At 57.2% G+C, this 229,395-nt stretch carries 207 protein-coding genes, 1 tRNA gene, 1 other RNA gene, 4 pseudogenes and 1 riboswitch (2 of these 214 cut by a window edge); of the genes and pseudogenes, 95 read left to right on the forward strand and 118 right to left on the reverse strand.

The genetic code is table 11. The features are described 5' to 3' along the window. The 3 genes from ascF to ACL2XQ_RS22245 all read left to right on the forward strand — a co-directional run. Positions 1-239, forward strand: the end of a protein-coding gene (gene ascF, locus ACL2XQ_RS22235; protein WP_413739722.1) for a PTS cellobiose/arbutin/salicin transporter subunit IIBC. Its footprint begins 1,216 nt before the window's first position; only the last 239 of its 1,455 coding nucleotides appear in the window; its start codon lies off the left edge, out of view; the stop codon is at positions 237-239. 195 nt (positions 240-434) lie between these two features. Then, the gene (gene ompC / locus ACL2XQ_RS22240) at positions 435-1,553 is read left to right on the forward strand and encodes a porin OmpC (protein WP_410013527.1); all 1,119 of its coding nucleotides are present in this window, start codon (positions 435-437) and stop codon (positions 1,551-1,553) included. A 323-nt stretch (positions 1,554-1,876) separates the two neighbouring features. Next, complete coding sequence (locus ACL2XQ_RS22245; RefSeq protein WP_413739723.1) at positions 1,877-2,554, forward strand: helix-turn-helix domain-containing protein; 678 nt, start codon at positions 1,877-1,879, stop codon at positions 2,552-2,554. A gap of 17 nt (positions 2,555-2,571) precedes the next feature. Here the strand turns inward: ACL2XQ_RS22245 and ACL2XQ_RS22250 are convergent, their stop codons facing one another. The 7 genes from ACL2XQ_RS22250 to ACL2XQ_RS22280 all read right to left on the reverse strand — a co-directional run bounded on the left by ACL2XQ_RS22250 (position 2,572) and on the right by ACL2XQ_RS22280 (position 10,761). Next, positions 2,572-3,183 carry a 2-dehydro-3-deoxyphosphogluconate aldolase gene (locus ACL2XQ_RS22250; protein ID WP_413729427.1) on the reverse strand — a complete coding sequence of 204 codons (612 nt, stop codon included), beginning with the start codon at positions 3,181-3,183 and terminating at the stop codon, positions 2,572-2,574. Then, complete coding sequence (locus ACL2XQ_RS22255; RefSeq protein ID WP_413739724.1) at positions 3,173-4,066, reverse strand: 2-dehydro-3-deoxygalactonokinase; 894 nt, start codon at positions 4,064-4,066, stop codon at positions 3,173-3,175. Before ACL2XQ_RS22255 ends, ACL2XQ_RS22250 begins: the two co-directional genes overlap by 11 nt. Further along, positions 4,063-4,962: a dihydrodipicolinate synthase family protein gene (locus tag ACL2XQ_RS22260; protein ID WP_410013523.1), complete on the reverse strand. Its 900-nt coding sequence runs from the start codon at positions 4,960-4,962 to the stop codon at positions 4,063-4,065. The genes ACL2XQ_RS22255 and ACL2XQ_RS22260 overlap by 4 nt, the downstream gene beginning before the upstream one ends. Further along, entirely contained in the window at positions 4,956-6,116 is a 1,161-nt protein-coding gene (locus ACL2XQ_RS22265) for a mandelate racemase/muconate lactonizing enzyme family protein (protein ID WP_413739725.1), read from the reverse strand. The genes ACL2XQ_RS22260 and ACL2XQ_RS22265 overlap by 7 nt, the downstream gene beginning before the upstream one ends. A gap of 20 nt (positions 6,117-6,136) precedes the next feature. Beyond that, a complete protein-coding gene (locus tag ACL2XQ_RS22270) occupies positions 6,137-7,459 on the reverse strand; it encodes an MFS transporter (protein ID WP_410013521.1) in 1,323 nt (440 codons plus the stop codon). Positions 7,460-7,700: 241 nt separating this feature from the next. Continuing rightward, positions 7,701-8,855, reverse strand: a complete 1,155-nt coding sequence (locus tag ACL2XQ_RS22275) for a porin (protein ID WP_413739726.1) — start codon at positions 8,853-8,855, stop codon at positions 7,701-7,703. Between the two features lie 235 nt (positions 8,856-9,090). Next, entirely contained in the window at positions 9,091-10,761 is a 1,671-nt protein-coding gene (locus ACL2XQ_RS22280; protein WP_413721451.1) for a methyl-accepting chemotaxis protein, read from the reverse strand. A 540-nt stretch (positions 10,762-11,301) separates the two neighbouring features. Here ACL2XQ_RS22280 and ACL2XQ_RS22285 point away from each other — a divergent pair. Next, entirely contained in the window at positions 11,302-12,102 is an 801-nt protein-coding gene (locus ACL2XQ_RS22285) for a (S)-acetoin forming diacetyl reductase (protein ID WP_410013518.1), read from the forward strand. 185 nt (positions 12,103-12,287) lie between these two features. On the opposite strand, the gene ACL2XQ_RS22290 is transcribed toward ACL2XQ_RS22285, so the two are convergent. After that, complete coding sequence (locus ACL2XQ_RS22290) at positions 12,288-13,943, reverse strand: methyl-accepting chemotaxis protein (RefSeq protein WP_413739727.1); 1,656 nt, start codon at positions 13,941-13,943, stop codon at positions 12,288-12,290. Between the two features lie 327 nt (positions 13,944-14,270). Between ACL2XQ_RS22290 and ACL2XQ_RS22295 the strand changes: the two genes are divergently transcribed. Genes ACL2XQ_RS22295 through ACL2XQ_RS22310 form a run of 4 tightly spaced genes read left to right on the forward strand, consistent with a single transcriptional unit; the run spans position 14,271 to position 18,708 of the window. Beyond that, positions 14,271-15,395, forward strand: a complete 1,125-nt coding sequence (locus tag ACL2XQ_RS22295; RefSeq protein ID WP_410013516.1) for an FIST N-terminal domain-containing protein — start codon at positions 14,271-14,273, stop codon at positions 15,393-15,395. After that, the gene (locus ACL2XQ_RS22300) at positions 15,373-16,488 is read left to right on the forward strand and encodes a sensor histidine kinase (RefSeq protein ID WP_410013515.1); all 1,116 of its coding nucleotides are present in this window, start codon (positions 15,373-15,375) and stop codon (positions 16,486-16,488) included. Before ACL2XQ_RS22295 ends, ACL2XQ_RS22300 begins: the two co-directional genes overlap by 23 nt. Beyond that, positions 16,479-17,576, forward strand: a complete 1,098-nt coding sequence (locus tag ACL2XQ_RS22305; protein ID WP_413739728.1) for an HDOD domain-containing protein — start codon at positions 16,479-16,481, stop codon at positions 17,574-17,576. The genes ACL2XQ_RS22300 and ACL2XQ_RS22305 overlap by 10 nt, the downstream gene beginning before the upstream one ends. Continuing rightward, positions 17,569-18,708 carry a response regulator gene (locus ACL2XQ_RS22310; RefSeq protein WP_410013513.1) on the forward strand — a complete coding sequence of 380 codons (1,140 nt, stop codon included), beginning with the start codon at positions 17,569-17,571 and terminating at the stop codon, positions 18,706-18,708. The genes ACL2XQ_RS22305 and ACL2XQ_RS22310 overlap by 8 nt, the downstream gene beginning before the upstream one ends. 58 nt (positions 18,709-18,766) lie before the next feature. Here the strand turns inward: ACL2XQ_RS22310 and ACL2XQ_RS22315 are convergent, their stop codons facing one another. Next, positions 18,767-19,414 carry a TetR/AcrR family transcriptional regulator gene (locus ACL2XQ_RS22315; protein WP_410013512.1) on the reverse strand — a complete coding sequence of 216 codons (648 nt, stop codon included), beginning with the start codon at positions 19,412-19,414 and terminating at the stop codon, positions 18,767-18,769. A 76-nt stretch (positions 19,415-19,490) separates the two neighbouring features. Here ACL2XQ_RS22315 and ACL2XQ_RS22320 point away from each other — a divergent pair, with 76 nt between their 5' ends. The 7 genes from ACL2XQ_RS22320 (at position 19,491) to ACL2XQ_RS22350 (ending at position 28,310) form a co-directional block, all read left to right on the forward strand. Further along, positions 19,491-20,225, forward strand: a complete 735-nt coding sequence (locus ACL2XQ_RS22320; RefSeq protein ID WP_413727673.1) for an SDR family NAD(P)-dependent oxidoreductase — start codon at positions 19,491-19,493, stop codon at positions 20,223-20,225. Positions 20,226-20,769: 544 nt separating this feature from the next. After that, positions 20,770-22,059 (forward strand): MFS transporter, encoded by a 1,290-nt coding sequence (locus ACL2XQ_RS22325; RefSeq protein ID WP_413727672.1) that lies wholly within the window; start codon positions 20,770-20,772, stop codon positions 22,057-22,059. A gap of 618 nt (positions 22,060-22,677) precedes the next feature. Next, positions 22,678-23,190, forward strand: a complete 513-nt coding sequence (locus ACL2XQ_RS22330; protein WP_410013509.1) for a fimbrial protein — start codon at positions 22,678-22,680, stop codon at positions 23,188-23,190. A gap of 114 nt (positions 23,191-23,304) precedes the next feature. Then, entirely contained in the window at positions 23,305-23,991 is a 687-nt protein-coding gene (locus ACL2XQ_RS22335) for a molecular chaperone (RefSeq protein ID WP_410013508.1), read from the forward strand. Positions 23,992-24,061: 70 nt separating this feature from the next. Further along, positions 24,062-26,611: a fimbria/pilus outer membrane usher protein gene (locus tag ACL2XQ_RS22340; protein WP_413739729.1), complete on the forward strand. Its 2,550-nt coding sequence runs from the start codon at positions 24,062-24,064 to the stop codon at positions 26,609-26,611. 10 nt (positions 26,612-26,621) lie between these two features. Next, positions 26,622-27,644 carry a fimbrial protein gene (locus ACL2XQ_RS22345; protein ID WP_413739730.1) on the forward strand — a complete coding sequence of 341 codons (1,023 nt, stop codon included), beginning with the start codon at positions 26,622-26,624 and terminating at the stop codon, positions 27,642-27,644. Positions 27,645-27,815: 171 nt separating this feature from the next. Then, entirely contained in the window at positions 27,816-28,310 is a 495-nt protein-coding gene (locus tag ACL2XQ_RS22350; RefSeq protein ID WP_410013505.1) for a DUF1198 family protein, read from the forward strand. Positions 28,311-28,397: 87 nt separating this feature from the next. Here ACL2XQ_RS22350 and ACL2XQ_RS22355 read toward each other — a convergent pair whose 3' ends face one another. Beyond that, positions 28,398-28,814 carry a winged helix-turn-helix transcriptional regulator gene (locus ACL2XQ_RS22355; protein ID WP_410013504.1) on the reverse strand — a complete coding sequence of 139 codons (417 nt, stop codon included), beginning with the start codon at positions 28,812-28,814 and terminating at the stop codon, positions 28,398-28,400. A gap of 98 nt (positions 28,815-28,912) precedes the next feature. Between ACL2XQ_RS22355 and ACL2XQ_RS22360 the strand changes: the two genes are divergently transcribed. From ACL2XQ_RS22360 to ACL2XQ_RS22380, 5 genes are all read left to right on the forward strand, one after another. Beyond that, complete coding sequence (locus tag ACL2XQ_RS22360; RefSeq protein WP_410013503.1) at positions 28,913-29,644, forward strand: SDR family NAD(P)-dependent oxidoreductase; 732 nt, start codon at positions 28,913-28,915, stop codon at positions 29,642-29,644. A gap of 316 nt (positions 29,645-29,960) precedes the next feature. Beyond that, on the forward strand, positions 29,961-30,764 hold the full coding sequence (locus tag ACL2XQ_RS22365; protein ID WP_410013502.1) for a MipA/OmpV family protein: 804 nt from the start codon (positions 29,961-29,963) through the stop codon (positions 30,762-30,764). Positions 30,765-30,778: 14 nt separating this feature from the next. Further along, the gene (locus ACL2XQ_RS22370; protein ID WP_410013501.1) at positions 30,779-31,489 is read left to right on the forward strand and encodes a response regulator transcription factor; all 711 of its coding nucleotides are present in this window, start codon (positions 30,779-30,781) and stop codon (positions 31,487-31,489) included. Beyond that, positions 31,482-32,864 (forward strand): sensor histidine kinase, encoded by a 1,383-nt coding sequence (locus tag ACL2XQ_RS22375; RefSeq protein ID WP_410013500.1) that lies wholly within the window; start codon positions 31,482-31,484, stop codon positions 32,862-32,864. Before ACL2XQ_RS22370 ends, ACL2XQ_RS22375 begins: the two co-directional genes overlap by 8 nt. Positions 32,865-33,281: 417 nt before the next feature. Next, positions 33,282-33,917, forward strand: a complete 636-nt coding sequence (locus ACL2XQ_RS22380) for a transglycosylase SLT domain-containing protein (protein WP_410013499.1) — start codon at positions 33,282-33,284, stop codon at positions 33,915-33,917. Here ACL2XQ_RS22380 and ACL2XQ_RS22385 read toward each other — a convergent pair. Then, complete coding sequence (locus ACL2XQ_RS22385; protein ID WP_410013498.1) at positions 33,914-34,873, reverse strand: LysR family transcriptional regulator; 960 nt, start codon at positions 34,871-34,873, stop codon at positions 33,914-33,916. The genes ACL2XQ_RS22380 and ACL2XQ_RS22385 overlap by 4 nt on opposite strands. 82 nt (positions 34,874-34,955) lie before the next feature. On the opposite strand from ACL2XQ_RS22385, the gene ACL2XQ_RS22390 reads away from it, so the two are divergent. Next, on the forward strand, positions 34,956-35,957 hold the full coding sequence (locus ACL2XQ_RS22390) for an MBL fold metallo-hydrolase (RefSeq protein WP_413739731.1): 1,002 nt from the start codon (positions 34,956-34,958) through the stop codon (positions 35,955-35,957). A 22-nt stretch (positions 35,958-35,979) separates the two neighbouring features. On the opposite strand, the gene ACL2XQ_RS22395 is transcribed toward ACL2XQ_RS22390, so the two are convergent. Further along, a complete protein-coding gene (locus tag ACL2XQ_RS22395) occupies positions 35,980-36,888 on the reverse strand; it encodes a LysR substrate-binding domain-containing protein (protein ID WP_410013496.1) in 909 nt (302 codons plus the stop codon). A 103-nt stretch (positions 36,889-36,991) separates the two neighbouring features. On the opposite strand from ACL2XQ_RS22395, the gene ACL2XQ_RS22400 reads away from it, so the two are divergent. Further along, a complete protein-coding gene (locus ACL2XQ_RS22400) occupies positions 36,992-38,059 on the forward strand; it encodes an SDR family oxidoreductase (protein WP_410013495.1) in 1,068 nt (355 codons plus the stop codon). A gap of 22 nt (positions 38,060-38,081) precedes the next feature. Here the strand turns inward: ACL2XQ_RS22400 and ACL2XQ_RS22405 are convergent, their stop codons facing one another. The 14 genes from ACL2XQ_RS22405 to ACL2XQ_RS22470 all read right to left on the reverse strand — a co-directional run bounded on the left by ACL2XQ_RS22405 (position 38,082) and on the right by ACL2XQ_RS22470 (position 55,311). Beyond that, a complete protein-coding gene (locus ACL2XQ_RS22405; protein ID WP_413739732.1) occupies positions 38,082-39,047 on the reverse strand; it encodes a D-2-hydroxyacid dehydrogenase family protein in 966 nt (321 codons plus the stop codon). Positions 39,048-39,106: 59 nt separating this feature from the next. After that, a complete protein-coding gene (locus ACL2XQ_RS22410) occupies positions 39,107-40,717 on the reverse strand; it encodes a methyl-accepting chemotaxis protein (protein ID WP_413739733.1) in 1,611 nt (536 codons plus the stop codon). 305 nt (positions 40,718-41,022) lie between these two features. Continuing rightward, the gene (locus tag ACL2XQ_RS22415; protein ID WP_413727660.1) at positions 41,023-42,690 is read right to left on the reverse strand and encodes a methyl-accepting chemotaxis protein; all 1,668 of its coding nucleotides are present in this window, start codon (positions 42,688-42,690) and stop codon (positions 41,023-41,025) included. 445 nt (positions 42,691-43,135) lie between these two features. Beyond that, a complete protein-coding gene (locus ACL2XQ_RS22420; RefSeq protein WP_410013491.1) occupies positions 43,136-44,182 on the reverse strand; it encodes a pyridoxal-phosphate dependent enzyme in 1,047 nt (348 codons plus the stop codon). Between the two features lie 162 nt (positions 44,183-44,344). Further along, entirely contained in the window at positions 44,345-45,388 is a 1,044-nt protein-coding gene (locus ACL2XQ_RS22425; RefSeq protein WP_413727659.1) for an iron-containing alcohol dehydrogenase, read from the reverse strand. Positions 45,389-45,553: 165 nt separating this feature from the next. Further along, on the reverse strand, positions 45,554-46,600 hold the full coding sequence (locus ACL2XQ_RS22430) for a DMT family transporter (protein WP_413729414.1): 1,047 nt from the start codon (positions 46,598-46,600) through the stop codon (positions 45,554-45,556). Between the two features lie 9 nt (positions 46,601-46,609). After that, positions 46,610-46,987 carry a 4-amino-4-deoxy-L-arabinose-phosphoundecaprenol flippase subunit ArnF gene (gene arnF, locus ACL2XQ_RS22435; protein WP_413739734.1) on the reverse strand — a complete coding sequence of 126 codons (378 nt, stop codon included), beginning with the start codon at positions 46,985-46,987 and terminating at the stop codon, positions 46,610-46,612. Then, positions 46,984-47,334, reverse strand: coding sequence for a 4-amino-4-deoxy-L-arabinose-phosphoundecaprenol flippase subunit ArnE (gene arnE, locus ACL2XQ_RS22440; protein WP_413731913.1), 351 nt, complete (start codon positions 47,332-47,334; stop codon positions 46,984-46,986). The genes arnF and arnE overlap by 4 nt, the downstream gene beginning before the upstream one ends. Then, on the reverse strand, positions 47,331-48,995 hold the full coding sequence (gene arnT / locus ACL2XQ_RS22445; protein WP_413729411.1) for a lipid IV(A) 4-amino-4-deoxy-L-arabinosyltransferase: 1,665 nt from the start codon (positions 48,993-48,995) through the stop codon (positions 47,331-47,333). Before arnT ends, arnE begins: the two co-directional genes overlap by 4 nt. Beyond that, positions 48,992-49,897, reverse strand: coding sequence for a 4-deoxy-4-formamido-L-arabinose-phosphoundecaprenol deformylase (arnD, locus tag ACL2XQ_RS22450; protein ID WP_410013485.1), 906 nt, complete (start codon positions 49,895-49,897; stop codon positions 48,992-48,994). Before arnD ends, arnT begins: the two co-directional genes overlap by 4 nt. Beyond that, positions 49,894-51,876: a bifunctional UDP-4-amino-4-deoxy-L-arabinose formyltransferase/UDP-glucuronic acid oxidase ArnA gene (arnA, locus tag ACL2XQ_RS22455; protein WP_410016731.1), complete on the reverse strand. Its 1,983-nt coding sequence runs from the start codon at positions 51,874-51,876 to the stop codon at positions 49,894-49,896. The genes arnD and arnA overlap by 4 nt, the downstream gene beginning before the upstream one ends. Continuing rightward, the gene (gene arnC, locus ACL2XQ_RS22460) at positions 51,876-52,856 is read right to left on the reverse strand and encodes an undecaprenyl-phosphate 4-deoxy-4-formamido-L-arabinose transferase (RefSeq protein WP_410013484.1); all 981 of its coding nucleotides are present in this window, start codon (positions 52,854-52,856) and stop codon (positions 51,876-51,878) included. Before arnC ends, arnA begins: the two co-directional genes overlap by 1 nt. Next, on the reverse strand, positions 52,843-53,997 hold the full coding sequence (gene arnB, locus ACL2XQ_RS22465) for a UDP-4-amino-4-deoxy-L-arabinose aminotransferase (RefSeq protein WP_413739735.1): 1,155 nt from the start codon (positions 53,995-53,997) through the stop codon (positions 52,843-52,845). Before arnB ends, arnC begins: the two co-directional genes overlap by 14 nt. Positions 53,998-54,474: 477 nt before the next feature. After that, positions 54,475-55,311, reverse strand: coding sequence for an SDR family NAD(P)-dependent oxidoreductase (locus ACL2XQ_RS22470; RefSeq protein ID WP_413739736.1), 837 nt, complete (start codon positions 55,309-55,311; stop codon positions 54,475-54,477). Between the two features lie 184 nt (positions 55,312-55,495). Between ACL2XQ_RS22470 and ACL2XQ_RS22475 the strand changes: the two genes are divergently transcribed. Further along, a complete protein-coding gene (locus ACL2XQ_RS22475; protein WP_410013481.1) occupies positions 55,496-56,110 on the forward strand; it encodes a TetR/AcrR family transcriptional regulator in 615 nt (204 codons plus the stop codon). 49 nt (positions 56,111-56,159) lie between these two features. Here ACL2XQ_RS22475 and ACL2XQ_RS22480 read toward each other — a convergent pair whose 3' ends face one another. Beyond that, a complete protein-coding gene (locus tag ACL2XQ_RS22480) occupies positions 56,160-56,657 on the reverse strand; it encodes a DUF1003 domain-containing protein (RefSeq protein ID WP_410013480.1) in 498 nt (165 codons plus the stop codon). A 986-nt stretch (positions 56,658-57,643) separates the two neighbouring features. Here ACL2XQ_RS22480 and ACL2XQ_RS22485 point away from each other — a divergent pair. After that, the gene (locus tag ACL2XQ_RS22485; protein ID WP_410013479.1) at positions 57,644-58,555 is read left to right on the forward strand and encodes a LysR family transcriptional regulator; all 912 of its coding nucleotides are present in this window, start codon (positions 57,644-57,646) and stop codon (positions 58,553-58,555) included. 73 nt (positions 58,556-58,628) lie between these two features. Here the strand turns inward: ACL2XQ_RS22485 and ACL2XQ_RS22490 are convergent, their stop codons facing one another. The 9 genes from ACL2XQ_RS22490 to ACL2XQ_RS22530 form a co-directional block, all read right to left on the reverse strand. Then, positions 58,629-59,345, reverse strand: a complete 717-nt coding sequence (locus ACL2XQ_RS22490) for an ABC transporter ATP-binding protein (protein ID WP_410013478.1) — start codon at positions 59,343-59,345, stop codon at positions 58,629-58,631. After that, positions 59,342-60,217, reverse strand: coding sequence for an ABC transporter ATP-binding protein (locus ACL2XQ_RS22495; protein WP_413739737.1), 876 nt, complete (start codon positions 60,215-60,217; stop codon positions 59,342-59,344). Before ACL2XQ_RS22495 ends, ACL2XQ_RS22490 begins: the two co-directional genes overlap by 4 nt. After that, the gene (gene livM, locus ACL2XQ_RS22500) at positions 60,214-61,584 is read right to left on the reverse strand and encodes a high-affinity branched-chain amino acid ABC transporter permease LivM (protein WP_413721478.1); all 1,371 of its coding nucleotides are present in this window, start codon (positions 61,582-61,584) and stop codon (positions 60,214-60,216) included. Before livM ends, ACL2XQ_RS22495 begins: the two co-directional genes overlap by 4 nt. Before the next feature lie 11 nt (positions 61,585-61,595). Next, positions 61,596-62,510 carry an ABC transporter permease subunit gene (locus tag ACL2XQ_RS22505; RefSeq protein WP_410013475.1) on the reverse strand — a complete coding sequence of 305 codons (915 nt, stop codon included), beginning with the start codon at positions 62,508-62,510 and terminating at the stop codon, positions 61,596-61,598. A 188-nt stretch (positions 62,511-62,698) separates the two neighbouring features. Continuing rightward, positions 62,699-63,820, reverse strand: a complete 1,122-nt coding sequence (locus tag ACL2XQ_RS22510; RefSeq protein ID WP_410016730.1) for a branched-chain amino acid ABC transporter substrate-binding protein — start codon at positions 63,818-63,820, stop codon at positions 62,699-62,701. Positions 63,821-64,452: 632 nt separating this feature from the next. Then, complete coding sequence (locus tag ACL2XQ_RS22515) at positions 64,453-65,313, reverse strand: D-amino-acid transaminase (protein ID WP_410013474.1); 861 nt, start codon at positions 65,311-65,313, stop codon at positions 64,453-64,455. Positions 65,314-65,330: 17 nt separating this feature from the next. Continuing rightward, positions 65,331-66,323 carry an N-acetyltransferase DgcN gene (gene dgcN / locus ACL2XQ_RS22520; protein WP_410013473.1) on the reverse strand — a complete coding sequence of 331 codons (993 nt, stop codon included), beginning with the start codon at positions 66,321-66,323 and terminating at the stop codon, positions 65,331-65,333. A gap of 668 nt (positions 66,324-66,991) precedes the next feature. Next, positions 66,992-68,380, reverse strand: coding sequence for a bifunctional threonine/serine APC transporter ThrP (gene thrP / locus ACL2XQ_RS22525; protein WP_413723496.1), 1,389 nt, complete (start codon positions 68,378-68,380; stop codon positions 66,992-66,994). A gap of 70 nt (positions 68,381-68,450) precedes the next feature. Continuing rightward, a complete protein-coding gene (locus ACL2XQ_RS22530) occupies positions 68,451-69,104 on the reverse strand; it encodes an NADPH-dependent F420 reductase (protein ID WP_410013472.1) in 654 nt (217 codons plus the stop codon). A 133-nt stretch (positions 69,105-69,237) separates the two neighbouring features. Between ACL2XQ_RS22530 and ACL2XQ_RS22535 the strand changes: the two genes are divergently transcribed. Continuing rightward, the gene (locus ACL2XQ_RS22535) at positions 69,238-70,131 is read left to right on the forward strand and encodes a LysR family transcriptional regulator (RefSeq protein ID WP_410013471.1); all 894 of its coding nucleotides are present in this window, start codon (positions 69,238-69,240) and stop codon (positions 70,129-70,131) included. A 2-nt stretch (positions 70,132-70,133) separates the two neighbouring features. On the opposite strand, the gene arsC is transcribed toward ACL2XQ_RS22535, so the two are convergent. Both arsC and ACL2XQ_RS22545 read right to left on the reverse strand, forming a co-directional pair. Next, positions 70,134-70,493, reverse strand: coding sequence for an arsenate reductase (glutaredoxin) (gene arsC, locus ACL2XQ_RS22540; protein ID WP_410013470.1), 360 nt, complete (start codon positions 70,491-70,493; stop codon positions 70,134-70,136). A 326-nt stretch (positions 70,494-70,819) separates the two neighbouring features. Beyond that, positions 70,820-71,005, reverse strand: a complete 186-nt coding sequence (locus tag ACL2XQ_RS22545) for a general stress protein (RefSeq protein WP_410013469.1) — start codon at positions 71,003-71,005, stop codon at positions 70,820-70,822. Positions 71,006-71,648: 643 nt separating this feature from the next. Here ACL2XQ_RS22545 and ACL2XQ_RS22550 point away from each other — a divergent pair. After that, positions 71,649-71,807 (forward strand): hypothetical protein, encoded by a 159-nt coding sequence (locus ACL2XQ_RS22550; protein ID WP_413739738.1) that lies wholly within the window; start codon positions 71,649-71,651, stop codon positions 71,805-71,807. Between the two features lie 39 nt (positions 71,808-71,846). Here the strand turns inward: ACL2XQ_RS22550 and ACL2XQ_RS22555 are convergent, their stop codons facing one another. After that, positions 71,847-72,911, reverse strand: coding sequence for a DUF808 domain-containing protein (locus tag ACL2XQ_RS22555; RefSeq protein WP_410013467.1), 1,065 nt, complete (start codon positions 72,909-72,911; stop codon positions 71,847-71,849). A gap of 102 nt (positions 72,912-73,013) precedes the next feature. Here ACL2XQ_RS22555 and ACL2XQ_RS22560 point away from each other — a divergent pair, with 102 nt between their 5' ends. Then, positions 73,014-73,310 carry a putative quinol monooxygenase gene (locus tag ACL2XQ_RS22560; RefSeq protein ID WP_410013466.1) on the forward strand — a complete coding sequence of 99 codons (297 nt, stop codon included), beginning with the start codon at positions 73,014-73,016 and terminating at the stop codon, positions 73,308-73,310. Positions 73,311-73,451: 141 nt separating this feature from the next. Here ACL2XQ_RS22560 and ACL2XQ_RS22565 read toward each other — a convergent pair whose 3' ends face one another. The 6 genes from ACL2XQ_RS22565 to ACL2XQ_RS22590 all read right to left on the reverse strand — a co-directional run bounded on the left by ACL2XQ_RS22565 (position 73,452) and on the right by ACL2XQ_RS22590 (position 81,324). Next, a complete protein-coding gene (locus ACL2XQ_RS22565; protein ID WP_413721481.1) occupies positions 73,452-74,327 on the reverse strand; it encodes an alpha/beta hydrolase in 876 nt (291 codons plus the stop codon). Between the two features lie 652 nt (positions 74,328-74,979). Continuing rightward, positions 74,980-75,939, reverse strand: coding sequence for an ABC transporter permease (locus ACL2XQ_RS22570; RefSeq protein ID WP_410013464.1), 960 nt, complete (start codon positions 75,937-75,939; stop codon positions 74,980-74,982). Then, positions 75,936-76,916: an ABC transporter permease gene (locus ACL2XQ_RS22575; protein WP_410013463.1), complete on the reverse strand. Its 981-nt coding sequence runs from the start codon at positions 76,914-76,916 to the stop codon at positions 75,936-75,938. The genes ACL2XQ_RS22570 and ACL2XQ_RS22575 overlap by 4 nt, the downstream gene beginning before the upstream one ends. Beyond that, the gene (locus ACL2XQ_RS22580; RefSeq protein WP_410013462.1) at positions 76,909-78,390 is read right to left on the reverse strand and encodes a sugar ABC transporter ATP-binding protein; all 1,482 of its coding nucleotides are present in this window, start codon (positions 78,388-78,390) and stop codon (positions 76,909-76,911) included. Before ACL2XQ_RS22580 ends, ACL2XQ_RS22575 begins: the two co-directional genes overlap by 8 nt. A gap of 91 nt (positions 78,391-78,481) precedes the next feature. Beyond that, complete coding sequence (locus tag ACL2XQ_RS22585; protein WP_413740543.1) at positions 78,482-79,414, reverse strand: autoinducer 2 ABC transporter substrate-binding protein; 933 nt, start codon at positions 79,412-79,414, stop codon at positions 78,482-78,484. 317 nt (positions 79,415-79,731) lie between these two features. Beyond that, a complete protein-coding gene (locus ACL2XQ_RS22590) occupies positions 79,732-81,324 on the reverse strand; it encodes an EAL domain-containing protein (RefSeq protein ID WP_410013461.1) in 1,593 nt (530 codons plus the stop codon). 436 nt (positions 81,325-81,760) lie between these two features. Here ACL2XQ_RS22590 and ACL2XQ_RS22595 point away from each other — a divergent pair, with 436 nt between their 5' ends. Then, on the forward strand, positions 81,761-82,492 hold the full coding sequence (locus ACL2XQ_RS22595) for a helix-turn-helix transcriptional regulator (RefSeq protein WP_410013460.1): 732 nt from the start codon (positions 81,761-81,763) through the stop codon (positions 82,490-82,492). A 202-nt stretch (positions 82,493-82,694) separates the two neighbouring features. Here ACL2XQ_RS22595 and ACL2XQ_RS22600 read toward each other — a convergent pair whose 3' ends face one another. Then, positions 82,695-83,324, reverse strand: a complete 630-nt coding sequence (locus tag ACL2XQ_RS22600; protein ID WP_410013459.1) for an acyl-homoserine-lactone synthase — start codon at positions 83,322-83,324, stop codon at positions 82,695-82,697. Positions 83,325-83,546: 222 nt separating this feature from the next. Between ACL2XQ_RS22600 and ACL2XQ_RS22605 the strand changes: the two genes are divergently transcribed. Then, entirely contained in the window at positions 83,547-84,215 is a 669-nt protein-coding gene (locus ACL2XQ_RS22605) for a carbapenam-3-carboxylate synthase domain-containing protein (protein WP_413721482.1), read from the forward strand. Between the two features lie 253 nt (positions 84,216-84,468). Further along, positions 84,469-85,368, forward strand: a complete 900-nt coding sequence (locus ACL2XQ_RS22610) for an SDR family oxidoreductase (RefSeq protein WP_410013457.1) — start codon at positions 84,469-84,471, stop codon at positions 85,366-85,368. Between the two features lie 60 nt (positions 85,369-85,428). Here ACL2XQ_RS22610 and exbD read toward each other — a convergent pair whose 3' ends face one another. Then, a complete protein-coding gene (exbD, locus tag ACL2XQ_RS22615) occupies positions 85,429-85,854 on the reverse strand; it encodes a TonB system transport protein ExbD (RefSeq protein WP_410013456.1) in 426 nt (141 codons plus the stop codon). Positions 85,855-85,857: 3 nt separating this feature from the next. Beyond that, positions 85,858-86,832 carry a tol-pal system-associated acyl-CoA thioesterase gene (gene exbB / locus ACL2XQ_RS22620; RefSeq protein ID WP_413731905.1) on the reverse strand — a complete coding sequence of 325 codons (975 nt, stop codon included), beginning with the start codon at positions 86,830-86,832 and terminating at the stop codon, positions 85,858-85,860. A 426-nt stretch (positions 86,833-87,258) separates the two neighbouring features. Between exbB and metC the strand changes: the two genes are divergently transcribed. Further along, complete coding sequence (gene metC, locus ACL2XQ_RS22625; RefSeq protein ID WP_410013454.1) at positions 87,259-88,485, forward strand: cystathionine beta-lyase; 1,227 nt, start codon at positions 87,259-87,261, stop codon at positions 88,483-88,485. Between the two features lie 90 nt (positions 88,486-88,575). After that, on the forward strand, positions 88,576-89,241 hold the full coding sequence (locus tag ACL2XQ_RS22630; RefSeq protein ID WP_410013453.1) for a DedA family protein: 666 nt from the start codon (positions 88,576-88,578) through the stop codon (positions 89,239-89,241). Positions 89,242-89,267: 26 nt separating this feature from the next. Here the strand turns inward: ACL2XQ_RS22630 and ACL2XQ_RS22635 are convergent, their stop codons facing one another. Continuing rightward, positions 89,268-90,137: an AraC family transcriptional regulator gene (locus ACL2XQ_RS22635; RefSeq protein ID WP_413740544.1), complete on the reverse strand. Its 870-nt coding sequence runs from the start codon at positions 90,135-90,137 to the stop codon at positions 89,268-89,270. 291 nt (positions 90,138-90,428) lie between these two features. Between ACL2XQ_RS22635 and dkgA the strand changes: the two genes are divergently transcribed. Further along, positions 90,429-91,259 (forward strand): 2,5-didehydrogluconate reductase DkgA, encoded by an 831-nt coding sequence (gene dkgA / locus ACL2XQ_RS22640; RefSeq protein WP_410016726.1) that lies wholly within the window; start codon positions 90,429-90,431, stop codon positions 91,257-91,259. A 113-nt stretch (positions 91,260-91,372) separates the two neighbouring features. Here dkgA and ftsP read toward each other — a convergent pair whose 3' ends face one another. From ftsP to parC, 3 genes are all read right to left on the reverse strand, one after another. Next, the gene (gene ftsP, locus ACL2XQ_RS22645) at positions 91,373-92,785 is read right to left on the reverse strand and encodes a cell division protein FtsP (RefSeq protein WP_413739739.1); all 1,413 of its coding nucleotides are present in this window, start codon (positions 92,783-92,785) and stop codon (positions 91,373-91,375) included. Between the two features lie 5 nt (positions 92,786-92,790). Then, the gene (locus tag ACL2XQ_RS22650; RefSeq protein WP_410013451.1) at positions 92,791-93,543 is read right to left on the reverse strand and encodes a 1-acylglycerol-3-phosphate O-acyltransferase; all 753 of its coding nucleotides are present in this window, start codon (positions 93,541-93,543) and stop codon (positions 92,791-92,793) included. Between the two features lie 162 nt (positions 93,544-93,705). Beyond that, the gene (gene parC / locus ACL2XQ_RS22655) at positions 93,706-95,994 is read right to left on the reverse strand and encodes a DNA topoisomerase IV subunit A (protein WP_413739740.1); all 2,289 of its coding nucleotides are present in this window, start codon (positions 95,992-95,994) and stop codon (positions 93,706-93,708) included. A 223-nt stretch (positions 95,995-96,217) separates the two neighbouring features. Between parC and ACL2XQ_RS22660 the strand changes: the two genes are divergently transcribed. The 7 genes from ACL2XQ_RS22660 (at position 96,218) to ACL2XQ_RS22690 (ending at position 104,128) form a co-directional block, all read left to right on the forward strand. Beyond that, a complete protein-coding gene (locus ACL2XQ_RS22660; RefSeq protein ID WP_410013449.1) occupies positions 96,218-96,799 on the forward strand; it encodes an NAD(P)H-dependent oxidoreductase in 582 nt (193 codons plus the stop codon). 42 nt (positions 96,800-96,841) lie between these two features. Continuing rightward, on the forward strand, positions 96,842-97,153 hold the full coding sequence (locus tag ACL2XQ_RS22665) for a putative quinol monooxygenase (RefSeq protein ID WP_162366350.1): 312 nt from the start codon (positions 96,842-96,844) through the stop codon (positions 97,151-97,153). A gap of 288 nt (positions 97,154-97,441) precedes the next feature. Continuing rightward, on the forward strand, positions 97,442-98,962 hold the full coding sequence (locus tag ACL2XQ_RS22670) for a sugar ABC transporter ATP-binding protein (protein WP_413739741.1): 1,521 nt from the start codon (positions 97,442-97,444) through the stop codon (positions 98,960-98,962). A gap of 8 nt (positions 98,963-98,970) precedes the next feature. Then, positions 98,971-99,957, forward strand: coding sequence for an ABC transporter permease (locus ACL2XQ_RS22675; protein WP_413728854.1), 987 nt, complete (start codon positions 98,971-98,973; stop codon positions 99,955-99,957). A 229-nt stretch (positions 99,958-100,186) separates the two neighbouring features. Next, the gene (glpT, locus tag ACL2XQ_RS22680) at positions 100,187-101,542 is read left to right on the forward strand and encodes a glycerol-3-phosphate transporter (RefSeq protein ID WP_413739742.1); all 1,356 of its coding nucleotides are present in this window, start codon (positions 100,187-100,189) and stop codon (positions 101,540-101,542) included. Between the two features lie 254 nt (positions 101,543-101,796). Further along, a complete protein-coding gene (locus ACL2XQ_RS22685) occupies positions 101,797-102,867 on the forward strand; it encodes a sugar ABC transporter substrate-binding protein (protein WP_413739743.1) in 1,071 nt (356 codons plus the stop codon). A 10-nt stretch (positions 102,868-102,877) separates the two neighbouring features. Beyond that, positions 102,878-104,128, forward strand: a complete 1,251-nt coding sequence (locus tag ACL2XQ_RS22690) for an LVIVD repeat-containing protein (protein ID WP_413721488.1) — start codon at positions 102,878-102,880, stop codon at positions 104,126-104,128. 293 nt (positions 104,129-104,421) lie between these two features. Here ACL2XQ_RS22690 and mtnK read toward each other — a convergent pair whose 3' ends face one another. After that, complete coding sequence (gene mtnK / locus ACL2XQ_RS22695; RefSeq protein ID WP_410013444.1) at positions 104,422-105,621, reverse strand: S-methyl-5-thioribose kinase; 1,200 nt, start codon at positions 105,619-105,621, stop codon at positions 104,422-104,424. Between the two features lie 127 nt (positions 105,622-105,748). Between mtnK and mtnA the strand changes: the two genes are divergently transcribed. Next, a complete protein-coding gene (gene mtnA, locus ACL2XQ_RS22700; protein WP_413739744.1) occupies positions 105,749-106,780 on the forward strand; it encodes an S-methyl-5-thioribose-1-phosphate isomerase in 1,032 nt (343 codons plus the stop codon). Between the two features lie 125 nt (positions 106,781-106,905). Here mtnA and ACL2XQ_RS22705 read toward each other — a convergent pair whose 3' ends face one another. The 5 genes from ACL2XQ_RS22705 to ACL2XQ_RS22725 all read right to left on the reverse strand — a co-directional run bounded on the left by ACL2XQ_RS22705 (position 106,906) and on the right by ACL2XQ_RS22725 (position 111,221). After that, positions 106,906-107,451, reverse strand: coding sequence for a 1,2-dihydroxy-3-keto-5-methylthiopentene dioxygenase (locus ACL2XQ_RS22705; protein WP_413739745.1), 546 nt, complete (start codon positions 107,449-107,451; stop codon positions 106,906-106,908). Beyond that, positions 107,448-108,137, reverse strand: coding sequence for an acireductone synthase (gene mtnC / locus ACL2XQ_RS22710; RefSeq protein ID WP_410013441.1), 690 nt, complete (start codon positions 108,135-108,137; stop codon positions 107,448-107,450). The genes ACL2XQ_RS22705 and mtnC overlap by 4 nt, the downstream gene beginning before the upstream one ends. Further along, complete coding sequence (locus tag ACL2XQ_RS22715) at positions 108,134-108,748, reverse strand: methylthioribulose 1-phosphate dehydratase (RefSeq protein ID WP_413729392.1); 615 nt, start codon at positions 108,746-108,748, stop codon at positions 108,134-108,136. Before ACL2XQ_RS22715 ends, mtnC begins: the two co-directional genes overlap by 4 nt. A gap of 152 nt (positions 108,749-108,900) precedes the next feature. Next, complete coding sequence (locus ACL2XQ_RS22720; protein ID WP_413739746.1) at positions 108,901-109,773, reverse strand: NAD(P)-dependent oxidoreductase; 873 nt, start codon at positions 109,771-109,773, stop codon at positions 108,901-108,903. A 218-nt stretch (positions 109,774-109,991) separates the two neighbouring features. Beyond that, entirely contained in the window at positions 109,992-111,221 is a 1,230-nt protein-coding gene (locus tag ACL2XQ_RS22725) for an MFS transporter (protein WP_413721493.1), read from the reverse strand. A gap of 112 nt (positions 111,222-111,333) precedes the next feature. On the opposite strand from ACL2XQ_RS22725, the gene ACL2XQ_RS22730 reads away from it, so the two are divergent. Then, the gene (locus tag ACL2XQ_RS22730; RefSeq protein WP_410016724.1) at positions 111,334-111,948 is read left to right on the forward strand and encodes a TetR/AcrR family transcriptional regulator; all 615 of its coding nucleotides are present in this window, start codon (positions 111,334-111,336) and stop codon (positions 111,946-111,948) included. An 81-nt stretch (positions 111,949-112,029) separates the two neighbouring features. Here the strand turns inward: ACL2XQ_RS22730 and parE are convergent, their stop codons facing one another. The 5 genes from parE to nudF all read right to left on the reverse strand — a co-directional run bounded on the left by parE (position 112,030) and on the right by nudF (position 116,514). Beyond that, entirely contained in the window at positions 112,030-113,925 is a 1,896-nt protein-coding gene (gene parE / locus ACL2XQ_RS22735; RefSeq protein WP_410013437.1) for a DNA topoisomerase IV subunit B, read from the reverse strand. Positions 113,926-114,020: 95 nt separating this feature from the next. After that, positions 114,021-114,602, reverse strand: coding sequence for an esterase YqiA (gene yqiA / locus ACL2XQ_RS22740; RefSeq protein ID WP_410013436.1), 582 nt, complete (start codon positions 114,600-114,602; stop codon positions 114,021-114,023). After that, entirely contained in the window at positions 114,602-115,429 is an 828-nt protein-coding gene (cpdA, locus tag ACL2XQ_RS22745) for a 3',5'-cyclic-AMP phosphodiesterase (protein WP_413721494.1), read from the reverse strand. Before cpdA ends, yqiA begins: the two co-directional genes overlap by 1 nt. Before the next feature lie 27 nt (positions 115,430-115,456). Beyond that, positions 115,457-115,882, reverse strand: a complete 426-nt coding sequence (locus ACL2XQ_RS22750; protein ID WP_410013434.1) for a DUF1249 family protein — start codon at positions 115,880-115,882, stop codon at positions 115,457-115,459. Continuing rightward, on the reverse strand, positions 115,882-116,514 hold the full coding sequence (gene nudF / locus ACL2XQ_RS22755) for an ADP-ribose diphosphatase (protein ID WP_410013433.1): 633 nt from the start codon (positions 116,512-116,514) through the stop codon (positions 115,882-115,884). Before nudF ends, ACL2XQ_RS22750 begins: the two co-directional genes overlap by 1 nt. A gap of 221 nt (positions 116,515-116,735) precedes the next feature. Between nudF and tolC the strand changes: the two genes are divergently transcribed. The 3 genes from tolC to ACL2XQ_RS22770 all read left to right on the forward strand — a co-directional run bounded on the left by tolC (position 116,736) and on the right by ACL2XQ_RS22770 (position 120,291). Continuing rightward, positions 116,736-118,265 (forward strand): outer membrane channel protein TolC, encoded by a 1,530-nt coding sequence (gene tolC / locus ACL2XQ_RS22760; RefSeq protein ID WP_413739747.1) that lies wholly within the window; start codon positions 116,736-116,738, stop codon positions 118,263-118,265. Positions 118,266-118,460: 195 nt separating this feature from the next. Further along, positions 118,461-119,123, forward strand: a complete 663-nt coding sequence (locus ACL2XQ_RS22765) for a DUF1190 family protein (protein WP_413739748.1) — start codon at positions 118,461-118,463, stop codon at positions 119,121-119,123. Positions 119,124-119,130: 7 nt separating this feature from the next. Then, positions 119,131-120,291, forward strand: a complete 1,161-nt coding sequence (locus ACL2XQ_RS22770; RefSeq protein WP_410013430.1) for a glutathionylspermidine synthase family protein — start codon at positions 119,131-119,133, stop codon at positions 120,289-120,291. Positions 120,292-120,336: 45 nt separating this feature from the next. Here the strand turns inward: ACL2XQ_RS22770 and ygiD are convergent, their stop codons facing one another. After that, entirely contained in the window at positions 120,337-121,122 is a 786-nt protein-coding gene (gene ygiD, locus ACL2XQ_RS22775; RefSeq protein WP_410013429.1) for a 4,5-DOPA dioxygenase extradiol, read from the reverse strand. Between the two features lie 194 nt (positions 121,123-121,316). Beyond that, positions 121,317-122,837 (reverse strand): nitric oxide reductase transcriptional regulator NorR, encoded by a 1,521-nt coding sequence (gene norR, locus ACL2XQ_RS22780; protein ID WP_413721498.1) that lies wholly within the window; start codon positions 122,835-122,837, stop codon positions 121,317-121,319. 255 nt (positions 122,838-123,092) lie between these two features. On the opposite strand from norR, the gene norV reads away from it, so the two are divergent. The 3 genes from norV (at position 123,093) to tehB (ending at position 126,625) form a co-directional block, all read left to right on the forward strand. Further along, positions 123,093-124,499, forward strand: a complete 1,407-nt coding sequence (gene norV, locus ACL2XQ_RS22785) for an anaerobic nitric oxide reductase flavorubredoxin (RefSeq protein ID WP_413721499.1) — start codon at positions 123,093-123,095, stop codon at positions 124,497-124,499. 9 nt (positions 124,500-124,508) lie between these two features. Next, the gene (gene norW, locus ACL2XQ_RS22790; protein ID WP_413727633.1) at positions 124,509-125,645 is read left to right on the forward strand and encodes an NADH:flavorubredoxin reductase NorW; all 1,137 of its coding nucleotides are present in this window, start codon (positions 124,509-124,511) and stop codon (positions 125,643-125,645) included. Positions 125,646-125,761: 116 nt separating this feature from the next. Next, on the forward strand, positions 125,762-126,625 hold the full coding sequence (tehB, locus tag ACL2XQ_RS22795; protein ID WP_410013425.1) for an SAM-dependent methyltransferase TehB: 864 nt from the start codon (positions 125,762-125,764) through the stop codon (positions 126,623-126,625). A 214-nt stretch (positions 126,626-126,839) separates the two neighbouring features. Here tehB and ribB read toward each other — a convergent pair whose 3' ends face one another. Beyond that, a complete protein-coding gene (gene ribB, locus ACL2XQ_RS22800; RefSeq protein ID WP_410013424.1) occupies positions 126,840-127,493 on the reverse strand; it encodes a 3,4-dihydroxy-2-butanone-4-phosphate synthase in 654 nt (217 codons plus the stop codon). Between the two features lie 109 nt (positions 127,494-127,602). Beyond that, positions 127,603-127,778, reverse strand: a riboswitch (FMN riboswitch). Between the two features lie 129 nt (positions 127,779-127,907). Here ribB and ubiK point away from each other — a divergent pair. Next, positions 127,908-128,309: a ubiquinone biosynthesis accessory factor UbiK gene (gene ubiK / locus ACL2XQ_RS22805; protein WP_413721502.1), complete on the forward strand. Its 402-nt coding sequence runs from the start codon at positions 127,908-127,910 to the stop codon at positions 128,307-128,309. Positions 128,310-128,394: 85 nt separating this feature from the next. Here ubiK and hldE read toward each other — a convergent pair whose 3' ends face one another. From hldE to ACL2XQ_RS22820, 3 genes are all read right to left on the reverse strand, one after another. After that, positions 128,395-129,828: a bifunctional D-glycero-beta-D-manno-heptose-7-phosphate kinase/D-glycero-beta-D-manno-heptose 1-phosphate adenylyltransferase HldE gene (gene hldE / locus ACL2XQ_RS22810; protein WP_410013422.1), complete on the reverse strand. Its 1,434-nt coding sequence runs from the start codon at positions 129,826-129,828 to the stop codon at positions 128,395-128,397. Positions 129,829-129,932: 104 nt separating this feature from the next. Then, positions 129,933-132,797: a bifunctional [glutamate--ammonia ligase]-adenylyl-L-tyrosine phosphorylase/[glutamate--ammonia-ligase] adenylyltransferase gene (gene glnE, locus ACL2XQ_RS22815; RefSeq protein WP_413739749.1), complete on the reverse strand. Its 2,865-nt coding sequence runs from the start codon at positions 132,795-132,797 to the stop codon at positions 129,933-129,935. Between the two features lie 45 nt (positions 132,798-132,842). Then, positions 132,843-134,150 carry an inorganic triphosphatase gene (locus ACL2XQ_RS22820; protein ID WP_413721504.1) on the reverse strand — a complete coding sequence of 436 codons (1,308 nt, stop codon included), beginning with the start codon at positions 134,148-134,150 and terminating at the stop codon, positions 132,843-132,845. A gap of 418 nt (positions 134,151-134,568) precedes the next feature. Between ACL2XQ_RS22820 and ACL2XQ_RS22825 the strand changes: the two genes are divergently transcribed. Together ACL2XQ_RS22825 and ACL2XQ_RS22830 are read left to right on the forward strand one after the other, a co-directional pair. Further along, positions 134,569-135,189, forward strand: a complete 621-nt coding sequence (locus ACL2XQ_RS22825) for a TIGR04211 family SH3 domain-containing protein (RefSeq protein WP_410013419.1) — start codon at positions 134,569-134,571, stop codon at positions 135,187-135,189. Positions 135,190-135,347: 158 nt separating this feature from the next. Then, positions 135,348-136,601: a multifunctional CCA addition/repair protein gene (locus ACL2XQ_RS22830; RefSeq protein WP_413721505.1), complete on the forward strand. Its 1,254-nt coding sequence runs from the start codon at positions 135,348-135,350 to the stop codon at positions 136,599-136,601. 105 nt (positions 136,602-136,706) lie between these two features. On the opposite strand, the gene bacA is transcribed toward ACL2XQ_RS22830, so the two are convergent. Together bacA and folB are read right to left on the reverse strand one after the other, a co-directional pair. Next, positions 136,707-137,525: an undecaprenyl-diphosphate phosphatase gene (gene bacA, locus ACL2XQ_RS22835; RefSeq protein ID WP_410013417.1), complete on the reverse strand. Its 819-nt coding sequence runs from the start codon at positions 137,523-137,525 to the stop codon at positions 136,707-136,709. A 144-nt stretch (positions 137,526-137,669) separates the two neighbouring features. Further along, positions 137,670-138,029 (reverse strand): bifunctional dihydroneopterin aldolase/7,8-dihydroneopterin epimerase, encoded by a 360-nt coding sequence (folB, locus tag ACL2XQ_RS22840; RefSeq protein WP_413721506.1) that lies wholly within the window; start codon positions 138,027-138,029, stop codon positions 137,670-137,672. 105 nt (positions 138,030-138,134) lie between these two features. Between folB and plsY the strand changes: the two genes are divergently transcribed. Beyond that, positions 138,135-138,830 (forward strand): glycerol-3-phosphate 1-O-acyltransferase PlsY, encoded by a 696-nt coding sequence (gene plsY / locus ACL2XQ_RS22845; protein ID WP_413721507.1) that lies wholly within the window; start codon positions 138,135-138,137, stop codon positions 138,828-138,830. A gap of 11 nt (positions 138,831-138,841) precedes the next feature. Here the strand turns inward: plsY and tsaD are convergent, their stop codons facing one another. Beyond that, positions 138,842-139,855: a tRNA (adenosine(37)-N6)-threonylcarbamoyltransferase complex transferase subunit TsaD gene (tsaD, locus tag ACL2XQ_RS22850; protein WP_413721508.1), complete on the reverse strand. Its 1,014-nt coding sequence runs from the start codon at positions 139,853-139,855 to the stop codon at positions 138,842-138,844. A 450-nt stretch (positions 139,856-140,305) separates the two neighbouring features. On the opposite strand from tsaD, the gene rpsU reads away from it, so the two are divergent. From rpsU to rpoD, 3 genes are all read left to right on the forward strand, one after another. After that, positions 140,306-140,521 (forward strand): 30S ribosomal protein S21, encoded by a 216-nt coding sequence (rpsU, locus tag ACL2XQ_RS22855; protein ID WP_001144069.1) that lies wholly within the window; start codon positions 140,306-140,308, stop codon positions 140,519-140,521. Positions 140,522-140,645: 124 nt separating this feature from the next. Next, entirely contained in the window at positions 140,646-142,394 is a 1,749-nt protein-coding gene (gene dnaG, locus ACL2XQ_RS22860; RefSeq protein ID WP_410013413.1) for a DNA primase, read from the forward strand. A gap of 154 nt (positions 142,395-142,548) precedes the next feature. Then, positions 142,549-144,390, forward strand: coding sequence for an RNA polymerase sigma factor RpoD (rpoD, locus tag ACL2XQ_RS22865; RefSeq protein WP_410013412.1), 1,842 nt, complete (start codon positions 142,549-142,551; stop codon positions 144,388-144,390). 196 nt (positions 144,391-144,586) lie between these two features. On the opposite strand, the gene mug is transcribed toward rpoD, so the two are convergent. After that, entirely contained in the window at positions 144,587-145,093 is a 507-nt protein-coding gene (gene mug / locus ACL2XQ_RS22870; RefSeq protein WP_413721509.1) for a G/U mismatch-specific DNA glycosylase, read from the reverse strand. Positions 145,094-145,225: 132 nt separating this feature from the next. On the opposite strand from mug, the gene ACL2XQ_RS22875 reads away from it, so the two are divergent. Continuing rightward, positions 145,226-145,302 (forward strand) — tRNA-Ile (locus ACL2XQ_RS22875). Positions 145,303-145,412: 110 nt separating this feature from the next. On the opposite strand, the gene ACL2XQ_RS22880 is transcribed toward ACL2XQ_RS22875, so the two are convergent. After that, a protein-coding gene (locus tag ACL2XQ_RS22880) for an IS3 family transposase (RefSeq protein ID WP_413729379.1) occupies positions 145,413-146,569 on the reverse strand; the annotation gives its coding sequence in 2 pieces (ribosomal slippage) (positions 145,413-146,317 and positions 146,317-146,569; 1,158 coding nt in all). 244 nt (positions 146,570-146,813) lie between these two features. Here ACL2XQ_RS22880 and ACL2XQ_RS22885 point away from each other — a divergent pair. Further along, positions 146,814-146,972 (forward strand): hypothetical protein, encoded by a 159-nt coding sequence (locus ACL2XQ_RS22885; RefSeq protein WP_410013409.1) that lies wholly within the window; start codon positions 146,814-146,816, stop codon positions 146,970-146,972. Here the strand turns inward: ACL2XQ_RS22885 and ACL2XQ_RS22890 are convergent. From ACL2XQ_RS22890 to ACL2XQ_RS22910, 5 genes and pseudogenes are all read right to left on the reverse strand, one after another. Further along, positions 146,969-147,583, reverse strand: a complete 615-nt coding sequence (locus tag ACL2XQ_RS22890; protein WP_410013408.1) for a Fic/DOC family protein — start codon at positions 147,581-147,583, stop codon at positions 146,969-146,971. The two genes, ACL2XQ_RS22885 and ACL2XQ_RS22890, sit on opposite strands and share 4 nt — an antisense overlap. A gap of 4 nt (positions 147,584-147,587) precedes the next feature. Next, positions 147,588-148,903, reverse strand: a pseudogene (locus tag ACL2XQ_RS22895) (tyrosine-type recombinase/integrase). 437 nt (positions 148,904-149,340) lie between these two features. Beyond that, positions 149,341-149,469 (reverse strand): annotated as a pseudogene (locus tag ACL2XQ_RS22900) (ogr/Delta-like zinc finger family protein); the annotation flags it as partial. 4 nt (positions 149,470-149,473) lie between these two features. Continuing rightward, positions 149,474-149,980, reverse strand: coding sequence for an N-acetyltransferase family protein (locus ACL2XQ_RS22905; RefSeq protein ID WP_413739750.1), 507 nt, complete (start codon positions 149,978-149,980; stop codon positions 149,474-149,476). Between the two features lie 97 nt (positions 149,981-150,077). Further along, the gene (locus ACL2XQ_RS22910; RefSeq protein ID WP_413739751.1) at positions 150,078-150,479 is read right to left on the reverse strand and encodes a YybH family protein; all 402 of its coding nucleotides are present in this window, start codon (positions 150,477-150,479) and stop codon (positions 150,078-150,080) included. Between the two features lie 395 nt (positions 150,480-150,874). On the opposite strand from ACL2XQ_RS22910, the gene ACL2XQ_RS22915 reads away from it, so the two are divergent. Then, positions 150,875-151,516, forward strand: a complete 642-nt coding sequence (locus ACL2XQ_RS22915) for a glutathione S-transferase family protein (RefSeq protein WP_413739752.1) — start codon at positions 150,875-150,877, stop codon at positions 151,514-151,516. A gap of 302 nt (positions 151,517-151,818) precedes the next feature. Continuing rightward, positions 151,819-152,112: an IS66 family insertion sequence element accessory protein TnpA gene (gene tnpA / locus ACL2XQ_RS22920; protein WP_413739753.1), complete on the forward strand. Its 294-nt coding sequence runs from the start codon at positions 151,819-151,821 to the stop codon at positions 152,110-152,112. A gap of 355 nt (positions 152,113-152,467) precedes the next feature. Here the strand turns inward: tnpA and ACL2XQ_RS22925 are convergent, their stop codons facing one another. Next, positions 152,468-152,929, reverse strand: coding sequence for a DUF5680 domain-containing protein (locus tag ACL2XQ_RS22925; RefSeq protein ID WP_413723561.1), 462 nt, complete (start codon positions 152,927-152,929; stop codon positions 152,468-152,470). A gap of 435 nt (positions 152,930-153,364) precedes the next feature. Next, positions 153,365-155,029 carry a methyl-accepting chemotaxis protein gene (locus ACL2XQ_RS22930; protein WP_413721512.1) on the reverse strand — a complete coding sequence of 555 codons (1,665 nt, stop codon included), beginning with the start codon at positions 155,027-155,029 and terminating at the stop codon, positions 153,365-153,367. Positions 155,030-155,659: 630 nt separating this feature from the next. On the opposite strand from ACL2XQ_RS22930, the gene ACL2XQ_RS22935 reads away from it, so the two are divergent. Continuing rightward, positions 155,660-156,985 carry a hypothetical protein gene (locus ACL2XQ_RS22935; RefSeq protein ID WP_413739754.1) on the forward strand — a complete coding sequence of 442 codons (1,326 nt, stop codon included), beginning with the start codon at positions 155,660-155,662 and terminating at the stop codon, positions 156,983-156,985. 2 nt (positions 156,986-156,987) lie between these two features. Here the strand turns inward: ACL2XQ_RS22935 and ACL2XQ_RS22940 are convergent, their stop codons facing one another. Both ACL2XQ_RS22940 and rlmG read right to left on the reverse strand, forming a co-directional pair. Continuing rightward, entirely contained in the window at positions 156,988-157,293 is a 306-nt protein-coding gene (locus ACL2XQ_RS22940; protein ID WP_410013400.1) for an MbeD/MobD family mobilization/exclusion protein, read from the reverse strand. 139 nt (positions 157,294-157,432) lie between these two features. Next, on the reverse strand, positions 157,433-158,560 hold the full coding sequence (gene rlmG, locus ACL2XQ_RS22945) for a 23S rRNA (guanine(1835)-N(2))-methyltransferase RlmG (RefSeq protein ID WP_413721514.1): 1,128 nt from the start codon (positions 158,558-158,560) through the stop codon (positions 157,433-157,435). 212 nt (positions 158,561-158,772) lie between these two features. On the opposite strand from rlmG, the pseudogene ACL2XQ_RS22950 reads away from it, so the two are divergent. The 3 genes and pseudogenes from ACL2XQ_RS22950 to ACL2XQ_RS22960 form a co-directional block, all read left to right on the forward strand. Beyond that, positions 158,773-159,747 (forward strand): annotated as a pseudogene (locus ACL2XQ_RS22950) (Gfo/Idh/MocA family protein); the annotation flags it as partial. Between the two features lie 77 nt (positions 159,748-159,824). Further along, the gene (locus tag ACL2XQ_RS22955) at positions 159,825-160,556 is read left to right on the forward strand and encodes a glutamine amidotransferase (protein ID WP_410013398.1); all 732 of its coding nucleotides are present in this window, start codon (positions 159,825-159,827) and stop codon (positions 160,554-160,556) included. A 282-nt stretch (positions 160,557-160,838) separates the two neighbouring features. Then, positions 160,839-161,780 carry a TerC family protein gene (locus ACL2XQ_RS22960; protein ID WP_413721515.1) on the forward strand — a complete coding sequence of 314 codons (942 nt, stop codon included), beginning with the start codon at positions 160,839-160,841 and terminating at the stop codon, positions 161,778-161,780. Here the strand turns inward: ACL2XQ_RS22960 and ACL2XQ_RS22965 are convergent. From ACL2XQ_RS22965 to uxaC, 4 genes are all read right to left on the reverse strand, one after another. Then, positions 161,777-162,319, reverse strand: a complete 543-nt coding sequence (locus tag ACL2XQ_RS22965; protein ID WP_410013396.1) for a YgjV family protein — start codon at positions 162,317-162,319, stop codon at positions 161,777-161,779. The two genes, ACL2XQ_RS22960 and ACL2XQ_RS22965, sit on opposite strands and share 4 nt — an antisense overlap. Positions 162,320-162,415: 96 nt before the next feature. Then, a complete protein-coding gene (locus ACL2XQ_RS22970) occupies positions 162,416-163,903 on the reverse strand; it encodes a UxaA family hydrolase (protein WP_410013395.1) in 1,488 nt (495 codons plus the stop codon). Positions 163,904-163,921: 18 nt separating this feature from the next. Further along, the gene (locus tag ACL2XQ_RS22975; protein ID WP_410013394.1) at positions 163,922-165,373 is read right to left on the reverse strand and encodes a tagaturonate reductase; all 1,452 of its coding nucleotides are present in this window, start codon (positions 165,371-165,373) and stop codon (positions 163,922-163,924) included. An 84-nt stretch (positions 165,374-165,457) separates the two neighbouring features. Further along, the gene (gene uxaC, locus ACL2XQ_RS22980) at positions 165,458-166,867 is read right to left on the reverse strand and encodes a glucuronate isomerase (RefSeq protein WP_410013393.1); all 1,410 of its coding nucleotides are present in this window, start codon (positions 166,865-166,867) and stop codon (positions 165,458-165,460) included. A gap of 555 nt (positions 166,868-167,422) precedes the next feature. On the opposite strand from uxaC, the gene ACL2XQ_RS22985 reads away from it, so the two are divergent. The 9 genes and pseudogenes from ACL2XQ_RS22985 (at position 167,423) to ACL2XQ_RS23025 (ending at position 174,261) form a co-directional block, all read left to right on the forward strand. Further along, positions 167,423-168,721 (forward strand): MFS transporter, encoded by a 1,299-nt coding sequence (locus tag ACL2XQ_RS22985; protein ID WP_331120011.1) that lies wholly within the window; start codon positions 167,423-167,425, stop codon positions 168,719-168,721. Positions 168,722-168,993: 272 nt separating this feature from the next. Continuing rightward, the gene (gene exuR / locus ACL2XQ_RS22990; protein ID WP_410013392.1) at positions 168,994-169,770 is read left to right on the forward strand and encodes a transcriptional regulator ExuR; all 777 of its coding nucleotides are present in this window, start codon (positions 168,994-168,996) and stop codon (positions 169,768-169,770) included. A gap of 411 nt (positions 169,771-170,181) precedes the next feature. Next, entirely contained in the window at positions 170,182-170,862 is a 681-nt protein-coding gene (locus ACL2XQ_RS22995) for a DedA family protein (RefSeq protein ID WP_413721516.1), read from the forward strand. A 2-nt stretch (positions 170,863-170,864) separates the two neighbouring features. Beyond that, the gene (mzrA, locus tag ACL2XQ_RS23000; RefSeq protein WP_413723499.1) at positions 170,865-171,248 is read left to right on the forward strand and encodes an EnvZ/OmpR regulon moderator MzrA; all 384 of its coding nucleotides are present in this window, start codon (positions 170,865-170,867) and stop codon (positions 171,246-171,248) included. Positions 171,249-171,401: 153 nt separating this feature from the next. Then, positions 171,402-171,707, forward strand: coding sequence for a DUF883 family protein (locus tag ACL2XQ_RS23005; RefSeq protein ID WP_162366294.1), 306 nt, complete (start codon positions 171,402-171,404; stop codon positions 171,705-171,707). A gap of 4 nt (positions 171,708-171,711) precedes the next feature. Beyond that, a pseudogene (locus ACL2XQ_RS23010) lies at positions 171,712-172,095 on the forward strand (phage holin family protein); the annotation flags it as partial. A 74-nt stretch (positions 172,096-172,169) separates the two neighbouring features. Next, complete coding sequence (locus ACL2XQ_RS23015; protein WP_410013388.1) at positions 172,170-172,454, forward strand: YqjK-like family protein; 285 nt, start codon at positions 172,170-172,172, stop codon at positions 172,452-172,454. Between the two features lie 228 nt (positions 172,455-172,682). Beyond that, the gene (locus ACL2XQ_RS23020) at positions 172,683-173,075 is read left to right on the forward strand and encodes a DoxX family protein (protein ID WP_410013387.1); all 393 of its coding nucleotides are present in this window, start codon (positions 172,683-172,685) and stop codon (positions 173,073-173,075) included. Between the two features lie 184 nt (positions 173,076-173,259). Then, positions 173,260-174,261, forward strand: coding sequence for a glutathione S-transferase family protein (locus tag ACL2XQ_RS23025; RefSeq protein WP_410013386.1), 1,002 nt, complete (start codon positions 173,260-173,262; stop codon positions 174,259-174,261). Between the two features lie 44 nt (positions 174,262-174,305). Here the strand turns inward: ACL2XQ_RS23025 and ACL2XQ_RS23030 are convergent, their stop codons facing one another. Next, entirely contained in the window at positions 174,306-175,196 is an 891-nt protein-coding gene (locus ACL2XQ_RS23030; RefSeq protein WP_410013385.1) for a LysR family transcriptional regulator, read from the reverse strand. Positions 175,197-175,392: 196 nt separating this feature from the next. Here ACL2XQ_RS23030 and ACL2XQ_RS23035 point away from each other — a divergent pair, with 196 nt between their 5' ends. Next, positions 175,393-176,121 carry a pirin family protein gene (locus tag ACL2XQ_RS23035; RefSeq protein WP_410013384.1) on the forward strand — a complete coding sequence of 243 codons (729 nt, stop codon included), beginning with the start codon at positions 175,393-175,395 and terminating at the stop codon, positions 176,119-176,121. A 65-nt stretch (positions 176,122-176,186) separates the two neighbouring features. Here ACL2XQ_RS23035 and rnpB read toward each other — a convergent pair. Both rnpB and rsmI read right to left on the reverse strand, forming a co-directional pair. Further along, an RNA gene (gene rnpB / locus ACL2XQ_RS23040) (RNase P RNA component class A) lies at positions 176,187-176,563 on the reverse strand. Positions 176,564-176,588: 25 nt separating this feature from the next. Continuing rightward, positions 176,589-177,458: a 16S rRNA (cytidine(1402)-2'-O)-methyltransferase gene (gene rsmI / locus ACL2XQ_RS23045; protein ID WP_413721517.1), complete on the reverse strand. Its 870-nt coding sequence runs from the start codon at positions 177,456-177,458 to the stop codon at positions 176,589-176,591. Between the two features lie 62 nt (positions 177,459-177,520). Here rsmI and ACL2XQ_RS23050 point away from each other — a divergent pair, with 62 nt between their 5' ends. The 4 genes from ACL2XQ_RS23050 to dolP are packed head-to-tail and all read left to right on the forward strand — an operon-like array spanning position 177,521 to position 181,108. Continuing rightward, entirely contained in the window at positions 177,521-179,542 is a 2,022-nt protein-coding gene (locus ACL2XQ_RS23050; RefSeq protein ID WP_413739755.1) for a penicillin-binding protein activator, read from the forward strand. Next, positions 179,500-179,895: a YraN family protein gene (locus ACL2XQ_RS23055; RefSeq protein WP_413721519.1), complete on the forward strand. Its 396-nt coding sequence runs from the start codon at positions 179,500-179,502 to the stop codon at positions 179,893-179,895. The genes ACL2XQ_RS23050 and ACL2XQ_RS23055 overlap by 43 nt, the downstream gene beginning before the upstream one ends. A gap of 37 nt (positions 179,896-179,932) precedes the next feature. After that, a complete protein-coding gene (gene diaA / locus ACL2XQ_RS23060; protein ID WP_162366285.1) occupies positions 179,933-180,523 on the forward strand; it encodes a DnaA initiator-associating protein DiaA in 591 nt (196 codons plus the stop codon). A gap of 9 nt (positions 180,524-180,532) precedes the next feature. Continuing rightward, positions 180,533-181,108, forward strand: coding sequence for a division/outer membrane stress-associated lipid-binding lipoprotein (gene dolP / locus ACL2XQ_RS23065; protein ID WP_413721520.1), 576 nt, complete (start codon positions 180,533-180,535; stop codon positions 181,106-181,108). A 41-nt stretch (positions 181,109-181,149) separates the two neighbouring features. Here dolP and mtgA read toward each other — a convergent pair whose 3' ends face one another. The 4 genes from mtgA to ACL2XQ_RS23085 form a co-directional block, all read right to left on the reverse strand. Next, a complete protein-coding gene (mtgA, locus tag ACL2XQ_RS23070; RefSeq protein ID WP_413721521.1) occupies positions 181,150-181,878 on the reverse strand; it encodes a monofunctional biosynthetic peptidoglycan transglycosylase in 729 nt (242 codons plus the stop codon). Beyond that, on the reverse strand, positions 181,875-182,528 hold the full coding sequence (elbB, locus tag ACL2XQ_RS23075; protein WP_410013377.1) for an isoprenoid biosynthesis glyoxalase ElbB: 654 nt from the start codon (positions 182,526-182,528) through the stop codon (positions 181,875-181,877). Before elbB ends, mtgA begins: the two co-directional genes overlap by 4 nt. Before the next feature lie 229 nt (positions 182,529-182,757). Continuing rightward, complete coding sequence (gene arcB, locus ACL2XQ_RS23080) at positions 182,758-185,091, reverse strand: aerobic respiration two-component sensor histidine kinase ArcB (protein ID WP_413721522.1); 2,334 nt, start codon at positions 185,089-185,091, stop codon at positions 182,758-182,760. 81 nt (positions 185,092-185,172) lie between these two features. Continuing rightward, the gene (locus ACL2XQ_RS23085; RefSeq protein WP_413723500.1) at positions 185,173-186,099 is read right to left on the reverse strand and encodes a TIGR01212 family radical SAM protein; all 927 of its coding nucleotides are present in this window, start codon (positions 186,097-186,099) and stop codon (positions 185,173-185,175) included. Positions 186,100-186,777: 678 nt separating this feature from the next. Between ACL2XQ_RS23085 and gltB the strand changes: the two genes are divergently transcribed. Together gltB and ACL2XQ_RS23095 are read left to right on the forward strand one after the other, a co-directional pair. Beyond that, complete coding sequence (gene gltB / locus ACL2XQ_RS23090; RefSeq protein WP_410013374.1) at positions 186,778-191,238, forward strand: glutamate synthase large subunit; 4,461 nt, start codon at positions 186,778-186,780, stop codon at positions 191,236-191,238. A gap of 10 nt (positions 191,239-191,248) precedes the next feature. Next, positions 191,249-192,667 carry a glutamate synthase small subunit gene (locus tag ACL2XQ_RS23095; protein ID WP_410016723.1) on the forward strand — a complete coding sequence of 473 codons (1,419 nt, stop codon included), beginning with the start codon at positions 191,249-191,251 and terminating at the stop codon, positions 192,665-192,667. Between the two features lie 103 nt (positions 192,668-192,770). On the opposite strand, the gene sspB is transcribed toward ACL2XQ_RS23095, so the two are convergent. From sspB to zapE, 5 genes are all read right to left on the reverse strand, one after another. Further along, on the reverse strand, positions 192,771-193,268 hold the full coding sequence (gene sspB, locus ACL2XQ_RS23100) for a ClpXP protease specificity-enhancing factor (protein ID WP_410013373.1): 498 nt from the start codon (positions 193,266-193,268) through the stop codon (positions 192,771-192,773). Positions 193,269-193,271: 3 nt separating this feature from the next. After that, on the reverse strand, positions 193,272-193,913 hold the full coding sequence (gene sspA / locus ACL2XQ_RS23105) for a stringent starvation protein SspA (RefSeq protein WP_410013372.1): 642 nt from the start codon (positions 193,911-193,913) through the stop codon (positions 193,272-193,274). A 336-nt stretch (positions 193,914-194,249) separates the two neighbouring features. Further along, positions 194,250-194,642, reverse strand: coding sequence for a 30S ribosomal protein S9 (gene rpsI, locus ACL2XQ_RS23110; protein ID WP_162366275.1), 393 nt, complete (start codon positions 194,640-194,642; stop codon positions 194,250-194,252). Between the two features lie 15 nt (positions 194,643-194,657). Next, complete coding sequence (gene rplM, locus ACL2XQ_RS23115; protein ID WP_410013371.1) at positions 194,658-195,086, reverse strand: 50S ribosomal protein L13; 429 nt, start codon at positions 195,084-195,086, stop codon at positions 194,658-194,660. Positions 195,087-195,329: 243 nt separating this feature from the next. Continuing rightward, the gene (zapE, locus tag ACL2XQ_RS23120) at positions 195,330-196,457 is read right to left on the reverse strand and encodes a cell division protein ZapE (RefSeq protein WP_413721523.1); all 1,128 of its coding nucleotides are present in this window, start codon (positions 196,455-196,457) and stop codon (positions 195,330-195,332) included. Between the two features lie 210 nt (positions 196,458-196,667). Between zapE and zapG the strand changes: the two genes are divergently transcribed. The 3 genes from zapG (at position 196,668) to degS (ending at position 200,027) form a co-directional block, all read left to right on the forward strand. Beyond that, positions 196,668-197,072, forward strand: coding sequence for a Z-ring associated protein ZapG (gene zapG / locus ACL2XQ_RS23125; protein ID WP_410013369.1), 405 nt, complete (start codon positions 196,668-196,670; stop codon positions 197,070-197,072). A 166-nt stretch (positions 197,073-197,238) separates the two neighbouring features. Beyond that, positions 197,239-198,618, forward strand: coding sequence for a serine endoprotease DegQ (gene degQ / locus ACL2XQ_RS23130; RefSeq protein ID WP_410013368.1), 1,380 nt, complete (start codon positions 197,239-197,241; stop codon positions 198,616-198,618). A 341-nt stretch (positions 198,619-198,959) separates the two neighbouring features. Continuing rightward, on the forward strand, positions 198,960-200,027 hold the full coding sequence (gene degS / locus ACL2XQ_RS23135; protein WP_410013367.1) for an outer membrane-stress sensor serine endopeptidase DegS: 1,068 nt from the start codon (positions 198,960-198,962) through the stop codon (positions 200,025-200,027). Between the two features lie 106 nt (positions 200,028-200,133). On the opposite strand, the gene murA is transcribed toward degS, so the two are convergent. The 7 genes from murA to mlaF form a co-directional block, all read right to left on the reverse strand. After that, on the reverse strand, positions 200,134-201,393 hold the full coding sequence (gene murA / locus ACL2XQ_RS23140; RefSeq protein ID WP_410013366.1) for a UDP-N-acetylglucosamine 1-carboxyvinyltransferase: 1,260 nt from the start codon (positions 201,391-201,393) through the stop codon (positions 200,134-200,136). Between the two features lie 65 nt (positions 201,394-201,458). Next, on the reverse strand, positions 201,459-201,719 hold the full coding sequence (gene ibaG, locus ACL2XQ_RS23145; RefSeq protein ID WP_413721524.1) for a BolA family iron metabolism protein IbaG: 261 nt from the start codon (positions 201,717-201,719) through the stop codon (positions 201,459-201,461). Between the two features lie 92 nt (positions 201,720-201,811). After that, complete coding sequence (gene mlaB, locus ACL2XQ_RS23150; RefSeq protein ID WP_410013364.1) at positions 201,812-202,120, reverse strand: lipid asymmetry maintenance protein MlaB; 309 nt, start codon at positions 202,118-202,120, stop codon at positions 201,812-201,814. Next, positions 202,113-202,748: a phospholipid-binding protein MlaC gene (gene mlaC / locus ACL2XQ_RS23155; RefSeq protein ID WP_410013363.1), complete on the reverse strand. Its 636-nt coding sequence runs from the start codon at positions 202,746-202,748 to the stop codon at positions 202,113-202,115. Before mlaC ends, mlaB begins: the two co-directional genes overlap by 8 nt. 14 nt (positions 202,749-202,762) lie before the next feature. Continuing rightward, a complete protein-coding gene (gene mlaD, locus ACL2XQ_RS23160) occupies positions 202,763-203,335 on the reverse strand; it encodes an outer membrane lipid asymmetry maintenance protein MlaD (RefSeq protein WP_410013362.1) in 573 nt (190 codons plus the stop codon). A gap of 4 nt (positions 203,336-203,339) precedes the next feature. Next, positions 203,340-204,125, reverse strand: coding sequence for a lipid asymmetry maintenance ABC transporter permease subunit MlaE (gene mlaE, locus ACL2XQ_RS23165; RefSeq protein ID WP_410013361.1), 786 nt, complete (start codon positions 204,123-204,125; stop codon positions 203,340-203,342). A gap of 7 nt (positions 204,126-204,132) precedes the next feature. After that, positions 204,133-204,942: a phospholipid ABC transporter ATP-binding protein MlaF gene (gene mlaF / locus ACL2XQ_RS23170; protein WP_410016722.1), complete on the reverse strand. Its 810-nt coding sequence runs from the start codon at positions 204,940-204,942 to the stop codon at positions 204,133-204,135. A gap of 251 nt (positions 204,943-205,193) precedes the next feature. Here mlaF and ACL2XQ_RS23175 point away from each other — a divergent pair, with 251 nt between their 5' ends. From ACL2XQ_RS23175 to npr, 11 genes are all read left to right on the forward strand, one after another. Beyond that, complete coding sequence (locus ACL2XQ_RS23175; RefSeq protein ID WP_410013360.1) at positions 205,194-206,159, forward strand: calcium/sodium antiporter; 966 nt, start codon at positions 205,194-205,196, stop codon at positions 206,157-206,159. Positions 206,160-206,193: 34 nt separating this feature from the next. Then, positions 206,194-207,180: an arabinose-5-phosphate isomerase KdsD gene (kdsD, locus tag ACL2XQ_RS23180; protein ID WP_410013359.1), complete on the forward strand. Its 987-nt coding sequence runs from the start codon at positions 206,194-206,196 to the stop codon at positions 207,178-207,180. 14 nt (positions 207,181-207,194) lie between these two features. After that, a complete protein-coding gene (kdsC, locus tag ACL2XQ_RS23185; RefSeq protein WP_413721526.1) occupies positions 207,195-207,758 on the forward strand; it encodes a 3-deoxy-manno-octulosonate-8-phosphatase KdsC in 564 nt (187 codons plus the stop codon). Beyond that, on the forward strand, positions 207,755-208,324 hold the full coding sequence (lptC, locus tag ACL2XQ_RS23190) for an LPS export ABC transporter periplasmic protein LptC (protein ID WP_413721527.1): 570 nt from the start codon (positions 207,755-207,757) through the stop codon (positions 208,322-208,324). The genes kdsC and lptC overlap by 4 nt, the downstream gene beginning before the upstream one ends. Then, the gene (gene lptA / locus ACL2XQ_RS23195; RefSeq protein ID WP_410013356.1) at positions 208,302-208,883 is read left to right on the forward strand and encodes a lipopolysaccharide ABC transporter substrate-binding protein LptA; all 582 of its coding nucleotides are present in this window, start codon (positions 208,302-208,304) and stop codon (positions 208,881-208,883) included. The genes lptC and lptA overlap by 23 nt, the downstream gene beginning before the upstream one ends. Positions 208,884-208,897: 14 nt before the next feature. Then, positions 208,898-209,623, forward strand: coding sequence for an LPS export ABC transporter ATP-binding protein (gene lptB / locus ACL2XQ_RS23200; RefSeq protein ID WP_410013355.1), 726 nt, complete (start codon positions 208,898-208,900; stop codon positions 209,621-209,623). Positions 209,624-209,670: 47 nt separating this feature from the next. Further along, positions 209,671-211,104 (forward strand): RNA polymerase factor sigma-54, encoded by a 1,434-nt coding sequence (rpoN, locus tag ACL2XQ_RS23205; RefSeq protein WP_410013354.1) that lies wholly within the window; start codon positions 209,671-209,673, stop codon positions 211,102-211,104. Positions 211,105-211,127: 23 nt separating this feature from the next. After that, the gene (gene hpf, locus ACL2XQ_RS23210) at positions 211,128-211,415 is read left to right on the forward strand and encodes a ribosome hibernation promoting factor (RefSeq protein ID WP_162366255.1); all 288 of its coding nucleotides are present in this window, start codon (positions 211,128-211,130) and stop codon (positions 211,413-211,415) included. A gap of 106 nt (positions 211,416-211,521) precedes the next feature. After that, positions 211,522-212,001 (forward strand): PTS IIA-like nitrogen regulatory protein PtsN, encoded by a 480-nt coding sequence (gene ptsN / locus ACL2XQ_RS23215; RefSeq protein ID WP_410013353.1) that lies wholly within the window; start codon positions 211,522-211,524, stop codon positions 211,999-212,001. A 111-nt stretch (positions 212,002-212,112) separates the two neighbouring features. Beyond that, on the forward strand, positions 212,113-212,967 hold the full coding sequence (gene rapZ, locus ACL2XQ_RS23220; protein ID WP_410013352.1) for an RNase adapter RapZ: 855 nt from the start codon (positions 212,113-212,115) through the stop codon (positions 212,965-212,967). Next, positions 212,964-213,236, forward strand: coding sequence for a PTS phosphocarrier protein NPr (gene npr, locus ACL2XQ_RS23225; RefSeq protein WP_410013351.1), 273 nt, complete (start codon positions 212,964-212,966; stop codon positions 213,234-213,236). The genes rapZ and npr overlap by 4 nt, the downstream gene beginning before the upstream one ends. Here the strand turns inward: npr and ACL2XQ_RS23230 are convergent, their stop codons facing one another. The 9 genes from ACL2XQ_RS23230 to ACL2XQ_RS23270 all read right to left on the reverse strand — a co-directional run bounded on the left by ACL2XQ_RS23230 (position 213,237) and on the right by ACL2XQ_RS23270 (position 220,726). After that, a complete protein-coding gene (locus tag ACL2XQ_RS23230; RefSeq protein ID WP_413733268.1) occupies positions 213,237-215,150 on the reverse strand; it encodes a BglG family transcription antiterminator in 1,914 nt (637 codons plus the stop codon). Between the two features lie 6 nt (positions 215,151-215,156). Next, entirely contained in the window at positions 215,157-215,897 is a 741-nt protein-coding gene (gene dagF, locus ACL2XQ_RS23235; protein ID WP_413727617.1) for a 2-dehydro-3-deoxy-phosphogluconate aldolase, read from the reverse strand. Beyond that, positions 215,894-217,012: a DgaE family pyridoxal phosphate-dependent ammonia lyase gene (locus ACL2XQ_RS23240; protein WP_413739756.1), complete on the reverse strand. Its 1,119-nt coding sequence runs from the start codon at positions 217,010-217,012 to the stop codon at positions 215,894-215,896. Before ACL2XQ_RS23240 ends, dagF begins: the two co-directional genes overlap by 4 nt. Further along, on the reverse strand, positions 216,996-218,138 hold the full coding sequence (locus ACL2XQ_RS23245; protein WP_413721529.1) for an amidohydrolase/deacetylase family metallohydrolase: 1,143 nt from the start codon (positions 218,136-218,138) through the stop codon (positions 216,996-216,998). Before ACL2XQ_RS23245 ends, ACL2XQ_RS23240 begins: the two co-directional genes overlap by 17 nt. Positions 218,139-218,224: 86 nt before the next feature. Continuing rightward, a complete protein-coding gene (locus tag ACL2XQ_RS23250) occupies positions 218,225-218,872 on the reverse strand; it encodes a DUF4310 family protein (protein WP_410013347.1) in 648 nt (215 codons plus the stop codon). A gap of 20 nt (positions 218,873-218,892) precedes the next feature. Beyond that, positions 218,893-219,669 carry a DUF4311 domain-containing protein gene (locus tag ACL2XQ_RS23255; RefSeq protein ID WP_410013346.1) on the reverse strand — a complete coding sequence of 259 codons (777 nt, stop codon included), beginning with the start codon at positions 219,667-219,669 and terminating at the stop codon, positions 218,893-218,895. 31 nt (positions 219,670-219,700) lie between these two features. Then, a complete protein-coding gene (locus tag ACL2XQ_RS23260) occupies positions 219,701-219,997 on the reverse strand; it encodes a DUF4312 family protein (RefSeq protein ID WP_410013345.1) in 297 nt (98 codons plus the stop codon). Then, positions 219,997-220,362, reverse strand: coding sequence for a glycine-rich SFCGS family protein (locus tag ACL2XQ_RS23265; RefSeq protein WP_410013344.1), 366 nt, complete (start codon positions 220,360-220,362; stop codon positions 219,997-219,999). The genes ACL2XQ_RS23260 and ACL2XQ_RS23265 overlap by 1 nt, the downstream gene beginning before the upstream one ends. 19 nt (positions 220,363-220,381) lie before the next feature. Beyond that, entirely contained in the window at positions 220,382-220,726 is a 345-nt protein-coding gene (locus ACL2XQ_RS23270) for a glycine dehydrogenase (RefSeq protein ID WP_410013343.1), read from the reverse strand. Between the two features lie 1,703 nt (positions 220,727-222,429). Here ACL2XQ_RS23270 and ACL2XQ_RS23275 point away from each other — a divergent pair. Continuing rightward, positions 222,430-225,495 carry a dermonecrotic toxin domain-containing protein gene (locus ACL2XQ_RS23275; protein ID WP_413739757.1) on the forward strand — a complete coding sequence of 1,022 codons (3,066 nt, stop codon included), beginning with the start codon at positions 222,430-222,432 and terminating at the stop codon, positions 225,493-225,495. 48 nt (positions 225,496-225,543) lie between these two features. On the opposite strand, the gene cybC is transcribed toward ACL2XQ_RS23275, so the two are convergent. The 3 genes from cybC to ACL2XQ_RS23290 all read right to left on the reverse strand — a co-directional run bounded on the left by cybC (position 225,544) and on the right by ACL2XQ_RS23290 (position 228,646). Continuing rightward, positions 225,544-225,912 carry a cytochrome b562 gene (cybC, locus tag ACL2XQ_RS23280; protein WP_410013341.1) on the reverse strand — a complete coding sequence of 123 codons (369 nt, stop codon included), beginning with the start codon at positions 225,910-225,912 and terminating at the stop codon, positions 225,544-225,546. A gap of 36 nt (positions 225,913-225,948) precedes the next feature. Next, positions 225,949-227,289: a metalloprotease PmbA gene (pmbA, locus tag ACL2XQ_RS23285; protein ID WP_410013340.1), complete on the reverse strand. Its 1,341-nt coding sequence runs from the start codon at positions 227,287-227,289 to the stop codon at positions 225,949-225,951. Positions 227,290-227,491: 202 nt separating this feature from the next. Then, a complete protein-coding gene (locus tag ACL2XQ_RS23290) occupies positions 227,492-228,646 on the reverse strand; it encodes a Gfo/Idh/MocA family protein (RefSeq protein ID WP_413721533.1) in 1,155 nt (384 codons plus the stop codon). Between the two features lie 273 nt (positions 228,647-228,919). Between ACL2XQ_RS23290 and ACL2XQ_RS23295 the strand changes: the two genes are divergently transcribed. Continuing rightward, positions 228,920-229,395: the 5' portion of a BadF/BadG/BcrA/BcrD ATPase family protein gene (locus tag ACL2XQ_RS23295; protein WP_410013338.1), read on the forward strand. 439 nt of this gene lie beyond the right edge of the window; only the first 476 of its 915 coding nucleotides appear in the window; the start codon lies at positions 228,920-228,922; its stop codon lies beyond the right edge, outside the window.

Raw genomic sequence — 229,395 nt, forward strand, 5'->3', positions numbered from 1 at the left:
CGGCAGGATTGGCGAGCCATTCCATGGCGGCGCCGGGGCTTTTCACCAGCGTTCAGTTCTTTGATCCCGCCCATCCGATGTCTATCGTCTGGGTTTTCGGGGTGATGGCGCTCGCCGTGGTGCTCTCTTTTATATTGACGCTGTTGCTGGGCTTTGAGGATGTACCGGTTTCCGGCAACGAAAGCCAAAAAACTCAGCCTGCACCCGCTGTATTGGCGCATGAGATGAAAACAGAATGATGTACTGAAACGCTGTACCATCACGGCCATACTATAGCAATGATAAGATAACGATCTTTACAGGAATATATCCTGGCCGTCGACACGTTCATTGCCATGCCATTTTTATATTAATGACATTATTACGCTGTTATTAAAAAGTAACGTTACCCTTACTATATTACACACACTTAACTTTGATAAAGGTCGTTTATAATGAAACCTTACCTACTGACACTTTTGATTCCTGCATTATTAGTTTCAACCACTTCCGGGGCGGCAGAAATTTATAATAAAGAAGGCAATAAATTAGATTTATATGGTTTTTTTAATGGCATGCATTATTTATCAGATGATAAAAGTGCTGACGGCGATAAAACATATATGCGTTTTGGTTTTAAGGGTTTGACCCAAATCTCTGATCAGCTGGCTGGATTCGGCCGCTGGGAATATCAAATTCAGGGTAACCAAACCGAGAGCCAAAACACCGCATTTACGCGTTATGCCTATGCTGGTTTAAAATTTGCCGGATCTAACTCTTTCGATTATGGTCGTAACACCGGTGTGTTATATGATGCCGCATCCTATACCGATATGCAGCCGGAATTCGATGCTTCCACCTATGGCTCTGACCAGTTTTTGTTCAAACGTGGCAACGGTATCGCCACTTACCGCAACACCGATTTCTTCGGTTTGGTTGAAGGCCTGAAAGTGGCGTTACAGTATCAAGGTAAAAACGATAGTGGGGCCAGCGAGCCGGGTACCCGTAACGTATTGTCGCAAAATGGCGATGGTTACGGCTCCTCTTTGAGTTACGATTTTAAGTCCGGTATCAGCGTCGCCGGTGCCTTTTTTAGCTCGAATCTTACCGATGAGCAAAATTCCGCGCCAGGCATCATGGGCGGGGGCGGAAAAGCTGAGGGCTATACCGGGGCGATTAAATATAATGCCGACAGCCTTTATCTGGCGGCCATGTATACGCAAGCCTACAATGCGGCGAAATTCGGATCGCCGAGTGGTACCGCCTACGGTTTAGCCAATAAATCACAGGCCGTGGAACTCTATGCGGGCTACACCCTGCTTTCAGGTCTGATTCCCTTCGTCGCTTATAACCAAACACGCGGCAGCAATTTAGGCACTGACCGTAAGGGCAACAACTACGATGCCCAGGACCTGGTCAAATTTGTTGACTTTGGTTTCACCTACAACTTCAACAAAAATATGGTGACCTATGTTGACTATAAAGTTAACTTGCTGGATGACAACACCTTCACCGAAAATGCCGGTATCGTCACGGATAATGTGTTAGCCGTAAGCATGAAGTACCAGTTCTGAGGGTATAGATAATCAGTCGGTTTTCCGTTTCGTTAAACCGACACGCCTCTGCCTCATTTTGTGTTATTGCCTGTTTTTGATGTCCTAATCCGCATAGCAAAAACAGGCATCCCTAACCGTAACGGTTACTCCCCCCAACCTGATTTACCGATGATAAAATCGCATCAGAGACATCGCTTACTCTTGATGGCGCCTGCGCGCCCAGGATTCCCGCGACGGGATTCCGACCGCGCCGGATCCAGGTTATAATAGTGACCACCAAGCTGGATGCCGCTGCCCACGGTATTCCCGAACCCCATGGGCATCCCCCGACAGGGAGTAAGATGCTACTACATTCGGTTTATGATGCGTTTCGCTGTATGAACCTGCTGGCCACCCTGAGCGAGCCCACGGGTATTCGTGAGATTGGCCGCCAGTTATCGCTGGATTCGGCAAAAGTGACCCGCATTATGCAAACGCTCCTGGCACTGGAGATGGTGCATCGCAATGAAAAGCGCAAGTACTCGCTCGGCCTTGGCGTACACCGTTTTTCCGCCCATGCCATTCATAATTCCGCCTTTTACAAAGCCGTGCTTGAGATACTCGAGGAAGTGGGCAATAAGCCGGTTTCCATTGTCATCGGCGTGCTAAGCGGCAGGGATGTCGTCTATTTGATTCATACCCGGCAGGGGAAAAGCGTGGCCCGGGCGATAGGGAATTATGATTCGGTCCCGGTGACCGAGTCGATTATCGGCATTAAACTGCTGGCCGCGCGCAGCGATGAGGAAATCGTCAGCCTGATTGGCATCCATGACTTTCATTTGATAAAAGAAGATATCGACGGCGCCCGGCGCCATCAGGTGCTGGTGAAGCACTATCCGCCGCAGGAGTACCGTATGGCCTGCACCATTCCGGGCATGCAGGCGGCGATAGCGCTGTCAAACCTGAGCGGCGAACGGCTGGAACTGGAAACCCTGAAAAAGTTCCTGGTGTCGGCGGCGCAGAAAATCAGCGGCGGATAAGCGCCGCCGGGCCGGCATTACAGGGCGGGGCCGGCCGGACTTCGCCCCATCAGCGCCACGGCGCGCCGGCGGGTAAGGGACGGCGGCTGTCCAGGCCGGTATAGCGCCGAACCGATCCCCACGCTATCGTAATACCGCAGATAGTCCGCCATATTGTCCGCATCAATGCCGCCCACCGCGCAAAAGGGAGTGGCATGGCAAAACGGCCCCTTAATAAGCTGGGGCCAATTTGCCGGCAGCGCCGCCGCCGGAAAGATTTTCAGCGCGCTGGCGCCAAGCGCGCTGGCGGCGAAAAGCTCGGTACTGGTGTACACGCCGATACAGGTTTCCAGCCCCTGGGCCTGACAGGCGCGGACGACGTTTTCGTCAAGGTTGGGCGTGAGGACATAATCAGCGCCGGCCTGCGCGCAGGTCGCCACCTGCGCGGTGGTGATGATGGTGCCCGCGCCGAGATTCACCTGTCGCCCGAAGTGGCGTTTGATAGCCTGGATACTTTGCGCCCAGTCCGGCGAATTGGCGGGAATTTCCACATCGCTGATACCGCTGTCCACCAGGCCGGTGACCTGCGCAATAACGTCGGCCGGGGTTATGCCCCGCAGGATGGCGATGACATTGCCATTAAACAGCATCGTCGAATACCTCGTTCAATCCGGTGATAATCGCCTCTTCCGCCGCGAGAGTGGTACAGGGAAGATGAAGTAAATGACATGCCCGCCGATAGCGTTCAAGCAGGATGGCGGAGCCGATGAAGCACACGCTTTCGTGCCGCGCATGGCCGGTCAAGACTTCATGGCCCACCAGCAGGCCGGATAGCCAGGCCGCGGCAAAGGCGGCCTCGAATTCGCCAAGGATATAACGCCCCCGGCAGCGGAACAGTTCGCTGAGCAGGGTGCTGTCGCCCCGGTCAATGGCCTCGGCGGTTTCCACCCCCTGCCGGAAAATGTCCTCGGAAAAATCCTGCTCGCCAAGCCCCTTGCCGACCACCGAATGATTCAGCACCAGGTGGTACAGTTCGCCGGTCATCAGCGTGCGCAGGCCGACGATTTTTTGCTGCCGGCGATCAACGGTTATCCATTTGCTGTGGGTGCCCACGGCGGCGAATATCCGCGCGTCGCTGATGCTTAAGGCTCCTGCCAGCTGTATCTCCTCGCCGCGGCAGATTTCGTGCTCCTCGCGGCTGCAGATGCCCGGACGCACGGTGACGGGATTGGGCAATACGTTTTCCAGCGGCAATCCGCGGGCGGTCAAATCATGAAAGCTGACCGGAAGCGCCAGGTAACCGGCATCCACTATGCCGATATTGCTGCCGATCATGCCGCACAGGATAACCGGCACGTGTTCGTCGTACTCATCGCCCAGCCGCAATAGCTCCTCGCGCAACACTGCGCCCAGCTGCCCGCGCCGGCAGCGGGCGACGCCTTTTTCAGACTGCACGGCGCGCACCACCCTGCCCTGTTTGACGCGCATGGCGCGAAAATTACTGGTCCCCCAGTCGACGGCAATGTAGTTCATTGCGCCCGTGCCAAAATCGCCAGCGGCAGATGGTCGGTTATCTCCTGCAGCTCCAGACGCGTCGTCTCGTCGAGCCCCTTTGCCGGATCGCGCACCGCGGCGGTGGCGAACAGTCCTGAGCGGTGCAATATCTCTTTATGCACCGCCACACCCAATCCTGGCTGCACGCCATAGCGCAGGAAGGGCAAATAACGGTAAAACAGCGCCCGCGCCGCCTCCTTGTCATGTTGTTCCCAGGCCTGCAAAATCGCATTTATCACCTCGGGAAATTCACAGGCGGGCATGGTGCCGACAATGCCCCGCGCGAGTTCCTCGTATAAGAAACCGGCGTTGAGCCCGCCGAAAAGCCCGACCCTGTCACCCAGCGCGGCCTTAAGCTGGCTGATTTTCAGCGTGGTGGGCGGCTGTTCTACCTTGATGTAGCGAATCTGCGGGAAATCCTCACACAGCCTTATCAGCGTGGGAACCGGAAAGCTGACGCCGGTCATTTGCGGCGCGTCCTGAATCATGATCTCGATATCGCTCTGTCGGCAGATGTCGCGGTAGAACCGGTAGATCTCGTCCGGGCCGGGTTTTACCACCGACGGCGGATTGATCATCGCCACCTCCGCGCCCCAGCGCTCAACGCGTTTAATCTCCTCTATCGCCACCGGCGCCGCCGCGCCGCCGGTGGCAACCACCAACGGCAGGTCTCCGGTCAGGGCCTTTACGCTCTTAAAAATCGCGTCTTTTTCCTGCCCCGTCAGCGCATAGCCTTCCGAGGCATTGCCAAACAGCGCCAAACCGTCGATACCCTGCTCAAGCAAAAAGCGCACAAGTTTAACAATGGCGGGGAGATCGACCTCCCCCTGGTTATCAAAAGCGGTTGCCAGTATCGGAACATTACCTTTTAACATGCGTCACTCCAGTGATTTTCACGTACTTTTTCTTCATTGATGTCAATACCCAGGCCAGGCCCCGCGGGCAGCGCATAGTGACCGTCCCGGCAAACCAGGGGCTGGCGCAGCAAGCTGTTGGCCAGGTCAAACACCGGCGGCTGGAACTCAAGCATAAAAAAGTTGGGCAGCGCGGCGGCCACGTGGATGGAGGCGGCGATACAAGGACCCAGGCCGACGCTCAGATGCGGCGCCACCAGCAGGTTCCAGGTTTCGGCAAGGGCGGCGATATGCATCAGTTCGGTAATGCCGGTACGCCCCACATCCGGTTGCAGAATGTCGACGGCGCGCTGCTCGATATAAGGACGGAACTGATAGCGGGTGCGCTCTGTTTCGCCAAGGGCCACCGGCACCGCGCTTTTCCGGCGTAATTCCCGATGACCCGCGACATCCTCGGGCAGCAGCGGCGCTTCAAGAAAACCGACGTCACAGGCTTTAAGGCCTTCCGCCAGCCTTACCGCCTCGTGAACGCTGTAGTTCCAGTGCGCGTCGATAAAGAGGGTTGCCTGCGGCCCGAGCGCTTGCCGGATGGCGCGGACATTTTCCAGGTCCTCGTCGACGCCATAGCCCAGCGCCAGCTTGACGGCATTGAAATTTTTCCCCTGCCATTGCCGGGCCAGCTCGCAACGGGCTTCGACGGTCGGGCGCGGCAGACCGGAAACATAGCAGGGAACCTGCGCGCGAAAGCTCCCCCCAAGCAGCTGGTGGAGCGGCAGCCCCAGAATATGCCCTTTGAGATCCCACAGCGCGATATCCACCGCCGCCAGCGCATCAATATGGTAGCCGGCGGTATGGCCGCGATCGCGCATTGAGTTGTACATCTGCGTGTTGAGGACATTGCTGCTAAACGGACTGGCTCCCAGCAGCAGCGGTTTAAACAGGTGCGTAATCAACTGCGCGACCACCTGCGGCACCACCGGGGCCAGCGCTTCGCCCCACCCCACATGGCCATCATCACAGGTTATTTTCACCAAGCAGGTTTCCATTTTGCGTGAATAGACGCAGCGGTATTCAGGGCGATAGTAGTAATCCCCGCCGCCATCCGGATCTCCGCCGAGATAAATCTGCTGCGGTTTGATTTTTAACGGGAAACACTGTACGTCGACGATCTTCATATCCACTCCGGTTTTGCGGGTTAATCCAGTTTTTTGCCTGCGGTCTCTTTGGCGAGGCACACGGCGACAAAAGAGATAAGCGCGGTCAGCATGACGTAAAAAGCGGGCGACAACGGGTTGCCGGTGGCGGAGATAAGCCCCGCCGAGACCAGCGGCGTTACGCCGCCAAAGACCGCCACCGTCATGTTGTAGGCGATGGCGATGCCGCCGTAACGCAGCGCGGTGGGGAAAAGCTCCGCCATTGCCGCGCCGCAGCCGCCGTTAAATAAGGCGACCAGCATGCCGAGCAGGCTCATGGCGACGATGGAGACGGCCACCGAACCTTGCTCCATTACCATCATCGCCGGGTAGGTCAGCAGAATAAAACCGCCGCAGCCGATAAGCATCAGCGGCCGGCGTCCCCACCGATCGGAGAGATACCCCGCCAGCGGCATGACGATGGCGACGCTGAACAGACCGAGCATGGTAATCAGATAGGAATCGGTATGGGAATAATGCAAATAGGTGGAGAGATAGCTGGGCATAAAAGATTGCAATACCCAACTGCTCACCGCCTTCACCACGACAAAACCGACGCAAAACAGCAAGGCGCGGGTGGAGGTGGTAAGCGTGGTACGCAGCGGGGAGTGTTCCAGTTTTCCCGATTTTTGCAGCATATGGAATTCGGCGGAGTCTTCCATATTGCGGCGCATATAGAGACCGCCAAGCCCCAGCGGCGCGGCCAGGAGGAAAGGAATGCGCCAGCCCCAGTCGTTCATCGCCGGCTCCCCCAACTGGTGGGTCAGGAACAGCACCAGCCCGGAACCGCAGACAAACGCCATAAAACTGAAATTTTCACTCCAGCAGGTCAGGCTGGCCCGGCGATGAGGCTGCGCGCTTTCCGCCAGATAGGTGATAACGCCGGAACTCTCGCCGCCCGCGGCGAATCCCTGCACCAGGCGGGTCAAGACCAGCAGCACCGGCGCGAGTATGCCGACGTGCGCATAGGTGGGAAGAATGCCCATCACAAAGGTGGAACAGGACGTGATGACAATCACCGTCACCAAGACTTTCCGCCGCCCCAGCCGGTCGCCCATCGAGCCGAAGAAAAAGCCGCCCAGCGGACGCATTAAAAAACCGGAACCGAACACCGCGAAGGATTTCAGCAGCGCCACCGTCGGGTCATTGCTGGCAAAGAAGTTGCTGCCGATGATGGCCGCGAGGGTGCCGTAAAGGCCAAAGTCGAACCACTCGATAAAGTGGCCGACGCCCGCCGACATCATGATTTTAAACGTCCGTTGTCTTTTTGTTTTTGATGTCTCGGCCGGATAGTCCTCTGTCCGGTGAGTGATGGAATTGCTCATTTTATCTCCTGAACGAAACGTCATATGCCTGGCGGTACATCGGGACACCGGCAGGCCTGGGCAGCTGTTTTATCCGCATAACCCGCAGTGTAGGCGGCGGCGGGCGACAAGCCACTACGCGTGGGCGTTGCGTGAGAGCAGTCATAAAACCCATGCGGAAATTGCTTCATATGGTGAAGCATTTGCCAAAACAGCCCTGGATTGCGTTAGTACTCATCTCGATTGAATAAGGGGGGTGTTATCAGAACCGATACCAGAGGCGGACCCAGTTTTCATCCGGCTGGTTATCCGTGGTATTGCTGAAGGTGCGTTCATAATCAATTTGGAAGCCATGGGGCAGTTCCGCGGCAATCCCCAGGTAGGTGTGGTTCGTCTGGTAATGCTCCCAGCGCATCCCATCGCCGGCGATATAAGGCTTGACGGCGGTAATGGCCCGGGCGGCCACCGGCCACCGATACGACGCCATATATTCCCACCCCCGCGCCTGCCCTTCAAAATAGGCCGTCGGCACCCTGGCGGTACGCCGCGGAATAAAATCATGGTAATACCCGGCCGTTGCCGCCAAAGTCCAGTTATCCGGTTTCCATTGCGCCGCGATACCGGTTATCTGTTGATTATAACCCGCTGTATCCGCGCCATCCCCCGTCGGGGCGCGGCTGATGATATAAGCCCGGGTATAACTGTAGGCGGCGCTGAGCGTCAAATCCTTGGCGATATGGTAATCCATGCCGCCGGCGCCGCCGGTTTGGCGCTGGTAACGGACATTGTCGCTTCTGATATAATAATCATTCACCGGCGCGTCCCAACTGGCGCTCAGGGTTACCGGTCCCGCGTCCTGGACATATTTGAGCAAATATTTACCGCGGTAGGAACCATCATAATTGCCGTTGACGCCATTGTTCGACCCTTGACCGTGCATATCATTATCCCATACGTCGGTTTTGGCGCCGATAACACTGTATAAGACGCTGTTTTGCTGTCCGAAGGTCAAGGTTCCATAGGTCTTGCTGGCGATACCAACATAATGTTTACGGGTGAAGGTGGTATCTTTATTATGATCAAAATGGCTGCCGGCCCCGAGCTCATTAAAGATATCGATACCGACTTCGTAATACCATAATAGATTAATATCATCATTGAGATAATAATTTAAAGAAGTATGAATAAAGCTGCCGCTGTCATATCCCCGCTGCATATAGGTGTGATCATCGGCCGAGCCCATTTTATTACGATATTGCGGCCGGATAAGGCCGCCGAATTGCCATTCCACCCCGTTAAGCATAGGCAGATTATTATTTCGGTTAAGCAGCATGATATCCGCCCTGGCCAAATCAGGCAGGGCAATCAGACTCAACAATACTGCGCTGAAGAACACAGTCGGTTTTTGTAGGGCCATTATTTTATTATTCCTCTGAAAATTGCGGCATTATTCCCGGCAAAAGCTCGGGTATCCGGCAGTGTATGCCGGCGCGGACGGGAAGCTATCGCCCATGCGCGTTGCGTGAGAGGAGTCATAAATTCATTGGCGATATTGCTTCATATAGTGAAGCAATTAACAGGCGTAGAGGAGAAAGGGATGCGCGCCGAAGATTCCCGCCCTTAGAGTGCGGGCGGGAATGTGCGGCGGGGGACTAAAACGTTTCCCAGTTATTGTTGGCCTTGCCGGGCCTGGCCGCCGCTTGTGCCGGGGTAAGGGTGGCCCGGCTAGCAACCCGGTTGATCTTATCGCCGCCATTGCGCGCGTCCGCAGCCTGCGGCAGATGAAATACCGCGACCGTTTCCGTCAGCATCCGGGCCTGTTCTTCCAGCGAGGCCGCCGCCGCGGCCGATTCCTGGACCAGCGCCGCGTTTTGCTGAGTTACGCCGTCCATTTCCGCCACCGCATTGCCCACCTGGCTGATGCCGCGGCTTTGTTCTTCCGACGCCGAAGAAATTTCGCCCATCAAGTCGGTTACCCGGGTCACCGCCTGCACAATGTTATGCATGGTTTCACCCGCGCGGGACGCTTGCCTGGAGCCGGTATCCACCCGCTCAACCGACTCCGCGATCAACCCTTCTATTTCCTTCGCTGCCTGGGCGCTGCGCTGGGCCAGGCTGCGCACCTCCCCCGCCACCACGGCAAAACCACGGCCCTGTTCGCCGGCCCTGGCCGCTTCCACCGCCGCATTCAACGCCAGGATATTGGTTTGGAAAGCAATGCCGTTAATCACCCCGGTGATATCGGCGATCTTTTTCGAGCTGGTGGTGATGCTTATCATGGTTGACACCACGTCATCGACTATTGCGCCGCCCTGTCTGGCGGTATCTGCGGCATCTTGCACCATCTTATTGGCCTGCATGACATTTTCGGTATTTTGCTTCACCGTGGCGCTTAACTGCTCCATGCTGGCCGCCGTTTCTTCCAGCGCCGACGCCTGCTGTTCGGTGCGCGATGAGAGATCGGTGTTGCCCAGGCTGATTTCACCCGCGCCCTGGTAAATGGAGGCCGACCCATCGCGGATAGCGGTGACGGTACGAATCAGGTTGCGCTGCATTTCCTGTAGATCAGGAATCAGCGAGCCAACGTCGTTACGGCCAACATCGACGATGGCATCATCCAAGTGTCCTTCTGATAGCGTATGCAACTGCGCCTTAATGCGGCCCAGGGGTTTAATCATATAATTGACGAGATAACGATCGGTGAGGAGCAGTATGACTACGCCGGCGATAATGGCCGCAATGAGTATGGTCTTACACCTGTCAACCATCACTACCATTTGCCGCGCGCTTTGGTCCGACATGGCCGCGGACTTGTATGTTTCCGCCGCCTGCCCAAAGGCGAGGCTGAGCGGGGGATACTGCATCCTGAAAACCTGACGAAATTGTTCAATATCCTTGTTCTGCACCGCGCGGTATAACGGCTCCAGTCCCTGGGAAACCATACGCGACCACGTCGCGATCATGTTTTCGGTCACCGCGGCGTCTATGGAGGGATGAGGGCGCAATTTGAATTCAGCCAGCGCATCCGCTGAGTTTTTCATCGCCACCGCGGCGGAGGCCAATACCTTATCGGCATCGGCCGTTTCTCCCGTCTGGCTATAATCCATAGTACGCGCCAACCGGGTAACGGTGCGGAAATATTGGTCGTTACCACGGGTAATGATATCAATATCTTTTTTCTGATCTTCACTGACAGTCAAAAGATGAGTGACCTGGCCCAATGACGATAGGGTAAATGCCGCAACACCGCCCCAGAGAAGCAAAAAAAATCCAAGCGTGATGATTAATATCACTCTGATACTGCTGTTTTTAAAAAAATTCATAAAACTGCTCCTATTCATCATTTCTATGCTGACATCCGGGCATAGACGTTATAAGCCAATCAGTTGTAAATAAAATATTACCCACGCCTTATCAATTGGCTGATCTGAGCTTTTATAGGTATCGGTTTATGTGGGCGAAACTTTATAGCAAGGGGGGGGGAAATCAGCTCAAAAACAGAGAGTTAGAATGTGAATGATTCGTATGAATGCCTACGCCGGTCATTAAAAGCCAAGCCGCTTAAGCGTACATTTAGCCCGCCTATTCTCATGATATTAATAAATAACAGCTTTAAGCCACTCAAGGCATCATCATCGCCCATTCCCCCTCAGTATTATCTCATAGGGAAAATATATCGACCGGCGGCCGCCGCGGTATTTACGCCTGTGTTTAATTGCAAAATTCCCAACTATTCTGTTTCTGTTAATGACTTATGCCAGGATAAAGTCTTTTTTTCTGCTATGCCTAGATACTCGATAAGAGTAATCAGAAGCCGTTTACGCAGCGGTTTTGCATGTAAACCAGAGACCCAGGAGGATACAGTGGTCGATTCAAGCAAGAAAGTCGCGGTTGTGACCGGGGCCGGACAGGGTATTGGCAGAGCCATTGCGCTGCGCCTGGCGAAAGATGGCTTTGCTATCGGCAGTCTGGACTTTAACGCCGAGACGGCGAAACAGACGGTGGCATTGATCGAGGCCGCCGGCGGCAAAGCCCTGGCCGTGGCGGTGGACGTGGCGAAGCGCGAGGATGTCATATCCGCTGTCGACCAGGTGGTGGCGACGTTCGGCCGGCTTGATGTCATGATTAATAATGCAGGTTTAGGCCCGACAACGCCTCTTGAGGATATTACGCCGGAAATCTACCATAAGGTTTTTGACGTGAATGTGGGTGGCGTCTATTGGGGTATCCAAGCCGCCCTTAAACATTTCAAAACCAGGACACCCGCCAAACCCGGCGACATCGTCGGCAAGATAATCAATGCTTCATCCCAGGCGGGACAGGTCGGCAACCCTGATCTGGCGGTCTATGGCGCCACCAAGTTCGCCGTGCGCGGCATTACTCAAACGGCGGCGCGCGACCTGGCTAAACTGGGCGTTACCGTCAATGCCTATTGCCCGGGTATTGTGCGTACGCCGATGATGGAAAACATCGCTAAAAAAGTCGCCGATGAAAATAAACAGTCCCTGGAGTGGGGTCTGCAACAGTGGGCGAAAACGGTTGCGCTGGGCCGGATATCCGAGCCGGAAGACGTGGCGGCCTGCGTATCCTATCTGGCGGGACCCGACTCAGACTATATGACCGGACAAGCGCTGATTATTGATGGCGGCATGGTATTCAACTGATAGTCTATGGATAGAAAAACCGAGGCGCGCCCGCACGTTAACAGGCGGGCGCGCCGAAGCCGGCGGTGCGCGGAGCGTACCCATCCGGACACATTTTTCCCGACTGATGGCTCCTTAAGCCCGGTCCCTTTTCCGTCCCGGCGAACAGGGGCGGGCCCCCGTGTAACGCTCGGGGGCTAACGTCTTCAGAATGTTTCCCAGCCGGCATTATCCTTGGGGTTATCAAGGGGCTTAGCGGCACGACGCGGCAATGCTTTGGCGCCGTTTTGCCTGTTCTCTTCCTGCCGCCCTTGCGGTTCATGCAATTTGAATACCTGAATAGTATCAAGAAGCAGGCGTACCTGCCCCATCAGCGAGGCGCTGGCCGCTGAGGACTCTTCCACCAGCGCGGCATTCTGCTGCGTGACGCCGTCCATCTGCGAAACCGCCAGGTTAACCTGGTCGATACCGGCGGATTGCTCTTGCGATGCCGCCGAGATTTCCGCCACGGTGTCAGTCACGCACTTCACTGACGACACGATTTCATGCATGGTTGCGCCGGCGCGCTCCACTTGCCCGGCGCCGATATTGACCTTGGCCGCGGAGTCCTCTATGAGCAATTTTATCTCCCTGGCGGCAGATGCGGAGCGTTGGGCCAGCGTGCGTACTTCGCTTGCCACCACCGCAAAGCCCTTGCCGTGCTCGCCCGCGCGCGCGGCCTCCACCGCCGCATTCAGCGCCAGTATATTGGTCTGAAACGCGATGCTGTCGATAACCGAAATAATCACGGAAATTTTGCTGGAACTGGAGGAAATCTCGTTCATGGTCTGGACGACTTCCGATACGGCCTTGCTGCCGGACTCGGCCATTTGAGACGCGTTGGCGGCAAGCTGGCTGGTCTGGCGCGCATTCTCGGCGTTTTTCTTGACGGTGGAGGCGAGCTGTTCCATCGAGGAAGCGGTTTCTTCCAGCGAAGATGCCTGCGCCTCGGTGCGAGACGACAGATCGGTATTGCCTGCCGCAATTTCTTTGGAACCGGTGTTGATCTCTTCGACGCCCAGGCGGACCTGCGTGACCAGACGCATCAGGCTTTGCTGCATGCCGCTGATGGCGGAAAGCAATTTACCGATTTCGTTTTTGCTTGATACCTGTATGTCGGCGGTTAAATCGCCTTTGGCGACCGCATCCAGTTGCACAATCGCATAGTTCAATGGTCGCAGTATGATGTTTCGCAACACGTACAACACGGTAAGGGTTATCATAAAGGCAATAAGCAATACGATGGTCATCGTCCACAACAACTGGCGGTATTCGCTGTTGCGCATCTGCGTCAGCGCGTTTACCGTTTCACGGGTGTTTTTCTGATATTTCTCCAGCGAGGTAGAAAACCGCCCTCCGGCTTTGTCGATATCCTGTATGTTGATAGCGTAATAGCCTTGCACATCCCCCACCTGCAGCAGATGCTCCGCCTGGTCGAGAAGCTGGCTGAGCGCATGCGCCGAGTCCACCAGTTCAGTCTTGATGGCCTCATCGCCGCTTAGCAATACGGGAAGGTCTTTGAATAACTGGATATTGGCCGTCATGCGCCCGTGGGTCTTCTCGATGTTTTTGAAAATCCAGTCATCGGCCTTGCCTTCTTTCAGCAAGCTGGCATAGACCAGGGCAAAGCCTGCGCGGGTACGCGCGGAATCTTTATAGACATCATTGATCAGGATCACCCGGCTGTCGGCCTGGTGAACGAACTCCGTCGTGTCGTTTGAGCGCGTGAGCGCAAACAGGCCCGCGCAGGAAATCGCCAGAATCATCAGAGCGAAAATGGAAATTGCGCCAGTCAACGCAAGTCGTACTGAAATATTCTTCATTAATGATTATTTTCCATAACTGAAACAGCAACACCGGGAGCGGGCGCAATGGATCGTTGTGCGTCGTCGACGTGAGGTTCTGTGGCCGGACACAATGATTGACAATGAGTACTTAACGACCAAAAACCAGGAAACTTTAACTTTTAACGTTACCCCGCCGCCCTTAAGTCAAACCGCGACGACGCAGGCTATTCCCTGGCCGCAACACGGTTGCTATCTCTGCCGCAAAGACCTAATCTCTTCCCATCGCTATAAACCAAAGAATTTTGAATCGAACGAACGCGGGATCGCAGGCGAAAGTTCTACTCAGAATTGGGAGAGCTTGTCATGAATGATCAATTCCATTACGCCAGCAGCGAGTCGCCGGACCCGCGCCAGGCCGTCGCCGAATTTGCCAGCCAGCTTGGCCATGAAGGCATCGATACCGTTCTTTTCTTCTGCTCCCCTGACTACGACCTGGACATCCTGGGCCAGGAATTGAAGAACGCCTTTTCCTGTCCCTGCATCGGCTGCACGTCCTCCGGACAGATTGGCAAGGAAGGCTTCCAGCACTCCGGGCTGTTGGGTCTCGGACTGGACGGCAACTTTCGCACCCGCGCCTTCCTGATTCAACCTTTGACCAACTACACCGCGCTGGTGGCCGACATCGCCGAAGCCATTCGCCTCGACTGCGAGGCCAGGCCGAACCTGCAGCGCTTCGGGCTGCTGCTGGTAGACGGCCTCTCTATGGCCGAAGAACGCCTGGCGGCGAACCTCTATCAGCAGATCGGCAACATTCCCATAGTCGGTGGTTCCGCTGGCGATAACCTGCGATTCGAGAAGACGCACGTTTATGATGGCAATGGCCATTTTATTTCCGACGCGGCGGTATTCGCCGTTATAGAGACCAACGCGCCCATCACCATCTTCAAGGTCCAGCACTTCGAGCCCAGTGAGGTGGAACTCGTCATCACCGGGGCCGATCCTGAGAAAAGGCTCATCCTGGAGATCAATGGCGAACCTGCCGCCCAGGCTTACGCGGATGCCCTGGGCCTGACGGTGCGCGACTTGACGCCGACGGTATTCTCCCGCAACCCGCTGGTGCTCTCCTTCGGCGATGAGCCCTACATCCGCTCCATCCTGCGGTGGAACGAAGACCTTTCTCTCACCTGCTACTGCGCCATCGAGGAGGGATTGATCGTGGCCGTCGGCAAAGCGAAGGATCCCGTCCAAACCTTCAAGCAGGCTTTCGCCAAGGTCCGCGAGACCATTCCCGAGCCTGCGGCCATCATTGGCTTCGATTGCATCCTGCGCCGTATCCAGTTCGAGCAGGAAGGGCTGGAACAGCAGATCGGCAGCATCATGGAGCAGAATCATGTCGTGGGATTTTCCACCTACGGCGAGCAGTACAACGGCGTGCACGTGACGCAGACATTCACGGGCGTCGCCATTGGAGGACAGAACATTGCCTGATGAAGCCTGTCCGCAAGCGTCCGCCGGCGAATACGAGCGCAAGCTCGCCGCCCGGGACAAGACCATCGAGGTCCTCAAGCGCCGCATCGCACAAGAAGCCAGGCGCGGCAACGCGACGCCTTTTGCCATCCTGGAGCAGAATGTGGGCCTGGAGAAGGTGGTCGCGCGCAAGACCCTGGAGCTGGAAAACGAACGGCGCGAGCTCGAAAAAGCCCTGTCCGAGTTGCGCTTGACCCAGGCTCAACTGCTGCAGGCGCAAAAGATGGAGTCCATTGGCCAACTCGCCGCCGGCATCGCCCATGAGATTAATACGCCGACCCAGTACGTCTCCGACAATGTGGGTTTCGTTAAAGGCGCCACCGTTTCACTGCTAAGCCTGTTGGACGCCGCCCTGGCGCTGGCCGAGGCCGCGCGCGGGAAAATGGCCGGGGAATCCGTCATGGCGGAATTCGACGCGATCCTCAAACGCACCAAAGTGGATTTCCTGCGCCGCCAGATCCCGGGCGCCCTGGACGAATCGCTGGAGGGCCTTGGCCATATCGCCAAGATCGTGTCCGCCATGAAGGAATTCTCCCATCCCGCCCAGGACGAGAAGGAATGGGTGGATGTGCGCGAGGTCATCAATACCACCACGACCGTCGCGCGCAACGAATGGAAATACGTGGCGGAACTTGAGACGCGTTTCGAGGATGACTTGCCGCAGCTGCCGTGTCTGCGCGACATGATTGGCCAGGCCATTCTCAATCTGGTGGTGAACGCCGCCCACGCCATCGCCGATACCATCCAGGAAGGCGTTAAGGAGAAAGGCCACATCATCGTATCGGCGGCGCGCAACGGCGAATATATTGAAATCCGGGTCACCGACGATGGCGGCGGGATCCCTGCGGGGATCCGCGATCGCATCTTCGATCCCTTCTTCACCACCAAAGCGGTAGGCAAAGGCACGGGCCAAGGTCTCGCTATCGTCTATTCAACCGTGGTGGACAAACATGCCGGCCGCGTCTTCTGCGAGTCCGAAGAAGGCGTGGGCTCGACGTTCATCCTGCAACTGCCCCTGCACTGCGATAAAGAGGAGTGCCCGGCATGCAAGTGATGTTCGTTGATGACGAAAGCCGGGTACTCTCCGGCATTGAGCGGGCGCTTATGCTGCAAGACACCGAATGGGAGTGCCGCTTCGCCACCAGCGGCCAGGAAGCGCTGGCGATGCTGGAGGAAGAGCCGGCCGACGTGGTGGTGTCCGACATGCGCATGCCGCTCATGGACGGCGCTGAATTGCTTACGCGGGTACGCGACCGCTGGCCGGGCACGATACGTATCATTCTGTCCGGCTACTCCGAGGCCAGCTCCACCTTGCGCATGGTGGACGTGGCCCACCGGTTTGTCGCCAAACCCTGTGACAGCACGGCGCTGCTGGCGATGGTGGGCGGCGCCCTGGCCCTGCGCGCCCTGTTTCAGGACCCGGCGGTGGTCGAGGCCGTGGGCCGCATCAGCAGACTGCCGGCCGCCCCGAAAGTCTTTACCGAAGTATGCCGCCTCCTTGCCAGCGCCGGCGGCGATACCCGACGCATCGCCGGGCTCCTGGGCAGTGACCCCGCCCTGAGCGTCAAGATTATGCAGTTGGCTAACTCGGCCTTCTTCAGCAGAGGCGGTCGCATTCATGATATCGGCAACGCCATCACCCGCCTGGGCCTGGATCAGGTGAAGCTGCTGGTCCTGGCTTCCCAGATCTTTGCGGATGCGAGTACGGACCCTTATGTGGACCGGTTACAGCGGTCCTCGCTGCTCGCGTCCACCCTGGCCGCCCGCATTTCCGGACACCAGGAACTGGAGCCGACCGCCGCCCTGCTCGCCAGCATCGCACGGCTTATCCCCGAACTGAGGGAGCCTGGCCGCGAGGTATCCGCCACCCAGGACAATACGTCCATGCATGCCGCGGTAGGCGCCTATCTGCTGGCCTTGTGGGGTTTGCCCATGGACATCGTGGAAGTCGTGGCCTATCACGTCGAGCCCTCCCGCTCCGCGGAGAAAGCCTTCGGCGTGACCGGCGCCGTGCATGTCGCGGTCGCTCTCGCCAACAACCGTATCCCCGATCTGGATTATCTCGAACAAACCGGCGTGCTGAATAAACTGCCCCTGTGGCAGGAGATGCTCGCCCACACGCAGGAGACGCTTGATGACTGAAACCGCCTTGCCCCGGGTGCTGTGCGTAGACGATGAACCCAATGTGCTCGCCGCGATGGAGCGCAGTCTCTTTAATGAATTCGACGTGGTGGTGGCTCTCAGCGGTGAAGCCGGCCTGCGCGCCGTGTCCTCGGGCGAGCGTTTTGCCGTGATCATGTCCGACATGCGCATGCCCGGCATGGACGGCGCCGCCTTCCTGTCCAAAGTGCGGGCAGTCGCCCCCGACAGCGTGCGGATCCTTCTCACCGGACAGGCCGATCTGGCATCCTCCATCGCGGCCATCAACCAGGGCGCCATCTTCCGCTACCTCTGCAAGCCTTGCCCCAGGGAGGAACTGGTATCGGCGCTCAATGACGCGGTCGGTCAATACCGTCTCGTTTGCGCGGAAAAAGAATTGCTGGCGACCACCCTCACCGCGTCGGTCAAAACGCTGACTGAAGTCCTCGCCATGGTCGCGCCATGGGCTTTCCAGCGGTCGGCCTTCGCCCAGTCCTGTGTCATCCACGCGCTGCCCAAGCTGGCGTGGCCTGATGGATGGCTATACACCATCGCCGCCTCATTGAGCCAAATCGGCTGTGTGGGCGTCCCCGCCGACATCGTCCAGGCCGATGTGGCCCAGAGAAAACTCTCGGAGGACGAAAAAAAACTCCTCCAGGAACACCCGGATGTCGCCGCCCGATTGGTTGAGCACATTCCCCGCCTCGAACTGGTGGCCGGGATTATCCGCCACCAGGCCCGTGAGGCCGCGCCAGACGCGCCCCTGGAGGTTATCCGCGGCGCCCACCTGCTGCGCGCCGCCCTTGAACTGGAACGCCACGCGGCGCGGGGGCAAAGCCTGGAACGCCCGTGGGAAATCCTGCGCGCGGCGCGCCCGGCGATCCCCGAGTACATCATCAAAGCCCTGGCTGATTTTCGCGCTAACGTGGCCGGCGCCCGCACCGTGCGCTTTAGCGAACTGATGCCCGGCTGGGTGGTAGACGAAGATATCCGCACCACCAACGGTTTGATGGTGCTGACCAAAGGTCATGAACTTACCGACACCGCCATATCCGCGCTTCAACGCCTCCTCGCCGCAAATGCCGTCAAAGAGCCGATCCGGGTGCGTGGACGGCCGGACGCCGCGGCGTCTTAAGATCCACGCCAGGCTCCCCGGGGGAAAATGGCTTAGCCTGTGTTTTCTCCCCGCGGCACTACGCGTCCGCCGGCGGCATTTTCGCCGCGTTCAGATAAGTACAGAACATTAACGTCAGCTGTGATGTCAGGCCGCCGCCAACGAACAGTTCCGACATATTCCTGACGAACACATTGCAGACGGTGCCGCACAGGACGTTCAACAGCGTCAGGTTCACCGTAGCGAGATCGGCAAATTTCGCGTCCGGGGCGCTGGCAAACATGGCCTCGCTTGCCGCTTCGACACGCCTGGTCATCGCCTCGACCAGTTCGGCCACATCCACCTCGGCCGCCGCACGATAGAGTGCGCTCGTCACATCGCGGCGCTCGATTTTGGCTGCAATGTAGGTGCTGACGAGCGCGTCGCTCATCTGCGCATAGGGTTTCCCGTGTTGCGCCAGACAGGCCGCCTCAACCCGTTCCGCCAGCATGATGAGATATCTTTCATTCAGCGCATAGAACAACGCCTGCTTATTGGGAAAATACTGATATAGCGAGCCAACGGATACCCCCGCCCTTTCAGCCACGCGCGTTGTCGTCAAACGGGTTGGCCCCGCGGCTAATAAAACCTGAATCGTCGCGTCGAAAATGGCCTCGACAGTGGTGGCCGATCGCGCCTGCTGCGGGACTTTACGGGCGCTGAGGCTGCGTTTGGGGACCGAAAACATAAGCGAATTCAAAACCTGAAGAATTATTCTTATTCTTAATGTGATCGGAATAACCGAAATTATCAAGGAACTTCACATGACAAATATCGCTAACCGCATTGCGCTCGTGACGGGCGCCAATAAAGGAATCGGCCACGAAATCGCCAGGCAGCTTGCGCAAAAGGGTGTCTTCGTCCTGGTGGGTGGACGCGACGCGGGCCGAGGTAAATCCGCGGCCGATAAGCTGGCCGCGCAGGGTTTGCCGGCGTCGTTCATTCAGATTGACCTTTGCGACGCGCGGAGCATAGCCGCGGCCGCGGTCAGGATCGACGCCGAGTATGGCCGCCTCGATATCCTGGTGAACAATGCCGGCGTTTCCGACGCCACGGACGGCGCGCCAGGCGCCGCCGCCCTGGACGCGGTGCGTCGGGTATTCGACACTAATTTCATCGGGACACTGGCGGTTACGCAGGCGATGCTGCCGCTGCTGCGTAAGTCCGAAGCCGGGCGTATCGTCAATCTATCCAGTAGCCTGGGTTCATTGACGCTCAATGAAGATCCCGACTGGCCGTACTACGATGTCCGGTTTATTGGCTACAACGCGTCAAAAGCCGCGCTGAATATGCTGACGATCCAGCTCAATGCCGAACTGCGCGCTACCGGGATTACCGCGGTATCTGCCTGCCCAGGCCTGGTGAACACCGAGCTAAGCGGAAATCGGGGTGATAGGATGCCCGCCGAGGCGGCGGTATTTATAGTGCGCCTGGCGCTGCTTACTGAGCACGACCCGAAAGGCGCCTACCAAAACGAGCAGGGTAGCCTCCCCTGGTAATGTTGACGCAGTCGGGTATGCAGTAGCGCGCTGATGCGCGCAATGAACGAGCCGGCTTGCTCCGCGCCAGCGGCAGCCGCGCTCTTTTTCGCGGGCCATCAAGCCCGCGGATAAAGTGTCCAAAGTGTGATCTGCATTGTAGTACAAGATAAAATTATGGTGCTACAATCACCAACAGATAATTATTGCGAAAGAAACTGCTTGGAAGCAACGACACATTCTTTCATCCATCGGGCAGAACGCCATATTGCCTTTAATACTGACTGATAAATATATTTTCAGCCGGTGGGCCATTAATTTTATTTAACTTAAAAAATTAATGAGTTCTTTTTATTGTATAACGTGCTGCGGTAGTTCATTAGGTTTTTAACACTGTATTGTTTATTTTGTCACAAAGCCAAAGCGCGCATCGCCTGCAAACACAATTTATTTTCGATGCTATAACAATGGATTTCATGCGCGTTTGCAGTTTCTATCAAAAATATTATCAACTCACTACCCACCTTACCTTACATGTTGTAGTTTACTGAACGGGATGAACAAGATGGATATCTCAGTAGCCACCGCGCCGTCCAAACGGCGCTATATCACATTGCTCATGATCTTTATTACCGTGGTGATTTGTTATGTCGACCGCGCCAACCTGGCGGTTGCGTCGGTGCATATCCAGCAAGAGTTCGGTATTAATAAGACACAGATGGGATATGTCTTCTCGGCATTTGCCTGGACCTATACCCTTTGCCAGATACCCGGCGGCTGGTTTCTCGATCGCGTCGGCTCAAAAATGACCTATTTCATTGCCATTTTCGGCTGGTCCGTGGCGACGCTCAGCCAGGGATTCGCCAATGGTTTGATTTCACTTATGGGCTTACGCGCCATCACGGGGATGTTTGAAGCGCCCGCGTTTCCAACCAATAACCGGATGGTGACGAGCTGGTTCCCCGAGCAGGAACGGGCATCGGCGGTTGGTTTTTTCACTTCGGGGCAATTTGTCGGTTTGGCTTTTCTGACGCCGCTATTGATTTGGGTGCAGGAAATGCTGAGTTGGCATTGGGTGTTTATTCTCACCGGCGGGGTGGGCATAATCTGGTCGGTTATTTGGCACGTTGTTTATCAACCGCCGAAAAAAAGCAAAGGGATTAATGCGGCCGAACTGCATTATATCGCAGCCGGCGGCGGCATTATTGACGGCGATGCGCCTACCGCCAAGGCGCAACGCATGTCCATGACCGCGGCCGACTGGAAGTTAATATTTCACCGCAAGCTGGTCGGCGTTTATCTGGGGCAATTTGCCGTAACCTCGACGTTATGGTTTTTTCTCACCTGGTTTCCCAATTATTTGACCCAGGAAAAACATATCGGCGCCCTGACCGCCGGATTTATGACTACCGTACCTTTCCTGGCCGCGTTTGCGGGCGTATTACTGTCGGGTCTCTTTGCCGACCGTATGGTGCGCAAGGGCAAAACCATTGGATTTGCACGCAAAACGCCCATCATCTGCGGCCTGTTGCTGTCAACCTGCATTATGGGCGCGAATTATACCAACGATCCTGTTTGGATTATGACGCTAATGGCTTTAGCCTTTTTCGGCAACGGTTTTGCTTCCATTACCTGGTCGCTGGTATCGTCGCTGGCGCCGGTGCGGCTGATCGGACTGACCGGCGGCGTGTTTAACTTTGTCGGCGGGTTGGGCGGCATCACCGTTCCGCTGGTGGTCGGCTATCTTGCCCAGGATTATGGTTTCGCGCCGGCATTGATCTATATCGCGGCGGTCGCCCTGCTGGGCGCATTGTCATACCTGTGCCTGGTGGGTGAAGTAAAACGCGTCGGCTGATATGGCAGACCGCTAAACCCGCCGGATGGGAAGCATCCCCAAGGAATCACCGGCATTATTGCCTGCCGCGCCGACATGGGCGGCATTATTTTTATATACGCCTTATTTTTTGGCGGCGCAGCCGCACCGTTCATTAACTATCCATCACCGATTAAGCACCGGCTCTAATGCAGGCTATCAATTTCACTCAACATTCTATAACAATAATTTATCTGGCTATATCTCATATAAAATTAAAATTCATTATGATTATTTATGCGTAACCTATCTTGTCTCACAAAGAGGTTTTTATCCTAATTGCTCCCCGCCCCTTAAAATAACCCACCATTAAAAATCAATATCAAGGTTTTTATATTTTTTTATTCATTATTCCCTTTAACCCTATTTACAGAAGGTGACGTACCGGCGTTATTATCAACTTGCATCGCACGCTGTATTTTCTGCAAATACACCCTAATGAGGTTTATTATTCACTTGATCCCCTACTGGCGTTTTTCCCCACGCTCGTTGACAGGCAATGAGATCACGCGATCACGTTCCGGCAAGATTGAGTGGCATGTTTCAAAAGGGCAGTGATTTATCCAGCGATAAATAATATTAGTGAACGAGGGGCCTTATATGAAAAGCACATTTACCCTTCCCGCGTTAGCCGTAGCCGGCATTCTGTCCTGCGGCCTGGCTAATGCCGCCGATGGTACCATCAACTTCACCGGAACCATTCTGGATACAGCCTGTGTCGTGGAACCTGCCGTCGTGGCGGTGAATATGGGCAGTTTAACCGTCGCGGCGTTTAGTGGTGTTGGCGCAACCGCGGGTTCCACGCCGTTCTCCATTACGCTGACCTCCTGCCCCGCGGGTTTAACCACCGCCCAGGTCTTTTTTTCCGGCGCTGCGGATCCCGCGGATAGCACGGTATTAGGTTTAACCGCCGGGGGAGCCACCGGCGCCGGCATCGCGCTGTTTGAATCCGACGGCAGCACCCGGGTGAATCTTGGCGCGGCGTCCGTGGCGCAGCCTGTCACCGCGGCCGGCGGTTCGCTGGACTTCGTGGCGAAGTACATGCAAACCGCGACGCCGATTGTAGCAGGTGCCGCCAATGCCACGGCGGAATTCGTCCTGCAATATCCCTAAACATAAATGCCGATGCCCTGGCCCCGTCTTTAGGTCGCCCCAGAGGCCATATTTAATCTCTATCGGTCATTACTCTTGGGCCATGGCGCGCGTAGTGGCGGATTTTTACTGGAGATGACCATGTTTCAGTGGCTGAAAGCGGTATGCATGGCAGCCGGGCTGGTTAGCGCCTTACTGGCTCAGGCCGGCGTGGTGGTGGGCGGAACCCGGGTCGTTTACGATGCCGGGAAGAAAGAAGCGTCGATTTCCGTCAGCAATCCGGACAAATCGCTGCCCTATCTTATTCAGTCCTGGATTGATAACGAACGCGATAGCGACACCCTCAGGGTGCCGTTTATCATCACCCCGCCGCTGTTCCGGCTGGATGCGGGGCAGGAAAATGTCCTGCGCATCGTGCGCGCCGGCGGCAACCTGCCCGGGGACCGCGAATCGGTGTTTTGGCTCAATATTAAATCCATCCCCGCCACCGATAAAAATGCGATCAACCAGTTGCTGATCAGCATCAATACCCGCATCAAACTGTTTTATCGTCCGCAAAACCTGGCCGGTCGTGCCGGGGATGCGTATAAAGCCCTGAATTTCTCCCGCCAGGGCGGGCAATTAACGGCGCGTAACCCTACCCCGTTCTACGTGTCGTTCGCCAGTTTGAGCGTAAGCGGCCAGGACATTACAAATCCCGGCATGATTGCCCCGCTGGGCACCCTGAGCTGGCCGTTGCCGGCCGGGGTACGCGGTAACGTGATGTGGCGGGCGATTAATGAATTCGGCGGCACTTCCGCGCCGGCCAGCGCGCCGTTGTGATGGCTTAACGACGGCACGCCCATTAGCCGGCGGATCATCCGTTTGCCAGCATGCGGTAGAGGGGGTGAATATGAAAAATGCGCTATCCCGGCTGCCTGTCAGACCGATGTTGATGAGCTGCTTCGCCTGGTCCATCCCGCCTGTTTTGCCGGTCTTATCGCTGGGTCTCGTCCCGCTGCCGTCGCCGGCGCAGGACTACTTTAATCCCAACGCCCTATCCCTCAAGGGGGCGGCAATGCACGCGGTTGATCTCTCCCAGTTCTCTGATATCGGGGGACAACTGCCCGGTATCTATCGCGTCGATATCTATCTCAACGGCAATAAGGTGGATACCCGCGAGGTCACGTTTGTGGCCTCCGCGGTGGGGCTGCAGCCCGAACTCACCGCCAGGCAACTGGCGGAGTATGGGGTGAATCGCGGCGCCTTCCCGGCCCTGCGGGCGCTGCCGGACGACCAGCCTATTACCGCGCTTGGCCAGTACATTCCCGAGGCCGGCAGCACGCTGAATTTCCAGCAATTGCGCCTGGATCTCAGCGTGCCGCAGGCGGCGCTGGACAGCCAGGCGCGCGGCTATGTCGATCCGTCGCAATGGGATCAGGGGCTGCCCGCCCTGATGCTGGGCTACGCCTATTCCGGCTCTACTACCTGGTATGACGACCAGTCGGGCAGCGACGAAAACCATTATCTCAACCTGCGCAGCGGGGCCAATCTGGGCGGTTGGCGATTAAGGAATTATTCTGTTTATAGCAACAGCAGCCGGGAGCGTTCCCATTGGGACAGCATCAACACGTACGTCCAGCATGACGTGCAGTCGCTTAAGGGCCAGTTTACCGCCGGCGACGCCTACACGCCCGGGACGATATTCGACAGCGTGCCGTTTCGCGGCGCGCAGTTGGCCTCCGATGATAATATGCTGCCCGATAGCCTGCGCGGGTTTGCCCCGGTTGTACGAGGCATCGCGCAAAGCAACGCGCAGGTGACCATTCGCCAGAATAATTCCATTATTTATCAGACGTACGTCGCCCCCGGCCCTTTTGTGATTACCGATCTGTTTCCCACCGCGGCCAGCGGTAACCTGGACGTGACGATACGGGAAGCCAGCGGCGCGGAACGCCGTTTTACCCAACCGTTTTCGGCGGTGCCTATCATGCAGCGCGAGGGCAGGTTGAAATATGCCGCCAGCGCCGGCCGATACCGCTCCGCGTTTAACGACGCGCGGGAGCCCAATTTTCTTATGGGCAGCCTGATTTACGGCCTGCCCGGGGACACGTCGGTCTACGGCGGGTCAATCGCCTCGGCGGACTACCAATCCCTGCTGCTGGGGATGGGCCGTGGTTTTGGCGACCTGGGCTCCGCGTCGTTCGATGTGACCCGGGCCAACACCACGTTGCCCGGCAGCGATGAGCGCCATACCGGCCAATCGTATCGCTTCCAGTACGCCAAAGTCTTTACCGACTACGGGACCTCTTTTACCCTCGCCGGGTATCGCTACTCCAGCAAAGGCTTTTATGACTTTGGCGATGCCAACGAGATGACCCATCAAGCCTCCGACGCCTGGCAACGGCTCTACAACAAGCGCAGCAGGATCCAACTGAATGTCAGCCAGTCTATGGGCGATGCCGGCAGTCTGTATCTGGCGGGCTATCAGCAGGACTACTGGCAGCAAAGCGGTTATCAGCGCAGCTTAAGCGCCGGGTACAGTCTTAGCCACGCCGGCATCACCTATTACCTGAATTACACTTTTAGCCAGACGCCGGGGCCGCAGGACAACGATCGGCAATTTGCGTTCAGCGTGCAAATCCCGCTCAGCAAATGGCTGCCGAACAGCTGGGCGACCTACAGCGTCAATGGCGATAACCACGGCGCGGTCAATCAGCAGGCGGGCATCAGCGGCACCCTGCTTGCGGATAATAATTTTAACTACAGCGTGCAGCAAAGCTACGGCAACCGGGGTACCGGCGCCAGCGGCAGCGCATCGGCGTCGTACCGGGGAGGGAGCGGCGAGCTCAACGCAGGCTATAACTACAGCCGACACAACCGGCAGGTAAACTACGGGGCGCAGGGCGGCGTCGTGGCACATCCTTATGGCGTCACGCTGTCGCAATCGCTGGGCGATACGCTGGCGCTGGTACGCGCGCCGGGCGCCGACGGGGTACGGGTGGAAAACAATACCGGCGTGGTGACCGACCGGCGTGGTTACGCCGTGGTGCCCTTTGCCACCACGTATCGCCGGAATCGCATTGCGCTCGACACCACGACGTTGGGTGAGGATGTGGATATCGATATCAATACCCAGACCGTCATACCCACGCAGGGAGCGCTGGCGCTGGCGGACTTCAAGACCCGGGTGGGCAGCCGGGTGCTGCTGACGATAACGTATCGGGGTCAGCCGGTGCCCTTCGGCACGCAGGTCACCCAGATACAGGCCGCCGGTGAAAGCGAAAACAGCGGTATTGCGGATGCCGCGGGCCAGGTGTACCTGAGCGGAATGCCGGAACAGGGCCGGATCAAGGCGGTCTGGGGCCAGGGCGCGGACCAGCGGTGCGAAGCCGGCTACAGTCTGCCCGCCGCGGCATCGCCAACCCCCTCGATTCGCATGGCCAGTGTGCCATGTCGTTAGGAGCCATCGTATGAAGCAACAACGCATTTTATGGTCGATAAGCGCCCTGCTGGCGACGGCGTGCGCGGCGCTGGCGTATACCCCACCGGCCATGGCCGCCTGTACCACCACGGGAGCATCGCAGACCGGCGCCCCCGTCACCTTAACGTTAGCGCGTGATAAACCCAACGGCCTGATAGGCAACCCCTATGTTTTTCCGAGCTCGGATAGATATTCGTGCGCCCCCGCCGGCATAACCCAGCAACAATTTGGGCTACAGGGAAATTCGGAAAATATCACAGGTGAGGTATCGGCTGGCCGTAACATCTATAAATTGGGTGATACCGGATTAGGTTACATCGTCTATGGCGATGTGCAGCCTACAGGAGACTGCGTAGGATCCGCCTATATAGGCACCGGCCCGCAGATGGGGGGGGATACCAATACCGTTCAGCTATGCTCCAATCCAAGCGGCTACATCCCGCAGTTAACCGGCGGCGCAACAATCACTTTTTATAAACTCGGTCCCGTCACCCCCGGAACCCTCCCCTCGACACATCTCGCCAGTTTTATCAATGTCGTAAACGGCAGTGATTTGACTTTGCCGGCGGTATCGCTTTTCTCGGGAATTATTACCGTTATCGTCAATGCATGCTCAGTGACCAACACCGCCATCACGGTGCCGATGGGTAATGTGGATCGCGCAGAGTTTACCGCCATCGGCAGCACGGCGGGCCTGCGCGGCTTTACTATACCGCTGGATTGTAATCCCGGCATTAATGTCAGAGTGCAGTTCGACGGCATCAGCGCCGGCAGCGCGACGAACGTACTGGCGCTGAGCCCATCCTCTTCCCCCCCCGCCGCCACCGGCGTGGGCGTGCAAATACTGTATAATAGCAATCCGGTCACCCTCGGCGCGCCGCTGGCCGTTGGCACCACCACCGCGGCAGGATTTTTTAATATCCCGTTAGAGGCGCGTTATTACCAGACTGAAAGCACGGTGACGCCCGGACTCGCCAACAGCACAGCCACCTTTACCTTAACCTACCAATAAATCACGGCGGGATGAAATGGGTTGGCCTTAAAGCGGACGCCAGTGCGCAGCTCCGGCAATAATGGTAAATTGCGGGTCGCTGAATCCCGGTGAACATCTTTCTTCCGCACGGCTGTTTTCTCGGCGGTGATTTACTCTTATGATGGACCCTGGTTTGCTTGAGGACGTCCCATGATCTGGCTCATACTGGCAACGCTGGTTGTCGTTTTCCTTGTCGGTTTTCGCATCCTAAACTCCGATTCCCGCCGGGCGTCGCAGGCGTTGACCAAACGCCTGAATATCGAGCCGGTCTATGTGGAATCCATGATAAGCCAAATGGGGAAAAAAGCCGGCGGCGAGTTTGTCAGCTATTTATTACATAACAGCGAATCACATCTCGGCAACGCCGCGGGCGTGCTGCTGATCTATCAAACCTTTATTGTCGATGACGCCGAAGAGAGTCTGGCATTCTGGCATTCGGTGTTGCATAAAGCGCGGCTGCCCACCGAACTGACGCATAAACATGTCCGTTTGGCGCTCTCGTTTTTACGGGACCTTGAGCCGGAAGCAAATGATCTCGCCGCTTACCGGCAACGCTATAACGCGCGCTTTACCGATATCTTTAACCAGGTCCCCGCCGCCAACAGCAATGTGTATTATCTCGACGGTGTCGCGCCGAAGAATTAAGGCGGCAGGACGCATTTGTCCAACAGGACGGTAAACCGTTCAGCCAGGCCATCACTCTGCGGATAGGACCGATGGTTCAATGCGGGTTCAATTAACCGCGCTGTTCATTTGATGAATATGCTGATCGAAATCCCGCTGCGCCCGTTCGATGTCGGGCTGATGATCGACAGCCCAGGCATAAATCGCGGCAAACGGTGATTGCAAGGTATGCCCCAACGGCGTGAGCGAATATTCAACCGCGACCGGCGAGGAGGCTATAACACATCGTTTTACCAGCCCGTTTCTCTCAAGACGACGCAGGCTCTCGGTCAACGCCTTCTGGGTTATCCCCCCCACACGCCGCTGCAACGCGTTAAAACGAACCGGCTGCTCACAAAGGACAATCAGGATCATCAGGGACCATTTATTGGCGATTTGGTCAAGAATCGGGCGCGCCGTGCATGCAGCGGCAAGGGTGTTCACCGCGCATGCGGCAGCAAGGGTGTTGATAGCGGGCCGGGACATAGTGGTTTCCTTGTGTATACCTACGCGACTCAAGGTGCGTAATTGACAGTAAGTATATAAGTTATACCATCATGGTTCAAATTCAATGGAGTACTTATATGTCGAACTTAAACGGGAAAATCGCGGTCGTCACCGGCGGCGGCAGTGGCATCGGCCTGGCCATCGCACAACGCTTCGTGCAAGCAGGCGCTTATGTCTTTATCACCGGCCGCCGCCAGGCGGAACTCGATAAGGCGGTGGCATTGATCGGCGGAAATATCGCGGCGGTGCAAGGGGATGTGACGGAAATGGCGGACCTTGACCGGTTATATGCCGCGGTCAAGGCTCAAAAAGGTCGGCTGGATGTTCTGGTGATCGCCTCAGGCGTTTCCGTGCCGTCCACATTAAACGAGATAACCGAAACCCATTTCGATCTGATGTTTGATGTTAACGCCCGCGCCGCGCTGTTCACGGCGCAAAAAGCGCTGCCGCTGATGGATAAGGGCGGCAGTATGGTATTGATTGGATCCATCGCCGGATTTATCGGCACCCCCGGCTATGGCGTCTATGGCGCGACCAAAGCCGCCATGCGCTCCTATGCCAGAACGTGGGCCAACGAGTTCGCCGATCGGGGAATTCGCGTGAATACGCTGAGTCCCGGACCGATCGACACGCCAATGTTTGATCAGGTTACGCAAGAGGTTCGGAAAACCTTGATCGGCCATATTCCGTTAGGCCGTCTGGGCAAACCGGAAGAAGTCGCGGCCGCCGCCCTTTTCCTCGCCTCGGATGAAAGCAGCTTTATTACCGGGGCAGAATTGTGCATTGATGGCGGAATGGCGCAAATTTAACCAGCGGCGCCCAGGCCGGCTACATGACTATCGTCGCCACCCAACCCGTGACCCTGGCCGGCGGATACATTCCGCCTCTTTGCCGGTCCCTGCCGGCGGCCGGGGCCGGCGCGCGTTGTTCACTTATGTCATGTTGCCGGCACCCTCCCAAATTTATTCACTGCGATGACCATGCCATGAAATGATGGCGGACTGCCGCTGAAGGGATCATTAATCGCCTCGCTGTAAGTCGACTGTAAGCCTGACGGCCTTAGAGTTGACCCCATCTTGGTCACGTCCTCCCGGCGACATCCAGACAACCACTGTGAGAGAATTCATGCAACATCGGCTCAGGATAGGGTATGCAGTAGCATCCGTAGCGTTTTTTTCCGGCGCCGCCTGCGCTGCCGGCACCGCCCCGGCGACGGCGGAGAATGACGCGACGGGCTTTTCATTTTGGAGCGATGCGCCCAACGTTACCCACTGGGGTCTTGGCATCGGCGTGGGCTATGAGCAATCGCCTTACAAAGGAGACGATGCCAGCGTCTCCCCGCTGCCCCTGATCTATTTCGATAACAAATGGATCCATCTCTTCGGCAACAAACTTGACGTCAAGATCGGCCGCTGGGATAACGTCAGCGTTACCCTGCGCGGGGAATATGCCCTGGGCGATGGCTATAAGGAATCGGATGCGCCGATACTCGACGGCATGCAAAAACGCAAAGGCGGATTCTGGGTCGGACCGGCCATGGCCTGGGACAGCGGCTACGGCACCTTCGGCGCAAACGTCCTGACGGCGGGGAATAAAGGGTTGAAAGCGGGCATTGATTACCACCGGGCGTTCGAATACGGGGACGTCACGCTCGTGCCCCACGCCGGCATTGACTGGTATAACAGTCGCTATGTGGATTATTATTACGGCGTGGAAAATGATGAAGCGCGCGCCGGACGCGATGCCTACGCGGGCAAAGCCACCTATAACTTCTCGGCGGGCGTGCGTTTCGATTACCAGCTTACGCCGCACCAAAGCCTGAGCCTGGACGCCGGCGTCTCTCATCTGGGCGGCGGAATCACCGACAGTCCATTGGTTGACAGGACAGTGATCCCCGAGGCCCGGTTCGGCTACCTTTATCGTTTCTAACGGGAAAACACGACATGGCGCGTATCGCACTTATCGAGGATAACGAGCGTCTGGCGGCCATGATCGGTCAGGCGCTGTCCGGCGCCGGGGTGGAAACCGATTTTTTTTATACCCTGTCGCAGGCGAAATACGGCGTAAAGCAGGCTGATTATGCCGTGCTTATCATCGATCGCGGCTTGCCCGACGGCGACGGATTGGATTTTTTAAGGGAGTTGCGGGCCACGGGATATATGACGCCCTGCCTGATCCTGACCGCCCGGGATGCCTTGCACGATAGGGTCGACGGACTGGAAAGCGGCGCGGACGATTACGTTACCAAACCGTTCGCCATGAGCGAACTGGTCGCGCGCATCCGAACGCTGATGCGGCGGCCGGCTGAAACCGCCGGCCTGGTATACGCCTTCGCCGATATTACCCTTGATCCCCGGGAACCGACGCTGTACGGCGCAACGCAGTCCGTTTTGCTCGCCCCCACCGAGCTGCAAATATTGCTGGCGTTGCTTAAGGCGGGCGGGCAGACGGTGCGTCATGCATCACTGGAACACGCGGCATGGGGATTGGGGGAAGCGGTCACGCCGAATGCGCTGGAAGTCACCGTTCACCGGCTACGTAAAAAAATGTCCAGCGCGGGCGTGGCCGCCCAAATCGTAAATGTCCGTGGCGTCGGCTTCGCCCTGGCCGTGAGGACGGCCTCCCGCGATGACGGCGGGCTTGGCTATGCTTAAGACATTTCTCCGTGCGCAATGGATCCGTTACTGGACATATAGCCTGTCGGCAAGATTATGGCTGACCAGCATTGCGGTCCTGGCGGTCAGCCTGTCGTTTATCGCGGCGCTTTACCTCTACGCGTTAAATCAGTTTCCCCGGGAAATGTGGCAAAAAGATAATAACCAAAAAAACGCGCTGCGGGTTTCCGCCGGCTTGCAATACAACGAACTGGGCATGCCCGTCTCCGCCAGGCTGGATGAACAAACGGCCTGGCTATTTGCTATCGCCCCCACCGAAGTGATGTATCGCGTGTTTGATAACCACGGCACATTGATGCTCAGCAGCGGGAAAGACAACAGCGGCCTGGCATGGGGCAAGGGCCGGCTGGCGGATCTGGCGGATTCCCATCAGCGCGTGACCATCAACGGCAGGCCATTTGATGTAATAACGCTTGCAACCGATCACGGGGGAAGGCGCTTTTACGTGCAGACCGCGACCAGCGACGTCTTCGGGGAAAATGTGGCGAATATGAAATTCGCGCCGTTGCCGGAGATCATCGCCTGGAGCATATTAATCGCGACCATCGCGTTCGGCCTGGCATTCCCCTTTACCATACGCCGTGTGCTCTATCCCCTGAAAGTGGCCTCCGAGGCCGCCATGTCGATCACGCCCGCTAATTTGCAGACACGCTTAAACGATCGTGATATTCCCAGTGAAATCAAGCCGCTGATTGTCGCTTTTAACGCCGCCCTGGCGCGACTGGAAACGGGTTTTATCGCCCAGCAGGATTTCCTCGGCGCCGCGGCGCACGAGCTGCAAACTCCGCTCACGTTACTGCGGGGACAAATTGAGCTGCAGCCCGAAATCGAAAATAAAAACCTGCTGTATCGGGAAATCGATCTGATGGCGCGTCAGGTCCGCCAGCTATTGCACCTGGCGGAGGTGAGCGAATCGCAGAACTATAGCTTTGGCGAGGTGGACCGGCTTGCCGTAATGCGCGACGTGGCATCCTATCTGGACCGCAAGGCCGCGGGCAACCGTATCACGTTGCGCCTGTGGCTGCCGGATACCCTGCCGCCGATACACGCGGATAAAAGCGCGCTGTTTATCTTGCTGAAAAACATCGTCGAGAATGCCATCCACTACTCCCCGCCCGGCGGTACCGTTGATATTCTGGCCGACGCCGCCTCCATCCAGGTCTCGGACAACGGGCCGGGCCTTAAAGCCGATGAAGCGCCGCGAGTGTTTGACCGGTTCTGGCGCGCGCCCGGCGCGGTACATGGCGGTACGGGACTGGGACTGGCCATCTGCAAAGAGATTGCCGTCGCCCATCACTGGCAGCTTGATGTCAAAGCCCTGCAGCAGGGCAGCCGATTTATTTTGCGGTTCTAACTCTTATGGCGCGGCAATATCCTGCCGGCGCCGGCAGGCGGCAAAATATCGCAGCGCATGTCGCGCTAAGATAAAAATAGAAATGAAAAATCGGTATAACCTGCGTTATTTACTTAATATCGACAGTTAAATTATACTGACATCGTTGTCGTATTTGGGGCCAGTCGCGTTATTTGGGCGGCAACGGCGATGCCGCGCGCTATTTGAGCGCGGCGTTACCCTTATATTTTTTGAATATTTAAATATAATTTTAGGATGCATCTTAGAGACAGGGGAATATTCCAGCCGGAATCCCGCGCAATCTAACGAAACGGCGAGAAAAAATGCAATTTGCCTCGCATCACTGAAAAAAAATATTCAGAACTGGCGCAAACCTGTATATGCTGAGGGTCGCTCCCGTCGCCTGAGGCATACTGCGTGAAATTAAACTCCCTTTTCCTGATAGCGGGTTTGCTGTTGGCCGGGTGTGCCAAACAACCCACAGAGCGGCCTGTCGCCATCGTTACTCCCCCCCAGCCGCAGCAAATGTTGCCGCAGTCAGCGCCCAAGGGAATCTATGGCGGCTATATCCACGACTCCGCCAGCATTTACGGCGTCGATGAAACGCTGGTGAAAGCCATTATTCAGGTAGAGTCGGGTTATAATCCCAGCGTAATCAGCAAATCCAACGCCGTCGGGCTTATGCAGCTTAAGGCGTCTACCGCCGGACGCGATGCCTATCGGTTAAAAGGCCGCTACGGCCAGCCGAGCGTCCGTGATTTAAAAGACCCCGCCACGAATATTGATCTGGGCACGGCCTATATCAGCATCCTGCAACGGCAGTTATCCGGCATCCACAACCCCGAGACGCTGCGTTACGCCATCGCGGTCGCCTACGTTAACGGCGCGGGCGCCCTGCTGCGCTCGTTCTCAAGCGATCGGGACTACGCCATAAACAGAATCAACCAACTGACGCCGGAACAGTTCTACCAGCACATCCAGGAAAAACATCCCCAGCCGCAGGCGCCGCGATACCTGTGGAAGGTAAAAAACGCCTATCTGGCGATGCGCTAAGACTCTAAGTGCTTTGTCTCCGCGGTGTGCTGCGCCGCATTATTTCCCGCTATAGCGCTTATCTGCCCCGCAAGCCAGCGGCGGCCTGCATCGGCGTCATTTCTGCCATGCCATAACAGCGACAGGTCAAATCCCGGCAGCGCCAACGGCGGCGGACTGGCGCAAAAAGCGACATTGCGCATCCACGCCTGCGCCAATGCTTGCGGTACCGTGGTCAGCACCGGCGTATTCTGTAATATCCCCGGCAATGAAGAGAAGTGCGGCGTGGTATAACTGATGCGCCGTTCCATGCCCTTTTCCGCCAGCATATCGTCCGCCACGCTGCGCGCCCTGGAGCGATAGGTCACCAGCAGATGTTCATATCGCAAGTAATTCTCAAGGGAAAGCGGGGCGGGCAGCGGCAGCTGACGCGGATGCCATAATACCAGGAATTCCTGGGATAACAGCTTCTCCCGCCGTAGCCAGGGGGCCTGGTCGCTGGTGACTGAAACCACCATATCCACCTCGTGCTGCTCAAGAAAAGCCGGGTCCTCAAAGGGCGTGGTGGCGATAACGTTGATTCGAATAGCCGGCGCGTGCGTCCTGAGCTGTTTCAACAGCGGCGGCATCAGCCAAATCTCTACCCAATCCGTCATTCCCAGAGTGAATGTCCGCTGGCTCGCGCCGGGGATAAACTCATCGGAATTAAATAAAATCGACTGGATCTGTTCAAAGTGCGGCGCAAACCGCCGGGCCAGGAAATCCGCCCTGGCGGTGGGTTGCATCCCCTGGGCGGTACGGATAAACAGCGCATCGTCAAATAACGCCCGCAGCCGGGCCAGGGCGCTGCTGACCGCCGGTTGCCCCAGGAAAAGCTTCTGCGCGGCCAGTGAAACGCTGCGCTCCCGGTACAGTACCAGGAAAGTAATCAGCAGATTCAAATCCACACCACGAAAATCATTTTCGTTGATATTCATAATTACTCCAATCAATTTGATCAATACTATCGCCGACCAGATACTTTAGCCATTGATTTATGTCGTTTAAAAATGGAAGGTAATGATGAAAAGAATCAACAAGGTCAAGGTCGCCGCCGTCTTTATGCTTGCTACGGCGCTCTCACCCGCCCTGGCGCTGGTGCCCGCCGCCGCGACCCCGGTGGCGCAGCAAAAACACCAGGCTCCGGGCTTTTATCGTATGATGCTGGGCAAGTTTGAAATCACCGCCGTTTCCGACGGCACCGTCACCATCCCCCTGGACAAGCTGTTGCTGGACATCACCCCCGCCATGCTCAAACAGCGCCTGGCCGATGAAGATATGTCCGCCAATGTGGAAACGTCCATTAACGCCTATGTCATCAACACCGGCAGCAACCTGATACTCGTCGATACCGGTTCCGGCCCGCTGTTTGGCAACAATGGCGGACGTCTGCTGGAAAACCTGCGCGCTGCCGGTTATCCGGCGGAAAAGATAGATACCGTCTTGTTAACCCATATTCACGCGGATCATTCGGGCGGATTGGTGCATAACGGCCAGTACGCTTTCCCCAATGCCACCGTTTGGGTTAATCAGCGGGATGTCGACTTTTGGCTGAATCCCAGGAATATCGGCCAGGTGCGGGAGAGTGAAAAGCATACCTTCGCGGAATCCGCGTCCTCCTTCCGCCCGGTAATCGCCGCGGGAAAATTAAAAACCTTCACCGGTCAAACCCAGCTGTTTCCCGGCATAAACGCCATCCCCGCCCCGGGCCATACGCCGGGCCACACGCTTTATATGATAGAAAGCGCCGGCCAGAAGCTGTTGATCTGGGGCGATACCATTCATTCATCCGCCGTGCAATTTCCCGATCCGGACACGACGATTACCTATGACTGGGACAAGACGCAGGCGGCCAAATCCAGGAAAGCCATTCTGGAGGAGGCGGTAAAAAATGACTATTTGATTGCCGCCGACCATATTGCTTTTCCCGGCCTGGGCCATGTGAAATACCGGGATAGAACGGGCGATCGGCGGGGTTACCGGTGGGTGCCGGTTAATTACAGCCTGGCGGGATTAGAATAACCGCGGCACGCGCGCGCATGCCTTAGCGAATGCGCAGCTGCCCGGCGAAAGTTCGCAACAATAAATCGATCTTGGGGGTCAGTTGCTTATTTTTCGGCCAGGTAATATGCAAAGGCAGGCCGTCGACCACGGCCTCGGGCAGGACAGGCACCAGTTTGCCCTCATCAAGGCTTTTGCTCACCAGCCAGGTGGCTATTTGCGCCAGGCCCGCCCCCGCCTCGAGGGCCGCCACCTGCGCTTCGCTGTCGCTGACCATCATATGATGCGCGATCTCAAGCCCCCTGGTCCGCCCCCCCTCCGCCGGCAATAACCAGCGCGCCCCCGCGCCATCGCTTTTACCATAGACCACGCAATCATGATCGCTTAACGCCTTCACGGTGAGCGGTACGCCCCGGGATTTCAGATAAGCGGGCGCGGCGCAGAAAATCAGGCGTTCGGTGCCCAGGTAGCGGGAGCCGATCGCCGGCGGCAAATCGCCAACGCCGCCGATACGCACCGCGACATCCACGCCCTCGTCAACCAAATCGACAAAACGATCGGTAAAGGTGATATGGGGCCGCAGATGGGTATGCCGCCGGAAAAACGCGATCAATATCGGCATCACGATAAGGCGGCCGAACGAGGCCGGCAGATCGATACGCAGCCGGCCCATGGGCGTATGGGCATGGGACGCCAATACCGCCTGGGCATCGGCCAGGTCGTTCAATACCCGGGTACAGGTGGCGAAAAACGCCTGTCCGGCATCGGTCAGGACCAACCGGCGCGTAGTGCGCTCAAACAGCCGTGTGTCCAGGCGTTGTTCAAGGCGCGCCACGCTTTTACCCACCGCGGAACTGGTGAGGTTCAGCTGTTCGGCGGCGGCGGCGAAGCTGCCGTACCTGGCGGTGTAAACAAACGCGCTCAGGCCTTTCAGACGTTCCGTGGGATGCATATTATCAGGGATAAAAATTCTCGAATGGAAGGAAACAATAGCCGGGATAAGAATTAAATTCCAGTCTAAGCTGAAGACCTGGAATGATAATGGGAGATAAGCTATGCAACATCGTGCCTTAATCGTCGGCGTTAGCGGCATTATCGGCAGCGCGCTGGCAGTGAAATTATTGCACAGTGGGTGGCGGGTCTACGGTTTATCCCGTGGCCGCACGCCGGTGCCGGAAGGCTGCGAAGCCATCGTTGCCGACCTCACCGACGGGCAGTCCGTGGCGGCGGCGTTGAAAGATCTTGCGGTCGATCGCGTGTTTTTCACCGCCTGGTCGCGTCAGGCTACGGAAAAAGAAAATATCCGCGTGAACGGCGCCATGGTCAGTCATGTCCTGGATGCGCTGGGCGCCTCTATGGCAGGCGGCCATGCCGCGCTGGTCACCGGGCTGAAACATTACCTCGGTCCCTTTGAGGCTTATGCCACCGGCGCGGTCCCCGTCACGCCCTTTCGCGAAGAACAGGGGCGGCTGCCGGTGGACAATTTTTATTACGCCCAGGAAGATCGCCTGTTCGCCGCGGCCAAACGCCATGGCTTCACCTGGAGCGTCCATCGCCCGCATACCATCGTTGGTTATGCCATCGGCAATGCCATGAATATGGGGGTAACGCTGGCGGTTTATGCCACGCTGTGCAAATACACCGGCCAGCCGTTTATTTTCCCGGGTTCCGCCATGCAATGGCACGGCCTGACCGATATGACCGATTCCCGGCTGCTGGCCAGTCACCTGGAATGGGCCGCCACCCATGACCAGGGGAAAAACCAGGATTTTAACGTCGTAAACGGCGATATCTTCCGCTGGCGGTGGATGTGGTCGCAGATAGCCGATTATTTTGGCGTGTCGCCGGCGCCGTTCCCCGGCCAGGCGTCACCGCTTGGCGAGCGCATGCAGGACGCGCCGGCGCAGTGGACGGACATTGCCGCGCGCTTTGGCCTGCGCGAGGCCAATATCGATAACCTGGTCTCCTGGTGGCATACCGACGCCGACCTCGGCCGGCCGATGGAAATCGTGACCGATATGAGCAAAAGCCGTAAGGCCGGTTTTACCGGCTACCAGGATACCCGCGACAGCTTTATCGACCTGTTTGACCGTCTGAAAGCCGAGCGTATTATCCCGGCGTAACCGCCAGATCCCGGCGGCCCGGTTATGCCAGCAGCCGGATAGGCCGGCCGGCGTGCCAGGCCAGGATATCCTCGATCATATCGCTGAAGAACACCTGGTAGCTTTCACGGGTTACGTAGCCGATATGCGGCGTCGCCAGGACATTATCCATGGCGCGAAACGGATGCGCCGCCGGCAGCGGTTCCTGGTCAAAGACATCCAGGGCCGCGCCGGCGATGCGCCGTTCGTGCAGCGCGGCAATCAGCGCCGCCTCATCAATTATCGGTCCGCGCGCGGTGTTGACCACATACGCCGTGGGTTTCATCAGCGCCAGCGATGGCGCGTCCACCATTGCGCGGGTGCGCCCGCTCAATACCAGATGGACGGATAAGACATCCGCCTGTGCAAACAGCGTTGCTTTATCAACATAGGTCACACCTGATTCGGCCGCCCGCTCAGCCGTCAGGTTTTCACTCCAGGCGATAGTCTCCATGCCGAAGGCCTGCGCATAGCGGACCACCTTCCGGCCTATCTTGCCCAACCCCAGGATACCGAGCGTGCGGCCGTGCAGGCTGGTGCCCAGCCCCTGCTGCCAGCCGCCCGACCTCAACGCAGTCGCCTCCGCCAGCAGGTTGCGGGTAAGCGCCATAATCAACGCCCAGGTCAGTTCGGGGGCGGCATAGGGATTGCCGTCGGTGCCGGCGACGCTGATGCCCAGCTCTCCGGCGGCGGCAATATCAATCGCGGCATTTTTCATGCCGCTGGTCACCAGCAGCTTTAACTGCGGCAACTGCATCATGAGCGCGCGGTCAAAACGGGTCCGTTCACGCATGGCGCAGATAACGTCATAGCATTGCAGCCGTGCGGCCAACGCCGCGGTATCGGCGGGGAACTCGTGCAAAAATGTCACGTCGCCGACCGGCGTCAGCGCAGACCAGTCCACGACCTGACCGGCGACGGATTGCCAGTCGTCGATAACCGCAATACGTACAGGGGATAATTGGCTCATTTTATTCCTCGCAGTGGCACAAAGGATGGCAGGAAAATATCATCGGCTTTTCCGGCCGGTCATGCCAGCGCGAACTTACTGACGCTTTGCCGCAAACGTTGGGAATGGCCGATAAGCGCATCGGACGCTGTGGCGCACGCCAGGGTCAGCAGATTGCTTTGCGCGATTTGATCGTTGAGCTGTTTAATTTCACCGGCGATGGTATTCACCCCTTCGCTTTGCGACGCGGCGTTGCGCTGCAGTTCATCCAATAACAATGCCACCCCCTGCACCGCCTGGACAATATCGTGGTATACCCGGTCCAACGCTTTTACCCGGCTGAAACCGCTGTCGATGTGCCGGTGGGTGGATTGGATCAGCATATCGATATCACGCGTCGACCCACCGCTTTTTTGCGACAACAGGCTCATTTCCCGCGCCACCACTGAAAATGTGCGGCCGTTTATCCCTGAGTGGGCCGCTTCGATGGCCGCGTTCAACGACAACAGTTTGGTTTGCATGGAGATGCCGTCGAGGAAGGTCACGATGCCGGCTATTTTTTCCGACTCCGCCACGATCTCATGCATTTTTTTATCAACCTCCGTCACCATCTCGCCACAGCGCCGGGTCAACGCCTCCGCATCACTCATATGACGTGTGGCATTACCGGCGAACTGCGCTCCGGTTTCCGCTTCCTGCGCCACATGGTTTAACCGCTCGCCGATAGTTTGAAAAGCCTGGGTCTGGTGCCGGTTATGCTGGCTGACGCGCTGGTTATGACTGGCGATGTCGCCGGCGCCCCGCATCACCAGGGAAGATATTTCATTGATTTCATTGACGATATGTTGCAAGCCCAGTTGCATCTGGCCGATACCTTGATTCAGATCCACGATCTCCCGCGACTGCCAGCGGGAGGCCGTCATAGGTTCGCTGAGGTTGCCGGTAGCAATCTGCGCCATATGGCGCAGGGCGTGGTCGAGAGGCATGATAACGGCATAGGACAGGGCCAGGCCGGCTAGCGCCAGCAAACCTGCCAGCAACGCCGAGATACCAAGCGACAGGCTGCGACCGGTGGTCAGCGAGGATAATATCGCTTGGTTAAAGCGCCCGGCTTCGGCGGTATCCTGGCTTAGCCGCTGATAAAACGCCGTGTTGAATTGTTCCTGAAACGCCTGGATGGGCACCATGAAAAACGAATCGATATTATCCGCGCGCAGTCCCTTTAACTGCTCATTCAGCCCGTCAAACACCAGGGCGAAATTCTGGCGCAGAGCGGCGTCGTTATCCTGCGCGCCATCCAGCTTTTGATAATCGGCAAAAAAGGACTGAGCCGCTTTTAGCGCTGTGTCGGCGCTGTCGGCCAAGGCCTGCCAACTGCCGACGGAGCCGCTTTGTTTATCCTGCATAAAATAAACGCCGGCGCGATTGATATTATCGCTGGCGGTCAATAATTCTATACGGGATTTATTCATTAACGCCTGACGTTCCGTCATGGCGTGGGCGGTGGTGATATTGCTTTTCATATGGGTGACCAACTGAGAAAGCAACGCGATAGAGAGGCATTGCAACAGACAAAACAGCAACAGGAACAGGACAAACCCGCCGCGCAGGCTGGTCATCCATTGCGGCGCGTCGATGCGCGGTAATCGCCATCTGCGGCCCTTGAAACCACCTTGACCAATAACCAACATGATTTTATCCATCATAAATAAAATGCAGTATTCGACGGCTTGATGTCAGTGATGTTACAGCGGGGCAATCGGGGCGGTAAAAAACCGTATCCCCGGCGCTAAGTCAAATAAGCGGCAGGATATGCGGCATGGATAACGCAATGGATAACGCAATAGGACGGTCTTGATCCGCGGCGTTCGCAACGCGCGCGCCGGGGGTTAAGGGGCGAAGAGAGGGAAGATCGTCTGGCGGCGGGACGGTGGGCGCCTAGCGGCGGCCGACACTTTTCCGGCAGCCACCAGGCGTTATTCAAAAAGGATTGACGTTAAAATGTTTCCCAATTTTCGTTAAGTTTTTCCCGGCCAGCCGGCGTTTTTAATCCGTCCTTTGGCGCCGCGGCGCAAGACGATATCGAGGTGTCTGTTTTCAGCAATCGCCCCGCCGCCGGCAATTGAAATACCGACACGGTTTCCGTCAGCAAACGGGCCTGCTCTTCCAACGATGCCGCCGCCGCCGCGGATTCCTGCACCAGCGCCGCGTTTTGCTGGGTTACCCCGTCCATTTCCGCCACCGCGGTGCTGACCTGGCTGATGCCCCGGCTCTGTTCTTCCGAGGCCGAGGAGATCTCGCTCATTAAATCCGTCACGCGGTTTACCGCCTGCACAATACTGTGCATGGTCTCGCCGGCGCGCGAGGCCTGCACGGACCCCGTGCTTACCCGTTCAACCGACTCCGCAATCAGCCCTTCAATTTCTTTCGCCGCCTGGGCGCTACGTTGGGCCAGACTGCGCACTTCTCCCGCCACCACGGCGAATCCACGACCCTGTTCCCCCGCCCTGGCCGCCTCCACCGCGGCGTTTAACGCCAGGATATTCGTCTGGAAGGCAATGCCGTTGATGACGCCGGTGATATCGGCAATTTTTTTCGAACTGGTGGTGATGCTGCTCATCGTGGCCACCACCTCATCGACGATTTCGCCGCCTTTTTTAGCGGTATTGGAAGCATCCTGTACCATTTTATTGGCCTGGAACACATTTTCCGTATTTTGCTTAACCGTCGCGCTTAGCTGCTCCATGCTCGCGGCACTCTCTTCCAGGGCCGCCGCCTGTTGCTCGGTGCGCGAGGAAAGATCGGTATTGCCCCGGCTGATTTCCCCCGCGCCCTGGTAAATGGAGGCGGAACCGTCGCGAATGGCGGAGACCGTGCGGATCAGGTTCTGTTGCATTTCCTGCAAATAGGGGAATAGCAGGCCCACATTGTTACGGCCGAACACGGCGATGGTATCGCCCAAATGTCCGCCGGAAAGCGTGTGCAGCTGTACTTTAAACCGTTCCAGCGGCTTAATCATGCAGTTGACAAGATAGCGGTCGGTCAGGACCAGGATGATAAGTCCGGCCACGATGGCCGCAATCAATATTTTTTTGCACCAATCGACCACCACCGCCACCTGCAGCGCGCCTGCCTGCGACATGGCCTCGCTTTTGAATTTTTCCGCCGCCGCGCCGAAAGCCTGGCTGAACGGCGGTGATTGCGTCCGGTATATGCGGCGGTATTCATCCATATTTTTCGCCTGGGCCGCCTGCAATAAAGGCTCCATTCCCTGATTAATAAGCTTGGTCCAGCTGCTGATGATGTTTTCAGTTACCGCGGGGTCAATAGAGGGATGTTGCCGCGCTTTGAACTCATCAAGCGCCGCTTTGGTGCTCTGCATGGCGGTAATAGCCGTCGCCAGTACCTTATCGGCATCCCCTATTTCGCCAGTCTGGACATAATCCATGGCCCGCGACAGGCGCGTAACGGTGCGAAAATACTGGTCGTTGCCGTGGGTGACAATATCAATGTCTTTCTTCTGATCTTCACTGACTGCTAATAGATGGTTTACCTGATTCAGCGAGGACAGGGTAAATGCGGAAACCCCACCCCACAGTACCATAAAAAAACCAAGTGTTATTAAGAGTATAACTCGAATACTGGTATTTTTTAGAACACGCATAGGTACTGCTCCTGTTAATTATTTCTATGCTGGCTTGTGCGCATATGTTTGGCATGCATGGAGGATGGGGGGAAGCGTAAGAACATTTATTGCACCATTCATGCCCAGCCCAAACTGGAAATGATTTTTGCGCGCCGATCTGTCCGTTTAATGAAATCAAATATTGTCCACACCCTGTGAAACGACTTATCTGAGATACAATGGTTATCGGCAAACGTTAACAAAGCTTGATAGAAGATGAAGAAAAAAAAGATCAAAAACAGACAGTTAGCTAGGCGTGTACTCGGCTGTTAATAAATAAGGGTTTTAGGGGTTTTTTCCCCTTTAATTTCACGAAAAAAATATACGTATTATCTTATATGAGCCGCTAATGGGCGGCGGCATTGGGCATATTCAGCGCAAATACCGCCAATGTAATCCCGGTATAATTTGCCGGTGATGATCCTTACAGCATAACGCCCGCCCGGTCCGAACGGTTTGCGCTAGTGAAAAAAACCTCGCCCTTTTCACGGTCGCTGTCGCTACCCGCATCGGCAAACAGCGTTACCACCTGTTGATCGGGACCCAGCGTTTGCGCCAGGCGGCAAGCGCTCTTCCAGTTAGCCGCCGATGAGGCGCCGATGCGTATGCCGGTCAGGTGATAAAATTCATACATTGCCGCCAGCGACTCTTGCCAGCCAATCAGGCTAAACGGCAGCACGTCGAGCTGCATGCGGCTGATAAACGGCTGGCGGAAACCAAAGCCCATGCCGCCGGCACCGGCAAATTTATCCCGGCCGTTAGGCGGAGCCAGGGTGCCGAAAGGCAATTCCCTGGGCGTGGTGCCCTGCACTTTTAGCGCCGGATTATCCTGCGCCAGCGCGGCGTATACCCCGGATAAGGTCCCGCCGGTGCCCACCGCCGCCACCCAGCCGCCGGCCTTGTCGCCGCGCAGCTGACGGCGGATTTCCTGGCCGGTGCCGTGTTGATGTACGGCGACATTCACCAGGTTCCGGTGTTGGGCAAGCAGGGTCCAGCCGGGGTCCGCCAGCGCAATTTCCTCGGCGCGGGCCATTAATCCCAGCAGGAAATACCGGGAGTCCACCAGGGTCAGCCCGGCGTTGGCTTCCCGCAAGGCCTTAACCAATACCTCCGGCGAGGAGTCCGGGATAACCAAATGCACGGCGATATCGCACATATTGCCCAGCATCGCCAGCGCGCGGCCCATATTACCGCCGGAAGCATCAAGCAGCTTCAGCGGTCCCTGGTGAAAATCGTGCTTGTTTACCGCCTCGCAGAACATGCCAAACGCGGTGCGGTCCTTGACCGATCCGAAGGGATTTTCAAACTCCAGCTTCGCCATTATGCTGGCGCCGCCCTCAGGACCGGGTACCGGCATCAACGTGGTATTGCCCAAGGCTGCATGAAAAGAGGACAGTTGGGGAAACATATCCAGTGCCTTAGAGGGATCCGGCGCACGATCAATATCGTTGAATAATTCCAGGTTCATCATCGTTCCTTGAAAGAATCTATTATGCGGGAGCATAATTATCCTATGATTAACATCATGATCAATAAAGAATTATTCAATAAGTTATTTTTCTCAGCTCCACTTTGCCGCCTGGTTATTTCATATAAAAGCGGCCAATATCGTCTCTGTCTGGCGCGACGCTGGCTATTTTATCTCAGTAAGAATGCTCTTTATAAATATGTCGGATATGGCATTATTGTATTTATCGCCAAAGGTATTCTCCCATAGGCAGGTCAAACTATCCCGGGTCGCATTCATTACCGATAATATTTTTTGTCGATCCGCGCTGGGGCCGGCGTTAATCTTATAATCCACCGCATATTGGCGACAAAATGCAAAAGCGACCTGGGCGTATTGGTCAAAAAAAAACCTCAGGTGGCCGAGCGCCACTAAATTGGCCTTCGAATGGCAAATGCCCATGGCATTTGATACGCCATACGATAATGCATGGACCGCGCCTAACGATCCGCCAAGTAATGAAAAAGCGCTGGTATAATTGGCATAATAAGCTAATTGGCACCATTTGCTATCCTGCGGATGGTAGCCGCTTTTGATGATTTCATTAAAGATCGAAATGACGTTACGGCAGGCGGTGCGCGACGCATGCGACCCTTTAATACCCTCCAGGCATTCCATGGCATGAATGTAGCCGTTCAGCAGCACGGGGATGCCGGTTTCCGCGCTTACCGAGGCAAAGAAGCGGGGATCCACCAGCGCGACTTCCGGCCTGAGGTAAGGTGAAGTCAGGTTCTGCTTGTAGCCGTCGCCGCTTAATACCGCGGATGCGCTAAACTCCGCCGCCGTGCCGGGTATCGTGGGGGCGACAATAATCGGCAATCCTGGACGGATAACCGTATCCTGGTCGCACAGCTTTTCCACATCTCCGCCGTTGGTTAATGTTATGGCGATGGCCTTGCCGAGATCCATGGTTGAGCCGCCGCCAACGGCAATGATATTTTCGGTTCGTGGATAATTATTTACCGCTGCATTCACATCTTCCATGGTCGGTTCCCTGGTCACCAACAGGATATTCTTTCGTTTTAGCAGGCTGATGGTTTCTTTAATAATTTCATGGTTAACAACATTTACGTCAATTAATATTAAAGCATTATTTATGATATTTTTAGAGAAGTAAGTCTGTAGCATACCGGCGGACATTAATACATTTGTGGTAATATTCAGATTCATTACACACCTCTTCACCTATGACAATGAGTGTACTTACCATTTTTAAATTATATTTATTCCTTATTCTACCGTTTGTTTTTAAAACCCATGGGCAATAAACTCTACTCTTATAAATATTTTTTTATTTTAATTAGTTCATTACGAGTTAATCGGCACGACATAAAATTAATGATCGTGGCGGTGATGGGCGTCGGGGAAATGCGGATGGGAATGGGCCATGGGGTCATGTCGATGCCAATGCCGGTGAACGGTTCCCGGTGCCGGCGTTTCCTCATGCGAATGTTGATGATGCTCATCATGGCGGTGTTCATGATCGTGCGCCATGGGCGCGTGGACATGAGGATGCTGATGACGCTCGGTAAGGTGCAATCCGATGCCCAACGCCATCAGCGCCCCGGCGGCAAGCATTTGCAGCGTCAGCGTATCGCCGAGGACGACGGCCAGCGCGGCGCCGAAAAACGGCGCCACGGAAAAATACGCGCCGGTGCGGGCGGTGCCGAGCTGGCGCAGGCCGACCACAAACAGCGCCAGGCTGACGCCGTAGGCCAGGAACCCGAGCGTCAGTGCCCCTGCCGCCTCGGGCCAGCTGGGGAAGGCCACGCCGGCGGCAAAGGCCAGCGACAGATTCACCAGACCTGCCGCCAACCCTTTTACGGCGGCGATCCAGGTCGCGTCGGTTAAAGAAACCTTGCGGGTAAGGTTATTATCGATACCCCAGGCGAAACACGCGCCCAAAATGGCAAGCGCAGGCCACAGACCGGCAAAACGGGCCTCGCCCGGCCAGCTCAGCACCACGGCGCCGGCCACGATCGCCGCCATGCCCAATGCAATGCGGCGATCGACATTCTCTTTAAAGGCAAACCATGCCAGCAATGAGGTGAAGACCCCCTCGGCATTGATCAGCAGGGACGCGCCCGAGGCAGGCATGGCGGCAAGCCCCAGCATCAGCAACACCGGGCCGATAACGCCGCCGGTGATAATGGCGCCGGCAAACCACGGCACTTCCGCCCGCGGCATACTGATCCTGGGGGCGCGCCTGATAAACCGGTACAGCGTCAGCCCCAGCCCGGAACCCAGGTAAAGCAATCCCGCCAGCAGCCAGGGGTTGACGCTGGTTAACAGCAATTTCGCCAGGGGCGTTCCCGCGCCGAATAATATCGCGGCACCCAGCGCCGCCAGTACGCCGGGATGGCGCAGCCCATTTTGCATCATGACCCCAACCTATGGGTGATGGCGATGGATAAGCCACACGCCGAATAAAATAAACGCCACGCCCAGGGTCTTGGCCGCGCTGGCCGCTTCGTTAAACATCGGCAGCGCGATCGCGGCGCAATAGACCAGGGCATAACTGATGCTGAGCAGGGAATAGGCCAGGCTGAGCGGCAGATAGAGCAAAGCGCAGAACCAGCATAACATCGACAGGATGTAACCCAGCACACCCACCGCCACCGCCAGCAGAGGTATACCGTAATGGATGGCGAAGGCCGGCGTCAATGCCTTTAGCGACAACAGCGGGATCTGCTGCATCCCCCACTTCATCAGCAGTTGCGCCAGGGTGACCAGCAGCACGCTGGTCGCCGCCCAGAGATAACCCTTCATGGATTCAGACCCATCAGCACGATGCCGACCATAATGGCCGCCACGCCCCACCAGTGGCGGGACGTGGCGCGCTCATGGAAGATGCCCTGCGCGGCCAGCGTGACCAGCACAAAGTTCAGGCTCAGCACAGGATACGCCACGCTCAGCGGCAGGCGTTGCAAAACGCCAAGCCAGAACAGCAGCGCCACGCCCAGCAAAACCAGCGCCCCCGCCAGCCAGCCCAAGGTTGCCATGCGCCGGTTTTGCCGCGGCGGGCATTGCTGCCAGCGCACCGCGGCCTGTTTCTGACATAACTGCCCCGCGCAGGTGAGAACGCTGACCAGAAGTATCAGCAGATATCCGCTCATGGCCGTTGCCGGTACAGCACCAATGCCAGATGGGAGCTGCGTTGCATGGCATCGGGCGCGGGCAGGTAAACCGGCAGCCGGTTGTCGTCGGGCAGGCGGAGGAGAAGCGCCACATCCCCTTGCCTGCGCGCCGTTGCCAGCCAGCCGGGGAAATCCTGCTCGCTGATAAAACGCCCGCGCGCGTCGGGATAAGATAACCCATAGGTCAACTCGCCGCGCTCACGAAACATTTTCACGTCATCGCGCCTGAGCTCCCAGGCTATGGCGGTCGCCAGGCCCACGCTGTTGCTCAGCACGTATTGGCTGTGGCGCAGCACGCCGGCATTGGCGCGTATAATGTGCTGCGGCAGCTTATTGTCGATCACCCGCTGGGGAATGGCATGGCCCACCACCAGGCTGAACAGGACGGGACAGGCCGCGGCCCAGGCCCAGCGCCGCCCACCCTGGCGCCAGGACACGGCGGCAAAGAGAGCCCAGCCGGCGAATCCCAGCAGGCTTAGCGCCACCTTGGGCCATTCATCGTGGCCTAATATAATCACCTGCGGCAGCAGCCCGGCGCCCAGCGCCGCGATAGCCGCCATGCCCAACAGACCGAAGGCGCCGTTGATCACCGCGTTAAGGCGGAAAACCCGCACGCGGCGGGATGCGATGCAATCTTGCGCATATGCGGCCATCAGCAGGCTCAGCGGCGCCATGCACGGCAAGATATAGGTAAGCAGCTTGCCTTTGGCGAGACTGAAAAACACCAGCGGCATCAGCATCCAGCACAGCAGGAAAAACAGCTCCGGCCGCGTCGCCCGCTCACGCCAGCCCTTGAGCAGAGATCCCGGCAGCAGCGCCAGCCAGGGCAATGATCCCGCGATGATAACCGGCAGGTAGTACCATACCGGCGCTTTATGCTGCGCGTCGTCATCGGCAAAACGCTGGATATGCTCAATCCAGAAAAAATAGTGCCAGTAATCCGGCTCACGCCGGGCAACGGCCAACGCCCAGGGCAGGCTCAGCGCCACCGCGGCCAGTACCGCCACCGGGCCGAAGATCAGCAGATCTTTCAGCCGGCGCCGCTGGATGGCGACGGGCAGCGCGGCAATCACCGGCACCGCCAGCGCCAGGAAACCCTTGGTCATAAAACCCAAACCGCAGGTAATCCCCAGCAGGATATAGGCGCCCAGCTTATCGCGCGCGCCGCTCGCGTTGATCGCCAGATAAAAACTGACCATCGACGCCGTCAGCCACAGCGACACCATGGGATCAAGCACGCTGTAGGTGCCGACGCCGAATACCAGCAACATCGAAAGGAATATCAGCGCGGCCAGGCACGCGGTGCGGCGCGCTTGCCACATCATCATGGCCAGCACATACACCAGCAGCGCGCTGGCGCCGGTGCTCAACACCACCCCGAAACGTACGGCGAAATTAGAATCGCCGAACAGCCATTGGCTGATATTGTTAATCCAGTAACCCAGTACCGGCTTTTCAAAATAACGCACGCCCAGCAGATTAGGCACAATCCAGTCGCCGCGCAGCAGCATTTCGCGGCTGGTCTCGGCATAGCGGATTTCATCGGGCTGCCATAACAAACGGCTGTTCAAAGGCAGCAGATAGACCAGCGCATAAAACAGCGCCAGTATCGCCGCCCAGTAATGTTTAATTAATTTCATGGCGGTGAATTTGCCGGGGCCTGGCAACACAGCCAGCCTTCCCGTCCGGGAAAAGGGGAACGGACGACACGCCCCACCGGCACCGTGGAGACGTCGGCCGGCAACAGGTCGGGCAACGGGCAAAAGGTGATGCCCTGCTGCTGCGCGCGTTGTAATAATTGCTCGAATAACGCCGACTGCGATCGCCCTTCCACTTCACTATGGATGGTGTAGACCGGCACACCGCTATCCCGGGCGATCCGCCCGAGGATATAATCGTTGAAATTTTCCAGACGCGCCTCTTTGCCGATGACTTCGTCAAAGGTAGGCAAGGTGACGGGAATCTGTACCGCGCCGATACGGTTATCGCTTAATAGCGGCCGGAAAGGATGGCGGCCGCGGCAGTCGCTATTGTAGTAAAAACCGAAATTCTCCTTCGCCGCCAATACGCGCGTATCGGCGCGCCAGCCCGCCGCGGCGGAGCACGTTACCGGCCGCCCGATGCTCGTCTCCAGCGCCTCCACGCCCAGCCGGATCTGCCGCTCCAGCTCGGCGTCAGGCCAACGCCCGGCCTTGGCCTGCCATCCCTGGTGATCCCAGGCATGAAGGCCGACGTCATGTCCCGCCATCAAGGTCTGTTTCATTAACGGTCCCTGGGACGGGGTAATGCATCTGCCCGGCCAGGCGGTGCCGGCCAGCAGGATATCCCAGCCATAAAGGGAAGCCGCCTGGGAACGCAGCATCTTCCATAAAAAACGCGGGCGCAGCAGGCGCCATAAATGGCGCCCCATGTTATCCGGGCCGACGCTGAAAAAAAAGCTGGCCTTGATATCATACTTTTCAAACAGTTCCAGCAAACGCGGCACCCCATCACGGGTGCCGGTGAAGGTATCCACATCAACCCGCAGGCCGACCTGCCTCACGCGTCCACGCCTTCTTTAACCGTGCTGCGCAGGAAGAAATCCAGCGTCTGGTCAACGGTGCGCCGCATCTCGACGGTCGGCTGCCAGTTCAGTAAGCGGCGGGCGTTTTCAATGCTCGGTTTGCGATGTTCGACGTCCTGATAGCCGTTGCCGTAATAACTTTTGCTTTCGATATCCTTAAAGCCGGCAAACGGCGGGAAATGATGGCGCAGCGGATGGTTTTCAAAACTGTCCAGCAGCATTTGCGCCAGTTCACGGATGCTGGCCTCGTTGCCGGGGTTGCCGATGTTGATGATCTGGCCGTCGCAGCGGGCGTCGCGATTTTCGATAATGCGAAACAGTGCCTCGATGCCGTCGCTGATATCGGTGAAACAGCGTTTTTGCTCGCCGCCGTCCACCAGCTGTATCGGCGATCCCTCCACCAGATTCAGGATCAATTGGGTAATGGCGCGCGAACTGCCGATTCGCGCGGCATCCAGGTTATCCAGGCGCGGCCCCATCCAGTTAAACGGCCGGAACAGGGTGAACTTCAGGGTCTCTTTGGCGCCGTAGGCCCAGATGACCCGATCCAGCAATTGCTTGGATACCGAGTAGATCCAGCGCTGTTTATTGATCGGGCCGACGATGAGCCGGGAGCGATCCTCGTCGAATTCCTTATCATCGCACATGCCGTAGACCTCGGAGGTGGAGGGGAAAATAATGCGCTTACGGTATTTCACGCAGTCGCGCACTATTTTCAGGTTTTCCTCGAAGTCCAGTTCAAATACGCGCAGCGGATTGCGGGTATATTCGATAGGCGTGGCGATGGCGACCAGGGGCAGCACCACGTCGCATTTCTTGATGTGGTACTCCACCCATTCCGAGTGGATGCTGATATCCCCTTCCACGAAGTGGAAACGCGGGTTCGTCATAAAACGGCCGACGGCGTCCGAACTGATATCCAGGCCATAGACTTCATAGCCGTCCTCACGCAACAGGCGTTCAGTCAGATGGTTGCCGATAAATCCGTTTACGCCGAGGATCAGGACGCGGGTCCGGCGCCGCTGCGCGGGGCTGGGTTTAGCCGCCAGCCGCACGCCGGCCATCATGCCCATCTCCCGCGCCAGCCGGCTGCCCTGCAAAAATAAACCGGCTTCGCTCTGCCCGGTGATAATCTCCAGCGCGCCGTCGCCGCAGGCAATGGTCAGCGGTTCGGTGGCCAGCACGGTACCCGGCTGTTTATCATGCCGGATATCCCGGGCGCGCGCGTTCCAGACGATAAGCTTGCGCTGGCCCAAATAGCTGAAGGCGCCTGGATAGGGTTCCGTTACGGCGCGCACCAGGTTGGCGATATCGTGCGCGCAATGATGCCAGTAAATCTCACCGTCGGCGGCGGTGCGGCGGCCAAAGTGGCTGGCTTCTTTTTCATTTTGCGGCGTCAGGCTAAGGGTGCCCGCCTTCAGCGGCGGCAATAAATCGCGCAACAGTCGTTCCGCCGCGTCGCTGAGTTTGGCATGCAGCGTTAACGCGGTATCGTCCGGGGCGATATCAACCGCGGCTTGCCCGGCAATATCCCCGGCGTCCGCACGCTTGACCATGCGATGCAGCGTAACGCCGGTCTGTTTTTCACCCTTGACCAGCGCCCAGTTCACCGGCGCGCGGCCGCGATAACGCGGCAACAGCGACCCATGCAGGTTAAAGCCGCCCCGGGGCGCCAGCGATAAAATATCCTCGCACAGCAGCTGACGATAATAAAACGAGAAGATAATCTCGGGTTTCAGGTTGCGGATAGTCTCAACCCAGAGCGGATGGTTGACATCGTCCGGCGCGTAAACCGGCAGCTCGAGACTCGCGCCCAGCCGCGCCACCGAGGGGAAAAACCTGTTTTCGTCCGGGGCGTCGGTATGGGTGAACACGGCCTGTATGTCATAGCCGGCTGCCACCAAGGCTTTTAAACCGATGCAACCAATATCATGGTAGGCAAATACAATAGCTTTCATCATTCTTCTTCCTGGGTAGTCGAGGACGGCCGGGCGCCGATCACCTGCTGCACGAAATAACGGGGTCTGGCGCGGACATCGTTGTAAATGCGGCCGATGTATTCGCCCAGCAGCCCCATGCCGACGAACTGCGCGCCAATAAAGGTAAAAAGCACCGCGAACAGGGTAAAAACCCCCTCGGCCGCCCACGTGGGCCCAAGGAGCAGGCGCAGGGCGATCAGGATGATCGAGAGGGTGAACCCGGAAATGGCGATAATGCTGCCGACCACGCTTAACAGGCGCAGCGGCGTGGTGGTCAGGCAGGTCACCAGGTCGTACATCAAATTGATTAACTTCATCAGGCTGTATTTGGAATCGCCGAACTCGCGCTCGGCGTGCGCCACCTCAATCTCGATGGTGCGCCGGGCAAAAGAATTGGCCAGGATGGGAATAAATGTGCTGCGCTCATGGCAGTGCAGCATCGCTTCCACCACCTGGCGGCGGTAGGCGCGCAGCATGCAGCCGTAATCGCCCATCGCCTTGCCGGTGGCGCGCTGGATAAGACGGTTAATCATGCGCGAGGCGCATTTGCGGAACCAGGAATCCTGGCGCCTGGCCCGCACTGTTCCCACCACGTCATAGCCTTGTTCCGCCACGCTCACAAGCCTTGGGATCTCCTCCGGCGGATTTTGCAAATCGGCATCAAGGGTGATGACCAAATCGCCGCTGGCCTGGATAAAACCAGCCATGATGGCGGAATGCTGGCCGTAATTGCGATTGAGCATTACGGCGACGATATGGTTTTCCGGCGTCTGCGCCGCCGCCGTCATCAGCTCGATCGAATCGTCGCTGCTGCCGTCGTCCACCAGGATAATTTCATAGGATTGGGTTAACCGCCCGCAGGCGGCGACGGTACGCGTAATTAACGCCGGCAGGCTTTCCTGCTCATTAAATACGGGAATAACCACCGAGACCTTAGTAATAGGTTCAACGCGCGACAATGTTCAGCTCCAACACAGAAAACAAGGCGGCAACCACCCGATCGACATCGCTGTCGGCCATATCCGGAAACAGCGGCAGGGTACACAGACGGGCTGAATTCCATTCGGTCTCCGGCAAGGACACCTGTGGATAACGGTCACGGTAATATTTTTGCGTATGCGCGGCGCGGAAATGCAGGCCGGTGCCGATGCCCTTCGCCTGTAAACGGTTCATCAGTTCATCGCGGTCCAGCCCGCAGCGCTCGGGATCGATACGCACCATAAACAGATGCCAGGCATGCTGATGATCGTAGGCCGGCAACCCGAGCGGCAGAAACGGGGAACCCGCCAGAGCGTGGAGATAGCGCCCGGCAAGAGACCTACGACGGGCGTTCAACGCCGGCAGGCGGGCCAGTTGCACCACGGCGATGGCCGCATGGATATCGGAGAGGTTATATTTGTACCCCGGCTCCACCACTTCGGCCTGCGGCTTGCGCCCCTGCTGACGGCGATCGAAGGCGTCGGCGCCCAGGCCGTGAAATTTCAGCCGCCGCACGCGCTCCGCCAGGGCATCGTCGTCGGTGCCGACCAGGCCGCCTTCGGCGCAGGTCATGTTTTTAATGGCGTGGAAAGAAAAAATCGCCGTACCCGTGGCGCCGATCCAGCGCCCTTTATAACGGGTGCCCACCGCATGGGCCGCATCTTCGATTAAAGGTATGGCGTGGCGGCGAGCCACGGCGCGCAGCGCATCCAAATCCAGCGGCGCGCCGGCGTAGTGCACCGGCACGATGGCCCTGGTGCGCGGGGTAATAGCCGCCTCCACCGCCGCCGCCGTGACCATCAGCGTGTCGCGATCGACATCGACCATCACCGGACGCGCGCCCAGCAGCTCGATCATGTTCAGCGTGGAAACCCAGGTCTGGGAAGGGGTAATGACTTCATCACCGGGGCCGATGCCCAGCGCCGCAAGGACCAGATGCATGCCGGCGGTGGCGGAGCATACCGCTATGGCGTGTTTACAGCCGAAAGCGGCGCAAAAGTCCGCCTCCAGCCGCTGGTTTTGTGGTCCGGTGGTGATCCAGCCGGAGCGGAGAACGTCGCCCACGGCCGCAATTTCGTCCTCACCAATGGAGGGACGGGAAAAAGGTAATAGTTGATCCATAAATAAAATCGAATCCAAAAATGCATTTTGAAAGTACTATACCGACCAATAATTAAACGAAGATTAAATTTAAAAAAGAAAGCCTGATTTAATATTGCCGCCGTAGCCATGGCAAAGAACAAGGCAACGTATTTAGGCAGGGAAAAGTGAGTTATATCATGCTTCAGGCATCCCGCGTTTTTCGCCGCAGAATTATTACACCGGTTAAGCAATTGTAAAATTAAATTCTTCTAACGCCTTTGCAATAAACAGCGCGGCTCAACCTGGGTTTGAATATTTCAACGGCGACGGAACTTTTATGAAAGAACGGAATATGAAAATATTATTAATGTAATGACGTTACCTGCCCGGCTCTATTCTTACAGAATTCAGAGGTCTCCGTTGATATTCCCCGCATCGGTCTCTGGCATACTATAAGGAGGAGGCGCGGATTATCATTATCCGCGTAGCCCCGCGCGACATCCTCCCCCCGAGAGGTTATTGCGCCGCGGTCATCGTCACATGATAGCGCGTGGCCGGGCGTCCCCGGTTAACCTTACTGAACAGTTTAAGGCGCGCCTGAGTGTAATCCGCCAGCAGCCCGGCCTCTTCCAGTGAAGGCAGGGTTATGGCCTCGCCCATATCCAGACCCGCCAGCGCGGCGTCCACGCACTGCCCGGCCTGCATTATTGTGTCGGGGTCCAGCGTGGAGAGGGGCACGCCGGAAATATCCCAAATTTCCGTGGCGGTGGTGGCCGGAGCCACTAACTGAATCCTGACATTGGTATCGGCGAATTCCAGTTGGAGCGCCTGGGTGAAGCCGAGCACAAAGGACTTGGTGCCGCTGTAGACGGCGCTGCCGACGATGGAACTGAATCCCAGCACCGAGCCGATATTGATAAGCGTACCGCGGTTTCGCGCTCTGAATCCCGGCAGGACCGCCAGGCTAAGCCGGGTCAGCGCGGTAACATTTAAATTCAGCAGCGCCGCCACCGCCGGCGCGGGTGTCTGCTCGGCCGCCACCATCAGCGAGGTGCCTGCGTTATTGACCAGCAGGGTGATGGACGCATCGGCGGCCAGGATAGCGGCCACCCGGTCCAGATCGGCCGCCACGCCCAGATCCGCCACCAGGGTACGCGTTTCATGGCCGTAACGGGAGCGCAATTCCTCCGCCAGCGCCGACAGGCGATCGCCGCGGCGCGCCACCAGCAATAGATCATAACCGCGCTCCGCCAGCCGGCGGGCATACACTTCGCCGATACCCGACGACGCGCCGGTGATAACCGCGGTGCCACTGGCATCGCTGACAGGGTGAGTATCTGTTGGTTTCATCATCTTCTCCTAATAAGGTCGGTTGCCCTGCGGCCAGGCCGCAGAAGGGTTTTGCCACCAAACATGACATCCATCATGTTTGATGGTAAGTAACATGATGCTCGTCATGCTTGATGGCGACAAGCATGACCGCTATCATGTATACTTGTCAAGCCATGGCGGCAAACCGACGACAATAGGATGGAAGATGAGATATCCCGCGGCCGAAACGGCAGAAAAACATCAACGTATTCTCCAGGAAGCGGCACGGCTGTTTCGTGAACGCGGTTTCTCGGGCGTGAGCGTCGCCGAGATTATGAAGGCCACCGGCCTGACGCACGGTCCCTTCTATAATCATTTTGCGTCCAAGGAAGCATTAATGCAGGAGAGCTTCGAGTATCGGGCGCAGACGACGCTTGCCGGTATAGATGAAGCCGCCGCCACGCCGGCAGGGCTGCTGGACTACGTTGATCATTACCTGAGCGTTCAGCATCGCGATAACCCGGCCCTCGGTTGCCTGGTGTCGGCGCTGGCAACCGAAATCGCCCGGGAAGAGACCGTCAGGCCGTCCCTGACCCGGCTGGTGGCCGCCACGGTTGAACGGCTGACCCGTTATTTCCCCTGGCGCAGTAATAAACACGCCCGGGGCGACGCCATTCGTCTGCATGCGTCGATGGTGGGGGGCATTATCCTGGCGCGCGCGGTCAACGACGAGGCGTTTTCCCGGGAAATCCTGCGCGAAGTCAATGCCGGGATACAACGGTTTGCGCGCGCGGGGGCCGCCGGCAATGATAATGTCCAGGGCGGACGGGTGGAAAACTAGCGGCAGGCGGCGGGCGCCGCCTCAATAGCGATGTTGCCGGCCGGTTGGGTCAGCCTTGTTTTTGCTTGATCTCTTCAAGCTGCCGGGTGATCTGCGCCAGCTGTTCTTTTATTGACGTGACGATGTCGCCTTCCAGATAATCAATTTTATCGTGCAGCGCATACATTTCCAGATCGGATTTCACATTCACGTTGGACGCGATTTCCGCGCGGTAGCGGTCCACTTCCCCTTCCCGCTTCTGGCTCATCATAATGGCCGGTGCGGTATAGGCGGCTTGAAATGATAAGAAAAGATTCAGTAAAATAAAGGGATAAGGATCGAATCCGCTTTTACCGACGGCCAGGTTATATCCGGTCCAGCCGATGATAATAATGGTTTGGGTAATGATAAAGGTCCAGGTGCCGATAATGGCCGTGATCCTGTCGGCTAAACGTTGGCCCAGGGTCCGGGGCGCAACGGAATCAGATGACGGCATCAGCAGCGTGGCATGCTCGCTTCTGCTGCTGGCGCGTAACTCTTCAAGTTGCTTTTTGGATCTGGCATCCATGGTGCGTTTCCTTAATAAAGACGTTGAATTAACTGACATTATTATATTAGGAAAAATTATAAGTTATCTTTTGTGTTTTACCACTCGCTCCCGGCAGGAAATGTATATTAAATTGTTTCTGGCAATGCCATCAGAGCAAGAGACCGGCAAGCCGGGAACAGAGGTTAACCTTTACGATCTACCGCCGGCTTATACCATCATCCCGCGGTTTACCTCAACTTTTAGAGTAATCCAATGACCAGAATGGCGATACGGACCGGTTTTGCCTTAATCATCATCCTATTTTAAATCATCGCCCGCCCCGTCGCCCCCGTACCTGGCGGCGCTGGAAATCGTAAGCAATTGAAATTGATCAATTTTAAAAACGGCTGAATGCGTTCACATCATTTTCTTAACGTGTCAGCAGGCATAATCTGATATTGATGGCTAATATATTCGCTGGGGAATATATGCTGATAATTAGCATTGCCTTTTGCATGCCATGGCCATTTTCGATACATAGAGTTAACAAGCGTGAGCTGGTTAACATTATTCGCCAATTGTTCTAAAGGATTTCAATGAAGGACTTGTCAAATACTATACTAACGTCGTAACGTCTATTCACACCACTGATAACAGCGAAGCAACTCCAGCGATTGATGTTGCGTTGCTGGTTAACTGTTTTTTGAATAAATCAGTTGAACAAATAAAACCATCCATAATGATGGTTTTAAGACATTACTGAACATCTCATTTTTTTTCGAGTTAAGAGCGGCATTTCTTAAAAAATATTCTAAATAAGCCTAGCGCTGTTTATTATAGTTCTCAGTAAATTCAGCAATGATTTTTCGGTTGCTGCTGACACCCTTAATATCAATAATATTAATAATAAAATAGCCTGGCAATGTTATTTGAAAAAAACAAAATAATTTTAATAATTATTTTATTTTTAAAAATATTTTCTTATAAATCTAGTCAAGATAAGCAAAAGCCACCGGGGGCCTAATATGATCTTAATATCTAAAACATTACGGTATTTCATCGTGACCGCACAACAGCAGTCTATTCGGTTGGCGTCGATGATTCTCTGCATCACGCCATCCCCGCTTTGCCGGACAATTAAAATGTTCGAGTTAAGCCTTGGCCATAAACTGTTTTCCCGCACCAGCAATGGCTTAAAACTCACCAGTTACGGTAGCGAACTGTACGCAACGCTGCTACCGCTCTATCAGGAAGTGTGTGAACTGGAAAGCAAAATTCTGAAAAAAAACACCAATAAAAATCATATCGCCACCCAGTATAAACTGGGAATCGATCATCATGACTATTCCTATTTATCTCCTTTGCTTTCTGACTCGCCCTTCAAAAACGAGATTACCCTAGAATACTATGCTCCAGATAGCACGAGTATGGAAGACGTGCTCAAGGAGGGATTGTGCAAGATTTTTTTCTCGGATAAACCGCTACGCTGCCCGCCAGGGGTCATACATCAGCTTTTAGCGGAAGATGCCCTCATGCTGGCAGTCGGCAGCGATGTGAATATCCGCAATGTGCCCATAAATCAACTCTTGTATGATAAAGTCCTGGTGCAATACGAGGCGCAACTTCCTGGAAAGATCAATGAGGAGATAGATGCTCATTTGCAATTTAATAACTTAATGTTGAAACGGCTTCATGTCCCCACGTTTCAGGGACAGCTGTCGACGATTGAAAAGAGCGATGCCATTGGTTTTTTCCCCGCATCGGTAAAAAATATCATTGAAGAACGGCAGTATAAAATAAAATTACTGCCCTTTAAGTTCAGGAATAAAGAACTATTAATCCAGCGTCATATTTATTATTTTAAAGATGACAGCAATTGGGTTGAACAATATATCGCGCCACGCATAGCACCTGTTCCCAATAAGATAGCCTGCTGATAGTCGCGCGCCGGCGGAATGGCTGTTTAGCGCGGTCATTCCGGCCATGGAACGATATTGCGGTATTGCCGGGCTATATACCGCCTAAATAGGCCTTGCGTACCTCTTGGTTGCCCAGGAGTTCGGCCCCGCTGCCGCTAAGCCGGATCTGGCCGTTGACCATGACATAACCCCGGTCCGATAACTTCAGCGCGTGGTGAGCATTTTGCTCCACCAGGAAGATGGTCATGCCGGTGCGGGCCAGCTCGCGGAGAATCTGGAAAATGTGCTTGACGATGATCGGCGCCAATCCAAGACTCGGCTCGTCAAGCAGCAGCAGCTTAGGCCGGCTCATCAGCGCGCGCGCAATGGCCAGCATCTGCTGCTCGCCGCCGGAAAGCGTCATGGCGCGCTGGTTGCGGCGCTCACGCAGGCGCGGAAAAAGGTCGAACATCCGGAGCAAATCTTCGGCCTGATGGCGATTGCCGATGGGAATAGTGCCCATCAGCAGGTTTTCCTCCACCGTCATATCCGGGAATACCCGCCGCCCTTCCGGCGACTGGGCAATGCCGTTGGCGGCGATGAAATGAGTCGACTTGCGACTGATATCCTCTCCGCGCAATAGGATCTGCCCCGCGCTGATGCGCGGCTGGCCGAAGATGGACATCAGCAGCGTGGATTTGCCCGCGCCGTTGGCGCCGATCAGCGCCACCGTTTCCCCTTCATGCACCTGGATGGAAACCTGCCGCAGGGCCTGGATCGGACCGTAAAATACGTCCACATCGCGAAATTCCAGTAGAATGTCGGTCATAAGGCCAATTCCTCCTCGTCGGTGCCGAGGTAGGCGGCAATCACGCTTTCGTTATTTTGGATGGCTTGCGGCGTACCGGTGGCGATGACATCGCCATGATCGAGCACGATAATATGATCCGAGATGTCCATCACCATGCCCATATCATGCTCGATCAGCAACACCGTGATGCCATGGCGGTCGCGCAGCAGGCGGATAATTTTACTTAAGGTACGGGTTTCCACCGGATTAAGTCCCGCCGCAGGCTCGTCCAGGCAAATCACTTCCGGGTCGGTGCACATGGCGCGGGCGATCTCCAGCCGCCGCTGCTGGCCGTAGGACATTTCACCCGCCAGTCGGTTGGCGCAATCAACCAGTTCCACCACTTCCAGCCAGTAAAACGCACGATCCAGGGCGCGGTTTTCGGCGCGTTTATAGGCCGGCGTATTGCATATCCCGGCAATCAGGTTGCGGTTGGCCTGCATATGCTGCGCCACCAGCAGGTTCTCCACCACCGACATCTCGCGGAACAGGCGGATATTCTGGAACGTGCGCGCCAGCCCGGCGCGATTGACCAGATGGGTGCCGCCGAACATTTTATAAAAAACGCGCCGGCCCAGCCGGGCCGGATGGATAAAATCGGCGGCGCGAAATTTTTGCCCGAGGATCTGGATAATATTGGTGGGCCGCCCGCGGGTGTTGAGCATAATATTGCCGCCTGTGGCCTGGTAAAAGCCGGTCAGGCAGTTAAATACCGTGGTTTTACCGGCGCCGTTGGGGCCGATAAGCGCCGTTATGGAACCTCTGCGAACCTCGAGATTGACGTCGTTCAGGGCCTTAATGCCGCCGAAATGCATCATCAGGTGCTCGACGCTCAGGATAGTGTCGCTCATGGCGCCACCCCCTTACGGGCGGCGAAACCGGCGCGGCTGATACGGATAAGGCCGCGCGGCCGCCAGATCATCATCACCACCATCAGGATGCCGAACAGCAGCACCCGGTATTCGGCAAAACTGCGCAGCAGTTCGGGGGCCACGGTTAGCACAAAAGCGGCAATCACCACGCCGATGGTCGAACCCATGCCGCCCAGCACCACAATGGCCAGGATCAGCGCCGATTCAAAAAAGGTAAACGACGTGGGATTGACGAAACCCTGGTAAGTGGCGAAAAACACCCCGGCAATGCCGGCGGTGGATGCGCCGAGCGTAAAGGCCGACAGTTTAACCAGTACGTGGTTCAGTCCCATGGCGCGGCAGGCGATTTCATCCTCGCGCAGCGCCTCCCAGGCGCGGCCGATAGGCATGCGCGTCAGGCGGTGCTTGATATACAACACCAGCAGCACCACCAGGATCAGCACGCCGTAGATGAAAATAAACTTCAGGTTGGGATTATAGGGAATATTGAGGAACTCATGAATGGGTACCCCGCCCTCCCTGGCGCGGCGACCGAATTCCAGGCCGAAAAAGGTCGGCGACGGCACCGAGACGCCATTGGGGCCGCCGGTAAAAGCCAGCCAATTGTTTAAAATCAGCCGGATGATCTCGCCAAAACCCAGGGTCACTATCGCCAGGTAATCGCCATGCATGCGCAACACCGGGAAACCCAATAACGCGCCGGCTACGGCCGCCATGATTGCCGCCAGCGGTAGCATGGACCAAAATCCCAGGCCGAGATATTCATACCCCAGCGCCAGTCCGTAGGCGCCGATAGCATAAAACGCCACGTACCCCAGATCGAGCAGTCCGGCCAGGCCGACCACGATATTCAGCCCCAGTCCCAGCAGCACATAAATCAGGCCGAGAATTGCCACGGTCAGCAGGTATTTGGTCGCGACGAAGGGAAACAGCGCCGCGAGTACCAGGATCAACGGGATAATCCAGCGCAGGCGGCTTTTGTAGTCGGCGGGACGGACGTAGACGCCGCCGCTGTCGCCGTTAAAACGCAGTTGGAAACGTTGTCCCGGCCCGGTTTGCAGAAACAGGCTAAGGGCAAAACGCCCCGCCATCACCGCCAGGATAATCCAGGCCAGGCGCGGAGCGTGGAAATTGAAGCTGTAGCCGTCCAGCACCACGCCCACCACCGGGCCAAAAACAATCAGGGCAATAAAACCGGCCAGGACGGCATCAAGCAGGCATTGCCGGATATCCAGCCCTGCGGGCGGAGGCGATCCCGGGGAACGCGGCGCGGAGGTTGGCTTGTCCGGTGATTGAGCCACTGGAGGAGGCGTCCCGGCGGATTGCGGCGCTGTGGGTTGCGACATTATCTCTCCCTTTATACCTTAGCCACCAGTGGCCGGCCCAGCAGACCCTGCGGGCGAAAAATAAGAATGACCACCAGTAAGGAAAATGAAAATACATCTTTGTAATCGGAATTGACCATGCCCGAAAACTGCGCCTCGGCGACGCCCAGGATCAGGCCGCCCAGCATGGCTCCAGGCAGCGAGCCGATACCGCCCAGCACCGCGGCGGTGAATGCCTTAATGCCGATGATAAAACCGGCATAAAAATCAAAGGTGCCGTAGTTCATGGTAATCAATACCCCCGCCAGCCCCGCCATGGCGGCACCGATAACAAATACCCAGGAAATAACCCGGTCGGTATTGATGCCGAGGATCGAGGCCATCTTGCGATCCTGCTGGGTGGCGCGGCACATGCGCCCCAGCCTGGTGTGGCCGATAATATAGGTTAGCGCCAGCATCCCCAGCAGCGACGCCACCAGGATAAAGATCTTGGTATAAGTGAGCTGGACAAAGCTGTCGCCGATGTGGAACCTGAGCACCCCGTCCAGCATGGTGGGAATACCCTGTTGACGTGGCCCCTGGCTGATTTGCGCATAGTTTTGCAAGATAAGCGACATGCCGATGGCGGAGATCAGGGGCGCCAGCCGGGTAGAGTTGCGCAGGGGCCGGTAGGCAATGCGCTCGATAACCCAGCCGTAGACGCCCGTAACCGCGATGGTAAACACCAGGGTGCCGAGGATGAGCAGCGGAAACGAATGCAGGCCGAAAAACGACAGCAGCGCCAGCGCGATGGCGCACAGGTAGGCGGAAATCATATAGACTTCGCCGTGGGCGAAGTTGATCATGCCGATAATACCGTACACCATGGTATAGCCGATGGCGATCAAACCGTAGACGGCGCCCAGTGTCAGGCCGTTAAACATTTGCTGCAGGAAGGAAGAATCCATAGTTACACCGTCTCGTCTTGCTTACAGATCGCCCGGCGGCCAGAAAAGCGACCACCGCACGGCGCGCGGGGTATTTTCCCCCGGTGAAACATGGCGTCGGGGCCGGCCCGTTAGCGGCGACGCCCACGGACAACCCCGGCGCCTGGCCCAGGGTCCGCCTGGCGCATTACCTTTAGCCCATGGTGGCTTTAGGGGATTTCGTGATATTTACCCTGGTCGTCCCATTGATAAACCACGTAATCGGATACCTTCAGATCGCCTTTGCTGTCCCAGGCCTTTTTGCCCATCACCGTATCCACGCTGTTGGCCTTCAGCCACGCGCTGGCCTTAGCGGAATCGCTGCCGCCGACGGCGTTAAACGCCGCGGCAATAGCCTGTACCGACGCATAGGAATAGAGAGTGTACCCTTCAGGCTCAAACTTGCCGGCGCGGAACTTCTCAATCACCGCCTTGCCGTCGGGAATAACGCGGGGATCTTTGCCGAAGGTCATTAAAACACCGTTGGTATACTGCGGGCCGCCGGCGGCGGTGACCAGTTCACTGGTGACCACGCAGTCGCCGGAAAAGAATTTAGCGGTGACGCCCTGCTCACGCATCTGGCGCACCAGGGGACCCGCCTCGGGATGGCAGCCGCCGAAATAGACCACGTCCGGATCCAGCGCGCGGATTTTCGTCACCAACGCGTTGAAATCTTTTTCACCGCGCGACAAGCCTTCATACATCACCTCCTTCACGCCGCGTTTGTTCAGCTCCGCCTTGGTGGCATCCGCCAGGCCCTGGCCGTAGGTGTCCTTATCGTGGATGATGGCCACTTTTTTCGCCTTCAGCTTATCGATAATGTAGTTGCTGGCAATCAGTCCCTGCTGGTCGTCCCGCCCGCACATACGGAACATGGCGGTCTGGCCACGCTCGGTAATCTGTGGATTGGTGGAGCCGGGAGTGATGGCGATAATACCCGCCTCGTCATAGACTTCCGACGCCGGCATGGTGGATGAGGAGCAGAAGTGGCCAATCACCGCCTTCACGTGTTCCTGATCCACCAGCCGGTTGGCCACCGCCACCGCCTGTTTGGGTTCACAGGCGTCATCTCCTTGCACCAGCTTAATTTTTTCCCCCTTGATGCCGCCCGCGGCGTTAATATCCTCGGCCGCCTGGGAAGCGCCGCGCCAGTATTGATCGCCATAGGTGGCATTGGGTCCGGAAAACGGCCCGGCAACGCCGATAACCACATCGGCATGGGCGGAGAAAGCCGCGCCCAGGCAACCGATAAGCAGGGCGGAAAGCGGGGTTCTTATCAATTTCATTGACATCATCTGGTTCCTTTATACAGTTTCAGCAAAACGCCCGAGGCGTGGACCATAAATCCTGAAGCTTAAACGTACAACCCATGAAGACGACGGGTATTTACCCCAACAAAATAAGCAATTATCCGGCCATAATGGCAAATTTCCGGCACATTAGAGGCACAGACCGTTTCGCTCCGGGGAGCTATCATCAGGGCGGGCGCCGCGCGCCCCCTTTCAGTGCGCTTGTGCCGCCGGAAAACGGCGCCGGCGCCGCGGTTGCACCATTTCGGTGATACCGTCTATTAAAGACTATCTTTTAACGTTAAAGTCTAATTTTAATAACAAATAGGACATGTATCACATTAATTATCGGCGCGCCGCGGCACATGCCGCCTGGCGATTTAGCGTTAAAAAATAGTTGGTAAACACCAACGTATTTCTGAACCTAGAGATAATAAAAAGCGGCGCCTCAACACTTTCGCTGACTAATATTTACTGATAAGAAAAAATTAACCGCCCGCGCCGGTTTTATTGCCATAAAAATCATCAGCAATAAAGAACGGGCCTGAAAATAAAGGACCGGAATACCAAAATAAGGGCGGATACACCGCCCCCGGCCGGCGAAACCGCGGCATTGCCGGCCCGGGGCGTTATTATCAGGCGGTGGCCCGCAGCGCCATATCCACATATATCGCCCGCAGCGCCCGGGTTACCGGACCGGGAACGCCGTCCCCCACCGTCCTGCCGTCGATGCCGATAACCGGCCAGATAAAGGTGGTGGCGGAGCTGATAAACGCCTCCCGCGCGGCATAAGCCTCCTCAACGCTGAATGCCCGTTCCTCAAACGGGATAGCGTGGGTTTCGGCCAGCATCAGTAGCGAACGGCGGGTTATGCCGTGCAAAATCTCGTTGCTGAGCGGCCGGGTCACCAGGGTGCCGGCAGACGTGACAATCCACGCGTTACAGGCGCTGCCTTCGGTTATCAGCCCGTTCTCCACCAGGAAGGCATCGTCCGCGCCCTGGGCATGGGCATACTCCTTGGCCAGGCAAGGCGCCAGCAGTCCCACCGTTTTGATGTCGCGGCGGTGCCAGCGGATATCCTCCAGCGTCACCACCCGGATGCCGTTGATAGCCTTGGCATTATTGATAACCGGCCGCGCCTGGGTAAACAGCGTAAGCGTAGGCGGAGTGCCGGCCGGCGGAAAATCAAATTCCCGATCGCCGGTAGTGCCGCGACTCAGTTGCAGATAGACCGCGCCTTCCCGCAGTTGATTGCGGGCGATCAGCTCCCGCTGTATGGCGTCCAGTTCAGCGGGCGTAACGGGCAGGGAGAGTTTAAGCTCCCGGCAGGAGCGCACCAGACGGGCGATATGGCCCTCGTTTTCCAACAGCTTACCGTTTAATACCGCGGTGACTTCATAGACCGCGTCGGAGAACAGGAAGCCCCGGTCGAAGATGGAGATCCTGGCGTCCTGCTCCGGCACATAGTCGCCGTTAAGATAGACAATTCTGCTCATGGATTCTTCCGCCGTGGTTAAAGTTGCTCAATAATGCGCGCGACGCCCTGGCGGAACGGATCCACCACCGGCAAACCGTAGCATGTTTCCAACTCCGCCATATAGGCCAACGCGTCCGCCTCCGGCAGCAGGGCGCTGTTAACGGAGATGCCGACAAATCGCGCCTGCGGGTTGGTCAGCCGCGCCGCCCGCAGGTTCAGCGCCATACAATCGGCCAGGTCGGGCAGCGGATAATCGACGCCGCGCATAGTGGTACGCGTCGGCTCATGACACAAGACCAGCGCATCAGGCTGCGCGCCGTGGATAAGCCCGAGGGTGACCCCGGCAAACGACGGATGGAACAGCGACCCCTGCCCTTCGATGATATCCCAATGATCCGGCTCGTTGTCCGGCGCCAGGGTTTCCACCGCGCCGGCGATAAAGTCCGCCACCACCGCGTCGATACTGATGCCCGCGCCGCTGACTAGGATGCCGGTCTGGCCGGTGGCGCGAAACGTGGCTTTTCTGCCCTGTTCCAGCATGGCCTTCTCAATGGCCAACGCGGTATACATTTTACCGCAGGAACAGTCGGTGCCCACCGGCAGCAACCGTTTACCCGCGCGCTTGCGCCCGTTGCCCACCGGCAAAGCGGCGCGGGTGTGGCGCACATCGAACAGCGAGCGGCCAAGCCTTTGCGCCGTGGCTTGCAGTACCGGAACGTCCGACAGGCGATTATGCAGCCCGGCGGCCAGGTCCATGCCGTTTTCCAGCGCGTCGCGCAGCACCTCGACCCAATGCCCGGCAATCACCCCGCCGCGATTGGCCACGCCTATCACCAGCGTTTTGGCGCCCATGGCCCGGGCGGCGGCAATGTCCAGATCGGGCAGGCCGCAATCCACCTGGCAACCGTCCATGCGCAATTGGCCGACGCAGTATTCCGGATGCCAGTGGCGAATGCCGGTGGCGACTTTCGCCGCCAGCCGATCGTGCGCGTCCGCCAGGAACAGCAGATAAGGTTTTTGAATTTCCATCAGCAACGCCTCATTAAACAGTTAGGGTTAAGGGTGCGCCCCACCGATGCTGCGGACCCGTTGCTCCACGGACAGAGGCGGCCAGGGGGTTGGCGCGATACCACTACCTAGCACAGGTTATGCCAAATAGACTCCAATCCTAAATAGCGTTATAGATCAATTAAATAAAATTATCTTCCGCCATCGCGACCGATAAAGCCGCGGTCGCCGTGCTTTTTTGCACCAAACTCAGGCGTTAACGCTGCTTTATTGCTTCACCATGGTGATATTTAATAAAATATTAACAATTAACCAGGTTAAAACCCGGCATATTAGTAAAATAACGGCATAAACCACGGTGCAAAAACGGCGTTGCCACGATAAAATCCGCTGCAAACCGAATCCGCCGCTGTTTGTGCGGTAAAACCATTATCCGGCGCTGAAAAACAACAGAGTATCTTGCCGGCGGGCAGACACGGCGGGGCGTTTTGCCGGCTGGGGGCGAAAAAAAACCTAAACCGCTTGTTTGCCACCGCTGATACAGCGAGAGAAACAAGGAGTTTAGGTTTTACCTGGACGGCGGCGGTGCCGCCGACAACAGTGATTGATAATGCCGCCGGCGCGTTATTTTAACAAGTGCCGCCCGGAGGCAGATGTTAATAATGTGACGCCGTTCATATTTTAATCAATCACCCGGCGTTCGGCGTCCCCGCCTGCGCCGCGCGATTAAATCCCAGCACGCGGTAAATTACGGCAACCAGGACTAAAAAGGCCGAACCTACCACCAGCGACAACCGGGTGTCCGGGCTAAAGGCCATGCCCGCCAGCACGCAGACTAAAAAGGCCATGGTCAGGTAGTTGGACCAGGGAAACCATACCGAGCGGAACGGATGCGACGCCATGGCATCCCGGTGGGCCCGGCGAAAGCGCAGCTGGCTTATCAGCACCACAAACCAGGGCACCATGCCAGGCAGAACGCTGGCGCTGTAGACATAAACGAATACCCGCTGCGGATTGGGAATAATATAATTCAGGCACGAGCCCAACAGCAGCACCACGATGGACAGCATCACCCCCACCGCCGGGATGCCGTTGCGCGAGACCCGCCCTACCGCCGCCGGCAGCTGGCGGTTTTGCGCCAGGGCGAAGAGCATGCGGCCGCAGCTGTACATGCCGCTATTGCAGCCGGACAGCGCCGCGGTGAGGATAACAAAATTGATAATGCCCGCCGCCGCGGTAATGCCGATTTTGGCGAAGGTCAGCACAAACGGGCTACCGCCGCCGTCGATTTGATTCCAAGGGTAAATCGTTACGATAACAAATATTGCCCCGACGTAAAAAATCAGAATGCGCCAGAGGATCTTGCTCACCGCGCGCCGCAGGGTCACCTGGGGATTACGGGCCTCGCCGGCGGTGATGCCGACCAGCTCCACGCCCTGATAAGACGCCACCACAATACAAAGCGCAAACAGCAGGCCCTTCCAGCCGCCGGCGAAAAAACCACCGTGGGCGGTAAGATTGCCAAGCCCCACCGCATGGCCGTGGTTGCCGATGCCGAAAAAGATAATACCCAGTCCCACCGCGATCATCACCACGATAGTGGTGATTTTGATCATGGCGAACCAAAACTCGATTTCGCCATACAGCCTGACCGCGGCCAGGTTAGCGAGCGCCACCAGGGCGACGGCGGCCAATGCCGGCAGCCATTGCGGCAGGTCGGGAAACCAGTACTGGACATACACGCCGATGGCGGTGATTTCCGACACCCCCACCGCCATCCACATAAACCAATAGCTCCAGGCGGTAAGGTAGCCGAAAAACGGACTCATATAGCGATGGGCATAGACCGCGAAGGAGCCGGCGATGGGTTCCAGATAAAGCATCTCCCCCATCGAGCGCATAATAAAAAAGACAAATAACCCGGCGATAATATAGGCCAGCAGCACCGACGGCCCGGCCCATTGCAGCGTGCTGGCCGCGCCCATAAATAAACCGACGCCGATGGTGCCGCCCAGGGCAATCAGTTCGATGTGCCGGGCTTTGAGGCCGCGCTGCAACTCCTGCTTTGGTTCCACTATCATCCCTCTGAATCCGTTGGCTCATTTCCGCGCGCGGATTTAACAATGAATATTATCGAGGGCAAGGAGATTACCGCATTTTGCGTGATATAACATGCTCCTCATCGTTTTCGCGCAGCGCTTTTTGCAGCCCGGCGGCATCGAAACGTTCGCAATACATCGGCCTGCCCCGCTGGAAACGCCACCCCTCGGCCAGAGACCCGGCATCCACGACATCAAAGCCGAATTGATCGATAAGCGCGGCGGCCTGCTGCTTTGCCTGCGCGTCGTCGCCGCTGATGGGCAGCGCGCGCCGTCCCGGCGCGCCCGCGGGCATACCGTCGCGTTCCAGATCGTTAACCCGGATGGAATTGAACGCCTTGACGATGTTCGCCCCGACAAGATGACGGGCCAGCAGCTCGCTGGTGGTGATGGATTGATTCTCCAGCTCAGGCATCTGCCCGTCGCGTTCGGGATAATAATTATTGGCGTCCAGCACCACTTTACCGACCAGGGGCGCAACCGGTACTTGCAGGTAATTTCTCAGGGGAATGGCGACTACCACCAGTTCGCCGAAGGCGGCGGCCTGTGCCGCGGTGCCGGTCAAACAGCCTATTGACGCCACCAGGCTCATCAGGGTTTGCGGGCCGCGTGAATTGCTGACCATCACCTCATGCCCTTGCTTCATCGCCAGTTGGGCGATGGCGCGGCCGATAAAACCCGCGCCGATAATGCCTATTTTCATAAGTCAGAACTCCAGTTGGAAGAAAAAAAATACCGAGGACCGACTTTACATTACCAACCGTTTTGCGATAAACAGGCATATCAGAACATATCCCGCAACCTACAGTTGTGAATTATCCGGCAGGAGCGCCGTAATGGACCGACTGACCAGCATGGCGGTATTTGTTAAGGTCGCCGACCGGGGGTCTTTTGCCGCCGCCGCCGAGGCGCTGAATATTTCAGCGCAAATGGTGGGCAAGCATGTGGTATTTCTGGAGGATCGGCTGGGGGCGCGCCTGCTTAACCGCACCACCCGCCGGCAGAGCCTGACCGAAATCGGCGTGGTGTTTTACCAGCGCTGCAAGATAGTGCTGTCCGAAGCGCAGGCGGCGGAGTCCGTAGCCCTTGAACTCAGCGCCGCGCCGCGCGGCCAGCTGCGCGTCAACGCGCCAGTGACGTTTGGCGCCTACGCCCTGACGCCGATGATTAACCGTTATCTGCTGGCCTTTCCGGCGGTGAAGGTGGATTTAACCTTGACCGACCGCTTTGTGGATGTGGTGGATGAGGGTTTTGAGGCGGTCATTCGCCTGGGCGCGCTGAAAGACTCAAGTCTTGCCGCCCGGGAACTCGCACCCTACAGGATGATTGCCTGCGCATCGCCGGGATATCTGGCCCGTTGCGGGTTACCGCGCCAATTAAGCGATCTTGAACGCCATGAATGCCTGGGCTATAGCTTCTGGTCGCGTCCGCCGCTCAGTGAATGGCGCTTTACCCGCGGCGGCGAGGAACAACGGGTTCGGGTGCAAAGCCGGCTACAGATTAACGACAGCTCGGCGCTGTTAACCTCCGCGCTTCACGACGGCGGGATTCTCCTCGGCCCGGAAGTGATACTGCGTCCCTATCTGGCATCCGGCCAATTGATGCGGGTATTGCCGGACTATGAAGCGCCGTCCCGGCCGCTGCATATCCTGTTCGCCGCCCAACGGCAGCTGACGCCGAAACTGCGCAGTTTTATCGACTGCGTGGTGGCGGAATTCGGGGCGCGCTAAGGTCAAACCGGCGGCAGGATCTCGAATACCGCCTCTTTAGGCCGGCATAACCGGGTGCCCAGGGGCGTGACGACGATAGGGCGATTGATCAACACCGGGTATTGCACCATAAAATCGATAAGCTGTTCATCGGTCCAGCGATCTTCCGCCAGGCCCAGTTGCTGGTAAGGATCGTTTTTGGTGCGAATCAACGCGCGGACCGGCAGGCCCATATCCCTGATCAACGTCTGCAACTGCTGATGATTGGGCGGCGTTTTCAGATATTCGATAACCTTGGGCTCAATGCCCCGTTCGCGCAGCAACGCCAGCGTATTGCGGGAGGTACCGCAGGTGGGGTTGTGATAAAGGGTGACGTCACTCATAGCGTGTCTCTTGTCCTTGGGTAATGACCCACTGGTCCGGCAATCCAAACAGTATCGTCAAAACCCGGTGACGGCGCACGCGGTATTTTTGTATTGTCTCCGACCCGACATCTGGCGCAGGAAGCGCCCAAACCACGATAAGCCCGACCAGAGCGTCGGGCTTATCGTTTATGTCATGGCATAGTATTTGAATTAACGCGGCCGGATCTTGGTTAAGTCCGACCGCCTTTACCTGTTTCTATTACATAATTACTCTGTTGTGAACAGGCATAGCCACCTAACTTACAGATTATAATTATGTAGCGACGAAACAAGCATAGAACCTATTATTTCGACGGTTTTCTGCCGCCGCCATGGCTGTTGCGCCCGCCTTTTTCACCGGCTTCGGATGCGCGCTGCGGGTCGTTTTTAAAGTTGCCGCCGCTCGCCTGGCCGCCTTTCTTGCCGGCGCTGGATGCCTTTGCGCGATCTTCCGCGAAATTGCCCGATCCGCCACGATGTTGTTCAGCCATTTTAAACCTCCGGTTGAAATAAAGTGAATTTCAATTATTCTGTATCTTTTCAAAGCGGCATAAAAATAAACTGCGATAATTTAATCCGGTTTACCGCATTTTTACTCCACTTAATTGCTTTCCACCCAATAACAGAAAGGCAACTCAAATCATGTCATAGGTATATTTAATACTAGCCGACATACTCATACTGGCAAGCGTCATTTACAGATTGATACAAACTCCGCCCAAGGAATCAGCGTAAGTAGGTGCATTAATTTCTTAACTATCTATTATTTAAGGTTTTTTATTAAAAACATTATTTAAAGCCACATTATTTAACCCGTTATTGCATATAATTTAAAAATCGTGGGATACCTGCTGGGAACAACCGAAGCCGCAATTCTCTTTTTGCACCTAAAAATAAGAGACTTATAAGGCCTATAAAGATTATTCTCCCTATTGTCTTGTATGCCAGCCGCTTATCATGATGGAATCAGCACCCTATCATTTTTATTTCTGTCTATACTTAATGCGGACACTCATTCTATATTCGCAATCCGTGGTGTCCGACCGGTCCAGCCGCCGGCGGCAAGGTAAATATTAACCGCAACATTTTGCATGTTTGCATGTCGCTGCAAAAAATATTCACGGGAGAAAAACAATGTTCAGCAACCAGACCCGATACCCTGGCAAGCCCGATGGACTGCTGATAGCGCAGGCGCCGCAACCCGTGGCGCCGGCCAAGCCGGCTGATCAAAAAAGTAAGGATGACCCGGCCAACGCGCCGGAATCCGGCGACAAACTGCCCGACCAGCAATAATCGACCCGCATTGCCAGCCAGCAGTCATACGCCGGGCGATTATGCATGGCTTTTTCCGGCAATTTTCATACCCGCCGTCACCAGCGCCACGATAATCCCGCCGGCCACCAGTCCCAGCAGCATATCGGTGGCGCTGGTCATCAGGGTGCCAACGAAACCGCCGTGCCCTTCTTGCATGCGGTCAATCAGGCCATGGGTCCAGGGCAAGCCGTGCGCCAGAATGCTGCCGCCCACCAGGAACATGGCGATGGTACCGATAACCGACAGGGATTTCATCAGCAGCGGCGCGGCATTGACCACCCCGCGCCCCATGGCGCGCAACAGCTTGCGCGAGCCGCCCTGGCCGGGCAATTCGCTCAGGTAAAGTCCCACATCATCCATTTTGACGATGGCCGCCACGATGCCGTAGACGCCCAGGGTCATGGCGATGGCGATCAGCACCATCACCGCCACCTGGTTCATCAAGGGCGCGCTGGCCACGGTGCCCAATGAAATCACGATAATCTCCGCCGAGAGGATAAAATCGGTACGCACCGCGCCTTTAACCTTTTTATTTTCCAGCGCCAGCACATCTTCCGGGGTGACGCCGGATCCTGACGCCGGCGCATCCGTCTGGCGGGTCTCGTCCGGGGCCACCGAAGCGCCCTGCGCCACATCCGCCGGCGCGGCCTGCGCGGCGGTGGCCGGGACGATCGGCGGCGCATCGGCATTGAGCACCGCCATCGGCGCGGACGGGACCGGTTCAGCATGGTTTTTTTTCTGCTGACGGCGATGCCAGCTTTCGATCAGTTTTTCAACGCCTTCGTAGCACAGATAGGAGCCGCCCAGCATCAGCAACGGCGTAATGGCCCAGGGAATAAATGCGCTGATAACCAGCGCCAGCGGCACCAGTATCGCCTTGTTGATCAGTGAACCCTTAGCGACTTTCCATACCACCGGCAGCTCACGGTCGGCCCTCACGCCGGATACCTGCTGTGCGTTCAGCGCCAGGTCGTCGCTGAGCACGCTGGCGGTTTTACGCGCCGCCACCTTACTCATCGCCGCCACGTCATCCAGTATCGAGGCTATATCATCAAGCAGCGCCAACAGGCTGGTTCCCGCCATATCGAATTCCTTTAATTGTGCTTTTTATCATTAGTATCGTTATGATTAAAGCAGGCTATTCCCATATTGTTAATAATTCATATCAGTTATTTGGAGAATGTTATGTCTGCAGAGGTTCATATCGTGGCGGTTGTCGAAGGTAAACCGGGCAAGGCGGAAGCTATCAAAGCGGTGATAAAACCCTGTATCGAAGCCACCCGCCGGGAAGAAGGCTGTCTGAAGTACCAGTTGCATCAGGATATTGTCCGGCCCGATCATTTTATTTTTGTCGAGCAGTGGGCAAGTGAGGAAATTGTGCAAAAACACAGCAAATCCGCGCATCTCAAAACCATGGTGGACGGGCTGACCGATCTTATCGTCACGCCGTTGGAAGTGTCGCTATTAAAAAGCATTTACTGAGCCGGCGTCTGCGCGCCGTGTTGCATGTCTGGCGGACGACGGCGACCACGGCCGCACCGATAGCATGGATACCGGCGCTTATGGCATAGCCCCGAACACAACCGGGCCGGGCAATGCCGCTGCGGCCCATGTCTGCGCCCTTCACATGTGTTTACGTAGCCAGTCCAGTTGCTGTCCTGCGACGCGATTAAGATGCTCGCCGGCAAAAACCTGGTAATGACGCGCCTTGGGCTGGATATGACAGCGTTTATCCGCGCTAATGGCCTGGTATAAAGCCAGGCCGTATTCCAGCGCGATGACTTTATCATTTTCAGCAAACACCATAAACGTCGGCTGAGTCACCCGCGCCGCAGCTTGCGCCGGATGATAAAGAATGGTTTCCCATACCGCCAGATAAGGGACTTTATTCCCCAGGACCGGGAATTCCTTTTTTTTCTTTTCAAAGAACACGCGCGACTCCTCATCGGTCATGACCTTGATAATGGGCACCAACAGTTCACTGCCGCTCTGCTGCTGCTTACTCGCCATCCTTTTCAGGGTATCCATAAAGCGGGCCTTTTCCTCTCCCCCCATATCGCCGGTCACCAATTGCTCGCCGTCGGCGAAAGCCAGTTGGCTGAGGACGCATTTTATTTCCGGGCGGCGGGCGGCCACCTCGATAACGTGACAGCCGCCAAGCGACGTGCCCCACAGGGCGATACGCCGGGCATCTATCCCGGGTTGGGCTTGGCACCAGTCCAATACCGCCATGATGTCTTCAATCTGCCGTTCCGGCACTATCCTGCCGGCGTCGCCTTCACTGTCGCCGAAGCCACGGTAATCAAAGGTAACAACGCAGTAGCCGGCCGCGGTAAAATGCTTAACAAAGCCCGATAATAAGATGTCCTGGATGCAAAAGAATCCGTGGCACATCAATACCGCCGGCAGCGGCGATGTGGTGCTACCGCCTGCACGATGTATCCGTATGGCCAGTTTGTCCCCCGCAAATTCTATAGCGTGTCGCTCAATTTCCATCATATTTTCTCCTTAGGTAACTAATAATTTCGTCGTTTTAATTACAAATTTCGAACGCGCAATGAAAGTTGCGATCATCGCTGTTCACCGACAAATATTTTCATTAAAATATCAAGATAGTTATTTTAATTGATAATAATACAAATGCTAATGATATTAGGAACTCATAAATTGATAATACCGGTAATTATTATCGTTGAGCAAGGTAAATAATTTATTATCAGGCTCGTTTTTTATTATTGAGTGATAAACAGCAGGAAAATATAAAATACTCCAATTGAGCCTTTTTTAAAGACATATTATGTTAACTGCCAGTCAATCTTAACGTTTCTACTAATAGCCAGCCATTGTATAATAACATCTCTATGTTACTCAATCAGTTAAAGAGACAGCAATCAATTGCTTGGCTAATTATTTATTAAATTTATATTTATATACTCATAAAAATGGTTATTTTGACCGATAAAATCCTGCGTTCCTGTGGGCAGTGATTAAAATCAATAAATAACTATTTTATTTGCATTTATATGAAAAGATTCTTTCACCGGCGGGGAGGATAACATGCATAACATTTTTCTGGGCAACGCGGACGGGAACGCAAGTTGCCGGGAACGCCGCACGGTTCGTCCGCCGCGCGGCGTTTTAATCGTCCCGGTTAACGGCTGGGAAAAGGTAGCCGTATGCCCTTCAGGAAGAGAAACGCCAATAACAGGCCGCCCCATAGCGCCATCGTGATATAACTGCTTATTCCCATGATATTCAGGCCGCTTTCCAGCATCTGCAGCAGGATCAGCGCCAGCACCATACCGACAATCTTGCCGAAACCGCCATCGGGATTAATCCCCCCCAGTACCGCCGCCAGGATACTCGTCAGCAGGTAGGACTCGCCGTAGGCGGCCTTGGCGGAATTCAGCTTGGACATCATCAGCAGCGCCGCGACCACGCACAACAGCGAGGAGATGACATAAACCGCCATCAGCGTGCGCGGCGTATTAATGCCGGCATAATGGGCCGCCCGCTGATTGGAGCCGATAAGATAAATACGGCGGCCCAGCGGCGACCGTTCCAGCACGATCCACATGATAAGCGCCACCAGGGCAAAGAGGTACAAGGGTACCGGGATGCCCAGCCAGTTATGGTTGTTCAGCCACAGCACATAGGCGGGAAAATTGGAGATAGCCGTCCCCTTGGATATCAGGATGGTCACCCCCTTCAGCAGGGTCATCATGCCCAGGGTGGCCAATATGGGAGAGACGCGGATGACGGCGATCAGGACCCCGTTCAGCAGGCCGATGAGACCGGCCATAGCGATACCGGCCAGCAGCATCAGCAGGGCGCTGCCTATCGACGGGGCAAAATGGGTGGCAACCCAGGCCATGACCAGGGCGCAGCAGTTGGTGGTGGCGATAATCGACAGGTTGATGCCGCCGGTCAGCATGGTCACCGCCATGGCGAACGCCAGCACGCCTAATACCGGCAATTGTGATCCGATGGACTGGAAATTCGACGCCGACCAAAATACGCCCGGAATCTGCACGCTGAAGGTCACCACCACCACCACCAGCAGCACCATCAGGTACAGCTCCACATGATCTTTTACTTTGGCGCCGCTCATGACAGGATCTCCGATTTACTGCGCTGACTCCAGGCGGTGGAGCTGATACTGACCACAATGACCAGGCCGGTAATCACCATCTGCCAATAGGAAGACACACCGATTAAATTCAAGCCGTTCTGCAGCATGGCCAGCAGTACCACGCCCAACACCGTTCCCAGCAGCGTGCCGCGCCCGCCGATGATACTGGTTCCACCCAGCACCACCGCCGCCAGCACGGTCAGTTCATATCCCAGCAGCGAGTCCGGCGCCACCGTCATCACGGTATAGGATTGCACCACCCCGGCCACGCCCGACAACAGCCCCATGAAACCATAGACAAACAGCTGTAGCTTGAAAATACCGAAGCCCAGCCGGGAAGCCGCCTCGCGATTACCGCCCATGGCATAGATTTTACGCCCGATACTGCTGCGTTTCATCAACAGGCCGGTGATGATCAATACCGCCAGCAGGGTCATAATGGGCAGGTTCAGGCCATAGTCATAGCCGTCGGCGGCGGTAAAAGTAAATAATGTCAGGCCGCCTTCGAACCAGTCGGGATATTTGTACAGCCACACGCCTTTGGAAAAATAGAGCAGTAAGCCATAAAATATATTCAGCGTAGAAATAGTGACAATAATGGAAGGCACTTTCAACCGGTTGACCAGTACAGCGTTGATCAGGCCCAGCACGGTACCGACGCCGCCGGCGATGAGGAACGCCACCAGGAAATTACCACCGTATCTCAGCAGCGCGGTGACCATGATATATTGCGCGATGATGGTCATCGCGGGAAAAGAAATATCGATGCCGCCCGAGATCAGGACGATAAACAGCCCGCAGGCCAGGATCAGCAGCATGGCGTAATTGTTGATAAGATCGTAAAGATTGCCGAAGGTGAGGAAATCGCTACTGTTCAGGCTGAACACGATCCCCATGATCAGGATGGTCGCGATCAGCAATACTTCATGCCGGTGCAATGCGGCTTTGTTAACCATTGACCACCTCCGCCAGCGCCGCTTCGGTGGTTTGGGACGTAAGGAATTCAGCCACCAGGGTGCCCGCTTTCATCACCAGAATCCGATGGCTGTTAAAATACGCCTCTTCAATTTCATCACAAATCATCAAAACCGCGATGCCCTGGGCGGCCAGCGCGTTAATAATCTGGTAAATCCCCGCCTTATTGGCAATATCGACGCCGACCGTGGGCGAATCCAGGATGAGCAGACGCGGACGGGTTGCCAGCCATTTTGCGATCGCCACCCGCTGGGCATTGCCGCCGGAAAGGGTATTGACCGGCAGCGAGGTATTATCCGACTTGATGGTCAGCCGGCCGATCATCTCATCGACCAGGGCCTGCGCTTTTTGCTTATCGATAAGGTGCCAGCGGTCTTTCACCTGCGCCAGTACCGTTGAGATGATATTGTCCTCAATGGACTGCTCCATGACCAGCCCGGTGCCCAGGCGGTCTTCTGACACATACCCTACGCCTGCGGCAATCGCATCGCGATTGCTGTTGAACGCGACCGGCCGCCCGTCGATTTTAATGCTGCCGCTGTCCGGGCGGTTCAGGCCGAACAGGCTCAGGCAAAGTTCCGTGCGCCCTGCGCCCAACAGCCCGGTGATGGCGACGATTTCACCTTGGCGCACCTGCAGCGAAATATCGTGGTATTGCCCGCGGCGGCTTAACCGCTCCACCTCCAGCACCACCGGCTTGCCGCCCGCATAAGGGGTCAGTACTCGATAATCGAACGCCAGCCCGGTCATCAGGAACGCCAGCTGTTTACTGCCCATTTCGGCGGCGGGGAAGGTGCCGATGTACTCACCGTCCTGCAACACGGTAATGCGGTCGGATACCTCCATAACCTCATCCAGCCTATGGCTCACAAACACCACGCAGATCCCCCGCGCCTTCAGCTGATGCACCAGCCGCAGCAGGCCTTTGACTTCCGTCATGGTAAGAGAGGCGGTAGGCTCGTCCATGATAATCAGCCGGGCATCCTGCGCCAGCGCCCGGCAAATCGCCACCAGTTGCCGCTGCGCTATCGACAGCGTTTCCAGGGGCGCGTCCAGGTTAAGCTGGATGCCGATATCGTCCAGGGTGCGCTGCGCCAGTTGGTAAAGATGGCGCTTATTCACCCAGAGATGGTGATGATAAAGATTGATGGCGATATTTTCCGCCACGCTCAGGTTGGGAAACAAGGACAGATCCTGGTAGATCACCTGGATGCCGCGTTTAACGGATTCCCCCGGCGTCAAATGGGAGAACTCGCGATCGTCGAGGGTGATTTTCGCCCCGGCATCCGGTTGATAAACGCCGGAAATAATCTTAATCAGCGTAGACTTGCCGCAGCCATTCTGCCCGGCCAGGCAATGCACCTCGCCCGGCAGTAACGTCAGTGCAATATCATTGAGCGCCTTCACCCCATAAAACGTTTTGCTGACATGTTCCATCGCAATTAACGGCTTCATTGCAACCTCATAGTAACGCGTCCGGGTGACCGGCCGGGGCAGTCGCCCTTCCCCGGCCAGAGCCTCGCAGGATGTAAACAGCGGCGAACAATTAATACAGGCTGTCGATGTTGTCCTTGGTAACCCGCAGCACCTTATGGAACTTAATCACTTTCTTGTCGGCATCCACTTCCGCTTTGCCCAGGCCTTTTACTTCATAGCCCGGGCCGATATTTTCGCCTTTCAGCAGGCTGGCCGCCACCGCCGTCAGGGCATACCCGGCGGTAGCCGGATCGTAGGTAATGCCTTCGGTGATATCGCCGCTTTTAATCAGCGACGCCGCCTGGGACGGAATCATCATGCCGTAGACATGGATTTTATTTTTGGCGCGTTTCTCCTTAACCGCGCGTCCCGCGCCGATGGGTCCCTGCGATCCAAACGCCACGATGGTATTCAGATCGGGGTGGGCCTTCATCAGATCAAGGGTGGTACGGCGGGAGTCATCGATGCTTTCCGACACCGGCATGCGGCTGGTCACTTCATGCATATCGGGATAATGCTCTTTCTGGTATTTCACAAACAAATCGGCCCAGAGATTATGCTGGGGCACCGTCAGGCTGCCCACATAGATGACATATCCCCCTTTACCGCCGTTGGCCTTGGCGACCTCCTCCACGTTGTCGGCGGCAAACTGCTGGTTGTCGATAATTTCGACATCCCAATTGGCGCTGGGCTGGCCCGGCGATTCATTGGTTAATACCACGATGCCCGCCGCGCGCGCTTTTTTAAATACCGGCTCCAGCACATCGGCATCATTGGGCACGATGGTTATGGCGCTGACTTTTTTGGCAATCAGGTCTTCAATGATTTTTACCTGTTGGGGAGCATCGGTACTGGACGGTCCGACTTGATAGGCATTGACGGAAAGGTCCTTACCGGCCTGGGTGACGCCTTCGCCCATACGGTTAAACCAGGGCATGCCGGCGATTTTGGAGATATTGACGATTTCGGACTGCGCGGCAAAGGCGCTGGACGCGCTCAGCATCAGGCCCAGGCAACCTGCGGTTAACCAGTTGTGCAGGGTATTTGTTTTCATTTTATTTATCCTCATGAAGCAATAAAGGTAGGAGTAGCTAGAGTTAAAATTTACAAAAAGGCCATGGAGAACAGCGTTAAAATTAAAACGCTTTTTCAAAGCGTTATATTAAAAAAATAGAGACTTATGCGAAGAAAACGATTGAAATATGGAAGGATACGGAAAAATTATCCATATACATATTGGCTGTATATATGGATAAATAAGGCACTATTTTTGTTTGGGATTAAGCTCACAAAACGATTATAAAAAACCAGCAAGCCGGATTATGGTGCTATAGCTGTGGCGGCATGGCGCGCGTGTTCCTCGCGCATATACAGGGAAAATTGCGTCAGCGCCATCGGCCTGGAGAAAAAGTAGCCTTGCTGAAAGAACACCTGTTTATCCAGCAAATACGCCTTTTGCCGCGCGTTTTCCACCCCTTCGGCAATCAGCTTCATATCCAGCTTTACCGCCAGATCGATAACCACGTCCACGATAATCCGGGAAGTGGTCTCCTCTTCAATCATCGCCACGAAGGATTGATCGATCTTCAGGAAATCGATATTCATCTTGCTCAGATAGGACAGGCCGGAATATCCCGTGCCGAAGTCGTCGATGGCAATCGCCACCCCGAGTTGTTGCAGCTCGGCCAGCACGGCCAGCGTCGTATCGTTGACGTCGATAAATTGCCGTTCCGTCAGCTCCAGTACCAGCCGGATATTTTTATCCTGCACCGTCTGCAAAAAAGTCCGGCAATCTTCCACAATCTGCCGGTCGGCAAGATGGTTAGCCGAGATATTGATGGCGACATGCAGCCTCTCCCGCCAATGCACCGCGCTATCGGCAATCACCGTAGCTACCTGCTGCATAAGCTGACGCGTTAAGGGAATGATGAGGCCCGACTCTTCGGCCAGCGGGATAAATACCTCGGGAGAAACAAATCCGTCCGTGGGATGCCGCCAGCGCGTGAGGATCTCCACGCCGGCGCAACGATCGTTGGCCACATTCATCACCGGCTGGAAATAGGGTTCAAACTCATTACGCTTCAGCGCCAGGGCCATATTGGTGCGAATGGACGTGGTAGCCGCCAGCCAGTTGCGGATAAGCAGCGACATGACCAGGCAAACCACCACTGAAAACAGGATTATGACGGCATACGTATCGACCATATAGTCAAAAAACTGACGTTGGGTAATGGCGATGCTCAACGCAAAAGGAAAAACCCGCGAAACCCGGTTGACGGCGATAAACCCGGTTTGCAGCTTGTCAGATGGGATCAGCCGCCCATCAGGCGACAGGGATTGATTCTTTATGCTCAGGAAAATCCGGTTATTGGATCCCACCGCATCCATCATATAATGCATATATTGCGTATCAATGACCACGCTGACGCCGTCATTGCCGCGATGCTTGCGCAACACGATGACGGCAATGCCGGGAAACAGGAGCGTGCCGGCGCGCAGCTCGATTTCCGGCGTCAGATCGCGCATTTCCGCTGCGTATTTGCGCGGCTTCATATTGGGCGGCGCCGGCACCGGGGAGCAATACACCAGGCCTTGATGATCCAGGATAACGGTGCGCACCAGCGAATGGCGCATGTTGATCATGCGTAATCGATCGACGATCTCCGCGCAAGGTCGGTTCAATAACATGATGGCTTCATCGGCCGTTGCGTCGGCGTCGTTTAATAGCGTGTCGACAAAGGCCAGCGTACTGCCTATCTCATGATCGGCGCGGGATTTCAACGTCTGGTAAGCAAAAAAACTAATGAGAGAAACGGAAAAAATAAAAAAGCACAAGGGAATGATTACCCAAAAGAGCATGCGATACTTGTTGGCGATTTTTGCTATGATCCTGCTTTTCAGGCTGATAGGCATTGTGCGTTCCCTACTCCTCGGCACATCCCCGGGGGAGATGCAATCCCGCGTATTCGCCTCTGCGAAACTGTGGTAACTGGTTTGAGTATACACCCAGTTAATTATTTCACTCCTAATGCTTCGGGCAGGGAGGCGATATCACAGGAGCAGCTTGTCAGGGATTATACGGACGGCCAGGCTGGCCGGCAAGCGGACAACGCCGGGCACAAGGCGCAGACAGAAAGTATCTTACACGATGAATAATATAAATTAAAATAATTAGCTTTATGCTTATATATATAATGATTTTTTTAGCGGGACGCATTTTCTCATTGACCGAATCTGTTAACTGATTTACTATCGATTAAAATAATATTATATAATAAAAACCTGCATTTCAATGTATTAAATATATCCCAGATCATTAACTAAACTCAGCTAAAATGATGAGATTCATATGCTTCTTACTGCAAATTCAATCAGGAAAAATGAACACAATCTTATCATTAAAAACATTAGCGATACTATTTTTCGTGAATTTCGCTTTCCGGCGCAAACCCGGTTTGCCTACGCCGTGATTAACAAAAGATACCCGAAGCCGCCGGTTATCTACTCCAACTATCCGGAAAAATGGATAGAGAAATATATCAATATGACATTATATAAATACGATCCCGTTGTCTTATTGGCGCGAAAAAGCATCATGCCCTTCGTGTGGGATGACAAAACGCCATTATTCAATAGTAGCGCCTATAGTAAAATTTTCTCGGCCGCGAAAGAATATAATATCCTCAGCGGTTATACTTTCCCACTGCACGATCATGAAAATAATCTGGCAACCTTAACCCTGTACGCGGAGGAGGAATGCGCGCTTCTCAAACAGCGCATCGAGGAGCATAAAAGAAATATCCAGCTGCTGCTGCTCTCCGTCCATGAGCAATTTATGCTCATACATCCCTATCATGCGCTGCCTGAGAGAGATGAAAGAACGTTAACCACCCGGGAAACCGAAGTCCTTCGCTGGGCAAGCCTCGGGAAAACCTATGGCGAGATTGCCATCATCATGGGCATAACGGAGAGTACCGTTAAATTCCATATCAGTAATGTCATTGTAAAACTTGGCGTAGTGAATGCCAAACACGCCATTAAAAAGGCATCTGACCTGCAACTGTTGAATACCCATGAATAATTGCGGCGGCGTCAAGGCAGCGGGCAATGACTGGCGCCGTCATCATCGGGAAATCGTTATGAATAATGGCGGTGGACATTGTCATGCCATGGTTACAGACCCATCCCAACCGTTACCTATTTTCATCTTATTTAATTGAAACGACATTGACGATAAAACACTTAAAATAAACCCTGGCATGACCCATGATGCACCTAAGCGCTCAAAGATAAATAGGCCATTTTTTCAGATAACTTCCCTCACAATAATAATGACGGCGTATATATTTGATCAACGCGTCCTGGCTGTCTTCACCGATGCCGAGACGCAGCAAATATACCGGCTCTTTTTTTTCCGATAATCCGGTACTCTCGATCGCTATATTCCAGCCGCTCCGCTTAAGAATGGTATACATTGATTTACTGCATACCGTCATTATTGCCTGCTTGCCAAGCATTCGGGCATAATTCACCATCCCCAGGAACAGCAAATGGCAAAACGGCAGCTTTGTCTCGGCAAGGTCCTTTACCCGCCCTTTATCAACAAAAAAGCGGCTGGACTCAATCAAGGCACCGTCTTCAGGCGCCTGATAATTAAAAAAATCCTTAAAAGGGCCCGTAATCATATTCGGCTGGTCCATGGTTATGAAACGCACGCTGCAGACGATTTCACCGCCATAGCATCCTAATAAATAATGGGTGTGTTCATTATCATAGCCGTCAAATTCCCGGTCTCCGACGCAGGTGACCTGCCAGTCCAGGCGATCCTTGAAGGTTTTTTTACGCAGCAGATATAATTCATCGAGTTTATCATTGATAATATCCTGGTACTTAACACTAATTAAATTAAACATAGTCCACCCTTTTATGATTATATATTAATGCTCTTTGATTTAACTTAATACAAAGTTAATTTATGGTATCAGTTAAGAAAAGCCCTAACAACCTGTACTAAAGTACAGGCAATAACTGTACTTAATACTAGCTTTTTACCCGTATCGATAACGTGTAATGTCTTTGCAACCGGTTATTTTTTATAACAGTAATTAGCATAATTAATAGTTACAAGAGGGTGTATGAGCAATCGTTTTTGTGTCATCCTTAACCAAGGAAATAATATCTTAACCATCACATCACGTCCGCACGGAAAAATACATCGGTTAAGGCAAGGCCAATTATTTATCGGTGACGGCACACCCTATAAGACGTATAATCAGGGAGATGAATCATGGCATATTATCGGCCATATCGACAACCTGCCGCTGCTAAATTACTTATTATTCAATTATTACCCCTCCGGCGCCGATCCGATCAGCGAAGAGATCATCAGCCTGGCGGTGAAGCGCCACGGCATGAGCATCATTGCGCTGCTGAAAGGTGATTTTTGCATTATCCATGAAGACGCGGAAGGTAACCTTACGCTGGTGTCAGAAGAGGAAGACGAGTGGTGCGCGCCGGCGGGCGCTGATACCATCGCGGGATCCGCCGCGATAAACGATGAAGGCCCCTGCACGCCGGCGGGCGCGTATTCGTTCTACAGCGCGAACGGCAACACAAACCATTGCGACGCCGTGCCGGCATGCCTGAGTCCCGCGGGCGAATATTTGGGGCAGCGCCGTATATGCGTCACACGCTGGCGCGAGCACAATTTACATTTTATCCGCAGCTTCCGCAGCCGCGTGGACCCGGGCAGCAGGAGTGTTAACAGCGACAATCCGCCTGATGCCAAGGGTTATTTTTTCTAGACCTTGATCATTATTACTCTCTTATTTTTTTGAATAAAAACCCGGGTAATTTTATTAATTTATAGCATGGTAATTTAGTCAATTGGAACATATCCATTAATTTTAAATAAATATTAATGCACCTGTTGGCATTTTATGGTTATTTATAATTGAGATTAAAATAATCGCTCTAAATTTTTATATTCGACAAATCCGTAAAATCAACTAGGCTTAAGTTTAAATAGGTATGCTTATTATTTAAAAGGAGAGAAAGATGGCTGATTTTGATCAATATACCATGCGTAATCCCGTGACCCAATATACCCGGGAGGACTTTCCTGAACAACGCCAGGACGCGCCCGGACTACAATCCGACATGACCCCGGTTCCTGATTGCGGTGAGCAAACCTATCGCGGCAGCGGCCGCCTGGCCGGACGCAAGGCCTTGGTTACCGGCGCTGATTCCGGCATCGGACGCGCCGTGGCCATCGCCTATGCCCGGGAAGGGGCGGATATCGCCCTGGCATATCATCCCGATGAACATAAAGACGCCGAACAGGTAGCGGAACTGATTAAGGAAGCGGGACGCAAAGTATTTATGCTGCCCGGTGATTTAAGCGACGAGTCGGTAAATGTCAAAGTGGTGGAAGATGCGTACAACCAACTGGGCGGCCTGGATATCCTGGCGCTGGTGGCCGGGAAACAAACGGCGGTGGAGGATATTGCCGATCTGACGACCGAACAGTTCCGCAAAACGTTTGAAACCAATGTCTTTTCACTGTTCTGGATGACCAAGGCGGCGTTGCCGTACCTGCCCGCCGGCGCGTCCATCATTACCACCTCGTCCATCCAGGCCTACCAGCCCAGTCCGTCGTTACTGGATTACGCGGCCACCAAAGCCGCCATCCTGAACTTTACCCGCGGACTGGCTAAACAGGTCGCCGCCAAAGGCATCAGGGTTAACTGCGTGGCGCCCGGCCCCATTTGGACCGTATTGCAGGTGTCCGGCGGACAGCCCACCGAAAAGCTGCCTTCATTCGGCACGCAGACCCCGCTTGGCCGTGCCGGTCAACCCGCCGAACTGGCGCCCATCTATGTCTATCTGGCTTCGCAGGAATCCAGCTACGTCACGGCCGAAGTCCACGGCGTCACCGGCGGCAATCACTTAAGCTAACCGTTCCATGGCGGGCCAGGCCCGCCAGCACCGGCTCAAAGCCGCCGAATTCACAGCAGCCTAGCGCTTGCCGCCGGATTCCGCCCCAACCAACCCCACCTTGAAGTACCCTCCCTGGCGCAGGTTATCCATTACCGACATCAAGGTCTCGTAATCAACGCTTTTATCAGCCTGGAAAAAAATCGTGGTGTCTTTATTGCCCTGGGTCAGCGTATCCAGCGACGTCGCCAGGTTAGCCGGTGTGACGGGTTGATCACCGAGGAACAACTGCTTATCCCCTTTTACCGACAGGTAAACCGGCTTTTCCGGACGCGGCTGCGGGGCCGCGGTGGAGTTGGGCAAATCCACCCGGATATCCACCGTTGCCAGCGGGGCGGCCACCATAAAAATAATCAACAACACCAACATCACATCGATAAACGGCGTCACGTTGATATCGTGCATCTCCCCGTCGCCGTCAATGTCTTCATTCAAGTGCATTGCCATCGCTTAACCTATCCGAAACTTTGCCACGGCATGCGCGCTTTGACGCCCGGCGCTGGCGGCCAGATCCAAATCACGGCCCAATAACAGGAGAACCTGCGCGGCGCAATCTCCCACCATGGCTTTATAGCCGGCGATAGTGCGCGCAAAAATATTATAGATAACCACGGCGGGGATAGCGGCGAACAGACCGATGGCCGTGGCCAGCAGCGCCTCGGCAATGCCCGGCGCCACTACCGCCAGGTTAGTGGTCTGGGTATGGGCGATGCCGATAAAACTGTTCATGATGCCCCAAACGGTCCCGAATAAACCGATAAACGGCGAAATGGCGCCGATGGTGGCCAGAAAACCATTGCCTTTACCCATCGCGCGGCTGGTGGCCGCGACGCTGCGTTCCAGCCGGAAGGCGACACGCTCTTTAATGCCGTTGCTGTCGTTAGACTCGGCGGAGAGATCCAGCTCATTTTGCGTCATGGCCAGCAGCCGGCCGGCGACGCTGGCTTCTTTAAATGCCGCCGCGGCCGAAAAAGCCTCGTCCAGGCTCTTCACCTCCGCAAGCGACGCCATCTCGCGGCGCAGCCGGCGTTTCGCCGACGACAGTTCGGCGCTTTTACCAAAAAACAACGCCCAGGTGATGATGGAGGCAATCAGCAGCCCAATCATCACGGTCTTGACCACCACATCGGCATGCTGATACATACCCCATACCGACAGATCCATCTGCGGCAGCAACCGCTGGCCGGAGGCGTCGACAGGTATCGCCTGCGGCAGCATTTGCGGCACGCCCTCGTCTTGCGGCGCGGCGACGGCGGCGGTTCCCATCGGCGCGGGGGCGGTATCCGGCGCGGCGGCGGCGGCCGGCCCTGTCAGGCCAAATACCATAAGCATCGCGACGGACATGCCACGCAACACTGCGGATAATGAATAAGCACGTCGCTGCGCCCTTTGGGACAGGACCTGGACCCGTTGTAAAACAGCCATTTTCACGCTGCGCCTCCACCTAAAACTTTGCTAAAAAATAATCCAGCCAGAATGATAGCAAACAGAACGGGAATTGATAGTGGTTCTCATTATTATTTGTATCAACCATTCTTGCGCCACCGACAACCCGCGATAAAATTTATCCTGCGCTCATCAACCTAATAACACCTCGCCATGGAAAATAACGTTATTAACACTTCGGTTAAAGAACCGTTCAGTTCCCGCACGCGCGGGTTACGGCGGCGGCGGCGCTTATGCCGGATCCCTCTTTTTAAATCAAAATTAATATTATTATAAATCGTTTCAGCCCGGCCAAAACGCCTGCCGCCGCGGCGTATTCATGTTAACGTAGCACAGCGAACACCGGCGTCATTGCGCCGGTGGACCCTTCAGTACAGACAATCAGTTAAAGGCGTAGCGTGGATAATGAAGGCTAAGAAAATCGAGACGGCGTTGATTACCGCCGGCAGGGATAAAAAATATACCCAAGGGTCGGTCAATGCGGTTATCCAGCGGGCCTCGTCGTTGGTCTTTGACTCGGTCCAGGCGAAAAAAAAAGCCACCGCCGGACGTGCCCAGGGCGAGCTGTTCTATGGCCGGCGCGGAACGCTGACCCATTTTTCCCTGCAGCAGGCCATGGTGGAACTGGAAGGCGGGGCGGGATGCGCCCTATACCCCTGCGGCGCGGCGGCAGTGACCAATGCCATTCTCTCGTTCGTCTCGGCGGGCGACCATATCCTGGTTACCGGCTCAGTCTATGAGCCGACCACGGATTTTTGCCGCCATATCCTGGGCAAGCTGAATGTCGCCACCACCTGGTTCGATCCGCTGATAGGCGCCGGGATCGCCGCCTTAATCCAGGAAAACACGCGGGTGGTATTCCTGGAATCGCCGGGGTCCATCACCATGGAAGTACAGGATATCCCGGCGATCGTGAAAGCCGTTCGCGCGATCAACCCCGATATCGTGATTATGCTGGATAATACCTGGGCGGCGGGCATTTTGTTGCCGGCCCTGGAACTGGGCGTGGATATTTCCATCCAGGCCGGCACCAAATATATTATCGGTCACTCCGACGCCATGCTCGGCACGGCGGTCGCCAACGACCGCTGCTGGGATCAGTTGCGCGAACAATCGTATTTGATGGGCCAGATGGTGGATGCCGATAGCGCGTATATGGCCGCGCGCGGCCTGCGCACCCTGGGCGTGCGTCTTAAGCAACACGCCGAGAACGGCATGCGGGTAGCCTCCTGGCTGGCCGGCCGGCCGGAAGTGGCGGTGGTCAACCATCCGGCGTTGCCCAGCTGTAAAGGCCATGCGTTTTTTGTCCGTGATTTTACCGGCGCGAGCGGACTGTTCTCTTTTGTGCTGAAAGCGCGTCTGAGCCAGGCGCAACTGGAGTATTATCTCGATCACTTCATCCATTTCAGCATGGCTTATTCATGGGGTGGTTTTGAATCGCTGATCCTGGCCAACCAGCCCGAGGACATCGCGGCTATCCGCCCCGCCGGCGGAGTCGACTTTACCGGCACCCTGGTCAGGCTACATATCGGCCTGGAAAATACCGATGACCTGATCGCCGATCTCGCCGCCGGTTTCGCCAGGATTGAGGAAGCGTCTCATCGCGCATACCCGGGATCAGGTCTAAAATAGTTAATAAATATTGTCTGATTGCGTACGCGATCGAGGACAGACAGGGATGTTAACGTTAAGCTGCCAATAAAATGAGATAAGCAGGTAGAGATGAGCGTATTACATGAGATTATCCGCGCGCTTTGGCAACAGGATTTCGCCGCCCTGGCAAATCCGCGGGTAATCGGGATAGTTTACTGTGTGATGTTCGCCACCCTATTCCTGGAAAACGGATTGCTGCCGGCCTCGTTTTTACCCGGCGATAGCCTGTTGCTGCTATCGGGCGCCATGGTGGCGAAGGGGGTGATGGCGTTTATACCCACCCTTATCATCCTTACCGTGGCGGCAAGCCTTGGCTGCTGGTTCAGTTATCTGCAGGGCCGCTGGCTCGGGGATACCCGTATTGTCCGCGGCTGGCTGCTGCACCTGCCCGCCCATTACCATCAGCGCGCCTACGCGATGTTCAATCGCCATGGCCTGATGGCGCTGCTGGTCGGCCGTTTCCTGGCGTTTATCCGCACGCTGTTGCCCACCATGGCGGGAATTTCCGGCTTAAGCAGCACCCGTTTCCAGCTGTTTAACTGGTTAAGCGCCCTGATATGGGTCGGCACGCTGCTGACGCTGGGATTCGCCATCAGCCATGTGCCGTTGGTAAAACACCATGAAGACCAGGTGATGATGATCCTGATGGTGCTGCCGCTGGTATTGCTGTGCAGCGGGCTGGTAGGCACGCTGGTGCTGCTGCTGCGCAAACGCAAGGTCAAGGATGCCGCCTAGCCCCCTTTTTCTCCCCCCGGCGGGGGTTATATCTGCAACGCCGGGTTATGTCCCGGCACGCGCACGCGCGCCACGTCTTCCCGGGGCGAGATACCGAAATAACGTTTAAACTCCCGGCTGAACTGCGAGGGGCTTTCATACCCCACCTGCATGGCCGCGGTACCGGCGTTCAGTCCGTCATGCAGCATCAGGATGCGCGCCTTATGCAGCCGGTAGGTTTTCAGGTATTGCAAAGGCGAAGTGCTGGTCACCGCTTTGAAATTATGATGGAACGCCGACAGGCTCATATTGACGTCCGCCGCCAGTTGCTCGATGGTCAGGTTATCGGCAAACTGCCGTTCAATTTTTTTCAGGATCTTGGCGATCTGGTTAAAATGCGATTGCCGGTTCGCCAGGGCGTACAGCGCGTCGCCGCATTCGCCCTGCAGCAGGTAATACAGAATTTCGCGCACCACGGCCTGCCCCAGCACCCGCGCGTCCAACGGCTTATCCATAATATCCAGCAGGCGTTCGGCGGCACAAAATAATTCTTCGGTCAGCGGCGCGGCGTTAATGCCGCTTGACCGGGGGGTAACCGGCCTGAACTGCGCATCGTCCCCCATATCGATAATCAAATCCTGCAGCATCAGGGTATCGACGCCAATAAACAATCCCACCAGCGGCTCTTCCCGCGAGGCGAACGTCTCGCATTCGAACGGCAGCGGCACGCTCAGCAGCAGATATTGGCTGGCGTCGTAAACAAAGGTTTTGCCGCCGAGATAACCGGTTTTACGGCCCTGGAACAGGATAATGATGCCCGGCTCGTACATTACCGGGGTGCGGGCATAATAGGCGTCGGCATGCAGCAGCTTCACATGGGGAATGGTCACGGCCTTGTCCTCCCGCAACAATTGCATGGCGCGCAGCGACAAACGGGTACAGAGGGATTGATTTTGCGTCATGGCAAGGTTCTCTTGTTTGTACGATCCTACAGGTATAGTGCCTTTTTTTACTCCTTTTCTATAGTCTTTTGGAGAAACAGGCAAATAGCGGACAGGAATAAGCATTGAGTCCCAGCCGTTGGATGATCACAATGGAGGGGTACTCACGCCACGCAACACCGCAATTTCTACTAGAATAACCGATCTCGCAACGAGAGATCCCTGCCGGCCTGAACGGGACCGGCGCATGGAAAGTAAGGAGAAATGATGTCGACGCAACCTACAGTAAAATTTCATGATGGACGTACCATGCCACAGCTCGGGCTGGGCGTTTGGCAGGCCAGCAACGAAGAAGTCCTGAAGGCGGTGCAGGAAGCGCTGAAAGTCGGTTACCGCTCTATCGACACCGCGGCCATTTACAAGAACGAGACCGGCGTCGGCGAAGCGCTGCAGGCGGCCGCATTGCCCCGTGAACAGCTGTTTATCACCACCAAGCTGTGGAACGCCGATCAGACGGTGGCGCCTAAGGCGCTGGAAGAAAGCCTGAAGAAGCTACAGCTTGATTATGTCGATCTGTATCTGATGCACTGGCCGGTACCCTCGCAGGATACTTATGTCCAGGCCTGGCGCGATATGGTCAAGCTGAAGGAGGAGGGACTGGCAAAAAGCATTGGCGTTTGTAATTTCCATGCTCCTCATTTGCAGCGCCTGCTGGATGAAACCGGGGTTACGCCGGTGATTAACCAAATCGAACTGCATCCGTTGCTGCAACAGCGCGAACTGCGCCAATGGAACGCCGCCCACGATATCCTGACCGAATCCTGGAGCCCGTTGGCCCAGGGCGGGGAAGGCGTTTTTGACCAGGCAATTATCCGCAAGCTTGCGGAAAAATACGGTAAAAGCCCGGCGCAGATCGTGATCCGCTGGCATCTCGACTCCGGCCTGGTGGTGATACCGAAATCGGTAACGCCGTCGCGTATCAAAGAGAACTTCGCGGTGCTGGACTTCAAGCTGCAGCAGGACGAGTTGGACGCCATTGCCCAACTGGACTGCGGTAAACGACTGGGGCCAAATCCGGATACGTTTGTGAAACCCTGATAAGCGCCGGTGGGCATGACTGGCCTGGTCATATTCTCTCCGGGTCCCGCCGGGATCCGGAGGGTGGCTTACATTGCCGTGAGCCGCCGCAGTCGTATGGCCGGGCCGGCAATTTAGCCGGGACTGACGGTAAACTGGCCGGCGCAGCCGCGATCGGCCATTTCCAGCGTCTGGCTATAATACAGGAACGGGAAATGGTCGCCGGCCACCTGCGGAAACCAGACCATCAGCTCCACATCGCCGTCGACCCATACCGTATCCTTCCAGCCGCGGTCTTCCGGCAAGGGCGAATTGCCATTGACCCGCTTGATCAAAAACGCCACGCCCTGGATATGGAATGACTGCGCCGTCTCGGCGTGGATGATCCAGCGCTCAAAGCTGCCTTGCAGCGCCCGGAAATCGGTGCGGTTCATATCCCACATGGCGCCGTTGATTTCAGGCTGGCTGCCCCCGAGATGAAACTCCCGCGTGCGGGTGATATTGCCGTCGATCACCTGGTCCGACAGCAGCCGCATCGGCAGGTTATCGGTGACCAGCGGCAGCAGGCCGGTGGGTTTGAGCGTCAGCACAATGGTGGAGATCAGGATCGACGAGGGTTCAAAAAAACCGCGCACCCGATCCATAATGCCCGCCGCCGCGCCGGCGGTGATCGCCACTTCTTCGCCTTTCGACATGTCAATCAGGATTTCGCGCCGCTCGCCGGGGGCAAGCGAGAGTTGGCTTACCGGCACCGGGGCCGGTAAAAACCCCTGATGGCCGGCCACCACCTGCATGGTGCGTCCGTCGCTCAGCTGCAACTGGTAGCGCCTGGCGTTCGAGGCGTTAAGCAGCCGCAGGCGCACCCAGCCCCGGGAAACCTCCACGAACGGACTCTGGGCGCCATTGGCCAGCAGGGTGTCGCCGAAAAAACCGCCGTTGGCCGGCGGGTTATAGACTGGGGCGCCAAAGTTATCCAGGCGCTTATCCTGGATGATGACCGGGAAATCGTCCACGCCGTAATGATTAGGCAGAGGTGAGGACTTACTGACTTCATCTTCCACCAGCCAAAGCCCCGCCAGGCCGTTATAGATATGCGGCGCCATGCGGTTGGGGGTGTTGGCGTGATACCAGCAGGTGCCGGCCGGCTGGCGGATGGGGATAACCGGCGACCAGTCGACGCTGGCCGACATCATGCGCGGGGCGCCGCCCATCAGCGAGCCGGGCACTTGCAGGCCGCTGACCGTCATGGAAACCGGTTCGTTAAGACGATTGTTATAGATGAGCTTAACGTCGTCGCCGTTGTATACCCGTACCGTCGGGCCAAGGTAGCCGCCGTTGATACCCCAGGTGGCGGCGCGCCTGCCGGGCATAAACTCCCAGTGCGCCCGTTGCAGCGTCAGGAACAGCGGCTGTCCCCGGCGCGATTCCAGCAACGGCGGAATGGGCAAGGCGGTCGGTTGCCCGGCGGCCCGCGCCCTCAGCGGCAGCGCGCCGGCGCATAACGCAATCCCCGATGCCTGGATAAACTGACGCCTGTTGAATGACATAGCCGTTACCCGGCCTTTTGCGGCGCCGGACGCCCTTCGCGCTGGGCCACTTCCGCATCCAGCTCCGCCAGTTTGGCCGCCATGATATCGCGGCAGTGCGCGGCCAGTTCGCGCACCTGATCGCGCCCATAAGGCGTGATATCCACCGGCGGCAGAATTTCCACGATCACCAGGCCGTTGTTCCAGCGGTTCAGCCTGATCTTACCGTTGGACGTATTGGAGACGCAAATCGGCACCACCGGCACCCCGGCGGCGATAGCCGCGTGGAACGCGCCCATTTTAAACGGCAGCAGCCCGCGGCCCCGGCTGCGGGTGCCCTCCGGGAACATCCAGATGGATATGTTTTTTTTCTTTATCTGCTTAACGATTTCAGCAATGGTGCCGTGGGCGCGCGAACGGTTTTCGCGATCGATAAGCAGATTGCCCGTCAGCCAGTAAAGCTGGCCGAAAAAGGGAATCCACAGCAGGCTTTTTTTACCCACCGTCACCGTGCGCGGCTGCACCATGCTCGCGGCGGTCACCATGTCATAATTATTTTGATGATTGGCGATATAGATGCAGTTTTGCCGGGTCACCAGCGTTTGGGGGTAACGCAGTTCGACCTTCAGGCCGAGGATGGGAGCCATTCGCCCGAACATCCGGCCGAAAGTGGCGACATGACGTGGGTTTCTCGGGCTGAACAGACAATAAATCAAGCCAAATACGCAAATACAAATAGAAAGCAGCACCACCACAATGGTACGAATAATCGCTAGCATATTAACCTCTTAACCATCAGCCGCCGCTAGTATACCGGCTTCATGACAAAATACACGGTTATTCCCCGTACGGCGCTGATAACATTTAAGTCAAACCGCGGCCGGCTGACCTCAACGCCGCCGGGGGCCCGGCGGAAAAGCGCGGGCCCAACGGCCGGACCGCTACTGGTCCGGCAGCGCGGCCTGACCAGGATCGGCCGCGGCCAGCGGGTCGTCTATCTCAATGCGGTCGATACGCTGCAGGCCGCGGGGCAGTAGCGTTCCTTTCCGTCCCCGTTCGGCGCGATATTTTTGCAAGTCCTCCGGTCGCAGGGTTAATTTGCGTTTGCCGACATATAGCGTAGCCGATCCCTTGGTGGACAACAGCAGCATCCAGACCAGGCGATCTTTGCCGGCGGCCGCGTCGGCCGCGGCAATCGAGACAATTTTATTGCCTTTGCCCTTGGTAAGCTGCGGGAGATCGCTTACCGGGAACAGCAGCAGCCGTCCCGCCTCGGTAATCACCATCAGCAATTGCTCGATCTCATCATTCACCCAGAGCGGCGGCATGACCCGGGCGTTTTCCGGCAGGGTCAGCATCACCTTGCCGGCGCGGTTGCGGGCCACCAGATCGTCGAAGGTGCAGACGAACCCGTATCCGGCATCGGAGGCCAGCAGCAGTTTCTGCTGGTCGATGCCGGTCAGCATCTGCTCGACGGTAGCGCCGGGCGGCAGCGTCAGCTTGCCGGTTAACGGCTCGCCCTGCCCTCTGGCCGACGGCAGCACGGACGGCTCAAGCGCGTAGCTGCGCCCCGTGGAATCGATAAACACCACCGGCTGGTTGCTTTTGCCGCGGGCGGCGGAAAGGAAGTTGTCGCCGGATTTATAGTTCAGCGCGCTGGGATCGATATCGTGCCCCTTGGCGCTGCGCACCCATCCCATGGTGGACAGGATGATGGTCACCGGTTCCGACGGCGTCAATTCGTTTTCGCTCAGCGCCCTGGCCTCGCCGCGCTCAACCAGCGGCGAACGGCGGGGATCGCCGTAGGCGGCGATGTCCGCCTCGATCTCTTTCTTCAGCAGATTGCTCAGCTTGCGCTCGGAGGCCAGGATGCCCTGCAGCTTTTCGCGCTCTTTTTCCAGCTCCGCCTGCTCGCCGCGGATTTTCATCTCTTCGAGTTTAGCCAAATGGCGCAACTTTAATTCCAGGATGGCGTCGGCCTGGGTCTCGCTGAGCGCAAAGCGCTGCATCAATTGCTGTTTCGGCTCATCCTCGGTGCGGATAATATGGATGACCTCATCCAGGTTAAGGTAGGCCACCAGCAGCCCCTGCAGGATATGCAGGCGGCGCAGCACTTTTTCCAGCCGGTAGTTCAGGCGGCGGCGCACCGTGTCGCGGCGATACACCAGCCATTCGGTGAGGATTTCCAGCAGGTTCTTGACCGCCGGACGGGCGTCAAGACCAATCATGTTCATATTGATGCGGTAGCTGCGCTCCAGATCGGTGGTGGCGAACAGATGATGCATCACCGCCTCCAGGTCGACCCGGTTGGAACGCGGCACCACCACCAGACGGGTGGGATTTTCATGATCCGACTCGTCGCGCAGATCCTCCACCATCGGCAGCTTCTTCGCCCGCATCTGGGCGGCGATTTGTTCCAGCACCTTGGCGCCGGACACCTGGTGCGGCAGCGCGGTAATCACCGCCTCGCCGTCCTCGATTTTCCACAGGGCGCGCATGCGCACCGAACCGCGTCCGCTTTGGTAGATTTTGCGGATATCCTCGCGCGGGGTAATGATTTCCGCCTCGGTGGGATAATCAGGCCCCTTGACATGGTCCAGCAACTGCTCAAGGGTGGTTTTCGGATTGTCCAGCAGCGCGATAATCGCGGCGCCGACCTCGCTGACATTATGCGGCGGGATATCCGTGGCCATGCCGACGGCGATGCCGGTGGTGCCGTTAAGCAGGATATTGGGCAGCCGCGCCGGCAGGGTTTTCGGCTCCTGCAGCGTGCCGTCGAAATTAGGGGCGTAATCCACGGTGCCCTGGCCGAGCTCGCCGAGCAGCAGCTCGGCGTATTTGGACAGCCGGGACTCGGTGTAACGCATGGCGGCGAAAGACTTGGGATCGTCCGGCGCCCCCCAGTTGCCCTGGCCGTCCACCAGCGGATAACGATAGGAAAACGGCTGCGCCATCAGCACCATGGCTTCATAGCAGGCGCTGTCGCCGTGGGGATGATATTTACCCAGCACATCGCCTACGGTACGGGCCGACTTTTTATATTTGGCGTTGGCGTTTAGCCCCAGCTCCGACATGGCATAGACAATACGGCGCTGTACCGGCTTGAGGCCGTCGCCGATAAACGGCAGCGCGCGATCCATGATGACGTACATGGAATAGTTAAGGTAGGCATTCTCGGTAAATGTATGCAGCGCCAGGCTTTCCGCGCCGTCATGAGCCAAATCACTCATTGATTGTTGTTTCCTCTCACCGCGGTATGGTCTGGGTAGCTAGCCATACCCTTTGGTTTGGTGGTAATAGTCCATGATACTACCCTATCCGGCCCCCGGCTGTCACAGGGCTTGATGGCGCGGCTTTATTGCGCCGCGGACAAAAATGTTGTGCGTCAGGCGCCCTGTTTCATTTTGTCCGCGCGGGCTACACTGCCGTTCAATCTATTTAAGGCAGGATAAAATGAAAAACGTCTTTATTATTAACGCAGGTAAAAAATTCGCCCACTCCGAGGGCGCCTTAAACAACACCATGGCCGACGTGGCCGCCACGTTCCTGACGGAGGCTGGCCTGAACACCCGCGTGACGGTGGTGGACCAGGGTTACGACAGTGAACGCGAGGTGGACAATTATCTTTGGGCGGACGCGGTCATTTACCAGATGCCCGGCTGGTGGATGGGACAGCCCTGGATCCTGAAAAAATATATCGACGAGGTTTTTACCGTCGGTTACGGGCGCCTGTATGCCAGTGACGGGCGCACGCGTTCGGACAGCACGAAAAAATACGGGTCCGGCGGCCTGATCCAAGGCAAAGGCTATATGCTGTCGCTGACCTGGAACGCCCCGCTTGAGGCCTTCACGGACCCGGATCAGTTTTTCGAGGGCGTGGGCGTGGACGGGGTTTACCTGCCGTTCCATAAAGCCAACCAGTTCCTCGGCATGTCGATGCTGCCGACCTTTATCTGTAACGATGTCATAAAACAACCGCAAATTGAGCGGGATATCATAAAATATCGCGAGCATCTCGGCCGCGTCTTTGGTTAACTAGTGTCGACCCGAACTACCCATCCAAAAACTGAGGAATCGATGATCACGGTAATTGCAGAAATCAAAGTGAAACCGGGACGAAGAGAAGCGGTTTTAGCCGCCATCCAGGCACTCCGGCCCAACGTTCTGGCGGAAGACGGTTGCAGCGAATATACCTTGCTCACCGACTATAAGGCGCAGGTGCCCTGGCGCAAAACCGCCCCCGACTCCATTTTCATGCTGGAGCAGTGGAAAAGCATCCGTCATCTCGAGCAGCACCAGCAGGCGCAGCATATGGACGATCACCGCGCTCATATCCGCAACGACGTCATGGACGTGACTTTCCATATTCTGGAAAGACGCACCGATTGATTTTTGCCGGGCAGCCCCGCGCGGCTGTCACCGATAATACCAGGCCGGCAGTGACCTGCGATGCGGGGCAACTGCCGGATTATCTCCTCGCCGGTCCATCAATGTTTGCCCTCTGCCCCGCCCATGGGGGATTCAAGGGCGTCAGCGCGTCGGCAGGGATAAAGATCAAGACCGTTTTTATGTAGCTTATGCTTTTTCCGTTATTGCCAAAACACCCCTGTTGATGAAATATTCCGTCATTATGGAATAACGGTCCTTTATGGCGTGTCGGAAAAAATCCCCGTGCTCATGTCTACACCCAGGCCCAAAGAGACGTCCCGCCTGGAAATGCGTCATATTTCCATTGCCTTCGCCGGTTTCAGGGCATTGGACCAGGTCGACTTCACTCTAGAAGGCGGCTCGGTGCACGCGTTGATCGGCGCTAACGGCGCCGGCAAATCCACACTGATGGCCATCCTGTCCGGCACCCACGCCCATTACCAGGGCGAGATCCTGATAGACGGCGAACCGGTGGATCTGCGCTCGCCGCGCCAGGCCAAGCTGCAGGGGATCCATCTGGTGCAGCAGGAAGTGGATGTGGCGCTGGTGCCGACGCTGACGGTGGGGGAAAATATCATGCTGGACAGGCTGGCGGAACGCGGCCAGCTGTGCCACTGGCCCCGGCTCTACCGGCAGGCGCAGGCGCTGCTCACGCAGCTGGAGGTCAATCTTGACGTGCGCCTGCCCGTCGGCCGTTGCACGCTGGCGGAAAAACAGCACATCCTGCTGGCGCGGGCGTTGTCCCACCGCTGCCGTTTCCTGATCCTCGACGAGCCCACCGCGCCGCTCGATCTTGCCGAAAGCGAGCGGCTGTTTGCGGTGACCCGGCGTTTGCAGGCGGAAGGCATCGGCGTGGTGTTTATTTCCCACCGCATCCACGAACTGGCGCAAATCTGCGATAGGTTAACGGTGCTGCGCGACGGCAGGCGGGTCGGCGACGGCCCCATGGCCGGTTTGACCAGCGCGCATATCATTGAAAAAATGCTCGGCCATCCCCTGGACGCTATTTTCCCGCCGCCGCGTCCGTCCGCCGCCAGCCCGATCCTGCTGCGGGTGGAGGGACTGCACGATGAAAGCCTGCTGCGCGATATTTCCCTTTCGCTTCGCCGGGGTGAAATCCTGGGGATAGCCGGCCTGGCCGGCGCCGGTAAAACCGAGCTGTGCAAGGCATTGTTCGGCGCCTCGTCCGCCGGCGTCGTCCACGGCGAGCTGAACGGTAAACCCTGGCGCCCGACGACGCCTTATGACGCGGTAAGGCGGGGGCTGGCCCTGGTGCCGGAGGAACGGCGCAAAGAAGGTATCTTTATCTACGAGAATATCCCCATGAATCTGAGCGTCTGCGCAGACGCTACGTTTACCCGCTGGGGCTGGTTCAGCGCCGGCCGGGCGCGGCGCTTCGCGCAGCAGGTGGTGGATCGCCTGGGCATTCGCGCCAGCGGACTGGATCAACAACTGCTGCGCCTGTCGGGCGGCAACCAGCAAAAAGTGGCCATCGGCAAATGGCTGCGCGGCCACGCCGAGGTGCTGATCTTCGACGAACCGACTAAAGGCGTGGATATCAAGGCCAGGCAGGATCTGTTTGTGCTGATTGACGGCCTGGCGCGCCGGGGCAAGGGCATTATCTATGCCTCGGGCGAGTTTTCCGAGCTGCTGGGCCTGTGCGATCGGATTTGCGTGATGTGGGACGGCCGTATCGTGGCGCAGTTGGACGCGCGCGCCACGGATGAGGAAACCCTGCTGTTATATTCAACCGGAGGTACGCTCCCGTGAGCAACGACCTGTTCGTAAAGGCTGGCGCGCTGCCCTGGCGCCACCGTTTGTTTGAATTTTTATACCGTTGGGGGATGCTGCTGACAGTAGTGGCGCTGGTGGCGCTGTTCGGCCTGGCCTCGGACAACTTTCTCGATCCCAACAATATCGTCAATATCCTGCGCTCCATCGCCATTGTCACCGTGATTGCCATCGGCGTCTCCCTGTCGCTGGCGGTGGGCGGTTTCGACCTGTCGGTGGGGTCGACCGCGTCGCTTGCCAACGCGCTGGTGATGTCGATGTTTGTCTGGCATGGCCTGGATACCACGCAGGCGATAGTGCTGACCCTGGCCGCCTGTACGCTGGTGGGACTGTTTAACGCCTTTCTGATCGTGGTGCTGAAAATCCCCGATATGCTGGCGACCCTGGGGTCGCTGTTTGTGGTGCAGGGCGTTGCGATGACCTACAGCTTCGGCGGTTCCATCACGCAAAATATGGTGCTGCCGGGCGGCGATATGGCGGAAGGCGAGATTCCGGCGGTGTTTTCCACCCTGGGCCAGGTGCCGGTCATTGTGATTATCATGCTGGCGGTCACGGTGGTGGTGCAGCTCGGTTTATCCCTGACCAAGCACGGGCGCCGGATGTACGCCATCGGCGGCAATCCGGAAGCGGCGCGGCTGGCCGGCATCCGTACCGCGCGTTACCGCATCCTCGCCTACGTTATCTCATCGTGGCTTGCCGCGCTGGGCGGCATTTTACTGGCCTCGCGCATCGGGTCTTCCCAGGTGAACGCCGGAGGCGGCTACCTGATGGACGCGGTGGCCGCGGCGTATATTGGCTTTTCCCTGGCGGGATCCGGCAAACCCAACGCCTTGGGGACGCTTGTGGGCGCGGTGATCCTGGGCGTATTGCAAAACGGCCTGGTCATGATGTCGGTACCCTACTATGCGATGGATATCATCAAGGGCCTGGTGCTGGCCGCGGCGCTGGCCATCACCTATATCCAGCGCCGCTGACGCAAGGTGGTGTTGCCGTCGCGCGCCGGGCGGACCGGCGGCATAACCCTATTAATGTAAGTGTTTCTATCAGATTCCCGCAGCATTCTATCAAAAACGGAATATCCCTCCCGACGCGGGTCGCGTAATACGTGGCCCATGCGCGACTTTGCCCCGCCGCTCCGGCCATACTTCGGTTGCCTGAATAAAAGTATAGGCAGGTCATTTTTTCAACATCACCGGAGACGAAATGCTACGTTTGTTCAAACCCGCCACCCATCAGCCCCGCGTACCCGATCATCGGGTTGATCCCCTTTACCGCCGCCTGCGCCGGCAGCTGTTTTTAGGTATTTTTTTCGGCTACGCCGCGTATTACCTGGTGCGTAAAAATTTTGCGCTGGCGATGCCTTACCTGGTTGAGCAAGGCTATAGCCATGGCGACCTGGGCGTTGCCTTCTCAGCCATTTCCATTGCCTACGGCATATCCAAATTCGTCATGGGTTCGGTGTCGGATCGCTCCAATCCCCGGGTATTCCTGCCGGCCGGGCTGTTACTGGCCGCCGCGGTGATGCTGTTTATGGGGCTCGTGCCCTGGGCGACCTCCAGCATCGCCATTATGTTCGCGCTGCTGTTTGCCTGCGGCTGGTTCCAGGGCATGGGCTGGCCCCCGTGCGGGCGCGTCATGGTGCATTGGTGGTCCCATAAGGAGCGCGGGACCATCGTCTCGGTATGGAATTGCGCCCACAACGTGGGCGGAGGCATTCCGCCGCTGCTGCTGCTGCTGGGCATGATTTGGTTTAACGACTGGCACAGCGCCCTGTATATGCCGGCCGTGGCCGCCATCGTCGTGGCGGTGGTCGCCTACGCGCTGATGCGCGACACGCCCCAGTCCTGCGGGCTGCCGCCGATAGAGGAATACAAAAACGACTACCCGCCGGAATATGATAAACACGCCGCCGAACAGGAGCTGACCACCCGGCAGATCCTGCAAAAATATGTCTTCCCCAATAAGCTGCTGTGGTATATCGCCCTGGCCAACGTGTTTATTTACCTGCTGCGCTACGGCATTCTCGACTGGTCGCCGACCTACCTTAAGGAGGTAAAGCACTTCACGCTGGATAAATCCTCCTGGACCTATTTCTGTTATGAATATGCCGGTATTCCCGGCACGCTGCTGTGCGGCTGGATGTCCGATAAAGTTTTCAGGGGCAATCGCGGCGCCACCGGGATGTTTTTCATGGTGCTGGTCACGCTCGCAACGGTAGTGTACTGGCTTAATCCGGTGGGCAATCCCGGCGTGGATATGCTGTGCATGCTGATGATTGGCTTCCTGATTTACGGTCCGGTGATGCTGATAGGGCTGCACGCCCTGGAGCTGGCGCCGAAAAAAGCCGCCGGCACCGCCGCCGGTTTTACCGGCCTGTTCGGCTATCTTGGCGGCTCGGTGGCGGCCAGCTCCGTGGTCGGCTATACGGTGGACTATTTCGGCTGGGACGGCGGATTTATGATAATGATCGGCGGCTGCGTCCTGGCCGTGCTGCTGCTGGCGCTGACCATGTCCGGTGAAAAACAGCACCGCCGGCAGCAGGCGGCGGCGAACGCCTGACCGGCATCACTTCTGCGCGGCGTAGTCCGATGATACGCCGCGTTTTTATCCCCTGGGTGGCCCGCCGCACGCCAATCATCCCCAAACACACGAAATGGCATAACATCTGCCAAAAAGTCATAACGGAAAACATTTCTTATTACGCGCGCGCTGGCTATGATGCAATGCCGGGCCGAATAGACATCCAGACATACAGGCTTCTATTTTATTCCCCGGCGCCCACGCTTATCCTATTTACCCTCATGGAGCCGTTGATGAAAAAATTATTCTCCCCGCTGCTGGCGCTGGGCCTGCTGGCAGGCCTGCCAGCCTTCGCCGCCGCGCCCGCGCCCGTGCCCGCCGCCATCGCCCAGCATAACGGTCCCATCCGCATCGCGGTCATCCGCAACCTGGGATCGGATGACAATACTACACAGTTTGTCTCGGGGGTCATCGAGGAGGGGAAAAAGCTGGGTTTTAAGGTCAGTACCTTTTTAAGCAACGGCGACGATGCCCGGTTCCAGGATTTTGTTAACCAGGCCATTACCCAGAAATACGACGGCATTATCCTGTCCCAGGGGCGGGATCCTTATTCCACCGAGCTGGTCAAACGCATCACCGCCAGCGGTATAGCGGTGTCGGTATTCGATACGGCGGTTAACGGCGTGGTGCCGGGCGTAACCGTCACCCAGCAGGATGACGCATCCCTGACCCGGGAATCCTTCGGGCAGTTGATCAAGGACTTCAACGGCAAGGCCAATATCATTAAATTATGGGTGGCCGGCTTCCCGCCCATGGAGCGGCGCCAGGCGGCCTATAAAGCCCTGCTGCAGGACAATCCCGGCATTCATGAGCTGGAATCCCTCGGCGCGGTGTCGTCGGATGTGCAGGGCGATACCGCCAATAAGGTCGGCGCGGTGCTGGCCAAATATCCCAAAGGTAAAATCGACGCTATCTGGGGCACCTGGGACGCCTTTAGCCAGGGAGCCTATAAGGCGCTCAAGGAAAACGGCCGAACCGAAATCAAGCTGTACAGCATCGACATTTCCAACCAGGATCTGCAATTGATGCGTGAATCGGACAGCCCCTGGAAGGTCAGCGTGGCGGTGGATCCAAAGCTTATCGGCAAAATCAACCTGCGCCTGGTGGCCAATAAAATAGCCGGCGCGCCGACGCCCGCGACCTATGAATTCCGCGCCGCCGTTATCCCCCAGGCGCTGCTGGCCAGCCAGCCGGGGGCGGTGAATATGGCGTCGCTGGCGACCATTATCCCGGGCTGGGGCCGGGCGGACGACTTTGTCGCGCCCTGGTTTGCCACCCTTGAAGCCGCTCACGCCAAGAAATAAGGGCATACCGATGGCAGATAAGCAACTCCCCGTCCCGGAATACAGCCGCAATATGCGGCTGCTCAGCCATAGCGACCAAGGGGGTAGACCCGACGGCGTGCAGGTCATGGTGCACCGGGGCTACGCCTACATTGGGCATATGGTGTCGCAAGGCGTATCCATTGTGGATGTGCGCGATGTCAAGCATCCGAAACCCGCCGGTTTTATCGCCGCGCCGCCCGGTACCTGGAACGTGCATTTGCAGGCCCATGACGACCTGCTGCTGGTGATTAATGCGCGCGATTTGTTTGCCGACGCGCGTTTTGCCGATGAAAAAGTCTATTACACCCGCCAGGTCAACGATACCGTGAGCCAAGGCCCGGCGGATCGCGGCTGGAGCGCCGGTTTACGCATTTTTGATATCAGCGTTCCCGACAGGCCGCGGGAAATCAGCTTTTTATCCCTGGACGGCATCGGCATTCACCGCATCTGGTATGCGGGCGGGCGCTGGGCGTATGTGTCGGCCCTGTTGGACGGCTACAGCGATTATATTTTCCTGACCATCGATTTGGCCGATCCCGCCCGTCCCGCGGTAGCGGGAAAATACTGGCTGCCGGGCATGCACACCGCCGGCGGCGAACAGCCGGATTGGCCACAGGGCAAACGCTATGCGCTGCACCATGCCATTGTCAGCGGCGATACCGCCTACGGCAGCTGGCGCGACGGCGGCCTGACACTGCTGGATGTCAGCGATCGCACGCGACCGGCATTGATAAGCCACCGCAACTGGAGTCCGCCGTTTGGCGGCGGCACCCATACCGCCCTGCCCCTGCCGGACCGGGATCTGCTGATCGTGCTGGACGAAGCGGTGCTGGATAACCAGGAAGACGGCGAGAAACTGATTTGGGTCTTTGATATCCGCGCGCCGGCGAACCCGGTGAGCATCGCCACCTTCCCGCAGCCAAACGAAGCGGATTACGTGCGTAAAGGCGCGCATTTCGGTCCGCATAACCTGCATGAAAACCGTCCGGGCAGTTTTATCAGCTCGACGCTGATTTTCGCCACTTACCAGAATGCCGGGATACGCGCCTATGATATCAGCGATCCCTATCATCCGCGGGAAACCGGCGCGCTGGTGCCCGCGCCGCCGGCGACGCTAATGGATAAACGCCCCGGCAGGCCGAAGGTCATACAGTCCTGCGATGTCTTTGTGGATGCCCAGGGCATTATCTACGCCACGGATTACAACGCCGGGCTGTCGATTATCGAATATTTGGGCTGAGGATAAAGTACCAGCGGGCGTTCGCGGGCTGGGTCCGCGAACGCCGCACAGCAATAGCGGGAAAAAACTCAGAAGATTAATTTGAACACGCCGGTGAGGGTTAACAGACCAACAATAAAGATAATCGCAATAATCCACAGAAAAATTTTCATTCCCTTTTCCTTCTCGTTTGGGTTGTCATCGTTTAGCGCTTAAGTCGATGAAATCGTTATATCAGTATAGAAGAAGAAAACAGGAATGCAGGCCACCCGCAAGAAAAAATACGCATCATTGCGGCGGCCCGGTCCGGCGGCTCAGCCGTTCTGCCTGATGCGGGCCAGCAGCGCGTCGACATCGGGAATATGCGCCGCCGCCAGAATCAGCGTCTTGCCCAGGCTCAGCGCCTGGCGCTGGCATTGATGGCGCATTGCTTCGTCGGTGATGGTATCCAAATCCGCGACATGGGCAAAACCGATAGTGCGCCGGATTAGCTCGGTGCCGCAATATCCCACCGCATCCGTCCAGACCTGCTGCAGGAACCGCCGCGCATAGCCGGGCTCGGCCAGCATGATATCCCGGCTTTTTTCAACAGCCAGGCCCAGGAACCCTTCGGCGAACGCCTGCCACAGCGCGCGCACGTCCCTAAGGCGCTGCTCGCGGGCGTCCGCCGCCTCGCGCAGGGCCAGCAGCCCCGGCAGGCCGCAGTAATTGAGCAGCAGGTTGCCCATGGCGGTGCCGAGATCAAACCCCATCGGGCCGTAATAGCCGAACTCGGCGTCTATTACTTTTAGCCGGCCCGCGGCGACAAAGATCGACCCGCTGTGGACATCGCCGTGCAGCAACGCCTGCGCCTGGCTGAGGAAGCGATGCTTTAAACCCGCCACCGCCGCCTTCAGCGCGCTGTCGCCCTGTATCGCCGCCACCTCGTCCGTAAGCGACGGCGGGAATGCATTGCGCTCATGGGTGATATAAGGATCGGTAAAAAACAGATCTTCGGTGATCTGGCACATCTCCGGATTAGTGAAACGGCTGACCTCCGCTTTTTTGTGCTGGGGACGCTGGTAAAAATCCGAGGTATGGAATAGCGCCTGCGCCAGATATTCGCCCAGCTGGCCGGCGGCCTGGGGATAAACAGCGCCGTTGATCAGTTCACGGCGCCAGATGCTATGGTCGGAGAGATCTTCCTGAATCATCACCGCCAGGTCCGCGTCGTGGTGCAGGATGCGCACCGTGTGCCGCGGGCAGAACGCCCCGTGGATGAGCAGGGTTTCCGCTTCGATCCTGGCGCGATCGAGCGTCAGCGGCCATGATTCGCCGACGCAGCGCACATAAGGCAGCGCCTGCTTGACGATGACCCGGCTGACGCCCTGGCTGTCCAGGATTTTAAATACCAGGTTCAGGTTGCCGTCCCCGACCTCTTCGGCGGCCACCAGGGCATCCGGTTGATCCACGCCGGCATAATGGCGGGCATAATCCACGGCGTCGGCGGCGGTGAGGGTATGGTAAACAGACAAGGCGCACCTCATACAAAGGGAATTAAGGCCGTAAAGGCGTAAAAGCATGTAGACGTCTATACATCTTCCCGTCATGTTGGCAGAATAGCCATTAAGTTGCAATAACCTAAAAGGGACTTAACGATCGATGCAAAATCTTAACACCGCCAGCATGCGCGTGCGCGACGGCCGTTTGTGGATTCTGGACCAGCAGACGCTGCCGCAGCGGCAAAACTGGTGCGCCACCGATACCGCGGCGGATCTTATCGATCATATCCGCACGCTCCGGGTACGCGGCGCGCCGCTGATCGGCCTGTCCGCCAGCCTGCTGCTGGCGCTGCTGGCGGAAAGCGGCATGGCGCGCCCGCAGCTGGCGCAATCCCTTGCCGCTTTAGGCGCGGCGCGGCCCACGGCGGTTAACCTGATGAATAATCTGGCGCGAATGCGTCTGGCGCTGGAGCAGGAGGCTTATGCCGCCGCCATGGCGGCGGAGGCGTTGCGCCTGGTGGAAGAGGACCGCTCGCTGTGCGCGGCCATTGCCGGCCACGGCGCGGCGCTGGTGCGCCCCGGCAGCCGCCTGCTGACCCATTGCAATACCGGCGGCCTGGCCACCGCCGGCATCGGCACCGCCCTTGGCGTGATAAGCGTGGCCGCCGCGCAGGGCAAGGTACAAAAGGTCTGGGTGGATGAAACCCGTCCGCTGCTGCAGGGCGCGCGCCTGACCGCCTGGGAGCTGGGAGAACAGGCCATACCCTATACGCTGATTTGCGACGCCATGGCCGCCGGCCTGATGGCGCGGCGGGAAGTGGACGCCGTTTGGGTCGGCGCGGACCGGATTGCCGCCAACGGCGACGTGGCCAATAAAATCGGCACTTATAGCCTGGCGGTGCTGGCGCGCTTCCACGACATCCCCTTTTATGTCGCCGCGCCTCACACTACCCACGATCCCGCGTGCCCCGACGGGGACACCATTCCCATTGAGCAGCGGGCGGCAAGCGAGGTCACCGGGGTAGCCGGCAGCTTCGGCAGTTGCCAATGGGCGCCGCAAAACGCCGATGTCTATAATCCGGCGTTTGATGTCACTCCCGCCGCGCTTATCAGCGCCTGGGTGCTGGATACCGGCGTGGTGACGCCCGGGCAGGCGCAGGCAGGCATCTTCCGCCGCCCGCTGGCGCGCTAGCACCCGGCGCGAAGCCGCCGTCTACCGGAACGCCATCGCTCACGCCGGCCGGTAATCAACCGGGCGGTCATAGCGGCATCCGGCGCGGTAAGCCCCGTCCGGAGGCCGGGCATTAATGCGGCCGCTTATCTCTCCAGGCGCGGATAACGGTCGGCGATGGCATCGCCGGTAAACCTGGCCACCCATCCTTCCGGGTTGTCAAAAACCCGGATGGCGGTGAAATGCGGGGCGCTTCCCATATCAAACCAATGGGGCGTGCCGGCGGGCACCGAGATAAGATCGTTCTTCTCACACAAGATCTGCCAGATTTTTCCGTGCAGATGCAGGCAAAACAAACCGGCGCCCTCGACAAAAAAGCGCACCTCGTCTTCGCCGTGGGTGTGTTCCGCCAGGAATTTTGCCCGCAGCTGCTCGCGCTCCGGATGATCGGCGCGCATGCTGATCACATCCCAGCTCTGATAGCCTTTCTCCGCCACCAGCCGGTCGATGGCCGGCTGATAGGCGGCGATCACCGCCGCCGGAACCGGATCCCGCTCCAGTTCACGGTCGGCCTGCCAGCGCTCAAAACGAACGCCGATGTCGTTAAGCTGCCGGCGGATGGCCTCGGCGTCGCGGCTTTGCCACACCGGCTGGTCGGCATGGGTATCGCTGAAAATCGTTAACGCGCTCATTGGGCGATCTCCTGTAAGTCAATCTGGTCAAACCGGTTAACCTGGGGGTAATGCTGCTGCGGATCCGCCTCGTCGCGCACCAGCTGGCACACCCGCCAGCCCGCCGCGCGCGCCGCCGCCAGCTCTTGCCCGATATCGGACAGGAACAGCAGCTCGCCGGGCGGCAGCCGCAGCTCGCGGGAAATGGCGCGATAGGACGCCGTCTCCCGTTTGGCGCCGATGCGGGTATCAAAATAGCCATCGAACAGCGGGCGCAGGTCCCCGGCCTCGCTGTGGCCGAACAGTAATTGCTGGGCCTCCACCGAACCGGAGGAGTACACATACAGCCCCAGCCCCTGCCGCCGCCATTCGGCCAGTCTGGGCGCCACATCGGGATAAAGGTGGCCGAGAAAATCGCCCTCCTGGTAGCCCTCGCGCCAGATCATGCCCTGTAGGGTTTTCAGGGCGGTGGACTTGCGGTCTTCATCCATAAAACCGAACAGCGTGGCGATAAGCGCCTCGGTATCGGCCTCGGGCCGGTTGATTTCCCGCCGTAATGCCGCCAATGCCCGCGCCACGTCTTTCCCGGCGGCATGCCGGCGCACATAGCCCGCCAGCCGTTCACGCGCGTAGGGAAACAGCACCTGATGGACAAAACGGATATCGCTGGTGGTGCCTTCGATATCGGTGACGATGGCCCTGATCATTTTGCCTCCAGCTGGCGGCGCAGCAGCTCGCACTGGAACAAGAACTCCAGCCCTTCCAGATGGCGCCGCGCCTCGAAGACATCGCGCCCCCAGCAGTAGAGGCCGTGGCCGCGCACCAGAAAGCCGTGGCGCAACGGGGTAGCCTCGTGATGGGCCGCCACCCGGGCCGCCAGCGCCGGGATATCCTGATCGTTATCGAAAATCGGCACGGCCACCTGTTCCAGGTGGCTGGCGACGCCGTCGAGGGATTTTTGCATCTCGTAGCCCGTCAGCAGCAGCGCCTGGCCGGCCTCAAGGCGCGACAGCACGGTGGCATTCACCGAATGGGTATGCAAAATGGCCCCGGCCGCCGGAAAACAACGGTACACCAGGGTGTGCAACCCGGTCTCGGCGGAGGGTATGCGCGCGTCCAGCACCTGGTTGGTGGTGATATCCACCGGCAGGAAATCCTGCGCGCGCAGCCGTCCCTTATCCTTGCCGGATTCGCTGATAAGGCACAGCCCCGCCTGCGCGCGCACCGACATATTGCCGCCGGTAGCCGGGCTCCATCCTTTGGCGCCGATCCAATGGCACGCGTCCACCAATGCGGCCAACTGCTGATTCTCTGCCATACCTGTCCGTTCTCCTGCCGCGGGCGATAAGGGTCAACGTGATTTTTAGCCGTTTAACCATCCGCATGTCTTGATAGCTAAATAGTAACATCGGGGTAATGCAACGGCAACATGGCGTGAGCAGACTCTTTCCCCAGGGTATACAACAAGGATTACCGGGGAAAGTCAGGTTCATCCCTTTGTCTGTTGATGGTGAAATCCGCCACCACCGACCAATCCCGCGCCCCATGGCCTGCGGCCACGGCATCGCCCATCTGCCGATGAATGGCGGTAAGCATGGGGAGTTGCCGCCCCAGCTGTTCGGCCGCCTCCCGGGCCAGGCGCAAATCTTTAAGGCCGAGTGAAGCCTTGAAGCCGGGCTCGTAACGTTCTTGCGCGATATTGGCCGCGTACAGCTGGTAGGAACGGCTGCCAAACAGGGTGCCGAGGATCAGCTCGAAAAAGCGATCGCGCGCCAGGCCGTTAGCCTCGGTGAGCACCACCGCCTCCGCCATCGCCTCAATCGCCATGGTGATCATCATATTGCAGGCAATCTTGGCGGCATGCGCGGTGGGCGGCTGTTCGCCCATGTCCCAGACGCGCTTGCCGATAATCGCCAACAGCGGGCGAACGGCGTCGATTGCCGCCGCGGCGCCGGCGACCAGGATATTGAGCTCGCCTTTGGCGGCGACGTCCGGGCGACCCAATACCGGCGCGGCCACATAGGCAATCCCCGCCTGCTGATGATACGTCACCAACTCCTGCGCAAACGCCACCGAAATAGTCGACGCCACCACGTGCACCAGCCCGGGTCTTGCATGCGCAAACGCATTTGTATCCACCAGCACGCTGCGAATGGCGGCATCGTCGGACAGCATCGTCAGCACCACCTCTGATTGCAATACCTCAACCGGCGTCGCCATGATGTCCACCCCTTCGAGATGGCTGCCTGAGCGATTCCAGGCTGTTACCCTATGGCCGGCCGCAACCAGTTTCAATGCCATCGCGCTCCCCATTGCGCCTAATCCGATTAATCCAATGTCCATTGTTGTTCCCCTGTATCAGTGGTTTGGCGCAGCGACGGCGGCATTGAGGAAATCGGCCGTCGGCGGACTGGCGGCGGCGAAGGCCGGGGCCTCTGCCGTCACATAAGAATGGGTAAATCCACCAGTGAGGGCAGCCGCAAGCGCCCTGGGCTCCCATGCCGTACTGCCGCGCGTCGCTGGCCGGCGGTTCAACCCGCAGCGTGCAACGGCAAATTTTTCTAATCGGTAACCAAGGCGCGGTCCTGCCGGCTGCCGGCGGGAAATCCATGCCGGGAGGCGCGGGAGGCGACGGCAAGGCCTGCCAGTAAAAGGGCCAGCAGAACCCAGGGGAATGACCGTACGCCCCCATGGTCAAGCAGCAGTCCGCCGAAAAGCCCGCCAAGGGCAATGGCGCTGTTCCAAACCACGACGTTCATTGACAGCGCAACGTCCGCGCCCGCCCCGGCCGCGTCGGCCAGCGCGGTCTGGAGCAATGTGGCGGCGCCGCCGAACGTCAGTCCCCAAACGGCGACACCGGCATAGATCATCAGGGGTGAGGCGGCATTAAGGCCAAAGAGGAGTGATATCAGCGCAAACACGGATAACGAGATCAGCACCGCCCGGCGCAGATGTTGTTCGACAACGCGTCCCGTAATGGAGATGCCCCCGAGCGCGGCCAGGCCGAAAGCCAGCAATACCCGATCGACGCTGCCGGCCAGACCGGCCGGACCGATAAACGGGGCAACGTACGTATACAGTATGTTATGAGCCAGCATCCAGAGTAATACCACCGCCAGTACGGGTCTTACGCCCGGCGTGAAAAGGACTTTTTTCAGCTGCATCCGTTGCGGATCCGACTGTCCCGGATAGTTCGGCACGGCGGCAAGAACCCAAACGATGAGGATGACGGACAGTCCGGACATCACGGCGAAAGTCAGGCGCCAGCCCAGCACACTCCCCAGCCAGGTACCCAGCGGCACGCCAAGGGAAAGCGCAATAGGGGTTCCCACCATCGCCAGGGCCATTGCCCGGCCCTGTAATGCCGGCTGTACCATCCGGCGGGCGTAGCCGGCCAGCAGGCTCCAGGCGAGACCGGCGCAAGCCCCCGCCAGAAAGCGCGCCGCCAGCGTAAGCATCATGCTGGACGACATCGCCGTCAGCGTATTGAACGCCAGAAAACCGGCGATCGTTACCAGCAACACGTGCCGCCGGGGCCATGTGCGTGTCGCGAGCGTCAATGGAATGGCCGCAATCAGTGAACCGGCGGCATATACGGTCACCATTTGGCCCGCCAGCGACATCGAGATCCCTAGGCCGGCGCTGATTTCGGGTAATAAGCCAGCGGGAACGGTTTCGGTCATAATGCATATAAACCCCGTCATGGCGAGGGCCAGCAGCGCGAGTACCGGCAGGCTTTCATTTTGCTGCCGGTAGTCTTGGCGCCGGGAGGGAGAATGCTGAGATTTCATTGCGTATACTCTTGGGCTTATTTATATATCAATTAGTACAAATATCGTGAAACGAATAGGTTGTCAAACAATTATGTATCAATTAGTATAAAATTATTGAAGCAGGAGAGAGATCATGCGAACCGGACGACCCAGACAGTTTGATCGCGACGAAGCCGTGCGCCAGGCAATGCATCTGTTCTGGGAATATGGTTATGAATCAACGTCATTGACGCAACTGAAAGCGGCTATCGGCCGCGGCATCACCGCACCCAGTTTTTATGCCGCCTTTGGTTCAAAAGAAGGGCTTTTTCGTGAAGCGGTGGCCTGTTACCTGGCCACGCACGGGCGCGTCACCGAGCCGCTTTGGGATCCGGCACTGCCGCCTCGCCAGGCCATTGAGCGGGCGTTGTCGGATTCCGCCCGCATGCAGTGCGAACCCGGGCATCCCAAAGGGTGCATGGTGGCGCTCGGCGTCATGTCTGCCGGCTCCCCCGAGTACAACCCGGTGCTCAAACCGCTTGCCGATTCCCGCAACCGCACACGCACCGGATTGAGAAACTGTGTTAACAGAGCTATCAGCTCAGGAGAACTGCGGGAAGAGGCCGGTACGCAGGCCCTGGTGGTTATTTTTGACAGCTTCCTGCTGGGGATATCCACGCTGGCGCGCGACGGCATACCCCTGAGCGATATCGAAGGGGCGATTGCCCAGATTATGACCTTGTGGGATGCGGCGTCCGCCAGTTAGCCCAAGAGGTTTCAGGCGGCTATCCGCGCAGCCAGCACGGCTGGCCGCCTTGCGCCGGCAGGCGCCCCTGCCGTAAGGGGACTATACCTCGATCTCGGCCTCGTCGCCTTTTTCCTGCAGCCAGTTGCGCCGGTCTTCCGAGCGTTTTTTCGCCAGCAGCATATCCATCATCGCCAGCGTCTGCTGCATATCCTCGTCGTTGATGGTGAGCTGCACCAGGCGGCGGGTGTTGGGATCGAGCGTGGTCTCGCGCAGCTGCAGCGGGTTCATTTCCCCCAGCCCTTTAAAGCGCTGCACGTTCGGGGTGCCTTTTTTGCGTTTCAGTTGCTCGAGCACGCCGGCTTTTTCGCCTTCGTCCAGGGCATAAAACACTTCCTTGCCCAGATCGATACGGTACAACGGCGGCATGGCGACATACACATGGCCTTCCTTCACCACCGCGCGGAAATGGCGCACAAACAGCGCGCACAGCAGGGTGGCGATATGCAGGCCGTCGGAGTCGGCGTCGGCCAGGATGCAAATCTTGCCGTAGCGCAGCTGGCTTAAATCATCGCTGTCCGGATCAATGCCGATCGCCACCGAAATATCATGCACTTCCTGCGACGCCAGCACTTCATCCGAGGAGACTTCCCAGGTGTTGAGGATCTTGCCCTTCAGCGGCATGATCGCCTGGTATTCCCGATCGCGCGCCTGCTTGGCCGACCCGCCGGCGGAGTCCCCTTCCACCAGGAACAGCTCGGTGCGCGCCAGATCCTGCGCGGTGCAATCCGCCAGTTTCCCCGGCAGCGCCGGGCCGCTGGTCAACTTCTTGCGCACCACTTTTTTCGAGGCGCGCAAACGCCGCTGGGCGCTGGCCACCGCCAGTTCCGCCAGCTGTTCGGCTACCTGGGTATTTTGATTCAGCCACAGGCTGAAGGCATCCTTCACCACGCCGGAGACAAACGCGGCGCACTGGCGGGAAGACAAACGCTCCTTGGTCTGGCCGGCAAACTGCGGATCCTGCATTTTCACCGACAGCACATAGGCGCAGCGCTCCCAGATATCTTCCGCCGACAGCTTAACGCCGCGCGGCAGGATATTGCGGTATTCGCAAAACTCGCGCATGGCGTCCAGGAGGCCCTGGCGCAGCCCGTTGACATGGGTGCCGCCCTGGGGGGTGGGGATCAGGTTAACATAGCTTTCGGTCAGCAGCTCGCCGCCCTCGGGCAGCCAGAGCAGGGCCCAGTCGACGGTTTCGGTATCGCTGGCAAAGGCGCCGGTAAACGGCGCCTCGGGCAGGGTAATCAGCCCGTTGATCGCCTGGTTAAGGTAGTCGGTCAGGCCGGAGGCGTAGCACCAGCGGTGCTCGGTGTTATTAACCTGATCGGTAAAGACTATTTCCACGCCGGGACAAAGCACCGCCTTCGCTTTGAGCAAATGGGCCAGCCGGGAGGCTGAAAAACGCGGGCTGTCGAAGAACTGCGGATCGGGCCAGAAATGCACGCTGGTGCCGGTGTTGCGTTTGCCGCAGGTGCCGATGACCGACAGATCCTCGACCTTATCGCCGTTTTCGAACGCGATGGCGTAGATGTTGCCGTCGCGGCGCACCGTCACATCCACCCGGGTAGACAGGGCATTGACCACTGAAATACCCACACCGTGCAGGCCGCCGGAGAACTGGTAGCTTTTGTTGGAGAATTTACCGCCCGCATGCAGGCGGCACATAATCAGCTCGACCGCCGGCACCCCCTCCTCGGTATGGATATCCACCGGCATGCCGCGGCCGTCGTCGGTCACTTCCAGGGATTGATCGGCATATAACACCACGTCGATACGCCGGGCATGGCCCGCCAGCGCTTCGTCGACGCTATTGTCGATGACCTCCTGGCCCAGATGGTTGGGCCGGGTGGTGTCCGTGTACATGCCGGGACGACGACGTACCGGCTCCAGTCCGCTTAATACTTCTATCGCATCGGCGTTATAGCTTGATTGAGTCATGGCTTAAAGTATATTTCGTGACAAATTGTTGGAGAGCCTACCGCAAAGGACACCCCCTCGGGAAGCGTTATTCGCGCGGCTCAAACGGCGGCGATTCAGACTTTATTCAGCCCCAGGAAATCAATTATGGGAGAGAAAAAATGCTCGAACCCGACAAAGGCGTGATTCCCGCCCGATTCCACGGTCTGGCGGCAGTGGGTGTAATACTCCTGCGCCTGCCGGTAATCAAGGATCTCGTCGCCTGTTTGCTGCAGCAACCAGATAAGGTCCGGCGATTCCAGCCTGTCGACATGCATCAGCTTCAGGTCGTAGACATGGCGAGACTCTAGCACATAATGTTGGCCGGTGTAGGGATTCTCATTCTTGCCCAGGAACTCCGCCAGCAGCTCGAACGGCCGCACCGCGGGGTTAACCACCACGGCGGGCAGCATAAAGGATTGGGACAGCCAGGTGGCATAATAACCGCCCAGGGACGACCCGACAATGCCCAGCGGTTCGCCGGCCCGGTCAAGGACCAGCGACTCGATCATGTCGGCCGCGTCGGCGGGATACACCGGCAACTGCGGGACGATCATCTCGATATCGGGATGATGCCGGGCGAGCCAGGCCTTGAAAGACGTGGCCTTGGCCGAGGCGGGGGAACTGTTGAAACCATGAAGATAAAGCAGGACCGCCATCAATAGCCTTCCGAATCCGTGTCGGGCAGATACTCGTCGCCGGATAACCGATGGACCTCGGTCGACAACGTGCCGTCAGGATGCAAATCGAGATAACGCCAGCCGGGCCCGACGGAATCGATAGTAAAATTGGTGCAGTGCGGTTTGAACTGCACGCAGGTGGACGGCGAGGCCAAAACGCGCCGGCCCTGCCAGTCGACATCCAGTTCCTGGTGTATATGGCCGCACAGCAGCGTGGTTACCCTGGGAAACCTGGCCAGCGTCGCCGCCAGCATATGCGCGTTGCGCAGGCTATGCTGGTCAAGCCAGATGCAGCCGGACGCGAACGGATGGTGATGCAGCAGCAGCAGCGTATAGCGCTCGGGCTGCGAGTCCAGGGCCTTTTCCAGCCATTCAAGCTGATAATCGCTCAGTTCGCCGTGCGGTACGCCGAACACCTGGCTGTCAAGCAGCACCAGTTGCCATTGATCGCCGAGCAGCACATGTTTCGACGGCGATATTCCGCCGTCCGCCAAGGCCTTGACCATTGCCGGCTGGTAATCATGATTGCCTGGTAACCAGACGCAGGGCGCGGGCAACCGCGTAATGCCCCTGGCGAAGTGCTGGTAGGCCTCAAGGGAATGGTCCTGGGCCAAATCACCTGTCGCGACCACCAAATCGTAATGATGACGTTCAGCTTCAACCGCGTCCAATACCGCGCAATAGCTACGGTAGGTATTCACCCCGAGCAGCGCCTCATCCTCACCGGCAAACAAATGAGTGTCTGTGATCTGTAAAATCCTGATAATGGCCCCATTCGCCACAGGAAGTGTCAACAGGCTTTCCAAAGGGTATCCTTGGTTATTGAAATCTGCCTAACAAACGGGAACCGCCATCGCCCCATACGCTAAACAATAGCGTAGCCAATCCGCAAGGAATTGGTTGATTTGATGTTTTTCGTCACGTTGGTGTAACTTTTTATTAGGGTAATCATACCTTGCCTTGAAACGATAGATCTGCTGACTGGAACACACTTCCGCAACCATGGCGTCCCGGTACAGCCGCACGCTCATGGACGGCAGGCTCCAGTAGCTGACCAGCGGTTCGGTCTGGAGTATCTGCACCAGGGTGGTGTAACGCGTCGCCTCCAGTATGGTCAGGCGATAGCTGGCGCCGTTGACCTGATAGGTTATGGCGTCCCCCACCTCGTTGGTGCGCGGCAACAGCCGGCGCAGCTGGGCGAAATTGGTCTCGCACAGGCGCATCATTTCAGGAAAATCAGGGGTGTAGCGCTTGATCATTAATCGGCCCACTCTTTTCGTAAGGATTCATGGTGTAGTGCCAGCCATTGCAGGGCAATGACGGAGGCCGCGTTATCGATAATCCCTTCCTCAACCCAACGGTAAGCCTGCTCCCGGCTGACCACGTGAAGACGGATATCTTCGTTTTCTTCCACCAATCCGTGGATACCTTCGGCCAGCTGCGCGTCCACCTCGCCGGCCATAATCGTCAAGCGTTCGCTGGTGCCGCCCGGACTTGCCAGATAGCTTAGCAGCAGTTTGCAACGGCCGATGTCCAGCCCCGCCTCCTCAATGGACTCCCGCCGCGCCACCTGTTCGTGCGATTCGCCAGGCTCGATCATACCGGCTACCAGCTCCAACAGCCAGGGGGTCGGACTGCTATCATAAGAGGCAATACGAATTTGTTCCAACAATACAACTTCATCTCGCACCGGATCATAGGGTAACAATACCACGGCATGTCCGCGCTCTAAAATTTCCCGCCGCACCTCGCCGCTCATCTCGCCGTTAAACAGGCGATGGCGGAACCGATACAACTCCAGGGAAAAAAATCCACGGTAAAGCGTTTCGCGTGCAATAATTTCTACATCATTTTTACCAAATGTTACCGGTGAGGGTGTGGACGAAACCATGGAAACGACTCCTTTTGGGATGATTTGTCAGTAGCGACGGCGTCAGGCAATCACTTTTCTCGCTAATTAGGTGGATTGTGATAAATTTTATCCCACAGATTCAAGATGGCACATTAAGCCACCACCTACTTCTGGCGGACTCTGGTAGAATCGTGCACTATTTCATGGCTCATTATCGCCAGCGCTACCATAGCAATTTTGCTGTATCAAAAGGAATGCAAATGAAGAAACTGCTCCCCCTTCTTATCGGACTCGGCCTCGGCGGCTTCAGTGCGTTAAGTCAGGCAGAAAATCTGCTACAGGTATATCAGCAGGCGCGGTTGTCCAACCCGGATCTGCGGCAATCCGCGGCCGATCGCGACGCGGCATTTGAAAAAATCAACGAAGCGCGCAGTCCGTTGTTGCCACAGCTCGGGCTGGGGGCGGATTATACGTATAGTCAAGGCGCCCGTGATAGCAAAGACATCAATTCCGGCGTTGCCAGCGGGTCGCTGCAGCTGACCCAGACCATCTTCGATATGTCGAAATGGCGCGCGCTGACCATTCAGGAAAAAACCGCCGGCGTCCAGGACGTCTCTTACCAGGCCGCCCAGCAGACCTTAATCCTGAATACCGCCACCGCCTATTTTAACGTATTAAGCGCCATTGACGCGCTGTCTTATACCGAGGCGCAGAAACAGTCGATTTACCGCGAACTGGATCAAACCACCCAGCGTTTTAACGTCGGCCTGGTGGCCATTACCGATGTGCAGAACGCCCGCGCCCAGTATGACCAGGTGCTGGCCGACGAGGTCACCGCCCGCAACACGCTGGACAACGCGCTGGAAAGCCTGCGCCAGATAAGCGGCAACTTTTATCCGCAGTTGGCCTCGCTTAACGTGCAGCGCTTCAAGGCTGAACGTCCCCAGCCCATCGCCGGCCTGCTGAAACAGGCGGAAACACGTAACCTGAACCTGTTAAGCGCCCGCCTGTCGCAGGATGTGGCGCGCGAGAATATCCGTTATTACGAAACCGGCCATTACCCGACCCTGAGCCTGAATGCCGAGTCGTCGGTGACCAATACCGATTATAACGGATCCAGGACAAATAATGATCCGACTTACGCAAACCGGCGTATCGGCCAGAACTCTATCGGCCTGAGCCTGAACGTGCCGATTTACTCCGGCGGTTCGGTGACCTCGCAGGTAAAACAGGCGCAGTACAGTTTCGTCAGCGCCAGCGAACAGTTGGAAAGCGCGCATCGCAGCGCGGTGCAGACCGTACGTTCTTCCTTTAATAATATTTCCGCCTCCGTCAGCTCCATCGACGCTTATGAACAGGCGGTCATTTCGGCGCAAAGCTCCCTGGACGCGTCCGAAGCCGGTTATGAAGTGGGCACCCGCACCATCGTCGACGTGCTGGACGCCACCACCACGCTCTATAACGCCAAGCGGCAGCTGTCGGATGCGCGTTATACCTATGTCATCAACCAGCTGAACCTGAAACAGGCCCTCGGCACCCTGAATGAAGGCGATATCCAGGCGCTTAACGCTTCCCTCGGCCAGCAGATTGCCACCAGTCCCGAACAGGTGGCGCCGGAAAATCCGTCCCAGGTCGCCAAGGCCGAAGGCGTCAGCCCGAGCCAGACTGCCAACGCGCCGCGCGCCAACCAAAGCCAGGAGCAGGCGACACGCCCCCAGGCCGCGACGGTCAGCGCCACCGCGCCGGTTAATTCCAGCTCCGCCACCGGCCGCAATCCCTTCAGGCATTAAGCGTTTTCCAGGCGGGCAGCCCGCCCGCCTGGCCCCTCCGGCGACATCCCGCCTTTCCGCCGCGATCCCACCTTTATGTATAACTATGTAAAGATGTTTCCGCAGTCGCCGCCGATGCTTCTTATTTAGGCATTTTTACCCTATTCTTAGAGCGTATCTCCGGGAATGTTAAATCGTTAATAAAGCAGGAAAATAATGAAACGGACAAAAGACATTAACCACGCCAGTTTCCGCAAGCAATGGCGTGCCTGCCGCATGGCGCCGGTCGCGCTGGCGGTCGGCGCGGTGTTTATGCTGGCCGGCTGCGAGAAAAGCGACGAGAACGTGTCGCTGTATCAAAACAGCGATGACTGTACCCGCGCCAATCCGTCCATGAGCGAGCAGTGCACCACCGCGTTTAACAACGCGCAGAAAGAGGCGGTGAAAACCGCGCCCAAATACGCCTCGCGCGAAGACTGCGTCGCCGAATTCGGCGAAGGGCAATGTACCCAGGCCCCCGCCCAGGCCGGCGTGGCCGCCGAATCGCAGCAAAGCGGCAGTTTCTGGATGCCCCTGATGGCCGGCTATATGATGGGCCGCATGATGGGCGGCGGCGGTTATGCGCAGCAGCCGCTGTTCACGTCGCGCGCGCCCAACAGCCCGGCGAACGGCAAGTTTGTCGACGCCACCGGCCGTAACTACGGCCCCGCCACTACCGGGCGCAGCATGAATGTGCCGAAAACCGCCATGGCGCCCAAGACGCCGACCACCAATACCGTCACGCGCGGCGGCTTCGGCGAAACGGTGGCGAAACAGAACGCCACCATGCAGCGCAGCAGCAGCACCGCGCCACGTCGCAGCATGAGCATTGGCGGCTAAGCGGGACATGAAACGAGTTACCCTGAACGAACGCCCGGACTGGCGCGAAAAAGCCGCCGAATATGGTTTTGAGTTCCATACCATGTACGGCGAGCCCTACTGGTGCGAGGATGCGTATTACCAATTTACGCTGGCGCAGATAGAAACGCTGGAGGATGTGACCGCCGAGCTGCATCAGATGTGCCTGAAAGTCGTGGCGAAAGTGGTGGACAGCGACGCGCTGCTGGCCAAATTCCGCATCCCCAAGCATACCTGGCAATTTGTGCGCAACGCCTGGCATACCCAACAGCCCTCGCTCTACTCCCGTCTGGATTTAGTCTATGACGGCCGGCAGCCGCCAAAACTGCTGGAAAATAACGCCGATACCCCCTCGTCCCTGTATGAAGCCGCTTTTTTCCAGTGGATTTGGCTTGAGGATCAGATCAAGTCCGGCCAGCTGCCGGCCGGGGCCGACCAATATAACAGCCTGCAGGAAAAGCTGATCGAACGCTTCCGGGAGCTCAAGGAGCAGCATGGTTTCAGCTTGCTGCATTTTGCCTGCTGCCAGGATACCACCGAGGATCGCGGCACGGTGCAGTACCTGCAGGACTGCGCGCTGGAGGCGGAATTACCCAATGATTTTCTGTTTATCGAGGAAATCGGCCTGGGCGAAAGAGGCCAGTTTACCGATACCGAAAACCGGGTGATCGGCAATATGTTTAAGTTCTATCCGTGGGAATTCATGCTGCGGGAGATTTTCTCCACCAAGCTTGAGGACGCGGGGGTGCGCTGGCTGGAACCGGCCTGGAAAAGCATTATCTCCAACAAGGCGCTGCTGCCGATGTTATGGGAAATGTTCCCGGGGCATCCCAACCTGCTGCCGGCCTATTTTGCCGAAGACAACCCGCCGCCGATGGATCACTATGTGGTGAAGCCGCTGTTTTCCCGCGAAGGCGCCAATATCCGCATCGTCGAAAACGGCAAGGAAACCGCCCGCGTGGACGGGCCTTATGGCGAAGAAGGCACCATCGTGCAGCAGTTTTGCCCGTTGCCGCGCTTCGGCGACAGCTATACCGTTATCGGCAGCTGGCTGGTGAACGACAGGCCTTGCGGCATCGGCATCCGGGAAGATAAAGAACTGATCACCCAGGATCTGTCGCGCTTTTACCCGCATATTATCCTCGACTGAGCGCCCCAAAGCATACGCAGCGGCAGCGCCGCTGCGTAACAGCGTTTAACCCACCTGCACCGACAGCATGCTTAACGACGCCATCTCAATGCCGTCCACCGGTATGGAAATCGCCTCTTCGCCATCCCAGGCGCCCAGTATATAAAGCAGCGGCAGGTAATGATCGGGCGATGGGTTGGACAGCGCCGCGCCGTCATGAGCCATAAAATCCACCAGCGGATGGACGCCCTGGCCGCGCCAGCCGATATTGTCGCGCACAAACTGGTTAAAGGATAACGCCCAGGGATAGGGCGGCGCCTCGCCGTGCCATTGGATCATGCGCAGGTTATGCACCACGTTGCCGCTGGCGACCATCATCACGCCCTGGTCGCGCAGCGCCGCCAGTTTTCGCCCCAGCTGGAAATGATATTCCGGCGGCTGGGTACCGTCGATACTGAGCTGTACCATGGGGATATCCGCGTCCGGATACATTTTTTTCACCACCCCCCAGGAACCGTGATCAAAACCCCATTCGGTCAGATCGGCGCTGACGGCCACCGGCAGCAGCAGTTCCTGGATGGTGGCGGCAAGGGCGGGCGAGCCCGGCGCCGGATAACGGATATCAAACAACGCCTGGGGAAAACCGCCGAAATCATGGAGGGTGCGCGGGTTTTCCATCGCGGTCACCGCGGTGCCGCGGGTAAACCAATGGGCGGATATCGCCAGGATGGCGCGGGGACGCGGCAAGGTCCGGCCGAGGCGTTGCCAGGTTTGGGTATATTGATTATCTTCCAGCACGTTCATCGGACTGCCGTGGCCGAGAAACAGCGCGGGCATACGGGGTTCGCTCATGGGTCATTCCTTCTGTATCATCTTGTCGCGCCTGGCGCCTTATGCTGATTAACTTACGCCTTGCGGCCGGAAAATAAACCCGGATAAGCATGATCATCTTATTCAATATATTTGAATAAACCTAAACGTCCGCGTGGCTCGTCCCCGCGCGCCAAGGACGATGATGCCGCGGCGCAAAGCCGGGCGGCGGCTTTTCACTTAATCCCCAGCCGCTTCGCCAGCCGGTGCAAATTGCCGGGATTGACCGCCAGCCTGCGCGCGCAGGCCGACCAGTTATCGCCGCAGCCGGCCAGCGTCATGCGGATTAAGCGGCGCTGGTAATCGTCGGTGCCGTCGCGCAGGGTAGCGGAAGCGATAGGGTCATGCGGCGGCGCGACGTGCGTTAATGGGGGCGAGGCCCCATCCAGGGCAAAATTCTCCGGCCGCAATACCACCTCGGCGTTGCCCTGCCCCGCACGCGCCAGCACCGTGGCGCGATAAATGGCATGCTCCAGCTCGCGCACATTGCCCGGCCAGCCGTTTTCCGCCAGCAGCGCCAGGGTGGCCGGCGCCAGCGCCACGCGCTGCAGTCCCAGCCGGATGCGGCTGCGTTCGCAAAAAAAACCGGCCAGCAGGGCAATATCCCGCCCGCGCTCGCGCAGCGGCGGCACATGGACGGGAAACACGCTTAAGCGGTGAAACAGATCGGCGCGAAACTGCCCGGCCAGCACCGCCTCCTTCAGCACGCGATTGGTGGCGGCCAGGACGCGCACATTGACCCGCAGGCTTTGATCGTCGCCGACGCGCTGTAAATCGCCGTACTGCAATACCCGCAGCAGTTTTGCCTGCAATGTCAGCGACAGCTCGCCGATTTCATCCAGGAACAACGTGCCGTTATCCGCCAGTTCAAATTTACCGATACGATGATGAATGGCGCCGGTAAAGGCGCCTTTGACATGGCCGAACAATTCGCTTTCCGCCACCGATTCCGGCAGGGCCGCGCAGTTAAGGTACACCAGCGGATTGGCCGCCCGTGGCGATTGCAGATGTATAGCGCGCGCCACCAGCTCCTTGCCGACGCCGGTTTCGCCGGTGATCAGCACGTTCAGATCCGAATTGGCCACGATGCCGATTTCCTTTTTCAGCTGCGCCATGACCCCGGACAAGCCGATCATTTCGTCGGCGCCCTCGGTTTGCGGCCGGCCGACGGCGCTTATCGGCGCAATGGCCTGTTTTTCCAATTGCTCCACCAGCAGCGCGTTGCTGAGCGCGACCGAGAACAGCGCCCCCACCAGACGCAGTTCCTCATCGCTGAAATGATCGAGCTGATGCGCATCCATATCGTCAATAGTCAGGGCGCCGACCAGGTTCTGGTGGGTAAACAGCGGCAGGCCGATACAGGCATGCACCTTCAATTGCTCATGGCCCGGGATCAGCCCGTCGTAAGGATCGGGCAACAGGCTGTCCGCCGGAAAACGCACCACATCGCCGGCGCGGGCGATGGCCTCCAGACGGGGATGCTCGGACAGCCGGAAACGGCGCCCCAGCACGTCGGGCGACAGACCGGCGATCGCCAGCGGCCGGAACAGCTGCTGTTCATAGCTGAGCAGCGCGCAGGCGTCGCACGCGAGCAACCGGCGCAGGCTGTTGATCAACTGCTGGAAACGGTCCCTGCCGGAGATGCCCGATTGCAGCTCAATGGCAATCCGGCTCAGGGTTTGCATGGATAACGCCATAAGGATAAGCACCTGAAAGGTAAAAAGCGGCGACAAGCCACAGCGTCATTACGCCGCGCAGGGCGGATGCGGCCCGGAGCGCCGACTATCTCATTGTGACAATAGCTGTGTCAAAAAAACATATTTCCAATTTCGTCATTTTGACAAATAAATAATTTAAATTCTTTAATTTCAATGAATTAATTATTGGCATGGGTTATGCAGCACTGATGCCATCCAGCGGTTTTCAGTGGCAATTTACCATGAGGTTTTATCATGACGGTACAGGTCAAAAACACTATTCATTGGGTGGGACAACGGGATTGGGAAGTACGCGATTTCCACGGCACCGAGTATAAAACCCTTAAAGGCAGCAGCTATAACAGCTATCTGATCCGTGAAGAAAAAACGGTATTGATTGATACCGTGGACTATAAGTTCAGCCGTGATTTCCTGCAAAACCTCGAGGCGGAAATCGATCTCGCCACCATAGATTATATTATCATCAACCACGCCGAGGAGGATCACGCGGGGGCCCTCACCGCGCTGATGGCGCGTATCCCGCATACGCCGATTTATTGCACCACCAACGCCATTGACTCCATTAACGGCCACCACCATCACCCGGAATGGAACTTTCGCACGGTTAAAACCGGCGACAGCCTGGATATCGGCAACGGCAAGCAGCTGATCTTTATCGAGACGCCGATGCTGCACTGGCCCGACAGCATGATGACCTATCTCAGCGGCGATGCGGTGCTGTTCAGCAACGACGCTTTCGGCCAGCATTATTGCGACGAGCATCTGTTTAACGACGAAGTGGACCAGAATGAACTGTTTGAGCAATGCCAGCGTTACTACGCCAATATCCTGACGCCGTTCAGCCGGCTGGTCACCGCCAAGATCAATGAAATCCTGGGCTTTAACCTGCCCCTGTCGATGATCGCCACGTCCCATGGCGTGGTGTGGCGCGACAATCCGACGCAGATCGTCGCTAAATATCTGCAGTGGGCCGACAGCTACCAGGAGGACCGTATTACCTTGTTTTACGACACCATGTCGAACAACACCCGCATGATGGCGGATGCCATTGCCCAGGGGATTACTGAAACCGATCCCGGCGTGGCGGTAAAAATCTTTAACGTCGCCCGCCATGATAAAAACGAAATCCTGACCCAGGTTTTCCGCTCCAAAGGGGTGTTGGCCGGCTCCTCCACGATGAATAACGTCATGATGCCCAAGGTAGCGGCGCTGCTCGAAGAACTGGCGGGACTGCGCTTTCGCGATAAAAAGGCCTCGGCCTTCGGCAGCTACGGCTGGAACGGCGGCGCGGTGGACCGGGTGCAGACGCGGCTGATGGACGCCGGGTTCGAAACCTCCCTGCCCCTGAAGACTAAATGGCGACCGGACGGCGCGGCGTTGGACCTCTGCCGCGAGCACGGCAGGGAAATTGCCCGCCAGTGGGCGCTGCATCCTTTGGATGAGCAGGTCGCGGTTGCCCCCGCCCCCGCCGCCGCGGACACCGTCAGGATGCAATGCAGCGTGTGCCAATGGATTTACGACCCCGCCCTGGGCGAACCGATGCAGGAAGTGGCGCCCGGTACCGGTTGGCCGCAGGTGCCGGAGACCTTTTTATGCCCGGAATGCGGTCTTGGCAAAGACGTCTTTGACGCGTTGAAATAAGGCGATGAGATGAACGAAGGCATTGTTATTATCGGCTCCGGCTTTGCCGCCCGGCAGTTGATCAAGAACCTGCGCAAGCTCGATGACGGCGTGCCGATCCGGCTTATCGCCGACGACAGCTGCGATGAATACCACAAGCCGGAGCTAAGCCATGTGTTCAGCCAGCGGCAACGCGCGGACGACCTGACCCGGATGACCGCCGGGGACTTTGCCGAACAGTTCCGGCTGACGCTGCACCGTCATTCACGGGCGCAGCGTATCGATGCCGCGGCGCGGCGGGTCTATTGCAGCGACGGCGAATATGGCTACCGTCAGTTGATCCTGGCCACCGGCGCGCAGGCCGTTATCCCGGCGATTGAAGGCCGGGAACTGATGCTGACGCTCAATAGCCAGCAACAGTACCGCCGGATAGAAGACCAGCTGCGGCAGGCGCGGCGGGTCCTGTTATTGGGCGCCGGCCTTATCGGCACTGAACTTGCCATGGACCTGACCCGGGCGGGCAAACAGGTGATCCTCCTCGATCAGGCGGCCAGCATCCTGGCGTCCCTGATGCCGGCTGAAGTCAGCGCGCGTCTCCAGCATCGCCTGGTCCGGCAGGGGGTGGAGCTGATCCTTAACACCCGGCTGCTGAGCCTTTGCCCGACCGCGACCGGCATCGCCGCCGCCCTGCCGCGCGGCCGTCTGCTGGAAGTGGATGCCGCCATTGCCGCCATCGGGCTAAAGCCCGACACCGCGCTGGCCTTATCGGCCGGTCTGGATACCGGCAGGGGTATCCGGGTTAACGACAGATTGCGCACCTCGGATCCCGCCATCTATGCGCTGGGCGATTGCGCGGAAATCAACGGCGCGCTGATGCCTTTTTTACAACCGATACAGCTCAGCGCCGCGGTGTTGGCTAAAAATCTGTTGGGCGGTAACGACAGCCTGTTACTGCCGCCGATGCTGGTAAAGGTGAAAACGCCCGATATGCCGCTGCACCTGGCGGGCCAAACGCAGCGCACGGATTTACACTGGCAGATCAACTTTGACACCCAGGGTATACTGGCGCAGGGTTGGGATGAACAACGGCGGCTGTGCGCCTTTGTCGCGGGAGAAGCGCGGATGAAGGAGGCGTTTTTACTGCTGCGCCAGTTGGCGCCATGCTGAACGCGTCCTCACGGCCGGCGGCCCGGCGGTAGCCGCCCGGTCGGTATTGACCCGCCATCCCCGGCATTATGTTGATAAATTGACGATGGCCGTTGCCCCCAACGGCGGAGAACGATATGCAAGATTTGATGTGTTATAAAACCCTGCCCGAATGGGATAGCCAGACGCTGCCGGAGGCCTTCCGCCAGCGGCACAATACCCAGGAGGGCGTATGGGCGAAACTCACTGTACTGCAGGGCACGCTGTCCTTTGCGTTTTTAAGCGAAAACGATGAGGTGCTGGAATCCCACGCGTTTACGCGCGACAACCCGCCGCCCCTGGTGGAGCCGCAGCGCTGGCACCGTATTGTCGCCAGCTCGGCGGATATGCGTTGCCAACTGGCCTTTTACTGCCGGCCGGAGGATTATTATCATCTTAAGCACGGCATGACGCGCACGCATTCCGAGGTGATTAACGCCGCCGCATACGCGGCGCCGGGCAAAGCGCTGGATCTGGGCTGCGGCGCGGGCCGTAATGCGCTGTATCTGAACCTGCTGGGGTTTGATGTCACGGCGTATGATAAAAGCCAGCAAAGCATCGATGCCCTGAATACCCTTATCGCGATCGAGCAACGCGATCATATCTCAGCCGGCGTTTATGATATCAACGAACAGCTGATAAACGGCCGGTACGACTTTATTCTCTCGACCGTGGTGCTGATGTTTTTACAGGCCGACCGGATCGAGCGCGTTATCCGCAATATGCAGCAAAGCACCAACGACGGCGGGCTGAATCTTATTGTCGCCGCCATGTCCACCGAGGATTGTCCCTGCCCGCTGCCGTTTCCGTTTACTTTCAGCGCCGGGGAACTGTCCGGGTATTATCGCGATTGGGAAATAATAAAATATAACGAGGATAGGGGAGAACTGCATAAAACCGACGCCGAAGGCAACCGCATTAAGCTGCGTTTTGCCACGCTGCTGGCGCGCAAGCGGCCCTGACAGAACCGGGAAAGCAACCGGGCGCCCCCGGCGGCCGGGGCTTCCCGGCACAGCGGCATCGCCAGTACATACGGACGTTTCAGGGCAGAATGCGCGCGGCGAACCTGCTACCCTCGGGGCCTGCGCCGCCTGGTCCCTTCTGCATGCCCGCACGGCGCCGGGCTATTATCCCGGCCCGGCGAAAGCTGCGGCCGCGGGCGACGGCAGCCGCGCGTCAGCTGGCCTGACGTGCCAACGAGCGGCGGTAGTCCACCAGATCTTCGATGGTGACCACCGGCATATCATACTTTTTGCCGAACGCGATGATTTCCGGAGCATGGGCCATGCTGCCGTCCTCATTGGTGACTTCGCACAGCACGCCCATCGGCTTGAGGCCGGCCAGGGTGGTCAGGTCGATGCTGGCCTCGGTATGGCCGCCGCGGGTGAGCACGCCGCCCGGCTGGGCGCGCAGCGGGAACACGTGGCCGGGACGATTGAGATCGCTGGGCTTGGCGTTGTCTTTGATGGCGGCGCGGATGGTGGTCAGGCGGTCGGCGGCGGAAACGCCGGTGGTGACGCCTTCCGCGGCTTCGATGGTGACGGTAAACGCCGTCTGGTAGTGGCTGGAGTTGTGTTCCACCATCATCGGCAGATCCAGCTGCCGGCGGCGCTCCTCGGTCAGGCACAGGCAAACAATGCCGCTGCCGTGGCGGATGGCCAGGGCCATCTGTTCAACCGTCATGCTTTCGGCGGCAAAAATCATGTCGCCTTCGTTTTCACGATCTTCATTGTCCAGCACCAGCACACCGCGACCATGGCGCAATGCGTTAAGTGCGTTTTCCACGCGTTCTGTCGGCGTACCGAACTCGGAAAGAAGCGTCTGATTCATGGTAAAAAAAACCTCATAAAGTATATGGATTACCAGAACCAGGGCAGACTTAGGAGTAGCCTTAACAGGCTAAAAGATAACGAGAATGAGCTGGCAGCTCATTGTTGGCCGTTACTCTCTCCCATCCGGACTATAACCGTCGGCCCCGGAATTACACCGGGTCTGCTGACCTCAAATCCTACGGCAATCTGAGCGCTCGCGGGCTTCCTGTGCAATAATCGTCAATAGCAATTAGCGCACGGGTTTACCGCCGGTGGGGAGTTTCGCCCCGCCCTGAGAATAAGCGGAATTACTATAACGCCATTGGATTATCGGAGCAATTAGCAAACGAATAATTTCTGGCGGCTCTTTTAGTTTCTTCTCGGCTGATCTGGCATTACACTTAACCAAAACTAACGCGTTAGGGAACTACAGATGATAGACACCAAAAAAATCGAACAGCTTGCCCGTCAAATCCATGAGTCCCTGCCAAAAGGCATCCGCGATCTGGGCGATGACGTGGATAAAAAAATCCGCCAGGTATTGCAAAGCCAGTTCAGCCGGATGGATTTAATCAGCCGCGAGGAATTTGACGTGCAGACCCAGGTATTGCTGCGCACCCGGGAAAAGCTGAACCAGCTGGAACTGCGCATCAATGCGCTGGAAACCATGCCGAACAGCGGCGGCGCCCCGACGGTGGCCGGCGCCACATCACCTGTAACCCCGGGCGCCGCCGTATCGGCCCCGGCCGCCGCGCCGGCAAGCGATGAACCGCCGGCCGAAACGCAGGCTGGAAGCATCGCCGCAGACATTAAGGACGCAGGCAAGAAGCCGTAGGCCGCCGCAAAATATCGGGCGGCCGCGGACACGTTATCCGCCGGGAAAAGCGGGGGGCAACGGCGCCGTCGCGGCGCCCTTGCCTTTAACCGCGTTTGCCGGTTTTGATGGCGTTGATGATATTGGTGGTGGAGCAGCCGTCTTCAAAGTTGAGCACCCTGACGTCGCCGCCGTTGGCCCACACTTCCTTACTGCCGGCAATCTGTTCGGGCCGGTAATCGCCCCCCTTCACCAGCACATCGGGCAATATCTTGGCGATCAGCCGCTGCGGGGTATCCTCGTCAAAGGCCACCACCCAATCCACGGCGCCCAGCGCGCCCAGGACTACCATGCGCTGCGCCAGCGGATTGACCGGCCGGGACTCGCCCTTCAGGCGCCGGGTCGAGTCATCGCTGTTTACCGCCACGATCAGCCGGTCGCCCAGCCGCCGGGCGTTGGCCAAATAGGTCACATGCCCGGCGTGCAGGATATCGAAGATGCCGTTGGTCATGACCACCTTTTCGCCGCGCTGGCGCGCCTGCGCCACCGCCTGCTCAAGCTCGGCCTCGGTCATGACGCCGAAACCGGCGTCGCCACGCCCGTGAATGGCGTTTTCCAGCTCGATGGGACTGACGGTGGACGTGCCCAGCTTGCCGACCACCACGCCGGCGGCGGCATTGGCCAGGAAACAGCACTCTTCCAGCGGATTTCCGGCCGCCAGGGCCGCCGCCAGCACGCCGATCACCGTATCGCCGGCGCCGGTGACGTCATAGACTTCCTGCGCCTGCGTCGGCAGGTTCAGCGGCGGCTTGCCGGGTTGCAGCAGCGTCATGCCCTGTTCGGAACGGGTAATCAGCAATGCCGACAGGCCGTAATCGGCAATCATCTTCATGCCGCGGGCGACCAGATCGGCTTCGTCGGCGCTGCGGCCGGCCACCGCCTCGAACTCGGATAAGTTCGGCGTCAGCATGGTGGCGCCGCGATAACGGGCGAAATCGGTGCCTTTGGGATCGACCAGTACCGGCACCCCGGCGGCGCGCGCCAGCTGGATCATATCCTGCACGCGTGCCAGCGCGCCTTTGGCGTAATCCGACAATACCATCGCGCCGGCGGCGGGCAACGCCGTCTTGATGCGCTCCAGCAGCGGTCCGGCGTCCACGCCGTCAAAGCCTTGCTCAAAGTCCAGGCGCAGCAGCTGTTGGTTACGCGACAGCACCCGCAGTTTGGTAATGGTGGGATGGGTGGACACCGCCACGAAATCACAGGTCACGCTGACGCCGTTGAGCCGCTCGCCCAGGGCGCGGGCGGCATCGTCGACGCCGGTAAGGCCGACCAGGCGCGAACCCGCGCCCAGCGCGGCGATATTCATCGCCACGTTGGCGGCGCCGCCGGGGCGCTCCTCGATGGTATCGACTTTGACTACCGGCACCGGGGCTTCCGGTGAGATACGGCTTGTTGGGCCGGACCAGTAACGGTCCAGCATGACATCACCCACCACCAGCACGCCCGCCCGGCGAAAATCAGGCAACGTAACTTTCATCCACTCGCTCCAGACTTAACGATTTTATTGCGCGGGATTCTAGCATAGGCTGCGGCAATTCTCTCCCACCCCCGATAGTGGAACGCATTTTCCCGCCCTTGCCCTCAGTCGAGCCATTTTTTCCAGTAGGCGGTAATCAGCGCGCGTTCGGTTTGAAACCGATGGCTATCCACGCGCCCCGGCAGGTCCTGCAGCGCCAGATGATGGATTTCGTCGCGCAGGGTGGTATAGGCGTCGCTTAATCGCGCGGCGTCGTCCGGGCTGATGATCCCGTGGCGCGCCATCAGCGCGAAAATGCGCACATTATCGGACCAGCGCGTCAGTTCCGGGATGGCGCAGGCATAACGCAGCACCAGGTACTGCGCCAGAAATTCAATATCGGTGATGCCGCCTTCGTCGGCCTTGATATCAAACTGTTCGCCGTTTTTACCGGCCAGGTGCCGGCGCATTTTGGCGCGCATCTCGCTGACGTCCACGCGCAAGACCGCCGGATCGCGCTCCCGGCACAGCACCTCGCGGCGGATGGCGGTAAAACGCGCCCGCAGCGCGTCGTCGCCATATACCTGGCGCGCCCTGACCAGCGCCTGGTGCTCCCAGGTCCAGGCCTCATGCAACTGGTAGTCCGCAAAAGCGTCCAGGGTGCTGACCAGCATACCGGCCGCGCCGGAGGGACGCAGGCGCGGGTCGACTTCATACAGCACGCCCGCGGGCGTGCGGGTGCTGAATAAATGCATGATCCGCTGCGCCAGGCGCAGGTAGAACTGGCGGCCGTCAATACTGCGCTCGCCGTCGGTCATCACCTCCGCCGGACAATCATGTAAAAACACCACATCCAGATCCGAGCCGTACCCCAGCTCCCAGCCGCCCAGCTTGCCATAGCCGATTACCGCGAATCCCTGGCCGCCCTGCTCGCCCAGATGGGCGGGACGGCCGTAACGCGCCACCATGGTCTTCCAGGCTTGCTGGAGCACGGCGGCAATCATGGCCTCGGCCAGATAGGTCAGGTGATCGCTGACCCGCATGACCGGCAGCACGCCGGTAATATCGCTGGCGGCAATGCGCAGTTGCTGCGCCTGCTTAAACTGGCGCATGGCGTCGAGCTGCTGCTCTTCGTCCTCCTCCGGCACCCGCAGTAAATACTGACGCAGTTCATCACCGTAAGCTTCAGGCGCCAGGGGATGGTAGAGCGTGGCCGGATCCAGCAGTTCATCCAGCAACAGCGGATGGCGGGCCAGTTGGGTGGCGATCATCGCCGAGGCGGCACACAGACGGATCAGGTGGGTCAACGCCCCCGGATACTCCACCAGCAGTTCCAGGTAAGTGGTGCGGGACACGATGCTCAGCAGCATCGGCGCCAGCCGTCCGAAGACATCGTCGGCGGCCGGCTGCGGACAGATTTGCGCCAGCAGCCGCGGCATCAGTTGATCGAGCACCTCGCGCCCGCGCGGGCCGATGGTACGTTTCGCTATGTCGCGCCGTAATTCCACCAAGCGGGCCAGAAGGCGCCCGCGCCCGGCCTCATCCAGCTGCGGCGCCAGAAGTCCGGCATCCTGCTCCGGCGCGTCGTCAAACCACAGCGCGCCATAGCGGTCGAAATCCACCGGGTCCGCCGGATCGGGCGCGTCGTCGCCGATAAGCATATCAAAGATTAACCGCACCCGCCGCATATGGCCGGACAGCGCGTCCTCAAGGGCCGGCCAGTCGGCCACCGCCATGCCGTAGGCCAGGCGGGCGCGGTTGAGCGCATCGGCCGGCAGGGTCTGGGTTTGTTCATCGTTGATGGCCTGCAGCAGGTTTTCCAGCCGGCGCAGGTAGAGATAGGCCTGGCTTAATTGTTCGGTCTGGCCGGTAGTCAGCAGGCCAAGCTCGCCGACCGCGCTCAGGGTAGGCAACAGCGAGCGCTGCTGCAGACGGGGTTCCCGGCCGCCGCGGATCAGCTGGAATACCTGGGTAATGAATTCTATTTCCCGAATGCCGCCGGCGCCCAGCTTGATATTGTCTTTTAGTCCCCGGCGCCGCACTTCGCGGGCAATCATGATTTTCATATTGCGCAGGGATTGGATCACGCTGAAATCGATATAGCGCCGGAACACAAAAGGACGCAGCAGGCTTCGCAGTTCCTGGCAGTAGGCGTCGTCACCGTCGCCCATCAGCCGGGCCTTGACCATGGCGTACCGCTCCCAGTCACGCCCCTGTTCCTGGTAATAATCCTCCAGGGCGGCAAAACTCAGCACCAGCGGCCCGCTGTCGCCAAACGGCCGCAGGCGCATATCCACCCGGTAGACAAATCCGTCGGCGGTCGGCTGATCGAGGACTTTGATAAGCCGCTGCCCCAGGCGGGTAAAAAACAGCGCGTTGTCCAGCTCGCGCCGCCCGCCCCGGGTCTGGCCGTTTTCCGGATAGGCGAAAATCAAATCGATATCGGAAGAGAAATTCAGCTCGCCGCCGCCGAGCTTGCCCATACCCAACACCAGCAGCGGCTGCGCGGCGCCGTGCGCATTAGACGGCGTGCCCCACTCACGGCAGCACACCTGGTATAGCCAGTCGCGCGCCGCAATAATCAGCGTTTCGGCAAGCTGGCTGAGCTGGATCAGGGTATCGGTGGTCGCGCAGGCATCCAGTGCCTGCGCCCAGGCAATACGCACCAGGGCGCGGCGGCGGAACAGGCGCAGCTCACGCATCAGCGCCGCCTCGTCCTGCACCTGCGCCAGCCGCGCCTGGAGCGACGAGGCATAACCGCGCCACTCGTCCGCGCGGGGCGGATCTCGGTGCAATTCCTCCAGCCAGTCCGGCCGGGCAATCAGCGCTTCGCTGATAAAATCACTTAACGCCAGCGCGACGGCGGTGTTTTCGTCCACCACAGCAGACCCGGCGGCCGCCTCCCCGTCCGCCGGGCGGGCGGGCATCAGCCGGGCGGCCATCGCCTGCGCCTGGCGATCCAGCAGGGGCGGAAGAGGCAATTTCATCATCGATCTCCTGGGGATGTCACGGGCAACGCTGCGGCCCCGCGGGGCTTAGCGGTTATTGACGCTGCGCCAAAAACCCGGCTGGGTCAGCGCCTGGCGCCGCATATGCTCCAGATTGTTGGTGCCGGGCAGGATAATCGCCTGCTGCAGCGCCTGCCAGTGTAAAATATAAGATAAAACCTTCTTGACCGGATAGGCGCCCGACAGCAGATGGAAAGCCATGATCCGCCGCTCCAGCCGCGGCAGCTGCTGCTGGTATTCCTCGTGGGACATCACGCGGCCGAACGCCACTTTTAACTCGGCCGCGCAGCGCGACAGCATGATATCGGCAAAACGCTTAAAGGAGCCGTCCAGTTTCCGGCGCGCCTTATCATCGAGACTGTCCCGCCAGCCGGCGAGAATCAGCCAACGGGTCAATGCCAGCTTACATTGCAGGTAAGCGGCGTCATAGCACAACCGCCGGGGATCGCTATCCGGCGGTTGCAGCCGGTCGGTCACCTCCGCCAACCGGGCGCGCAGCTCGTTGGTGGCCTTGCGCGGGATCATATTGCCCATCACCACAAAGGTTTCCCGGATCAGCATAATGGCGGACAGGATGCTTTCCCGCGCCAGCGGAATGCCCTGCAGCCACAGTTCCTCATGGTATTGCCAATGGGCCAGCGCCAGGGACAGCGCCTCGCTCAACCCCTGCTCTACCGTCGCCTTGGGCGCGGGACGCAGCAACGGCAGGGCGCGGATTTCACGCGGCTCATTGCCCGCGGCCAGATGATAGCCGCGCGCGGCCTTGCTCAGGCTGCCCTGGCGCAGGCCGCCGTCGGCGCAAAGCGTGCCGGCCAGCGCCAGTAGGTCCGCGACGTTGCCGTGCATGATTTCCAGTTCCAGTTCGCAAATGGCCTCGCTCAGCTCACCCGCCACCACTTCGCCCTGATCAAACGCCACTTCTATCTCGCTGTCACCGTAGGTTATCAACCACTTTTCACGCAGATAATCGGTACGAAACAGGGGTTGCAAGCGCTGCTGCAACGTCGCCACATCCATGTCCGGCGGCCAGATGTCGGCGGGCAACAGCGTAATATCGATATCGGGGCCGGGCAGTGGAATATTATATTCCGGGTGCTGGTGCAGGCCGCCGACGATGGTGCCGGCGGTTTTGGCCGTCATTTCGTAACGTTCGTTATTGCCGCGTACGCGTAAACCCACGCCGTGCCGGCGCAGGTCAAGCCCGACGGTGTCAAAATAGATGTTAATCAGGCGCTGCGCTGCCGTATGACTGCCTCCGCAGGCGGATACACGCTCCGCCATGGACGCCACCGCATCGGGATGAACGATAAATTTTATTTCTATTTCTTCACTCATAGCTTCGGTTACACCACTGGTTGCTCAACGAGCAGTTGCGGAACGACACCCGGCCCGGCGCCGTTTGTCACGGGGATGCCGCGCAGGTGTCGGGCTGAAGAACGTAATAATCGCCTTAATGCCGCTTATGGACAAGCACTGATATGATTTGAATGACAATTTATAACAAAAAATTAATGCGCTTAACGCGACATGCCGCCGTTTTTATCCATTACAACGTTAATCGGCGCCGTAACGGATAAATTACCCGTTCAAGAGACCGGACATGGTCATTTAAATAACGCTATTGCATCTTTCCTCCCCTGGCCGGGGCCTTGCGCAGCCTGATAGTAAGATAGTTCCCATTTCTGTTTAAGCATTGCGTCGTCAAACTGAACCCACTACTATCGACCCACATTTGCCTGAAAACGACGGAACTATGTACAAATTACGCCATATTTGCTTCGCGTTATTGAGTCTAGGCTTCGCCGCCAGCACTCATGCCGATGAGACGCGCTTTGTTTCCGATGAGCTCATCACCTATATTCACAGCGGGCCGGGCAACCAGTACCGGATCGTCGGCACGCTGAATTCCGGAGAAGAAGTCACGCTGCTGAGCGTCAGCGAAGGCAATAACTACGGCCAGATCAGGGATACCAAGGGCCGCACCGCCTGGATCCCGCTCGATCAGCTCAGCGACCAGCCCAGCCTGCGGGTCAAGGTGCCGGCGCTGGAGCAAAAGGTCCAGGACCTGACGCAAAAACTCAGCACCATCGACGCCAGCTGGAACCAACGCACCGCCGAAATGCAAAAGAAGGTCACCGAGAGCGACGGCAATATCCAGACCCTGCGCGACGAAAACCAAAGCCTGAAAGATCAGCTGGTGGTGGCCAGGAAAAAGGTGGATGCCGTGGCGGTACAGCTTGATGATAAACAGCGCGCCATTATCATGCAGTGGTTCCTGTACGGCGGCGGCGTGGCCGGCGTCGGCCTGGTGCTTGGCCTGGTGCTGCCCCATCTGATTCCGCGCCGTAAAAAAGACAATCGCTGGATGAACTGATCCCGCGGGTTTGCCTGTTGTCCTGGCGGTTTAACGTCGCCGCAGTATTGCTGTTTACGCTAAGCGCGGTAAGCATGATAACGAAGAGGGTAATCAGCGTTGCGGATGCGACTACACTTAACAGATGATGGCAAAACCGACATTGTCAGGAGTTCACAGTGAAAAAATATCTGGTCGGCGGCGCCGTCCGCGACGGATTATTGCAATTGCCGGTGCATGAGAAAGATTGGGTCATCGTGGGCGCCACCCCGGAGCAGCTGCTGGCGGAAGGCTATCAGCAGGTGGGCAAGGATTTCCCGGTATTCCTTCACCCGCGCACGCGCGAGGAGCATGCCCTGGCGCGTACCGAGCGCAAATCAGGACCAGGCTATACCGGCTTTACCGTCTATGCCGCGCCGGATGTTACGCTTGAGCAGGATCTGATGCGCCGGGATCTGACCATCAATGCCATAGCCCAGGATGAAGACGGCCGGCTGATTGATCCCTATCACGGCGTGGCCGATATCGAGCAGCGGCTGTTGCGCCATGTCTCGGACGCGTTCGGCGAAGATCCGCTGCGCGTACTGCGCGTGGCGCGTTTCGCGGCGCGTTTTGCCCATCTTAATTTTCGTATCGCCCCGGAAACCCTGGCGCTGATGCGGCAAATGGCCGAGAACGGCGAACTGCCGTCCATCTCGCCGGAACGGGTGTGGACCGAGACCGAAAAAGCGCTCGCCACCCGCAACCCCCAGGTCTATTTCCAGGCGCTGCGCGATTGCGGCGCCCTGGCGGCGCTGTTTCCGGAAATTGATCGCCTGTTCGGCGTGCCGGCGCCCGCCAAATGGCATCCGGAAATCGACACCGGCATCCATACGCTGATGACGCTCTCGATGGCGGCGCAGCTTACGCCCGACGTCGCCGTGCGTTTCGCCACGCTGTGCCATGATGTGGGCAAGGGGCTGACCCCGCGTAACCTCTGGCCTCATCATCACGGCCACGGCCCGGCCGGCGTCAAGCTGGTCGAGACCCTGTGCGCCCGCATGCGGGTGCCCAACCACATTCGCGATCTGGCAAAAATCGTCGCCGAATACCATGATTTGATCCATACCGTAGATCGCCTCACCCCCAGGACCCTGATGAAGCTGTTCAGCGCCATCGACGTCTGGCGCAAGCCGGAGCGCCTGGAGCAGATGATCATCACCAGCGAGTCCGACGCCCGGGGGCGCACCGGTTTTGAAAATAACCCTTATCCGCAGGGAGACTGCCTGCGCGAGGCATATCGGGCGGCGGCGGCGGTGACTAATCGCGAGGTGATCGAGGCGGGGTTTACCGGCGCGGAAATCGGCGAGGAGATCCGCCGGCGCCGGCTGCAAGCGCTGGCGGACTGGAAGCAACGCCAGGAACAATCGCGCGCGGAGACTCTGCAGGATTAGCCCTCCCCGCAGCCGGCCTTATCCTGACGATAAACAACGCCCCGCCGGGCGCAAGACCGGCGGGGCGTTGTTTTGGCAAACGTTAGCGTAGCGGCGTCCCCGGCGCTACATCAGCACCCAGTACACCAGTCCCGCCAGGATAAAGCGGTAGATGGCGAAAGGCACAAACGAGATACGCTTGATGATCTGCAGGAACAGCTTGATGGCTACCAGCGCCACGACAAAGGCGGTGACAAACCCCACGGCAAACATCGGGAAATCATGCCAGGAAAGGAAAGGCAGGCTTTTATAGAGATCGAGGGCAGTCGCCCCCAGCATCATCGGCACCGCCAGGATAAACGAAAACTCCGACGCCGCATAACGGCTCACACCCACCAGCAGGCCGCCGCTGATGGTGGCGCCTGACCGGGAAAACCCCGGCCACAGCGCCAGGCACTGGAAACAGCCGATCAAAAAAGCCTGCAGGTAGGTGATATCATCAATGCCTGCGGCGCGTGGCACCTTCGGCTTCAGCCACTCGCCGGCCAGCAGCAGCACGCCGCCGACCACCAGGGCGAACATGACGTATTTCGCCTCGAACAGCCCTTTGATTTGTTCATGGAACACCAGGCCCATCACCACCGCCGGTATCATGCCCAGCAGGATATGCCCCAGACGCAGGCGCCCGGTGCCGATGCCCTCGTGCGGCACCCGGCCGAAATGAATACCGATCAGGCCGAACAGCCGGCGCCAGAACATCACCACCACCGCCAGGATCGACCCCAGCTGGATAATCACTTCAAAGGTTTTTGCCTTATCATCCGTAAAACCCAGCAATGTGCCGACCAGAATCATATGCCCCGTCGAGGAGACCGGCAAAAATTCGGTTAACCCTTCCACCACCCCAAGAATAAAAGCAATAAATACATCAGGCAGTCCTGTCATACAAAACGTTCCCCTCAAGCAACCGACAACAAAAAAGCGGCGGTTTGACGTCAAACCCAGCCGCTAAAACAACCCGGAAAATGAGACAAACATACGGTAAAAAGGTTTCCGCTGCATGAATTTTAGATTAAGAGTCATAAACTTTCAGACTTTTCGGTTACCGCGCTCGATTATCACGCCAACGCTTTTCGCCTGCGGCACCGCGCCCGGCTTGCTGAGTTTAATGCGCACCCAGGGCAGGTTAAAACGCTGGCGGAGCAGCCCGGCCACGTCTTCGGCCACCCGCTCGACCAGCGCAAACCTATTGCCCGCGACAAACGACAGCACCGCTTCGCTGACATCGGCGTAGCTCAGGCAGTCGGCCACGTCGTCGCTGCGCGCCGCGGGCCCGTTATCCCACCCCATCTCGATATCAAACACCAGCTTTTGCAGCCGGGTCTGCTCCCAGTCATATACGCCGATAACCGTCATCACCGTCAGCTGTTCTATAAATACAATGTCCATGCGCCATACCCGCTTTTTGTGGATGTTGGATACCACTTCGAAAGGAATATGCGTATTATCCACACTCAGGCAAATAAAACGATGATTACGGGATGGAACTTGGTTATGAATGCTATTGCGATTGGCATGATAATCTTCGCCTATCTTTGCGGCTCGGTGTCCAGCGCGATACTGATATGCAAACTCGCCCGTCTGCCCGATCCCCGCACCCACGGCTCAGGTAACCCTGGCGCCACCAACGTGCTGCGTATCGGCGGCAGGACGGCGGCGGCGGGCGTTATGGTATTTGACGTACTCAAGGGCATGCTGCCGGTCTGGCTGGGCTACCATCTGGGGGTGCCGCCCTTCTACCTGGGGCTGATTGCCATCGCCGCCTGTATCGGACACATCTACCCGGTGTTCTTCCACTTCCAGGGCGGCAAAGGCGTCGCCACCGCGTTCGGCGCCATCGCGCCCATCGGCTGGGACCTGACCGGCCTGATGGCCGGCACCTGGCTGCTGACGGTACTGCTCAGCGGTTATTCGTCGCTGGGCGCCATTATCAGCGCGCTGATCGCGCCCTTTTACGTCTGGTGGTTTAAACCGCAGTTTACCTTCCCGGTGTCCATGCTGTCATGCCTGGTGCTGCTGCGCCACCACGACAATATCCAGCGCCTGTGGCGCGGGCAGGAAAGCCGTATCTGGCGCAAGCGGCAAAAAGACAAAGATATCGACCGCCAGGAAGGCGCGCCGGATAACAGGGACGCCGATCTGCGGGCCGGCACGCAAAACGACGCGCAGGACAGCCATAGGGACAGATAACGCCCCCTCCCTTATACCGGCGTCAGTTCGGCCAGGGGCCAGCGCGGCCGCACGGTAATGCCCAAATCCGCATGAGCGCCGTTTTGCAGGCGCACCATGCCCGCATAGGCGATCATCGCGCCGTTATCGGTGCAAAATTCCGGACGGGCGTAAAACACGTTGCCGCCGCGTTTTTGCATCATCTCCGCCAGACGCGCGCGCAGGGTTTGGTTGGCGCTGACGCCGCCCGCTATCACCAGCCGCGTCAGGCCGGTCTGATCCAGCGCGCGGCGGCATTTAATCGCCAGCGTATCCACCACCGCGTCCTCGAACGCCCGGGCAATGTCCGCCCGCGTCTGGTCGTCCTGCCCGTTGGCGCGAACGGTATTGGCGGCAAAGGTCTTCAGGCCGGAAAAACTGAAATCCAGCCCCGGACGGTCGGTCATCGGGCGCGGAAAGGTAAAACGCCCGGCCGTACCCTGGCGCGCCATTTTCGACAGCAGCGGGCCGCCGGGATAATCCAGTCCCAGCAGCTTGGCGGTTTTATCAAAGGCCTCGCCGGCCGCGTCGTCTATCGACTCGCCCAGCAGTTCATAGCGGCCGATGCCGGTCACGGCGATCAGCTGGGTATGCCCGCCCGACACCAGCAGCGCGGCGAAGGGAAACGCCGGCGGGTTATCTTCCAGCATCGGCGCCAGCAGATGGCCTTCCATATGATGCACCGCGATGGCCGGCACCTTCCAGGCATAGGCCAGGGCGCGTCCCACGGTGGCGCCCACCATCAGCGCGCCCACGAGGCCCGGGCCGGCGGTATAGGCCACGCCGTCGATATCCCGCCCCTCCAGCCCCGCCTCGCGCAGCGCGGCCTGGATTAGCGGCACGGTCTTGCGCACATGATCGCGCGAGGCCAGTTCGGGCACCACGCCGCCGTAGTCGGCATGCAGCTTGACCTGACTGTAAAGCTGGTTGGCCAGCAGCCCCGACCGCTCGTCGTAAATCGCCACGCCGGTTTCGTCGCAGGACGTCTCAATACCTAAAACTCGCATAATTTTTCATCAACTCCACGTTGTGCGGCGCATAGTCTACCATATTCCGGCCCGCGGGCACCCGCCGGCGCGGTGCCGCGGCGCGTAAATTCGGTGTCTTTATTGCCCGGGCCATGATACAAGTATGCCCCTTGCGGATCGCGGGATCCGCGGGAAGATCCAGGATCGGCCGCTCAGGATCCCGGATCAACAGGCCAGGCCACTTAATTTCATGCTTTTTAATCGAGCACGCCAATCATGTGCAGCAAATTTGGCCGTTTTGCGCTATAATAAGTCCAAGAAATCATGAATGACGCGGCAAAGACCCACGCTGTTTGCCGGCCGGCCAGCAAGATCATTGGCCGTGGCGCTTTACAAAGCAGCCCTGGTTGAAGTAAAATTCCGCACCATTTTGAAACGGCTGACACAAGGTCAGCAGCAAAATCCGAATTCTATCGAGGTGAGAGTTACATGCCGGTAATTAAAGTACGTGAAAACGAGCCCTTCGACGTAGCACTGCGTCGCTTCAAACGTTCATGCGAAAAAGCAGGTGTCCTGGCCGAAGTTCGTCGTCGTGAGTTCTATGAAAAACCGACTACCGAACGTAAACGCGCCAAAGCATCCGCAGTAAAACGTCATGCAAAAAAATTGGCTCGCGAAAACGCACGCCGCACTCGTCTGTATTAATTTTTCGGGGTGAAAACCCCAACCGCGTGATTAATCCGCAGACTTAGCAGTTGCATACGAAGGCCGTGCGATCCGGAAGGATTGCGCGGCTTGTTCTCGTTTATAGGCTAACCAATCAGGGCTTATGGCTGGACGAATCCCACGCGTATTTATCAACGACTTGTTGGCTCGCACCGATATCATCGACCTGATCGACGCTCGGGTGAAGCTGAAAAAACAAGGCAAGAATTATCACGCTTGTTGTCCGTTTCACCATGAAAAAACCCCGTCGTTTACCGTCAATGGCGAGAAGCAGTTTTACCATTGTTTCGGATGCGGCGCCCATGGCAATGCCATCGATTTCCTGATGAATTACGACCGGCTTGAGTTTGTCGAATCCATCGAGGAACTCGCCACCATGCACGGCCTTGAAGTGCCGTCCGAGACGGGCGCCGGTCCCAACCAGCAGGAACGCCACCAGCGTCAGAGCCTCTACCAGGTGATGGAGAAGCTTAGCGACTACTATTTGCAGGCGCTGCAGCAGCCCGCCGCCGCGCCGGCGCACCAGTACCTGGACAAGCGGGGGCTGAGCGCGGAGATCATCAGCCATTTCGCCATCGGCTACGCGCCGCCCGGCTGGGACAACGTGTTGAAACGCTTTGGCCGCTCGGCGGACGATCGCACGGCATTGAACGATGCCGGAATGCTGGTGACTAACGATCAGGGACGGGTTTATGATCGCTTTCGCGAGCGCGTCATGTTCCCGATCCGCGACCGGCGCGGGCGGGTTATCGCCTTTGGCGGGCGCATCCTTGGCGACGGCCAGCCGAAGTACCTGAACTCGCCGGAAACCGAGATTTTTCATAAAGGCCGCCAGCTGTACGGGCTTTATGAAGCGCAGCAGAAGCACCCGGCGCTGTCGCGCCTGCTGGTGGTGGAAGGCTATATGGACGTGGTGGCCCTGGCGCAGTTCGGCATTGATTATGCCGTCGCCTCGCTCGGCACCGCCACCACCGCCGAGCATATCCAGCTGCTCTACCGCGCCACGGATCAGGTCATCTGCTGCTACGACGGCGACCGCGCGGGCCGGGAAGCCGCCTGGCGCGCGCTGGAAACGGCCCTGCCCTATTTGAACGACGGGCGCCAGCTGCGGTTTATGTTCCTGCCGGACGGGGAAGATCCCGATACCCTGGTGCGCCAGATTGGCAAAGAAGCCTTTGAGCAGCGCATGGAACAGGCGCAGCCGCTATCGGTTTTTTTGTTCGAGACGCTGATGCCGCAGGTGGATTTAAGCAGCCCGGACGGCCGCGCCAAGCTCAGCACCCTGGCGCTGCCGCTGATAAGCCAGGTGCCCGGGGAAACGCTGCGCATGTACCTGCGCCAGCAATTGGGTAATAAATTGGGCATTTTGGACGATAACCAATTGGAAAAGCTGCTGCCGAAGCAGGCGGGCAATACAAATATTTCGCCGCAACCCCGGATAAAACGCACAACCATGCGTATACTTATAGGATTGCTGGTGCAAAACCCGCGCCTGTCGGCCCTTATCCCGTCCTTACAGGGATTGGAGCAGGCGAATCAACCGGGTGTGCCGCTGTTTATTGAATTAGTCCAGACCTGCCAGGCGCAGCCGGGCCTGACCACGGGGCAGCTGCTGGAGCTGTACCGGGATAATAAATCCAGCCCGCAGCTTGAAACGCTGGCGATTTGGAACCACATGATCATAGAGGATATGATCGAAGCGACGTTTGTCGATACCCTGACGAGCCTTTATGACTCCATACTGGAACAACGTCAGGAAGAGCTGATAGCGCGCGATAGAACGCACGGATTGACGACCGAAGAACGAAAAGAGCTTTGGTCACTGAATATGGCTCTGGCCAAAAAGACATGAATGACACCGAGGCTTAATTGCCTATAAATGGCAGGGCAATGCCCTGTGCGATGCCGTATTGGGCTGCGGCGTTAAACAAAGGCCTGCACTCTTGTTGGTGATGAAATTTCACCGACCAACACCGAATTATAATCTGAAGTGTGGATACCGTCTTATGGAGCAAAACCCGCAGTCACAGCTCAAGCTACTTGTCACTCGTGGTAAGGAGCAAGGCTATTTGACCTTTGCCGAGGTCAATGACCATCTGCCGGAGGATATCGTCGACTCCGACCAGATCGAAGACATCATCCAGATGATAAATGACATGGGCATCCAGGTGATGGAAGAAGCACCGGATGCCGACGACCTGCTGTTGGCCGAAAACACCTCCGACACCGACGAAGATGCCGCCGAAGCGGCCGCGCAGGTCCTGTCGAGCGTGGAGTCCGAAATTGGACGCACCACCGACCCCGTGCGCATGTACATGCGCGAAATGGGTACCGTTGAACTGCTGACCCGTGAAGGTGAAATCGATATCGCCAAGCGTATCGAGGACGGGATTAATCAGGTGCAATGCTCGGTTGCCGAGTATCCTGAGGCAATCACCTACCTGCTGGAACAATATGATCGCGTCGAAGCGGGCGAAGCGCGCCTGTCGGACCTGATCACCGGTTTTGTCGACCCGAACGCCGAAGAAGAGATGGCGCCGACCGCGACCCATATCGGCTCCGAACTGACCACCGCCGAACTGGCCGACAACGATGACGACGAAGAAGAAGATGACGACGACGCGGAGGACGATAACAGTATCGATCCCGAGCTGGCGCGCCAGAAATTCGTCGATCTGCGCGATCAGTACGAAGCCACGCGCAATGTCATCAAAGCCAACGGCCGCAGCCACGCCAAGTCGGCGGATGAAATCCTCAAGCTCTCCGAGGTGTTCAAGCAGTTCCGCCTGGTGCCGAAACAGTTCGACTACCTGGTAAGCAACATGCGCTCCATGATGGATCGCGTGCGCACCCAGGAACGGTTGATCATGAAGCTCTGCGTCGAAAACTGCAAAATGCCGAAGAAAAACTTCGTCACGCTGTTTGCCGGCAACGAGACCAGCGAAGCCTGGTTCAAGGCGGCGCTGGCCATGAACAAGCCTTGGTCGGAAAAACTGCGCGAAGTCGATGAAGACGTCCATCGCAACCTGCAAAAGCTGCGTCAGATTGAAGAAGAAACCGGCCTGACCATCGAACAGGTGAAGGATATCAACCGTCGCATGTCCATCGGCGAAGCGAAAGCCCGCCGCGCCAAGAAAGAGATGGTGGAAGCCAACCTGCGTTTGGTTATCTCGATTGCCAAGAAGTACACCAACCGCGGTTTGCAATTCCTGGATTTGATCCAGGAAGGGAATATCGGTTTGATGAAGGCGGTGGATAAGTTTGAATACCGCCGCGGGTACAAGTTCTCGACCTATGCCACCTGGTGGATCCGTCAGGCCATTACCCGCTCCATCGCCGACCAGGCGCGCACCATCCGTATCCCGGTACATATGATTGAGACCATTAACAAGCTCAACCGTATTTCCCGCCAGATGCTGCAGGAAATGGGCCGCGAGCCCACCCCTGAAGAGCTGGCGGAACGGATGCTGATGCCGGAAGATAAAATCCGCAAGGTGCTGAAAATCGCCAAGGAGCCGATCTCCATGGAAACGCCGATCGGCGACGATGAAGATTCGCATCTGGGTGATTTTATCGAGGATACCACCCTCGAGCTGCCGCTGGATTCCGCCACCTCGGAAAGCCTGCGTTCGGCCACGCATGATGTGCTGGCCGGGCTGACCGCCCGTGAAGCCAAAGTCCTGCGCATGCGTTTTGGCATTGATATGAATACCGACCATACGCTGGAAGAAGTGGGCAAACAGTTTGACGTTACCCGCGAGCGTATCCGTCAGATCGAGGCGAAGGCGCTGCGCAAGCTGCGCCATCCCAGCCGGTCTGAAGTGCTGCGCAGCTTCCTGGATGACTAAACCCCGCAGGACCCGGCAACGGGCCAGCCCGGCGCGTTAACGGCCGCAACAAGCCCCGCTCTCGACAGGCGGGGCTTTTTTTTTGATTGATGCCCGTGCTATTTCCCCGCGGCGCGGCACTCGCCTTACGATCGGCGCTGCGTTTGGCCCGGGCATCCGGCGGCCAGGCCTGGTTATGCCCCTTGACCGGGCCGGGTTACCGGCCCCGCGTCGCCAGTATGGCATCCAGCTCGCGATAGGATTTGATCAGCGTCTCGAAACCCATACGGTTCAGTCCGCTGGGATTGGGCAGCACCCAGATTTCGGTTTTGCCGATGGTCACCTCCTGCTTGCCCCAAATGGCGTTGCTCACCCGAAACGCCTGCCGGTACGCCTGCTTGCCCAGTACCGCCAGCGCGGTGGGCTGATACGCCTGGATCTTCTCGATCAGGCGTTTGCCGCCCTCCCGGTACTCCGCCAGCGTCAGCTCGGACGCCTCGGTGGTGGGCCGCTCTGCCAGCATGGTAATGCCGCATCCCGTATCCAGCAGTTGACGTTCTTCCTCAGGCTTAAGCTGCCGCTCGGTAAACCCGGCCTGATGGATGATTTTCCAGAACCGGTTATTGGGATTGGCGAAATGCACACCCTTATGGGCGCTCGACAATCCCGGGTTGATACCACAAAAAACCACCCGAAGCCCCGGGGCCAGAATGTCCTCTATCATCTTGAAACTCCTGAAAATGCAACGCGCTACACACGCCGGCCAATAATAGCGCGTAATTGGCGATAAATCAGCCAAGCAAACCGGGACACTATGGATCTGTCACCGCAGTTACTCTATAATCAACGCCCACTCGGCCCCTTAGCTCAGTTGGTTAGAGCAGGCGACTCATAATCGCTTGGTCGCTGGTTCAAGTCCAGCAGGGGCCACCAAGAAAAACCTTACAGAACAATATATTAAGCCACCATATTGCATGGTGGCTTTTTTGTAGGCGCTACAGGATGGCAGCAAAATGGCAGCAGAGTTATCCTGATTCTATCCTTCAAACACGCAGAGGTAGCCAAAATTGACCTCCCCCCATATCCTGATCATGGCTAAATGAGAGGATTTGCCGTTTTTGGTGACTTCGGATAAATTCCGCCGGAGTCAGATCATTTAATGAAGAAGGTGTCCTGTCATGGTTATATTCCTCCCGCCAGCGATCAAGCTTTTCCTGCACATCTTCCATCGACAGGAACCCGTGGATATTTAGGCATTCATCCCTCAGGCTGCCATTAAATGATTCGATAAACGGGTTATCCGTCGGCGTGCCGGGGCGTGAGAAGTCCATGGTGACCTTATTTTCGTACGCCCATCTATCCAGCACTTTTGAGATAAATTCGCTGCCGTTGTCGGCCTGGATCCTTAACGGCACACGATTGTGCATCAACCTCAGATGCTCCAGTACCGCCACCACATCCTCGCCCCTGAGCGACTGGCCGGCATGGATCGCCAGGCATTCCCGACTAAAACTATCGACCACAGTTAACGCCCGAAACCGGCGCCCGTTAAACAGATTATCAGCAACGAAATCCATGCTCCAGCATTGATCCGGATTTGACAGTAACGGCCTCTCACGCCGGTGGGCAGCCGTCACATGGCGCCGGGGCCGTTTGCACCGCAAATTTAACCCCTCCTGGCAGTATATGCGGTGCGTTTTTTTGTGGTTCACTCGCCAGCCTTCACGCCTGAGCTGTACATGTAATCGCTCGCAGCCATAACGGATCCGGGTTTCAGCGATCTCCCTGATCCGCGTGGTCAGCCCCCGGTCATCACGGCAAGAACGGTAGTAATAAACCGAGCGGCTCATGGGGATCGTCTGGCAGGCGCGACGAATGCCTACCCGGTAAGCGTCAAGCAAAAAATGGACAATTTCACGCTTACGGGCAGGCTTTAAAACTTTCGTTTTAGCACATCCTGCAGCATCTCTTTGTCCAGGCTCAGATCCGCCACCAAGCGTTTTAGCCGCTGATTTTCATCTTCCAGCTGACGCAAGCGCCGCAGTTCAGCCACGCCCATGCCGCTAAATTTTTTCTTCCAGTTGAAAAAGGTCGCTTCAGAAATGCCCATCGTGCGACACACTTCCGCCACGCGGGTGCCGCCTTCCGCCTGTTTCAAGGCAAAAGCTATCTGTTCCTCGGTAAACTTGGATTTTTTCATGCCCGGATCCCCCCCTTTAGTATGAGAAGTGTGGCAGAAAGCTCCCGTTTAGCCTGGTCCTGTTTAATGGGAGGAGATCAGGAAGAGATCACAAGGTAAAGCGATGAGTTTAAAAACTATTTAATGACAAGTCAGTTTTTTCATCATCTCAAATCGAGAGATGTACAGTGCTATCCCATTGTACCAGCCTTGCGGGCTGTCCCTATCCACACTAGAATGATTGCAACAAAACGAGGCTTTCAGCATGACAAAAAAAACAGCACATACTCAGATCACCAGAACTCAGATCTATCGTTCCGTCGCCAGTTCAACCGCGATCGAAACAGGCGTTTCCGTGCAAAAGATTGAACAGCAACTCAAAAAAAATCAGGTACAGGCGAAAGCTGTTGGCCTCGCCCGTTAATCTGGCAAGATATCGTCCACCAGTTGCATCATGGGGCTATAGTTCCCTGATATGCCTGCCTGTATTGCCTTGAAGTAAAACGCCTTGTGCTCATCCCACAGGCTGTAGTCCAGTAAGCCCTTCCCCGACAGAACCGACAACACATCGCAAAGCAATCTCGACAGACGCCCGTTCCCTTCTCTGAATGGATGGATCAAAATAAATTCCACATGGCATTCAGCCAGATAACGAACCAGCTCCGGACGAGCCAGGGATTTCAGTTCACCAGAACGGGAGAGAAACTGCTTCTCGAAACCATCAAGAAGAAGCGGAATCCTGTCGGCAGCAGCAAACTGGAAACCGTCCTTAGTTAAGTTGGCATTACGCAACCTCCCCGCCCAGTCGTACACATTCCCCAGCCATTGACGATGCCAGCCGCTGATATGCTCAAAAGCCAGCGCCGCTGGCGGCTGGCCTTCGATAAATAGCTGTTCATAAAGCATCAGCAATAGACCAGACTCCAGCGCCTCCATTTCCTCTTCTTCAGTGATCCCTAGCTTATTAGCCAGCACCAAGTCTCCAGAGCCCGGCTGATAACGCTCTTCTGCTGAATTAAGCTCATATTTTGACAAGCTCTTACCTCCGTCCAAATAAGTTCACACCGTTGTTTTCCTGCTGGCGCTGATAGTTGTTAACCCGATCCTCCCAGATCTCAAGCGCCCTGCACTTTTCAGTCAGGTAATCATAACGATCATAGTGTTTCGAGCTAACGTCGTTCAACGCGTGGTTCTGGATACGATCGCGGATCTCTTTACTGATCCCCGCCTCCCCCATCAGCGTTTTACAGGTGCGACGTAAATCTCGCGCCGTGAAAACGTTAAACTCAGGACTAGAGGCCCGGAAATACATGATGGAACGCGCCAGACTATCGGTGCGCACCGGTCGCTCGCCGTTGGTCGAGCGTGGGAAGATATAGAGGCTACCACTTTCCTTAGTCAGTTCTTTAACAGAGGCTAATTCATTTAATGCCGACTCAGTCAGCGGGATCAGGTGCTCACGCTTGTTTTTCGATACATCGGCAATGACCAGTAACGTCTTCTGCTGCCAGTCAATCGCGTTCCACTGGCTGGCAATCATTTCAAACGGGCGCTGCCCGCCAGCATAAACACAGAAGCGAATCAGATGCTGCATCAACGGGCCAACGTTAGTTGCCTGAGCGAACTGTTCCATGACAAAACGTAGCTCTTCCAGCGTTAACCATGTATCACCCACTTTCTCCGCCGAGGACTGCTTCGGTATGGCCGATACCGATTAGCTTCAAGCCCGAACGTAATGCCTACGCTGGTATTCATCGGATCGTTATCGGCTTTAAGCCCGTAGTTGAAAGCCGCCATCAGGTAGGAACGAATTCGGTTTGCATGGACCACCGCATCACGCTGGATGATGCCAGACAAGATCGTTTTGATCTGTAAGGGCGTGACATCCTTCGCTTTGGTCTCGCGAGGAATGACTGAATAGCACTCTTTTTCAAGACGCTTCAGTACATCGGCCCAGGTCCGCTTATTGTCGAGCTTCATCTTGTTAACATAGCCGTGTACCAGTTCTTTAAACGATCCCTGCGAGCGATGAAGCTGCATGATGTGCTGCTCGGCCAGGCGTTGTTGCTCAAGCTCTTGCTGGGGATTTTTTCCTTCAACAAGCCAGGCTCCGTACTTTTTCGCCAGCTCATTGTCCGTCACCAGTTTCATCTCAGGCCAGATGCCCAGCTGAATGAATTTCTCTTTCTTCCCTTTCTCAATGTAGTAACGGAAATAAAAAATCTTGCTGCCTGAAGGCTGAACTTTGACACCAAGCCTGCCGGTACCGCGCTGAGCGCTGTTGCTCCACACGTAGTACGACGTGCTTTTTATCTTCAATCCACGTATAGCAGTCTCGGTAAGATTAGCGGCCATGAGGTTGCCTTTCTGAGTATAAGCGTTACCTGACCCGATGCCCATTTTGGGTCAGGTAACGATAGTACAATGGGGAGACGCGACAACCAATCAGAAACAAAAATAACCTCATAACTGATTGATTATAGAAAATTAAAAATACAATAGGCGCCAATGGCGAACGATTAGAAACATGCCGATTTTATGACTCATAATCGCTTGGTCGCTGGTTCAAGTCCAGCAGGAGTCACCAAGAAAACTCATATAAATCATACTATTACAACCACCCTTCCCCGTTTCGATTTTTCCTGTTTTACCCGAGTGTCTCAAAAGTGTCTCACCAGAAAATATCGTGCCTCATCGACGACGCAGTTTAGACATCGGAAACAGGCAAACGGCAGGCGAAAAAAAACCTGCTCTCGCAGGCTTGGCTCAGAACCAAACGCATCTTGCTTGGCCCTGGGATGGGGCGGCGCCGGATTTACCCGGCCGGGGATCATAATGGATTTCGTAATGCTTTCCATAGTCTTAAACGTATGGCCGCAATTGATATTAGTGCATTGGTGATAATGTTCTTTGGTGGTATCCCGGTTACGGAGCGGGTGCGAAGTCCAGCCTCATAAGAAGCTCGTCATGGAACACACCATCAACACATAATGCAGCGGTATCTGTTGCCCATTCTTTGAATCCAACAGAACGATAAAGCGCCTGCGCCGGACGGTTTGTCGAGACGACGGAAAGCTTCACCGTCCTCACCGTTCCAACCGCCTGCAGTGCTGCCGCCAGAAGCGCTCTGGAAAGACCGCTGCCCCTCAGTTCAGCCCGGACATACATTCCCCAAAACGTGGCCACATGGCTCAGCTTTGGCGCAGTACTGAAACTGATGCCAATGATGTCCTGCAATCTATTATGCAGGTCAAACCCGCCAAATACCGTATTTAACAGCAGGCGCTCAGCAAAGAACTCATCAGGCTTCTGGCTTTCATCTGCAAATGAAGCGCCGAATGCCTCCGGGTAAAGCCTGAGAGCTTCGAGTCTGACATACCTGAAATCGCCAACATGGTTTCTGGTAACGCGGCGTACCGTAAATACGTCCATTTCCCGCTCCCTACTGCCGAAAAGATGATGTTCGTTATCCTCGGCGGGACTGAATTTAACACCACCCCCGGCAACGCCTGCCCATCATTGCCTGTTTTCAGACGATATTATCCAGAAGGGAGGTGCCGTAAGAATTATCGACAGTACACAACCACCGGCCGTCGACCTCCCGGCGGAATACATAGGTTGCCCGCCGGATGGTCTCGGCCGTTCCACCCTGGTCATCCGGAAAACGAAGCACCGTTTCCATGATAACCAGAGCATTCCCGCCGCCTTCAATAACCTGCATTTTCCCCTGCTCCACAATGAGCCGATCCTGGAAATAGTCAGATATGGCAATGAAAGCGTGGCGGATATCGTCTTTACCCCGGGCTATCATGCCCGGTTTAACAACCAGCGCCGCATCTTCGGCGTAATGCGCCATCAGCGCGTCAAAATCTTTTGCTGAGATAGCCTTATCACATGACGCAATGATCTGCCGGATCGGGTGTGAATTCATGAATTACTCCCCTTAGAATTAACCTTTTCTATTTACCATAACATCTAACACCCGCCCCCTGAAAGGCGCGCTAACGCTTCTCTGTAGTGTTATGCTGCCCCTCGGCGATCAACCTCACCCCGCTGGCGGCTCGCATCAGGTACGCTTTAGCCTCTTCCGGCATTAATTGTATCCCCCTGGCCCGGGTCTGTTCTATGAGGTCGGCGGTGCGGATGCGTACGCCGTTAGTTTCGGAGCAAACCGCATGCGCGAAGGCGTCACCTAACTCGTTCTCTCTTATCATTATCAGCCCTCTCCTATTACGGGAAAGGCTACCCGAAGTAGGGAAAAAAACGTTATTACCGGACAAACAGCAGGTAAACTATCCACTCCAATAACAGAGGCGGTGAAGCGATATGCTGCAAGTATGGGGAAGGAAAACGTCATCCAATGTCCAGGCGCTGATGTGGTGCATCGGTGAGTTGCAACTCGATTATCAGCGTTACGATATCGGCCATAAATACGGCGGCAATCACACGCCGGCGTTTTTAGCCATGAATCCCAACGGCACCGTGCCGGTGTTGCAAGATAACGCTGGCCCGGCGTTATGGGAAACGGGCGCCATACTGCGGTATCTGGCAGCCAGGTATGGGAATGATGTTTTTTGGCCGCGGGATGAGAATTGCCGGGCGCAGGTGGATATGTGGGCGGAGTGGTCAAAAATTAATGTGGCGCTTAACTTTACCGCCCCCATTTTCTGGCGCGTGGTGCGCACGGCGGCGAACGAGCGGGATCCGCTGGCGATTGGCCGCGCGGTGGAAACGCTGGCAACCGTTTTATCTATCGCTGAACGCCAGTTAGCCCGGCATCCTTATCTAACGGGTCATGAATTGACTTTAGCGGATATACAGTTCGGCCATGTACTATATCGTTATTATGATATTGATATTCCTCGCCCGGCGTTGCCTCATTTGCAAGCCTATTATCAACGGTTAGCTTCCCGGCCGGCGTACAAAAAACATGTGATAATTTCTTACGAGGAATTACGCGTTTTCTGATGTCGCTAAAACAGCGGTCGCCAGGGGCCGTTTTTCAGCCTGCGCTCTTTATCTGATTTTCGCCGCCTCCAAGCCATGGCTGCAAGATAAAGGTTCTCGTTACTTATACGTGTAAATAGAACTAGTATTGTCAAAATTATTTCCAAACGATAATGTGAATGGTATATTCAGTTGCAACGCGCCATCATGCGATAAAGCGAAAAGAATAATAAATTACATTTTCATGATTATTTATTTTGTTATTAAATTTGTTTAATAATTAATTCCAATCACACGTTATAAATACGTTATCGAGGTAAGTAATGGCAAACCGGTATCCCCTGACTGTGCAACTGCATCATATCCAGGCATGGCTGCTCAGCGGATTGTCCAAACAGGACTATTGCGCCCGCGAAAAATTGACGTTAAGTACCTTTTATTATTGGTTAAATAAAAACAAGTTTGACGCGGAAAAAAGCAATATCGGGGCGGCCGGGCGCACCGAGCTCTTGAGAGACGACCCCAATACCGTGACCCTGCACCTGCCCAATGGCTGTTCTGTCAGCTGTTATCCCGGCCAGCTCGCCACCATTATGCAAGCGTTGGCTCTGGCATAACGGCGGCGGCGCCGCGGAATTTACCGGCCGTCCGGGGTCAGGCAGTTGCCTGCGGTTGCAAAAGTACGGTTCGGCCACTGCCATTGCTACCTCATAACCGGTAAGCAGGCGGCTTATCCGATGGGTAACGCGGATAGCGCTCAAGACAGGCTGTTTTATACGATGGCGGTAAAGCAACTTAGCTGAAATTAGCTGTTTCCGGCCGCCGGGGTGGTCGCCGCATGCCTGGGAATTGCCTTTGTAGAATAGCGCATGGGAAGGTTAATAATAAGAGTAAAGAAACTGTGTATCGCAGCAGGATAGAAAGCCCCCGTAACATGAACAAGGGCTTGGTCAGCGGCGGATTAACGCCGGGCTAATATATCACATCGCCGCCCGAGTAGCTCAGGCTATAAATTAACCGCAGGTTACCCAACGTAACGGTTTCGGTGCCGTTAAACTTATTAATGGTACCAAAAAAACGATTGTTATAGATCATTTTGCCATCCTGGAATTCGGATGGGCCCCGGATAGGCTGTTCAAGCGTCGACCTTGCCAGGTTTTGCCTGACAAACGCATAGATTTTCCTGACAGAATCGTCTGAATCCTCATGATTGATTACCCCGCCTTCGTATGTCATGATCCAAATGGGCTTATTATCTTTAAGTATTAAAATTTTGCCATTTAACGAGCGGTAACCTACATAATAATTCCGATAAATAAAATTATCGCTGCAATGCTCGATTACTTTCATGTCACCGCTAAGGGTGTCCCTGATAAGGATATTATCAGGAAATTTATAGAGGAACTTATTTGCTTCGACTAAAAATTTAATCATTATATTTGTATAAGTCCTTGGAAAAGAGGGCGCGTTATAATAAATTCGCTACCTTGGCATTATATTAAGAAAAAGATCAAAATATTTGCCCATCACCCCAAAGAGCACCTCACAACGCCAGACTAGCATCATATTATTTGTCTTAGCAAGGCATTATATTTGTTAAATCGTCTATTTAAATATAGCTTTTACCCAATCGCAACGCATGCCAATAATTAATATACATATTATTTATTTATTTTATGTTTTTACCAGAAAAAGCAAGAGGATCTAAATGAAGGGAAAGCGGCATTTTGCCGAATAAACGCATGTCCGCAGAATGTCATGACGAAGAAAGTAGGGAACGGTAAGGATAATCGCCTTTTGCGGGTTAGTCATAAGAAACCCGGCCTGAAGGCCGGGCGAAGTATTTATCTCATTACAGGAAAACCATCATTAAAATGTCTGCCAATGCTCATCCTGGCTGGAGGGCGTCTTGCGGCCGGCAATGGCCTGCGGCGCTTTGCCTGCCGGCACCGGCCGGCCCGGAGCGGAGATACCGGCCTGTTTTAACTTGAACACTGAAACCATCTCGGTCAGGTGACGCGCCTGTTCTTCAAGCGAGGCGGCCGCGGCCGCCGATTCCTGTACCAGCGCCGAGTTTTGCTGGGTGACGCTGTCCATTTCAGTTACCGCCTGGCCGATTTGCTGAATGCCTTTGCTTTGCTCATCCGAAGCCGAGGCGATTTCGCTCATGATATCGGTCACATGGGTGATGGCCTTTACGATATCCTCCATGGTTTCGCCTGCGTGCGCCACCTGGGTTGAACCGACGTTAACCCGTTCCACCGATTCGTTAATCAGGGTCTCGATTTCTTTCGCCGCTTCGCCGCTGCGTTTGGCCAGGTTGCGTACTTCACTGGCCACCACGGCGAATCCCCTGCCCTGTTCGCCGGCGCGGGCTGCTTCCACCGCGGCGTTCAGCGCCAGGATATTGGTCTGGAAGGCGATACTGTTAATCACGCCGATAATATCCACTATGCGCCGCGAACTGGAGGCGATACTGCCCATGGTGGCGACCACTTCCTGCACGCTGGCGCCGCCTTTCCTGGCGGTTTGCGAGGCCGATTCCGCCAGTTTGCTGGCCTGGTGCGCATTGCCGGTATTTTGCTGCACTGTCGAGTTGAGTTCCTCCATACTGGCCGCCGTTTGCTCCAACGCGGAGGCCTGCTGTTCGGTACGGGACGACAGATCGGTATTCCCCATGGAGATCTCGCTTGATCCCTGGTAAATCGCTTCGGCGCTGGCCCTGATGCTGGTCACCGTGGTGACCCAGCTGTTTTGCATTTCCAGCAGGAACGGAATTAACTGGCCAACGCAGTTGCGCCCGAAATTCTTGATCTCGACATCAAGCCGCCCGGCCGCCAGTTCGGTGAAATAGTATTTTATGGTGTCGAGGGGTTTGACCAGATAACGCACCAGGTAACGATCGGTAATCACCATAAGGAGAATTCCCGCCAGTAGCGCGCCCATTAGCGTGCGCTGACACCAGGAGACCAGCAGGTTTATGCGGATACTCGAATCCGCCTTGATTTTTTCTATCGAGGCATTATATGAATGCATAGCGGTAGTGAACTGTTTGCGCAATGTCAGATACGGGTCGGCGAGCTGACGCTCGGCATCGTCCAGCCGTCCGGTTTGCACCGCCAGGGCGAGCGGCTGAATGCCCTTGGTAAACAAATCGAAGGATGAGTTATAGATGTTATCTACCAGTGCCGGTTCCAGCAGCCCATGATCCATGACTTTAAACTGTTTTAATCCCGCATCGATGGCGTTCATCTCTTCCGAGACCGCCGCCATTTCATCGTCAAAAGCCTGCTTATTGCCGGCCTTGGCCTGCTTGGCGGCCCGCTCCAGCGTGGTGACCGCGCGGTAGTAGTGATCGTTGGCGCCGTTGATGACGTCACCGTTAACCTGTTGATTATCGCTAAGCTTCAGGGTTTCATTAACTTGATTTAAGGAAAATAGCGTAAACGTCGATACCGCTGCCCAGAGCAACGAAAAAATAATGAGGATGAAGACCAATACCCACCTGATTTTAAAATTTTTCAATATATTCATTTACTTTTCCTTTCGTGCTCTCTTTGTTATTCCTTGCCCGGGCATCCTCTTGACGGTTGCCTTGGCATGTCGGCTTATCTCTTGGCGCCGGTAAATCAGGTTCTGGACGGGGCCTTATGAAAATATGCCTTCTGTTAATGGCAATACCCTAATCATCGGCAAAAGCAGGCCAAGGTTTATAGTGCGGAGAATATTTATCCGCATTATTAATCAGCGGCGTTAAAATTGGGTTTAAGGTAAAGATAAAAGTATTGTCATAGCCGTCAGGATGGCCATTTAGGCGCGCAAAGCGTACATGTACTGTATGAAGTTATTATTAGACATCGAACTATATACCATCTTTGATAAGGCGTTCCCATCCTGATAGTGACCTAAGGAAGTATATTTTAAGGCATTGTAATTAGAGGTAAAAAATGACGTTACTTTTGGCATCACGCTTGTTTATTGAGAACAGTTATTTATATATTGACTCTATTACCCTGCGCGGCATACCGCGTTTAACATGATATAGGCTAAAATACAGGCCGTCATTTTCGTACCATGCTGAAATGGCTAAAAGAAAAAACATGACTGTGTACAAAAACCTATTATATATCACTTATTAATATTCCATCGGTTCAAGAGGAAAGTATGCTCAGCGTTAATGCCAACGATAAATCATATTGCAATAATATAACATATAGCGAGATACCGGAAAAAAATCGCACAGACGTTAGTTTATATGATCATAAAAAATTTACCGAAAACATTAATTTTATTAAAGAAATTTATCGAGCTAAGTATCAGCCAACAACCAATATCACACCTCATGCATTCGTGAATGATTACCTGACCGTATGTGTCGATGCGTCATCTGACTCGCCCCCCTGCCTGCCGGCGCGCAATCATGAGATAAGGCCAAGTCCGGATACCTGCCAGCGTAATTTATTCAGGTTCATGCTAAATACCTGGTTTCAGTGGTACGAAGCAGACGTTGAGGAAAATATTAAGATAAAACTTACCCAATGCATGCGTTTATTTTTGCATGAATATGAGAACTATCACTATTCTGGCACGCCGTTGTCCGACCATGCCATGCTGGAACAGACCTTCGTCCTGCCGGAGGAATTAAAATGTATCCTGCCGCCGGGAGTATTTGTGGAAAAAATCATATTGGAAACGATGATTTATTTACTTTCGCAAGAGAAAACGGATTTTTTTTGTACCCCGACCCTGCTTTATGGACATCAGGCGAATAGAATCAATAACCACTTTCCTCTTTATTTAAGGGAGGATACGCAGAAGCGTTTTCACATTGCCCGTGTCAGGATGGAAACACTCGCTATAGGCCATTATCTGATGATGCCTTTATTATCTATGCAAAGAGGAGAAGATGGTGTTTTATCCCAGGGTGATCATTTCAGCGCTATTTTAGTGGAAAAAAAATCAAGGGGTTTTGTTTTTAATATCTTCGACAGTTACGACTCAGGAGAGGAGAATGAAGATAAAGAAAAATTACTAGACGCTCTTATTGACGAATCAAGTGATAACGAAATTCGCTATTTTGGCCAGCAGTTTCAATTTAATAATGATTGTAGTATTCATACGTATAATTTTCTCAGATTATGCACTCTGGCGCCGTCCGCCGCATTATCTGAACAGCATCAAATTCGTCAGATGACCGAACGCTATATACTCAATATCAAATCATTGCAGCAACTGCTCGGGAGAGATGACAACGCAACAAGCCAGATGTTACGTACGTTTTTTGTTCTGGACGGGATTAAAAGCGGTTATACGCAGGGGATGACCCATGATTTCGAATTGCTGGGCAAGATCTATGATGTGCAGGAAGGCGGCGCCGTTGCCGGCAACGCCACCCGTCCCCCCGGCTTTTGGCAACGATTGCGCCGTAACCCATCATTGACCTTGAGGCCCTGGAAGCGGTGCGGCAAAAATAGCACATCGCCGGCGTGACATTAATTAGCGCCGGGCAGGGACCGGCGGAACGCCGCCGCATCCCTGGCCAGCGCGTCAATATGGGTGCCTAATATTTTGATTTTGTGGATTAACGGATTGCGATCGGGCGAGCTGTCCAGGTTGTTGAGCTGGCTTATCAGTAGCGCATTTTGTTCACGCAACTTTGCTTCGCGCCGCAGGCTCAAATCCAGTTGTTGCTGCAAAGTCTGATGGTCCAGCTGCCACAGTTTATGGTGGCGGCCAAAGCTTTGCTCCAGCTCCGTCAACGCATCGTTTAACCGTGTTTCGAACTCTTGCAACAACATAATCGTTCCTTAAAAATGACCTTTGGCGAAGTATAATCACTGTCGGCATAGCCAACAAATGCATTAGTGCCCGCCTTTTTTCACCGGCTAAATGCTTACCAAAACGTCCTGGGAAGCAGGCCGGAAACCGCTTGCGGCATCAGATTTTTACCGCGCGCAACACCACGAATTTTGGATTCGAACCAAGTGTAGTGCAGTTGCCGAATAACTGTTTGATCTGATGATAATAATCTAAGTGTCGGTTGGCAACGACGCGTAATTCCCCCCCGACGCGCAGGGTGCGCTTCGCATCCCGGAACATTTCCCTGGCGATGTGATCGGTTATCGCCTGCTGCTGGTGGAACGGCGGGTTGCATAACACCGCCTGCACGCTGCCGGCGTCATAACCCGCCAGCGAATTTTCCACGCTGAACCGGCAGCGCGCCATATCCTGGGGGCGGTTAATCTCTATATTAATCCGGCTCGATGCGACCGCCATATAGGATTCATCGACAAAATGCACTTCGGACCCGGGATTTTGTCCCAGGGCGGTTAAACCCAGCACGCCGTTGCCGCAGCCCAGATCGACCAGGGTGCCGTCGAGCCCTTTGGGCAGATGGTGCATAAAGAACCGGGCGCCGATATCAAGCGACGCGCGGGAAAACACATTGGCATGATTATGGATCTGGTATCCGCTCTCCTCAAGGGTCCAGACGCAGCGCCGATCGGGACTGTCCGCCGCTGGCGCGGTCACCTGGCTGAAAATCAGCCGGGCTTTCTTTTTGGCCAGGGACGTGCGCGTGGGCCCGAGGATATCGCTAAACCGTTGCAGGGTGGAGTTATGGATATCCTTAACCTTTCCCGCCGCGATAACCTGCGTGGCGGCGGTGGCCACCCGGCGCAGGGCATAGAGCTGATACTCCAGCAGCGCCAGGGTCTTGGGAATTTTCATCACCACCAGGCCGGGGGCGTCCGGCAGCGGGGACAGGCTGTCCAGAAAATGGATTTCACCGTCGTCGCCGGGATTTTGCCGGTCATTATGCCGGGTCGCCAACTGGCTGAGGTAGGAGTCGCCGCTGCTATAGGGCGAGAGGGCGCGCAGCGCGCAGGCCAGCGCGCCGAAGCTGTCGTTGAGAATCAGCGTCGGCCCGGCGACGGCGCCCAGGGTGGCGATATGGGCCAGCAGGTATTCGTCCGCCGCATCCCAGGCCTGTAAATTGTCATCGGCCGCGCCGGGCGGATATCTGTCAAGCTCCAGCGTGCCGGAAGCATAGTCAAAGCGGCTCATAGGCCTTTCCTGAAACAGTCAAATTGGGGTGTTTATCCCTGAAAACGCCACCGCAGTAAACTCTTTTTTCATCCGCCGGGCAAAAACCGCGCCGATCGGGGCGATTTAACGCCGGACGGGCGGGGTTAACCTGCCCGCAGGGATGTTTTCCTTCTACTATTAGCGTGCTAATCTGATGCTTCGTTTACCACTGCGCAGGATAATGATTCAGTATGATTCGCTTCGCTGTGATAGGTACTAATTGGATTACCCGGCAATTTATCGATGCCGCCCATGAGAGCGGCAAGCTTAAACTGACGGCCATCTATTCCCGCACCCTCCCACAGGCGCAAATACTTGGGATCGATTATCCGGTCCAGTACTATTTCGACTCGCTGGAGGCCCTGGCGCAATCCGATGCCGTAGACGCAGTGTACATCGCCAGCCCCAACGCCATGCACTGCTCCCAGGCGTTGTTGCTCCTGGGCAATAAAAAACATGTGATCTGCGAGAAGCCGCTGGCCTCCAACCTGCGCGAGGTGGAAGACATGATTGCCTGCGCACGCGCCAATGGCGTCGTGCTGTTCGAGGCGTTTAAAACCGCCAGCCTGCCTAATTTTCATGCTTTGCAACAAGCGCTGCCGCGCGTGGGCAAATTGCGCAAGGTGTTGCTTAACTATTGCCAATATTCCTCGCGCTACCCGAAATATCTGGCCGGTGAACAGCCCAATACCTTTAATCCGGCATTTTCCAACGGCTCCATCATGGATATCGGCTTCTATATGCTGGCGAGCGCTGTGGCGCTGTGGGGCGAGCCGCTGCGCCTGTACGCCACCGCCTCGTTGCTGGCCAGCGGCGTTGACGGCCACGGCACGGTGTGCCTGGATTATGGCGATTTTGACGTGACGCTTAGCCATTCAAAGGTCAGCCAGACCGCGTTGCCAAGCGAAATCCAGGGGGAAGACGGGTCCATGGTGATTGAAAAAATGTCCGAATGCCAGCAGATCACCTGGGTGCCGCGCAGCGGCAATAAGCAGGATCTTACCCAGCCGCAGCATATCAATACCATGCTCTACGAAGCGGAACATTTTGCCGCGCTGGTGGAAAACAACGAGGTGGAGCACGCCGGTCTGGCGCATGCGCGCGCCACCGCCGCCCTGTTAACCGAAATCCGCCGCCAGACCGGCGTGGTATTTCCCGCCGATAATCCCACGGCTAGCAGCCATGCCGTTGACGCACGCGCCGGCGGCCTGGCGATAAACGCCCGGGATGGGGGGACGGTGGCATGACGACCGCGGCCAAACCCATTCTGATCCTGCAAACCGGCGACGCGCCGCCGGATGTGATCGCGGCTAACGGCAATTACGACACGATGTTCCTGCAGGCGACCGACCTGGACCCACGGCAGGTGTGGATTGTCCACCTGCCGGGCGGCGAACGGCCCGACACGCCCGATGCCTATTGCGGCGTGCTGATTACCGGGTCGGCGGCCATGGTGACCGAACGGCTGGCCTGGAGCGAATTCGCCGCCGCGTGGCTGCGCCGGGCGATGGCGGCCGGGATACCGATTTTCGGCGTCTGCTACGGCCACCAGCTGCTGGCCTACGCGCTGGGGGGCGAGGTGGACTATCTTGCCGACGGCATGGAGGTGGGCACCCAGGCGATCGAAGTATTGCCCGCCGCCGCCAACGACCCGTTGATCGCCCGGCTGCCGGAGCGGTTCCAGGCCAATCTGATCCATTCGCAGACCGTGATCACGCCGCCCGCGGGCGCCACCGTGCTGGCCCGATCGGCGCGCGATCCCCACCAGATCCTGCGCTATCGCCATAATGTGATCACCACCCAGTTCCATCCGGAGTTTTCCGCCGCGGTGATGCATGATTTTTTAGCGGGCATGACGGCCGAGGAGCCGATGCGCGGACCGGAGCTGGCGCAAATCGGCCGCGGGATCGCCGATACGCCCGACAGCGAGGCCCTGATGGCGGCGTTTGTCCGGCAATGCCTGCGGGCGGGATAACGCGGCGCGTCCGGGGTAGCGCGAGGTTAACCGGACGGGAGATTGACTGTCGCAAATTTTTACATTAATGTTGCGCCTAGCAAAGGGGAGTAACTTCTTCGTCGGTTTGTCGTCAATACGATGCCAACGCATCCGGCTACCGGGCAATCAGGACAGCGGAATCAATCCTGTCCTGCGTTGTAAGTGAGACCTTGCCGGAAGGCGAGGTATGTTTGCATCCTGGATCAGGAAAAAACGGCTGCGTCTTCCGACGTTAGCCGTTTTTTTTTGAGGATATCCCTGATGAATACCGTTGGCACACCTTTGCTGTGGGGCGTTTTTTCCGTGGTGGTCGTTATCATGCTGGCCATCGACCTGCTGCTCCAGGGCAAAACCATGACGTTGAAACGCGCCGCCTGCTGGTCCGTGGTGTGGGTCTCCCTATCCCTGCTGTTTAACGCCGCCTTTTGGTGGTATCTCGCCACTACCCAGGGGCGCGCCGTGGCCGACCCGCAGGCGCTGGCATTCCTTACCGGTTACCTGATTGAAAAAGCGCTGGCGGTGGATAATGTCTTTGTCTGGCTAATGCTGTTCGGTTATTTCGCCATACCGGCGCAGCTGCAACGGCGGGTACTGGTCTACGGGGTATTGGGCGCCATCGTACTGCGCACCCTGATGATCTTTGGCGGCAGCTGGCTGGTGACCCGGTTCGACTGGCTGCTGTATATTTTCGGCGCCTTCCTGCTGTTTACCGGGATTAAAATGGCCTGGTCAAAAGAGGATGACGCCGCGCTTGACCAAAAACCGCTGGTACGCTGGCTGCGCGGCCATTTGCGCATGACCGGTGAAATCCACGGCGAGCGCTTTTTTGTCCGCCAAAACGGCGTACTGTTCGCCACGCCGCTGATCCTGGTGCTGATCCTGGTGGAATTCAGCGACGTCATTTTCGCCGTCGACAGTATTCCGGCTATTTTTGCCGTCACCACCGATCCCTTTATCGTCCTGACCTCCAATCTGTTCGCTATTCTGGGCCTGCGCGCCATGTATTTTATGCTGGCGGGCGTGGCCGAACGCTTCTCGCTGCTGAAATATGGCCTGGCGCTGATCCTGGTCTTTATCGGCGCCAAGATGCTGATCGTGGATATTATCCATATTCCCGTGGCGATATCCCTGGGCGTGGTGGCCTCTATTCTGGCAGCCACCCTGCTGATTAACGCCTGGGTTAACCAGCGTAAAGGGGGTTAACGCGTCGAGACGGCTTTATGTTCCGCGGCGAACGGGTCGATGCCGCGTAATTGCATACGGCGAAAGCGCACGATATTAATGCCGTTGACAATCAAAAAGCTGCCTTCGATAAGCGAGCCGCCGATAGAGCCAAGCCAGATATTATGGGTGACCCAGCCGGCGGTGGAACACCACATCACGCAGCGGGTGGTCAGCCCGCGGGTGCGGAACAGCGCCCAGGTGCTGATAACCGTACCGATAATGGGCAGCAGCTCCACGGCGTGCTTGACCTCGGAGAGCCCGAGCGCCAGGGTGAGGATAATGAATGCAAACATCACCAGAATGCTGCGGGTACGTGTTGAGATCACCGTACGCAGCGCATTCAGCACCGCGCTCATGCCCGCGGCGTTGGCGCCCATCAGGAAAAAATGGCAACCGATGATAAAGCTGTAAAGCGCGAGCTGCAGTTTGAACTTGCGATCGTCACGTTTGATAAACATGGTGATGCCGACAAAAAATGCCAACACCCCCACGCCCTGAGCGACCCAGTAAAGGCTCATGGCACGGCATTCCTGTAATTTGGGGAAAGAATAAAATGAAAACGGCGCTTCATAATTATGAAACGCCGTTCTTATAGTAAGGATTCAGGCCGGTTTTTACAACGTTACGCCGCTTTTAAATATGGCCAGTTCCCGGAAATCATTCACTTCGTTGCGCGTGTGCTTGCCATTGGCAATGGCGACGATTAAATCGACGAACTCCGCCAGCACCTGATCCATCGCGACGCCGTGAATCAACCGGCCGGCGTCGAAATCAATCCAATGAGGCTTTTTCGCCGCCAGTTCGCTGTTGGTGGCAAGCTTCACCGTCGGCACAAAACCGCCGTAAGGCGTGCCGCGCCCGGTGCTGAACAGCACCATATGGCATCCCGCGCCCGCCAGGGCGCTGGTGGCCACCGCGTCGTTGCCCGGCGCGCTGACCAGGTTGAGGCCCGGCACATGCAGGCGCTCCCCGTATTTCAGCACGTCCATCACCTTGCTCTGGCCGGCTTTTTGCGTACAGCCGAGGGATTTCTCCTCCAGGGTGGTAATGCCGCCGGCCTTATTCCCCGGCGATGGGTTTTCATAAATCGGCTGTTGATGGGCGATAAAATATTGTTTGAAATCATTGACCATATGCACGGTCTTTTCAAACGTCGCCTCGTCCCGGCAGCGGCTCATCAAAATACGCTCGGCGCCGAACATTTCCGGTACTTCGGTTAATACCGAGGTGCCGCCGTTGGCGATGACATAATCCGAGAAGCGTCCCAGCAGCGGATTGGCGGTAATGCCGGACAACCCGTCCGAACCGCCGCATTCGAGGCCGAATTTCAGCTCGCTGAGTTTGCCCGGCTGGCGCTTATCCTCGCGCATCGCCAGGTAAAGCGCGCGCAGGCACTCCAGCCCCGCCTCCACTTCATCATCCTGCTGCTGGCAGACCATAAAGGTCACCCGCTGCGGATCATACTCGCCAAGCGTGGTGCGGAACACGTCGACCTGATTGTTTTCGCAGCCCAGGCCAATCACCAGCACCGCGCCGGCGTTGGGATGGCGCACCATGTTTTGCAGCATGGTGCGGGTGTTTTCATGATCCTGCCCCAGCTGCGAGCAGCCGAACGGATGGGTAAACAGATGAACGCCGTCGATATCCTCGGCGCCAAAGGTCTCCTTCAAAAAACGCTGCTGGATCTGTTTGGCGATGCCGTTGACGCAGCCGACGGTCGGCAGGATCCACAGCTCGTTGCGGATGCCCACCTCGCCGTTGGCGCGGCGGTATATCTGAATCTCACGATCGGGCATCTGCGCCGGCAGGGTTTTGAAATCCGGCAGGTACTGATATTCATCCAGGTCGCTAAGATTGGTCTTGGCATTTTGCGAATGAATGTGCTGGCCGGGAGCGATGGGGCTCAGCGCATGGCCGATGGGCAGACCATATTTAACGATCATTTCGCCCTCGCCTATGGGCGCCAGGGCAAACTTATGGCCCCGGGCGATAGGCTGGGGCAGCGTGATGGTCACGCCCCCGATTTCCACCGTTTCATTCGTGTCGAGGTCTTGCAGGGCGACCGCCACATTGTCTGAGGAATGAATTTTAATAATATTCATGAATTAACCTTTTTGCTTTCAGCAATAGGCTGAAACGGCAGTGCGCATGCCTTGGTCGATAATGGCCTGCAACTGCTGTTCAACCTGTTTCGCCAGGCCGGGAACCTTGAGCAGATCCTGTTCCCAATGCTCTGTATCGCCCAACACGTCATTTACTAAGGTGCTTAACGCCACCTCGCCTTTGTCCACGCCGCTCCAAAGCGATTTGAAACGGGTAATCCATTTTTCATCATCCTGCATCGGGTAGCTTTCGCCGTTGCGTTCTCCGCGGTAAAACGCGATCAGCGCCGCCAGGGCGAAGGTCAGCCGGGCCGGAAGCTCGCCGTGTTTTTCACGATAGGACAACAGCTGCGGCAGGATGCGGGTACGGAATTTGGTCATGCCGTTCAGGGAGATGGACAATAACTGATGCTGGATAAAGGGGTTGCGGAAACGGCTTAGCACCGCCTGCGCAAACGAGGTCAGTTCATCATGGGGCAGATCCAGCACCGGCACGATTTCTTCGGCGATGGTTTTTTCCACATAAGCGCTGATCAGTTTATCGTTCATCGATTCGCCGACGGTGTCCAGGCCGGACAGGAACGCTACCGGCACCAGCGCGGTGTGCGCGCCGTTAAGGATGGCGACCTTGCGTTCTTTGTAGGGCTTGATGTCGTCGACGATGCGCACGTTCAGGTCCATCTGGTCCAGGCGCAGTTCCTTGGCCAGCCACTGCGGTCCCTGGATAACAAACAGATAAAAATACTCGGCGGTATCAAGGAAGGTGTCCTGGTAGCCCAGTTCGGCCTGCAGTTCTTCCACTTCGCCACGCGGGTAACCGGTCACGATACGGTCGACCAGGGTGGAGCAAAAGGTGTTGTGTTCATTGAGCCAGGTGGTGAACCCGGCCGGCAGCGCCCATTGTTGGGCGTAACGCAGCACCAGCTCTTTCAGCGCGTCGCCGTTATAGTCGATCAGTTCGCACGGCACCAGCACCCAGCCTTTATCGGCGGCGCCGTCAAAATGGCTGAAACGTTCGAACAGCAGTCGGGTCAGCTTGGCGGGATAGCTGGCGGGCGGCGTATCGGTCAGCTTGTCCCCGGCCTGGTAGCTGATGCCGGCCTCGGTGGTGTTGGAAAAGACGAAACGGATATTGGCGTCGTGCGCTAGGGCCAGGTAATCGTCGAATTCATGATAGATATTGATTTCACGGTTAACCGAGCGGATAAGCCTGGGCTCGCGCACCGCTTCGCCCTGTTCATTCAGGCCGCGGATAACGGTGGTGTACAGGCCGTCCTGGGTGCTGAGCGACGGCGGGAAATCCGTATTGATTGGACGGATGATAACGATGCCGGCGTCCAGATCGGTATGTTCATTAAGCAGATCCAACTGCCAGTCGATAAAAGCGCGTAAAAAATTTCCCTCGCCGAACTGGATGACACGCGTGGTGTACTGGGGTCCGGGAAAGTTTTGACGATTTAGCGTTTGCATGCGAAATTTACCTTAAAAATTACCCGGCTGCGGATAATAAAAAATAGCGTTTTAACCGGGCGAGCCTAAGGCCCGCCCCCAGAATCAAAGCTCAATGGCGAAGTAGTTTTTCGCGTTATCAAAGCAGATATTTTTCACCATTTCGCCCAGCAGGTTGATATCCGCCGGCGCTTCGCCCGCTTCCACCCAGTGGCCCAGCATGCGGCACAGGATGCGGCGGAAATACTCGTGGCGGGTATAGGACAGGAAGCTGCGGCTATCGGTCTGCATGCCGACAAAGCGGCTCAGTAGACCCAGGTTGGCCAACTGCAGCATCTGGCGTTCCATACCGTCTTTCTGGTCGTTAAACCACCAGCCCGGGCCGAACTGCATTTTGCCTGGCATGCCTTCACCCTGGAAGTTGCCGATCATGGTGCCGATAATTTCGTTATCCGACGGGTTCAGGCAATACAGGATGGTTTTCGGCAGGGCGTTGTTACGGGCCTGCGCATCCAGCAGGCGGGACAGCGCCATGGCGACCGGCTGGTCATTGATGGAGTCGAAGCCGGTATCCGGGCCGAGCTGTTTCAGCATGCGGGTATTATTGTTGCGCAGCGCGCCGATATGGTATTGCTGGGTCCAGCCGCGGCGGGTGTATTCACTGCCCAGGAATATCAGCACCGCGGTGCGGAACTGGGCGATTTCGTCCTTGGAGGGCAGCTTGCCGTCCAGACGGCGGGCCAGGATGCCGTTCAGGGTGTTTTCGTCCGCTTCGCCGTAAACCACCACGTCCAGCGCATGGTCGGAGACCTTACAGCCATGGGCGGCAAAATGGTCCAGACGTTTTTTCAGCGCGTCGGTCAAGGTGCTGAAGCTGGTGATGGCGGTGTCGGCAGCGGCTTCCAGCAGCTTCATATAATCGTTAAAGCCTTCCGCTTCTATATTAAAGGCTTTATCCGGGCGCCAGCTCGGCAGCACTTTGATATTGAAGCTGGCGTCTTCGGCCACCGCCTTGTGGTGAACCAGGGAATCCACCGGATCATCGGTGGTGCCGGCCAGCTTCACGTTCATCTGTTTCATGATGCCGCGGGCGGAGAAATTGTCCTGGGCCAGCATTTCGTTGCCGCGATCCCAGATTTCCCGCGCGGTGGCGGGGCTCAGCAGTTTATCGGTGATGCCGAACGGACGGCGCAGTTCCAGGTGGGTCCAATGGAACAGCGGATTGCCGATGGTATGGGGAACCGTCTTGGCCCAGGCTTCGAATTTTTCATAGTCCCCGGCGTCGCCGGTGCAAAAACGCTCGGCCACGCCGTTGGTGCGCATGGCGCGCCATTTATAGTGATCGCCTTTCAGCCAGATATCGTACAAATTCTTGAAACGGTAATCTTCCGCAATCTGTACCGGCGGCAAATGGCAATGGAAGTCATAAATCGGCTGGTCCACGGCGTAATCATGATACAAACGGCGAGCGAATTCGCTATCCAACAAAAAATCTTCAGTCAAAAACTGGGACATTTCAGGCTCCTCACCTTCATTTCTTTGAGTTATGTTTCTTAAATGTTGAAAGGTGTTATACCAATTTAGCAGGAAAATGCAGATCCTGCCGGTGCTGATATACCATTTCCTGCCAAATTCAACAAAAACTCAACATATATAGGTCAGCTACAGGGCTTACGCCCGGCTAACGGGACGATTTATTATCCCTTAAAATAAAAATGGTTTTTGTGATGTCACTCAACTTTTAAATCTGTATGACAAGTTATCGTAGCGCCACATTGAGTCTGGACTCAATCATTTTGTTTAGATGACCGCACTCAGGGTCATGAATTCATCTGACGGGCCAGGGCGATGCGGATTTCCGGCGGCGATTTGCCGGCAGTCCAAACAGCGGTAAGCGGTATCGGGTTAAAGCGGCAGGCGTTGGCAAGGCGCGGGTCGTTAGACCGGATAACAGGCCGACAGAATATAACAATACCCGGAGAGCGCGCTCTCCGGCTGGCTCTATACCCGTCGTCCCCATGATATCTGGGTAGTGGTGATGACGGCTCATACTCATTGGGAGAAGTGGTAATGCGTAAAATAAAAGGGTTACGCTGGTATATGATCGCCCTGGTCACCGTTGGTACGGTGCTGGGTTACCTGACGCGTAACGCCATTGCGGTGGCAGCTCCTACCCTCCAGGACCAGCTGCATATCACCACACAGCAATATTCCTATATTATTGCCGCCTACTCTGCATGTTATACGCTCATGCAGCCGGTAGCCGGTTATGTACTGGATTTGCTGGGCACAAAAGTCGGTTACGCCGTATTCGCCATCGTTTGGGCGCTGATGTGTATGGCGACCGCGCTGGCCAGCAGCTGGGGCGGACTGGCGATTGCCCGTGGCGCCGTCGGCATGGCTGAAGCGGCTATGATTCCCGCCGGCCTGAAGGCCAGCAGCGAATGGTTCCCGGCGAAAGAACGTTCTATCGCCGTGGGTTACTTCAACGTCGGCTCGTCAATCGGGGCGATGCTCGCACCGCCGCTGGTCGTCTGGGCGATTGTGGTTCACAGCTGGGAACTGGCGTTCGTTATCGTCGGCGCGCTGAGCCTGGCCTGGGCCATCGCCTGGCTGGTACTGTATAAGCACCCGAAAAACCAGAAGAAACTGAGCGACGAAGAGCGCGAATATATTCTGGGCGGCCAGGAAGCACAGCATCAGGTAAACAACGCCAAGAAGTTGTCCGCCTGGCAGATTATCCGCAACCGTCAGTTCTGGGGCATCGCCATCCCGCGTTTCCTGGCTGAACCGGCCTGGGGTACCTTTAACGCCTGGATCCCGCTGTTCATGTTCAAGGCTTACGGGTTCAACCTGAAAGAAATCGCCCTGTTCGCCTGGATGCCGATGCTGTTTGCGGATCTCGGCTGTATCCTCGGCGGCTATATGCCTCCGTTCTTCCAGCGCATCTTCGGCGTTAACCTGATCGTTTCACGTAAACTGGTCGTGACCCTCGGCGGTTTCCTGATGATTGGCCCTGGCCTTATCGGTCTGTTTACCAGTCCTTACGTTGCCATCGGCCTGCTGTGCATCGGCGGTTTTGCCCATCAGTCCCTGTCCGGCGCACTGATTACGCTCTCCTCCGACGTCTTCGGCCGTAACGAAGTCGCCACCGCCAACGGCCTTACCGGCATGGCGGCCTGGACGGCAAGCACCATGTTCGCCCTGGTCGTAGGCGCCCTGGCGGACACCTTGGGCTTCAGCCCGCTGTTCGCGGTACTGTCGGTATTTGACTTACTGGCCGTGCTGGCGGTATGGACCATACTGCAAAACCGTCCGGTGGTGGAACTGCTGCCCGGGCAAGAGCCGCTCAAACCGGCCCATAGCTAAATGACGCCGCAACGCGCGCTGTTTTCCACGCGACGCGGCGACCAATAGCACGTCCCTGAAATCCCCGGCACATGCATGACGCATTGCCGGGGATTTTTATTCCGGGGCGGAAAAGTAGGTGTAATGGGATATGTCCATCTAGGCGCTTCATTTAATAAGTGGTATAACAAATATGTCATCGATGTGAGTTCTAAACGAGCAACTTTTGACGCGTTGCGCAGTGATGGCGCGGCACCGACTAAAACGTTACCCAACATTTAAGAGCCTGTATCATGGAATTCACCGAAACCCGACGATTATATCAACAGCTGGCCGCCGAGCTGAAACAACGCATCGAGACCGGCGTCTATCCCGTGGGTGAAAAACTGCCGGCGGAGCGCTATATCGCGGAAGAGATGAATGTCAGCCGCACCGTGGTGCGTGAAGCCATCATCATGCTGGAAGTGGAAGGCTACGTTGAAGTGCGCAAAGGTTCCGGCATCCACGTCATCTCCAGTCAGCAAAAAAACCTGCTGCTGCCCAGCGGCGAGTTTCAGTTCACCACCGCAGGTCCGTTTGAACTCCTGCAGGCGCGCCAGCTGATCGAGAGCAATATCGCCGAATTCGCCGCCACGCAGGTTACCCGCCAGGATATCGTGTTATTAATGGATATCCAGGAAAATGCCCGCCTGGAAGATCGTTTCCGCGATTCAAAATGGGATCTGAAATTCCATGTCCAGGTCGCCCTGGCGACGCAGAACACCGCCATGGCCACCATTGTCGAGCAGATGTGGAGCCAACGGCTGCACAACCCGTACTGGCGCAAGCTGCATGAACATATCGATGATAAATCCATCGAAAGCTGGTGCGAAGATCACGATCATATCCTCAAGGCCTTGATCCGCAAAGACCCCTACGCGGCCAAACTGGCGATGTGGCAACATCTGGAAAACACCAAGCAAATGCTGTTCCACGCCACCACTGATGATTTCGAATTTAACGTCGACCGTTACATGTTTACCGAAAATCCGGTCGTACACCTTGATAGCCTGGCCAACGGCACCAAATAAACCCTCGCGTTGCATGTGATGATCAGGCCGCGGCGCGCCATTGAGGGCCCGCATCCGTGTAGGTGCCCTGGCGCCACGCCGGGGGCGTTCGTTCATTTCAGGCCAATGGCGCGCCATCCTTGACTCTCCTTACCCCGTCCCAGGCGGATGTGCGCGTTTTCAACCTCCTGTTTTTTTTAGTCTTGCCAAGCGCTTGCGCCCGACGGCCGGACCACGTCAGTAAGTGTCGTTTTTCTGTCAGCCCATGTAAAAGAAGCCTTTGCCAGGCGTTTTTATTGCAATATATCCTCGCGGCGGGACGATTGTCGGTTATATTTCCCTGTCTCACGATGTCTGATTTTGTTACAGTGAGATGGCTTTTTTTACATTTTAACCAGGTTGTAAGCTGCTGTTTCAAGTTAGGAATGCTGAATGGATATACTAAAATCCCTGGTACATGCCCTCTGGCAACAGGATTTTGAAACACTTGCCGACCCTACATTGGTCTGGACCCTCTATTTAATATTGTTTGTCATTTTATTTCTGGAGAACGGCTTGTTGCCCGCGGCTTTCCTGCCCGGGGATAGCCTGCTGATCCTGGTGGGCGTGCTGATAGCCAAAGGCACCATGAATTTTCCCCTGACCCTGCTGATACTGACAGCGGCCGCCAGCCTGGGATCGTGGATCAGTTATATACAGGGTAAATGGCTGGGCAATACGCGCATGGTGCAAAGCTGGCTGTCCCATTTGCCGGCGCAATATCACCAGCGCTCGCATTCTTTGTTTTACCGGCACGGGCTTTCGGCGCTGCTTATCGGTCGTTTTGTCGCCTTTGTCCGCACCCTGCTGCCGACCATCGCCGGCCTGGCCGGACTGAGCGATACCCGCTTCCAGCTGTTTAACTGGCTGAGCGCGTTTATCTGGGTATTTATCCTGACCACCGTCGGTTTCCTGCTTGGCAAAACCGCCCTGTTCAAGCATTACGAAGATGAGCTCATGCTGGGATTGATGTTACTGCCGCTGATCTTCCTGGTGATGGGACTGGTCGGCTCGCTGCTGATATTGTGGCGTAAAAAACGCGCCACGGACGCCGTAAAAAGGTTAAGAAAGTGAATGTGAACGTAAAATGGCGGCGCGGGTGGATGACATGGCGAGCGGTATTGGTGGCGACAGCCTCGCTGCTGGTCTTGATATTGCTGCTGCCGGCGCTGATGACCAAAGAGACGGCGCTGGAGATTACCCTTGCCAGCGAACGCGGTTCCCTGCCCGACGGTTTTTATATCTACCAGCGCCTTGACGAGCGCGGCATCAGGATCAAAAGCATCACTCCCGCCAGGGACAGCCTGATTATCCTGCTCGATACGCCCGAACAGGCGCTGGCGGCGCAGCGCGCCCTGGAAGATCTGCTGCCGGAAAATTATTCGGTTTCACGCAGCCGGCACTATCCCCGATGGCACTGGCTTCCCTATCTGCATACCGGCAATGCCCGGGTAGGCTAACCCTATTAACCCTAAGAAATTGCTATAAGTTTTTTGCGGTTTGCCAAATCCGGGGCTACGCTTACAACAAGCGCTAAATATTAGACGCCTAGGTAGTAATGATGGATTAATACGGGCTAACACTGATTCGTAAACGTCGAAGGAGTAAAAAAGATGGTTAAAGATACGACCTCTGAACATTTACGCGCCGAATTAAAGTCATTGGCGGATACGCTGGAAGAAGTGCTGCGTGGCTCCTCTCAGAAACCCAAGGCTGAATTTGACAAGTTGCGCAGCAAGGCGGAAAGCGCGCTCAAGGAAACCCGGACCCGTCTCGGCGATGGCGGCGAGCGCCTGGCCGAACAGACCAAAGTGGTTGCGGAAAAGGCCGATGAATATGTACATGACAACCCCTGGACGGGTATCGGCATCAGCGCCGTAGTCGGGTTTGTCCTTGGTGCGTTAATTATGCGGCGTTGATAAAATGATTGAACAGCAAAGCCAGGGCCCTGGCAAGGGCATTTTCACCATAGGCCAGCGTATTATTACCATTATTGTCAGTATGGTGGAGACCCGCCTGCGTTTGGCAGTGGTAGAGCTGGAACAAGAAAAATCCAATATTATCCAAATGCTGATGATGGCCGGTATTACGTTGTTACTGGCCGCTTTTGGCTTGATGAGCCTGCTGGTGCTGCTGATCTGGGCCATCGATCCGCAATACCGCCTGACGGCGATAGCCACTACCACCGCGGTGCTGTTCGTGCTGGCGATTATTGGCGCCATCTGGACGTTGGGCAAGGCTAAGCGTTCCACCCTGCTGGGTTCCACGCGCGAAGAACTGCAGGTTGACCGGAATATATTGGAAAAGGTCCAGGACGAAATTCAGGAAGAAGAGAAAGCCCGCAAGCGCGAAAAGGAAAGGGAAAGAGCCAGGGAGGACAGATGAGCGACCATCAGCCCAAAATGACCAAAACCCAGCTCCTGCGCACCATACACCAGCAGCGGCTGGATCTGGGGGCGGAAAAACGCGCCTGGTATTTTGCCACCGCCCGCTACGACCGCGGCTGGAACACCGTATTGAGCCTGCGCAAGTATCTGATAGCCGGCTCCAGCATACTGGCGCTGTACAATATCCGCCATCCCAGCCGTTTTATCCGCTGGACAAAACGCGCGCTCGGCATTGTCGGTACGCTTAAACTGATTCGCACCACGCTTCAATCACGTTAATAAGCCCTCCCGCGGGCGAAAGCCCGCAGGAATCTCCACTGCCCCGCCCCTTACTCAATCTTTTTGATAATAACCGACAGTTTTAATCGCTATCACCCAACCTTTCTTACGGATAACATCTCCCTCATCAAACGCAACGGGTTCATTAAGCCGTCTAACCTGCTTTAAAACCTGCTGTAATCTGGCCTTCGTTTTGAAGGCCGTCCTTTAAAATAAGATGGGAAGAAGATGAAAAAATTAGATGATAGCGCCATCCTGGTTGCCCGGATCCTGTTGCCGATCCTATTTATCGTTTCCGGCTTCGGCAAAATAGGCGGCTACGCCGCTACGCAGCAATATATGGAAGCCATGGGCGTGCCCGGCTTTATGCTGCCCCTGACCATCTTGCTGGAATTCGGCGGCGGCCTCGCCATCCTGTTCGGTTTCCTCACCCGCACGGTTGCGTTGATCACCGTGGTCTTTGTCCTGCTGACCGCCTTTATTTTCCATAGCGATTTCTCCCAGGCTGGCAACCAGATCAACTTTATGAAGAACCTCTCCATCTCCGGCGGCTACTTACTGCTGGCGGTGCTGGGCGCCGGTTATTTCAGCATCGATCGCCTGCTCAACAAAAAGTGGTAACAGGCCGCAGAAGACAAAGCTGACTACACTTAACACAAGCAGTGTTCAAGGGAAAACGCCCCATGGCATGGTAGGCCCGCGATCATCGAGCTCACATAAGCCGTGTTAAAGGGGGAGTGTTCCATCACACCGCAGGCCCGCTGGCACCGGCCGCAATTATCCACTGACTATAAGGAACTCGCATATGGGACTGCTCGTAGAGGGCCAATGGCAAAACAGCTGGTACGACACCAAATCCACCGGCGGACGCTTCGAACGCTCGGCGGCGCAGTTCCGCAACTGGATCACCCCTGACGGCGCGCCCGGCCCCACCGGCCGCGGCGGATTCGCCGCGGCGAACCACCGCTACCACCTCTATGTCTCGCTGGCTTGCCCCTGGGCGCACCGCACACTCCTGATGCGCAAACTCAAAGGCCTGGAGAACCTGATCCCGGTGTCCGTGGTCCATCCCCTCATGCTGGAAAACGGCTGGACCTTCGGCACTGATTTTCCCGGCGCCACCGGCGACCCGCTTTACCACAAGGATTACCTCTACCAGCTCTATCTCGAGGCCGACCCCCGCTACAGCGGGCGCACCACGGTACCGGTGCTATGGGATACCGCGGGGAAAACCCTCGTCAGCAATGAATCGGCGGATATCATCCGCATGTTCAACAGCGCCTTCGACGGCGTCGGCGCCCGCGCCGGCGACTATTATCCCCGTGAACTGCGCGCGCAAATCGATGAGATTAACGGCTGGGTTTACGACCAGGTCAACAACGGCGTCTATAAAGCGGGCTTCGCCACGTCCCAGCAAGCCTATGATGATGCGGTGGAAGGCGTATTCGCCGCGCTGGATCGGCTCGAGGCGATACTAGGCCGCCATCGCTACCTCACCGGCGACCGGCTGACCGAAGCGGACCTGCGCCTCTGGACCACCCTGATCCGTTTTGATCCGGTCTATGTCACCCATTTCAAATGCGATCGCCGCCGGATCGGCGATTATCTCAACCTCTCGGGCTTCCTGCGCGATATCTACCAAATGCCGGGCATCAGCGACACGGTGGATTTCGCCCATATCCGCAACCACTACTACCGCAGCCACGCCACGCTCAATCCCCACGGTATCATTTCCATCGGACCGCGGCAGGATCTGGACGAACCGCACGGCCGCGACGATCGTTTCGGCCCGGCGGACGAGGACTGACCGGTGCCGGGATGCGGTGGCGTCAGGTTAACAGCGGCCGGATCTCAGGCGAATAATTTCGGGATTTCGCGCAGGAACCAGGATTTGGCCTCGCCCATGCTGTCGCGGCGCCAGGCCATAATGATATCGTTCTCCATACTGTACTCGGGGCCCACGACCCGCAGGCGTCCGGCGGCAATGTCCTCCGCCACCAGCGGATAAGGCATGGTGGCCACGCCCAGCCCGGCCAGCAGCGCCCGGCGCTTATCGTGCATGGAGCTTACCGTCAGGCGTTGCTGCTTATCCAACAGCTGCACGGTCAGCACCGGACGTTCGCGGGCGGTATCGGCAATGGCGATGCCGCGGTATTTTACCCGCGTCAACTCCGACAGCGGCTCCGGCTCCTGGTGAATGGGATGATCCGGGCTGGCCACGTACACGTTGAGGATTTTATACAATTTGCGGCTGTTGATTTCCGACGAGGTGCGAAAATGCATATCCGGCGCGATAACGATATCGGCCCGGCCCTGCTCCAGCCGTTCCCAGGCACCGGCCAGCACTTCGGTAATAATCGACACCTGGGTATTGGCCTTGCGCGCCAGCTTCTCGATTAAGGGGAACAGCTTCTCGCTCGGCACCAGGGCTTCCGTCACCACGGTTAAATGGGTTTCCCAGCCGCGCGCCAGCGCCTCGGCGTCGGTGGTCAGCTTATCCGCCGCTTCCAGCAGTACCCGCCCGCGCTCCAGCAGCATGCGCCCGACGTTGGTAAACTTGGTGCGATGCCCCGAACGGTCGAACAGCACCACATCCAGCTCTTCTTCCAGTTTTTGCATGGTATAGCTTAGCGCCGAAGGTACCCGGCCCAGTTCATCCGCCGCCGCGGCAAAACTGCCGCGCCGGTCGATGGCATCCATCACCCGTAATGCTTCCAGCGTTAACGCCCGTTCTCTAGCCATGCCCGGTCTCATTCAGGAAATTTGAATATACTGACCAGATTAACTTGCTAACAATCCGCCGTCCATACCCTTACTATTTATAGAGTAAAGTTTTGGCGCCGCCGTCCCTATGCCGCCAGGCGGATAATAAACACGCCATCCGACCCTACACATAAAAAATGGGCAGCTTGTCCATAGAAAATAAGCAGACAGAGCCATGATTACATTCAGAACGGCAAAACAATGCGGCCATGCCGACTACGGCTGGCTCCAGGCGCGTTACACCTTTTCCTTCGGTCATTTTTTCGATCCCAAGATGCTCGGCTACGCTTCCCTGCGCGTGCTGAACCAGGAGGTGCTGGCGGTCGGCGCCGCCTTTCAGCCGCGCGCCTATCCGCAGGTGGATATTCTTAACCTGATCCTTCAGGGACAGGCGGAATACCGCGACAGCGAGGGCCGCCATATCCAGGCCGCCACCGGCGACGCCCTGCTGCTGTCGGCACGCAACGGCGTCACCTATAGCGAACAAAACACCGGTTCGACGCCGCTGACCCGGCTGCAACTGTGGATGGACGCCTGCCCGACGCGGGAAAACGCCGCGGTCCAGCGCCTGGCGATACCCGACCAGCCCCATTTGCTGCTGGCCTCGCCGGATGGCGAAGGCGGCAGCCTCCAATTGCGTCAACAGGCCTGGATACATCACGTGGAACTGGCGGCGGGCCAAAGCCTGACCTTGGAATTAAGGGGATCGCGCGCTTACCTGCAATCGGTGCATGGCACGATTCACATCGATAACCCGGCGACAGATAGCCCCGCTCACCGCGAGGACACCGCCAATCCCACCTTGCTGACCTGCGGCGACGGCGCTTTTATCCACAATGAGCGCCGCGTCCGGCTACAGGCGCAAACGCCGCTGCGGGCGTTATTGATCGACCTGGCGGAATAAACGCGAAGGGGGGTTGCCGGGCAAAAAAAAACCCCATGCCATAAATAAGCATGGGGCTAACGCGATAATAGAGTTGACCGGTAAGCCGGGTTCTGTCGAGGACAATCATTCATCTAGGCCAGCGCTCGCGCGCTGGCTCAAGCAGCCTACCCGGGTTCAGTACGGGCCGTACCTTGTGAACCCCTATTTGGCCTTGCTCCGGGTGGAGTTTACCATGCCGCAAACTGTTGCCAGCCGCGCGGTGCGCTCTTACCGCACCCTTTCACCCTTACCTGATCCCGCTTGCGCGGGCCATCGGCGGTTTGCTCTCTGTTGCACTTGTCGTGGGTTTGCACCCCCCAGGCGTTACCTGGCACCCTGCCCTATGGAGCCCGGACTTTCCTCCCCATGACGTTGCTTCCCGAAGGAAGGTCGGTCAAGCGGCGATTGTCTGGTCAACTCCGGCGCGGAGTATAAAAGCTTTTCGATCAATTGTCATCCCCAAGCTGGTCCAGGGCATAACGATAAAGGGCATTTTTTTTCACGCCGTGGATTTCGGCGGCCAGGGCGGCGGCTTTATTCAGCGGCAGCTCCTTTTGCAGCAGGCCGAGCGTACGCAGCGCCTCCGGCGGCAGGGCGTCGTCCTTGACCTGGAAACCTTCGACGATCAGCACCATTTCGCCGCGCGCGCGATGCTCATCCTCGCCGACCCAGGCCAGGAGTTCGCCCACCGGCGCGCCGTAGATGCTTTCCCATGTCTTGGTCAGCTCGCGCGCCAGCACCACGTAGCGCGCCGGCCCCCATACGGTGACCATATCCTGCAGGCTCTCAAGCAGCCGATGGGTGGATTCGTAGAAGATAAGGGTGCGCGGTTCCTGTTCCAGGGCCAGCAGCGTATCCTGGCGGCCTTTGCGCTTCGCCGGCAGGAAACCCTCGTAGCAGAAACGATCGGAAGGCAGGCCGGCGGCGGACAGCGCGGTAATGGCCGCACAGGGACCCGGCAGCGGCACCACCCGGATACCCGCCTCGCGGCAGCGGCGGACCAAATGATAGCCCGGATCGTTGATCAACGGCGTGCCAGCGTCGCAGACAAGTGCGATACTCAGTCCTTCCTGCAGCTTTGCCAGCAAAACATCCGCTTTTTGCTGTTCGTTATGATCATGTAACGCGAACAGGCGCGCATTTATGGCAAAATGTTGTAACAATAGGCCGGTATGACGGGTATCTTCAGCAGCAATCAAGTCGACCCGCTGGAGTGTCGACAGCGCCCGCTGGGTGATGTCTTCCAGATTACCAATGGGAGTCGGTACCACATAAAGCGTTGATGCGGAAATATCTGCTTGTTGGTGTTGATTCATTGTCTCATCCGGATTGCCGATTTAATATTGAGCATCTTGAAAAAAACATCACTGGATACAGAATGCTTTACTCATATGTCATGGGTTTTAAAACAGGGCGTGTTCTACCCGTCGTGCTGGCTGCGCTGATCCTCGCCGCGTGTTCCAGCCAGGCGCCGCAGGCCCCTGCCGGCGGCGGCCAGGCCAAGCCCGGCGCCAATGCCGGCGCCAACGCCGATTATTACCTGCAGCAAATGCAGCAGGCGGGCAATGATAATAGCAAGACCGACTTTCAATTACTCGCCATTCACGCCCTGATCGGCGAAGGCAAGACCGATCGGGCGCAGCAGTTGCTCGGCACGCTACCCCAAGCGATGACCGATGTCCAACAGCGCGAGCAGCTTTTGCTGTCCGCCGAGCTTGCCGTCGCGCAAAAACGGCCGCAGGACGCAGCCGCCGCGCTGCAAAAACTCGACCCCGGCCAGCTTTCCCAGGAGCAACAGGCGCGCTTCCTGCAGGTGCGTATTGCCGCGGGCGCCGGCCAGCAGCCGTCGCTGGATTTGCTGCGCGCCTATATTGCCCAGGAGCCGCTGTTGGCCGACCCGGCGGCGCATCAGCAAAATATCGACCAGACCTGGCAAGCCCTGCTGGCCTTTTCAGCCCAGCCGCAGGCAAGCCTGGTGATTAACGCCAATGAAAATGTTCTCCAGGGCTGGCTGGATCTGCTGCATGTCTACCAGGACAATAAACAGGATCCCGCCCTGCTGAAAGCCGGCATCAAGGATTGGCAGACCCGTTATCCGCAGAACCCGGCGGCCAAGACCCTGCCGACCCAGCTCAACCAGGTCCTGAACTACCAGCCCTCGTCGGTCGGGCAAATCGCCCTGTTCCTGCCGATGAACGGCCAGGCCCAGGTGTTTTCCAATGCCATCCAGCAGGGATTCAACGCCGCGAAAAACGGCCTGAATACGGCCGCCGCCCCGGTGCCGCCCACCGATGCCTCCGCGGGCCAAACCTCGCAGGCGGTCACCGCGCCGGCCGACGCCACGGCGGCCGACGCCGCCACCGCCGTTACCGCCGCGCCGCAGCCGGCGGCCGCGCCCGTTGCCGCCGGACCGGCAAGCAATGCGCAAGTGAAGGTCTATGATACTTCCAGCCAGCCGCTGCCGGCGCTGCTGGCACAGGCGCAGCAGGATGGCGCCACCCTCATTGTCGGGCCGCTGCTGAAAAATGAGGTGGAACAACTCTACAGCAGCCAGAGCACGATGAATATCCTGGCCCTCAACCAGCCCGAGCATCTGCAGAACCGGGCGAATATCTGCTATTTCTCCCTCTCGCCGGAAGATGAAGCCCGCGACGCCGCCAACCATATCTTCCAGCAGCACCGGCAACAGCCGTTATTGCTGGTGCCGCGCGGGTCGCTGGGCGATCGCGTCGTCAAGGCCTTTGCCGAGGCCTGGACCAAAGCCGGCGGCGGCACCGTGCTTGAGCAGCGTATCGGTTCCGTCGGCGAGCTGAAACAGGCCATCAACAGCGGCGCCGGCATCCAGCTTTCCGGCCAGCCGGTATCCACCGCGGCGCCGTCGGAACCGCAGTCGGTGACCATTGCCGGTCTGACCATCCCGGCGCCGCCAAGCGATGCGGCGATCTCGCCTTCCGCCGGCGGCGGCGTCGACGCGGTGTATATTATCGCCACGCCGTCCGAGCTGGCGCTGATCAAGCCCATGATCGACATGCGCACCAGCTCGCGCTCGCGCCTGGGCCTGTATGCCAGTTCGCGCAGCTACCAGGCCGAGGCCGGCCCGGACTACCGCCTGGAAATGGAAGGGCTGGAATTCAGCGATATCCCGCTGCTGGCGGGCGCCAATCCCGGACTGCTGCAACAGACCAGCGCGCAGTTCAAGGAAGATTATTCACTGGTGAGGCTGTACGCCATGGGCATGGACGCCTGGACGCTGGTTAACCATTTCTCCGAAATGCGCCAGATCCCAGGCTTCCAGGTGGCGGGCGAAACCGGCCAGCTCTCGGCGACACCGGATTGTGTCATCAACAGGAAGCTATCTTGGCTGAAATACCAACAGGGAAAACTGGTACAGGCACTCTAAACCGGCAGCGGTCCGGCGCGCGGGCGGAATATCTGGCGCGCCGGTATCTGGAAAACGCTGGCATGCGCTTCGTCGCCGCCAATATGCGGGTGCGCGGCGGCGAAATCGATTTAATCATGCGGGAATCCCGCGCCTGGGTATTCGTCGAAGTGCGTTATCGCCGTAATAACGCATTCGGCAGCGCCGCTGAAAGCGTCACCTTCCGCAAGCAGCGCCGGTTATTGCTGGCGGCGGCGGTCTGGCTGGCGCGTCGGGGCGAAAGCCTGGAAACATCCTCTTGCCGTTTCGATGTCCTGGCCATTACCGGTTGCCGCGTAGAATGGCTGGTAAACGCCTTCGGCGCAGCGGGATAACCGCTACTTCATTTATCACAGATTAGGCTTAACTACCGTGCTGGAAAGAATCAAAGGTTGTTTTACAGAAAGTATCCAAACCCAAATCGCGGCGGCGGAAGCCTTGCCCGACGCCATCTCCCGCGCCGCCACGGCCTTGGTGCAAGCGCTGCTCAGCGGCAATAAAATCCTGTGCTGCGGCAACGGGACATCCGCCGCCAACGCGCAGCATTTCGCCGCCAGCATGATCAACCGTTATGAAACCGAGCGGCCCAGCCTGCCGGCCGTGGCGTTAAACGCCGACAGCGTAGTGCTGACCGCTATCGCCAACGACCGCCTGCATCAGGAAATCTATGCCAAGCAGGTGCGGGCGCTCGGCCAGGCCGGCGATATCCTGCTCGCCATTTCCACCCGGGGCAATAGCCGTGATATTGTGAAGGCGGTGGAGGCGGCGGTAACGCGCGATATGACCATTATCGCCCTGACGGGTTACGACGGTGGCGAACTGGCCGGCCTGCTCGGGCAGCAGGACGTTGAAATCCGTATTCCTTCACACCGCAGCGCGCGCATACAGGAGATGCATATGCTGACGGTTAATTGCCTGTGCGATCTTATTGACAATTCATTGTTTCCTCACCAGGACGATTAAGGAGCTTACATGAAGGTTCGTTTCCCCTTTGTACTGCTGTTCACCGCCCTGTTGCTGCAGGGATGTGTCGGTGCGGTAGTCGTCGGCAGCGCGGCGGTGGCAACGAAAACCGCCACCGATCCCCGCACGGTAGGCACCCAGGTCGATGACGGCACGCTGGAAGCCCGCGTCGGCAACGCCCTGGCCAAAGACGCGCAGATCAAGAAAGAAGCGCGTATTGTGGCCACCGCCTACCAGGGCAAGGTGTTGTTGACCGGCCAGGCGCCCACGGCGGAACTGGCCAATCGGGCCAAACAAATCGTGGTAGGCGTGGACGGCGCCACGGAAGTGTATAACGAAATTCGCCTGGGGCAGCCGGTCAGCCTGGGACGCGCCTCGATGGATACCTGGATCACCACCAAGATCCGCTCGCAGCTGCTGGCCAGCGATGCGGTGAAATCATCCAATGTCAAAGTGACCACCGAAAATGGCGAAGTCTTTTTGCTGGGACTGGTGACCAATGAAGAGGGTAAGGCGGCGGCGCAAACCGCCAGCCAGGTCAGCGGCGTCAAGCACGTCACCACCGCGTTTACCTATATCAAATAAATAGCGGGGCGGGTTCTCCCGCCCGCCCTTTCCCCTGGAGCTCAGCGCAGGCGATTTTCCCTCAGGTAGTCCTCTCCCCCCATCTGGCGCATCTGGCGCATGATCCATTGCTGGCGCATCTGCACATAACGCGACGGGGCATTGGCGCGAAAAAGCAGCGGATTCGGCAATACCGCCGCCAGCAACGCCGCTTCCGCGGCGGTCAACCGGCTGGCGGGCTTGTGGAAAAAACGCTGCGCCGCCGCTTCCACGCCAAAGGTCCCCTCGCCAAATTCGGCGATATTCAGATATACCGTCAAGATACGCCGTTTGGTCCAGAGTCCTTCCATGGCCAGGGTAATACCGGCTTCCAGCCCCTTGCGCGTCCAGCTGCGTCCGTTCCATAACAGCAGGTTCTTCGCCGTCTGCTGGGAAATGGTGGACGCGCCGCGCATCCGCTGGCTGCGTTCATTATGCGCCGCGGCCGCCTGGATGGCGTCGATATCAAATCCCCAATGCCGGGCGAACTTCTGGTCCTCGGCCGCAATCACCGCCAGCGCCATGTTCGGCGAAATATCGCCCATGCCGACCCAGTCGGAATGGGCGACATAGGCAAAATCGCCGTGCAGCCAGGCGCCCAGTTGCCGTTCCATCATCACCGCCGAAAAGGGCACCGGCAGAAAAGCAAACAGCACCACCGCCGCCAGCCACGCGCCGACAAGCGCAGCGCACCCCGCCAGCAGCCATTTCGCCGCGCGCCATGCGGAAAACCGGCCGCCTGCGATCCTCATGCGGTGAATTCCAGTACCCGCGCCACCAGTTTATCGATGCCCTTCGCCGCCTCGGTGATGGAGGTGGCCAGCATATAGCCGGGCGTGGTGATCACTTTATTGTCGGCATCGACCACAATATCATCCACCGGGCACACCACATGGATGCCCCCCATGTCTTCGATCATTTCCGCGGTATCGTTATCCGTGCCGATGGTTAACCGCAGCGGCGTATCAATCAGTTTCGGCAACAGCGCCGGGGCGATGCAAATAAAACCGATTGCTTTACGTTGTTTATGTATTTCCTGCGTCAGGCGACGCAAATCGGCATCCACGTCGCCCTCGTTCCCTTTGCCGGCGATATCGCTCAGGTTCAGCACGGCGCCGAATCCCCCCGGCACGATCAGCGCGTCCAGCTCATCGGCGCGCGCCTCCGCCAACGGACGTATCTGGCCGCGCGCGATACGCGCGGATTCAACCAGGACATTGCGTTTTTCGGTCATTTCCTCGCCGGAAAAATGATTAATAACATGGGCCTGGAGTTTATCCGGCGCAAAACACACCGCCTGCGCCCCGGCGCGGTCCAGGGCCAGTAACGTCAGTACCGCTTCGTGAATTTCACTACCGTCATTCACGCCACATCCGCTTAAAACGACGCCAACGCGTTTCATAAATATCCTCGCTTCCATCAGGCCGGTGAAAATATTATTTCTATTGACAAAGTCTATTCTACATCCCAAATTTTAATGGTTCTTGTAACATTACAGCGTTCTTTTGCTATGTTGATAATTAACGCTTAACGAATTTTACCACCCCGCCAACCAACAACACCTGAGAATGGGCGGGCAACAGTTTCCCTGGTGTTGGCGCAATCTTCGCGCACCCCGGCCTAGGTCGGGGTCATTTTTTTTCAGCCTTACGTACCCACTCCCGCAGCGTCTGCACATCGTTACGCCACTCCTGCCCCAGTTCGTCCACCCACTCCTGCACGTTATCCCACCAGGCCGGCAGTTCCGGCGATTGGATCTGCTGGGCCAACTGCTGCAGGTGCAGCAGGCCGATGGAGCCGGCGGCGCCTTTGATCTTATGGCCTTCCTCGGCGATGCCGTGCCGATCGCGCGCGGTCATATTGGTCGACAGCAGAGTCATATACCCCGGCATCATCTTCTCGAACATCTCCAGGCCCTGGTATATCAGGGACGGTCCCACCAAGTCCAGATACTGCTCCAGCATCGCGGTGTCCAGTATGGCCTGCGCCGCCGGCGCTCCGGCGGCATCCTCCGCGTCGGCGGGCCGATCGCCGGGATGATCCCAGAAGCGCTGGATGACCTCGGTCAGGGCCGATACCGCCAGCGGCTTGCTCAGCACATCATCCATGCCGGCATCGAGGTACTCCTGTTTGTTTTTCAGTACGTTGGCGGTCAGGGCGATCAGCGGCGGCAAATCCCGTCCGGCGTAGCGCCGGCGCAGCTCGCGGGAGATATCCAGCCCGGTCATATCCGGCAACTGGATATCCAGCAGCACCAGGTCATATTCATCGGGATCAAACATCTCCAGCGCGTCGCGGCCGGTCATCGCCACATCCACGCTGCTGCCCAGTTTTTCCAGCACCGAACGCGCCACCACCACATTCAGCTCAATGTCCTCCACCAGCAGTACGTTGAGCGCCGGCAGCGGCAGGTCATCTTCGTCGTCCTTCGGCTCAGGCCGCACTTCCGGCGCCGTGATGGACAAGCTGAAACACGAGCCTTTGCCCGGCTGGCTTTTTACCTGGATATCGCCGCCCATGGCTTGCGCCAGGCGTTTTGACACCGCAAGGCCGATGCCGGTACCGGTGGCGGGCTTGCCGCCGTTCTGATCCTTGACCTGGTAATACATGGCGAAAATCTTGTCCTGCTCGTCCTCGGGAATGCCGATACCGGAATCCTCCACGTCAAAGCACAGCAGATCGTCTTTTTCGCGCCGGACGCGAATAATAATTTCACCGCTGCGGGTAAATTTCACCGCGTTGCCAATCAGATTCCACAGGATCTGGCGCAGGCGGGTGCCGTCGGCAAGAATGGCGTCCGGCAGCGGCGCGCAGGGCTGCATCACCAGCGTCAGCCCCTTGGGCTGCACCAAAAGGCCGGACAGGTTCTCCAAATCGGTCAGGAAGGCGTTGAAATCCATCGGCTGGTTATCCAACTGCACCTTGCGCCGCTCCAGTTTATCCATTTCGATAATATCGTTGAAGATATTGCCGAGGGTGATGGCGCTGACGTGAATGGTCTTCAGATAATTGAGCTGCTCCTGATCCAATTGGGTATCGAGCAGGATGCGGCTTAAGCCGACGATGCCGTTAAGCGGCGTACGCAGCTCGTGGCTGATCGTTGAGATAAAGGTGGTCTTCTCCCTGCTGGCGTTCTCCAGCGCGTCCTGGTAGCGCTTACGCTCGGTTATATCGCGGCCGAAACCCATCAGGCCGTGTCGTTTGCCCACCCGGTCGTAAAAAGGCACCTTGCGCAGTTCAAAACAGGCCTTGCGTCCGTCGGGATAGACCAGCCACTGCTCGTAGGTCAGCGAGACATTATGGCGGAACACCTTCTCATCGGTTTCGATCACTTTTTCCGCGATATCCGGCGCATACACATCGCGTGGGGTCAAGCCTACCAGTTGCTTCTCGCTTTTCCCCACCAACAGTTCCGTCGCGCGGTTGCAGCCGGAAAATTCCTTGTTTTCATTGCGGTAGTACACCAGGTCGGGAGAGGCGTCCAGGAAAGAGCGCAGCAGCGAAGACTGTTGTTCCAGCTCGATTTGCGCCTGTTCGCGCCGGGCCATTTCCTCGGTCAGTTTATCCATGGCGCGCTGGCGGGCGTCCTCCGCCTTCTCGCGATCGGCAATCTCCTGGTTCAAATGCGCGATATTGTCCTGCAACTGCTGGTTGAGCTGCAGGTCGCGGTTGCGCATTTCCTCCAGTTTATCCACCAGCCGCGCCAGCCGCTGGCGGGATTCCTCCAGTTGCTCAACCACCACCGAGAGAAAATACACCGCCCAGGGCGTGATCAGCAGGCCGAAAAAGATCGAGCGCACCACGTCGATGCTTTCAACCTCGCCGCGCAGCAGCATGGTCACGGCCATCTGCACAATCATGGCCAGCACCACCAGCGCCGACGCCAGCAGCAGCGAAAAACGGACCAGCCCCAACTTGACCATCAGGTCGACGTAATATTGCGCCAGCAGGCGGATTTGCTTCATAGCGGTTTCCTTGGGTGACGATGCCGTCAATCATACCGTAAAAAACGATACCGTAGGTGACGTCGCGGGGGGAGAAGGCGGTCAGGCCCCGGGCAAGAACGGCATGCCCAGGGCGCTGCCCTGGCCGCCCTGCGCCTTGAGGTCATTATACAGCGCATTCATCCCGTTCCAGTGATTGGCGCACCACAAAGGTGCAAGCAGGGTCGGCGGACGGGCGCTGGCGCTAATACGGTGGAAAATCACCTGCGCGGGGGTATGGCGGATCATCTCGCCGGCAATGGCGGTATAGTCCTCCAGGCTTAGCGCGGCAAGACGCCCCGCCCGCCAGGCCCTGGCCATCACGCTGCCCTCGACCAGCAGCAGCGGATGCAGCTTCAGGCCGTCGACGCCCGCCGCCAACACCCGATCGAGGGTGGACAGGCATTCCGCCGCCCCCTCGCCCGGCAAGCCGACAATCAGGTGCGTGCACACGCGCAGGCCCCGCGCCCGCGCCGCCGCCACGGTATGGCGATAACAGGCAAAATCATGACCGCGGTTGATACGGCGCAGGGTTTTATCCTGCGCGCTTTGCAGCCCCAGTTCCAGCCAGACCTCATACCCCTGGCGCTGGTAGCCGGCCAGCAAGTCCAGTACCTCGGGCGGCGCGCAATCCGGACGGGTGCCGACGCAGATGCCGACGATATCGGCCTGCGCGAGGGCCTCGCGGTAGAGACGGTCTAAAACCCTCACTTCTGCATAAGTACTGGTATAGGCCTGAAAATAGGCCAGGTAGCGTTTGGCCCGGTCGGCGTTGCGCGCCTGGCCGGCTACCTGCTCGCCGACGCTGCGGAACTGGCTTTGTTCGTCGGCAAAAGAGGCGACATTGCAAAACGTGCAGCCCCCGCGTCCGAGGGTACCGTCGCGGTTGGGACAGCTAAACCCCCCGTGCAGCGAGAGTTTATACACTTTCTGGCCGTAGCGGCGCAGAAGATCGCCGCCAAACATATTGACTACCTGCAGCAACTGCATATTCTGGTTATCCCGGCCGGTTGAGGTCGTCCAGACTAGCCGGTTTGCCCGCCGGCCGTGATGATATCGATCAATACCCATCGCCGTCGCCGGCCGCATCGCATATTTATGCAAAGAAGGTGAGAATAAAATCAATTCTCATCGATTAAAATTTCTTATTTTCTCCCGGCGAATCATTCATAATGTCACTATCGCGACAAAACAGAGCCATACACGCCAGAAAACACGCTAGCCAGCAGATCCTGCTGTTATGGGGCCAGGCACTAGCATGGTGCAGAGATACTAGCGCTGCACTACAGTGAGACAGCGCATATCGGTGCCGGCCGCTCCCGCCGTCCAGACGACGGTCAAACCGGCTTTAATTAGATTATTATCAACTGGTTAATAGTGTTTTCAGGCGATTTAAGCCCCTTTATGACGGGATTTGACCTGCGTGGTGTTTATCGTTAATTTGGAAGGCCGCTGGAAGAATTCTGGACGGGTTAACGACTCGTCATAGTTATGCAGTTATGAAGACTCCTTCTTAAAGCAAGTCGTTTATCACGAGCAAAGACCGCCACGATGAGGTTACCTGGAGAGAGTGGAACAGCTGGACGTTTAATCCGCTGCCGCTCAATACGGATACGCCTCCTCGCAGTAGGTTGTGAGAGTCACCTGGAGCCTGGGGAGGTCCACGATATGTTGTACGATGAATCCCAAGAGAAGGACAACTGCGGCTTCGGCCTGATTGCCCATATAGAAGGCGAGCCCAGCCACAAGGTGGTCCGAACCGCTATTCATGCGCTGGCCCGTATGCAGCATCGTGGCGCCATCCTGGCCGACGGCAAGACCGGCGACGGCTGCGGCCTGCTGTTGCAAAAACCCGATCGCTTCTATCAGATGGTGGCGCTGGAGCGCGGCTGGCGGCTGGCTAAAAACTACGCCGTCGGCATGATATTCCTGAGCCGCGATGAAGACGAGGCCCGCGCCAGCCGCCGGATTGTCGAAGAGGAACTGCAAAACGAAACGCTGTCGATAGTCGGCTGGCGCGAGGTTCCCATCAATCCCGATGTGTTGGGTGAAATCGCGCTCTCCTCGCTGCCCCGTATCGAGCAGATTTTTGTCAACGCCCCGGCGGGCTGGCGTCCCCGTGATATGGAACGCCGCCTGTACGTGGCGCGCCGCCGTATCGAAAAGCGAGTGGCCGACGACAGTTTTTACGTCTGCAGCCTCTCCAATCTGGTGACTATTTATAAAGGCCTGTGCATGCCGGCGGACCTGCCGCGCTTTTACCTGGATCTGGCGGACCTGCGGCTGGAATCGGCCATTTGCCTGTTCCACCAGCGCTTCTCCACCAATACCGTGCCGCGCTGGCCGCTGGCGCAGCCGTTTCGCTACCTGGCGCACAACGGCGAAATCAATACCATCACCGGCAACCGGCAGTGGGCGCGGGCGCGCGCCTATAAGCTGAAGACGCCGCTAATCCCGGATTTGCAGGACGCCGCGCCGTTCGTTAACGAAACCGGCTCCGACTCCAGTTCGCTGGATAATATGCTCGAGCTGTTCCTGAGCGGCGGCATGGACCTGATCCGCGCCATGCGCCTGCTGGTGCCGCCGGCCTGGCAGAACAATCCCAATATGGACCCGGAGCTGCGCGCCTTTTTCGATTTTAACTCCATGCACATGGAACCCTGGGACGGACCGGCGGGGCTGGTGATGTCCGACGGCCGTTTCGCCGCCTGTAACCTGGACCGCAACGGCCTGCGCCCGGCGCGTTATGTCATCACCACCGATAAGCTTATCACCTGCGCCTCCGAAGTGGGCATCTGGGATTACCAACCCGACGAAGTGGTGGAAAAAGGCCGCGTCGGACCGGGCGAGCTGATGGTGATCGATACCCGCAACGGGCGTATCCTGCACTCGGCGGAAACCGATAACGACCTGAAAAGCCGCCATCCCTATAAAGAATGGATGGAAAAGAACGTGCGCCGCCTGACGCCGTTTGAGGAGTTGTCCGACGATCAGGTCGGTCACCGCGAGCTGGACAATACCCTGCTGGAAACCTACCAGAAGCAGTTCGGCTATTCCAATGAGGAGCTGGACGCCATTTTGCGCGTACTGGGCGAAAACGGCCAGGAAGCCACCGGCTCCATGGGCGACGATACCCCCTTTGCCGTGCTGTCGAGCCGCCCGCGCGTGATTTACGATTATTTCCGCCAGCAGTTCGCCCAGGTGACCAACCCCCCCATCGACTCGCTGCGCGAAGCCCATGTCATGTCGCTGGCCACCTGTATCGGCCGGGAAATGAACGTGTTCTGCGAAGCGGAAGGCCAGGCGTTCCGGCTGGCGTTTAAATCGCCGATCCTGCTCTACTCCGATTTTACCCAGTTGACCACCCAGGAAGAGCATCATTACCGCGCCGACAAGCTGGATATCACCTACGATCCCAGCGAGCGCAATATGCACGAGACGCTGCTCAAGCTGTGCGACGACGCGGAAGAGAAAGTGCGCCAGGGCACGGTGCTGCTGGTGCTGACCGATCGGGCCATTTCCCCCACCCGGCTGCCGGTGCCCGCGCCGATGGCGGTGGGCGCCATCCATACCCGCCTGGTGGAAAAAAACCTGCGCTGCGACGCCAACCTGATCGTGGAAACCGCCAGCACCCGCGACCCGCATCATTTTGCGGTGCTGATCGGCTTTGGCGCCACGGCCATCTATCCGTACCTGGCCTATGAAACCCTGGCGGCCATGATCGACAGCGGCACCATCGAAAAAGATTACCGTACCGTGATGCTGAACTACCGTAACGGCATCAATAAGGGCCTGTACAAGATCATGTCCAAGATGGGCATCTCCACCGTGGCGTCGTACCGCTGTTCCAAGCTGTTTGAGGCCGTCGGCCTGCATCGCGAACTGACGGATCTGTGTTTCCAGGGCGTGGTCAGCCGTATCGGCGGCGCCAGCTTCAGTGAATTTGAACAAGATTTGCTGAATCTCTCCAAACGCGCCTGGCTGAAACGCAAACCGCTGGATCAGGGCGGCCTGCTGAAGTATGTCCACGGCGGCGAATACCACGCCTACAACCCGGACGTGGTCAAGACCCTGCAGCGGGCGGTGCAAAGCGGCGAGTACGGCGAATACCAGCAGTACGCCAAGCTGGTCAACGAACGTCCCATCGCCATGCTGCGCGACCTGCTGGCCATCAAGCCCGACGGCAACGCCGTGTCCCTGGACCAGGTGGAGCCGGCGGAAAACCTGTTCAAACGTTTTGACACCGCCGCCATGTCCATCGGCGCCCTCAGCCCGGAAGCCCATGAATCGCTGGCGCAGGCCATGAACAGCCTGGGCGGCTTCTCCAATTCCGGCGAAGGCGGCGAAGACCCGGTCCGCTACGGCACCAATAAGGTCTCGCGCATCAAACAGGTCGCCTCCGGGCGCTTCGGCGTCACGCCGGCCTACCTGGTCAACGCCGATGTTATCCAAATCAAGGTGGCGCAGGGCGCCAAGCCGGGCGAAGGCGGCCAGCTGCCGGGCGATAAGGTGACCCCGTATATCGCCAAGCTGCGTTATTCGGTGCCCGGCGTGACGCTGATTTCCCCGCCGCCGCATCATGATATTTATTCCATCGAGGATCTGGCGCAGCTGATTTTCGATTTAAAACAGGTCAATCCAAAGGCGCTGATTTCGGTCAAACTGGTTTCCGAGCCCGGCGTGGGCACCATTGCCACCGGCGTGGCGAAGGCCTATGCGGATTTAATCACCATCGCCGGCTACGACGGCGGCACCGGCGCCAGCCCGCTGTCGTCGGTAAAATATGCCGGTTGCCCGTGGGAACTGGGCCTGGTGGAAACCCAGCAGGCGCTGGTGGCCAATGGCCTGCGCCATAAGATACGCCTGCAGGTGGACGGCGGCCTGAAAACCGGCCAGGACATCATCAAGGCGGCGATCCTGGGCGCGGAGAGCTTCGGCTTCGGCACCGGTCCGATGGTGGCGCTGGGCTGTAAATACCTGCGCATCTGCCATTTGAACAACTGCGCCACCGGCGTGGCCACCCAGGATGAAAAGCTGCGCCGCGATCATTATCACGGCCTGCCGGAACTGGTGACCAACTACTTCCGTTTTATCGCTCGGGAGACCCGCGAAATCATGGCGGAGCTGGGCGTGACCCGGCTGGTGGATCTTATCGGCCGCACCGATTTACTGCTGGAGCTGGACGGCATTTCCGCCAAGCAGCATAAGCTGGACCTGTCGCCGCTGCTGAAAACCGCCACCCCGCATCCGGGCAAGGCGCTGTATTGCACGGAAAGCAGCAATCCGCCGTTCGACAAGGGACTGATGAACAAAACCCTGGTCGAACAGGCCATGCCCCATGTGGAGCTGCGCCAGAGCAAGACGTTTTATTACGATATCCATAACACCGATCGCTCGGTGGGCGCCTCGTTGTCCGGCGCCATTGCCGCGCAGCACGGCGACCAGGGCTTATCCGCCGATCCGATCAAGGCCTTTTTCACCGGCACCGCGGGCCAGAGTTTCGGCGTGTGGAATGCGGGCGGCGTGGAGCTGACCCTGACCGGCGACGCCAACGATTATGTCGGCAAAGGCATGGCCGGCGGCAGTATCGTTATCCGTCCGCCGGTGGGCTCGGCGTTTCGCAGCCATGAAGCCACCATTATCGGCAATACCTGCCTGTACGGCGCCACCGGCGGCAAACTGTTTGCCGCCGGCCGCGCCGGCGAGCGCTTTGCGGTGCGTAACTCCGGCGCCATCACCGTGGTGGAGGGCATCGGCGACAACGGGTGTGAATATATGACCGGCGGCATCGTCTGCGTGCTGGGCCGTACCGGCGTCAATTTCGGCGCGGGCATGACCGGCGGCTTCGCGTATGTCCTCGACGAAGAAGGCGATTTCCGCAAGCGGGTGAATCACGAACTGGTGGAAGTGCTGGACGTGGAGCAATTGGCCATCCATGAAGAACACCTGCGCGGCCTGATTACCGAACATGTCCAGTTGACCGGCTCCCATCGCGGGGAAGAAATCCTGGCCGACTGGCCGGCCTGGGCATCGAAATTTACCCTGGTTAAACCAAAATCGAGTGATGTGAAAGCGTTGCTGGGTCACCGCAGCCGTTCTGCGGCAGAGCTTCGCGTGCAAGCGCAGTAAGAGGTTAATGATGAGTCAAAATGTTTATCAATTTATCGACTTGCAGCGTGTGGATCCGCCTAAAAAACCGCTCAAGATCCGGAAAATTGAGTTTGTGGAAATCTACGAGCCGTTCTCGGAATCGCAGTCCAAGGCGCAGGCGGACCGCTGTATTTCCTGCGGCAACCCTTACTGTGAGTGGAAATGCCCGGTACATAACTACATTCCCAACTGGCTGAAGCTCGCCAACGAAGGCCGGATTATCGAAGCGGCCGAGCTGTCGCACCAGACCAACAGCCTGCCGGAAGTGTGCGGACGCGTGTGCCCGCAGGATCGCCTGTGCGAAGGCTCCTGTACGCTGAATGACGAATTCGGCGCGGTCACCATCGGTAATATCGAACGCTATATCAACGATAAGGCGATTGAAATGGGCTGGAAGCCCAACGTGTCGGGCATTGTGTCCACCGGCAAGCGGGTGGCGGTGATCGGCGCCGGTCCCGCGGGGCTGGCCTGCGCCGACGTGCTCACGCGCAACGGCGTACAGGCGGTGGTGTTCGACCGCCATCCGGAAATCGGCGGCCTGTTGACCTTCGGCATCCCGTCGTTCAAGCTGGAAAAAGACGTGATGATCAAACGCCGCGAGATATTCAGCGAGATGGGCATTGAATTTCGGCTGAATACCGAAGTCGGCAAAGACATCATGATGAGCGATCTGCTGGGCGAGTTTGACGCGGTGTTCCTGGGCGTCGGCACCTATCAGTCCATGCGCGGCGGCCTGGAAAACGAGGACGCGCCCGGTGTTGTGGACGCGCTGCCGTTCCTGATAGCCAATACCAAGCAGCTGATGGGCTTTGAAAACCCCGAGTCGGCGCCTTACGTCAGCATGGAAGGCAAACGCGTGGTGGTGCTGGGCGGCGGCGATACGGCGATGGACTGCGTGCGCACCTCGATACGCCAGGGCGCAACCCATGTGATCTGCGCCTATCGCCGCGATGAGGAAAACATGCCCGGCTCGAAACGCGAGGTGAAAAACTCGCGCGAGGAAGGGGTGGAATTTATGTTCAACCTGCAACCGGTCAGCATCGAAATCGATGCCGCCGGTAAAGTGTGCGGTGTGAAGATGGTACGCACCGCCATGGGCGAACCGGACGCGCACGGCCGTCGGCGCGCCGAGATTATCGCCGGGTCGGAGCACGTGCTGGCGGCGGATACGGTGGTCATGGCGTTTGGTTTCCGTCCGCACAGTATGCAGTGGCTGGCGGATTTCAGCGTCGAGCTGGACAGCCAGGGACGGATTATCGCGCCGGAAGGCACCGAAACCGCGTTCCAAACCAGTAATCCGAAGATTTTCGCCGGCGGCGACGCGGTGCGGGGTTCCGATCTGGTGGTGACCGCCATTGCCGAAGGCCGCAAGGCCGCAGATGGCATCATGAACTACCTGGAAGTGTGATTGCCGCTAAGGCCCTCCCGCTCCGCCAGGGGCGGGAGGGCCTTGCCGTTACGGGCACGGATGAAATCGTTCCCGCCGTGATGGGCGCAGAGGGGCCTTTGGCTTATTTCACGACCCGCAGCGACGGACGCCCGCCACGCGGCGGCGTTGGCGGCTCGTCATCGGGATGATAGTCATCATCGCTATCAGGACGGTCGCCGTCAATAATGGACATGACCGTTTCCGGCGCGTTACCCAGGGTCGACGCATCTTCCGCCACGCCATTTTGCTCATAGCCGACTTCCGGCTCAAACATGGTGCCGGCGCCGTTTTCGCGGGCATAAATGGCCAGCACGGCGGCAATGGGCACATTGACCTGACGCGGGATACCGCCGAAGCGCGCGTTAAAACTCACTTCGGCGTTGGTGAGCTCGAGGCTTGCCACCGCCCGGGGGGCGATATTGAGGACGATTTGTCCGTCACGGGCAAATTCCATCGGCACCGAGACGCCGTCCACCGTGACATCCACCACCAGGTGCGGCGTCAGGTGGTTGTCCAGCAGCCACTCATAGAACGCCCGGAGCAGGTAGGGGCGGCGTGGGGAGAGTTGAGAGACTTCCATACCTTAGCCCCGGGTTTGCAGGCGCATTTCGCGCTCAGCTTCGGTTAAGGAGGCCAGGAAGGCGTCACGCTCGAATACGCGCGTCATATAGCCCTTGAGCTCCTTGGCGCCGGCGCCGGCCAACTCGATCCCCATCTGCGGCAAACGCCACAGCAGTGGGGCCAGGTAGCAATCCACCAGGCTGAACTCTTCGCTCATGAAGTACGGCGCTTCGTTAAATACCGGCGCTACGGCCAGCAGCTCTTCACGCAGCTGGCGGCGGGCGCCTTCCGCTTCCTGGGCGCTGCCCTGCTCGACCTTGCGCATCAGGGAGTACCAATCGTTTTCGATGCGATGCATCATCAAACGGCTGGTGCCGCGCGCGACCGGATAAACCGGCATCAACGGCGGATGGGGAAAACGCTCGTCAAGATATTCCATGATGATGCGCGATTCATACAGGGTCAGTTCGCGATCGACCAGGGTCGGCACGGTGCGGTAAGGGTTGAGGTCAATCAGGTCCTGCGGTAGATTATCAAGTTCTACCTGCTCAATTTCGACACTGACACCTTTTTCCGCCAGTACGATGCGTACTTGATGGCTAAAAATGTCGGTCGGGCCAGAAAACAGCGTCATCACCGAACGTTTGTTGGCAGCGACAGCCATGAAAACCTCCAAGTTTATCTAGAAAATACCGCGAATAGCCAACTAACCCGGCTACTATCCTGAAATTGTTTGACTGTTAATTCACCTGGCGCCACGCTGCCCATCGCAACCGCGGCAAGCGCTGCTTGCGGCATCATGATAAATCGCCGGCGACATCAACAGACATAAAAGTGTTTAACAGTTTACCAGATTTTTGCATGTTTAGGGGGATGGCGTGTGGCAAATCGCGTTGAATACATCGACGCAATCAGATATTTGGCGTTAAATCAACGCTCGGGAAATAAAAAAGCCCGGACCGTGCCGGGCTTTGTCAGCTGTAATAATAACAGCCGGGAATTAACGTTTGGAGAACTGCGGACGACGACGTGCTTTACGCAGACCGACTTTCTTACGTTCAACCTTACGGGCATCGCGGGTAACGAAGCCGGCTTTGCGCAGTTCTGCGCGCAGCGATTCGTCATATTCCATCAGTGCACGGGTGATACCGTGACGGATTGCGCCTGCCTGACCGGAAATGCCACCGCCGGTAACGGTGATGTACAAATCCAGCTTTTCAACCATGTCGACCAGTTCCAGCGGCTGACGAACTACCATGCGGGCAGTTTCGCGACCGAAGTATTGATCCAGACTACGCTGGTTGATAACGATGTTACCGCTACCCGGCTTCATGAAGACGCGTGCGGAGGAGCTTTTGCGGCGACCAGTGCCGTAGTATTGATTTTCAGCCATTGCCTATAATCCCGATTAAATGTCCAGAACTTGCGGTTGCTGAGCCGCGTGGTTGTGCTCGGTACCCTTGTAAACTTTCAGTTTACGATACATTGCACGACCCAGCGGGCCTTTTGGCAGCATGCCTTTAACCGCGATTTCAATCACACGCTCAGGGTGGCGGGCAATCATCTCTTCAAAGGTCGTTTCTTTAATACCGCCGATGAAACCGGTATGATGATAATAGATTTTGTCGGTACGCTTTTTGCCGGTGACGGCAACTTTTTCGGCGTTCAACACGATGATATAATCACCGGTATCAACATGCGGCGTAAATTCCGGTTTATGCTTCCCGCGCAGGCGACTGGCCAGTTCAGTAGCAAGACGACCCAGGGTTTTACCGCTGGCGTCGACAACATACCAGTCGCGTTTGACGGTTTCTGGTTTTGCTGTAAATGTTTTCATTAAAAGCTTACCCAATTAAAGTTACACGTTGGTGAACACCCAAACGCTTCAATGAATAGTTATGAGGCTCACACGGCTATCTAGTCCAGCAAACCTACCCCTTCGAATAGCCGTTGCTGGCGCGATCGAAGTTTTCGGGAAAAAAACTTCTTGTAACGTGGGGTCGCAAGATTATAGAGAAGACGAGGCCAAAGGTCGACTGTTATTTACGATTCCAGCCCAATCAGTCGGCGGGCGCGCCGCTCACGGCAAGTGCGGCAGGGCCAGGTACTCTTCGCTTTGCATCTCCTGCAGGCGCGACAGGCAGCGCTGGAATTCAAAACGCAGCAACTGGCCCTGGTACAAAGACGCCAGCGGCGCGTCGGCGGCAATCACCAGCTTAACCTGCCGTTCGTAGAACTCATCCACCAGGGCCACAAACCGCCGGGCGGTATTTTCATCCTGCGGGCCCATCGCATGCACATTGTGCAGCAGCACGCTGTGATAAAGGCGGGACAGGACAATATAATCATTCTGGCTGCGGGCGCCGGCGCACAGCGTGGCGAAATCCAGGGCCACCACGCCGTCCCGGGCGCCGAGCGTCGGCAACGGACGATGATTGACCGTCAGCACCGGCGCGCCGTCCGGCCGTGCGCCGGCCAGGCGGGTGAAAATGCGCGCCATATCGGCGGCGGTCTGCTGATCCAGCGGCGTCAGGTAGAGGCTCGCCTGGGTCAGGGTGCGCAGCCGGTAATCAATGCCGGCGTCTACGTTCATCACCGCGCAATGGCGTTTGATTAGCGCGATGGCCGGCAGAAAGCGGGCGCGCTGCAGACCGTTGCGGTACAGGTCGTCCGGCGGGATATTGGACGTGGCGACCAGGGTGATGCCGCGGGCGAACAACGCCTGCATCAGCGTACCCAACAGCATGGCGTCGGTAATGTCCGCGACAAAAAACTCGTCAAAACAAAGCACGTCGGTTTGCGCCTTGAAATCATCGGCAATCAGTTCCAGCGGGTCTTCATGCCCCTGCAAACGGTTCATCTCCTCGTGCACCCGCAGCATAAAGCGGTGGAAGTGCAGGCGCAGCTTACGTTCTCCCGGCAGGCTTTGAAAAAAAAGATCCATTAACCAGGTTTTTCCGCGCCCTACCCCGCCCCACATATATAATCCCTGTACGGGTTCGACGGCTTCGACGTTTTTTTTGCCGCGCAGGCGCTGGCCCAGGCGCCCCAACAGCCCGCCGGCGGCCGGCGCGGCGGCGGGCTTCGCCAGCAGTTGGCGGTGAAGGTGTTCAAGCTTATCGACGGCCGCTGCCTGGACGGCGTCGGCCTGGTATTCGCCTCCTGCCAGCATCTGCTGGTAGAGGGATAATGGCGATGTGACATGCATGGCGGCAAACGATCCCTGATACGATTATTTGTAACACTTTTGTTGCGGCCAGCTTAAACAGCCGCGCCGCGGAACACAAGGGCAACAAATAACAATGCTTTGCCCGCGGTGACGCTATCGGGATTCCCCACCGACCGGGTAAACGGTTATAGTGGGAAGTATAGAGTGTGAAAACCCTACGGGACAACGAAGTCAAATATAGGAGTCATTATGACCTGGGAATATGCGCTGATTGGATTAGTGGTCGGTATCATCATCGGTGCGGTCGCAATGCGGTTCGGCAACCGCAAACTACGTCAGCAGCAAACGCTGCAGCATGAGCTGGAAAAGAGCAAGGCGGAGCTGGAGGAATACCGCGAGGAGCTGACCGGCCATTTCGCCCGCAGCGCCGAACTGCTCGATAACATGGCCGACGATTACCGCCAGCTTTACCAACATATGGCCAAAGGCTCCAATAGCCTGTTGCCCAACCAGACCGGCGAGGATAATCCGTTCCGTTACCGCCTGACCGAGGCGGAATCGGATAACGATCAAATCCCGGCGGGCATGCAGCCGCGGGATTACCCCGCCAGCGCCACCGGCCTGCTGCGGGGCACGCGGGAACCACGTAAATAACTTTACAATAAGGCGGGATATCGCCAGCCCCCGCTGACATAACCTTACTGCGCCACCGCTGAACTTTAGCCGTCCCAACAGGGTCATAGAAGAACAAAAAGTGGCGTTTTAACATGGTTAATGATTAATGGCGTCGTTCACGGACAGCAAGCGAGTAATAAGTTTAATGAAAACCACACCTTTATTCAGCGCATTGGCACTTTGCATCTCATTCGGCTTAACCTCTTCCCTGCCTGCCCAGGCGGCGCTGCCGGCCGCGGTACCCGGGCAGACCATGCCCAGCCTGGCTCCCATGCTGGAAAAAGTGCTGCCGGCGGTGGTCAGCGTACATGTGGAAGGTACCCAGCAGGTGCAGCGCCCGACCCTGCCGAAGGAATTCAAATACTTTTTCGGCCCGGGCACCCCGCAGGGCGATCAGCAGCCCGGCGATTCCCGTCCGTTTGAAGGCCTGGGCTCCGGCGTTATCATCAACGCCGCCAAGGGGTATGTCATCACCAACAACCATGTGGTGAACGGCGCGGATAAAATCAAGGTGCAGCTTAACGACGGCCGCGAGTTCGACGCCAAGCTGGTCGGACGCGACGAACAGACCGATCTCGCGCTGCTGCAGCTGCCGGACCCGAAAGGCCTCAGTGAAATCAAGATGGCCGATTCGGACAGCCTGCGGGTCGGCGATTTTGCCGTGGCGGTGGGCAACCCCTTCGGCCTGGGGCAGACCGCCACTTCCGGTATTATTTCGGCGCTGGGGCGCAGCGGCCTGAACCTGGAAGGGCTGGAAAACTTTATCCAGACCGACGCCTCCATTAACCGCGGCAACTCCGGCGGGGCGCTGATTAACCTCAACGGCGAGCTTATCGGCATCAATACCGCCATCCTGGCGCCCGGCGGCGGCAATATCGGCATCGGCTTCGCCATCCCGAGCAATATGGTGCAAAACCTGAGCCAGCAGTTGATTGAATTCGGCGCGGTCAAACGCGGCCTGCTCGGCATCAAGGGCAGCGAAATGACCGCCGATATGGCCAAGGCCTTCAAGATCGATACCCAGCGCGGCGCCTTTGTCAGCGAAGTCCTGCCGGGCGGCGCCGCCGCCAAGGCGGGGGTGAAGGCCGGCGATATTATCGTGTCTATCGAAGGCAAGCCTATTACCAGCTTTGCCGAGCTGCGGGTGAAAATCGGCACCACCGCGCCGGGCAAGGCCGTTAAGCTGGGCCTGCTGCGCGAAGGTAAACCCGTGGAAGTGACGGTCACGCTTGACGACAGCGCCGCCACCACCAGCAGCGCGGAAATCCTGACCCCGGCCCTGCAGGGCGCCTCGCTCAGCAACGGGCAGTTGAAGGACGGCACCAAGGGCGTGGCGGTGGATGACGTGGCCAAAGACACCCCGGCGGCCCAGATCGGCCTGCATAAAGGCGATGTGATCATCGGCATCAACCGCGAACGGGTGGAAAACATCACTCAGTTGCGTAAAGTGCTGGAGGCCAAGCCCGCGGTCATGGCCATGAATATCATGCGCGGCGACGAGAGTATTTTCCTGTTACTGCGCTGATGCACCCTATAGCTTTCGGGTGACAGGCAGGCGGCAAGCGAGTGAATCCCGATGAGCTTACTCGTGTAAGTGATTCGGGTGAATAAGCGTAGCCAACGCACCTGTCGCGTGAAAGATGACGGGTATACCCTATAGCTTTCGGGTGACAGGCAGGCGGCAAGCGAGTGAATCCCGATGAGCTTACTCGTGTAAGTGATTCGGGTGAGTAAGCGTGGCCAACGCACCTGTCGCGTGAAAGATGACGGGTATAGGTCAAAACATAAAAAATCGGACACTGACCATGCAGCGTTCGATAAACTCATGTTATCCTGCCGCTATTTCCTTCCTCTTGTTCGGACATCATGCTGGTTAAGCTTCTACGTGCGGTTATTTTTGGACTTATCATCGCGGGCGTCATGCTGCTGGCGTTGCCTGGGCTGCGTTCCACCACCGGCACGCTGATTGCCGGCCATGCCGACAGCGACGACGAGACCCCGGTCAGCTATAACCAGGCGGTGCGCCGGGCCGCGCCGGCCGTGGTCAACGTTTACAACCGCAGCATGAATACCGGTTCCCAAAACGAACTGGAAATCCATACCCTGGGTTCCGGCGTCATCATGAACCAGAAGGGTTACCTGCTCACCAATAAGCATGTTATCAACGATGCCGAGCAGATTATCGTGGCGTTGCAGGACGGCCGGGTCTATGAGGCGCTGCTGGTCGGCTCCGATAGCCTCACCGATCTGGCGGTGCTGAAAATCGACGCCACCAACCTGCCGGTTATCCCCATCAATCCCCGCCGCGCGCCGCATATCGGCGATGTGGTCATGGCCATCGGCAATCCCTATAACCTGGGCCAGACCGTGACCCAGGGCATTATCAGCGCCACCGGCCGCATCGGCCTCAGTCCTTCCGGGCGCCAGAATTTTCTGCAGACCGATGCCTCCATCAACCGCGGCAACTCCGGTGGGGCGCTTATCAACAGCCTGGGCGAACTGGTGGGGATCAATACCCTGTCGTTCGATAAAAGCAATAACGGCGAAACGCCGGAAGGCATCGGTTTCGCCATTCCCACCGCCCTGGCCACCAAGGTGATGAACAAGTTGATTCGCGACGGACGGGTGATCCGCGGATATATCGGCATCGGCGGGCGCGAGGTGGCGCCCCTGCATACCACCGGCGCCAATATGGATCGCATCCAGGGCATTATCGTCAATGAAGTCACCCCCGGCGGCCCGGCGGCGCAGGCCGGCATCAAAGTCACCGACGTTATCCTTAGCGTCAACAATAAGCCGGCGATATCGGCGATTGAAACCATGGACCAGGTGGCGGAAATCAGGCCAGGCTCGGTGATCCCGGTGGTGATTTTACGCAACGGCGCCAAGCTGACGCTGAATGTGACCATCCAGGAATATCCGGCTTCGGATTAACAGGGGTGTTGACGGTGCGGATGAATACGCCAGCGGCCGACGCTTAAGCGGGGATGGAGCGGGGGAATAACGCCCTGCCTGAAAACACCGGCAGGGCGATAAGCGGTTATTCGCCGGTGACGCGTTCGATATTGGCGCCCAGCTTGCGCAGCTTGGCCTCGATGCAGTCATAGCCGCGATCGATATGGTAGATGCGATCCACCAGCGTAACGCCTTCGGCAATGCATCCGGCCAGCACCAGGCTGGCGGACGCGCGTAAATCGGTGGCCATCACCTGCGCGCCGGACAAGGTTTCCACCCCGTGGCAGATGACCGTATTGCTTTCGATCTCCGCCCGCGCGCCCATGCGGATCAGCTCCGGCACATGCATAAAGCGATTTTCAAAAATGGTCTCGGTAATCACGCCGGTGCCTTCGGCCACCAGGTTCAGCAGGCTGAACTGCGCCTGCATATCGGTGGGGAAGCCGGGATGGGGCGCGGTGCGCACGGTGACGGCTTTAGGCCGCTGGCCATGCATGTCCAGGCTTATCCAGTCGTCGCCGGTTTCGATATCCGCGCCGGCTTCGCGCAGCTTGGCCAGCACCGCGTCCAGCGTATCGGGACGGGTTGCCCGGCAGACTACGCGCCCGCGGGAGACCGCCGCCGCCACCAGGAAGGTACCGGTCTCGATGCGATCGGGCAGCACGCGATAAACGCCGCCGCCAAGGCGTTCCACGCCCTCGATGGTGATTTTATCGGTTCCGGCGCCGGCGATCTTCGCCCCAAGCGTAATCAGGAAGTTGGCGGTATCGACAATTTCCGGCTCGCGGGCGGCGTTTTCAATAATGGTGGTGCCTTCCGCCAGGGTGGCGGCGCTCATAATGGTTACCGTGGCGCCGACGCTGACTTTATCCATGACGATATGCGCGCCGCGCAGCCGCCCGTCCACCGACGCCTTGACATAACCCTCTTCCAGCTTGATGGTGGCGCCGAGCTGCTCAAGGCCGGTAATATGCAGATCCACCGGCCGTGCGCCGATGGCGCAGCCGCCGGGCAGGGAAACCTGTCCCTGGCCGAAACGGGCTACCAGCGGCCCGAGCGCCCAGATGGACGCGCGCATGGTCTTGACCAGTTCATAAGGCGCGCAGAACACGTCCACCCCGCCCGCATCCACATGCACCGACCCGTTGCGCTCGACTTTGGCGCCAAGCTGGCGCAGCAGTTGCATCGTGGTATCGATATCTTTTAATTTTGGTACATTTTGTATTTCTACCGGCTTTTCCGCCAGCAGCGCGGCGAACAATATCGGCAACGCCGCATTTTTAGCGCCGGAAATGGTCACTTCGCCATTCAGGCGGGTCGGACCCTGGACACGGAATTTATCCATCAACACTGCTCTCTGTATTTAACGGGCTTAGATATACAACGCCATAGCGCGGCATCGCCTACAACTTAAAAACCATTCAGCTTACGATCGCGCCGCCACTCTTCCGGGGTATACGCCTTGATAGAGAGTGCATGGATACGATTGTCCGAAATATATTCCATCAACGGGCCGTAGACCGCCTGTTGTTTTTTAATACGGCTCATGGAGGCAAACCGCTCGCTCACGACGATGACCTGGAAATGGCTGCCATCGCCCGTTACATGCGCTTCTTCCAATGCCAACGCCTCGGCGTTCATCAGCACTTCTTTGATTTCGTGGTTTTCCATAAGGGTCAAATCACTGTCATGGGTCGGGAAACAAGCCGATATCTTAGATGAATACGTCGTCATCGGAAACAGGCAATAATGTGTTCATTCTGTCAGCCGGGCGAATCGTCCGCGCAGGGCAGGATATTATGCAGGTTGTACAAGGTGATAAGGGTGCGCAGTTTATCGGTGACGCCGGTAAGCATGAGCGTACCGCCGCGCCTGGCCTGCAGCGCGCACAGGTGCAGCATCAGGGCCACGCCGGCGGAGTCCACCCGATCCAGCCGCGAGACGTCCAGGAAGCGGATGCCCTGCAGGGCCTGTTCGCGCTGTTCCCAAAACGGCAACAGCGTGACGCGATCAAGCTCGCCCCGCAGGACAAGCGTGTCTTCCTCGGCTTGCCAGCTCAGGGTTTCAGCCATTGCTTTTCTTATCCAGCGAGATAGGTTGCGCGGCGGCGGCCTGTAACTGCCTGGTCAGCCCCTCGATCCCCTGCTGGCGCAGCGTCGAGGCCCATTCATTCTGCTTGGTGGTGATCATGCTCACCCCTTCGGCGATCATATCGTAGGCCTGCCAGTTACCGGTCTGGCTGTTCTTGCGCCATTGAAAATCCAGCCGTACCGGCGGGCGCCCACCCTGATCGACGATGGTGACGCGAATGGCGACGATCGTGGCATCGCCCACGGGCTGCGGCGGGGCAACCTGGTAGGTCTGGTTGCTGTACATCGCCAGCGCCTGGCCGTAGGCCTGCTCCAGATAAGCCTGGAAAGCCTTGAAGTAGGCATCGCGCTGCGCCGGGGTGGCCTGGCGGTAATAGGTGCCGAGCACCAGCGCGCCGGCGTATTTGACCTGCACATAGGGCAGCAGTTCTTCACGCACCACATCGCGCAGCACGTTGGGATTGGCGCGAATCTGGCTTTGTTCGTTCTTGAGGCGGGTAAAGGTTTTATCCGCCGCCGCGTTCATCAGCGCATAGGGATTGGTCTGGTCGACAGCCTGGGCCAGCGGCGCAACCGCAAGCAGGGCCAGCAGTAAAAATCGTGTAAACATAAAACATTATCCTCTTATTTTGCCGCCGCCGCGGGGGCGTTGCCGTCGGCGGATGCAGGTGCGTGGGCCGCGCCGCTGGTCGGGGCGGGCCCGTTGTCGCCGGAAACAGGCGCGGGTTTGTCGCCGCTTTTGTACAGGAACTGGCCGATCAGGTCCTCCAGCACCAAGGCTGATTTGGTATCCTGAATAATACCGCCATCCTTAAGGATAGACGTTCCCATATCCGGGTCCTCGAAGCCGATGTTCAGCGCCAGGTATTGTTCGCCCAGCAGGCCCGAGGTGCGGATCGCCAGGGAGCTGGTATCGGGGATATGATTGTAGGTGTCCTCGATGTCCATCGATACCCTGGGCGCATAGGTTTTCGGGTCGAGGGTAATCTCCGCCACCCGGCCTACCACCACGCCGCCCACTTTGACCGGCGAACGCACCTTCAGGCCGCCGATATTATCGAAAGTGGCCGAAATACGGTAGGTGGACACGCTGCCCATCGAGCGGATATCCGCCACTTTCAGGCACAGGAAAATAACGGCGCACAGGGCGATGATCATAAAAACGCCGACCCAGATTTCACTCTTTTTCGTTTGCATTAACTCACTTCCCAAACATCAGTGCTGTCAGCACAAAATCCAGTCCCAACACCGCCAGGGACGCATGGACGACCGTTCTGGTGGTCGCGCGGCTAATCCCCTCCGACGTCGGGATCGCATCATAACCGTTAAACAGCGCGATCCAGGTGACCGTAATGGCGAAAACCACGCTCTTGATCAGGCAATTCACCAAATCCTGGTGCCAATCCACCGCGCCTTGCATGGCGGACCAGAAATAACCGTTGTCGATCCCCTTCCAGTCCACCCCCACTATGCCGCCGCCCCAAATGCCCACCGCGACAAAAATGGCCGTCAGCAGCGGCATGCTGATGACGCCGGCCCAAAAACGGGGCGCCACGATGCGCCGCAGCGGATCGACCGCCATCATCTCCAGGCTGGACAATTGCTCGGTGGCCTTCATCAACCCGATTTCGGCGGTCAGCGCCGACCCGGCGCGCCCGGCGAACAGCAGCGCGGTCACCACCGGGCCCAGCTCGCGCAGCAGCGACAACGCCACCATCATGCCCAGGCTGGCCTCGGCGCTGTAGGTGGTCAGGATAATATAGCCCTGCAGCCCCAGCACCATGCCGATAAACAACCCCGACACAATAATAATGATTAACGATTGTACCCCGACGCTGTAGAGCTGCTTTATCAACAGCGGCCACTGCTGCCGGAAGGCGGGTTTGCCCACCAGCGCGTTAAATAACATCACGCCTGACCGCCCGAAAGTATGGCAGACGCTGATGCCCCGGCGTCCAAAGGACGCTAATGCTTGTTGTAGTAGCATGGCTCGGTCAACTCCCTGAACCTAAAAGCTGTGTTTTATAATCTCTGGCGGGGAAATGAAACGGCACCGGACCATCGGCGATGCCGTCCAGGAACTGCCGCACCCGCGGATCCTGGTTGGCGCGCAGCTCGGCCGGCGTTCCTTCCGCGATAACATGCTGCTCGGCCACGATGTAAGCGTAATCGGCGATGCTCAATACCTCTGGCACGTCATGGGAGACCACGATGCAGGTGACGCCCAGCGCGTGGTTCAATTCATCGATAAGTTTGACCAGCACGCCCATGGTAATGGGGTCCTGCCCGACGAAAGGCTCGTCAAACATAATCAGTTCCGGGTCGAGGGCGATGGCGCGGGCCAGCGCGGCGCGCCTGGCCATGCCGCCCGAGAGTTCGGAAGGCATCAGCGACGCGGCCCCGCGCAGCCCCACCGCCTCAAGTTTCATCATCACGGTGGTGCGCAGCACTTCTTCCGGCAGCCGCGTGTGCTGCCGCAGGGGGAACGCCACGTTTTCAAACACGTTGATATCGGTAAACAGGGCGCCGGACTGGAACAGCATGCTGATTTTTTTGCGCACCTCGTATAGCCGCCCGCGCGATAAGGAGGGAATATTGTCGCCGTCAAACCAAATTTCGCCGCTGTCGGGCGGCAGCTGGCCGCCAATCAGGCGTAACAGGGTGGTTTTACCGATACCCGACGGCCCCATGATCGCGGTGATCTTTCCCCGCGGCACCTGCAGGGTGATGTTGTCGAATATCGGCCGATTGCCGCGCCGGAAGCTCAATCCGCGGATATCGACCAAATGCTCCGTCTGGTTCATGTCATTACTGCCCATATCTTGCCCACTTAAAGCCCATTGCCCTAGATATTAAAGCAATAGGACCGATTCATCGAACTTTTACATAAAATTACCCTGGCGGCGGTAAGATAGGATCAATAGCCGATGTTTTACTTTTGGCCCGCGGGCAGTCAAAATTAAGACGCGCGCCGGTTGCCGGCATCCTTACCCTTCCGCCCGGGAAGCGGCGGTGGCGACGGCGGCCCAGGATTCTTTCACATCAAGGACTTCATATGTTTTTTGCCACGTCATTATTAGTTATTGGTCTTATTCTACTGGTTTATGGCGCGGATAGATTGGTTTACAGTGCTGCCGTGATCGGCCGGTCGCTGGGTATGGCGCCCTGGCTGGTGGGCTGCACCATCGTCGCATTGGGCACGTCCCTGCCCGAACTGCTGATCGCGGTCACCGCCGCGCTGAATCATCAACTCGATATGACCGTGGGCAATATCCTTGGTTCCAATGTGATCAATAGTTTATTGATCGTCGGCGGCGCGGCGCTGATCCGTCCCATGGCCTTCCATTCGGACATCGTGCGGCGCGAGCTGCCGCTGCTGCTGCTCGCCACCGCGCTGTGCGGCCTGGCGCTGGCGGATCGCGCCCTGGGCCGCCTGGATGGTATAATACTGTTGCTGGCGGCGATAGGGTATATTGCCGCCATGATCGCCCTGACCCGCCGGGCGCAGAGCGCCGGCAACGACAGCCTGACCCGCGAACGGCTGGCTGAGCTGCCGCAGGACACGCCGGATAGCGGCACAACCGTGGCGGTGCTGTGGCTGGCGCTGGCCTTTATCATCATGCCCATATCGGCGCATATGGTGATTGATAACGCGGGCGTGGTGGCCCGGCATCTGGGGGTAAGCGAGTTGGTGATCGGCCTGACGGTGGTGGCCTTCGGCACCAGCCTGCCCGAACTGGCAACCGTTATCGCCGGCGCCCTGAAAGGGGAAAACGATATTGCCCTGGGCAATCTCATCGGTTCCAATATCGTCAATAGCCTGCTGGTGCTGGGCGTGCCGGCCCTGCTTTCGCCCGGCCGGTTCAATCCGCTGGCGTTTACCCGCGATTATTGGGTTATGCTGGCGGCAAGCATTATATTAACCGCCTTTTGCCTGGGAAAGCGCCGTAGGATCAACTCTGGCATGGGCGCTCTGTTATTATGTGGTTTTGCCGCCTATGTTACGGTGTTGTTTATTTAGCCCGCGGACGCTGCCGGGCGCATCAGGATACGTTATGTCACATTTGTCGTTAGCGCCGGATTTTGATTTCCCGGCAGCAGGTAAACAGGTCCTCGCCGCCGAGCGTGAAGGCCTGGCGCAGCTTGATCAATATATCAACGACGATTTTCGCCGCGCGTGCGAAAAAATATTTTATTGCAGCGGCAAAGTCGTGGTGATGGGGATGGGCAAATCGGGCCATATCGGCCGCAAGATGGCGGCGACCTTCGCCAGCACCGGCACGCCCTCCTTTTTTGTCCATCCCGGCGAGGCCAGCCATGGCGATCTGGGCATGGTATCGGCCCAGGACATCGTCATCGCCTTGTCCAACTCAGGCGAATCCAATGAAATCCTGGCGCTGATTCCGGTGCTCAAGCGCCTGCAGATCCCGCTTATCTGCATGACCGGCAATCCGGCCAGCGCCATGGGCAAGGCGGCGGATATCCATATCTGCGTCCACGTGCCCCTGGAAGCGTGCCCGCTGGGCCTGGCTCCCACCACCAGCACCACCGCCGCCCTGGTGATGGGCGACGCGCTGGCGGTGGCGCTGCTGCAGGCCCGCGGCTTTACCCCCGAAGACTTCGCCCTGTCCCACCCCGGCGGCGCGCTGGGCCGTAAACTATTGCTGCGGGTGACCGATATCATGCACAGCGGCGAAGAAATCCCGGTGACGCCGCGGGATGCGTCATTACGCGACGCCCTGCTGGAAATCACGCGTAAAAATCTCGGCATGACGGTGATATGCGACGATAAGCTGAATATCGCCGGCATTTTTACCGACGGCGACTTGCGCCGGGTGTTCGATATGGGCGTGGATTTAAACCAGGCGCGCATCGCCGACCTGATGACCGCCGGCGGTATCCGGGTGACGCCCAATACCCTGGCGGTCGACGCCCTTAACCTGATGCAGTCGCGCCATATCACCTCGGTGCTGGTGGCCGACCAGAACCGGCTTATGGGCGTGGTGCATATGCATGATATGCTGCGAGCCGGCGTTATTTAACAAGGAAACCCGCCATGCAAGAGACCACCCTTATCGCGACCTGTTACGGCCCGGTCGACCAGCGGATACTGCAATGCGCCCGGGATATCCGGCTGCTGGTGTGCGACGTGGACGGCGTCCTGTCGGACGGCTTTATCTACCAAGGCAACCAGGGCGAGGAGCTCAAGGCGTTTAACGTCCGCGACGGCTACGGCATCCGATGCTTACTGACATCCGGCATCGAGGTCGCTATTATTACCGGCCGGTCCGCCCAACTGGTGGAAGATCGCGCGCGTACCCTGGGGATCTCCCATCTCTACCAGGGCCGGTCGGATAAGCTTTTGGCCTTTGAGGATCTATTGGTTAAACTATCTTTAACAGCGGATCAGGCCGCGTATATCGGCGATGATCTTATTGATTGGCCGGTGATGTCGCGGGTGGGATTAAGCGTCGCCGTGGCGGACGCGCATCCTTTGCTGCTGCCGTTGGCCGATTATGTGACGCATATTGCCGGCGGTCGCGGCGCGGTTCGCGAAATCTGCGATTTAATTCTGCTGGCGCAAGGGAAGCTTGATGATGCCAAAGGGCAGTCGGTATGAGTAAAACAAGATGGTGGGTCACCCTACTGCTGGTATTGGTGGTCCTGGTGCTAATCGGCCTGAACCTGACCGATAACGACGGCAGCCAGAACGCGGTGGCGCCCGATGCCGGCGAACCCACCTACCAGAGCGAACATACCATTACCCTGGTATACAATCCGTTGGGCGCCATGAATTATCGCTTGATCTCCGAGCACGTCGAGCACTTCGCCGTCGAGCAGATTAGCTGGTTTACCCAGCCGGTGGCGACGATGTACGATGAGAATAAAGTCGCCACCTGGACAGTCCGGTCCGATCGGGCCAAGCTGACCAATGATAAAATGCTTTATTTATACGGCCATGTTCAGGTTGACAGTCTGACCGAAACCTCACAACTGCAGCGTATCAGAACCGATAACGCGGTGGTGAATCTTGTTACGCAGGATGTTTCCTCCGATGACGAGGTGACCCTATATGGCATCGGATTTAACTCTAAAGGCATGAAAATGCGCGGAAACCTGCGGAACAAGACTGCCGAGCTGATTGAAAAGGTTAAGACCTCTTATGAAATCCAAAATCCAAAATAACATCTGTTACGTTTTTGCGGCCGGCGCGCTGCTGCTGGCGAGCGCCAATGCCCTGGCGCTGACCGGCGATACCGACCAGCCGATCAATATTGATTCCGAGCAGCAGGCCGTCGATATGCAGACCAATGTCGTCACCCTTACCGGTACGGTGGTGGTCAAACAAGGCTCCATCGACATCCGGGCGGACAAAGTGGTCATCACCCGCCCCAACGGCGAACAGGGCAAGGAAGTGGTCGAGGGTTACGGCAATCCGGTGACGTTTTACCAGATGCAGGACAACGGCAAGCCGGTGAAGGGCCATGCGCAAAAGGTCCGCTATGAGCTGGCCAACGATTTTGTGGTGCTGACCGGCGACGCTTATCTCGAACAGCTCGACAGCAACGTCAAGGGCGATCGCATCACCTACCTGGTTAAACAACAGCAAATGGAAGCCTTCAGCGACAAGGGCAAACGGGTCACCACCGTATTGGTGCCGTCCCAGCTGCAGGATAAGAACCCGGCGGGCGCGGCACCCAAAGCGTCCTCAGCGCCCAAGGCGCCCAAATCCGGCACTAAATAAGAGTAATTGAACCCATGGCAACATTAATCGCAGAAAACCTGGCTAAAGCCTACAAGGGCCGACATGTGGTGGAAGACGTCAGCCTCAAGGTCAGCTCAGGGGAAATCGTCGGGTTGCTGGGGCCGAACGGGGCCGGCAAGACCACCACGTTCTACATGGTGGTCGGCATCATCCAGCGCGACGCCGGGCGCATTATTATCGATGACGACGATATCAGCCTGCTGCCGTTGCATACCCGCGCCCGGCGCGGCATCGGCTACCTGCCGCAGGAAGCGTCGATTTTCCGCCGCCTGAGCGTGTTTGATAACCTGATGGCGGTATTGCAGATCAGAAACGATCTCAGCGCTTCGCAGCGCGACGACCGCGCCAATGCGCTGATGGAAGAATTCCATATCGCCCATCTGCGCGATAACCTGGGGCAATCATTATCCGGCGGCGAGCGGCGGCGGGTGGAAATTGCCCGCGCCCTGGCGGCCAACCCTAAATTCATCCTGCTTGACGAGCCCTTTGCCGGCGTCGACCCGATTTCCGTCATCGATATCAAGAAAATCATTGAACATCTGCGCGATAGCGGCCTGGGCGTGCTGATTACCGATCATAACGTACGCGAAACATTGGACGTCTGCGAGCGCGCCTATATCGTAAGCCAGGGACATCTTATCGCCCATGGCACACCCGCCGAAATCCTTCAGGACGAGCAGGTGAAGCGTGTTTATCTGGGCGAAGAGTTCCGCCTCTGATAAGGTGTCCTGAAGTGAAAGCCCCAAGAGGTTAATTGACGCATTATATGAAGCAAGGTTTGCAACTCAGGTTTAGTCAGCAACTCGCCATGACTCCGCAGTTACAGCAAGCAATACGCCTGCTGCAACTGTCTACGCTTGAACTTCAGCAGGAGATTCAAACCGCGCTGGAAAGCAACCCCTTACTTGAGCAAACCGATGTCCATGAAGAAATAGACTCACACGACGTACCCGACAGCGAATCGCTTGATACCCGCGAGGCGATGGAGCAGAAGGACATGCCGGAAGAACTGCCGCTTGACGCCACCTGGGACGAAATGTACTCGGCGGGCACGCCCTCGGGCACCGGCACCGACTACCGCGACGAAGAACTGCCGATTTACCAGGGCGAAACCATCCAGACCCTGCAGGATTACCTGATGTGGCAGGTGGAGCTGACGCCGTTTTCCGATACCGATATCGCCATTGCCACCTCCATCGTCGACGCGGTGGATGAAACCGGTTACCTGACGGTGCCGCTGGAAGATATCCTCGAGTGCATCGGCGACGACAGCGTCACCATGGACGAAGTGGAAGCGGTATTAAAACGCGTGCAGCGCTTTGATCCGGTGGGCGTGGCGGCGCGGGATCTGCGGGATTGCCTGCTGATCCAGCTATCGCAGCTGTCGAAGGATTTCCCTTACCTGAACGAAGCCAGGCTTATCGTCAGCGACTATCTCGATCTGCTGGCCAGCCATGATTTCCGCAGCCTGCTGCGATCCACCCGCCTAAAGGAAGACGTGCTGAAATCCGCCATGGCGCTGATCCAATCCCTCGATCCCCGGCCCGGCCAGTCAATCAATACCACCGAATCGCAATATGTCATCCCGGACGTCCTGGTGCGCAAGGTGCATAATCGCTGGACGGTGGAGCTCAATACCGACAGCATTCCCAATCTTAAAATCAACCAGCAATACGCCGCGCTCGGCAATACCACCCGCAATGACTCGGACGGACAATTTATCCGCAGCCATTTGCAGGAAGCGCGCTGGTTGATCAAAAGCCTGGAAAGTCGTAATGACACGCTGTTAAAAGTGACCCGCTGCATCGTGGAGCAGCAACAGGCGTTTTTCGATCAGGGAGAGGAGTATATGCGGCCCATGGTGCTGGCGGATATCGCCCAGGCGGTGGAGATGCACGAATCGACGATATCCCGCGTCACGACGCAAAAATATCTGCACAGCCCGCGCGGCATTTTTGAACTGAAATATTTTTTCTCCAGCCACGTCAATACCGAGGGGGGAGGCGAAGCGTCTTCTACGGCCATTCGTGCGCTGGTGAGAAAATTAATCGCCGCGGAAAACCCGGCGAAGCCGCTAAGCGATAGCAAGCTGACCACCCTGCTTTCCGATCAGGGCATTATGGTGGCGCGGCGAACCGTGGCAAAATACCGAGAGTCTTTGTCCATCCCGCCGTCAAACCAGCGTAAGCAAATGGTTTGACCTCTACAGAGAAGGAAGACACTATGCAGCTGAATATTACCGGACAGCGCGTTGAAATCACCGATGCTTTGCGCGATTTCGTGACGACGAAATTTTCCAAGCTGGAACAATACTTCGACCGGATCAATCAGGTATATATTGTTCTGAAGATCGAAAAAGTCCAGCAGATTGCCGAAGCGACGATCCATGTCAACGGCGGTGAGCTGCACGCGACGTCAGAGGCGGACGATATGTATGCCGCCGTCGATTTGCTGATCGACAAGCTGACGCGCCAGTTGAACAAACATAAAGAGAAACTGAAACAGTACTGAATTCACTGTAGCCATTATCGCTACCTAACCTCACATCGGCTCGTTATCCGTACGATAACGGGCCGATGAGTCTTAAAGGTGAAACAAGCGCCTTAAGTGAAATGAAATGACTAACGATACAGCTTTGCAAATAAACACGGTGTTAAGCCTTGAGTGCACCCGCGGCTCCATCCACTGCCAGAGCAAAAAGCGCGCGCTGGAAATTATCAGCGAGCTGGCGGCCAAGCAGCTCAACCTGGCGCCGCAGGTGGTGTTCGAGGCCGTATTGACCCGTGAACGCATGGGCAGTACCGGTATCGGCAACGGTATCGCCATCCCGCACGGCAAGCTGGAAGAAGACACCCTGCGCGCGGTCGGTGTGTTTATCCGCCTGGAGCAGCCCATTGCCTTTGATGCGATAGATAACCAACCGGTGGATTTGCTGTTTGCGCTATTGGTGCCGGCCGAGCAGTGTAAAACCCATTTGCACACCCTGGCCCTGGTGGCCAAGCGCCTGGCCGATAAAACGGTCTGCCGTCGCCTGCGCGCCGCGCAAAGCGATGAAGAGCTGTATGCCATAATGACGGAAACGGAAGCCGGGTCTTAACGCGCCGGGTCGGATTGCCTGCCCGGCGCTGTACCGACCAGCGGGGAGTCATTGGCGCGATTACGGCAAGCGTGGCCAATGGGTCAATAAAAATACCAGAGGGGAGTCGTCATGGTGCTGATGATTGTCAGCGGTCGATCCGGTTCAGGGAAATCAGTCGCGCTGCGCGCGCTGGAAGATATGGGGTTTTATTGCGTCGATAACCTGCCGGTGGTGCTGCTGCCGCAATTGGCCAATACGCTGGCCGACCGGAATATCTCCGCCGCGGTGAGCATTGATGTGCGCAATATGCCCGAGACGCCGGAGATTTTCGAGCACGCCATGGACAACCTGCCGCAAAGCTTTTCGCCGCAGCTGTTGTTCCTCGACGCCGATCGCAGCACCCTAATCAGGCGGTATAGCGATACCCGGCGCCTGCATCCGTTATCCAGCAAGAACCTGTCGCTGGAAAGCGCCATTGATGAAGAGAATGAACTGCTGGAACCGCTGCGCTCCCGCGCGGATCTGATTATCGATACCACGGAAATGTCGGTGCATGAGCTGGCGGAAATGCTGCGTGCCCGGCTGCTGGGCAAACGCGAGCGCGAGCTGACCATCGTGTTCGAGTCTTTCGGCTATAAGCACGGCCTGCCCATCGACGCCGATTATGTTTTCGACGTGCGTTTCCTGCCCAACCCGCACTGGGATCCCAAACTGCGGCCGATGACCGGGCTGGATAAGCCGGTGGCGGCCTTTCTCGACCGCCATACCGAAGTGCATAATTTTATCTATCAAACCCGCAGTTACCTGGAGTTATGGTTGCCGATGCTGGAAACCAATAACCGCAGCTACCTGACCGTGGCCATTGGCTGCACCGGCGGCAAACACCGCTCGGTCTACGTGGCCGAGCAGCTGGCGGACTATTTCCGTTCACGCGGTAAAAACGTCCAGTCCCGGCACCGCACCCTGGAAAAGCGCAAACCATGACGGTTAAACAAACGGTGGAAATCAAGAACCGCCTGGGCATGCACGCCCGGCCGGCAATGAAGCTATTCGATCTGGTGCAAAGCTTTGACGCGGAGGTGTTGCTGCGCAACGATAGCGGCACCGAAGCGGAAGCCAGCAGCGTTATCGCCCTGCTGATGCTGGACTCGGCCAAAGGCCGGGTGATCGAGGTGGAGGCCACCGGCCCGGATGAGATACAGGCGCTGGCGGCGGTGATCGAGCTGTTTAACGCCGGTTTCGACGAAGACTGATCACGCGCGGCTCAGGCTATCGATGGCCACCGCCTTGAAGCCGGCGAAATCGCGACTGTCGCGCAGCCTGGGCATGGAGCGCTCGCGCACGAAGGTGACGAACAGCTCATAGATCGCCATCGCCTCTTCATAATCGGTCTTATTGATCGCCAGCAGGAAAATCACGTAGGCGGTTTCATTATCGCCCCAGGCTATGCCCTGCGGCGCCAGAATGGTGTAAATCACCGTCTGCCTGGCCAGCAGCCCCAGGGAATGCGGCAGCGCAATGCCGTCGCCCAACAGGGTACTGACGATAGCCTCGCGCTCCACCACCGAGGGATAAAAATCCTTATCCACAACCCCTTCCCGCTTCAGCTGGCCGCATACCTGCTTAAACAGCGCCTGCTGGGTCAGCGGCCGGTCGACAATCATAAAATGCTGTTCAGAAAAGAACTTTTCCAGCATATAAGGGCGGGTGCGATCCACCAGCACCAGTTTGCCCAGCTGTTCGAGCTGATAGTCGCTGGGGAACGGCGCCAGCACCATCACCGGTTTGTTTTTTTCACCGATCCTGACGGTGGAAATGACAAAATCCTCCTCCAGCGCCGGCAGCTTGTCATATTCCCGTAATGAAATCACCTGCGTCACGGCAATCTGCGGATATTTGCGCTTGAGCATCGCCTGGATCATGCGCACCGTCGAGTTGCCGCTGTCGCAGACCAGCAGCGCCTGCGGATGGCGCTGGTAGCCGATATTGTAGTGCCGTTCCAGGCCGACGCCGATATGCAGGACCAGATAGCCTATCTCGTTTTCACTGATGACATACGGGGTATATTTGCCCCAGCTGGTTACCGCCGCCAGCGTCACGTCATAGGCCATGGGATAGTGCTGCTTGATGTTGGCCAGCAGCGGATTGGGAATGGTGATTTGATAGCGCACCCGGGTGATCATGGTCTTGATATGGGTCAGCAGGTCGGCGCGCAGCTGGCTGTCGTTTTGCAGGTTATAGTTATAGTGGCTGTTGATATAGCTGAGGATATAGTCCACCAGCGTTTCGTCGTCGTCGGCGTTAATGGACGAGGGATTGATGTCCTGTATCCGCCGCGCGGCAATATGGATGCGCAGGTAATTTTCCTCCGCCGCCGAAAAGCCCTTGCCGGTTAACGGTTCGATCAGGCGCACCAGCTGCGCGGACGCCGTTTTAATCCCCTCGTCCACCTCCTCCATAGGGAAATCCGGCAGGGGGTAGCCTTGCCGGATGCGTTTGACCGCCACCGCGCTGTACAGAGCCAGATATTGTTCGCCCTCATCGGTAAGCTTGATGCCGCTGGCCACCAGGCTTTGGTGCCAGGCCGGCTTCAGCCGCGGCAGAATATCGAACGGCAGCTCGCCGCTGGCCAGCAGATAGCTGTCATGCTCGTCCAGCGACAGGGAATACATCAGATCGGTCAGGCACACCCGGATGGACGCTTCCTTGCCGAACAGCTTCATGCCGTGGCGGGGTTTGGTCTCGATAGTCAGATCGTAGCGCGACAGCCGTTCGCGCACTTCGCCCATATCGCTTTGCAGCGTGCCGCGGCTGACATACCATTCGTCGGCCACATCCTCCATCTTAAAGGCATAGGCCGAGCTTAAAAAGCGTACCATCAGCGCCGGGATACGCTCGGCGCTGGAATGAGGTGTGCGATTTTGGCGCGGCGTCTGCCGGGAGAGCGAGGCAAAAAGCGGCTCGTCGTCGATTTTCAACTGATAGCCGCTGCCGCGGTTGAGAACAAACTGCGCGCCATGGCCGGACAGGATGGCGTTCAGCGCCTGGATATCGGCCCGCACGGTGCGGGTCGATACCGAAAAACGTCTGGCCAGCTCTTCCTGCGGCAGCGATTCCGCCTGTAATGCGTCGAACATATTGGCCAGTCGCTGGTTAGGAAATCTCACCATGGCTTATGCAACCTGCTTTTTTACCAGCGCCAGCAATGTCGCCACGTCCTGGGGGCGGGTATTGCCGGTCTCTTTGTCGATAATCGAGCTGTAGATATGCGGAATGATGCGTTTGACCCCGGCGTCCAGCGCGATCTGCAGGATCGGGGCGAAGTTGTCCAGATCGATGCCGCCGGTCGGTTCCAGATAAAAATCATGACGCGCGCAGGCCAGCGCAACCGCCCGGTATTCATCCAGGTGATCCAGCCCGCCCATGGGGAAAAACTTAATGGAGCTGCCGCCCATGTCCTTTAGCAGGGCGATGGCCGTTTCAATGGGCACGATGCCGTCGGGCGACCTGGCGCTGAGCGGACCGGTGGAGATTTTCACCAGCCCCGGCCGGCCGGTGGGCGACACCAGGCCATTGACCAGGGTATCGGTCTGGCCGAGCAGCGCGCGGCTGGCGCCGACGCCGGTAAACACCTGGTTGACGTGCTGCGGCTGCAGGACGCCGGCAATGGCGGCGACCATCGCCGACTGGTTCGGATCGCCCGCTCCCAGGCCAACCGACAGCGCGTTGTCAATCAGGGCGGCGTAGGCGCGCATATCCTCGACGGCCGACGGCACGTCGGGATAGTTTTTCGAGAGGACGCCAACCAGCACATGGCCTTCCGCCGCCTCGTAGATGGCGCGCGCGTTTTCTTTGGAGCCGGCCAGAACGTTCAGGCAAACCCGGTCGCGGTAATAATTGGGGGTTAATTTCATGAACGGGATCCTTTTCCTATTTCACTGATGCGTGAACTAATGATATCAAGCTGGGCCGGGGTCACGCTGCGCACATCCACCTCGATAATGCCCGCGTTAGCCTTATACCCGCGAAAATAAATCGCCGGATTGCCCATTTTCAACGCCGAGACGATATCCGCCGTGGCGATGCCCAATACCGTCTCGTCAAAATGGATTTCGGCGCGGGCGATGTCGCGCCCCGCCCCATCCCACACCACCCGCGCGCTGATGCCGGCCAGGGTATTCAGCCGATCGATAAACGGCGTCATTTTGGCCACCATCTCGCCGCCCGACTCTTTTTCACGCGCCAGATAGCTTTCGATGGCCTGGGTCAGGCCCAGTATGCCTTCCTTGCCGATTTTCATTGCCCGGCCGATGCCGCCGCCCTGCCGCTTGACCCACTCCACCGCCTGCGTTTTGCCGATAACCAGCCCGCTGGTCGGTCCCTCGAGCGCTTTGGCGCCGCTGTAGATCACCAGGTCGGCGCCCTGGCGGTAATATACCGCCAGATCTTCCTCGGCGGCGGCGTCGACAATCAGCGGCAGATGGCGGCTATGGGCGATTTCCGCGGCCTGCGCCACGGACAATATGCTCTTTTGCACACAATGGTGCGATTTAATATACAACACCGCCGCCGTTTGCGGACCGATGGCCGCCGCCAGTTGCTCCGGGGAGCACTCGTTGGCATAACCGGCCTCCACCACCTTACCGCCGCCCAGCGCCACCATGGTGCCCACCGGCGCGCCAAAATTCACGTTATGCCCCTTGGGCAGCACTATTTCATGAGGCACGGCCAGCGGTGCGGCATGGAGGTTCACCAGCAGGTTCAGGTCGTCCTTAACGATAAACGCCGCCACCGACTGGGCGATGCCCGCCGAGGCGCAGGAGACGATAACCGCGCTCTCAACGCCCAGCAAACCGGCCAGGTAGGCGCCGGTCTTATCCACCAGATCCTTCATTTCAAAATAATGGTTCAGGCCCAGATTGACCGCGTCGACCACATCCTGCCGGGGTGTGGACACGCCCAGCAGGGTCATGCGGCCCGAGGCGTTGATCACTTCTTTCAGCTGATATTTTTCATAAATCGAAGACATGGGAGGTTTTTCCTTCGTCCGTTAACAAACAAACGCCCGCCACCACCGCCGCCAGCGGGATCAACTGCTGCTCCCCGGCGACGGAGTGTCCCTCGGCGTCGGTGAACACGCAGGGGGCGGTGCGAACGTCAAACAGGGTTATATCCGCATCGCAGCCGGGTACAAGCCGTCCTTTTTTGGTCAGGCGCAGCGCATCGGCCGCATGCAGGGTTACACAGTCAATCACCTGGGCGAGCGTCATGCCGAGGGTGAAAAATTTAGCCATCACCGCCGCCAGGCTATGTACAGGCCCGTCAATACGGTTGCGGCAGTAGATATCGGAGCTGATGGTATAGGGATAGATACCCTGGGCTATCGCCAGGCGGGCCACCTCGAAGCTGAAGCTGGCGGTGCCATGGCCGACATCCAGGCGCACGCCGCGTTGCAGCGCCTTGCGCACCGAGGCGCGCAGTTCGCCCGCGGGCGTCAGGATGCGGTTGGGCTTGCCGTTATAACAATGGGTGACAATATCCCCGGCGCCGAGCAGATCGACGATGCGCCCGAGATCCGGCGGATTATTGCCGATATGCACCATTAACGGCAGATTGCCGTTTTCCCGCTGGATTTCCTTGGCGCGCTGCAGGGGCTTGACGCCGTTGGCGCCCACCACGCTGCTGCTGATCCTGGCCTTGATACCGATAATAAAACCGCGATGACGGGCAATCGCCTCACCGGCCAGCGCTTTGTCGATGCGCGTCATATCCGCCAGTTCATCCTGGGTGACGATGCCGGTGCGCGCGATATTCAGCAGGGCATACACCCGGGTTTTGGCCGCCCGGGTCAATTGATAAAAATCGTCCACCGCGTCGGCACCGGTGCTGCCGGCGTCGACCACCGTGGTCACGCCGCAGGCGATACCCACCTTATCCGGCTCGTCATGGTATATCGGCGAGGCGGGATAGCAATGGACATGGGAATCAATCCAGCCGGCGCTGGCATAATAGCGCCCGCCCAGGTTAATCTCGCGCCGGGCGGAAGTCGGCACGGCGCCCACGGCGGCGATGCGCCCGTCCAGCACGGCGATATCGGCAAGGGTGCCGTCCGGCTGCCTGGCCTGCCGGATAATCAGATCATATAAGGGTGCCAAGGGTCCTCCTTATGTTATCCGCCCGCCGCCCCGTGGCGCGGCCGGATAATCAACACAGTGATGGCGTCCCGGCGGCGGGCGTTAGGTTACGCAATAGCTACCGGGAAAAACGCGCCCAGCAGCATCGCGCCGAGGATGGCGCCGCCGGTAATGGGTTTATTCCACAGATAAAACAGCAATGCCCCGGCCAGGGATCCCAGGCCGATGGGGATCGACGCGGTAATGGCCGACAGGATAATCAGCGGCCCGAGAAAACGGCCCGATGCGTTGCCCGCGCCCATCATGACATCCGCCCCGTAGGTGGCGTTGCTTTGGTTAATGGTGAATCTGCGCGCCAGGATAATCAGGCCGCCGATGGCCAGGCCCAGCACCATGCCGGTCGCCAGCGAGGCAAGGAAATTCTCCAGGGGAAATTTGATGCCCGCGCCCAGCAGCAGCGCCGGCACGCCCAGGCCGACCCCGGTCTGCAGCGCGCCGCCGATATCCAGGATCCCCACCAGGGATCCTTCGATAATGCGCGCAAACAGGAAACTGGCGCCGAAAGCGGCCACCGCGCCGTAAACGCCGGTATCGATACCGGTGCGCAGCATGGCGACAAAGGCGACTTCGTTAAAGGCGCCGATGCCGTACAGATAGTACATATGGGTCCCGGCAAAAATCCCGGCTGAAAGCAGTCCGACAAAAATCGGGAACGACCAGTCGGCATACCAAAAACCGCGTTTTGTTTCTTCCATTTTCTTAACCCCTGTAAAATTTATTTACCGCTTAAGGCGTTATGGATGCCGTTCAGCCAACCGGGCACGCCCAGGCTAAAGGACTGCAGCATTTTCATATCAAAACCACGGAAGAAACCGCTGAGGACAAACAGGGCGATAATCGCCGCCATCATGATGCCGGTGATTTTATTCCAGCCGCCCTCTTCCACGCCCTTGCCGATCAGGATGCCCAGCACCAGGCCCGGCACGGCGTTGCCCATGATAAGCTGCGCCAGGCCGCCGAAAATGGTGGCCCAGAAACCGGAGCGTTTGCCGGCGTCGATTGCCGCCAGCCAGAAGATCACCGGCATGACGGTATTCACCAGGATATTGGCGGCAGGCACCAGGACCTTCACGGCGGTCACCTGGAGCGCGGCGGGCACGGCGGAAGCGGTGGAGTTAAGAAACGCCACCACCAGCATGCCGATGATGCCGCAGGCAAACGCCATGCGTTTTGGATCGTGCATGGTTTCACTGAGCTGGCGGTTTTTAATCATCAGCGCCGCAGCCCCCCAGTGGGGAATGATGCGATGGTCGACATCCTGGGTAAACGAACCGGCGGCCACCGACGATGCCCAGGCGTTAAAGAAGAAACCCAGGCCGAAGGAAAAATGCGACGCGGGATCGCCCTCGCAGGAATTGAGTTCACCCAGGGTACGAAAGGCCCCCATGCCCTGAACGGTCGGCGCATGGAACATGCGCGCCGCCCCGGCCCCCACTCCGACGCCGACCAGCCCGCCGATAATAAGTGACTTTATTAAAATGATAAGAAACATCGGATTATCCTTTGATGATTTATCCGCATCGTTAACTGCGGGTAAAAGGGACTTTTTCGGTATCGATCATGATGATGCCGACCGTAATATCCAATATGACGCTGTAGCTTTTCTTTTCACGCGGCAAAAAGAAAAAAAGGAATTTTTCAGTAATACGCTTCTCTTCCGCCTGGATAATTTTGACTTCCTGCGGTTCAATGCGCAGCAAAACACAGCCGGTGGATTTCATCACCGCTGGCTGCACCTGACTTAACGCGGCGGCAAAAGCGGCCGCTTTGGTTTCACCTTTTCCCGCCACCTGTACGGTTAAAACAGACTGCTCTTTCATCAGGCATTGCCATATTTTTTAAGCCAGGTTTCTACTAATTTTTGCCCCAATTCTTCTTTATCCATAAAACCAAAACCCAATACTTTATTGCCTTCCTGGATAGCCGTTACGCCTTCTTCAATCGAGCGCATGCCGTGTTTGGCTTTATAACCGTATTTATTCTGCGCGGTGATGGCGCCGGCGCCGCCGCTGCCGCAAAAGGAAATGCCGAAGTCGGCCTGCTCGCTGTTCATCACATCGCCCAGCTTCATATCCGCCGCCATGCCGGGCACGACTATTGCCTTGCCGCCCGCCGCTTCGATGCCCTTGGCCACTTTCTGCCCCTTACCCAGCCGATCGCCTATCACTACCGTTACCTGTGCCATTTGGTTCTCCCACACGTTATTAAGCGTTATTGTCTTTGGCCACTTCAAAATGAACCGATAATAAATACGCTTCTTCAATCGGTAAATTATCCAGCAAATTCACCACCGCCTCCGCCATCGCCATCGAATCCGCGGAAATTTCGTCAAATAACTCTTTATCCACTTCCGGTAACGGCTCGCCGGTTAAAGAACGCATCACCATGGCGCGCACATGGGAGTGCAGCATTTGATCCTGCACGTGATTGATCCGGATATTGCGCTCCGTCAGCATCTGCATGATTTCCAGCAGAACCTTTTCGGTCAATGCGGCGGCTAATGCATCACGTTCCGTTTCTCCGCCCGCTGATACGGCTTTATCGACCACTCTGTGCTCCTACGGCATCCATAATAAAAATATTCAGCGCGGTAAAGCAGTCTTGCTTTTGCCGCCTTTAATGATGATTTACCCTAGCCGGTGCGGCGGCAGGTTTGTAGCCGTTATATTTCCACTTTGAAGTGGAAATAAATCACGGCCAAGCGATCTCATTCGCATAATGGCTACAAACCGCATCATTTCACTGTATATATGGGATATCAGAGTCCAATTGCCCGGCGACGGGCATGGAAGGACGGATATTACGTCGTTATAGACCTATAAGAATAACCTATCGTGAATTTGGCCCTGGCGATAACGCCCGGCAACCCCAGACCATATACCGCGCAGGCTGGCGCCCACCGTCTGTCTTTATGCGCTGGAAAAAGCCTTAATCCGGCGGCCGTCGGGATAAGGATAAACAATGACGATGGACCATGCGCACCCTGCCACCTGATGTGCCGGCCCCGGCCTCAGTCAGTTCACCGGCTGGGAAGCGTAAACCCGGTACGGTTAAACCTTATCAGCCGCAAAGACTAATTAACCCGCCATTATGGCGATAGTGGCCGCCTACCTGTTTATCATGGCGGCATCCACCCCCAGGTCATGTTTCATCCCTCATATGGCTCAGCTGAAAGAGATGGTTTAGCGCCGAGCAACAGATTATATATAGAGAGAAATTAATGTACATTAACCATGAAGTTATTAAACATAACCATATTGATACAAATAATTCGGAAGATGTTTTTTATGATTGCGAGCCTTACACCTTATGGCCCGGCCATAATGATGATGAACATGCCGCCGTTGATGACATAATCAATCAACCCCAAACAGCCTTAGCGGAAGATTTAAAAATAGCGTTGACGAACCTGCTTAAAATAGCGGTTTCTCATGAGGCCAGTCGGTTCAGCATGAATATGGGATTGGATATTCCACAGGCGGTATTCAATACCGCCTGGTGCCTCTATAATGCCATAACAGCCAGACAAAGTATCAGTACAGTCCTGGAAGCCGGGCTGCCGTTGTGCATAAATGCTATTTTATCCCAGTCACAATTTTTAGTTTCTGTATCCGTTTATGTAAGGGATTATATTGAAGAACAGCTCGGGCCCTCGCTGACCGGCGCATTAGATATCGGTGCGGATAATATCCTCACTCATAACAGCTATCTTTTTTTTGGCGCCCTGGCGCTGGCCAGTAAGTACTATTGCGATGGGGGGAATGAACGACAGCCGCAGCGGCGTTGTCTGAACCTGCCGGTAGCCATCGCGCGCCTGTTTAATAAGGCTTGCCAGTACTGGCAGGGATTATGCGTGGCGTCCGGGGTTCATCAACGGCAACCGACGGATGAAGGTGGCAGGATGTTATTAAACCCAACGGAAAAAACACAACAGGCGTTGGGGCGCAACCTGGCCCGGCAATGGGCCAGGCAAAGCCATTACAACCAGCTGCGCGCGGAGCGGGCGGCCGAGCAGTTTTATGGCATCAGCGCCAAGACCGGTAGCGCGGCGTCGCGGGCGCGTGTCGAGATCAACGCGCAGCCAAGGCCGCGCATTCCCCCCGTTCGGTGCCCACGATTAAGCCTGGCGCGGGATACCGGCGAGGTAACGGACTGTTTGCCGGGGACGCGCGCACCTCATCTGCCCACGATAACACCGTCGTTCAGCCGCGGGCTGGCCGGATTTTCACTGCCCCGCCTCTCTCTGCTGCCGATGACGGCGGCGGCCCCCATACCGGACGCGACGCCCGCAAAGCAGATTATTACCGCCCTGGCGCCGGAGCGCGATACCCCCGCGCACAAAAGCGATATCCTGATTAACCGCCATCTGCAGCAGGCATTTCCCACCATCACCCGCATAGTCACGGCTTGGTTAAATCAAGAGATCAAAACCAGGTATCTACTCGATATTAAGACGGAAGAATGTTGGGTTCTGTATTTTGACCGTCCTTATCCCGACCGGGAGCCCACTTACGGCCGCAGCCAAATTGCGGTAATCACACAATCGATGCCGTTAACCGAATATGTTATCAACAATTTCTTTAGTAAAGAATGCCAAGATTTGAATTCCGTCGATAAATATCAGGGGATATATTTTACGGAACGGCCGGAACCGATGCTTCGCCATCATTCACAGGCGGCGATCAAACCTTCACAAATTATCGAGCTGTTGAATAATATGGATATTGCTTCCCGGTATTTAACGGCACTGGACGTCTATTGGCGTGAGAATAAACCTTACCATGTCATCGCCAATATCATTAATATATTGACCCATCTTAGCATCGAGCAGACATCATTGGCTGATAGCGTTGTAGCTATCATCCTGCATGCGCTGGGTTTGGAGAAAAATGATCAACTGCGGGTGAGGGTGAAGCTATTTGATATAAACGGTTATCCGGCCACGGATATGGTGGTGTTCAGCATGACCGGTGAAAATATGCTCATTCTTTACCAACCGCGCGGCGTCAGGCATTTTTGGGTGTTCAATGGCATCAACGATTTGAGAAACTGGGTAATAGAACAATGCCGGAACGAAACGCAGCGCATTGACATCGCCAGCCATTTCACGTTGCAGGATAGAGTGGATGGCATGTCGCTATTCGGTTTTTACTCTTGGGGCGTCGACCGTTGGCTGGCCCATGCCGGCGCATACCCTGACCGTATCATGACGCTGAATGAATCGCTGAGCGAACCTTGCCATCTGGCGCTGGGCAACCGGCAGCAGGCGCGCTCCTTAAGCGACGCCGCAAAACTTGGCTACGCGAGCCACCAGGGCCTGTGGACCCTGGCCGCAACGGCGCTGGATATTAGCGCAAACCTGTTTGCCATGCCCCTGGTCCCCTTCGTCCCCCTGGCAGCGCAGACCAATAAAACGGGCGGCGTCGCAAAAAACTTCCTGCGCATGGCCCAGTATGCCGGCGATCAGGGCGATACCGTGAAACGAGCGTTATCCATACTCACGTCGGTCCTGAGCGAAATAATGCCATACGATGAAAAAGGCGCAATTCAGCCGGCATTAAGCCTGAACTTTACACTGGCTGAATATTTTCATATCGTCCATACGGATATCGCCCTGTGGAAAACCATGCCTGAGGCCACCTCCGGCGAGAAACGCCTGGTGAAAAGGCTGAGCGTTTACCCGCTAGGGTACCGGCGGGTATTGCAGACCCACCAGCATGGAACCACGGATAACCATTTCACCTTAAGCCTGATGACCAAGGACGGTCTGCGCAGGGACGACATTATCGCCATCCGAATGTATAAAGCGGCGTTACCAATACGCTTTAATAATAGGTTACAATTATTCGAAGTTTACGATATTGATCATATCAGCAAGGCGGGTTATCCGGTCTATATGTTCGTCACCAATAATATAACGCATTGGCAATTCGGCCGCGTGACGGACACCCGTAGTAACGTGGTGGGGGAAAGTGAAGTCATTATGGCTGATTACGCTTTTGTCTCGGTGCGTTTGTTTGACTTGATTATGGAAAATATTGATAGCCTCTGCGCAAAGGTGAAATCACTGACCCCCATTAATAGCCAAGGTCTGGCACAGGACGCGCTTGGGCACAGCTATTTAAAAGTGGGCATACATTATATAAAAATTGAAATAGACGCCGAAAGAAATCATTATTTTTTAGGCGATCGTGACGCATGTTATCTATTGATTATCTATGATGGCAAATTAAAAAAATTCACCCTTTACTTAACGCCCGAGCAGAAGTTGTCGGCGCTCTACAACCAGCTGGCGGCGCATGAAAATGACCAATTCAAAAGCACCAATATATCTTTAAGTTACCGTAGCGGCTACCGGGGTGCTAACGAACAAGAATACTTTAGCGCCATGGTGGCTGACAACATCATCCTTGATGCCGGCGTTAAGGAGATTATTTGTTATGGTCTGTTACCACATGAAATAGTGACACACCCTGAAGCAACAGTTTTGGCTTCCCGGCTAAAAAATGTCATGAGCGCATGCCGTCATATCATCATGGACATGATGAACACTTCGGAGTGCGTACGGCAAGCGTTTTTGATGGATACTATATATACGTTGATAAGAGTCAAAAATCCCGATAAGGATATATTCCGCTCAAAAAACATAATACGATTTAACGAATTATTGGAAAAAATGCTCGATATTATTGAGCAGCATATTGCCGATAAATTCAGTCGGATCTGGTTAGCGCGCTTTCATCAATCCGAGACCATAGTCATGACCGTCCATGGCGATCCGCTTAAACGATTATGGGTCAGCGCGGGAGATGGAGATAATGAGAGCGCGAGTCCATCGCAATGGTATCGCGCCCGCTTTTGCCGTTACGGTTGCAGCGAGCTGCCCCCAGCGCAGAATATCGCCATTCTCGACCGGGTAAACCTTATTAACGGCACCCACGCCGGGAGAAATTATGCGGCCCAGTATCAACATGAAAATTTTAAGTCCATTATCAACCGCTTATGGGCAGGCGAGATGACGGAGGGCGAGGTCAATTTCCTGATCAGTCTGCCGGAGGTCACCGCGGTCAAAAATTATTTGCTCATGACCGATAGAGAACTTGCCCGAAAGCTGTTTCGCAAGAAGGCCACGGTCCGGATGGCCATGATTTTCCGCAATGCCGACCTCTTCTGCGAACTGCTGGCGCATCTGCATCGGGGCATGAACAATGGTCATCCGCAGATTCGCCATCATCAGGATCCGTGGCTGATGTCCCTGCTTTTCGCCGTGGCATTTCATGCGACCGGTCCAGCAACATCCGCGCCGGCGCGGGTATAAAAAAACCGGCCTGCCGGGACCGGTTTATTGCCTGGCGCAGCCTTCATCCTAGCGGAATTTTGCGTGGTTTTCGTTGCGGGTTTGCTGAAATTGCTTTGCCATTGCCTGGGCCTGTTTAAGATCGCCTTTATCAGCCAACGCCTGGGCCTGCTCGATTTGACCGATCAGAGTGCTCATACCCTGGCGGAAATCCTTCATCTGCGGGCTATCCGCCGGTTGCCCCTTGAGCTTGGGCGGCGTGCCGTTACGGGCATCCAGCGCCGCTTCATGCATATTGGCCAGTGCCGGTTTAAGCGTATCGAGATTATCGCTTTTGACCACTTTACTATAGTTGGCGTTAAGGATATCCATATCCTCGCCCAGATCGCGCGCCTGCGTCGCCAGGGGAGCGGCGATAAACAGGGCTGCCGACAACATTGCTATTGCTTTGAATCTCATTATTATAAATTCCCGTTAAATACCTGCGATTTTCATCTGCGGTAATAACACCGATCCGCATTGGATATTGCTGCGGGTTTCGATATCGTCGCCGACCGAAACAATATTACGCCACATATCCTTCAGGTTGCCGGCAATAGTGATCTCGCTGACCGGATACTGAATTTCACCGTGTTCCACCCAGAAACCCGCAGCCCCGCGTGAATAATCCCCGGTGATGGCACTCACACCTTGCCCCATCAGTTCGGTGACTACCAGTCCCCTGTCCATTTTTTTGATCAATGCCGCAAAATCAAGGCCCTGGCCCGCGATGCGCCAGTTATGAATGCCGCCTGCATGGCCGGTGCTTTTCAGCCCCAGCTTACGCGCCGAGTAGCTGCTTAACAGCCAGGTCTGGAGTACGCCGTCTTTGATGATGGCCCGATCCTGGGTACGCACGCCTTCGCTGTCAAAGGGTGACGATGCCAAGCCCTTAAGCAAGTGCGGATGCTCTTCTATGGACAGCCAGTCCGGCAAAATCGCCTTGCCCAGGTAATCAAGCAGGAATGTGGATTTGCGATACACGCTGCCGCCGCTGATAGCGCCGACCAGATGGCCGAACAAACCGGTTGCCGCTTCGGCGGCGAACAGCACCGGCGCCTGCTGGGTGGCAATCTTGCGCGGGTTCAGGTGCGCCAGCGTGCGCCTTGCGCACTCCTCGCCAACCCATTCCGGCGTGCGCAGGTCGTCAAATGCCCTGCCGATGGTGTAGGCGTAGTTACGTTCCATATTACCGCCGCTTTCGGCGATAACGCTGCTGGAGAGGGAATGGCGGCTGCTGTTGTAGCTTGCCAGCATGCCATGGCTGTTGCCGTAGACCTTGGTACTGTAATGGCTGTTGAAACTACCGCCTTCGGTATTGGTGATGCGCTTATCGGCGTTGAGCGCCGCCTGTTCGGCACGGGCGGCCAGATCGGCTCCGCGCTCCGCGTCCAGCTCCGCCGGATGGAACAGGTCCAGTTCCGGCGCGTCGAAAGCCAGCAGTTCTTTATCCGCCAGGCCGGCGAACGGGTCGGGTGAGGTATAACGGGCGATATCCAGCGCGGCGCCCACGGTACGGGCAATCGCGTCCGGACTGAGATCGGTCGACGAGGCGCTGCCTTTGCGCTGTTGGTAAAAAACGGTGATGCCCAACGCGCCGTCGCTGTTGAATTCAACGTTTTCCACTTCGCCATAACGGGTGCTGACGCCGATACCGGTGGTTTTGGTCACCGCTACTTCCGCCGCGTCGGAGCCGGCGCCGGCCAGTTCCAATGCCTGGGCTACCGCGTTTTCCAATAACTTACGCTGTTCTGCAACTTGAGTGACTAATTTCATTGGGCCGCCATAATTGTGAGGGTTATACGCCGCAGGATGATGTATCAATTCTATCAGTCCACAGGCTGTTTCGCACGGTATCAGGGTGGGATGGTGAAAAGGCTGGGCGGCAGGCGACAAAAATCAATGAACGACACAGGCGCGCCGCCGTCCCCCGCGCTGGGAATATAACGGCTGCGCGCCAGGGATAGCGCCGGCGGGGTCAGGCACCGCGTCCAAGCTTGCGGTCAAAGCGCCGCCAGCATTCCGTCAGGTCGATAAGGCATTTCTTTTTACGCGCTTCGTCTATTTTAATCGCGGTCAGGCCGGCCTCCATGGCATCGATAATAGAGACCTTTAACGGTTCGCCGTGCAGCAAATGGTCGACCACGCCCTGCGCCATTTGCGTATCCGCGCCGTAATGACCGGCGTCGCCGTAGCCTTCATAGGTTTTATCCTCCAGCTTGTCGCCGCTGCGGGCATCATGGACGCGAAAATAGTTGCGGACAAAATCCCCTTCCGCCATGCCGTCGCTGCCGATAACGCAAAAACGGCGAAAATAATCCGGCACATTCAGATTGGCATGGAAAGAAAGCGTTGCTCCGGTGGCGTATTCAACGATAGCGGTCTGGTAGTCGATAATATCCGCATCGCTGGTAAACACGTTATCGGTGCTATGCCAGCCGCTGGGCTTGCGGTGATACACGTCAGACGCAGCGGTCACCGGCCCGTGCGGTTCATGCGCCGCGGTAAAGGATTTGCGCCCGCCAAAGCTCGCCACGCTGGTGGCGCGCGCGCCGACCAGCCCCTGGTACAGGTCCAGGTCGTGGCAGCATTTTTCCAGCATATACGCCCCGGCGAAGCGTTCGAAGCGCCGCCAGTCGCGCATGAAAAAAGCGCCATGCCAGGGCGGAATATGCTCACAGGCCTCGATGGAGGTGATTTCGCCCAATTGGTTTTGCGCCTGGGCGTGGAGTAAATCCACATACAGCGGCGAATAACGCAGCACCAGGCCCACAATGATGCGATCGCTGCCGTACTGCCGCACCAGCTCCGCCAGCGCCATGGTCTGCTCTTCGTTTATCACCACCGGTTTTTCGGTAAAGACGATAAGCCCGGCTTCCAGCCCGGCGCGGATATGCTCCAGATGCAGGTAATTCGGCGAACCCACCATCAGTAGGTCAAAGCCGCCCGCGGCCAGCAGTTCGCCAAGCGTGCCGAATCCCCGTCCGGCATCGATGCCGAATTGCGTGAGCGTCTCCAGCCCGGCCGGCGCCGGGTCGGCGTATCCGGTTATGGTAAAATCCGCATCGGCTTGTTTAAATTCCCTGGCCACGTTCGCCATGCGAAAACCCAGTCCGACAATGCCTGCTTTCATGTTGGTTGCCCCTGCCGCCCATGATGAACCCACGTTTCTGAACCTTGAACTTATTACGATTACAAAAGTAATGTCAATTATTAACCAATACGTAAAAATGATGACCCTGGATATTGCATTGAAATTTAATAATTTATTAAAATAAAAGAATGTGATATTTTTTTCATTATTGCGATTTATGTTTTTTTACCCTATCTTTTCCGCTCGACACGTCAGTTCCACAGCGTCCCTGGCGGCAATTCATGTCATCAAGAGCCAAAAGGAGGGGGAACGTTGCAAGCAAATTTTTATGTGGGCGTAGATGGCGGCGGCACGGCGTGCCGCGTGCGCCTGATCGATAGTCAGGGCCGCCTGCTGGCGGAGTGCCGGGGCGGGGCGGCCAATATTTTCAGCGCTCCGGCGCAAGCCCTGGCCACGTCGCTGGCGCTGGTGGCCGAGGCCTTTCGCCTTGCCGGCCTGCCGTTGGCGGAACAGGCCGGCGCGCGGGCGGGGTTCGGTTTTGCCGGCGCCAATGTGCAGCGCGTCAGGGAACTGGCGGAAAGCTGGCCAATGCCGTTCGCGGCCCGGCATATTGCCTCCGACGTGGAAATCGCCTGTCTTGGCGCTCATCAGGGCCGCCCCGGCGCGGTGCTGATTACCGGCACCGGCAGCCAGGCCACGGCGTATGACGGCAGCCGGTTCCATTCTATCGGCGGCTGGGGCTTTAGCCTGGGAGACCAGGGCTCGGGCGCCATCCTGGGACGTCACGC

The sequence above is a fragment of the Sodalis sp. RH14 genome, assembly GCF_047324285.1.
Lineage (GTDB): Bacteria > Pseudomonadota > Gammaproteobacteria > Enterobacterales > Enterobacteriaceae > Acerihabitans.

Excerpts from the sequence above, each read along its gene's own strand:
- ompC (WP_410013527.1), top strand. The coding sequence starts at position 435 with ATGAAACCTTACCTACTGACACTTTTGATTCCTGCATTATTAGTTTCA.
- ACL2XQ_RS22245 (WP_413739723.1), top strand. The coding sequence starts at position 1,877 with ATGCTACTACATTCGGTTTATGATGCGTTTCGCTGTATGAACCTGCTG.
- ACL2XQ_RS22250 (WP_413729427.1), bottom strand. The coding sequence starts at position 3,183 with ATGCTGTTTAATGGCAATGTCATCGCCATCCTGCGGGGCATAACCCCG.
- ACL2XQ_RS22255 (WP_413739724.1), bottom strand. The coding sequence starts at position 4,066 with ATGAACTACATTGCCGTCGACTGGGGGACCAGTAATTTTCGCGCCATG.
- ACL2XQ_RS22260 (WP_410013523.1), bottom strand. The coding sequence starts at position 4,962 with ATGTTAAAAGGTAATGTTCCGATACTGGCAACCGCTTTTGATAACCAG.
- ACL2XQ_RS22265 (WP_413739725.1), bottom strand. The coding sequence starts at position 6,116 with ATGAAGATCGTCGACGTACAGTGTTTCCCGTTAAAAATCAAACCGCAG.
- ACL2XQ_RS22270 (WP_410013521.1), bottom strand. The coding sequence starts at position 7,459 with ATGAGCAATTCCATCACTCACCGGACAGAGGACTATCCGGCCGAGACA.
- ACL2XQ_RS22275 (WP_413739726.1), bottom strand. The coding sequence starts at position 8,855 with ATGGCCCTACAAAAACCGACTGTGTTCTTCAGCGCAGTATTGTTGAGT.
- ACL2XQ_RS22280 (WP_413721451.1), bottom strand. The coding sequence starts at position 10,761 with ATGAATTTTTTTAAAAACAGCAGTATCAGAGTGATATTAATCATCACG.
- ACL2XQ_RS22290 (WP_413739727.1), bottom strand. The coding sequence starts at position 13,943 with ATGAAGAATATTTCAGTACGACTTGCGTTGACTGGCGCAATTTCCATT.
- ACL2XQ_RS22295 (WP_410013516.1), top strand. The coding sequence starts at position 14,271 with ATGAATGATCAATTCCATTACGCCAGCAGCGAGTCGCCGGACCCGCGC.
- ACL2XQ_RS22305 (WP_413739728.1), top strand. The coding sequence starts at position 16,479 with ATGCAAGTGATGTTCGTTGATGACGAAAGCCGGGTACTCTCCGGCATT.
- ACL2XQ_RS22310 (WP_410013513.1), top strand. The coding sequence starts at position 17,569 with ATGACTGAAACCGCCTTGCCCCGGGTGCTGTGCGTAGACGATGAACCC.
- ACL2XQ_RS22315 (WP_410013512.1), bottom strand. The coding sequence starts at position 19,414 with ATGTTTTCGGTCCCCAAACGCAGCCTCAGCGCCCGTAAAGTCCCGCAG.
- ACL2XQ_RS22320 (WP_413727673.1), top strand. The coding sequence starts at position 19,491 with ATGACAAATATCGCTAACCGCATTGCGCTCGTGACGGGCGCCAATAAA.
- ACL2XQ_RS22325 (WP_413727672.1), top strand. The coding sequence starts at position 20,770 with ATGGATATCTCAGTAGCCACCGCGCCGTCCAAACGGCGCTATATCACA.
- ACL2XQ_RS22330 (WP_410013509.1), top strand. The coding sequence starts at position 22,678 with ATGAAAAGCACATTTACCCTTCCCGCGTTAGCCGTAGCCGGCATTCTG.
- ACL2XQ_RS22335 (WP_410013508.1), top strand. The coding sequence starts at position 23,305 with ATGACCATGTTTCAGTGGCTGAAAGCGGTATGCATGGCAGCCGGGCTG.
- ACL2XQ_RS22340 (WP_413739729.1), top strand. The coding sequence starts at position 24,062 with ATGAAAAATGCGCTATCCCGGCTGCCTGTCAGACCGATGTTGATGAGC.
- ACL2XQ_RS22345 (WP_413739730.1), top strand. The coding sequence starts at position 26,622 with ATGAAGCAACAACGCATTTTATGGTCGATAAGCGCCCTGCTGGCGACG.
- ACL2XQ_RS22350 (WP_410013505.1), top strand. The coding sequence starts at position 27,816 with ATGATCTGGCTCATACTGGCAACGCTGGTTGTCGTTTTCCTTGTCGGT.
- ACL2XQ_RS22355 (WP_410013504.1), bottom strand. The coding sequence starts at position 28,814 with ATGTCCCGGCCCGCTATCAACACCCTTGCTGCCGCATGCGCGGTGAAC.
- ACL2XQ_RS22360 (WP_410013503.1), top strand. The coding sequence starts at position 28,913 with ATGTCGAACTTAAACGGGAAAATCGCGGTCGTCACCGGCGGCGGCAGT.
- ACL2XQ_RS22365 (WP_410013502.1), top strand. The coding sequence starts at position 29,961 with ATGCAACATCGGCTCAGGATAGGGTATGCAGTAGCATCCGTAGCGTTT.
- ACL2XQ_RS22370 (WP_410013501.1), top strand. The coding sequence starts at position 30,779 with ATGGCGCGTATCGCACTTATCGAGGATAACGAGCGTCTGGCGGCCATG.
- ACL2XQ_RS22375 (WP_410013500.1), top strand. The coding sequence starts at position 31,482 with ATGCTTAAGACATTTCTCCGTGCGCAATGGATCCGTTACTGGACATAT.
- ACL2XQ_RS22385 (WP_410013498.1), bottom strand. The coding sequence starts at position 34,873 with ATGAATATCAACGAAAATGATTTTCGTGGTGTGGATTTGAATCTGCTG.
- ACL2XQ_RS22390 (WP_413739731.1), top strand. The coding sequence starts at position 34,956 with ATGATGAAAAGAATCAACAAGGTCAAGGTCGCCGCCGTCTTTATGCTT.
- ACL2XQ_RS22395 (WP_410013496.1), bottom strand. The coding sequence starts at position 36,888 with ATGCATCCCACGGAACGTCTGAAAGGCCTGAGCGCGTTTGTTTACACC.
- ACL2XQ_RS22400 (WP_410013495.1), top strand. The coding sequence starts at position 36,992 with ATGCAACATCGTGCCTTAATCGTCGGCGTTAGCGGCATTATCGGCAGC.
- ACL2XQ_RS22405 (WP_413739732.1), bottom strand. The coding sequence starts at position 39,047 with ATGAGCCAATTATCCCCTGTACGTATTGCGGTTATCGACGACTGGCAA.
- ACL2XQ_RS22410 (WP_413739733.1), bottom strand. The coding sequence starts at position 40,717 with ATGTTGGTTATTGGTCAAGGTGGTTTCAAGGGCCGCAGATGGCGATTA.
- ACL2XQ_RS22415 (WP_413727660.1), bottom strand. The coding sequence starts at position 42,690 with ATGCGTGTTCTAAAAAATACCAGTATTCGAGTTATACTCTTAATAACA.
- ACL2XQ_RS22420 (WP_410013491.1), bottom strand. The coding sequence starts at position 44,182 with ATGATGAACCTGGAATTATTCAACGATATTGATCGTGCGCCGGATCCC.
- ACL2XQ_RS22425 (WP_413727659.1), bottom strand. The coding sequence starts at position 45,388 with ATGAATCTGAATATTACCACAAATGTATTAATGTCCGCCGGTATGCTA.
- ACL2XQ_RS22430 (WP_413729414.1), bottom strand. The coding sequence starts at position 46,600 with ATGATGCAAAATGGGCTGCGCCATCCCGGCGTACTGGCGGCGCTGGGT.
- arnF (WP_413739734.1), bottom strand. The coding sequence starts at position 46,987 with ATGAAGGGTTATCTCTGGGCGGCGACCAGCGTGCTGCTGGTCACCCTG.
- arnE (WP_413731913.1), bottom strand. The coding sequence starts at position 47,334 with ATGAGCGGATATCTGCTGATACTTCTGGTCAGCGTTCTCACCTGCGCG.
- arnT (WP_413729411.1), bottom strand. The coding sequence starts at position 48,995 with ATGAAATTAATTAAACATTACTGGGCGGCGATACTGGCGCTGTTTTAT.
- arnA (WP_410016731.1), bottom strand. The coding sequence starts at position 51,876 with ATGAAAGCTATTGTATTTGCCTACCATGATATTGGTTGCATCGGTTTA.
- arnB (WP_413739735.1), bottom strand. The coding sequence starts at position 53,997 with ATGGATCAACTATTACCTTTTTCCCGTCCCTCCATTGGTGAGGACGAA.
- ACL2XQ_RS22470 (WP_413739736.1), bottom strand. The coding sequence starts at position 55,311 with ATGATGAAACCAACAGATACTCACCCTGTCAGCGATGCCAGTGGCACC.
- ACL2XQ_RS22475 (WP_410013481.1), top strand. The coding sequence starts at position 55,496 with ATGAGATATCCCGCGGCCGAAACGGCAGAAAAACATCAACGTATTCTC.
- ACL2XQ_RS22480 (WP_410013480.1), bottom strand. The coding sequence starts at position 56,657 with ATGGATGCCAGATCCAAAAAGCAACTTGAAGAGTTACGCGCCAGCAGC.
- ACL2XQ_RS22485 (WP_410013479.1), top strand. The coding sequence starts at position 57,644 with ATGATCTTAATATCTAAAACATTACGGTATTTCATCGTGACCGCACAA.
- ACL2XQ_RS22490 (WP_410013478.1), bottom strand. The coding sequence starts at position 59,345 with ATGACCGACATTCTACTGGAATTTCGCGATGTGGACGTATTTTACGGT.
- ACL2XQ_RS22495 (WP_413739737.1), bottom strand. The coding sequence starts at position 60,217 with ATGAGCGACACTATCCTGAGCGTCGAGCACCTGATGATGCATTTCGGC.
- livM (WP_413721478.1), bottom strand. The coding sequence starts at position 61,584 with ATGTCGCAACCCACAGCGCCGCAATCCGCCGGGACGCCTCCTCCAGTG.
- ACL2XQ_RS22505 (WP_410013475.1), bottom strand. The coding sequence starts at position 62,510 with ATGGATTCTTCCTTCCTGCAGCAAATGTTTAACGGCCTGACACTGGGC.
- ACL2XQ_RS22510 (WP_410016730.1), bottom strand. The coding sequence starts at position 63,820 with ATGTCAATGAAATTGATAAGAACCCCGCTTTCCGCCCTGCTTATCGGT.
- ACL2XQ_RS22515 (WP_410013474.1), bottom strand. The coding sequence starts at position 65,313 with ATGAGCAGAATTGTCTATCTTAACGGCGACTATGTGCCGGAGCAGGAC.
- dgcN (WP_410013473.1), bottom strand. The coding sequence starts at position 66,323 with ATGGAAATTCAAAAACCTTATCTGCTGTTCCTGGCGGACGCGCACGAT.
- ACL2XQ_RS22530 (WP_410013472.1), bottom strand. The coding sequence starts at position 69,104 with ATGAAAATAGGCATTATCGGCGCGGGTTTTATCGGCCGCGCCATCGCC.
- ACL2XQ_RS22535 (WP_410013471.1), top strand. The coding sequence starts at position 69,238 with ATGGACCGACTGACCAGCATGGCGGTATTTGTTAAGGTCGCCGACCGG.
- arsC (WP_410013470.1), bottom strand. The coding sequence starts at position 70,493 with ATGAGTGACGTCACCCTTTATCACAACCCCACCTGCGGTACCTCCCGC.
- ACL2XQ_RS22545 (WP_410013469.1), bottom strand. The coding sequence starts at position 71,005 with ATGGCTGAACAACATCGTGGCGGATCGGGCAATTTCGCGGAAGATCGC.
- ACL2XQ_RS22550 (WP_413739738.1), top strand. The coding sequence starts at position 71,649 with ATGTTCAGCAACCAGACCCGATACCCTGGCAAGCCCGATGGACTGCTG.
- ACL2XQ_RS22555 (WP_410013467.1), bottom strand. The coding sequence starts at position 72,911 with ATGGCGGGAACCAGCCTGTTGGCGCTGCTTGATGATATAGCCTCGATA.
- ACL2XQ_RS22560 (WP_410013466.1), top strand. The coding sequence starts at position 73,014 with ATGTCTGCAGAGGTTCATATCGTGGCGGTTGTCGAAGGTAAACCGGGC.
- ACL2XQ_RS22565 (WP_413721481.1), bottom strand. The coding sequence starts at position 74,327 with ATGATGGAAATTGAGCGACACGCTATAGAATTTGCGGGGGACAAACTG.
- ACL2XQ_RS22570 (WP_410013464.1), bottom strand. The coding sequence starts at position 75,939 with ATGAGCGGCGCCAAAGTAAAAGATCATGTGGAGCTGTACCTGATGGTG.
- ACL2XQ_RS22575 (WP_410013463.1), bottom strand. The coding sequence starts at position 76,916 with ATGGTTAACAAAGCCGCATTGCACCGGCATGAAGTATTGCTGATCGCG.
- ACL2XQ_RS22580 (WP_410013462.1), bottom strand. The coding sequence starts at position 78,390 with ATGAAGCCGTTAATTGCGATGGAACATGTCAGCAAAACGTTTTATGGG.
- ACL2XQ_RS22585 (WP_413740543.1), bottom strand. The coding sequence starts at position 79,414 with ATGCTGAGCGCGTCCAGCGCCTTTGCCGCGCAGTCCGAAATCGTCAAT.
- ACL2XQ_RS22590 (WP_410013461.1), bottom strand. The coding sequence starts at position 81,324 with ATGCCTATCAGCCTGAAAAGCAGGATCATAGCAAAAATCGCCAACAAG.
- ACL2XQ_RS22595 (WP_410013460.1), top strand. The coding sequence starts at position 81,761 with ATGCTTCTTACTGCAAATTCAATCAGGAAAAATGAACACAATCTTATC.
- ACL2XQ_RS22600 (WP_410013459.1), bottom strand. The coding sequence starts at position 83,324 with ATGTTTAATTTAATTAGTGTTAAGTACCAGGATATTATCAATGATAAA.
- ACL2XQ_RS22605 (WP_413721482.1), top strand. The coding sequence starts at position 83,547 with ATGAGCAATCGTTTTTGTGTCATCCTTAACCAAGGAAATAATATCTTA.
- ACL2XQ_RS22610 (WP_410013457.1), top strand. The coding sequence starts at position 84,469 with ATGGCTGATTTTGATCAATATACCATGCGTAATCCCGTGACCCAATAT.
- exbD (WP_410013456.1), bottom strand. The coding sequence starts at position 85,854 with ATGGCAATGCACTTGAATGAAGACATTGACGGCGACGGGGAGATGCAC.
- exbB (WP_413731905.1), bottom strand. The coding sequence starts at position 86,832 with ATGGCTGTTTTACAACGGGTCCAGGTCCTGTCCCAAAGGGCGCAGCGA.
- metC (WP_410013454.1), top strand. The coding sequence starts at position 87,259 with ATGAAGGCTAAGAAAATCGAGACGGCGTTGATTACCGCCGGCAGGGAT.
- ACL2XQ_RS22630 (WP_410013453.1), top strand. The coding sequence starts at position 88,576 with ATGAGCGTATTACATGAGATTATCCGCGCGCTTTGGCAACAGGATTTC.
- ACL2XQ_RS22635 (WP_413740544.1), bottom strand. The coding sequence starts at position 90,137 with ATGCAATTGTTGCGGGAGGACAAGGCCGTGACCATTCCCCATGTGAAG.
- dkgA (WP_410016726.1), top strand. The coding sequence starts at position 90,429 with ATGTCGACGCAACCTACAGTAAAATTTCATGATGGACGTACCATGCCA.
- ftsP (WP_413739739.1), bottom strand. The coding sequence starts at position 92,785 with ATGTCATTCAACAGGCGTCAGTTTATCCAGGCATCGGGGATTGCGTTA.
- ACL2XQ_RS22650 (WP_410013451.1), bottom strand. The coding sequence starts at position 93,543 with ATGCTAGCGATTATTCGTACCATTGTGGTGGTGCTGCTTTCTATTTGT.
- parC (WP_413739740.1), bottom strand. The coding sequence starts at position 95,994 with ATGAGTGATTTGGCTCATGACGGCGCGGAAAGCCTGGCGCTGCATACA.
- ACL2XQ_RS22660 (WP_410013449.1), top strand. The coding sequence starts at position 96,218 with ATGAAAAACGTCTTTATTATTAACGCAGGTAAAAAATTCGCCCACTCC.
- ACL2XQ_RS22665 (WP_162366350.1), top strand. The coding sequence starts at position 96,842 with ATGATCACGGTAATTGCAGAAATCAAAGTGAAACCGGGACGAAGAGAA.
- ACL2XQ_RS22670 (WP_413739741.1), top strand. The coding sequence starts at position 97,442 with ATGTCTACACCCAGGCCCAAAGAGACGTCCCGCCTGGAAATGCGTCAT.
- glpT (WP_413739742.1), top strand. The coding sequence starts at position 100,187 with ATGCTACGTTTGTTCAAACCCGCCACCCATCAGCCCCGCGTACCCGAT.
- ACL2XQ_RS22685 (WP_413739743.1), top strand. The coding sequence starts at position 101,797 with ATGAAAAAATTATTCTCCCCGCTGCTGGCGCTGGGCCTGCTGGCAGGC.
- ACL2XQ_RS22690 (WP_413721488.1), top strand. The coding sequence starts at position 102,878 with ATGGCAGATAAGCAACTCCCCGTCCCGGAATACAGCCGCAATATGCGG.
- mtnA (WP_413739744.1), top strand. The coding sequence starts at position 105,749 with ATGCAAAATCTTAACACCGCCAGCATGCGCGTGCGCGACGGCCGTTTG.
- ACL2XQ_RS22705 (WP_413739745.1), bottom strand. The coding sequence starts at position 107,451 with ATGAGCGCGTTAACGATTTTCAGCGATACCCATGCCGACCAGCCGGTG.
- mtnC (WP_410013441.1), bottom strand. The coding sequence starts at position 108,137 with ATGATCAGGGCCATCGTCACCGATATCGAAGGCACCACCAGCGATATC.
- ACL2XQ_RS22715 (WP_413729392.1), bottom strand. The coding sequence starts at position 108,748 with ATGGCAGAGAATCAGCAGTTGGCCGCATTGGTGGACGCGTGCCATTGG.
- ACL2XQ_RS22720 (WP_413739746.1), bottom strand. The coding sequence starts at position 109,773 with ATGGACATTGGATTAATCGGATTAGGCGCAATGGGGAGCGCGATGGCA.
- ACL2XQ_RS22725 (WP_413721493.1), bottom strand. The coding sequence starts at position 111,221 with ATGAAATCTCAGCATTCTCCCTCCCGGCGCCAAGACTACCGGCAGCAA.
- parE (WP_410013437.1), bottom strand. The coding sequence starts at position 113,925 with ATGACTCAATCAAGCTATAACGCCGATGCGATAGAAGTATTAAGCGGA.
- yqiA (WP_410013436.1), bottom strand. The coding sequence starts at position 114,602 with ATGGCGGTCCTGCTTTATCTTCATGGTTTCAACAGTTCCCCCGCCTCG.
- ACL2XQ_RS22750 (WP_410013434.1), bottom strand. The coding sequence starts at position 115,882 with ATGATCAAGCGCTACACCCCTGATTTTCCTGAAATGATGCGCCTGTGC.
- nudF (WP_410013433.1), bottom strand. The coding sequence starts at position 116,514 with ATGGTTTCGTCCACACCCTCACCGGTAACATTTGGTAAAAATGATGTA.
- tolC (WP_413739747.1), top strand. The coding sequence starts at position 116,736 with ATGAAGAAACTGCTCCCCCTTCTTATCGGACTCGGCCTCGGCGGCTTC.
- ACL2XQ_RS22765 (WP_413739748.1), top strand. The coding sequence starts at position 118,461 with ATGAAACGGACAAAAGACATTAACCACGCCAGTTTCCGCAAGCAATGG.
- ACL2XQ_RS22770 (WP_410013430.1), top strand. The coding sequence starts at position 119,131 with ATGAAACGAGTTACCCTGAACGAACGCCCGGACTGGCGCGAAAAAGCC.
- ygiD (WP_410013429.1), bottom strand. The coding sequence starts at position 121,122 with ATGAGCGAACCCCGTATGCCCGCGCTGTTTCTCGGCCACGGCAGTCCG.
- norR (WP_413721498.1), bottom strand. The coding sequence starts at position 122,837 with ATGGCGTTATCCATGCAAACCCTGAGCCGGATTGCCATTGAGCTGCAA.
- norV (WP_413721499.1), top strand. The coding sequence starts at position 123,093 with ATGACGGTACAGGTCAAAAACACTATTCATTGGGTGGGACAACGGGAT.
- norW (WP_413727633.1), top strand. The coding sequence starts at position 124,509 with ATGAACGAAGGCATTGTTATTATCGGCTCCGGCTTTGCCGCCCGGCAG.
- tehB (WP_410013425.1), top strand. The coding sequence starts at position 125,762 with ATGCAAGATTTGATGTGTTATAAAACCCTGCCCGAATGGGATAGCCAG.
- ribB (WP_410013424.1), bottom strand. The coding sequence starts at position 127,493 with ATGAATCAGACGCTTCTTTCCGAGTTCGGTACGCCGACAGAACGCGTG.
- ubiK (WP_413721502.1), top strand. The coding sequence starts at position 127,908 with ATGATAGACACCAAAAAAATCGAACAGCTTGCCCGTCAAATCCATGAG.
- hldE (WP_410013422.1), bottom strand. The coding sequence starts at position 129,828 with ATGAAAGTTACGTTGCCTGATTTTCGCCGGGCGGGCGTGCTGGTGGTG.
- glnE (WP_413739749.1), bottom strand. The coding sequence starts at position 132,797 with ATGATGAAATTGCCTCTTCCGCCCCTGCTGGATCGCCAGGCGCAGGCG.
- ACL2XQ_RS22820 (WP_413721504.1), bottom strand. The coding sequence starts at position 134,150 with ATGAGTGAAGAAATAGAAATAAAATTTATCGTTCATCCCGATGCGGTG.
- ACL2XQ_RS22825 (WP_410013419.1), top strand. The coding sequence starts at position 134,569 with ATGTACAAATTACGCCATATTTGCTTCGCGTTATTGAGTCTAGGCTTC.
- bacA (WP_410013417.1), bottom strand. The coding sequence starts at position 137,525 with ATGACAGGACTGCCTGATGTATTTATTGCTTTTATTCTTGGGGTGGTG.
- folB (WP_413721506.1), bottom strand. The coding sequence starts at position 138,029 with ATGGACATTGTATTTATAGAACAGCTGACGGTGATGACGGTTATCGGC.
- plsY (WP_413721507.1), top strand. The coding sequence starts at position 138,135 with ATGAATGCTATTGCGATTGGCATGATAATCTTCGCCTATCTTTGCGGC.
- tsaD (WP_413721508.1), bottom strand. The coding sequence starts at position 139,855 with ATGCGAGTTTTAGGTATTGAGACGTCCTGCGACGAAACCGGCGTGGCG.
- rpsU (WP_001144069.1), top strand. The coding sequence starts at position 140,306 with ATGCCGGTAATTAAAGTACGTGAAAACGAGCCCTTCGACGTAGCACTG.
- dnaG (WP_410013413.1), top strand. The coding sequence starts at position 140,646 with ATGGCTGGACGAATCCCACGCGTATTTATCAACGACTTGTTGGCTCGC.
- rpoD (WP_410013412.1), top strand. The coding sequence starts at position 142,549 with ATGGAGCAAAACCCGCAGTCACAGCTCAAGCTACTTGTCACTCGTGGT.
- mug (WP_413721509.1), bottom strand. The coding sequence starts at position 145,093 with ATGATAGAGGACATTCTGGCCCCGGGGCTTCGGGTGGTTTTTTGTGGT.
- ACL2XQ_RS22885 (WP_410013409.1), top strand. The coding sequence starts at position 146,814 with ATGACAAAAAAAACAGCACATACTCAGATCACCAGAACTCAGATCTAT.
- ACL2XQ_RS22905 (WP_413739750.1), bottom strand. The coding sequence starts at position 149,980 with ATGGACGTATTTACGGTACGCCGCGTTACCAGAAACCATGTTGGCGAT.
- ACL2XQ_RS22910 (WP_413739751.1), bottom strand. The coding sequence starts at position 150,479 with ATGAATTCACACCCGATCCGGCAGATCATTGCGTCATGTGATAAGGCT.
- ACL2XQ_RS22915 (WP_413739752.1), top strand. The coding sequence starts at position 150,875 with ATGCTGCAAGTATGGGGAAGGAAAACGTCATCCAATGTCCAGGCGCTG.
- tnpA (WP_413739753.1), top strand. The coding sequence starts at position 151,819 with ATGGCAAACCGGTATCCCCTGACTGTGCAACTGCATCATATCCAGGCA.
- ACL2XQ_RS22925 (WP_413723561.1), bottom strand. The coding sequence starts at position 152,929 with ATGATTAAATTTTTAGTCGAAGCAAATAAGTTCCTCTATAAATTTCCT.
- ACL2XQ_RS22930 (WP_413721512.1), bottom strand. The coding sequence starts at position 155,029 with ATGAATATATTGAAAAATTTTAAAATCAGGTGGGTATTGGTCTTCATC.
- ACL2XQ_RS22935 (WP_413739754.1), top strand. The coding sequence starts at position 155,660 with ATGCTCAGCGTTAATGCCAACGATAAATCATATTGCAATAATATAACA.
- ACL2XQ_RS22940 (WP_410013400.1), bottom strand. The coding sequence starts at position 157,293 with ATGTTGTTGCAAGAGTTCGAAACACGGTTAAACGATGCGTTGACGGAG.
- rlmG (WP_413721514.1), bottom strand. The coding sequence starts at position 158,560 with ATGAGCCGCTTTGACTATGCTTCCGGCACGCTGGAGCTTGACAGATAT.
- ACL2XQ_RS22955 (WP_410013398.1), top strand. The coding sequence starts at position 159,825 with ATGACGACCGCGGCCAAACCCATTCTGATCCTGCAAACCGGCGACGCG.
- ACL2XQ_RS22960 (WP_413721515.1), top strand. The coding sequence starts at position 160,839 with ATGAATACCGTTGGCACACCTTTGCTGTGGGGCGTTTTTTCCGTGGTG.
- ACL2XQ_RS22965 (WP_410013396.1), bottom strand. The coding sequence starts at position 162,319 with ATGAGCCTTTACTGGGTCGCTCAGGGCGTGGGGGTGTTGGCATTTTTT.
- ACL2XQ_RS22970 (WP_410013395.1), bottom strand. The coding sequence starts at position 163,903 with ATGAATATTATTAAAATTCATTCCTCAGACAATGTGGCGGTCGCCCTG.
- ACL2XQ_RS22975 (WP_410013394.1), bottom strand. The coding sequence starts at position 165,373 with ATGCAAACGCTAAATCGTCAAAACTTTCCCGGACCCCAGTACACCACG.
- uxaC (WP_410013393.1), bottom strand. The coding sequence starts at position 166,867 with ATGTCCCAGTTTTTGACTGAAGATTTTTTGTTGGATAGCGAATTCGCT.
- ACL2XQ_RS22985 (WP_331120011.1), top strand. The coding sequence starts at position 167,423 with ATGCGTAAAATAAAAGGGTTACGCTGGTATATGATCGCCCTGGTCACC.
- exuR (WP_410013392.1), top strand. The coding sequence starts at position 168,994 with ATGGAATTCACCGAAACCCGACGATTATATCAACAGCTGGCCGCCGAG.
- ACL2XQ_RS22995 (WP_413721516.1), top strand. The coding sequence starts at position 170,182 with ATGGATATACTAAAATCCCTGGTACATGCCCTCTGGCAACAGGATTTT.
- ACL2XQ_RS23005 (WP_162366294.1), top strand. The coding sequence starts at position 171,402 with ATGGTTAAAGATACGACCTCTGAACATTTACGCGCCGAATTAAAGTCA.
- ACL2XQ_RS23015 (WP_410013388.1), top strand. The coding sequence starts at position 172,170 with ATGAGCGACCATCAGCCCAAAATGACCAAAACCCAGCTCCTGCGCACC.
- ACL2XQ_RS23020 (WP_410013387.1), top strand. The coding sequence starts at position 172,683 with ATGAAAAAATTAGATGATAGCGCCATCCTGGTTGCCCGGATCCTGTTG.
- ACL2XQ_RS23025 (WP_410013386.1), top strand. The coding sequence starts at position 173,260 with ATGGGACTGCTCGTAGAGGGCCAATGGCAAAACAGCTGGTACGACACC.
- ACL2XQ_RS23030 (WP_410013385.1), bottom strand. The coding sequence starts at position 175,196 with ATGGCTAGAGAACGGGCGTTAACGCTGGAAGCATTACGGGTGATGGAT.
- ACL2XQ_RS23035 (WP_410013384.1), top strand. The coding sequence starts at position 175,393 with ATGATTACATTCAGAACGGCAAAACAATGCGGCCATGCCGACTACGGC.
- rsmI (WP_413721517.1), bottom strand. The coding sequence starts at position 177,458 with ATGAATCAACACCAACAAGCAGATATTTCCGCATCAACGCTTTATGTG.
- ACL2XQ_RS23050 (WP_413739755.1), top strand. The coding sequence starts at position 177,521 with ATGCTTTACTCATATGTCATGGGTTTTAAAACAGGGCGTGTTCTACCC.
- dolP (WP_413721520.1), top strand. The coding sequence starts at position 180,533 with ATGAAGGTTCGTTTCCCCTTTGTACTGCTGTTCACCGCCCTGTTGCTG.
- mtgA (WP_413721521.1), bottom strand. The coding sequence starts at position 181,878 with ATGAGGATCGCAGGCGGCCGGTTTTCCGCATGGCGCGCGGCGAAATGG.
- elbB (WP_410013377.1), bottom strand. The coding sequence starts at position 182,528 with ATGAAACGCGTTGGCGTCGTTTTAAGCGGATGTGGCGTGAATGACGGT.
- arcB (WP_413721522.1), bottom strand. The coding sequence starts at position 185,091 with ATGAAGCAAATCCGCCTGCTGGCGCAATATTACGTCGACCTGATGGTC.
- ACL2XQ_RS23085 (WP_413723500.1), bottom strand. The coding sequence starts at position 186,099 with ATGCAGTTGCTGCAGGTAGTCAATATGTTTGGCGGCGATCTTCTGCGC.
- gltB (WP_410013374.1), top strand. The coding sequence starts at position 186,778 with ATGTTGTACGATGAATCCCAAGAGAAGGACAACTGCGGCTTCGGCCTG.
- ACL2XQ_RS23095 (WP_410016723.1), top strand. The coding sequence starts at position 191,249 with ATGAGTCAAAATGTTTATCAATTTATCGACTTGCAGCGTGTGGATCCG.
- sspB (WP_410013373.1), bottom strand. The coding sequence starts at position 193,268 with ATGGAAGTCTCTCAACTCTCCCCACGCCGCCCCTACCTGCTCCGGGCG.
- sspA (WP_410013372.1), bottom strand. The coding sequence starts at position 193,913 with ATGGCTGTCGCTGCCAACAAACGTTCGGTGATGACGCTGTTTTCTGGC.
- rpsI (WP_162366275.1), bottom strand. The coding sequence starts at position 194,642 with ATGGCTGAAAATCAATACTACGGCACTGGTCGCCGCAAAAGCTCCTCC.
- rplM (WP_410013371.1), bottom strand. The coding sequence starts at position 195,086 with ATGAAAACATTTACAGCAAAACCAGAAACCGTCAAACGCGACTGGTAT.
- zapE (WP_413721523.1), bottom strand. The coding sequence starts at position 196,457 with ATGCATGTCACATCGCCATTATCCCTCTACCAGCAGATGCTGGCAGGA.
- zapG (WP_410013369.1), top strand. The coding sequence starts at position 196,668 with ATGACCTGGGAATATGCGCTGATTGGATTAGTGGTCGGTATCATCATC.
- degQ (WP_410013368.1), top strand. The coding sequence starts at position 197,239 with ATGAAAACCACACCTTTATTCAGCGCATTGGCACTTTGCATCTCATTC.
- degS (WP_410013367.1), top strand. The coding sequence starts at position 198,960 with ATGCTGGTTAAGCTTCTACGTGCGGTTATTTTTGGACTTATCATCGCG.
- murA (WP_410013366.1), bottom strand. The coding sequence starts at position 201,393 with ATGGATAAATTCCGTGTCCAGGGTCCGACCCGCCTGAATGGCGAAGTG.
- ibaG (WP_413721524.1), bottom strand. The coding sequence starts at position 201,719 with ATGGAAAACCACGAAATCAAAGAAGTGCTGATGAACGCCGAGGCGTTG.
- mlaB (WP_410013364.1), bottom strand. The coding sequence starts at position 202,120 with ATGGCTGAAACCCTGAGCTGGCAAGCCGAGGAAGACACGCTTGTCCTG.
- mlaC (WP_410013363.1), bottom strand. The coding sequence starts at position 202,748 with ATGTTTACACGATTTTTACTGCTGGCCCTGCTTGCGGTTGCGCCGCTG.
- mlaD (WP_410013362.1), bottom strand. The coding sequence starts at position 203,335 with ATGCAAACGAAAAAGAGTGAAATCTGGGTCGGCGTTTTTATGATCATC.
- mlaE (WP_410013361.1), bottom strand. The coding sequence starts at position 204,125 with ATGCTACTACAACAAGCATTAGCGTCCTTTGGACGCCGGGGCATCAGC.
- mlaF (WP_410016722.1), bottom strand. The coding sequence starts at position 204,942 with ATGAACCAGACGGAGCATTTGGTCGATATCCGCGGATTGAGCTTCCGG.
- ACL2XQ_RS23175 (WP_410013360.1), top strand. The coding sequence starts at position 205,194 with ATGTTTTTTGCCACGTCATTATTAGTTATTGGTCTTATTCTACTGGTT.
- kdsD (WP_410013359.1), top strand. The coding sequence starts at position 206,194 with ATGTCACATTTGTCGTTAGCGCCGGATTTTGATTTCCCGGCAGCAGGT.
- kdsC (WP_413721526.1), top strand. The coding sequence starts at position 207,195 with ATGCAAGAGACCACCCTTATCGCGACCTGTTACGGCCCGGTCGACCAG.
- lptC (WP_413721527.1), top strand. The coding sequence starts at position 207,755 with ATGAGTAAAACAAGATGGTGGGTCACCCTACTGCTGGTATTGGTGGTC.
- lptA (WP_410013356.1), top strand. The coding sequence starts at position 208,302 with ATGAAATCCAAAATCCAAAATAACATCTGTTACGTTTTTGCGGCCGGC.
- lptB (WP_410013355.1), top strand. The coding sequence starts at position 208,898 with ATGGCAACATTAATCGCAGAAAACCTGGCTAAAGCCTACAAGGGCCGA.
- rpoN (WP_410013354.1), top strand. The coding sequence starts at position 209,671 with ATGAAGCAAGGTTTGCAACTCAGGTTTAGTCAGCAACTCGCCATGACT.
- hpf (WP_162366255.1), top strand. The coding sequence starts at position 211,128 with ATGCAGCTGAATATTACCGGACAGCGCGTTGAAATCACCGATGCTTTG.
- ptsN (WP_410013353.1), top strand. The coding sequence starts at position 211,522 with ATGACTAACGATACAGCTTTGCAAATAAACACGGTGTTAAGCCTTGAG.
- rapZ (WP_410013352.1), top strand. The coding sequence starts at position 212,113 with ATGGTGCTGATGATTGTCAGCGGTCGATCCGGTTCAGGGAAATCAGTC.
- npr (WP_410013351.1), top strand. The coding sequence starts at position 212,964 with ATGACGGTTAAACAAACGGTGGAAATCAAGAACCGCCTGGGCATGCAC.
- dagF (WP_413727617.1), bottom strand. The coding sequence starts at position 215,897 with ATGAAATTAACCCCCAATTATTACCGCGACCGGGTTTGCCTGAACGTT.
- ACL2XQ_RS23240 (WP_413739756.1), bottom strand. The coding sequence starts at position 217,012 with ATGTCTTCGATTTATGAAAAATATCAGCTGAAAGAAGTGATCAACGCC.
- ACL2XQ_RS23250 (WP_410013347.1), bottom strand. The coding sequence starts at position 218,872 with ATGGAAGAAACAAAACGCGGTTTTTGGTATGCCGACTGGTCGTTCCCG.
- ACL2XQ_RS23255 (WP_410013346.1), bottom strand. The coding sequence starts at position 219,669 with ATGTTTCTTATCATTTTAATAAAGTCACTTATTATCGGCGGGCTGGTC.
- ACL2XQ_RS23260 (WP_410013345.1), bottom strand. The coding sequence starts at position 219,997 with ATGAAAGAGCAGTCTGTTTTAACCGTACAGGTGGCGGGAAAAGGTGAA.
- ACL2XQ_RS23265 (WP_410013344.1), bottom strand. The coding sequence starts at position 220,362 with ATGGCACAGGTAACGGTAGTGATAGGCGATCGGCTGGGTAAGGGGCAG.
- ACL2XQ_RS23275 (WP_413739757.1), top strand. The coding sequence starts at position 222,430 with ATGACGGCGGCGGCCCCCATACCGGACGCGACGCCCGCAAAGCAGATT.
- cybC (WP_410013341.1), bottom strand. The coding sequence starts at position 225,912 with ATGTTGTCGGCAGCCCTGTTTATCGCCGCTCCCCTGGCGACGCAGGCG.
- pmbA (WP_410013340.1), bottom strand. The coding sequence starts at position 227,289 with ATGAAATTAGTCACTCAAGTTGCAGAACAGCGTAAGTTATTGGAAAAC.
- ACL2XQ_RS23290 (WP_413721533.1), bottom strand. The coding sequence starts at position 228,646 with ATGAAAGCAGGCATTGTCGGACTGGGTTTTCGCATGGCGAACGTGGCC.